The sequence below is a fragment of the Vibrio sp. 14N.309.X.WAT.E.F5 genome, assembly GCF_030397615.1.
GTDB lineage: Bacteria > Pseudomonadota > Gammaproteobacteria > Enterobacterales > Vibrionaceae > Vibrio > Vibrio lentus.
This window is the reverse complement of record NZ_JAPNXR010000008.1, coordinates 1-198,753: the sequence shown is the minus strand read 5'-3', so window position 1 is coordinate 198,753 and position 198,753 is coordinate 1. Positions and strand designations below refer to the sequence as shown.

Below are 198,753 nucleotides of genomic sequence, written 5' to 3'. Positions count from 1 at the left end.
GGCAGTGCCGGCAGATTTACAGTCTGCTCCCTTTGGCCACTCGGGAACCCCTCCAGGGTGTTTTTCCTAACTCATAATGGATAGGCTAAAGAGATGTTTTTCCCAACGCATCTCTCAAGTGCGGAGCGCATCATAGCAAACACGTTAAACCTGTAAAGAGTTTTTCTTATGGTTTTGTGTTGAATGCTGCCTTTTTGGGCAAAGATGGCGAAAAGTACGCATATTGCTCGGGAAGTGAACATCTGGACTAAGGTTTACGTATTAATAGGTAACACCTTGAGGTAACTGGCTTTCTGTATTGTGTTTGGTTTGTGTCATTCACCGAGAAACGTAAATGGAATTTAATCTAGATTTACACTTCTTGACGTTACAGCATTCATCACTTGATAGAATACGGTTAATTTCATTTATAGATCTTAAATCTTACTGCAGACCATTATTATGAAGCGTAAATCTGTTTTAACCCTGCTTAGCTTGTCTATTCTTATGGCGTCTCCGGCCGTACTTGCAAAACGTCAGGGGCCTAGCACTGTAACGGTTGTTACAGAGCAGGTTGATATTCACCAAGTTAGCCAATCTCTTTCTTTGGTTGGTAAGTTAGAAGCCGAGCAATCTGTGATCATTACTTCTGAAGTAGCGGGCAGAGTTGACTCTATCAACATCAAAGCCAATCAAGATGTGACTAAAGGACAGATGTTGGTTCAATTAGATGACGACAAAGCCAAGGCCGCGGTTGCAGAAGCGCAAGCGTACTTAAAAGATGAGAAACGTAAACTTGCGGAATTCCAACGACTAGTGAAACGTAATGCGATTACGCAAACTGAAATTGACGCGCAGAAAACCAACGTTGAAATTGCCAATGCACGTTTAGCTGCTGCGAATGCCAACCTTAAAGATCTTCACATCAGTGCGCCTTTTTCTGGCACGGTCGGCTTTATCGATTTTAGCCGCGGTAAAATGGTGACAGCAGGCACTGAACTCGTGACCTTAGATGACTTGTCTGTGATGCAATTAGATCTTCAAATTCCTGAGCGTTACCTTTCGAAACTGTCTAAAGGCATGACAGTGACGGCTCGCACCAGTGCATGGGGTGAGACTCAGTTCACGGGTACTGTGGTAGGTATTGATTCTCGTATCAACGCTGAAACCTTGAACTTACGAGTTCGAATCCACTTCGACAACAATAATGATTACCTAAAACCGGGCATGCTAGTCGCGGCTGACATGGATTTCCCGCCAGTGGAAGCGCCAATCATTCCTGTTCAAGCACTTGAATATTCAGGCACTAAGCGTTTTGTCTATGTTATCGGTGAAGATAACAAAGCGACACGTACCGAAGTTTTCTTAGGTGCGCGTATCGATAACGAAGTCGTGATTGATAAAGGTATCGAGATTGGTCAGAAGATCGTGGTGCAAGGTATTGTGAACATGCGTGATGGTGTGTTGGTTCAAGAACTTGCCGTTAATCGCCCAGCTAAACCTGACGGCGATGTCACTAATCTTGATGGTAATACAGCAGCTCAAGAAGGTGAGAACTAATGTTGTTATCTGATGTTTCTGTAAAGAGACCAGTAGCGGCTATCGTATTGAGCTTGCTCTTGGTTGTGTTTGGTATTGTATCGTTTAACAAGCTTGCTGTTCGTGAGATGCCTGACATTGAAAGCCCAGTAGTGTCGATCAGTACTCGCTATGAAGGTGCATCTGCTACCATCATTGAGAGCCAAATAACCTCCAATCTCGAAGACCAACTCTCCGGTATTAGTGGTATAGACGAAATTGAGTCAACCACTCGAAACGGTTCTTCAAGAATCACGATCACCTTTGAACTTGGTTATGACCTCAATACTGGTGTGAGTGATGTGCGTGATGCGGTAGCACGTGCTCAGCGTTCGTTGCCAGATGAAGCCGATGACCCAATTGTTTATAAGAACAATGGTAGTGGTGAAGCGTCGGTTTACATCAACCTCAGCTCAACCGAGATGGATCGAACGCAGTTAACCGATTACACCGAGCGTGTGTTGATTGACCGCTTTAGTTTGATCTCTGGTGTGAGCTCAGTGGACATCTCGGGTGGCTTGTACAAAGTAATGTACGTGAAGCTGAAACCTGCTCAGATGGCCGGACGTGGTGTGACTGCTTCTGATATTACGCAGGCGCTGAACAACGAAAATATTGAAAGCCCAGGCGGTGAAGTTCGTAACGATGCGATTGTGATGTCGGTTCGTACGGCTCGTTCATATACCCAAGCTGAAGATTTTGAGTACCTTGTTGTTAAGCGTGCTTCTGACAACACACCTATCTATTTAAAAGACGTAGCAGATGTTTACATCGGCGCTGAAAACGAAAACTCGACCTTTAAAAGCGACGGTGTTGTTAACGTAAGTATGGGCATTGTGCCTCAGTCAGATGCCAACCCACTTGAGGTTGCTGACCTAGTCCATAAAGAAGTAGAAGCGATTCAAAAGTTCTTGCCTGACGGTACTCGTCTAGCGGTGGACTATGATTCAACGGTCTTTATCGACCGTTCTATCTCAGAGGTATACAGCACACTCTTTATCACGGGTGGATTGGTTATCCTCGTGCTTTACGTCTTTATCGGCCAAGCACGTGCAACCCTGATCCCAGCGGTGACTGTTCCTGTCTCTTTGATTTCATCGTTTATTGCGGCGTACTACTTCGGCTTCTCTATCAACCTGATTACCTTGATGGCACTGATTCTGTCTATCGGTTTGGTAGTAGATGACGCTATCGTGGTGGTTGAGAATATTTTCCACCACATTGAACGTGGTGAATCACCACTGCTTGCCGCTTATAAAGGCACACGTGAAGTAGGCTTTGCGGTAATCGCAACCACGCTAGTTCTGGTCATGGTGTTCCTACCAATCTCGTTTATGGATGGCATGGTAGGTCTTCTGTTTACTGAGTTCTCGGTATTGTTGGCGATGTCGGTGATCTTCTCGTCTGTTGTGGCATTAACGCTAACGCCAGTTCTGGGCAGTAAGATTCTAAAAGCCAATGTAAAACCAAACCGATTCAACCGATTTGTAGAACGTGTGTTTGGCAAACTAGAAGCTGGATACAAAGCGGTATTGCGCCGCGCGCTAAACTGGCGTTGGGCTGCTCCAATCATCATTATTGCGTGTATGGGCGGTAGCTATGGTTTGATGCAGCAAGTGCCGTCGCAACTGACTCCGCAAGAAGACCGTGGTGTTATCTTTGCGTTTGTTCGTGGTGCTGATGCAACCAGTTATAACCGTATGTCTGCCAACATGGACATCGTTGAAGAACGTCTAATGCCGCTACTTGGTCAAGGCTTCTTGAAGTCATTCAGTATTCAATCACCAGCGTTTGGTGGTAATGCGGGTGACCAAACGGGCTTTGTAATCATGATCCTAGAAGATTGGGACGAACGTGACGTTACGGCGCAAGAAGCGTTGAACGAAGTTCGTAAATCTTTAAATGGCATACCTGATGTACGTGTATTCCCGTTCATGCCGGGCTTCAAAGGCGGTTCAAGTGAGCCAGTTCAATTCGTATTGGGAGGCTCTGATTACTCTGAGCTTCAGAAATGGGGCGAACTGTTAAAGCAAGCGGCTGAAGACTCTCCAATGATGGAAGGTGCGGACATCGATTACTCTGAGAAAACGCCAGAGTTATTGGTAACCGTAGACAAGCAGCGTGCAGCTGAGCTGGGTGTGAGCGTATCGGATATTTCGGACACGTTAGAAATCATGCTGGGCGGTCGCAGTGAAACCACCTTCGTTGACCGTGGTGAAGAGTACGATGTTTACTTACGTGGTGATGAAAACAGCTTTAATAACGCCAACGATTTAAGCCAAATCTACATGCGAACTCAGTCTGGCGAGCTAGTCACGCTTGATACGCTGACACACATTGAAGAAGTGGCATCGTCGATTCGTTTGTCGCACTACAACAAGCAGAAGTCAGTAACCATCAAAGCGAACCTAATGGAAGGTTACACGCTGGGCGATGCTCTCGATTTCCTTGATGAACAAGCTATCGAACAGCTACCGGGTGACATCTCTGTGAGCTACTCTGGCGAGTCTAAAGACTTCAAAGAGAACCAATCGAGTATCCTCGTGGTGTTTGCGCTAGCGATGTTGGTCGCGTACTTGGTACTCGCGGCGCAATTTGAGAGCTTCATTAACCCGCTAGTGGTGATGTTCACCGTACCTATGGGTATCTTTGGTGGCTTCTTAGGCTTGGTGTTGATGAGTCAAGGACTCAACGTATACAGCCAGATTGGTATGATCATGTTGATCGGTATGGTGACCAAAAACGGCATCTTGATCGTAGAATTTGCTAACCAACTTCGTGACCGTGGTATTGAGTTTGAAAAGGCGATCATTGATGCTTCGGCTAGACGTTTACGTCCAATCATGATGACGGCATTTACCACGCTAGCAGGTGCCATTCCATTGATTACTTCAACGGGCGCGGGTTATGAAAGCCGAGTGGCGGTGGGTACGGTTATCTTCTTCGGTATGGGCTTTGCGACTTTGGTTACTCTGTTCGTTATCCCTGCGATGTACCGACTAATTTCTGGCTCAACGCGTTCTCCGGGTCACGTGGAAGCGGTTCTAAATAAAGAACTAAGCCATGATAACGTGGGAAGAACCAGTCACGGTTAATCGGTTTCAATAGCGATTCTTTTAAAGCCCGACAACTCTGTTTAGTTGCCGGGCTTTTTATTTAATACGTGAAAATGATCTGAGGGAATAACTCAGCAGGCGTTATAAATCGCTAAGATATTTTAAAGTTTTGAGCAGTTCATCCATCGAGCTGTGGCCTCTTAGGTTCACCATATAGCGACCATTGATAATGAAACTCGGAATGCTGACAATTGCAGTTTGCTCTGTTTTATCCGCAGCATCCTTTACATAAGTTGCCCATTGCTGCTGTTGGCTTTTTGTCATGTTCTCTTGTGTCACAAGGTTGTGTTTCTTAAAGAAGACATCGATATCGGCTTGTTGCAGTGGACTGTTTGTCTGCACAAGAGAAAACAGTTCATTAAGCAGTTCGTGAGATAGGTTGGGCTGTTGAACCAATACTGTGTAATAAAGGCTTGCGGCTTGAAGTGTTGATTCGTTGAAAATCACGTGTGTACGATGTAATACAAGTTCACCTGATTGCTCTTTATCTTTCAGTAGTTCGGTCATCTGCCAACAAGGTGTGCAGGTTAATGAGAAGAACTTGTCTATTTGATGGTCTGTTGAATAGGGGTTATCCAAAATAGAGTATTGATCTCCTTCGGTAGGAGACGCATAAGCTATTGAACTAAAGATAATAGATGCGAATAAAAAAACTACGGCTTGCAATCGTTTCATGGGGATTCCGGTTTATCGGTTTAGTAATGAAAAACGCCCATTACATTCAATGTAATAGGCTTGGTGACGGTTTATCTGTGAATGTTTTGAAAAGCCTGCGTTTGCTCCTAGCGAACAGCGGGCTTTTTTTGTATAACAATATCTGCTCAACACATTAAAAAATGAAAACTATTAAGGGACACCAAAGTGGCTGAATTTAAATACAAAGATCTTTCTCAAGAAGAACAAGACAAGCTGGATGCAGCAACCTTTCGTCGCCTGTTAGCACACCTAGACAACAACAAAGATGTACAAAACATCGACCTGATGATCTTGGCTGGCTTCTGCCGTAACTGCTTCAGCAAATGGTACAAAGCAGAAGCTGAGCAACAAGGCCTAGACCTTGATATCGACGATGCTCGTGAGCGTGTCTATGGCATGACTTACGATGAGTGGAAACAAAACCACCAACCAAAAGCAACACCAGAACAACTGGCTGCATTTGAAGCGAAGCAAAAACCAGAATAACCTTGTTTCATTGGTTACGAATGACACATAAAAAGAGCCCATCAAGGGCTCTTTTTTAATTTGGAACGGGTGCTTATTCTCGGGCTTACACTAGCCCACCGGTTTGCGAGAAAGCTTCTAACTTAGCCGCGTAAGGCTGTAGGTCACCAATGTTGTTGTTCACCCACTCATCATTAAAGTAAGTGTCTAGGTAACGCTCGCCACTATCACAAAGTAAAGTCACAATAGAACCTGTTTCGCCACGCGCTTTCATTTCACTGGCTAGCTGAAGCACACCGTACATGTTAGTACCGGTTGATGCGCCGACCTTGCGACCAAGAATGTCAGACAACCAATGTGTCGTTGCGATACTTGCTGCATCTGGAATTTTACGCATTTCGTCAACCACACCAGGAATGAAGCTTGGTTCTGCACGTGGACGACCAATACCTTCAATTTTGCTGAATGTATTGCCTTTAACATTCGCATTGCCAGTTTGGAAGTATTCGTGGAATACCGAGTTTTCAGGGTCGACAACACATAACTTGGTTTCATGCTGTTGGTAACGAATGAAACGGCCGATAGTTGCTGAAGTGCCGCCAGTACCTGGGCTCATTACTACCCAAGTTGGAACTGGGTGATCTTCCATCTGCATTTGATTGAAAATTGAGTTCGCGATGTTGTTGTTACCGCGCCAGTCAGTTGCACGCTCAGCGTAAGTAAATTGGTCCATGTAATGGCCATTCAGTTCCGTCGCTAAACGGCGAGACTCATCGTAAATTTCATCTGAGCGATCAACAAGGTGCGCTTGGCCGCCGTAGAATTCAATCTGCTCAATTTTTTTCTTCGCTGTGCACTTAGGCATTACCGCAATAAACGGAAGACCAAGTAGGCGAGCAAAGTACGCCTCAGACACAGCAGTGCTGCCTGATGAAGATTCAATGATCGTTGTTTCTGGGCCAACCCAACCGTTACAAATCGCGTATAAGAACAGAGAACGCGCCAAACGATGCTTCAAAGAGCCTGTTGGGTGTGTGCTTTCATCTTTAAGGTAGATATCAATGCCTTCGATGCTTGGAAGGTCTAACTTGATAAGGTGCGTATCCGCTGAGCGTTGGTAGTCGGCTTCAATTTTACGAATCGCGTTATTAATCCATTGATGGTCAGTGCACATAAGCGTTCTCCTGATCTTGTGTAGGAATTTTTTGTAATTGGTATGGTTATAATTTAGCGATAATTCGAGAGAAAAACTTTGCCATATTTGCTTTGTTTTGACTAAAATGTAGAAAATTATTCTATTTAAATGCGATTTGGTGAAAGTGTGATAGATGCTGTAGATAAAAAGATATTAAGTTTGCTGCAAGAAGACAGCACGCTGTCATTGAATGACATTTCAGAGGCGGTCAACCTAACCACCACGCCCTGTTGGAAAAGGCTGAAGCGTCTTGAAGAGAACGGCATCATTGAAAAAAGAGTGGCGTTGCTTAACCCTGAGAAGCTTGATCTTGCTTTTACCGCGTTCGTATTGGTGAAAACAAGCAACCATTCTCATGAGTGGTATGGGCGCTTTGTGAATACTGTGTCGGACTTTCCAGAAGTGATGGAGTTCTATCGAATGGCTGGCGAGTATGATTATATGATGAAGGTTCAGGTTAAAGACATGAAGTGCTTTGATGACTTCTACAAGCGCTTGGTGAACAGTATTGATGGTATCTCGAATGTGACCTCGACGTTTGCTATGGAACCATTGAAGTACACGACAGCACTGCCGCTGTAAGTGAAACCTAGCCTCACGTTACATCTTGTCTCAGTTTAGATATCGCCTCTGCGATAAAGAAAAGGATTATTCATGTTTGCAAAAATCTCTACCGCGATCCAATTGGTGTTAGCCGTCGCTATTTTTTATTTAGGCTACACCATCTATTCGTTTACCAATAAAGTCGGTGAGATCGTCGATACCTATCCGCAGGTCATCGAAGATTTATCAACTCTTACCAAAGGGCTAAAAGTAGAAGAGATGTTAGCGTTTGCTGAGCATGTTAGTGAACTTGCTCCTCAGGTGTTAAACACTGTGGATGAAGTCAGAAAGACCATCGACCAAGTTAATCAAACCGTTTCATCAGTGGATGGCAAAATTCCCGCTATTTTGGATGAAGTGAAAAATGTTCGAACGGAAGTCGAGCAGGTAAGAACCGATGTGATCCCGCCAACATTGACTGAATTAAAACGATACCGTGTGGATGTGATGCCACCGATGCTCGCTGAAAGTAAGTCATACCGAGAGCAGACTATCCCCGTCATTGTTACTGAATCCGAGATGCTTAGAGCGGAAGTACCGGGTATTTTGGCACAGGCTAATTTGCTAGCCGATAAGAGTAAAGAGTTAGCTCAGGGAGCGGCAGAGGGCGCAGTGAAAGGCGTGGTGTTATCGCCATTTAATCTGCTGCGAGACGCGAGCGACGGCCTCAAAACACGGGTACAAAGTGAATTCGAACCGACGCTTGAAGCTGAATAGAGTTTACTGATTTTTGATCAACGGCTTTCGTTGACGCAATGAAAACAAAAGGGGCTAGGTGTGATACCTAGCCCCTTATTATTTAGTGTGTGTTGACAGGTTTACTTAGTAAAGCGCATCACACCTTCTTGAACGGCTGTCGCCACTAGCTCACCTTTTTGATTGAAGATCTCACCGCGCACTAGGCCACGAGTGTTCGCTGCGGTTGGGCTTTCAATCGCATAAAGCAACCATTCATCCATCTTGAATGGGCGGTGGAACCAGATTGAGTGGTCAATCGTCGCCACTTGGAAGTTTGGCGTCATGATTGACACTTCATGTGGGTGAAGTGCTGTCACCAAGAATCCCCAATCCGACGCGTAAGCAAGCAGGTATTGGTGAATGAGCTGGTTATCTGGCAACGCACCATTCGCTCTCACCCAAAGATACTGCTTTGCTTCTGTCTTTTTAGGTTTCAGTGGGTTAACCACTGTTACTGGGCGCATTTCAATTGGCTTTTCGCCACAGAAAGTCTTACGCAGTTTCTCAGGTAAGAACTCAGCAATATGACTCGCTAACTCAGTTTCAGAGGCAAAATTCTCTGGTCCAGGGATATTTGGCATTTCATTCTGATGTTCAAAACCTGGAGCATCACCATGGTAAGAAGCCGTGAGATAGAAAATAGGGCGACCATTTTGAATCGCTTTAACACGGCGAGTGCTGAAGCTGCGTCCATCTCTTAGGTTCTCAACATCGTAAATGATTGGCTTTTCAGGATCACCGGGAAATAGAAAATAACTGTGGAACGAGTGAACACTACGATCGTCTTGAACAGTATAACGGGCAGCGGAAAGCGCTTGTCCCAATACCTGACCGCCGTATACCTGTGGCAGGCCGAGGTTCTCACTTTGCCCACGGAATAAACCTTCTTCCAGTTTCTCTAGCTGAAGTAAACTTAGTAATTCTTGTAAAGGTTGACTCATCGCCAGCATTCCTCTTCGTAAAATAGGTGTCAGATTATGGTGCTAATCATTTAGCTTAGTCAGATATCTGTCAATAAATCATAGGGTTTCAAGACAGAATATGAAAGCTCTCTTATAATTGGTGGGTAGATTTGCCGAGTCCGGCAAACATGTTGAGAGAAATTGAATATGAAAAAGGCTCTAATTCTTATTACGTCTTTAGTATCGTTTGGCCTACTTGTTGGTTGCCAAGCAACATCAGAAACGAACACTTCTCAGGAAGTGGTTGCAGAGAACGCTCAAGTGATTTCAGGAACAGTAAGCTATCGCGAAAGAATTGCATTGCCAGAGAATGCAGTGGTTACCGTAACGCTAGAAGATATTTCACTGGCTGACGCACCATCGACCGTTATCGCGACTCAAGAATTCACTACTGACGGTAAGCAAGTACCGTTCGCATTCGAGCTGAGCTACGACAACAACAAGATTCAACCGAACCACCGTTACAACATGCGCGCAACGATTCATGTTGACGGCAAACTGCGTTTCACAACAGACACAATTAAGTCCGTGATTACCGACGTAGAAAACACGCAACAAGCAGACCTACGCTTGGTTGGTGTTCGTTAATTAGAAATGGATGCCAATATTAAGGCATCTTGGCTAGTTGATTGGCTAATTCGTCTTCTAGCTAACTAGGTGATTAGTGGCAGCTCTAGGGCTGCCATTTGTATATTCTGAGTTTAACCTTTCCTGCGTCGCTCACTTCAATCCCTTCTTCGACCAGATGCTTCTTTTGGCGATCAAACGAATCACCTTTCAAAGATATCTCACCCTTACTGTTGATCACCCGATACCAAGGCAGTTTGCTACCTTCTGGTAAATTACCTAATGCTCTACCTACATGTCGTGCATACCCCGGAAAACCTGAAAAACGTGCTATGTCTCCATAAGTTGTTACTTTTCCATATGGAATTTGGTGAATCACTGCAAAGATTTGGGGCAAAAATTGGTCCATACTAAAAATTCCTAGTTCATTAATACCACGGATCGGTAGAAGGAGAGGGCTATGGTATTTTCAACGTTTCAGTTCTTGATAACCACATTATTAGCCGTTGTTTGTGCGAGAGCAATCAGTTTAAGTGAGGGAGATATCCCAGTGCTTGCAATGGTCATCCCTGCATTATGGATATTACCGCAGGGCGGCATTGCAGGATTAGTTCTGCTTGTTTCCATGACGACTTACGGCTTAACGCTTCCACTACAACCCATCACGCTCTCTGTGAGTGCGTGGGTGCTATTCCCATTATTGATGGTGGTTTTTTCAAAACGCAGTAGCTTGTCGGTTGTTATTATTTCGGGGTTAATTGTCGCGACCCTACAAGTCGGGATTATGGTGACCCAATCCGCTGGTAAGCTTGATGGCGCACCTTGGATTACCACTCTGCAAACATTGTCGATCATCATGATTTGGTGGGCGGCGAATCACCTTAAACCAGCCAGTCGACACAGCTGGTGGTCATTAGGCTTGATTCTTCCATTATGGATGGCCGATTTACCTTACGCGGCTTTGGTCGCCTTGTGTGTTACAGGCATAATGGCATCGATGGAAACACTCACTCGCTTGAAAACCTTCCGTTGGAATAAGTTACTGTGTTGGACATTGCCGACAGTTGGCTTTGCCGCACTAGTGATTACACCCAGCATAGAGGTACCAAGCCCTGTCTTTGTGGTGTGGTTATGTTTGTTGGGCACCGCATGGATGACAGACTACATCATCCGCACGGAAGAGAACGAAGACGCCGACCTCTAGCTGAAGTGAATGATATTCTGCTCGTAGTGATACAAGCGAGCACATGTGACTTGAATGAATGCGTTATGAAACAAAGACAAAGGTGATGCTTTATCCGACAGTTTTACGGCGTGTTGGGTAAAGGGTAATCACTTAAACCACATTTGTTTAAAAAGAGTCGCTTTGTGCTTGCAATGGTTGCTGCGATGCTTAATAATCCAATCACTCTTTGAGGCAAGCCTCTTAGAAAAAGAATCTATGGAGGCTCTGGTCCTCCCGCAACACTAACTTGTGAACTCGGTCAGGCCTGGAAGGGAGCAGCCGCAGCAGGCGACGTGTGTGCCGGGATGTGGCTGGGGCTTCCACCCATATAAAAAGCCGCTCTTAATGAGCGGTTTTTTGCTATCTGAAGCTTAATTTTATCTTGTTTATGACTAGAGGTGCGAAAATATCAGTTTTTGAGGAAACGGTTATAAACAAACAGCAACACGAATGCGCCAAGCGTTGCGGTTATAATACTACCGATGTTAATGCCGTCAGCACTGCCGAGGCCGATGAAGCTCCCTAAAAAACCACCAACAAAGGCACCAGCAATACCTAGAACCATGGTGGCGATCCATCCACCACCATCGTTGCCCGGCATTAGCCACTTAGCTAGCGCCCCTGCAATCAACCCAAGAATAATCCAAGATATAAACCCCATAACTTCTCCTTACTCATTATTGTGTTAGGTGCATGTCGTCACACATCTATGGTTACGTTTAAATCATAGACCATGAATCAAAACTCGATTTAACTAACTGATGACCATTGCGATGTAACCCAGAATAAGAACCAATACCGATGTTAAAGCGTAGGGCACAGGATAGCCGATCGCTGGCATGTCACTGTGACTGGCATCTTGTGCGCCTTTCATTGCAGGCGTACTGTTCCTGCCTCCGGCACAAGCGCCAGCTAAAATTGCAGGATTCATTTTTCGGAAATATAAGCCGTACAACCAAGCTAATAAGGGGGGTACTAAAGCAGCTGTCACCCCGAGCAAAGCTATCTTGATGACAACGATGCCTTGAAAAGAGGCCAATATTTTGGGGCCTACCGTCGCTGCCAATACAGCAACAAACAGATTTAGGCCGATGTCTTGTAGAAAGCTTCTTGCTCCCTCGCTCATAGGGCCGCCAAAACTTGGATTTCGCGTGCGTAAGAAGGAAAAAATGATCCCGGTGAGCATACAGCCTGCCGAGGTTCCCAATGCAAATGGAATACCTGCGACTGTGACACTTAAATGGCCGAAGACATAACCAATTAATAAAGAAACGGCGAGATAGAAGGTTTCTGTGACGGTACTCTCGACGATGGGTACACTGTTCAACTTAGTGGCTGTTTGTTCTACACACCACTGAGAGCCGGCAATTCGAACCACATCGCCAACTTCGATCTGGGTTTGTGGTAATAGAGGTTGCTGGTGGCCTTGTCTGAAGACTGCTTTAAAGTAAACACCAAAACCGACTTCGGAATGTAACTGCGCTATCGTTTTTCCTGCATGTTCGGACTTCCCAACGTGAATGTCCGCTACTTCGATATCGACATTTCTAGCTCGTGGTTCATCGACTTCATTTCCGATATCAGCTTCACCTTCCGTAATCAAGACGCGATATTCTCCGCGAATGCCAATGACATCATTTAACTCAAGCATTGGATTATCAGAAGCATCAATGACTTGCTCACCTCGAACCACTTTAAGCACGGCCGCATCAGGGAAGTTTCGATACAGCTCCTGCACTGAACGACCGACTAACTCTTGGTGTGTGACCTTATAAGCGCGAACATCAATGGGTAGAATGCCAACATCTGAGAACCCAAAGGTACTTGGGAGCTTCTCGTTGTCATCGCCAGTTGAGAACTCTGCTTCTGCTTCTTTACCTGCTTTGACGGGATCAATTCCAAAGAGAGAAGGGAGGTACTTAATGAACAAGATGATGAGGACGGTCGACAGGACATAGCTTATCGCGTAACCCGCCGCAATATTGGCACTGACCTGATCAATGCTCATCCCTTCCGGTGGAGTAAATGCGCCTGAGCTAATTGCTGACTGCGCTACGCCCATTACTGCCGTCACTGTGTAACTGCCAGAAATGATGCCCGCGGCATAGCCGGGCTCAAGGCCCATGAGCTTGGCGCCGATGACCACAATCGCAAAATTGCTGAACACGACAATTAAACCAATGACGACGAAGTCGATGCCTCCTCTAGCAAGGCCGGAGAAAAATTGCGGTCCTACTTTCATCCCAATGGCGTACATGAACATCATTAAGAAAATGTCGGAGACCAATCCTGGTTCTTCAATTTTTAGTCCATAAACTGAGAAGGACGTCAGTGCGATACCAACGCCAACGATTAGGGTGCCAGCTGTTGTGCCTAAGCTCACACCTTTAAAAGTGAGTCGACCAAGTGGATAACCAATGGTGAGTGATAGAAAGAGAAATACAAACGGATTCTCTGACAAGTAACTAAATAGAAAGGACATAATGTCACCTGCTAACTTGTTGATATAAGGGCAAGGAACCATGAAGGCTCCTTGCTTTAAGTAAGATGGGACAATTAGCTGTGATTAAAGTTACTCGACTCGTCAGCGTCGCTACCATTGACGACCGGGTGTTTGTCAAAGAAATCAACGCAGTGTTGTAAGTCGGAAATCAAAAGGTCAGCCATATCACGACTAAAACCATGACGAACTAAAATACGCATGATTACCAGATCTTCACGCTCGGCGGGCATCGCATAAGCGGCAATTTGCCAACCACGAGATCGGATGCGATCCGAAAGATCGTAGAGGTTAAAGCCTGGGGTTGCGCCATCTTTAATTGACCAACTCAAGGCCGGGATACCACCATGACCATCGTAGATGATGTGAAATATACCCATCTTTTCGACTTCTTTGGCAAGGTAACGAGCCGTGTCATAACAAGCATCATGGATCTTACGGTAGCCCTCTTTACCAAGACGTAAAAAGTTATAGTATTGCGCAACGATTTGACCCCCAGGGCGGGAGAAATTGAGCGCAAAGGTAGGCATGTTGCCACCGAGGTAGTTGACGTTGAAAATCAAGTCTTCATGCAGAGCATCCGCATCTCGCCAAACAACCCAGCCAACACCAAGTGGAGAAAGACCAAATTTATGCCCAGAAGCATTAATGGATTTGACCCTTGGCAAACGGAAATCCCACACTAAATCTGGGTCGCAGAATGGGGCGAGAAAGGCACCACTTGCACCATCAACGTGAATCGGAATATCTAATCCGGTCTCTTCTTGTAGTTTATCTAACGCTTCGTGTACCGCTTGTACTGGCTCGTATTGGCAAGTAAAGGTCACGCCTAGTGTCGGGACGACGCCAATCGTGTTCTCGTCACAACGTTTGATTACTTCCTCTGGGGTCATGATCAGACGATCACCTTGCATTGGGATTTCGCGAAGTTCAATGTCCCAGTAACGGGCAAATTTATGCCAACAAACCTGAACTGGACCACAAATAAGGTTAGGACGGTCAGTTGGCTTACCTTGCTTCTTCATTTTCTCACGCCAAGCCCATTTTAGCGCCATACCACCAAGCATTGCGGCTTCACTTGAGCCAGTTGTTGAACATCCCATTGGATTTTCAGCGTTAGGTGCATGCCAAAGATCGGCGAGCATATGTACACATCGAGATTCGATTTCTGCCGTTTGTGGGTATTCATCTTTATCGATCATGTTTTTGTCGATGCATTCATCCATCAATTTATGGACTTCGTCTTCGACCCATGTTTGACAGAAGGTCGCAAGGTTCTGACGCGAATTGCCATCTAGCATTAGTTCATCATGCACGACTTGGTAAGCATGAGCGGGTGCATGCTCTCGCTCTGGGATTCGATACTTGGGCATAACAACGGAAAGATCTTTGGAAGAATAAACATCATCTAAGAGTGAACCACGAACAGTCGATTTTTTATGAAGAGGCATGGTGAATCCTTTATCTTATTGAATTTATTTTACTTATTGCCATTGAAACATCAGTAAATAGCAATATTGGCAGCTAAATAAACATAGCAGGATTTTATAAAAATTCAGCTTAAATAAGAGTCTGGTTGCTTATTTCACGTTGTTTTATCTTGTTTTGTGCACGGTAAAACAAATATTTCAAAAGTACACTGTGTGGTGAAAAAACGGAGTTGTCATGATGAACTTTATGTGAGTGTTGATGCTTATTTTTTAGTGTTGTAAGTTTTGGATATATAATTTTGGTGGCTGGTTGTAATTTGGTCATTCTACGATGTTAAATTTTTAATCCTCTTAATTAGCAGGTAGCACCACCGCAGACGCTTCTTCCTCTGAATCTTCTTTGTCTTCGACTTGTTCAGTTACCCAATCAATCGTCTTTGTTAGATAAAGCTTGTTGGTTTCGGTATCACACCAACTCTTTGATAATCCTCTTCGATTAAACTCACTGCCAATTGCTGCGCAATTGCTGCGCAATTGTTCGAAAGCCAGTTCGCGCTATGCTGACTTATGTTGCAAGCATCATCTTAAAATACCGCTCTTTATGGGTGGCCTCTTGCTATCTGAAGTATGTCCAAAATTGAGATGTGGTTACGTACTTTTTCCCCTCGAATGAAACCCAATTTATTGTTTTTTCCTTTACTGGCTCGACTATAGGTTGGATCTGTGACTTGTTACTGCGAGTACGATGGCTGCAGTTAAAAGCGCTGAGCCTCCGATTTTATTCAGGTACGTTGGGTGATCTTGCATAAACCCAAGAAGCTTCTTGGCAGAGATGGCGTAAATCATCACCCAGGTAAAATCCAACACTGCCATTGTGGGGCACATCACCAACATTTGTGATAACAGGGGCTTAGTTGGGTCTATGAACTGGGGGAAGAATGCAGTGAAAAAGACAATCGCTTTGGGGTTACCCGCTGCAACGAAGAAACCACTTAAATAGAGTCTGTGGCCTGAAATCGCGGTGGGTGAATTGGTGGTTATTTGTGCATCACACTCAGGTTTATCACGCAACATCTTGATACCCATATACAGCAATGTTGTGACCCCAAGCCACTTGATAACGGCGAACGCTAGTTCAGACGTTGACATTATGATGCCAAGTCCAACTGCAACAATGATCATCTGTATGAAGTTTGCTGAGATATCGCCTAGTGCCGTAAAAATAGCTTTATTAACGCCATATTTCATTGAATGAATGACGCCCAACAAAATGCTGGGACCTGGCGTCATGGTTAAGATAAGTGAAGCGAGGCAGAAGGTTAGCCATGTTTCTACAGTCATTTGTTTTCTCCGGGTGACTAGTATCTATTTTTCGGAAAAAGTAGTCTGCTAGCATAGAGATAGATATCAAAATAACCTGAGGTTATATAAATGGTTGAAGACTTGGAAAGCATCCCATCATTAGTCCCCAAATTACTTCTGCAGTTACTAGCGCTCGGAAGTATCACTGATGCCGCTCTGGTATTAGGAGTCAGCCAACCCGCTGCGAGCAAAGCTCTTCGACGTGCTGAAGATGTGTTAGGTTTCGCTTTAGTTCGAAGAGACAGTCGTCCCTTATTGTTAACAGCGGAAGGGAGGTTGATTGCTGAGTTCGCTAAACAGCAGGAATTGCAGGGAGAGGTGTTATTGAGACAGCTTCGACTTATTCAAAAAGATGGCGCTGGACAGGTGAAAGTGGCTTCTTTTGGCGCATCCGCTTCCACACATATTTTACCCAGCCTAATTCATGCGATCAGCCAACACTTACCTCAAGTTAAAATTGAAATAAGCGAGTTTACTGACGAAGGAGCATTATTAGCATTGCGAGAGGGGCGCGTAGATTTTGCAATCGCGGTTGATAAAGAGTATTTAGATCTAGATATCATCCCAGTTTTTACTGACCGTATGGTGGCTTTAGTTCATGAAGATGACCCTTTATCCCAGTTGTCAGTTTTGTCGGCTGTGGATATCGAAGATCGAGATTTTATACTGAGTAAAGGGGGCAGCGAGGCGCTCATTAGAGAATGGTTTAAGCTATCAAAATCTCGCGTTAAAGAAAAACACACCATTGTTCAATTGACCTCGATACTTGCTTTGATTAGAGCGGGCTTAGGTGTTTCTATTGTTGCAGAGCTTGCCGTTCCAGAATCTCATCCCAGCGTAAATGTTATTCCTCTTGCGCCCGAGTACCCTCGTAATATTTGTGTAGCGAAAAGAAGCGGTTGTTTTTCTTCGAACGCAGCCAGGTTAACTTGGGATTTTTTGAGTAAGAATAGGGCACTTAATTACCTAAGCAAGCGAGGTCATTAAGTGCGAACAGACGTTTAGCTGTCATTGCCTCATTTAATTCGCAGGCAATACCACCGCAGACGCTTCTTCCTCTGAATCTTCTTTGTCTTCGACTTGTTCAGCTACCCAATCAATCGTCTTTGTTAGATAAAGCTTGTTGGTTTCGGTATCACACCAACTCTTTGATAATCCTCTTCGATTAAACTCACTGCCAATTGCAGCCAGTGTTTGGTTACTTGGTCTACCGTAATACAAGGTGTCGCACAGTTGTAGGTTCGACATCGATTGTGGATATGAATTAACCGATGATGAGTTCATGCTTAGTGCTTTCGATTGATTGTGAGTGCATCCGGTTAGGCTTAACAGAAACAAGGTAGCTAGAGCTATTTTCATTGATCTTAGGTTCACGAACGATGACTGATACGTAATTATGAGCATGTACGATAATGCTATTTGTCAGTATTTTGCCAAACGACGGATTAGCGGGATCTTAGTACCAATTCTTCTGGCACGGCTAACGCTATATGTTATCTCTGATGCTCATATTGTTATGCCGGAGGCGGTGAATTAAAAATGCACCAAATGTTAAAATGCTCTTTAATTTAATTGGTGAATGCGCAATTTTGTACAAAAGCTGAAAGAGCCGATAGAGTAGACTGATGAATCACTCGGTGATTAGCACAGGTTTGAGGATGGTTATGGAGAACAAGAAGGGCTCTAAGGAGAAAGCTGATTATAAGGTCACGGAAGAACTCGGTGGTCTTGAGATCCTCAATGCTGAATACGAAAAGCAGAATTTCTCACGTCATAGTCACGAAGGTTATACGTTCGGTGTAATAGAGCAGGGTGCTCAGCGTTTTTATCGAACCGGCGGCCATCACATAGCCCCCCAAGATGCGATCATTTTGGTCAATGCAGATGAGGTACACAGCGGACATTCTGCCACTGAAGGTGGTTGGGCATATCGTGCTATGTACCCACTTCCTGAGCAACTCGCCAAGATCACTCAAGAGTTGCACCTGCCTAACTATGGTGCGCCTTATTTCCCAAGAGCCGTTGTTGAAGATCCAGAACTAGCCAATCAACTGAGGTTGGTTTTCAATACGATTGAAGAATCAGATAATCGCCTGCTCAGAGAAACCTTGATGTATGGGATGTTGGTTAAGTTAATCAGCAGACACGGGAAGTCGAGTCTAACGCCTCAACTGGATAGCAAAGTCCAACGTCAGCTTATACTGGTAAAAGAGTTTCTTGATGACTTTCCACAAGCGGATGTGTCACTCGATGAGCTGTCTAAGCTAGCTGCTTTGAGTCCATTTCATTTGGTGCGCTCATTTCAAAAAGAATTTGGTCTTCCTCCGCATGCTTATCAGATCCAGTCTCGATTAAGGTTGGCTCGTACGCTCCTCAAACAGGGGCATTCGATTTCCGATACGGCTCAAGAATGTGGTTTCCATGACCAAAGCCACTTCCATCGTCACTTTAAGAAAGCCAACGGTTATACGCCGGGTCAGTACGTAAAGATGCGTTGAGATTTGTGCTTTATACCTTAGATATAGAGCAAGTTTGTACAATCGAATAAGTTAACCCTCTCTTACATTGAATAGCCAATGCAAAGAGAACTAGGAAAATATGGATAACAACACAATGAATAGACGCACGCAGTTATGGAAAGGCGTTTTGGCTGCGATGCCCTTGAGTATTGCTGTAATACCGTGGGGCATATTAGCTGGCTCGTATGCAATAGATGCTGGTCTGAATCAGCTTCAAGCTCAGGCTATGTCTGCGATTTTGTTTGCGGGTTCAGCGCAATTAGTGGCGGCGGGGATGTTCAAATCGGGCATTGGGTTAGGGACTATGTTGTTAACCACGTTCTTTATTACTTCAAGGCATTTTCTTTATAGCGTATCGATGCGCGACAAAATTAGTCATCTTCCCGCTCGGTGGCGTTTACTGCTTGGCTTTTGGCTAACGGATGAACTGTTCGCGATTTGCAGTGGCCAATCTCAGCAAGAGTTTAACCGCTGGTATGCAGCAGGGGTCGGCGGTGGTTTTTATCTGGTTTGGAATATTGCGAGTTTTGTCGGCATTGTCGCAGGAAGTCAGATTCCGTCACTCAATGAAATCGGTCTCGATTTTGCGGTCGCGGCAACCTTTATAGCTTTGGTTTTCCCATTAATCCGAACATGGCCCGTGGTGGTATGTGTTGTGGTGTCTTTGATCGCCTCAGTTGCCTTGTCAGTCAACAATGTTGAAGGTGGCCTTATGATTGCTGCTATTGCGGGTATGTTAGCCGGCTTTATCAGCGAGTCATTTGTGGAACGTAGAAACGGCAATAAGCTCATCAAAGAGGGGGATTCAGCATGATCTGGCTATCGATATTCCTCATGACCGCGATTGTTTTCTTTAGTCGATATTTGTTTCTAGAACCGGCCATCCCGCTTCGATTAAACAGCACTGCGAGACGGTTGTTACGTTATTCGAGCCCTGCGGTATTAACGGCAATCTGGGGGCCGATTGTGTTCGCACCAGAGCAAGCTTTTTGGCCAAGCCTAGAAAACCCTTATTTGATCGGCGCGGTAGTGACTGGGCTTTTGATTTGGAAAACGGGCAATGTGCTACTAACGATCGGTGTCAGCATGGCGGTGTTCTTGTTCTACAACCTTGTCGCGGTTGATTACCTTTTTAACTGATTGATCTTGCAACGCATGGCGTGGTGACTTCTAATGTATTGATTCACTATTCGTGTATTTAGGTTTGGTAAGGAGTTAATTTGGCTAAGAAGTATTATGTGGTTTGGAAAGGTCGTACACCGGGTATTTTTACCACTTGGAATGAGTGTAAGTCGCAAGTCGATGGTTTTGCTGGTGCGAGATATAAATCGTTTCCAACATTAAGCGAAGCAGAGTCCGCTTTCGGTGGTAAAGCATCTTCTGCGTCTAGTTCTGCTTCAACATCTGGATCTTCATCGACCAAGCCAAGTGTTGCGGGTAAGCCTAAGAAAGCTAAAGTCCCGCCTCTTTCTGAGCAGCAAATTTCTGAAATGCCTTTCGATATCAAGATATACACAGATGGCGCTTGTGAGCCGAACCCTGGTGAAGCGGGCACTGGCTTAGCGGTTTACTTGAACAACGAATTAACCGAGTTGTGGTATGGCTTGTATCAGCAGGTTGGAACTAATAATACAGCAGAGCTGCACGGCTTGAAGCAAGCGTTTATTCTGGCTAAAGAAAAGCTTAAAGCTGGTTTGTCTGTCGCGATTTATTGCGATTCTAAGTACTCGATTGATTGTATTACCAAATGGGCTACAGGCTGGGAGAAAAAGGGTTGGACTAAGTCGGGCGGCGAAATTAAAAACCTCGATATCATTAAGCCTGCATATGCCCTTTACCAAGAGTTGGCTTCTAAAATCACCATTTACCACGTTAATGGCCATGTTGGTATTGAAGGTAATGAGCTTGCCGACCGAATGTCTATTGTAGCGATTGCTTCTAAAGAGCAAGACTTGAGTCGATATACTGAAACTGACGATCTCACTGAGATCTTAGCTTTGCGAGCGGGCTAGCAAGAGTCAAAGGTTAGAAAGTGAGTTAACCAAAGCGTTACTGTTTATATTAAGGTAACGCTTTGTTGTATGCTCCCACCTCATTTCACTCGACTTGTTTAGTCGAAGATTAAGCTGGGTTTTCTATCCAGTGAGACAGTTGTTGAGCTTGCTTCAACGAATTAAAACTCTCTTCCACTCTTGTTCTTGCTCTCATCCCCATCTCTGTTTTGTCATTGCAGCTCAACTGCGCAAAACGCTCAATCGCTTCTCTTAATTCCTCAACGTTTTTCTCGCTAACCACAAAGCCTGTCTCTGGAGTGACGATCTCCTTACAACCCATGATATTGGTGGTAATCACTGGAGTTCCCACGGCCATCGCTTCTTTAAGTACCAATGGGCCTGTGTCCACACAACCCGTTGCCGAGAAGCAGAACGGTGCGATCAAGCTATCGTAATTCGTTAGGTTTACTTTCACCCATTCGTGGGGCTTAGCTCCTAAAAAATTGACGTGTCGAGTTAAACCTTGTTGCTCAACTTGTGTTTTTAATTGTTGTTCTAAATCGCCAGTGCCGACGATATCAAGATGAATGTCGAGAGGTTGGGCAATCGGTGCCAACGCATCTATAAGATGGTGAATACCTTTTTGTTCAACTAATCGGCCAAGAAAAACGAGTCGAAGTTGCTTGGCGTCGGTTTTTGGGTGTAGTTGGAATTGTTTAGTATTTACACCACAGTGAAGGAGCTTGATATTCCCTTTTGCCATGTTGTTGAAATCGGTGAGCATGTCTTTGCAGACTGCAACCACAAAGTCACTCGATGAAATTTTGTATTCAATATCGTAAGCAAACTCATAGACATCGTGACCATGGGCAACAAACGAACAGGTAATATTGAGAAGCTTAGCGGCGACAATCGCATGTGCGGTGGTGTGTTGGCAAAAATGCGCATGAACATGGTTAACGTCTTTTTCTGCGAGTTGTAACGCCAGCTTAAATCCATAAGCGAAAAGTGAATTTTTAGGCATGCTATTTTGCTTTGAAACAAACGAAAGCGCTTTAACAAAGCCGATCCAGTTGATGTTGGTTATCTTGCCCGCCCGAACATCCTTGCCAATTTTTATGATGTCATAGTCGAATGACTTTTCGCTGTCCTCAATCTTGAACGTCATAACACAGACGTCGTGCCCACACGCTTTAACGGAGTCGACTTCGGTTTGAATGAAGGTCTCACTGAGGACAGGATAAGTAGGCGCTATAAATGCTACTTTTTTCATTTTTTGCTCCCTTGATGAAGGCCACTATAGTCAACTAAGCAAAATACGAACCAAGATTGAATAGGGTTTTAAGGGGGATTTTAGAGGAAAGGGGATGACTTTCTTATGGTTATCGCGAAGGTGGGGCTGATTTTCTCAAAATGGTAATCAAATTAGAATTTTGAGTTTCTTCGCTGTACGCACCTTGTCGTCATTTTGCGAATTAGTTCGTAAGACATTGATATGAAAGCAAACCAATAAGCCTAATCTCTCGGCACAGAACATGCACTCTTAGCTGTATAACGTATAAATGTGAGAGCGTCATTATGGCTAAAGTAAGTATTATTATTCCGACCTACAACTGTTTAGATTACCTGCCGAAAGCAATCGGCAGCGTGTTAAAACAGACTCATCAAGACGTTGAGCTAATCATTATTGACGATAACAGTAATGATGGAACGTCCACTTACCTCGCATCGATTGATGATGAACGTATTATTACGCTATCAACCTTAGGTGTTGGTGCCCCTCAAGCGAGGAACCTAGGCATTGAGAAAGCGACGGGCGAATACATTGCTTTTTTAGACGCTGACGACTTTTGGTTTCCAGAAAAAATCGAACGACAACTCGAGTTCCATCAGCGCTACCCAGATCTTGCGATGAGCTTTACTAACTACGAACACCTCACTGAAGACTACCAAGTGATTATCGACTGTTTTAGTTACTGGTCGCAGTTTCAAGATCAAGACGAATTGTTCATTAATATTGAGAGCCCGCTAGAATTCATTATCGAAAATAACGTTATTGGTACCTCAACCGTCATGGTGAAAGCTGATGTGTTCTCACAAACCAACAGCTTTGATGCAGATATTAAGTATGGAGAAGACTGGGAGTTATGGCTTCGAATGAGTGAGAACCACCAGATCGGGGTGTTGAATTCAGTGCAGGTTGGTTACCTAATGAGGGCGAGTTCCGTTACTCAAACGGAAAGCCTTAAGCTGAGAAACCTGCAATCCATAGAGTCCATTCTTCAGCGTTACCAAAATGATAGCGAGCATTGGAATTTACGGCCATCTAATTTCAAGGTTGCTAAGGCGAGAATACTAGAGGGCTACGCTGACTATTACCGAGGTTTACAACAGAACCGACAGGCGATTGCCTACAGTTTTCGCTCTCTGGTGATGGCTCCACAGAAAAGAACCTTGCGACACCTGCTCGGAGACTGTAAGAGTTTCCTAACGCCAGCTTGGTAAAGGATAGGTGACGCTATGGGTTCCTTAAAACAGTCCGCCTATTACGCCATTGGTATTGTGATGATGAAGGGAATTTCATTGGTGATGATCCCGTACATTACCCACAAAATGACGTTAGCAGAATATGGCTCTTTAGAAGCGATCGTGTTGTTGGCCGATATCGGGACGATATTATTTAGCTTCGGTATCGTAGACGCTATGTATCGCTACGTTGGTGTCGTCGAGGGTGATGAAAAGCGAAAGCTGGTCTCGAACTGTTTCACGTTAAGTGTTTTGGTGTGTGTGCTAGGGGGCGCTTTAATTGCTCTCAGTATGCCGTTATTGATATTTATGCTTCCCGTAGAGTTTCAGCCGTACCAAATTCTCCTTCTTCTTATCCCTGTCATGCTCGACGGAGCGATTTCTATTCCGCTTACCTTAATGCGAATGAACGCGATGGCGAAACGTTTTTGCTTGCTCAATGTCTTGAAAGCCGGTGTTCAAGCCACGATGACTTTTGCGCTGCTTGAGGCTGGATATGGGATTGATGGCGTGTTGATCTCATCGGCGGTATCTAGCGTGTTACTCATGGTTTGTTTAGTGCGTTATCAGTGGCAAGAGATGGGAACCTTTGGCTGCTTCAAATACTCAGCCAAAATCCTAAAGTTTGGACTGCCTGCTTTGATGGGTGGGGCGTCAATGTACATGATCACAGGGTTAGACCGTTGGGTGATGGCGAGCTTTGTTGGGGTGGAAGAACTGGCGATTTATGCGGTCAGTGGCAAGTTTGCATTGCTGCTTGGCTTGTTGCTACAGCCTTACGCGCTTTGGTGGTTCCCAAACCGTGTCGCTATGCTTCAACAACCGGGAGGTAGCAAAAAGTGTGCTGATAGTGCCTTAGTCGGGGTGAATTTCGCGATTGTTTTGGGCTCTTTGATGATTCTAATGGTGCCTGGTTTTATCTCTTTAATTTTGCCGAGCAGTTATCACTATGCAGGGACTCTCGTTGTCGCTTTGCTTGCCATTAGCGTTATCAAAAACGCAGGTGACTACCTTAACCTTGGTTGTTTCAGTGGCGATTCGAGTCAATCGCAAATGTGGGTTCAAGGTGGGTGCGCGATATTGGCTGCCATTGGTTATTTTACAGTGACACCGATATTTGGCGTGGGGGGCGTTATCTTCGTTCTTTGCGGCACGTATACCTTAAGGTTGTTGCTCCTATATTTTGTCAGTCAATCGATGGAATATTTACCGTATCAACACAGTAAGTGGGTAACCGCAGTCAGCATAGCTGTCGTAGCGATCGTCTGTGACCGATTTCTTGGTTTGGCACTCGCTAATGTTCATGACTTTGTTTTAGGTATCGGCGTTGCTCTAATCACGCTGGTGGCCTTTATTAAATACTCGGTCATCGTTATTCCTCAAACTCTGCTTGAGAAATTGACGCTCGGCAAGCATTCGCATGTTGGCTAAATCACGTCATTCAGGCCATAAAGAGCTTCATTGAACGAATCAAAATTCAAATAGCTACAATAAAACACTGTTCATAATCTTTTGGATTAGATAGTATTTATAAATTCAATGAATGCTAACTATGGAAAGATACATGAATAAGTGGATGTTGTTCTTCTCTTTGTTTTCAGCCGCCTCATACAGCTCCTCTGATTTTTCAACGGTGGATGCTTCGGCTCCTGACTTAAACTCACAAGAGGAAAATGCGTTAGGTTATAAGTCGCCCGATTTCAATCCTCCAGAAGTTTCTTTGCAAGATCAGCAAAATATCGTGTGTGCTAGCGTTGTCTGTAACTCCACATTCAATCCAGAGGCTGTCCCTGTGGTTGGTGAGGTTCCAAAGCGCGAACCTAATCCAACTTTAGATACCATTGCCAGTGCCATTTATATCGTTGGTGAGATAGGTGTTGCAGAAAACCTCTCTACGCCAGAATACGAGAAGTTTTTTGAGAACTAACTAAAAGGATGCGGCAGATCTTTTAAATGCTGTTATAAAAGATAAGATATTGTTCAACGATTTTATAACCGCAGCATATTGCGACTAGGAAGCCTCAATGGAAATATGGAAGTTACTGCTGTTTATCCCAGCCTGTTTTGCTTTAAATTTAACGCCCGGGCCCAATAACCTATTGGCGATGAACAACGCCCGCTGTTATGGCTTCCAAGCGGCTTTCGTCGCAGGGTTGGGAAGAGTCTGCGCCTTTTCTGGCATGATCGCTCTGGCTGCTTCTGGACTCGCAGTTGTCCTCTATACTTCTGAAACTTTGTTTTTCATGATCAAGCTGTTTGGCGCAATGTACCTGCTTTGGATTGCGTTTAATTTGTGGCGTTCAAAAGCCAGCCCTATTGTTGGTATTGAGCGCAACAAGAATTGGTTTGGTTTAGTTAAACAAGAATTTGCTCTCGCCGCTGGCAACCCGAAAGCGATACTTATCTTCACTGCATTCCTCCCTCAATTTGTCGATGTTTCTGCCAACGTTCATACCCAATTCTTTATTTTAGGAAGTACTTTTCTAGTATTAGAGATGGTTGCTATCTCTATCTATGCAGCCTTCGGTTTATACCTTAGACATTGGTTCTCTAGGCCTGAAATGGCGCAGCGTTTCAATAAAGCCTGTTCTGTTTTTCTTGCACTATCTGGTGCGAATTTGTTGGTGAGTCGTCAGTAAAACATAAGTAACCTAATCTACCCCTTAGGCATCACTTAAATGGCATCTTAGTTAAGGCAGTTCGTAAGCCTTTAGGCTGTTGATATATATTATTAATAGCACCTTTGAGCTTGCATGTTTAAACTTGAGGTTCGGTTTAAATGAGGTCTATCTATGAATGTTGTCTGTGCGGAAAAACAAGAACTGGCTGATATTTATCAGCTTGAACATACTTTGTTTGGCGACCACGCCTATCCGCAGTTTTTCTTTCGTCAGGCCTTTGATTGCTGGGGGAAGGGCTTATTGGTGGCTAAGCAAGAGTTGAAGGTTGCGGGTTATGTGTTGATGACACCAACCGACAAACCACAAGAGTATTGGGTTTTGTCATTAGCTGTTAATCAAGAATTCCGAGGCATGGGAGTAGGGCGTTTATTGATGCAGCAGGCGATAGCGACACTGCCTCAAGAATCCAAAATATTGCTGACCGTAGATCCCAATAATACATCGGCTTGCGCGCTTTATGCATCGATGGGTTTTGTCACGATCAAAGAAGAAGGTAACTATTTTGGCGATGATGAGCCTAGATTGGTGATGCAGCTCATCATCTGATTTTGCATAACCTTGTGTGCTGGTTCTCGCTTCCACACACCTAGGTCAACATCACGATACCGTGCATTAACACCACACTAGAGGTGAGCCGAGTTCTCATGTCAAAGTAGCCATCCGGGCCTTCGCTTTGATTTTCTTCTCTCATCGACCTTTCCGCTCTCCAAACCACAATATAGCCGGTGATAAGAATCAGAGTAGTGAGAAACTCCTTTTGCTCCCCAAGTAGCACGGCTAACCACGCGAATAACACAATGACGTTACTCAGAATCAGAGCCTTGTTGCTGGATTGGCTTTCGAAATTTTCGATGCCACTTCCCCACAAAATACCCGACAAAAAACTCAATATGACCACGCTGTAGGTGATGAAGAGTGTCTCGCCACTCAGGCCTAAGAATTGGCTGTCAGTTAGAGACAGCACTAGGCCAAATAGAAATGGGATTAGCCCCATATAACCGAGCTTGGCCATGGTATTGCGGGTTTGAGTTGTCGCCAAATAAGCAGACCTCATAGCTGCTGCTCAATCGCATTTTTGAGTGTCGCACTCACTGGTGATGTCGAGCTAGGGAAGGTTGCCACCACTTTACCTTCTTTGCTGATTAGGAATTTGTAGAAGTTCCATTTGGGCGTCACACCTGCTTGCTGTTGAATTTCTGCAAACACAGGGTTAGCGCTACTGCCAGATAGTGTTGCTCGAGCCATCATCGGAAAGGTCACACCGTAGTCGAGGTAACAAATTTTGGCTGACTTCTCTTCGCTTCCTCGGTCTTGACGAAAATCGTTGCTTGGGAAGCCGACCACCGTGAAACCTTGGTCTTTATAGGTCTGATGCAATTGCTCTAATTGTTTAAATTGTGGTGTGAAGCCACATTGGCTGGCTGTGTTCACAACCAAAAGGGTTTTGCCTTGAAACTCTTCACACAGCTCTATCTCTTCGTTGGAGTTTAACAAACGTTGTTTGCCGTTGAGTATCTCAGGGCAACTTGATGCAACAGCGATAGAGCTCGTTAGGCTCGCAATCAGGGCGGTGGAGCAAAGCAGTGAAGGTTTCATAGGTTTGGCTCATTTTAGTTGGCGTAACTGTTAGTACTCTTGCGCAGCACGAAATGATCACTCTGCTAATCATTAACCGTCACTATTTATGAACAAATTAAGTGTCATCGCTGATGAGATATGGAGCGACCAAACGACTTATGTTCACCCTTGCACCAAGGCGAGCGGCTAACAGATACATGCCACCGATTTTACGATGGAGGAATAGGGCGTCTGCTGGTGGCGTGTGCCAATACTCTTGCTCCATGCTCAAGATGGTGCCAACTTCACGAAGTCGTTGAGCTAAACCGCTGGCTTTAAAATCGTAGTCTTCGTCTACCAACATGGGTTCACAAGCCATAGTCACTAAGTTAAGAATGGCTTGGCGCTGCTCGGGCAGTATGACTTCGCTAAAGAACCCAATCTGTTCGAGTGCTTGATTGAGCCCTGATTCGTCTTGATTAACAACAGAGGTAAAGGCCAAACGATAGCCATCACTGAAGCGGTCGCAGTATTTTCGGGTTGCCCCAAAATCTAACAGCCCAATCTGGCGCGTGTTTTCAACGTAAAGGTAGTTGGCGAAGTTAGGGTCGGTCTGCACCATCTTAAAATCGAACAACTCCCTGAACATGAGTTCGAGCAAGCTGCGCATGACAAAATCACGAGTACTTTGATTGTAACCTTCGATTTGCTCTATCGAGACACCTTCAATGAAGTCCATCGCGAGCACTGATTCTGAAGACATTTGAGGGTGAATCTTAGGCACGACGAAGTGAGCGTGTTCTTTCAGTGCATGATAGTAACGTGTCGCATAGTCAGCCTCGCGAGCATAATCCGCTTCATCATGGAGCTGTTTCTTAGCTTCTTCTAATAAGCCTTTATAATCGACGGACTTGGGTATCAAACCAACGATGTTCAGCAATGTGCCTACGTTGTCCACATCACTGTCGATACTTTTTCGAATGCCTGGATATTGGACTTTGATGGCAAGTTTGTCTCCCGCATCACTGTAAGCTTGGTGAACTTGTCCTATGGACGCACTGGCGATAGGTTTAAAGTTGAAGGAAAGGAATTCGGCTTTCCAGTTGATGCCGAGTGAGCTTTCTAATACTTGGTTGAGCTGCTTTGTCGGCAGCGGGTCGGCGTCTGAGCGCAGGCGAGAAAGAATGTCGGCGAGTTCAGGTTCGAGAACATCGCCAGCGTCCATTGATAACATTTGGCCAAGCTTCATCGCTGCACCGCGCAGGTGTGCCAGTTGATCAGTCAGGCGAGCAATGTTCTGCGGCGTCAGCATTAAGTCTTTTGCTTTAGGCCTGTTACCTTGTGCGAGTTGCTTGGTGCCTTCCGTTATCACATTGCCAGCGACCCTTGTCGCCAGCGAGGCAAACTTACTGAATCTCGAAATTCGATGTGTAGGAAGGTTTCTCTCTTTTGCCGACATAAAGGTTCTCTCTGGGAATCAAGGTTGACTACAAAGTTCTATCAATCATTACACAACCTAATGTTTTGTTGTGATAACTTGTCTCGTGGAACAGTAAACAAAATTTGTAAGGACAAAACATGAAGTTTATTTGGTTGAAAGTGGCCGTAACGGTATTGGTATTCGCAGCGCTGTTTGGCATTGTTTACTACAAAGTCGCCAGTGGTATGTCTTAATTCCAATGCAATTTAGTACAGCTATTTAGTACAGCTGTTTCCGTTGCAGCGTGACTTTCCAGTTAGCCAAAAAGAGACTTTATATCGGTTTTTCGCAAACCGTAGATAACACCAGTCGGCCATTGGCTTAAATATCGCCCAGCGCAATGGGGCATATAGCCAACCTTTGCCAACCAGCTTCCACGCTTGGTAAGTCACATCTAAACCAAGAAGCAGCTTTCCGTTTTCGTCCAGTGCATGCAAGATTGTATTGGCTGCCTCGGCATCTATTTGCGGGTAGTTTGAAAACGCTTCACTGTAGATATCGATGGTTTTAATCTGATTTTTGGTATCATGCTTGGCAAGCGCTGCCATCTCTTTTGCGCATAACGGGCATGTCCCATCGTAAAATATCGTTAATGCAGTCATTGTTTTTCTTACTCTTTTCGTCAATACCAATCTATACGACATCACCAATTAGGTGGATCATTCTGCCCAGTTATCCGACACTGTCATTGTGAGAACTATTTTACAGTATCATCTAGAGGTAACATCCGTTCCATGCATTTACAAATTAAGAGCCTATCTCCAATGACAACAAAGTTAATGAACCGTTTCATTTTAGCTATGACTGCCCTGATGCTAAGTGGTTGTGTGAGCTACAGCGTGACTGAGCAAGAAATGACGAACTACCTGCAAGATTCGGTGATGTTAGAGCAGGAAGTAGGTGTACAAAACGTTATGTACGCGCAAGTCGCTGTCGATGACTTAGCGGTGCAAATTGGTAGAGCTGATACCGAGCGTGTGTCTGTTTTAGCGAACACCAATGCAAAAGTTCAGGTGTTCAATATGCCGAATATGGGGTTGGACTTGGATATCGAGTTCAGTGCGATTCCGGAATACGACAAAGAGAGTGGCGAGATTTATTTGAAATCACTGCGTTTAGAGCGCTTTGAAGAAAAAGATAAACAGCTTTCGCCAGAGATTGCCAAACTACTTAAGCCTGCCGTTTCTATGATTGGTTTTGCTTTGTCCCAGTCTCCCGTTTACAAGCTCGACAGCAATAAAGTGCAAGAGTCGTTGATTAAATCATCGGAACCCAATCTAGTGATTAAAGACAATAAATTGGTTATCGAGTTATTCGATTAACCTTTCACGTTTAGCTTAGACTCATATTTAAAACACAATGGCTGCCGATTAGGTGGCCATTTTTGTATGTGTTGAGTCGGTTCATTAATCTTATCGAACGATCTCATTTATTGAATTCACCGCGCATCTCACCTTTACTTTACTCTTGTGAGCAAGCCATCGCTTCAGTCATCAAATGATAAAAAAGATAAAGGTGAACGAACTATGAAGAATCCAGTGATAGCGGATACCAAGCCAATCAAAGTGGAGCTAACCGAAGGGGAAGAGTATTACTTCTGTACCTGTGGTAAATCGAAAAACCAACCGTTTTGTGATGGTTCTCATGCCGGAACCGGCTTTAAACCGAAGAGTTTTGTGGCCGAAGAAAACGGCGATGCTTATCTGTGTCGCTGTAAATATTCGAACAACCTACCTTTTTGCGATGGCACTCATAAACAGTTTACGGCTGAACAGGTTGGGCAAGAAGGCCCAGAGGTTCACATCCAAGCGGCTGCGCCAGACTTGTCTCCTGCTGCGAGCGCAACCAAAGAAGAGCCTACGGTTGAGTTTATCCATCAACTGGCGCGCGATGGTTTATCTAAGGTCGGGCATCATGGGCCCATGACCTCAATGGGTGTACCAAGATATCTATTGCCGCATTGGGATGATATTCAGGTCATGGTTGCTCAAATGGCGACCAAACCTCTGTTGGAACATGTGCCTGTGGGTACTGAGCTGATTATTGGGCCAAAAGCGAAAAAGCCGCTCAAGTTGAACATCTCCTTGTTTGTGTCCGATATGAGTTTTGGCTCTTTGTCTGAAGAAGCGAAAGTCTCGTTGGCGACAGGCGCGGAACTCGCAGGGACAGGTATCTGTTCTGGAGAGGGCGGTATGTTACCCGAAGAGCAAGCCGCGAACTCTCGTTACTTTTATGAACTGGCCAGTGCTCAGTTTGGTTACGATGAATCTAAGCTCAAGAATGTCCAAGCCTTTCACTTTAAAGGCGGACAGGGGGCTAAAACCGGAACAGGCGGTCATCTGCCGGGAGTTAAGAACATCGGTAAGATTGCAGAGGTACGCGGTATTGAAGCGGGTACGGCTGCGATTTCTCCACCAACCTTTGTTGATCTAAAAACCGTCGCGGATTTCAAAAAGTTCGCCGACCGAGTTCGAGAAGTGACAGGTGGAATCCCGATTGGCTTCAAGTTGAGTGCCAATCACATTGAAGAAGACATTCAGTTCGCGCTTGATGCCAGTGCTGATTACATCATCTTGGATGGGCGTGGTGGCGGTACAGGAGCAGCGCCTGAAATGTTCCGTGACCATATTAGTGTTCCCACCATTCCAGCACTTGCTCGTGCCAGAGCTTATTTAGACAAGCAAGGTGTCAGTGACAGAGTCACCTTAATCATTACTGGCGGACTTCGTGTTCCGATGGACTTTGTAAAAGCGATGGCGCTTGGCGCTGATGGTGTCGCCATCTCGAACAGCGCCATGCAGTCGATTGGTTGTGTGGCGGCGAGAATGTGTAATACCAACAATTGCCCAGCGGGCATCGCGACTCAAAAAGCCGATTTACGCCAACGCTTAAATGTCGAAAAAGCCTCGAACCAACTCAAGAACTTCTTCGAAGCTTCGACAGAGTTAATGCAAGTGATGGCGAGAGCGTGCGGTCATGATCATTTGAATCAATTTAACCCGCACGATTTAGCGACATGGAATCGTGAAATGGCAGAGTTGTCAGGCGTTACTTATTCAGGCATCAGCCCTTTAAATCAATCTAAGTAATTAACACCTCAATAAAGCACATCCACTGTATTTTTGGGTGTGCTTATTCTTGCCATGCAATACCAATCTATATTCCACCTGCTGTTATGCACTGCTTTATTAGCGTTTTTAAATTACTTCCTATTTCTTGAAAATATTACTTTACCTCAAGTTAACTTGAGGTTTTATCATCCTGCTTAATCTAAAAACACAGACAATCGCCTGATGGTTGTATAGACCAACAAGTGACGAATTGCAGGTGAGATAAATTAAGCAGGTTAGGGTATGGAACAGAATCAAGTGACTGAATATTTTGCACGAATAGGCTTATCTGAAACGAGTGACATTACCGTCGAAAGCCTCAAAGCCATTCATAAGCATCAACACAGAAGTATCCCATTCGAAAACTTCGATGTGATCAATGGACAAGCGATTCAACTATCTCCCGAAGCGCTTTACCAAAAGCTGGTGGTTAATCAGCGAGGTGGTTATTGCCAAGAGCTTAATGGACTGCTGTTGAACGTGCTCACTTATTTGGGCTTTGAAGCCAGAAGCCTACTTGGCCGGGTTCACCTAGCGGGCGAACCGACAGGGCGCAGCCACCGAGTGACCATGGTGACCATTGATGACAAGCAATGGCTGGTGGATGCGGGCTTTGGCACCTTTACACCTCGAGCTCCGTTGCTGCTAGAAACCGGTCTTGAACAGTCTAATGATTTACAGACCTTCCGTTTCATTGAAGACGAATTGTACGGTTTGCTATTGCAAATCAAGCAGGGTGAAGAATGGATGAAGGTATACAGCCTAGACATGACTCACGTGTGTGCGAACGATTTAGAGTCGAGCAACTTTTTTACATCTAACAGCCCGAAATCGATTTTTACATCGAACTGTATTGCGGCGCTGCCGATTGAAGACGGGATTGTCACGCTACTTAACCAGAAAATTAAAATTAGCAAAAACGGCTCAACAGAAGAGTGGTTGCTTGAAGACGAACCCGCTTATTTTGCTGCATTACAAACGTACTTTGGCTTAACCCTAAAGGTACCTTTCCCAGCTTTAGAGAAATGTTTCTAACCGATTTAAAGGATCAACAATGAAAGTATTAGCCATTGGCGCCACCAACAGTAAGACATCGATTAACCAACAATTAGCAGCTTATACCGCAAGCCTTGCGAACAACGCGCAAGTTGAAGTGCTTGATCTTAATGATTTTGAAATGCCGATTTACAGCGAAGACAGAGAAAAGGCGTCAGGTATTCACCAGCACGCGCAGCGCTTTTTTAGCAAGATTAGTGAAGCTGACGCTGTGGTCATTTCGTTTGCAGAATACAACGGTTCTTATACTGCGGCTTTTAAGAATGTGTTCGATTGGGCATCTCGAATTGATATGAAGGTTTACCAAGGCAAGCCTGTCGTTATGTTGGCTGCATCTCCGGGCCCAGGCGGCGCAACATCGGTGCTATCTTCTGCTGTAAACTCCGCGCCATATTTTGCTGCGGACATCAAAGGCACACTGTCTGTGCCGAGTTTTTACGACAATTTTGATGTAGAGACAGGGGAAGTGACCAACGCTGAAATGTTAGAGAACCTAAAATCGATCATGAGCAAGCTTTGAACCTTAAATACTAAGCCTCAAATATAAGCCTCAGGTGTTCAGTTATTAAAGTTGAGTCTTAGGTTGTAAGCTCGTGATTAATTAAGCACAGAAACGGCCACCCTCAGGTGACCGTTTTTTGTATGGTGACTACATGGCTGATTATTTAGATAGCTCAGCTGCAGTATCGGCGAAGATACCTGGCATATCTTTAGCTTCACGCTCTGTTTGTCCGCCATGTTTTAGAAACGCGCCAATGATTGCCGCTGTTTTTTGCTCTTTTGCACGCTCTAAGAAGTAACGAAGCTCTAGCTCTGCGCCCGCTTGTTTGTCTTTGATTGAAGCCGCGATGATCTCTTTGTACATCACGATGTCACGTACTTCTAACTGGCTGATCACTCCTAACGTTGTTGCTAAAAAATCGTTTAGGTCGGCCTTAGGTACGAACTGCGTGATGATGTTACGGCTCTCTGCTTGTTGAGCAGTAAAATCGTTGCCGAGTAACAATGCTTGTAGCGCTTTGTTTTTACCCATGCGTCTTGCAAATTGCACAGCGCCTTGACCACCCGTTGGGATGTTTACATGAATTTCTGGTTGTGCGAACGCTGAGTTTTCAGTGCCATAAGCTAGGTCACACGCCATCACAAATTCATTACCGCCCCCACGAGCTACACCATCAACCACTGCAACAGACACTTGCTTCATTGATTTGATGTTCTCAATCATGTGATTGAATTCAATCGAACCCGCTTGTCCACCTTGCGTACCGTTGATCACATTGAGATCTAAGTGAGCCAAAAAGAAGCTTTCATTCAATGATTTAAATACAACAACCTTGGTATCACGATCATCTTTCAATGAAAGAACGAATGCGTTGATCTCATTGATCAAATCGAAAGTCAGTACGTTCACTGGTGGGTTGTTGATAGATACGGTTGCAATGCCATTTTGGTTAGTCACAGATAGTAGTGTCATGGGGTGTTCCTCTATTAGTTCGGGACTTAATGTTGTCTCCGTTATGTGCAGCTACTATAGATTTGTAATAAGATGAGAAAAACAGGCAAATTGGCACAATATTGGTGCTTAAAATGCAACAAAGGGCGTTATGGATATATCGAGTCGTTTATTATTGTTACTTGAAGTGGTCGAGCTTGGTTCGTTTGTCAAAGTGGCGGAACAAAGAAACGTTGATCGCTCTGTTATCTCAAAGCAGATTAGCCGTCTTGAGGAAGAGCTCAACGTTCGGTTATTGAATAGAACAACCCGTTCGTTATCTCTGACTGCTGCTGGCAATGAGATGGTCAATCAAGCGCATCAACTTCGAGCATTGTTGAACAACACTCGACGCCTAGCGCAAAACTACCACGCAGAGCCTCGTGGCTTACTGAGAATCACCAGCTCAACCATGTTTGGGCGACAGTATGTTCAGCAAGCGATTGCTGTGTTTCAAAAACAATATCCGGACGTCGATTTTGAATTGAGACTTGAAGACCGAATCGTAGACATGGTTAAAGAAGGGTTTGATATCGGTTTTCGTATCGGTAAGCCAAAGAATTCGAGCCTGATTAGCCGTAAGATTGCCAGAAGTCGATTGCTGATTGTTGCTTCCCCAGAGTTCATTGCTGAGCATGGAGAGATCAATACCATCGAAAAGCTAGAGTCATTACCTGCCACCATATATGCCGCACCGGGATTGCTGATCGACAAGTTTTCCTATGTTGACCAAGAGGGGCAAGCGCAGCATTTTCAGCTCAACGCGACCTATAAAGTGAATGATGTTGAGATGATTTCTAAGAGTGCTTTAACGGGCAGTACGCTTGCAGTCGTCACGGCACAGATGATTGAAGATGAAGTAATCAGTGGTGAGTTGGTGCCTATCATGACTCATTTACACTTGGATGACTTTGGTACTTTCTATGCGGTGTATCCACATCGAGATGCCCCAATTAAAACCAAGCTTTTCATTGATACATTGAAAAACATTGTTGGTGAAGAGCAGCCTGTGTGGGAGCAAGGTATTCCCGGCTTTGACAGTATGTATGGCAATCGTCCAGCCAAGTCATAGACCAAAGGTTCAATCTGGACTCTTGATAGATCGTCGTTTTCAATTTAGTCCAAACCTAAATTTGAACTCATACTTAAAGTTAAAGTGAACTCTATTATACTGGTCAGTATCAGGACGAAATGGCCATTCAAACAGGAAGTGAAAGATCATGAGAAACATTGTATACCTCACCATTGGTCAGCTGTCAGAGCGCAGTGGTGTCGCACCTTCGGCGCTGCGTTTTTATGAAACCAAAGGGTTGATTGCTTCGATTCGCACTAACGGAAATCAACGTCGTTATCAGTCGGCGATGCTGCGTCGAATCGCGCTAATACAAGTCGCGCAGTCAATAGGCTTCACGCTGGAAGAGATCACCGAAGAGTTGTCAACACTGCCGATGAACCATACTGCGACTAAGCGAGATTGGGAGCGAGTCGCGAAGAAATGGCAGGGGCAGCTGGACAGTAAGATGGCGCAGATTAAATCGCTACAAGAAAACCTAACCGGCTGCATCGGTTGTGGTTGTTTGAGTATGCAGAAATGCCAATTGTTGAACCCTGAAGATATTCTGCATGACCAAGGACAGGGCGCACAACGCATTGTTGAGTAGCCCTGAATCAAGGTTCCCTATCTGAGAGCGTCGAATCCAATACACTCTATCTGATGGTCGTTTAGCCACTGCTTGAGTGCAGGGCTGGTGAGAAGTTGGTATTCCTCAACACGCTTGTCACGATAACCAGATAATGACTTAAGCTCATCAGTGACAGAAAGCGATGGGTGACACATCAATTCGACAACCCCTTTCGGCATTACGGTTTGATAGCTCAGTAGTAAATCTTGTAAACGAGCAAGTGATACGCCGTCATCGAAAAATCGCATATCAAAAGCGTCGGGTGTGGCGACTTTTAGTGAATATTGCCCATTCACAATGTTATCGATTCGTCTGACCGGAAGACCAATCTGATTGACGGTGCGAGTAAAAGCGGCTTTGAGTGGTTTAAATACACCGCCAAAGTGATGGCTATCGATGTGATTGATCATTAGTCCTGCATTGATGGCCGCTTGATATTGAGCGTTGAGCTCAAGTGTCACTTGCGCTTCGACGACATCGCCTTTATCGAACAGAGTGACGTTGTCTAAGAAGTTTCCTTGAGCATCCACCAAGCTAGGAACAAGCTCAGGTGGCGTCAGAGGTTTTCCTGCAGTAACGGTAAAGTGCAAACCAACCTCAGGGACTTTCCCTTGGTGATAAAGCTCCACAGCGTGTTGTGTGCCCGGCTGATTCATCATGATAGTGGTCGACTTGACCATACCGGCTTGTAAGCAGTCGACGATGCCGTGGTTAACACTTTCTGTGAGTCCGAAATCATCGGCATTTAAGATCAGTTTCATCGCTAGCCTTCTTATTACTTAGTTTCTATGCGTTACTCATCAGTGTGCAAAAGTTTGGTTATCTTGTGCTCAGTGCCAGTTGAATTTTCTATTTGATTACTGGTTAATCTAGCTTCAATCGATGAGCAAAGGCTGGCATGAAGTCTAAGTTTTCACGGATGGTTTCTTGCAATGCTTCATCGATGTGCGAACCACTATCGACAATAGGATTCAGAATCAATGCGCGCTTGGCAATCGCGATATCGCCAGTCATTGCGGCTTTCACGGTGAGTGTTTCAAACTCTTTCATTTGCTGGATGAGGCGTAGAGTATCGCTATCAAAAGGCTCGACATTCAATGGCAGGATCTCACTACTGGTGATCACCGAACTCACCTCAACTGCACAGTCGTCAGGCAGGCCTTGAATCGCACCATTATTACGAGTGTTGACGTGCATGATAGAACGTTTGTTGTTGTGAATACTGCTCATCAGCTCACAAGCTGCTTCAGAGTAGTACGCGCCACCTCGCTCTTCTAACAACTGAGGCTTGGTGTCTAACATCGGGTCTTGATAGATCGCCAACAGTTGTTCTTCTACCTTAGCGACAAGGTCTGCTCGGTTGGTACTGTTCTCTGAAGCTGCGAACTCTTTGTCGAGAATATCTCGTGATTGGTAGTAGTAGCGTAGGTAGGCACATGGCACGAGGTTCAATGATCGAATCAGCTCGCCATCCCATTCAAAGGGAGGAATGTTTTTCGGCATCATTTGGTCGTTACCACCGAGTAACTGATCAATCACCTCACCGAGTTTATCTTTGCCTTCATGAAGCACTTTTCTCGCCCACACTAAGTGATTTAAGCCAGCAATTTGCATAGTAATGTCGGCACGTTCTGCGCCTAGCATTTCAGCCGCGCCACGTTCCATGTTGACGGGTACATTGCATAGGCCAACCGTTTTGATGGTTGAGTGTTTAATCAAGGCTTCGGTCACCATGCCTGACGGGTTGGTGAAGTTTAGAAGCCAAGCGTCTGGGCAGAGTGTTTCCATTTCTTTGGCAATTTCTAGCGCAATTGGGATGGTGCGACAGGCATTTGAGAAGCCACCTAAGCCATTCGTTTCTTGGCCAATCATGCGGTATTTCAATGCGATTCGCTCATCTCGCAGCCGTGCTTCTAAACGACCCGCTCTAAATTGTGAACACACGAAATCAGCGTCGATTAAGGCCGATTGTCTATCTGTGGTGAGGTGAACAGCGATGTCGCAGTTGGCTTTTTTGATCATACGCTTGGTTAAATCCGCAATCACTTTTGCCTTGTCCATCCCTTCTTCGATATCGACTAACCACAAGTCAGAGATCGGCAGTTCGTGATGACGATTAAGGAGACCTTCAATGAGTTCTGGGGTGTAACTTGAGCCACCACCAATTACGACAACTTTGAGTTTTTGATTCTGTTTCATGTTGCTCACCATTTATTTTGTAGATTACGTGGTTTAATCTATACGATGGTTATGCACACCATCAAACCAGTAATGATGAGATATGAATTAATGAGGTTAATCCATGGGGTTGTTCGAAAATCGCCAACAAACGCTGTCGCTGCTGCACACCTTTAGTGTTGCAGCCAAACATTTGAGTTTCACGCAGGCGGCTGATGAACTCTGTTTGACTCAAGGGGCAGTGAGCCATCGCATTAAAAAGTTAGAGCAACAGCTTAAGTTCAACTTGTTCATTCGTAAAACTCGTAAGCTCGAATTAACGCCCGAGGGGCAGCGTGTTTTGTCGATGCTCAACATCTCGTTTGAGTCGATATTCTCGGAGCTAACGGACATCAAAACTGGAGAGCTGAGCGGCGAATTGTATATCGCTACGTCGCCTTATTTCGCTTCGTCTTGGCTGATGCCACGCCTGCCAGAATTTAGAAAACTCTATCCAAATTTAAGCATCAAATTACAAACCAAACAGAACCAATCTGATTTCCAGTTTGAACCTTATGACGTGGCAATTTTCTATAGCGAAGGCCACTATCCGAATCACTATAGTGAGCGGTTATTTACAGGCGTGAGAACACCGGTTTGTAGCCCTGAATATGCGCAAAAACTCAATCTTGAAAAGGGTGTTGATCGCTTAGAACAAGCGCGCTTTATACACAGTGGTGACATCACCGCATGGCAACGTTGGTTGGAAGAAGCACAAGGCGATGTTGACTGTACTCTGCAGTGTGATTATTACAGCGATAATCGCTTGGCAATGGATGCTGCAATATTGTCGATGGGAGTGGCTTTGGGGCGCCTAGAGTTCATGCAACCACAGATTGACCAAGGACTGTTGGTCGCACCATTTATGAGTATCGAATCAGGAAAGGGGTATGATTTGGTGTGCCCGAAAGGGATGGACCAGCGAACCAAGTTCCAAGTGTTCTCTCAATGGATCAAGCAACAGTTATGACGAAATCTCACGGCTAGACAAAACAAAGTAGAAGGTCTAGTTTAGGTGGTTCTTTCAATAAAAGAAGAGGTTAGTTATGTTCAGCCATGTTTTTCTCGGTACCGAAGATATTGAACGCGCGAAGTCTTTCTATGATCCAATTATGAAGGTGCTTGGTTACAACGAAGGTTCCGTTGATCCGAAAGGACGCTGTGTTTACGTTAGCCAAACGGGTGTATTAGGTTTAACCAAACCGATTGATGGTCAGCCAGCAACGCACGGCAATGGCATGACGGTGGGTTTTCTAGCGTCTTCACCTGAAGTTGTGGATGAGTGGCACCGTGTTGGCGTAGAAAATGGCGGCACAAGTATTGAAAACGGCCCCGGTGCGAGAGGCTCTGACGAACGTCGTCTTTACATGGCCTATTTGCGAGATCCTGATGGAAACAAGATCTGTGCAACTCACTTTATGCCTTAGTTCGCCCTATGTCATCGTTCACTTTATGCCATAGTGGCGTATAATTAGATCGTATTGATTGTTCAGAGTTGGTGAATCACGGCTCTGAACTTGTAAGTTTTCTTGAAGACTCACAAATATTGCAAAGGATCTGTCAGATGTCACCAAACGAACTGTTTTATGAGAGCTTTGAGCGCTGCAGGATCGACCAAGAATTTTTAGAAACCTTCTTGGCTGATTTTTGTGAGCATAACCCTAGGTTTTCAGAACGATTTGAAAGCATTGGATTAGAGCAACAAACCAAGATGCTCAAAGCTTCTATTATCCTAATCTATAACTCGTCAGGTTTATCAAGCGTGAGAAACTCGGTTAAGAGGCTAGGTAAAAGACACAAAGATTTGGGGATGGATATCTCAGAGCAAGAGCTAAATGAGTGGTTTAATTCGTTGCTCAACACCGTTAAAAAGTACGACCCGCATTATAACGAGCAAGTTGAGCAAGCGTGGGCAGAAACGCTTAATGCTGGCCTCAAGATCATGAAACAAGAATGTGTTGTGCCACACCCTGTGAATCAATAAGTAAGTCACCAGCAGCTTTTCTTGAAAGGTAGACTTCATTTGAAAGGTAAGCCATGAATCCGGCTTACCTAAATTTCTAATATCCTGACTCTCTAATCAAAAATGAGCTGCCCAACCCACCAAGAAGCCTTGTGTGGCAGTATCGTATTCAAAAGTGCCTTTATTTTCGTAATCAACCCAAGTGGATTTGTAGGCGAGATTTAAATCTGACCAGTCGTTAATTTGATAACGAACTCCTGTTAGCAAAGAACTGGTAAAGTCAGTGTCGCTGCCAAGCCCCATGTCTAGGCTGGTATGTACTGTCCAGCTTTTGTTGAGTTCTTTGGTCCATCGAACACCGACAAGATAATCGATCCAATCTTCATTGAGTGATTTACGTAAATCCACATTTCCTTTGGAACCATAGAGCCTTGTATCAATATCGTTGTCCCACCAACGTATCCCCACCATATAATCAATCATCCCGATATCATATTGATAGCGTTTGAAGCCCTTAGCCTCTAAAACGCCTTGTCTTATATCGACATTGCCTTTCAAAATGTTTTTGTTTATGTCTAGTACAGAATCTGTTTTCCCACTTAATTTCATGTAACTGTAATCAAGGTAGTAACCCCATTGATTGTCATAAATTCCTTCCAGGCGAAGCATGGCACCCATGTCGATATGATCCATGATGAATGCAGGATCAACGTCTACATCTGTTGAGATTCTACCGATCGTGCTGTTGCCTCGAATATTCAAAGCCTGAGCATAGATTTCAATACTGTGTTGCCATTTTTTTGTACTTGTTTCAGAGCTCGCTTCCTGAGCATTAACGGTTGAGCTGACCACTAACATTGATCCGATTAAGTAACGCCACTTAGCCATATTGATATCCCTATATTCGATTTGAAATAGCACGATTATGAATGCCTGTTCTAACTATCCATTTCCCACATATGCAACTTGTATATCCCTGATTGTAGACTATGTTTTTTTTAAAGAGCCAAATTTTGAGAGAAGGGTATGAAGCCACAAAGTATTTTCTTGTTAGTCGCGGTTGTGGGCTTAACACCCATCGCTCTGTCTTACGGTTATGCACCGGTTATTTCTCTGAACTACCTATTTGAAATCGACGCGAGTCCGATCAACGTGACTCATATCTTTCGCGCTGTGATGGGGCTTTATTTGGCTCTGGCGTTATTTTGGGTGCTTGGCGCACTGTTCAAAAAGTATCGACTACCCGCGATCTATAGCTTGGTGGTTTTCATGTTGGGTTTGGCTGCCGGTCGAGTCATTAGCTTGGTATTAGATGGCATGCCTCATTGGCTACTTTTCGTCTATCTAATCTTGGAGTTGGGCTTCGGTTTAGTCGGTTTAAAAATGATTCATAAAGAGCAATCTGAAACAGTATAAGGACATTGTATGAAAAGGATTTTCCATCTTCTTATCCTGAGTGTGTTGAGTAGCTTTTCGCTATCGGCATGGTCAGCTCAAGAGCAGCCAAATATCTTTGTTATCTTTACCGATGATGTCGGTATATCGAACTTGAGTGCCTATCATAACGGCGTGATGAGCAGCGAAACGCCGAACATCGACAGCATTGCCGAAAAGGGCATGTTACTTACCGATTATTATGCTCAACCTTCATGTACAGCAGGTCGTTCTGCATTCTTAACTGGGCAGTTACCGGTGCGAACAGGGATGCACTCTGTTGGGCTACCAGGTGGCCCTGTGGGTTTAAGCGCAGATACACCAACGCTTCCTGAAATGCTCAAGAGTATGGGTTACATGACGGGGCAGTTTGGTAAAAACCACCTAGGCGACCGAGATGAATTCTTACCGACAATGCATGGTTTTGATGAGTATTGGGGTTGGTTGTATCACTTGAATGCGATGGAATACACCGAAGATCCAGATTGGCCTAAAGATGGATCGTTAGATGCATTTGCGCCTCGTAATGTGATCTACGCAAAATCGGACGGTAAGGGCGGTCAAACGATTGAAGATGATGGTGCTCTGTCGATTGAACGTATGCGTACACTGGATGACGAAGTTAACAAACACACGATTAACTTCATTGAAAGAGCAGTTGAAGCGGATAAGCCATTCTTTACTTGGTATTGCCCATCACGAGGTCACGTATGGACGCACCTTTCTGAAGAGTATGAAGCCATGCTTGGTCAGAATGGTTGGGGACTGCAAGAAGTGGTGATGAAAGATCTCGATGATCATGTCGGAGAAATGCTCGCCAAAATGGAAGAGCTCGGCATTGCAGATAACACCATCATCATTTTTACGGCGGATAATGGCCCAGAAATAATGACGTGGCCAGATGGCGGTATGACACCATTCCATGGCGAAAAAGGCACAACATGGGAAGGTGGTGTTCGTGCTCCTGCATTGGTTAGTTGGCCGGGCAAAATCCCTGCGGGCAGTGTCGGCAATGGCATCTTTGATGGTATGGATTGGTTACCAACACTGATTGCAGCGGCGGGTGGCCCTACAGATCTAAAAGAGAAAATGCTGAAAGGTCACGATGGCTTTAAAGCGCACTTAGATGGTTACAACCAAGTCGATATGCTGACGGAAAAAGGTGAGTCGAACCGCAAAGAAATTTACTACTACGAACGAGATAAGCTACAAGCGGTTCGAGTGGGGGATTGGAAAGCGCACTTCGTGGTACAGAATCACGGTTGGAGCGGTCCGAAAGAAGAACTCAATGCTCCGTTGCTGTTCAACTTACGTCGTGACCCATACGAGCGAGCAGCTGAAGAATCAGGCATGTACTTGAAGTGGATGGGGCAGAAAATGTGGGCATTTGGCCCTGCTCAAGCTGCGATTCAGCAACACTTAGCAACCTTCGAAGAGTGGCCTCCCGTTACGCCTGAATCTCCGGCAGAGAAAACCGGCGGTGTAGGTAATTAGTTAAATATCATAAAAAATCCCGCTCACACTGAGCGGGATTTTTATTGGAATGCGTCTTAACGTTGGTTCTATTTCAGCGTGGTGTTTCGTTCAATGAACTTCACTGGCACCATCAACTTAACCAAGCTCGTGTCTTGCTCTTGAATCTGACTAACCACAATTTTCACAGACTCACGTGCAAGGCGTCTAAAATCTTGCTTGAAGGTAGTGAGTTGATAGTTCAACCACTGAGTCTGCGGGATATCATCAAAACCGACCACTTGCAGATCTTCTGGAATACGCAGGTTGAACTCTAAGCGCGCCACATCCATCACTGCCATTGCTAGGTTATCTGTCGCACAGAAAATCGCTTGCGGGTGTGTGGGTTCTGAAAATAGGGCGCGAATAGTATCCAGTGAATCAAGGTAGTCATAATCAGCTTCAATAACACGAGCTTGTTTGCCCGTTAGGTCTTCGAATTCTGAGCAAAATCCTGCCTCGCGTTCGCCGTTGGTGTAGGTCGGGACATTACCTGTCAGGTAAACCGCTGATTTCGTTCCCACACTATGAAAGTGTTGAGCAGCAACTTGGCCTGCAGCGTAGTTGTCGCTCACCACATGGCTACTCTTAGTCCCTTCAACAACACGTGCGAACTGGACGATAGGGATGTCGAACTCTTCACACTCTTCATAAAGCGACTTATTGAATGTCGCAGAAGCAGCAATCACGCCATCAACTCGGTATTGGAAGATATTAGGAATAGAGTGGTTGTCGTTTCCATCAACTTGCCAAGGAATCAATACCGCAGAGTAACCCTGTTTTTGTAGCTCAGTGGAGATAAGCTGTAGGGTTTTCATGTGGATAGGGTAGTCAGCGTCAGGAAAAACTAGGCCAATCAATTTGGATTCATTTGTCGTCAGACTGCGGGCAAAGGCATTCGGGCGATAATTCAACGATTTTGCTGCATCGAACACTTTCTGCTTGGTCTTTTCAGACACCGAACTGCCCGGTACAAATACGCGAGATACCGTTGATTGAGAAACGCCAGCCAGCTTAGCGACATCTTTGGAGGTGACGGTTGGCTTTGACGCCGTGGAGTGTTTTGGAGAGCTCATAGACCATACTTTTGAACCAAATTAACTGAGCACAGGATACCATAATTAGGTACGTACTCATAAAGCAATAACAAGGAATGATATGAAAAATAAGGAATAATGACTGTTTTGAATTTGATGTTGGGTATAACCCATTCTCTGTGTTGGTAAAAAAGTATGATTACAGAGACAGTGACTAAAAAGCTCTGCGTGAGAGCAGAGCTTTAGATTACGAGTTTATCCACAAATTGAGTGACATATTGCTAAGCCAAAAGCCAAAAGCCAAAAGCCACTAACCATTAGAAGTAGTAACGAATACCAGCCGCGAATTGATCATCGCTATTCTCGTAATGGTTACCAACAGACTTGTCGTTGCCATTATCAAATTGGTATTCCGTCCACACTAAGAACTTGTTCTTCTTAAAGTGGTACTCAAGGCCAGGGATAATTAGTTGACGCTCGTAGCCATTTGCGTTGTCGTCTGTGTCCGTTAAGTAGTTAACGTTAAAGGTTGGACGTAGACCATTTTCAAAGTGGTAGTAGGTGAAGAATTCAGCACCACGGTGGTCGTAGAATTCTGCTTTGCTGGTGGTTTCCCAGTTAGAACCTTGGCTGTAGGTGAAGCCAACAAACAGACCATTATTGGTGTAGTTCAAACCTAATAAACCGATACGTTGTGTGTCGCCATCTTTGATGTTTTTAACGCCAGCATCGACATCGTCAAATTCATTCTGATGGTAAGCCAAACCAATGGTTAGGCCGTCAGTGATGGTGTAAAGCGTTGAAGCGCCCATACCGTTTTTCAGAGTTGCGGTTAAACCATCCGCAAGGCCAACATCTTCACGAGTTGTCTGATAAGTGAAGCCGTATTTCCAGTTATCGCTGATGTTGTTGCGGTAAGTGATAGAGTTTTCCGCGCGGCCTGTACCAGAAGCAATACCCCAGTCAGAAAGGTTGTAGTAACCAGAACCACGTGAACCAAAAACACGACCCATATCGGTAAACCAAGCCACATCGTAGAAGGTAGACCACTGTTTAGTACCCGCAGCAATCTTGCCGTATTTGTCGTGCTCTACGCCTGCGTATAGAAGTCGGTCGTAAATATTGTCGCCGTTAGCACCTGAGTTGTAACCCCATTCTGCATGGCCAAAGCCAGTCCAGCCGTTATCTAGTCCCATTTGACCTTTAAGGCCGAAACGAGAACTACCACTGTTCCATTCGCCGTTATGGTCGCCGCCTTTGTCTTGGTAACGAACGTCAAAACGACCGTCTAAAGTAAGGCTATCGCCCGCGTCATTGGTAAAAGTGTGTGCAGCAAAAGCAGAACCTGATGTAAGTGCCGTCAGGATCACTGCAGAAAGTATCGACTTGTTCATTGTTGTTCTCTTTATTCAGGCCGTAGAAAGCCACCGTGCTTTCAAGCCCGTTATTAGTATTGGTTTGGCAGGATGTACCCCATCCATGAGGCACTATTGATTCAATTATTGGTGGAGCAATTATTGACTGGTGAAGCAATTGATTGGTGGAACATTGATTAGTTGTTGGAGCACTTACTAGGAGCGAGAAGGGTCTCCCAGTAAGCGTGGCAACCTAAATCAGATGTCTATTTAGGTTGCCACTATTTCTTCAATCTTTTGGATTAAAGCGTTTCGATTACAGCGTTGGGTTCATGATGGTTGAAGTGCGTTCGAACACATCTAGACCTTGCTGTTGTAGCCAGTAAGGAAGGTCGATAAGCACCCAGTTCTCAGACAGTTTGTCACCGTCGCGGTAGTAAACGTCAACCACTTGCATGTTTGCACGTACTTCGCCGCCAGTCATACCTAGGAAGCCACCTGTTGGTGTGTTTGATAGGTTTGGCCAACCGAAGAAACAAGAGAAGTTACCTTCAGCGAAACGACAAACGTGGCCGTTGAACTTCTTGTCTTTCAGGTTGTTACGGAAAGGAAGTTGGTGCTGTTGTTGGTAACGAGGAATCGTGTAAGACGCGCCGATACCACATGGGCCGTACCAAATCATGTCTTTTGACCAGCTCTTCGCAAGTACTTCTGGTGGACAACCCATTGCGCCGCTGTCGTTAAGTGCAGAAAGGTCATCAACCATCTTGTTGACTAGGGCAAGTGTCGCAACGCCTTCTTCTGGAGCCGCGTCTTCGAATAGCAGACCATCGTGATTACGTGGGCCAGGGTAAACGAAGTGCTTACCTGTTGATGGTGGAAGTGGGTAGCAACCCGCTTGGTCCATCATGCCTAGAAGATCTAGGAACAGGCCTGTCTTTGTGATCTTGCCGTCAACAACACAGTTAAACTCTGCGTAGCGAACGTTCATGATCTTGCCAGTAGGGCGCATGCCTAGGTATTCAGCGTCGAACAGACCCATGAAGTGACCCATGCTCATTACCCAAATTTCATCTGGGTTAACTTCGTTGTTACCACCGATGAAGATATCTTGACGACGCTGCATGCGTGTCATTGATTTCATCATTGGAGCCCAGAATACGTCAGCCGCAGCTTGAGCGCCTTCTTGCTCGCGGAATGGGTAAACACCGCGCCATAAGTAATCTTCAGACGTGTGTGCTTTCAAAACTTCAGCAACGTTTTCGTGAGTAGCGTTTTCCATTGCGTCAAAGTAGTCACGAACAATGCGTTTAGCTTCTTGATATTTAGACATAATTAATTCTCGTTTTGTTGTCGAGTCAACATTCGGAACAGGACTCGATTTGGATTTTGTTACCGGCTGACTTATCAGCCGGATTGATGTTTATTTCGTATCTTTAGAGGTCTTCAATTTTTAGAGGTTTTCAACTTCTAGAGTTTTTCAACTAAAGGGGATTAAGCTTTTGCTGTTTCCGCTTTTTTGCTCTTGTCGAAAATGCCGCCTTTCAATGTTTCTGGTAGAGATAGCCACAGTAGACCAGCCAGAATCCATACGATTGGCGAGCCCCACATTGCTGTCGCAAGATCGCTGCGCTCTTGAATGAATACCAACACCATTGGAGCCCACATGCCGATGATACGACCACCGTGGAACAGAGCTGCACCGAAGCTACGTAGGTGAGCTGGGAACAACTCAGAGAAGTAGCCACCCCATACCGCAGAAGCAGACAGACCGAAGTTGTAGATAAGACCTAGGATAGCCAGCATGTTTAGGCTGCCGATCATCACGTCGCTTGGTGCTACGAAGAAGACTGAAGCCATAACACCCGCAAGAATGAAACCAAACGCGTTCACTTTACGGCCGTATTTGTCGGCGATTGCACCCCACACCCAAGCACCGAATAGAGAACCGAATGCTGAGATAGAGAAGATGATGCCGATAGTTGAACCGTCAAATTGGCGAACTTCTTTCAGGTACGTTGTCACGAAGCCTGAGAAGAATTGGTAGCCATAGAAGTTAAGGCCAGCCAATAGTAGACAAGTGATGGTTAGCTTGCGGTAAGGCGCGCTTAGCATTTCACCCCAAGAACCTTTCTTCGCTGGTTTATTCGATGCTTCAGCCGCGGCTTGATCTTCTTCACCGTAAGCGATCACTTTCTTGTCGCTAGGCAGGATGAAGATCATCAGTGCTGCAGCAACTAGAGGAGGAATACCACCCACCCACATTAGGCTCTGCCAAGGTGCATCGATGCTAGAAATGAATGCCGCGTATGCGCCCATTGCCATTAGAGCAACCGAGAACATAGAAGAAGCGAATGCCGTTAACTTACCGCGAACGCTTGGTGTGAATAGGCCGATCATCAGGCTTACTGCTACGGTGAAGTAGCCACCTAAAGAAATACCGATGATGAAACGCATTGCTGCCCACATCGCGTAGTCAGTAAACATCATGTTGATGATGGTTGCGCCACCGTTCAGTGCAGTGATGACAATAAGAGTCGATTTCTTACCAAAGTTTGATGCCACCCATGCACAGCTCAGAGCACCAATAAGTGCACCAACCGACTGCCATGTATAGAACTGAGCAGTGTCTGCCAAGTTAATACCATCATACGCATCAACGATGTATGGGCGTACGTAGTCAATAATTACAAAGTTATAACAATAGAAAAAGTAGCCAACTAGAATTGCAAGATAAGCAGCTACCCTTTGAATCATAGGAACTTCGCTCATGTGTTTTTTAGTAGTCATGACCGATAAACCTTTATTTTTTATAGGGTGTTTTTAGTTTCGATTATTGTGTGGTGGTTATTGAACATCACCACACCATCTTCATTTCGGGAGAGATAATAGAATTTTTGTGGTTATTAGATCCGTGATCAAAGTCAATTTTAAAATGAGTGCGTACCCATTTTGTGTATTTTAGTGATCTTGATCTCATTAGATCGTTGTTTTGCGACTTTTTGGGCATTTAGAGTGTTTAATCATCTATCTTAGTGACAATACTCACACTTATTGTGGGTTTTTGAGGGAAAATATCCATTTTTGAGTACTATTGGCGGCGAATGAATTGCGAAATATAATAAACGGAATCTAAAAATGGTTACGTACTCAAGTTTTGTGGTTATTGCTTTGTATGTACTAACTACTCTATTTATCAGTTACTTAGTGAATAAGCGTTATAGCGTTGGTGGTGATTTCTCAACGGGCGGAAAGCAATTTGGTTGGTTTACGGCAGGTGTGTCGATTCTTGCAACCTACATCAGTGCGATGACGTTCGTGGGTATGCCGGGCTGGGTTTATAGCTCAGGCATGGAAGCGATGAGCGTCCATTTGAATTACCCAATAGTGATCTTTTTCGCTGTGGTTTTCTTTGTCCCGGTGTTTTACAAACTCGGCCTGACTTCGATTTATGAATACCTAGAGCACCGCTTTGGCGTTGTTGCTCGCACGATTAATTCCATCGTGTTTATTGTTGTTCAGTGTATTTCGGCTGGGGTGATTTTATATGCAGTTGCACTGATCTTGGTGCAAGTGTTGCCAGTGAGTATCTCCGAAGCGATCATCTACATCAGCTTATTTACCGCTTTGTATACCTATGCGGGCGGTATCTCGACTGTCATATGGACAGACATGTTGCAGTCGGCGGTGTTGATCATCGGTAGTATTGCGATTTTTGCCTTATTGCTGATGAAGATTGATGCAGGGGAAGTGTTGTCTCCTGAACACCTGAATATCATCAACCTCGATTTTGACTTGGGTGTTGATACCACATTGTGGGCAGGTGTAGTGGCTGTGAGCTTCTTGCACCTTAGCGTATATGGCACTAACCAACTGATTATTCAAAGAACACTGGCGACCAAGAACGTTAAGACTGCACAAAAATCGATGTTGCTTTGTGGTTACGGCGCGTTCTTTATTTATCTGTTTTTCTCTGTAATGGGCGTTCTTCTGAGTGTCTTTTATCAAGACCAAAGCTTTGAAAACAGCAACGAAGTGATTCTCGATTTTGTGTTTAACCATACCAACCCAATTGTTGTTGGTTTGGTGATTTCCGCACTATCGGCAGCGGCAATGTCGACCTTGGATTCCACTTATAACTCAATGGCGACAGTGGCAACGTTCGATTTCTATAAGCGTTTTTTCCGTAAGAAAGCTTCCGATGCACATTATGAATCGGTGGCAAGAAAAATGAGCCTTGTCGCAGCGGCGTCAGTTGTAGTACCGGCTTTGATGGCGGTTTCTAACGAATCTGTGCTCAAAACTATTGCTAGTCTAACTTCCATTTTTGTCGGTATTCGCCTTGGCTCTTTCATCCTGGGTTTGTTCTTCAAACAAGCGAATGAGAAAGGGGTGATTGCAGGCAGTATTGGCAGCGTAGCTGTGGTGTTCATTGCTAAATACAGTGGCATCTCTTGGCCTTGGTTTGCCTTGATTGGCACTGTGGTTTTCTTAGTGTTAGGTGTTGTCGTCAGTCGTTTCTGGGGAGAAGTGACCGAGCAACAAAACGAATTTATTGCCAAGCAGAAGCATTTGTTCGCTAAGCCTACGGCGAGTCATTACGGCTTGTTGGTATTTGCTGTTGTGACGATTGCTGCTTGTACTGTTATCCCTGATTGGCTTTATGCCGCTCTTTCTTAATGAGTAAACTTTTTCAACTGGTTAATTTTTAACAGGTAAATCTATGCTGTCCATTTTTGATATCTATAAAATTGGTGTTGGCCCTTCAAGCTCACACACCAACGGCCCAATGATTGCGGGTTTCCATTTCACACAATTAATCGCCGATAGAATCGCAGAAGTCGTTCGTGTTCAAGTTGATTTATATGGTTCGTTATCGTTAACCGGAATAGGCCATCACACTGACAGAGCAACCATCTTGGGTTTACTTGGCAATAAGCCAGACACCATTAAAATCACCAGCGCTAATGAAGCGATGCGCCTTGCTATCAACAGTGGTGAAATGCAGCTGAGTGGCAGTCACATCATTGGCTTTAACTACCAAACCGACATGCTATTTCATGAAGACAATCTGCCTTTGCATGAAAACGGCATGATGATTACCGCGTTTGACCATAGCGGTAATGTGATTGTTGATGAAACCTATTACTCGATTGGTGGTGGCTTTATTGCGACAGCGGATGAACTGCAAAATGGCACCAAAACCCAATCGGTCGAAGTCACCTTCCCGTTCAGCAGTGCGGATGAAATGCTCGCTCAGGCGGATCAAAACGGCATGAGTTTGGGTGGCATGATTCTACAAAATGAAGCGGCTTTCCAAAGCGCGGATGCTATTTCAGAAAAGGCCGATCAAATCTGGCGAGTAATGACTCGTTGTATGGAGCGCGGCTTTGAAACTGAAGGCATTCTTGATGGTGGCTTGAACGTCACTCGTCGTGCTCCAAACTTGTTGAAGAAGCTTGAAGCGAATGCGGCCGTTGAAAACGATCCAATGGAAATCATGGATTGGATTAACTTGTTTGCCTTTGCGGTGAGTGAAGAAAATGCGGCTGGTGGCCAAGTCGTGACATCACCAACTAATGGTGCCGCGGGCGTTATTCCAGCCGTGTTGATGTATTACCATCGCTTCATTAAAGAGTTGGATACTAAGCAGTTAAAAGACTTCTTAGCCGTATCGGGCGCGATTGGTATTTTGTACAAAACCAACGCTTCTATTTCTGGTGCCGAAGTGGGCTGCCAAGGTGAAGTGGGCGTTTCGTCTTCTATGGCGGCGGCGGGTTTAACCGCTTTACGCGGTGGCAGTAATGAGCAGATTTGCATTGCGGCAGAAATTGCGATGGAACATTCATTGGGTATGACATGTGACCCGATTGGTGGCCTAGTACAAGTGCCTTGTATTGAACGAAATGCGATGGGCTCGATGAAAGCGATTAATGCTTCACGAATGGCACTCAAACGTAACAGCAAAAGCCTGATCTCATTGGATAAGGTGATTGCCACTATGTATCAGACGGGTAAAGACATGAATAAGAAGTACCGAGAAACCTCACTCGGTGGCCTTGCCCTAATTCATCTTGCAGCGCCATGTGAATAGCCATCAAACCGATTAATTAGGCTCAATATCAAAGCCCAGCATCGTTAGATTTTAAAACTCTAAGGTGGCTGGGCTTTTAAGTATCAATTTTTGTTGCAAGACGACTGCTTATCAACTGGGAGCAAGATTATTCTCCAAGAGGGAGCTTATAGCTGTTTTTCAACTCTTTAACCGAGATATTGGACTGAATCGCACTCACGCCTTTTACTCGTCTGATCGAGCTAATACGCTCAAAGTACTCTTCTAAATCTTTCGCTAGCACTTGAATCATATAGTCGGCGCCGCCTGCAATACAGTGACACATAGGAATCCAATCGGTTACTTCGACAAACTCTTCAAACGGTTCTGTGTTTTCTACTTCATGGTTACCCAAGGTCACAAGAGTAAAACCAGCCACATGAAAACCAAGCTTTTTGCGGTTTAGCTTCGCGGCGTAACCATCGATATAGCCCGTCTCTTCCATACGTTTCCAACGGCGCCAACATGGGGTTTCGCTGAGGTTCACTTTCTCTGCGAGCTTACTGTTGCTCATGCGTCCGTCTTGTTGGATATGTTCTAAGATGGCGATATCTGTGTCATCTAACACTTCTTTGGTGGATTCTTTCTGTTTCATGGTTATTTTAGAAAAGTCTTGCTCAAATTTGGATTAATATTAGCCTATATAGCAATTTAATTCCTAGTCGAATCTGTAAACTCTCTCCGTATAAATACTTTACTTATTAGGAGTGAGAGGAAATGAGCTCTCAATTAATGCTGGCGTTCTTGCTATTTTCAACATCAATTGCAATTACCCCTGGGGCAGGCAATATCGCATTACTTGGGATTTCAAGTCGTTATGGATTTGCTGCGACTTTACCTTTTATCTCTGGAAACGCTGTTGGCATCATCATCGTACTGGCCGGTTCCAGTGTCGGTTTGGTGAGCCTATTTACCCTTTACCCAGAGCTATACAACATTTTGAAATACGCGGGTGCGGCTTATTTGCTGTTCATGGCGTGGTCGATTGCGAATATGCAAATCGAAGAAAGCACCACCGACAATCGCTCGGGCTTTATGTCAGGCGTGTTGGTACAGGTGTTGAACCCTAAAGGTTGGATTGCTTCATTAACTGTGTTTTCACAGTTCATCACCCCGAATGCTGATTACTTGATTCAAGTGGTGACCATTATCGCGGGTATGGTGATTACGGGCGTACCGTGCATGTTGGTGTGGGCGTATTGCGGCACCATGCTTAAAAAATTGCTGCAATCACCAAAACAGATGATGTTTGTGAACCGTTGCTTGGGTGGAAGTCTCGCGCTTGTTGTTGCTTTTATGCTTTATCAACCGGCATAAATCACAAAGAAAAAAACCACTCCTAAATCCATAGGAGTGGTGTCTAAATGTCGACTAAGTCGTTAACAGTAAAGAATTAAGTTAACAAATATTTAAGGAACTTGAGTTAAAAGCTTTTATGCCTAGAAGCTTTTAAGTTTTAAGTTTTAAGTTTTAAGATTAAGCGGTTTCAGCCTCTTTAACTGGAGCTGAATTACGGATTAGGTGGTCAAATGCACCTAAGCTTGCTTTCGCACCTTCACCCATCGCTATGATGATCTGTTTGTAAGGTACGGTTGTTACATCACCCGCCGCAAACACACCTTTCATTGATGTAGCGCCATGAGCGTTAATTTCAATTTCACCGCGTGGTGACAGCTCAACTTTTGAACCTTTCAACCATTCGCTGTTTGGCATCAGGCCGATTTGAACAAAGATACCCGCAAGTTCGATCTGTTTTAGCTCGTCGGTGTTGCGGTCTTTGTATTCCAGACCGGTTACACGGTTGCCATCACCAATCACTTGTGTGGTTTGCGCCATCTTGATGATTTCGATGTTTGGTGTTGCGTTCGCTTTGTCGATAAGCACTTGGTCGGCACGTAGTGTGTCTGCAAATTCAAGTACGGTTACGTGTTCAACGATACCCGCTAAATCAATCGCCGCTTCGATACCTGAGTTACCACCACCGATAACCGCTGTTTTCTTACCTTTGAACAGGGGACCGTCACAGTGTGGGCAGTAAGCGACGCCTTTATTGCGGTAATCTTGCTCACCCGGAACGTTCATTTCACGCCAGCGAGCACCGGTACTTGTGATAACTGTGAGAGAGCGTAATGTTGCGCCGCTTTCTAGCTCAACGTGGATGTAGCCGTCTTCTGTGTCTTCTGCCGCAATGATGTTCGCAGCGCGCTGCTCAGTCATTATCTCAACACCGTACTCTTTTACGTGCTCTTCAAGGCTAGCTACTAGCTTAGGACCTGTTGTCGCTTTCACGGAGATAAAGTTTTCAATCGCCATCGTGTCCATCACTTGACCACCGAATCGGTCAGCAACCACACCGGTACGAATGCCTTTACGTGCTGCGTAGATAGCCGCTGAAGAACCCGCAGGGCCACCACCGACAACCAATACATCAAACGGTGCTTGTTCGTTTAGGTTAGCCGCTTTCTTTTCTGCTGCGCCTGAGTCAACTTTGTTCAGGATCTCAGCCAGAGACATACGGCCTTGACCAAATAGCTCACCGTTAATGAATACGCTTGGTACCGCCATGATGTCGCGAGACTTCACTTCATCTTGGAATGCTGCGCCGTCGATCATGGTTGTTTTAACCAGAGGGTTAATCGCCGACATCATGTTGAATGCTTGAACCACTTCTGGACAGTTTTGGCATGATAGCGAGATGAAAATCTCTACATTAAGCTCTTGATCGAGTTCTTTAATTTGTTCGATTACGTCAGCTTCAAGCTTGATAGGGTGACCACCACTATGAAGCAGTGCAAGTACCAGTGATGTGAACTCGTGACCCATTGGTAAACCCGCGAAACCGATCGCAGTGCCTTTCTCTTGGTTCACGACCTGCATGATAGGGCGGCGAGTACTTGCGTTATCATCTCGAATTACTTCAATTTTATCGGTGAGAGAGGCGATATCATTCGCCAGATCTTGAAGTTTGTTCGCGGTATCGCTGCTATCAAGGCTCAGCACTAACTGAACATTGGTTTTTAGGTTTTCTAGGTATGCTTTTAGCTGCTGCTTCATTGCTTGATCTAACATAATCGTGCCTGCTCTTAAATTCTGTGTCTTGGTATTGACCAATACCTTCTTGCTGAAAAAGGAAAATAAAAAGGGGGCGCAAGTCGGCAAATATTGTGTTGTTGATGGCTTGAAAGGGTGGCGCGCAACTGCCCTTTAGGAGGGAGGCCGAAGCGCGCCTGTAGAACCGTTTTATTTGTTCTTTTTAGATAGGCTTAGATTAAATCTTGCCTACTAGGTCTAGAGATGGCGCTAGAGTCTCTTCGCCTTCTTTCCATTTAGCTGGGCAAACTTCACCTGGGTGAGCGGCTACGTATTGTGCTGCTTTAACCTTGCGTAGTAGGTCTTCAGCGTCACGGCCGATGCCTTCAGCTGTGATTTCCATTGCTTGGATAACGCCTTCAGGGTCGATTAGGAACGTTGCACGGTCTGCAAGGCCCTGACCTTCACGCATAACGTTGAAGTTGTTGGTGATGTTGCCTGTTTGGTCGCCGACCATGAAGTATTCGATAGTGCCGATTTTGTCAGAAGTATCGTGCCATGCTTTGTGAGAGAAATGCGTGTCAGTTGATACTGAGAAAACTTCTACGCCGCGAGATTGAAGCTCTGCGTATTTGTCTTGTAGGTCAACTAGCTCAGTTGGACATACAAACGTGAAGTCTGCTGGGTAGAAGAAGAATACAGCCCACTTGCCTTTAACGTCTTGCTCAGTGATTTCTACGAATTCGCCGTTTTTGAATGCTGTTGCGTTGAATGGTTTGATTTCTGTGTTGATCATGATTCGACTCTCTTTCTAATTTGTAGTGTTTAACGCTATCCCGCGTCGATGGAGCTATATTGCATTCGCACCGGAAATTAGTGAAATCGGACATTTCTATAGATTCAATAGGCGAATCCTATCTTCGAAAGGAAAGGACTATCGGTAAAAGCTATCAACAAAAACTATTAACAAAAGCCATCAAACATCAGCCCCCCCAATTTGAGTAGCTATGCTTTTTAGGTTGTTCTCTATTTAGGTAAGGGGAAGTACGGTTTCTTTACGCGAGTTGAGTTGAGTTGTTATACCAAACTGTAAATAACAAAAAATTATCATTAATATAATTTATGATAATTTCAGTTAATTGTCGCATCTCCATATACTCTCTCCATCGAAACGAAACACCGAAGCTAATCTTCGGAAAGCACAGAATTAAAAACGAATTTGGAGCAAGTTATGAAAATGAATCACGTAGGCATCATGGTTGGCGACATGGACAAAGCAGTCGAGTTTTACACTAAGGCTCTGGGTCTAAGAATCGTAATGAACAACACTAAGGTTATGGAAGAACGCGAATCAGCAATCGGCCGTATGTGTATCGCAGTATTTGGTGAAGGCTTCAAAGGCTTCAACATTGCACACCTAGTAACATCTGATGGTATCGGTGTTGAGCTGTTCGAAATGAAAGATCGTCAAGAGCGTCACGAAGTAGACTTCTCTCGCCTAGGCATCTTTCACTTCTGTCTACAGCTTCCAAAAGAGCAGTTTCATTCAGCGATTAAGCGCGTTGAAGAGTTTGGCGGTAAGGTTCGTATGGACATCATGCGTTACCACCCAGAAGACGAACTAAAACAAGCGCAAATGGTTTACCTAGAAGACCCGTTTGGCAACCTATTCGAATTCTACTCGCACACATACGAAGACACGTACGCGACTGATTACGAGTAATCGCGTTACCTGCCTGTCATAAGGTAGAAACCGAAACACCCCCTAAAGAGGATTGGTAGAGATACCAATCCTTTTTTTGCTTTGGTGAATGTAACTTGGATTTGGACACATTATGAGATTCAAAGAGCTAAGATCAATAGCTGAGGTAATCCATCATTTGAATTAATTGTATACGGATCTCATTGCTTGTTTGACTGTGCCAATAACCCAATGCAAAAGACAATAAAGGGATGCCGAACATAATCATTAGCACTAAAACGAGAAGATACTTAGATGACAACTGCCAACCATTGCGTGTTTTTAGTCCAAGTGCCTGCTTATTCGGACAAGCAGCAACACAGCGTAAACAAGCTTGGCATTCATCCGTTCGAATCTGTTTAGCGGTATGAATAATAATATTAGACGGACATGCGCGGGTGCATTTGCTGCAATTCAGATTATCTTTTTCATTTAAACAATGCTTAGTGTCTCGACGAATTTTAAATGGGCTAAGCAGGCTTGTTATCCCGAGTAGTGCGCCGTAAGGGCAAAAATATCGACAAAAAGCCCGTTGTCGCCATGCTGACATCAATAGAATGATGGCTAAAACACCAAGAGTAATCATTCCTGGTTCAACGAATACCCAAGCGGTTTTTACATCAGCGATTTTATGATAATTGCCATTGAGGTAATAAGTCAGGCTCGCGACAGGTATTCCGACTGAAATATAGGTAAAGAAAGCTAACAATAAGTACTTCATCATGCGTAATGGCCAGTCGATCCAAGCCGGTGGTAAATACGCTTTCTTCACAAACTTTAAGCGTAATTTATACAGATACTCCCCTGCGAGACCTAACGGACAAATCCAACCACAAAATGCACGTTTACAAGCAATACCAGTCACTACCACAGTCACGAGCATGACTGCGCCTGCCGGGTGAGTTTGATCCCAAAATCCAATAGAGAAGATAGCCTTAAGTTGAATAGCTGCAGCAATTGGTAAGAAAGCATCCGTAACATCCGGTCGCATGAAGCTCGGAGATATTTGATGAACAAGTAGCCATGTGTGAAGGGTGTACTGGATAGCCACTAAAAATAATGAAAGTGCCATCGCGTGTTGGCTGACTTGACGCAAAATATTTGTCTTAGGTGAAGCCGTGATGACGGTCGGTTTAAAGTGAAAAACGGAAGAGATAACAACCACCGCCAATGATAGAGCGATGAGCAGAGGCCAATAGGCTGCACTAAGTACAGCAATGATGATAATGCAGGAAGTTATTATGCTACCGAGCTTTTTACCGCTAGTGTAGAGAACACAAATGCTATAAATCAATGCAAGCATTAAGGTAAAGGATTCAATAAAAGTCATATAGCCACCGTTTCATTACAGAGTGGTACTATAAATCGCGTGGAAGAGTATGTCTGACGATTAATGAGCTAACTTATCTATCTTTGATATGAGTTAATTTTCATCAATATTTCGCCTAACCATTAAGGGTGATTTTTAATAACGTTAGCTGGGGTTATTAATAAAGTGAACAGAGATGATTAATCGCTAAACAGCATTTTTGAAATGCTCAGTAAGAAAATCCAAAAACACTCGAACCTTTAGGCTTCTTCTTGGTGAGAGGTGCAATGCGCTGACGGCTCGTTTCGCTTCATCAAATTCGCGGAAAGTAACCTTACGATTTTAGTTCGGTAGGGGAGTGCCCAGTCCAATTTTTGAATGCTCGGCTGAACGCGCTCGAATCTGAGAAGCCAAGCTCGTGAGCAACAGAAGTGATATTGCTGTCGCTTTGGGTTAGCAGAGTCAGGCTCAGCTCAAGTCGATACTTATCAAACAAGCGACGGAAACTCACACTTTCTTGTTTAAGTTTACGGTTCAAGGTTCGAGGGCTTATGTGCAGGTTGCTTGCTACGCTATCTAGGTTTGTGTCTTTCACTGCAAGCACTTTGAACGTTTCGTTCACTTTGTAGATTAAGTTGGTTTTTAGCGCCTTTTCCATCTGTTGGTCAGCAATTCGTACTAACTCTGCATGAAAATCAGCTTGGAATTGACGAGGCTTCTTCTGTGCCAGCTCGTTAGAGAAAAGGAGATATCGGGCAGGGTAGCCTTCTTTCATTTCTATATTGAATACGCGCTCGAAGATAGCCAAGAACTCATCGCCGATGGTGTTCTTGTTAATATGAATGGCTACTTTTTGCTTGGGTGCATTGAGGTACTTTCGAATGAGCTTGAGAATAATACTGAAATAGAGCCCCAAGCTAATGTGTGTCATTAGCGTTGACTCATCAATGTATTCGGGTGTCACTGTCCAAAGTTCCAGTTCACCTTTGTCGGTTTCACGACTGAATATCTTCAGCAGTGGGTGTATATGAATTGAATATCGACTCAGTAGTTCACAAAAGCTGGAGAGATTGGGGGCGGTTAGCATGGCCATGACCGGAGCGCCCATTTCAAGCTCATCAAAGTAACGGGCTGACTCATCAAACAAGTCGATCAGTTCATGATCAAAACGTTGGTAGATATTGGTGATACCAGTTTGAAGCTGATGAGCCGAAATCGTTTCGGCGGAGCAAAGTTGTTCATATACCTCTGCCCCTGACCAGATGTCACTGCTGTCTCCAATTCTAGCTTGGATCGCTGAATCTAACGTTTTAAACCAAAATATGGGCAACTGAGTACTAAAACTTTCCACCATAACTTCCTGTTATTGCTGGTTGTTGAAGAGTGTTCTTCTCGTTAATGTGCCCCAAATTATAGGATTTTTTTACTGGTTACAAGCAGTGAAAAGCTCAGTTAGACCTTAGAACTTGTAATCAACGCCTACTGAAACCACATATTGTGATGATTGGTAATATTCAATATTCGAAGTGGTTGTTTTAGCACCTATTAGTGATACTAGAGACCAGTTTTTTGCATCAAAGATATTGGTATATTCATAGGCGATAAATGCACCGAAATCTTTGTCTTCACGCGTCTTATTGAAGATAGGGTTCTCTTTATCATAGTCGCGTTTTGCTGCGTTGATCGTGAAAGCTAGACCATGATTTCCGAATCTTTTCGCTAAGTTCACTTCTGCTCCAACACTTAGGAACGATAACGCATTACCCTCCGAGTTCGATGAGAAAACATTGATTGAAGGCGTGAGAATGCCAGACCCATCTTTTAAGAAGTACTGGTAACCTGACTTTAGATAAAAATACTCTCGCTCTCGCGTCATTAATGCTCGCTCTTCGTCGGTTAAATCAAGCCCCTTTAATCCTGTGTTTTCTTTTTTCACATCGGACTCGCCAAAAGCCATATCGATATTAAAGTTAGTCCCCATCATTTTAGACAGCTGCATTCGAACCACGTTGCCGGTTAGGTCGGTTTCTTCTCTCTTCGAGTCAACGGCATAAGGGTCATCCCACACCTCGCCAGAGATCAGGGTCGGTAAGATGGAAAAGTCGATAACCATCCCGCTCTCCAGTTGCTGCCTATAGCCCACTTCAAATGCCAACGTACCTGTAATGATGTCGTCTCTAGAGGTGCCTAAGAAAATTTGCTTGTGATTCAAAGCGCCAAAGGTGTACTGCATCGAACCTAAAATAGCGACCATTCCATTGGCTTCAGTTGCACCAGACGACATTAAATCGGTTTGAGATTGATGATTACTTTGGCCAACATCTAAGTTGCTTGAGTTTGCGGTGAAGCCGGTTAGGAAGGTCATGTTGCCACTGAAACCTTCGCTTGGTGCCAAAGCTGCGTATGAAGGAGAAGTAAGCATCATAGTTGCCAAAAATAGGGAGATAATATGTTTCATCAATAGACTCGTACTTGAATAGTTTTTTAATCGAACTGATTTCGAAATCGAATAGCTCTTGAAAATAAATAGCTCTTGAAAGTGAATTGCTTCTTAAAGTGCTATTGGGGCTTTTTTATTTGCCCAAGGCTTGGCGCTTTCTAGTTGATAGGCCAATTCAAATAACAGGCGGTCGTTGCCTCTTGCTGCGGAAAAGTGACTGCCGACTGGAAGATTCTGCTTGTTCCAATACAAGGGCACCGACATCGCAGGGTTGCCAGCCACGTTTTCGATTGGCGTGTAAGACATTAATTTCTCTGAGCGTGCCCATATCTCTTTGCCGGAGTGCGCTTTCTGGTCGAAATATTCAATATCCAAAGGAATATGGTTCGAACACGGAGTCAGCCATATATCGATAGTTTTAAAGAAATCTCGGTTGTGAGTCAGTGCGAAATTGTGGCATCGCGCTTTGGAGTCGATATACATATTAGGTTCGGATTTTAAGCGTGCTTGCATCGTGCGAGCCAAATAAACGACGTTGTCACTCACTTTGTCTGGCATTGATTCAAGTGGCGTACCTAGGCGGTCGAACTGTTCAACAAAGCCTGCCATCTTGTTGCCAAATACCCCCATGTAATTGCGCATGAACACGTCGCCATCTTGTATCGGCTGGTCAATTTCTATAACGATATGTCCAAGGTTTTCGAGTAACGAGGCCGTAGCTCGAATAGCAGCGATCGTATCTTCATCGGGAAGTCTGCCGTGGATATCTTTTAGGGTGACACCAATCGTTATCTTTCGGTTGAGAGAAGCATTAACCATTCCTATCGGAGTTCGTGGAAAAGGCGTCTCGAAATCGTTTTTTGTGTGATGCTCCGTGACTGAAACCGCTAAAGCAGCGTCACGAACGGTTCTCGACATAAACGACTGATGGGTAAAATCTTCATTTGTTGAGCCGTCAGTTAGGCCCGAAATCAAAGACTCTCGACTCGGTTTAAAACCAAAGATTCCCGTCGCTGAAGCAGGCATCCGAGATGAACCACCACCATCTGTAGAATGCACTAAGGGTACATAGCCAGCGGCAATTGCGGCTGCCCCGCCGCCAGTAGAAGAATGAACACCTCGGCTTAAATCCCATGGGTTGCGCGTCGCACCATAAAGTGGATTCTGTGTGCATCCCAACGTCATCATCTCAGGGATATTTGTCATGCCTATCGTGTTTAGCCCTGCATTCTGTGCCGCACGAATAAACCAAGAGGTCTTGTTGGGTTTTCTGCCTTGGTTTAGTTTCGATCCCATCGTGCATTCAAGCCCAGCCACATCGACACAGTCTTTTGCTAGAAAGGGGACTCCTGCAAAGGGGGAATGAGGGTTAAACGAGTCTGCGCGCTCCAGTGCTAAATCAAAGCACTCAGAAACCACGGCATTGACCTGATCGTTTGTCTGGCGAATTTTATATATCGCTTCTTGTACGAACTCTTTTGGTGTGGCTTTTTTGCTTCTTATTAGGTTAGCCATCTCTGTCGCATCCAGTGGCGAGTCAACGGTTCGGTAATCTGCTGGTAATGTTTTTGGCGAAGTAGGAGATGCATTTGCTAAAGCAGGTAGAGATATTGCCGCAGCTGAAACTGCGCCTTTTCCCATAACTTTGAAAAAATCTCTGCGCTTTAATTCATTGATAGTCATAGTTTCTATCCCAAGTTAGAAAGTCACTATCCTTGTTTCGAAATCTAGCTTGCTAGATCTATCTTCACTCCGTGTGCTGATTTATGGGACTAGAATAAAGATCGGAGTGTTTGCTTGCAGTGCAAATACCGCCAACATTCATACCATTCACGCCAACTCGTTTGTCGGGTTATGTATAGGCGGGCGTTATCGCTATTTAAACAAAGTCGTTGTGGTTGAATGGCATGGAATGGTTGAGAAATAGGCAACTTTAAGGCGTTGTTAAAGTTGACGTTTAAGGATAAAACTTTTCATGAATATGACGGAAGGATAGCCACGTAGTTAAGCCATTCCCCAAGGCTTGTGAATAGACTTTGATTTGAAACTGGTTAGAACGAACTTTTTACTTTTTAATAGGCCGCTAGCGAACCCTAAAGACTTAGTCGCGTCTATATGAGTCATTTGAAGCCCAAGTTATTAGCGGCATAAATCGCTTGGGCTACAAAGTTTCAACTGACGGGAATGCTTCATTGAGAACATCTCGAATGCGGTCAGCTTGTACGGTGTCATTACCTGTTATTGTGGCTACTTTCATCTTCTCAACTTGGCTCCAAGAAAAACGATTGTTTATTAGGTTATACAATACATCCATTTCTGTGGTGAGCATGGGTAATGGTTGTTCATTGCCATCTTGGTAACTAAATCCATTACTCGATCTAAAGGTTGAAATATGCCCCTCTATTGCTTGCAAATATGCGAGTTCACCCTCATATCCGGTCTCGAATAACTTTTGCTTAAATAGAAACATGACCATTTGCTCACTTTTAGGTTTGTCATCAAGCAGCCCTTCTTTTCTAGCTTGAACAATATTAGCCAACACGACATAAGATTGATCCATATTATTCAGTTGTGCTCCTATGTTTCCATGAAAAGCACAGGCTAGCGCTAAATTGAACGGCAATAGAGCACCCAATAATAAAGATAAGCCGAGTTTAACCATACTCGCTAATTTTCGGATATTTAAGATCATCTGCGAATATCAAATAGCACGCTGAGCGTGCTATTTGCCTTAGTGAATTAAGAATTATCTAACGATTAGTTTAAGGTCAGATATATTACTTGGTGCTTTGAAATAGGCTAAGAAATCAACAAGCTCTGGCATTCCTGCCGTTTCAAATTTCATGCTTCCATCTTCTAGCGCTGAAGCCATTGCCGTTCTGCTATCACCGGTCAAAATGATTTTGTTCATCATTTCACGCGTCAACTTAACGTGAACATCTGCCTTGTGATTTGGCGCTTTGTGATACATCTGAGTGATACCGTTACGTATTTCCAATCCAAACGTTTCTTTTGTATCAGTAAACTCTAAGACCAATGTTTTGTTCACACCGATGGTTTTTTCTGCGACCAAACGCGTTGGGTAAGAAGATAAAATGTTCGCGGTAGGAAGCGCTTGAACGACATCTGGAGAGGTGTAATTTGCTTGCTTAGACCAATCAAATCCTTCATTTTCTAACTCTGCAATCGCAGTCATCGTCCAGTTGCGCCAGTTGATGTTCGTAAGAGTTGAACCCCAATGACGGTAGGCCTGTGCTTTTAGCTTACGAGCTTCCATATCCGAATGATCAATTCGAATCACGTTTGTTAGGATTTCTGCCGCCCAAGTGTATTCACCTTCATCGATCGCTGATTTTGCTGCTTTTAATACGGCTTCACGTCCGCCCATCAATTCAACATAACGCTCCGCTCGCTCTTTATGAGCAATAGGCTCTAGCGCCCAAGGATCCGCTTCAAACCAGCCCAAGTAGCCCACGTAGAGTTGGCGTACTGAGTGCTCTACGGTTCCATAGAATTGGCCTAGCCACGGGTGGTTTTGTAAATGCTCAGGCAACTTAACGACTTCTACTAACTCATCAGGTGTGTATCCTTCGTTAATGTAACGAATCGTCTGGTCATGAGTGTATTGAATCGCATCTCGGTATGCGGTTAAAACGTTATCAACCGCTTCTTTACCTTCTACAGGGCGGCCATGAGCAAGAACCATCACTTCCACATCGAGTTCACGCATCATATCGATACCTTTGAACCATACTGTCGAATCACGGAATTTCGTACCACGAATAGTATGCAAGTTAGGGAAGTTTTCGCCTTGTAAAACTTCTGCTGCATGCAGTATTTTTTGCTCAGGGAGGTAAACAACAATTTCATCATTGGTTTCAGAAGGGATGTAATGCAACTCTACTTTTACACCATCAAGCTCTACTTCCATTTTCTCTGCGAAAGTATCGGTTGGTGTAATAAAGCTAACATCATCGATTTGGAACCTTGGCCCAAGTCCATCATTGATCGTTGTCATAGCTGGGTCTGCGCTGTCAACAATGGAAGCAGCAGAGTAACTGGTACGGATAGAAATCGCGTTACCAACATTAGAAGACCAGTTAGCAACGGCATCCGTTAAACTGTCGTGTGCGTAAATTTTCACTTTGCCAGAAGCTACTTCTTCATCTGTTACCCAGCCACGAACACCAGCCACGTGGTCAATATGGTTATGAGTGTAAACAACACCTACAACCGGTTTATCTGTGTACTTTAGCAATGCTTCTTTCGTCGCTTTACCATGACCTACCGATTCACCGGGATCGACAACAATAATGCCATTATCACCTTCAATGATAACTGGGCTTGTTACACCGAAGCCATAAGCTTTGTAGACATTATGATCAACTTTAATGATCGCCTGATCCATTTTACGTGAGTGGTTGGTCAGCTCAGGAGCAACCTTGTCGTTCGACTCGGTATACGCTAGGTTAATTCCTGTTTTTTCCAAGACTGTTACACGTTTACCTTCACCCCACATAAGACCGGATTCATGCTCAACCAACACTTTACTTGAATCTTCCACAGCATAAACGCCAGAAGTCGTAAAGCAGCCAATAGCAATGCTCAAAGCCAATAGTTTCTTTTTCATAGGTCGCTAATTTCTCGTATTAATCAATAAACAAACTGCATGTGAAATACGCATGCAAGTTAAAGTAACGAGATGAATTGTAGCGAGCAATTGTTGATGTGCTCATTCCTCAGTGATATGTTTAACATTCCTGAAGTTATAGTTGGAGATATGATTGTGATTAAAGAACATCCAAAATTGAAGTTGGAGATTTTACAAGTTTTTCATCATGTCATGATTCAGGGCAGCTTCAGTCGTGCGGCGATGCATCTTGGAATCACTCAGCCTGCCGTTAGCAAAATGATGCAAAAAATGGCGCATCATTTCGATGCGACCTTGTTTGTTCGCTCGAAATCGGGCATCAGCCCAACCAACACCGCTTTTGAATTACACAGGTCGATATCCCCTCATCTTAATAGCCTTGAAAAAACACTTATCTCATATAACGAATTTGATCCTAAAACGTCTAGCCGTCACTTTAAGATAACGTGTCCAGAATCGTTAAGTTCGCATCTGCTCAGTTTCTTTTCAGCACTTGATAATCCAAAGATCAAGGTCTCTATCTATAATCAGCCTTACTCGACAAAAGAACTTGAAAACGCCATTTTTAGTCATACTCAAGATCTGTTTATTGATTACTCCGACCTCAATCATATGGGTAGTATTAACTCCCAAGCATTGTTTCATGATCTGCCAATGGTCATCGTCGGTGAATCGAATCAATCGATACAAGGTTCGATAACACTGGAGCAGTTTCTCGAAGCGCCTTTTATACAGCTTGAAAGAACGCGCGATGGGCAGTCTGGGATTGATTACTTAACATCTGCTCCGTTAAGTAAGCGTAATATTGTTGCTAGCTCTGTTTCCTTATTTGAAACCTTGATTCAAGTTTCAAGCTCCAACCTCATCACTACAGCACCGGCCAGTTTTGCAAAGAAATACGCCGAAAAATTGTCTTTGAAGTTATATCCATTGCCTTTTTCTTGTGAGCCTGTAACCACTCATATGTTGTGGCATAAGAAGTTTGACAAGGACAAAGGGTTAATGTGGCTGCGTGAGCAGATTATTGAGAGCTGCGCGATAATAGATAAAGAAGACAAATGACCGGGTAACAGCCTGTTCCTTTCCAAACTTCTTCCAAAGATCTTAGGAAAGTCCGCATTAACAGGTTAGGCGAACTTGTTATCCTAAATACGTCACTCTTTATACGCATTCGGCCTAAATGAGTCTTGGCTTCGAGCGTTCTTTGGTAAGTCGTTAATCTGCATAGGATTGTTGTAAGATTAACTGTCGAGATTAATCTTAAGGCGTTGTTAAAGTTGACGTTTTAAGGATAAAACCTTTCATGGATATGACGGAAGAAAGCGTTGTTTATGGAAATATTGCGGGCTCATACCGAATGGTAGCCTTGATTGAGCTTTGACTATACTCAGCGCAATATTGCTAACCAACAACAACGAAAATAGAGAAACATGCAGAGATTAGCGTTCCCAAATCACATGAAAAAACTACATATCATCTTTACCGCTCTTATTCTTATGATATTAGCCGGATGCACCTCAACGTCGGCTGTCGGCAGTTCTAAAACAAAGGACTATGCCAAGTCACATGCTCTTGCTGGTAAAGCTTCTTGGTATGGCGATAAATTCCATGGAAAACTCACAGCAAGTGGTGAGACATACAACATGAATGCTTATACGGCAGCGCATAAAACTTTAGCCTTTGGCACTATAGTGAGAGTGACTAACACTGCCAATAATAAGTCTGTCGAAGTTAAAATTAACGATCGAGGCCCTTACGTAAAAGGTCGAGTGATTGACCTCTCGCACAAGGCATTTGCAAAAATCGGCAACGTTAAGCAAGGCACTGTGCCTGTCAAAATCGAGATTGTTGATGACAGTAATACCTTTAGGTATAAGCACTAGAATCCCCTCCTAGCCTCCCCTTGGTTTACATCTCCGACCCCTTACTTGCAATAGAAAGGGGAGGAACTGACCGTCGACCTCGATGAATGTACAGTACATTTATGCTTACTTGATTAGGCTGCGTTTGCAGCCTTTTTTGATCCTTTCTAGCATCATTTTTAGTTAGATTATCTAATTCTTAGAATTTGAATTGGGTCTTTTATATATCGTTGATTCAGTGGTTTACATGTCAGTCACCAAGCTTCATTAAAATTCATTGTGAAATAATGAAAAGATGACCTAATCCAAAGTGAGTTGTAATTTGATTGGCAAGGGAAAGGAAAGAGAAATTACATTTCGTTACTTACTGAAGTAAATCTGAAACATCGCTGACACGGTTTTGAAATTTTTGATGGCTAGTTTATGGGGTTCTAAAACGAATCCAAATAAGGAAATACCCGTGAAGCTAACACCTGTCGTTGCTGCCGTAATCATGTCTTTCAGTTCAGCAAGTTTTGCTTTCAGCCTGCAACAATCTGCTAATGAAAACAGTGAAGATCTCGTATGGACAGGGCACCTTAGCCCAGACAGCGACACGGTAATGTCTGCGATGCTCGCGGCTCATATCTATGGTGGTACGGCGACAGTGCCTGAGCCTATCAACCCTGAATCGACGTTTATCTTGAACTACTGTAATGCGGAATCACCACGTGTAGAGACAGATTACTCTTCATACCGAGTAGGGCTGGTGGACTTCAACCAAGTGACTCAATTAGCGCCAACCATCGATCAGTCATCTATTGTGGCTGTGGTCGATCATCACGCGATTGGTGGCTCTCCAATTAACACACCACAGATTGTCGAGATGGATATTCGAGGTTGGGGTTCAGCTGCAACTATTCTGGCTGATAACGCTGAAAAGCTCCATGTGACCTTACCTAAACACCTTGCTTGTGTGGGTTTGGGTGCGATTCTTTCTGACACCGTGGTATTCCAATCAGCAACTACAACAGATCATGATCGTGAATACGCAGAGAAGTTGGCGAAGGTTGCAGGCATTTCAGATATCGAAGACTTCGGCCAACAAATGCTGATTGCTAAATCAGACCTTAGCCACCTTTCATCTGAAACCATTCTGACGCTGGATTACAAAAACTTTAAATACGGTGGCAAACAGGTGGGTATTGGCGTTGCTGAAACACTAACTGCTCAACAACTGATTGACCGCAAAGACGAGCTTTTGGCTGCGATGAAGTCTTATAAGGCGGAGAATGACTTAGACCATCTGTTCTTTTCCATCACAGACACCAAGAACAAAGAAGCGAACCTATTGTGGGTGGATGAAAGCGACTACCAAGTTATCAAATCGGCTTTTAACGCTGAACCAACAAGCGACATGCTGACTTTGGAAGGCGTCACTTCTCGTAAGCGTCAGATTGGCCCTGCAGTGCAAAAGGCAATTGAGAGCTTGTACGTAGAAAGAGAGTTTGGGAGAGGGATTGGTAGAGATACCAATCCCTTTTTGTTATGAGTGTGCTGAATTGGATTTGGACATAAATAATTTTCGGGAATTCGAACATTCACGGTGCATCTGCTGTCAAGAATACAGCAAAGTTGCTTAATTCAGTGTCCAGTATTGATAGTACAAAGCCAAAGACATTTTGGTACCAATGTCTTCTATCTATAAACAGGTCCATTTAACTAATAGATATATCATTACAAATTGACACATTTTGAACTTTATTTCTTTGCTCGAATCTATACTATTCTCCTTTCACTTTTGAAGATAAGAGTAGCGCATTGACTGACTTTATTGGAATTGATTTTGGCACGAGCAATTGTGTCGTCGCCGGCTTTGATCGCCAGAACAAAACCTGTCTAGTTCCGCTTGAGGGTGACTCACCCCAAATGCGCACTACAATGTTCATTAAAGATGAAGAAGATCTCCATGAGCACATTACCGATGCCGATATAGAGCTCGCCCGAAAGGCCATCATACTTAATATCAGTCAAGATAAACGACGCGTTCAACAAGAAATCAATGATATTCAGATTAACCTAAAGAAGCATAAACTCGCTAATTCCAAATATGGGGAAGTTCTATCCCAAGAGCATCAGAACAGTTATCAGTTATTACGAGATTCACTCAATCGAAATAAGGCGAGCTACAAGCGCCTAGATGACATGGGCAACAATGAATCCTTACTGGATGCTCGAGCTCGCCGTTTTGCGCTTTCAACAAAATCTCATAAAGAGCGCACCATCAAAGAATTAATTTCTAATGGTGAAATACTATTTGGACAAAACGCCTTTAGAAGCTACCTTGCCGATCCTGAGAGCGGCTCTCTATTCAACAGTCCGAAGAATTTTCTCGGTGTACGACTTTCCGAGCAGAAACGGAATACGTTTACTTTGGTGGTTACTCAGTTCATGAGATACATCAAGCAAAGAGCAGACTCCTATCTACAAAACGATATCAAGAAGGTCGTGCTAGCTAAACCTGTCAACTACCATAACGGTGGTAACCCAACTGGCAATGAGCAAGCGATTCATATCATGAGGCAAGCGGCTATCCTTGCAGGGTTTGATGAAGTTGAGTTCATCGACGAGCCAGTTGCTGCCGCCTTAAGCTTTGAACAAACCCTTTCAACACAAAAACGTGCACTAATTGTTGATATTGGTGGCGGTACCACTGACCTGACCTACGCCAACCTCGGGTCCTCACTATCTGGGGTGTTAGATCGTAGTTCAGATATCTTATCTACCGCAGGTGGAAGGTTTGGGGGGATGGCACTTGATCGTCAAATTGGCGTGCACATTATTGCGCCATATTTTGGAAAACCTACCAAAACGAATGCCGAAATCCCTATCCCCAACACTACGTTCTCAGGATTATTTGCCATCGACGATTTACCAACAATGTCGGAATTCTACTCTAAACAAAATACAGCTAACCTGAAGGCACTTTCCAAGCGAGTGAAAAATCCACACTATTTCGCACGAACGCTATACGTACAGCGCTTTCGTTTATCACATCGCATCATGAACAGCATCGACATGACAAAACAAGCATTGAGCGAGAAACAATCAGTAACGATGCCTCTTAACTACATTGAGAAAGGCTTAGCTATTCCATTATCGAACAATGAGATTCAAAGGGCTTTTACGAATTGGCACGGTCAACTAAGAAAAGAACTGGATGGAGTTGTAAAAAACAAAGAGGTACCAGAGTTGATATTTTTAACTGGCGGGATGTCTTTATCACCTTTGGTTCAAAAAGCGATTGCCTCGCGGTTCCCTAACACTCCTCAGATTCAGTCAGATGCATTTGGGGCAGTGGCAAAAGGAGCTCTTGTATACGCAGAGCTTCACTTTGGTAATGCTACCAACTAAAGTTTTTCTTCGATCATTCCCCGAGGCAGTGAGCAGAGAATCGAATTGAAAGAGCAGGCGAAATTTTCCACGTAAGAAGCGCCTCAATGAGAGGTGCTTTTTTATGCATGCACATTACATATCTCCCAACAACAAGTTCGAACAGTATCAGTTATGATTGTGCTCAGTTCTAAAGTTCATTTGTTAGAAAATCTAAGCCAAATCGGAGTCAAGCTAGTAGGGGAGAAAATATGTGCTAGCTTGAAAGGGGGCAATTTTTAATTAGCCTTAACCAAATCTCCTTCTACCTCCCCTTATCGAAAAAAGCATTTAGCTTCACCCAAACAAAAATGGAACGCCTGAGCGTTCCATTTTTCGTATCTGATTTACCTTAAACTTGCTCGCTTGGGTGTCCCCACATTAGCTCGCTTGCGTAAGGGCCAGTAACGCTTGATGTTGATTCACCCACGCCGTCTAGTGCGCCAGGGGTCAGTGCTTTAGCGAACCAGCACTCTAAAGGTGCAAGTGTTCTTACTGGTGGAAGCACGTTATGTGGCGTGTTGTAACGGTTGCCGTAGTGGAACGGTTCGCCCATCACGAAGATAACGTCAGCGTCGAGTTGTTTCTCGGCTTCTTCCATCAATCGAGTCGCGTAGCCTTTGCCTTGGTATTCTGGCAATACAGCTAAAGGTGCAAGCACATAACACTTCAGGTGTGGTGCTGCGTCTATTGTGATTGGGGTATAGCATGCGTGTGCTACGCCTTCATGCACGATAGAAAAGCTGCCGTCAGCAATAAGATCGTCAGCAAATTCTGCGTACAGTTTTGCATGGCGTTCGTCGTAAAGCCCGCCTGCAGCGGCGAAAGCTTGGTATTGAATTTCATAAGGGGTTTTCATTTGAAAAATTCCTAACTTAAATTATTGGTTGTTAGCGTTTTCAGATATCAAATTGCTTTAGATAGCCAACAACGTTTTATTGAGCTTTAAGCGAGGTACTTATAAATCCAGCAGCAGTAAGTACTTAGCTATGAAGCGTTCTTTAATTTGTTCTAACGGGTAATCACCATCCGAGAACAAGTAATTGAGTGCGATACCATCGATATCGGCGATTAACATGTGGCTATCGACAATGCTGTTGGCATTGGGAACGTCACACAGAATGACTTCGAAAGAGTGCACCATCAGTTGGTAGCGTTCGTCTAACAAATCTTTCAATATCAGCCTTGTTGAGGGCTGGCATTTCAATTGGTAATCAAGTTGATAAAACCGTTTTTGTTGCGGGTCGGACATCGACAAGAAGATGTGCTCGATAAGGTTAATAAACCTCTCTTTAACCGACATACCTTCACTAGATTGGTCAACACTTTCACCAACTTCGCTAATGATTTCAGCCATGCGAACAAACACTTGTCTTAGTAGGTCATCTTTATTTTTGAAATGATGAAAAACTAAACCCTTCGATACTTTCGCCGTTTCACACACTTGTGCGATAGACGTTTTTTCAAAGCCTTGTGTCGCGAATAATTCAATCGCGGCTTGGATTGCTTGCTGCTTCTTGTCCATGGATATCACTCAATTATGTTACCGACCGACTATCCGGTCTGTAATTTATTTGAGGATGATATACGAGATGAATTTGGATCGCAAGATCTTTAAGGATCCTCGAATTAGATCGAGGAAAGTGTCGGTTTTATTGGCAACAGTGAATTAAAGATGGGGGTCGTCTTTAATCTCGGAATTTGGCAATGCTCTGATGATTACTTCTGTTCTGATCTCAACCAAAACTTAGAAAGATCTTCAAACAGGTCGTCGTTATCTAAAATGCTTAAATGGTTTTCGTCGTAACCAAGAATTTGCTCGGCATTCAATTGAGCTGGGCGCGACAACTGGCTTGATAGGCTAATCACGCCATCGTTACTGTTGGTGTTAAACAGCTCGCCCGAGTTGTAACCAAACGCCAAGAAGTGTGGGGTGTGGGTTGGCTTGTTATCCGCAAATAAATCGGCGATGAATTTGCCGTCTGGATTTAAATCGACCCAAGCTGGCATTACGACGGGGGAATATTCTATTCCTTGTTTGGCTGATGCTACGCCACCAAATGGGGAAGAGATGGTAGTGATGCTGCTAACAAAATCACATAGCTGGCCAATGCGACACTGACGAATACTGTTTGTGACGATCAAGCCACCCATACTATGGGCTACCACGTGCATTTTTTGAATCTTGTATTCAGTCACTATAGTATGCAAAAGGTTATTCAAGCCTTTTGAATTCAAAGAGAGTGATAAGCCCGAAGGGTAGTTAAATACCCAGATTTGATATTTGGACTGATCGATCTTTTCAATGAGAGGAGCGAAATCTAAAGCGGTCGCATTGATGCCATGCACAAATAGGATAGGGGTTTTGTTTGGGTCGTATTCAGAAAGAAAATAGAGTCCGGCATTATTTTCGAGCAAAAATGTCAGCGGCTGCCACATGCCGAGATTCGCGTTCTCTTTTTCAAAAGGTTGGTCCGTCAAACTCACAACGGTGCCTATTTCAACGAGGTCTAATTCTATTTTTAAGAGGGAAGACAACGAGCGATCAACAAAGGCGCTTGGCAGTGTATTTTCATTAACGGTTAGCGAAACGTCGATTGTCGATTTGTCTTGGTGGTCGTGAAGGTTGATCACACTGAGTGGTTCGTCAGCTTGTAGGGTTAAGTCTTGGTTTCTATCTTCAAAGATAAGTAGGTAGTGGATATCGTTTGATAGCTGTAACTGAATACTGTCGTTGTCTATTATGCCGTCGTAGCCATCAACTTCGCTTTTGTTGATGTCTTTAATTTGTTCAATAACCACGGCTGAGTCTGAGGCTGGTTGACTCAAGGTGATGGTGTATTGGTCGGTAATTGAGTCGATTGCGTCCATCTCATGAGAGAGATTTCTAAAGTTTCCGCATCCTGATAGCACAGAGCTAAGTAACAGCACTGAACTGGCTAACGGCGCAGTAAATAATCGTCTCATCTCAATTTCATCCCCATATCGACAAGCTTCATCCTTGAATTCACACCCTGTGTTTAATATTAGCAATAAAACAAAGAGTTATCTTATCCATTCTGGTTGATCACATTCTGTCTTGAGTGTGAGTGTGAGTGTGAGTGTGAGTATGAGTTTGTTGGGGATGTTGGAAGGGTAATTGCGACTATCTTGGTTACTTAGATGACAAACACTGTTGGTTAGGGTTACGCAATTCAATAATGGTGTTGCGGATGTCGATTCGTTTGAACGCTTCGTCATTAACTTGAGCATTGCTGAAGTCAGTGCGAAACAAGTCGGCACGCAGTAAATCGACGTTGTGCATTTGTGTGTTGCTCATGTCGGCGTTGCGTAAATCGGCACCTTGGAAAATCGCGTTATTCAGAGTCGCGTGGCTGAAATTGGCGTAGGTGATATCCGCTTCACTCATGTTACTGCCCGACAAATCCGTACCACTAAAATTGGTGCGAATTAGGTTGGCACAACGCAGGTCGACGTTTTGAAGCGCTAGATTACTTAGGTCGGCATTACGCAATTGTGCTCGTTCGCCACCTTGGTTTTCTAGCCATAACTTGTGTTGTTCAAGAATAGAATCAAGCTCTTGTTGAGTGTATTTGTTCATACTTCACGCCACCCCTTCAGTTGTTCGATATCGCTTATTGATCTGGTATTACTTAATTTTGTTGTGCCACACTTCGCTGTCTGGGCCAACGACACATTCGCCATCTACTCTCATTGATAAACGAATCAGGCAACGTTTCACTACTTCTTTGAAGTCGTCTTCCGGTAAGTGTCTGACGGAATCAACCAAGGCTTTGCAGTGAGGGGCGTTTTGTTCTTTTAATGTGTAGAACACCCATTTACCTTTCTTTTCGTGGTTGAGCAGGCCTGCTTTGTAGAGCATTTTTAGGTTACGCGAGACGTTGTATTGAGTCTCACCAATGATGTCCATGGCTTCAGCCACCGCCATGCATTCGTCCACATGCAGAAACAGCCAGAATAATCGTAAGCGATTGGGTTCCGACAAGGCTTTTAATGCATCAATATATTTTTCATCCACGTGGTGGTTACCTTTTCAACGAATAGCGCCACTCAATACGAGCAGCGCGAAGTTTCTATTTTGTCGTTTTTACAAAGTGTAAGCCTCTACACAACGTATTGGAAGATGGCGCCACCAACGACGGCGGTGGTTAGAACGATTCCAACAAACGCGATTACGGCTTTTCTTTTTAGAACTGCTGATACTAGCGCGATTTCAGGCAAACTTGCACCAGTACCACCGATAATTAATGCAAGTGCTGCGCCTAAGCCCATTCCCTTAGCAATTAATACGTTAAGTAGCGGTATTGCCATTTCGATACGTAGGTAAAGTGGAATACCAATCAATGAAGCCACCACTATCGATTGGAAGCTATCGCCACCGACATACTTCTCAACCAGATCCGCAGGCAGGTAAACCGCAGAGAATCCGCTGATCGCCGCACCCAACAATACGTATGGGATGATTCGTTTGAACAGAGACCAAGCGCCGCCCATGGCATTACGCATTCTTGATGCAGAAGAGGGTGCTCCACCACAGGTTGAAGCGTTGCTGCTGCATCCTTTCCCTTTGTTGTCTTCCAGTTCGTCGGCACGTTTGATTTCATTTTTCCAAGGCGACTTGGAGATCAAGTAGCCACCCAGTACCGCTGCGGTAAAGGTTACTAAGAAGTACACAACGGTGATCTTCAATCCGAACGCGGCATACACCATCGCCAACACAATGAAGTTACACAGTGGCGCCGAGATGATGAAGCTCATCACCGTACCCAGTGATGCGCCCATTGATGCCATTGCCATGGTGACAGGCACGACCGCCGCACTACAAAATGGCGTCAACATGCCAAACAGCGCGCCCAATAGGGTTCCCCATTTGTCGTGTTTAGTTAGCGTTGCTTGGAGTTTTTCTTGGGGGATGTATTCACGCATGATGCCGGTTAGTAGTGACACGATGGCGATGATAAGGACTAAGCCTTTCGCTACATAAAAGAACTCGTTAAACGCAATTAATAATTTAGTATCCAAAATTGGAATCTCTAGCAAGTGAAAGAAGCTGGATAATATGATCACATGCATATTTGTGCAAGTGTGCATTTGTCTATTGGAAAGGAATTAGGTACTAAAATCGCGGTTCTGTCGTAGGCTCGTCTCTCGAATAGATAGGGTTTACAGATAGATAATTTATATAAATCATATGATTAGATTTTATATGCGATAGGAAAAGGCACTGGTTTAAGTGTTGACGCGTGGGCGTGATTTTTTTCGCTGAAGTGGAGATCTTATGGGAAAGTTTTGCTTTTTGGGTGTATTGGATAATGGCCGAACTGTGGATTAGGTTAGTTTGGGGCGGACTAGATTAGGACTTAATTCGGGTATTAGGCTCCAACAAAAGGGTATCGGAGCTATTCAATTCTGTGAATGCAGGTGTAAATAGAGGATAGAGAACAGACATGAATTTGTGAAAGGAGAGTGCCGTAAAAAAGGTGCCATGATGAATTCATCACAGCACCAGCCATATTAATTACAGGTTATTCTTATACACCTTGCCGTCTTTCATGATCAGCTTTTGAGTCTCGGTGTTGGCTACACACGCCACACCTTCGAGTGGGTTACCATCGATGATTAATAGGTCGGCATACGCGCCTTCAACAATCTGACCTAATTTGCCTTCTTGGTAAGGGTGTTGGTAAGTCGACATATCGAACAGGCGTCCACAGTTTGAGGTCGCCATACGCAGCGCTGTGATGGTATCGAACACTTGTTCAATCGCTCCGAATTCGTTCAACTGAGTGGCATGCACGTTGGTTTCACCGACACAGTCGGTACCAAAGGCAATGTTTTGGATATCGTGTTTTTTGATAAGCTCCGCCGATTTAAACATGGCTTTACCTACACGCTCTGTCTTGCGATACGTTTCTTCATTCGGCAATGGAATTTTACGCTCGGCAATCAATGAAGCGGTAAAGTAAGAAGGAATCACCCAAATACCTTTTTCTTTGATTATCTCTGCAATGTCGTCATCCATAATCGTCGCGTGCTCAAATGACATCACGCCCGCTTCAGCCGCTCGACGCATCGCATCAGAAGTGTGGATATGCGCAGCCACATAGGTTCCGTAATCTGAAGCGGCTTGAACAGCAGCTTCCATTTCATCGGAAGTAAATTGCAATGTGTCTAATGGGTCGAAGGTAGATGATGCACCGCCACCGGCCATGATCTTGATTTGTGATGCGCCCATAAACAGTTGTTCACGCACCGCTTTCAATACTTCTGAGCGACCATCGGCGACTCTCATCGCACCTAGCTTCATCATTGGTGAATCTTCGTGGCCATTGGCCAAACGTTCTTGCGCTTGGTTTTGGCGGTAATCTGAGTGACCACTGGTTTGCGAAATTGCGGCCATTGAAGGCAGGATTCTTGGGCCTGTTGCGTAGCCATTATCGATGCTCTTTTTAAGACCAAGCGTGTTACCCGCCACATCACGAATGGTAGTAAAGCCGCGCATTAACATCTCTTCTGAAATTTTCGCAGAGCGAATCGCCACTTCTTCACGAGTCATGGTATCAATCACATTGAATGATGCTGAGAGGGTAATATGAACGTGCGCATCAATTAGGCCGGGCATTACCGTGCCGCCTTTCGCATCAATGATTTCATCAGCGACCGCTGGATCTATCTGACCAATCTTAGTCACCAAGTTATCTTCAATAAGGATGGAGACGTTTTCGATAAGTTTGTCATCGACACCGTTAAACACGTTGGCATTAATAATTAGCTTGTTCATATTCGACACCTCTTTGGTATGAGTCATTTTGTTGATGAGGGAATCATAGGGTTTGCGAGAGGCGAAAAATGGCCATTTGATGACACGTAATGACGAGGCTTATTTTTTGTGTCTTTCTCTGTTTTAAGTGCGGCTTTGATTTGAACGCTGCTTTGTTTTGAACGCTAAGGGGGATTCTAATCGTCGCTGCCTTAAATCGTCGTTACCGTGCGTTGAGAGCCAATTTACCGAACCGTAATCGGCTCAGAAACAGCACGGCATAAGCCAAGATGTTGAAGTAGCTCATTGATTAATAAGACATACTTAGCGTTGACAATACCCCGAAAATTGTCAACTCGATGTCAGTATTTAGGGGCTCTGACATTGGCCTGAAATTTAAGTTTGTTCAATGAGGCAACATCCTGATACCAAGAAAAGCATATGGTTAAGGATTCAATCATGAAAAAACAAAATATCTCGGCAGTGGCGCTTCTCGCATTGATTATTGCTGGTTGTGGCGGAGAAAGTTCATCAGGAGGTGACAGCACAACGTCAAACAACATTAATGCTCCAAGTAATCCAAGTAATCCAAGTAATTCAGGTAACCCCGACTCTCCGTCAACAGTCGTGTCTCAGCAGCCAGATATTAAGGCGCTCAGTAACACTATGATTTTTGCTATCGAAGGCTTTGTTGAAAAAACGGATCCAATCAGGAATTTCTCATCTATTGCCGTTCAAAATGAGCTGCCTGCATTCAAGGGAGGAGATACTCAGAAGGTTGATGTGACTATCTCTGTACCAACAATCATTATCGATAATGGCAGTAACTTCGTTAACGATTGGCATTGTTACGAAACCACAGGGTTAAGCGCACAAAGGAAGAATTACCAACTGCTCGTAGACGGTACAATTTCTGAATATCGATACGATATGCAAAGTAACTCTTGTTCTAGTGAGCACTTGGGATCGTATGTGTTTAACAATGCGGTGTTGGACAGCTCTTTGGAATTTAAAACCGTTGGCAGTGTCGTTTTTAAAGATGGGAGCGGAGTAGAGTCTAATTTGCCTACTTATGATTTTATCGCTCAGGCTTATGGACAGCAGTCAAAAGAGCGGTTTGGTGATTCTTGGGAGTTGTTACAGCGCGACAAAATTAACGCAGCAGCAAAAGAAGTTGGGGCTTCGATCTTTGAGTTGAACGCGTCATCTGGGAAGATCGATTTGGATCTCGACCTGCTTAATAGCGACACTCTTATCGATTTCTCATCACTAGATACAAATCAATTATTGAATGGTGCGATTTGGGGGATGCCAGGCCAAGGCGTTGCCGATGAAAGATGGTGTCGAATTGTTAATATTCCAGACGATCTAAGCCAGAGCAGTATTAAGTACCAATCTGTCATCTCAACAAATTGTGCGAGGTCGACACAACGTTATTGTGATGCTTTTGGTTCATCGTTTTCGAGTGGTAATTATTTACCGGTAGCACCTATCGCTTGGGACAGTAACACGGCGAGTAATGCTCAATTGAACTCAGATGAACAACACCGAAGAGATGCTCAAGGTCACTTTGTTGTGAACAGTTCTGGCCAGAATGCGTTTGTTCTCTCATCGAACTCGGCTGTAATTCCTATCTTTGGTTACACCAGTCCGCGAAGCGATGGGAAGGGTAATAATGCTGGTCTTAATAGTTGGGCTGGTCACGAAGGTCACTGCCAAAACGTGATGAACAGTCGACACACAAAGATGGGTATTGGATACAAAACCAGTAAGTCAGACTCATCGAAAATGTCTTATTGGACGCAAGATTTCAACTAACTCGCTGATAGCGTAAATAGGGGTAATCCGTTTAGTGCCGCCTTTGTCTGTTTGTTCGACAGCGGCACTTAACTCGATCGTGGCACATTATTTATGATGTGACTGATTTTGAGTGGTGTCATCAAATGGTAAGTTTTGCTCTGATTCGAACGTTAAGATGTATTTCAAATCAAGGCGACTTATCAAATTAGAGAGAGACAGAATGACTAAATCAGACAAAGTTTACGGTTTCAACACTCCACAACGTCTATTCGTCGGTTACACGTTAGCCGTGCTGGTGGACTTAGTGGTACTTAACTTCTTTGATGAGTACTGGGATTTCGTAAATATTGAGTCTTTTACTATCTCTCTGATTGCCGCAGTTCTACTGCAATTACTGTTGAAACTGTCTATTGGTTTGGAACATAAAATTGCTGAGCACTTTAAGAGCAAACCGGGTACAGCACCTAAAGTCTACCGAGCAATCACGACTTACATCATCTTGGTGGGTTCAAAATTCGTAATGCTAGAAGCGATTAACCTATTGTTCGGCGAGAAGGTGAGCTTTACTGGCCCTTGGAATGGCGTAGTTGCGTTCTTCGCGGTGGTATTTACGATTCTGATTGCTGAAGTGATTGTATCTAAGGTTTACTTTGCGCTTGATGACAAACAAGATTCAAACTTGAACGAAAAGACAGCTTAAACATCAGTAGAGTAAAAAATAGGGGAGTTCGGAATGAGCTCTCCAATAAGAAGGGTTGGCATGTTTGTCAGCTCTTTTTTGTTTTATGTATTAACCGCCAATCAATGCACAGCATGCACTCTGCCGACCCCGTCTTCTGATTAGTAAAACTTGTAATGCTCACTATCGTTCCAATACGTTAGATTAAATTAATAATTAGAAAACGGGTCAGATATGCTGGTACTTTTCTTGTGGGTAATTAAACAGAATGATTAATAGCCTTTAGCTTGGGTTAAATATTAATTTGTTATTAACGATGGATAGGAATAACTATTAAATCAAGAGTCTTTTTCTATTACCCATGTTATTTTTGAGGTGTTGTCTGTTCTAGATATAAAACAGACTCAATTAAGATCTTTAATATTCATAAAACCAATCATTGCTTTAATCTAGATCACAAATATCAATAAGCATTGTGTTGCACATTTTGTTTCTGAGTTATTTTCCTGACGCCATCATAAAGGAAAAATAATAATGAAAAAAACAATAGCTCTAGTGTCTGTAACTGCTTGCCTAAGTCCATTTGCTTTTGCTGATAATAGTAACGTTATCACAGGTGAATCACCTGAAGGTGTCTACGTTCAATACCAATCAACTAACCAAGTTAACGAGTCGATGAAGCAAGAGGGTTTTGCACTGCATCGCTGTGGTATCAATACGCTTCGTAATGATATTCAAGTTAATCAAGGTTTAGATGTTCCTCACAGTCAGATCCAATGTGTCTATTCAAAACCGGGTCAATCAACGAGTGATGAGTCTGAGCTAATCTATTGGCATTTGAACATTCTTTACAGCATGGAGAATGAAAACTTCATTGCTGAGAGTGAATTTGCTGAGCGTTATACCAGCGAGATCTATACCCATAGCCCTGAATATCTTCTAGACATTGGCCCAAATTATTACCGTCAGCGCTCGGAAGTTGAAGCTTTGGGAATGAAGGTAGGCGAATGTAACCTACAAAAAATCTATTACTTTAGTGCGCCTACGGAAGAGTCATACTTGTCAGATATAGCATCTTGCCCTGTATATAAGGCCGACGGTGAGCTTTCTGGTAATATTACAGTGGAAATTAATCATACCCCCGCTAATTTGGGTTACAGCGAGCGTCTTGTTAGCTTTCATGTAATTTAATAAATGACTGCATAGTTAATAATTTAAAAATTAGAATTGACTTAGAATGCATGTTGGAATTAGCGTTTATTCACATACGCTAATTAAACTAAGTAACATCTAATTGTGAAAAAGGGTTGGTATTAATACCAACCCTTTAATTATATTTTTGATGAGTACTCGGTTAGAACTTAACTTGGTAGTTTACGTTGTAAGTTCGGCCACGACCTTTGTAGTCATACGCTGCTGAATCGTAATGTGACGAGTAGACGATTTGAGCACGTTGACCCCAAATGGTGGTGTAGTCTTTATTCAGTAGGTTTTGAATACCGAAACCTAAGCTACCGACAGGAAGTTGGTAAGTTCCGACTAAATCAAACACGGTGTAGCCGTTTAGCTCATTTTGATCGTCGTCTTCATAATCAAACATGGTCTGGCTTTGTACTTTGACAGAAAGGTCTGTGTCATACCAACCTGCCCAAGCATTGGCTTTTGAAGTGCTGGCTTCGCCCGCGGTAAAGTCTTTCCAACCGTCATCGCCTTTCACTTCTGAAATCACGTAGTGACCTGATGCGCCTATCTGAATGTTCTCATGCACCCAGTAAGATGCCATCGCTTCTAAACCATAGACACGCTTTTTATCGTCGATTTCTTCGATAAGCAGTGTGTTTTTGTCGTATTTCACTGACTTGTCAGACTGCGAATAGTACGCCGCTGTTTGCAGGTTTAGTTCGCCAGTATCAAGGCGGTAACCCAGTTCGAAGCTGTTGGTTTTGATACCAGACATTTTCGAGTCGTTCACGTTAATACTGTCATTAAGTTGCCAGTGGTCGCCAACCAATGTGTAGTCGCCTTGTCCGTAGTATTTCGCCGGATCTGCAAGGTCGAAACCTTGAGAGAAGTTAGCCCATACTTGAGACTCGTTGGTCAGATGGTAGATCGTACCTAAGTTGAATAAACCAACGGTGTAATCGGTCTCGCCACCGGGAACGGCATCGGCTGATGTGCCATTGCCCGCTGCAATGCTCTTTTGCTGGCTGTAACCGACGAAGTCGTCAATCTTGTTCGACATGTATTGGTAGCGGAAACCACCTTCTATGGTCCAATCATTGGTTAGCGCATAGTCGGCTTGAATAAAGCTCGCGATTGAGCTGACTTTAACGCCAGCATAGCGACCCACTTGTGCGTAAGTTTTGTTGATCAAGTTACCCGAATTATTAGCAATGGTTGGATCGTAAAGTGCTTGGTTACTATCAAGTTGGTCTTGATATGCATCGATACCGTAAACAATGTTGAATTTATTGAAACTCTTGGCCAATGCCGCTTTTAAAGAGATAACATCGGTGATCTGTTGACCAGAAGATTGGAAATAAGGTGTATAGGTTTGGTCTTCTTTACGATACGAAGCTTCAACAATCAGTTGGTGGCCTAAGAACTGCTCATCCACATAAGAGGCACTTAGCATAATGCGTTCAGTACCGTGTTCGCGGTCAGAATCAAACCCTTTGCGGACGTCTACGAAGTCACGCCCAACAATGTATAGGCCGTAAGGCGAGTCTTGTTGGCTATCGTAATATTGTGCTAGGAAGTTCAGTTTCTTGGTTTCTGACAGGTTAACGCCAACAGTCGTTAGGAAATCGACTGTCTTGTTGAATTGAAGTGAACCTTGCGAAATATCAGGGGTAACAATATCGCCATCGGCGTCGAAAAAACCTTGTGTCTCGGTGTAAACCACTGAAGAACGAGCTTGAACGGTTTCATTACCACCAGAGATAGATTGACCGATTTTGTAATCGAAATCTTCACCTGAATTGAAGCCCGATGAACCACCCACAAAGGATTCAAACTCCAGTTCTTCACTTTGTGCTTTCTTAGTGATGATATTAATGACACCACCTGAAGCGCCTGCACCGTAGATAGATGTCGCGCCCGATAACACTTCGATGCGGTCAATGTTAAATGGGTCAATAGAATCTAGGTGACGACTGATTTGACGAGAAGACTGCAGCGAAACGCCATCAATCATCACAAGCATCTTACGGCCGCGAAGGTTTTGGCCGTAGTTGGTGCGAGCACCACTGCTTACGTCTAGCGAAGGAATGGTTGCTGACAGGATCTCTCCAAGAGATTTACCACCACGATATTCTTGCTCGATTTGGTCAGAATCGATATACCACACCGTTCCTGGGATATCGCTGATCGCTTTAGGGGTGCGGCTAGAGACGACCACCATTTTTTCTTCACTTGTATATTCTTGCGCTTGGGCTGTAAACACTGTGCTCGCTGCGACAATCGCTAGGGCTACGGTGGAAAGCTTGAAACTTCCTTTTTCGGTTTTCATTTTGTTCTCAATCTTGATCAATAAAAGGCGGCACAAAGACTCATATTTGTGCGATGGCTTTGTTGTTATAAGCAAATAAGCGTTCGTTTTTATCTATCGGCAATAAAAATGAAGCGTCTTAAATTAGAAAGTTGCTCAACCTTGGTTACTTTGCTTATCACCTCAAAGTCATTCATCTCGATATCTTCCGAGATTGCATGTTTTGTCGTTTCAGTGGTCAACTCAACATTAATCAAAGTACGAACTGTAATCGTTATACTTATCAATTCTAAATAAGAATCATTATTATTGTGTTTTTGTTGCGAAAACACAATATTGAAATGCAATTTTATTTTATAGATTTGAAATTAGTGGTTGATGGCTTGGTGTTGCACGGTGAAAAAGAGGGCTTATGGAGTGTGGTTTTTGGTCGTCATCTTGCTGGTGGAATGCAATGGGGCATAAGGTATAGGGTTTGATAGATAGGGTAGAGAGATGATGAAGTAGTGAGCGGGGCAGCGGTTGTTGTCTGCCCCAGTGATTAACTGTTTTTTGCCATGATGCTATCAATTAAACTTTTTTGCTGAGCTTGAGATACATTCATGACGTCGTTGTAGGTGCGCTTCATCACGCGAATGTCGTTCTCTAATAGTTCAGCCAACTGAGTGGATGCGGTTTGATTATCACCTTTTAGTACTAACTCAATGATCGCAAGACGACGCTGACACGATTTAGTGACCGAGGATTGAATGTGCATTGAGACTAGATCGGTCGCTTTACGGAGGCGATTGTGTTGCTGCATGGTAGCCAGCAAAAAGCGATTTCCCGAACACGCCGCAAGTTGCTCGTGAAACTCGGCACTGAGTGCAAAGAGTTGACTCGCAGTGACTGATTCTGGCGTAGCAATGGCTTGTACATGGTTATCGCGGCAGCTTTCCATTACAGTGTTATCCAATGCCCATGTGGGTTCAAGTAAACCTGCGGGTTCAAAAATTAGTCGACATCGATAACTTTCAGTGTGCCTTTCTAGGGTGTTCAATACGCCATCAAGTTGCCATTTGTAGCCCGGACTACGGCGAAAAATACCGTCATTTTCTAATAAGCGAAGGATTGCTTGCATCTCACCACGATTCACATCGTAACGTTCTTGCAGTTCTTTCTCTGAAAAGGAACTGCCGAGCTCGCTAAAAAACAGATCCATCAAAACACGGAGATATAATTGATCTTGTCGAGACTGTTTATCGCTGTCTTGGCCTGCAATTTCGATATCTGCGGCGTCGGTTTGCAACACCGAACCCTTGTAAGGAACAACTTTAGTTATACCTTGAGTCGATAGGTGCTTTAACACCGCGCGAATGGGTGTTCTGGATACTTCGAATTGTTGAGCTAGCGACGATTCGTTCAGGCTGCTGCCCGCTTTAGCATCCTCAGCTTTTAGGCGAGTGATCACTTTAAACAGTAAATCTTGTTGGAGCTTTGTAATTGTAGTTATGTCCATGAGGCTCAAAAAGTGTGTTTATGCTTGATCCTATGGTAAACAGAAAAGCAGGTGAATACCATGTATTGTGTTTTTGTGGCCAAAAGACAATGCTGATAAGTTTGTTGGCAAGCGTGTTAATGGGTGAGTGAAAAGCGAGCCCTGCTTAAAGCTCTGACTTCAAACGGGGATTTCAAGCGGAGAAAGTGACTTCTCCGTATGTGCCTATTTTCTCATTAGATAGAGGAAGTAACCGCCACCGAGCAGAGACGCCAATAACCCTGCTGGGAATTGCCATGGGAACCACAAAGTACGACCAATCCAATCGGCAGCCACCATAATAATCGCGCCCAACAATGCTGCTGTGAGCATCTGAGGGATAACGCGATATTGGTGAAGCGAGCGAGCCATGTGCGGTGCTAATAATCCGATAAAGCTCAGTGGGCCAATAACAATCGTACAAAGCGTCGTTAGCGCGGCAACCAACAGAAGCAACGCCAAGCGAACCAAGGTTGTGTTCATACCGAGGCTACTTGTGGTGACATCACCCAAGTTAATGAGCTCTATCCAACGATTCAGTGACAGTGCCACAGCGCCAACGATAGCAACACCAATCGCGAGTAACATCACGTCTTGATTGGCGACTAAGTAGGTAGAGCCAGAAAGCCAAGTGAGCAGGGACGTAGCATTCTCGTTCCCAGAACTCATCGCAATGCGTAGCAAAGCGTCGAGCCCCGCACTTAGCGCGATACCTGTTAACAAGGTTTGAGTGGGAGCGAAATTGTGTTTCCTACCCATAAACCAAACCAATGCCGTCACCGACGTTGCGCCTAGCGTGCCGAGCAGCATTTGCTCTTCTCGCCCTACTGTCGTGCCAAAGAGCGTGCCGAGAACAAGTGCAAGCGCGGCGCCTGAGCTGATCCCCAAAACTTCTGGGCTCGCCATCGGGTTATTTGAGATTCGCTGAATAATGGTGCCGGCAAACGCGAGCCCAACTCCCGCTAATAATGCAACCAACACACGTGGTAAACGTAATTCGAACAGTGATTGGTGGAATTCGACACTCCAACCGAACTGGTTTTTACCAAACGTAAGAGCAACAGTACAAATGACAACGAGTAGAAGGAACATGGTCACCAGCACTTTACGCGTATCGACTAACTTGTAGCACTCGACGTGTTCACTACGGTTTTTTAAGTCGGATTGCAGTTTGGTACGTTGCAGTAACCACAATAGGAAGGGAGCACCAAGCAGAGCCGTCATCGCTCCGGTTGGCAGTAATTCGCCACCGACTCCTGAGAATGGCTGAATCACTAAATCGACAATCAGCAAGATCAAGCTACCAACCAAACCACTGACCAAAATCTGTTTTGCAAGAGCTCTAACGCCCATCAGTCTAGCGATGGCGGGAGCGACGATTCCAACAAATCCAATCAAGCCAACCTCACTGACTACCGCGGCAGTAATAAAGATCGCCAGTGATAAGCAAAGCAGTTTGATTTGTTTGATGTTTACGCCAAGTGAAGTCGCGACATTGTCGCCAAATTGCAGCGCAGACAACGGTCGCTGAAATATCAGTAGTAATAGCGTAGGGATAGAGACTAAAGGAATGAGAACCTGAACACTTGACCAGTCGTTTTGATTCAGTACACCTGCACCCCACACAAAAATACTGGTGAGTTGTTGTTCATGCAACATGAGCAACATGGTATTGAGTGAGCCCAAAAATAGGCTGACAACCATACCTGCGAGCACCATGTGCAGCGGTGAAAATCCTCGTGCAGAACTTAAGGCAAAGACCAAGCCTGTAGCAAGGCAACCTCCGATGAAAGCTGGGATGAAACCGGGAATGGTAAGGTTGGCAGGAATTAACAAGATCCCCAATACCATACCCAGTTCAGCGCCCGCAGCAACACCAAGTGTGGTGGGTGAGGCTATCGGGTTACGCAACACAAACTGCATCACACACCCAGCAACCGCAAGCGCGAATCCGCAAATCAGTGCAACGGTGAGCCTAGGTAAATACGTTAGGTGGGTAATTAAGTGTTGATAGTTTGAAGGATCAAAATGGAAAAGCGTATCCCAGATGAGCCTAACCCCTTGTGAATATGGAGCGGTTATTTGCAGAAGTACGCTGATCAGCAAAACAACAGCGATCGATAGCGTTGCTGTTTTGATATTGATTCGTTCAGTGACGGTTTTTTCGAGCTTGATGGTAGCCATTATTTTTGGGTAAGCAGTTCTGTAATGTGGTCACTAAACCTTTGAGCGGCAATAAGTCCACCAAAGGTCCAAATACTAGGAAGTTCGTAAACTGAATCTGTACGTGTAAATTCCATCACTTGCCAAAGAGGAGACAGAGTCAGTTGTTTTCGCTCTTCTTCTTGAAGAGGGCCAAATAGCATGACATTGGTTTTTTGGTGCTCAGCGAGTCTTTCCGTTCCTACCGTGCTGAAACCCCAAAGGTTAGTTTGTTCTTGCCAGTCATTTTTCAGCCCCATCTTATTGATGGTTGCTTGCGCAAGTGAACCTTGGCTGTGGATTCGTAATGTTTTGTCGTTAATGAAGCGAGCGAATATCAGCGGTTTCTCTGAGTTACCCGCTGCACGCACTTTTTCGCCGTTTTCACGGAGTCGCGTGTTTGTTTCTGCAATTACTTGTTGAGCGCGTTGTTCTCGGTCGAACAACTTACCTAAAGACAGAGTAATTGACGTTGCAGATTCGTATGGCTGCTTCTTTTTACTGTAGATACTGAAAACCAATACCGGAGCGATTTTGTTTAGCTGATGGTAAGCCGCCGACATATGTTCACTGATTAAAATGACATCGGGTTTGAGTTCGGTCAGCAATTCAAGGTTCGGTTCACGTCGAGAACCTACATCGGTCACGTTTGAATTCAGTTCGGGTTTCACTACCCATTGTTGATAGCCTTTGGCGTCTGCAATACCCTCTAGTTCAACACCTAGGCTTAACACGGTTTCTGTAAGAGCCCAGTCTAGTGCCACTACTTTTTTCGGCATCGTATCGAAAGAGGCGATGCCCATTTCGTGTGTGATTTCTAAAGCATGGGCACTCTTTATAGCAAGAGCATTAAAAGCGAATAATGTGCACAGTAGTGTTATGAACGTTTTCACAACCGATTCCTTTTGTATTTAAGGGATGTAACTAATAGGTTGCCCTGTTTCAGGGTGTTTAAAGAGCGCCAGTTCCATGCCGTAGATCTGCATCAGCGTCTCAGGCGTCATCAACTCTTTCGGTGGGCCTGAAGCGATGACTTTTCCGGAATGAAGCGCAATCAAATGGTCACTGAATTTAGCAGCCATGTTGACATCATGCAGGACCATAATAACGGTTAACCCTAACGTCTGGTTGAGCTCCCTGATCAAGGCAAGCAATTCATGTTGATGTGCGACATCGAGTGCAGAGGTTGGCTCATCAAGCAAAATGCATTGGCTTTGTTGAGCTAGCAGCATTGCGACCCAAGCTCTTTGTCTTTCACCACCAGACAATGTGGCAACAAATCGATCTGAAAAGGCGTTCAAACCGACTTTCTCAATCGCTTCGTCTACTATGGCGTAGTCGTCACGGCTGTAACGTCCAAATGCGCCTTTCCACGGGTAACGACCAAAGCAAACCAGTTCACGAACTGTCACACCATCGGTAATCGGGGGATGTTGAGGAAGGTAAGCAACTTGGTGTGCAAATTCGAGATTGCTATACGATGAAAGCAACTGCTGGTCGAAGAAAACGTCACCTTTAGAAGGGGTGTTTTGTCTACTCAACAGTTTAATCAGCGTCGATTTTCCACATCCATTATGACCCAACAAAGTGGTGATTTTTTTAGGTTCAAACGTTAAGTTGGTAGGGGAAAGAATCGTCTTACCGTCGATTTCGAACGAGGCATTGGTAAGTTTGTACATAATGCAATATAGAGTTGAGTTATAGGCTACTAGCCGCTAATGTAACACAATGAAACTCAAATGATAATGATTCTCCAAATCAATCAATTTATCATTATTTTTGATATTTCCCGTTATTCAGCATTCCAACTTTTTCTAGCGCCTTCGATATTATGTCTGTTATCCAAAATAAAAAATTCCACTTAATGACTATTGGTCTTGCTGCCGCCCTAATGGGAATTGGGCAAAACGGCTTACTCGTTTCTCTGCCTTTTCTTGTGGAACAATCTGCATTCAGCTTGCCTACGTGGTCGATTCTTATCGCAATAGGAAGCATATTATTTTTGCCGTCTGCGCCTTTTTGGGGAAGACAGAGCGATAAACATGGCCCGAAAAAAGTCGTCATTCAGGCATTGGTAGGCATGGCCGTCAGTTTTGCATTTTTGTGTTTTTTTGCGATGAACAGTGACCAAGAAAAGGCGCTAGTGTTTTGTTTGATTGGACTTGTGGTGGCGCGAATTATTTATGGTTGTACGGTGTCTGGGATGGTGCCCGCGAGTCAACATTGGGCGATATTGTTGTGTGGTGAGAGAAACCGTTTACAGGCTATTACTTCGGTGAGTATTGGCTTAAGTGCTGGTCGATTGATTGGCCCGATTATATCCATTCTTGCGTTAAAGTTTTCACCTTATGCGCCTCTGATTATCATGGTTTTATTACCATGCTTGGCGTTAATCGCAGCGATGTTATTGCCAGCACCAGAAATGAATACAGAACAAGCGAGTAGCAAGGTTCCATCGCCTTGGCTGCCGAGTAGGGCACTATTGCCTTTTTTATCGAGTGGATTGTTGCTGTGTGCGGCAGTCGCGTTGTTGCAATACAGTTTCTCTCCATTGATTTATTCGATCACCCATTGGGCAACTGATCAATTAAGTGACGCGATTGGCATTCTGTTAACCATCGGTGCCGCGTTTACTTTCGCTACTCAACTCTTGGTTATCAAAAAGGATAAACTGACGCCGCTTTTTATGTACCGTTGTGGCGCTTCTGCTTTGGTTGTCGGTTTTGTGATGTTCTTGATTCCTAGTATGTGGACGTTTGCTGTGGCGATGGTAGTGACCGCGATTGGCGCAGCGTTGCTTGTTCCTGCTTACACGTTGTTTGCCACTGAAAAGCAAAGTGGCGCACCGGGTGCTGCCGCAGGGTATATCGCCATGTCTCATACTCTAGGCTATGGCGTTGCTTCATTACTTGCGTTTACTTCAACCTTGAACCCTCAATATCCTATTTACTTATGTGGGCTGTTTTCTGTGCTGATTTTTGCGACTACTTATGTTGTAAAAATAAAGGGAAATACCAAGCTCGCTGAGCAAGCTTAACCTTGTATTTTCCTGGTACTTTTTAGCGAGCCAATTGGAAGTGAGTTAGCGGATAGCAAACTAACTAGTAGCAAACGGCTTTGTGTCGAACATTGGTTTGCTAATCCATGTCTTCGAAAACCACATCTCCTTGCAACACCGTCATCAACACCTGAGTCTTGGCTATTTGTCTTGCCGATACTGTGGTGATGTCTCGGTCGAGAATCGCGAAGTCCGCTGATTTTCCAACCTCAATAGAACCTGTTACGTCTTCGATACCAAGGCTCTTTGCTGCATTGAGCGTGTAAGCGTCGATAGCTGTGTAGATATCAGTGAGGCCTGTTTTACCCATGATTAAGCTATTCGCGATGCCGACTAAAGGATTGATGTCGTGTACGTTCCAGTCACTGCTCAAGGTGATATTGGCATCAGTCTTAAGTATCGCGTCTAGGTTCATCAGGGCTTTGGCACGGCGAGCACCAAGGAAAGCTTCGGCCCATTGGTGTTGATGTTTGGCTACGTAATCTGACCCGACTTGGAAATCCGCCGAGACATTGAGCTGCATGAAGCGGGGAACGTCTTCATCATTGATTAACTCTACGTGAGTTAGGGTATAAGGCTTTTTCGAACCTTGTTTACGCACGCTTTCTATCGCATCAAGAGATTCACGAACGGCACCATCACCAATCGCATGAATGTGAGCGCTAAAACCGATTTTATCGAGCGCGGTTAGCCACTCTTTCATCTGTGCAGGTGGAATGTAGTTTAGGCCATTGGGAGACTGTGGCAGATAGGTATCTAAATAGGGCGCGAGTGTTTTTGCTGTGCCATTAATGAAGATGCCATCGCTGTACATTTTTACCTGATCGACGAGCAACAGACGGCTTTTATCATCTGAATACATCTGCTCGAAGACTTCTAATTGAGAGGGTATCGCCATTGATGGGTAAACCCAAGGGCGTAATGACACGCGAGCCGTCAAATCTTGGTTTTGCTCCGCTTCTAGCCAAACGTCATACCAGCCTCGTTTCCAATACATCCGGCCGTCACCAATGGTGGTAATGCCGTGCGCAGCGGCTTCTTCAAGTCCGAACATTAACCCTTGGTAGCTTTGTTCAAAGAGCTCGCTTTGGCTGTTCCACGCCATCTCCATAATTTGGTCGCCAGCGTTATCTAATAAGATGCCATTGAGCTTGCCGCTGTCTTGGTCTTTTAAATAAGCGCCACCTTGTGGGTCAGGAGATTGTTGGCTGATTCTGGCTATTTTTAAGGCTTTCGAGTTGACCCACATTGAGTGAGAGGTTTGCTCCATAAGCACCACGGGGCGATCAGGGAATATACTGTCGATGATCTCAAGTGGTGTGTATTCAGAGTCGCTGTCGAGTGTCGATTCCAAAGAAAAGCCATAACCCATCAGCCAGCCTCGACCATTGGTTTCGGAATTGATCTTACACGCTTCTAAGTAAGGGATTTGCTCTTCTAATGTGGCTTCAGAATCCAGTTCGCAATTGCCACCCAGCTCTGAGGCGGCTTCGAAAACATGGTTGTGATTATCAATGAACCCCGGCAAAACAAAGGCATTCTTCAAGTCGATGACATCGGTATTCTGCCCTTGAAAAGATTGCGCCTGAGCGTGGTCACCGATGAAGATGATCTTGCCGTTATGGGTAACGATAGAGTCTGACTCGCGATGCCCATATATGTCGGCATTGGTAAAGATCTGGTCTGCGGTTAGGCTTTGAGAAAAAGCCGATGGCACAGTGCTTAGGCTAGCGAATAATGCAATCCATGCAGTGCGTGGCAAAGTGAGCTTATTGTTCATTGTTATTTATTCCATGTTCCACTGTTTAGTAAGTATAGAAAGCGAGTGGCCAGTGTGAAACTCTACATGAATGACAAATAAAAGCCGCGACTAATCAATAAATTGTGGCTTGAACAAATCTTCAATCACGACTCTTGTTTTAGGCTGTTACGCAGATCTTTTTTGTATTCTTCATAAGAGTTATAGCCATAAAGTTTCCAAGTGTTCTCACCTTTAATGTTGTGGTTGTAGGTGATCTCGCCTATCCACTGCTGACGAGTGGCAAGAATCATATCGCGGATTTTTAATAATAAAGTGTCCATAGTTGCTCTCCTGATTAAGTTCACCTGAAGTATATTTAGCGGTGACAACCGGATGAGTATCGTTAGCGCAATGTTCAATACTTTTCAGTCAATGTACTCATCTGAATGGTTTGATGCGTATACTTTCAATATTAAAACGTCACTGAGCATCGCAATGAAAGGTTACTTGGAAAAAGTGCCACAACGAATCGGCACATCATGGCGCTATAAAAAAATCGTCGAGAACGGTAAAAGCTATGGTTGGCACCGACATGAAGAGTACGAAATAGCGATTCATCGTCACTTTACTGGGCATAGCTTTATTGGGCATCACCAAAGCGATGTGTTTCACAACCACATGATCTTGGTTGGGCCTGATTTACCTCATGCCATCTATTCGGACGAGAGCACTGATGACTCGCGAATATGTGAAACGCACGTAGTTTGGTTTCGCAAAGATTGGATAGAGCAATTGATAGCGTGCTGTCGAGAGCTCGAACCGTTACGTGCTTTGCTCGAAGAATCAAAGAAAGGGCTTCAGTTTTCACCCGCGACTGCAGAGAAAGCGACGGAAGTTTTGAATAAGGTGATGAACCAGTCGCCACATCAACAACTGCTTACCTTGTTCTCTTTGTTTGCACTTTTGCTTGAGGATCAAGAGGTAGTGCAGTTGATTAACCCTGTCTTCAACTCGGATGATGAAGATGAAGTCAGCGATAAGTTGGACAAGGTTGAAGCTTTCTTGGTGAACAATTTTAATCACGACATCTCGGTTAATGATTTAGCCAAGCATCTCTACATTAGTGAGAGTAGCGTTAGGCGCCTATTTCAAAAACACTACAACGAGAGTTTTAGTCAAAGGCTAAAGAAAATTAGGCTCAATGTGGCGTGTGATTTATTAATTAATACTTCGTTGCCAGTGAATCTGATTTTGGAGAAAGTGGGATACGACAACCAAGCCAACTTTAATCGTCAGTTTAAATCGTATAAGCAGGTGACTCCGACTCAATATCGAATAGCAATGAAACACCATTAATTCATTCGCAGACTAAATAATTCACATAAGATTCTGAATAAATTACAGTTAGGTGAACTTTAAAAATGGATTTAACGTATTACCAAGGATGTAAGTTTATGTTTTCACAAGGCTTACTCGCATTACTAATAAAAACAAGCCGAGGTTAGGATGAAAAAAATATTATTGCTGCTTAGTGTGGTTCTATTGGGTGGTTGCGTGGGCATGCCTGAAACAGTAAAGCCTGTTCAACAGTTTGAATTGGATCGATACTTAGGAAAATGGTACGAAGTGGCTCGTTTAGACCACTCGTTTGAGCGTGGCTTAGACAACATCAGTGCCGAGTACACCCTGCGTGATGATGGTGGCGTTAAGGTAATTAACCGCGGGTATTCGGCTGAAGATGGCGAATGGAACGAGGCGGAAGGTAAGGCGTACTTTGTCGAAGGTAGCGATCAGGGTTATCTAAAAGTGTCGTTCTTTGGCCCCTTCTACGGAGCTTATGTGGTGTTCGAGTTGGATGAAGAGAACTACCAATACGCGTTTGTTTCGGGCCCAGATACTGACTACTTGTGGTTACTTTCAAGAACACCAGAGGTTGCGCCAGAAGTAATGGAGAAGTTCAAAGCGATGTCTAAAGAGCGTGGCTTCAATACTGATGAATTGATTTACGTTGAGCACAGCAAATAAGCTGAGCGCGCTAGGTTAACGACAGTTGATTGAGAAAAAGGAACAGATGATGAGTGCATCTGTTCCTTTTTTATTGGTTTGGTTTTGTATGAACTAGCCTTGTCGACGAACCTGCAACACGCTGAGCACCGATAGTGAAAGGAAGAACGCAGGATCACTCCAACCAAAACCAACAAAAATGCCTGTAAACGCGGCATACAAGGTGATGATGGCACCCAGCATATTGGTCACAACCAAACCTTGTACGAGCTTTTTGGCACTGACTCCGGGCTCAATATCTCGTAATAACCAGCTTATCGCGGCAATACCACCAAGGAAGATACTGGTGTGCTGAGAGAGAAAATAAGCGTACTTATCATTAATTTCCACACCGTACATAGGCCATATGACCGTTGGTAGGAAAAACAACGCCAAGGCAAATCCTGCGTAAATGATGCCGTGTAGGCTTAAAAACGTTTTATTGTTCATTTGTTATCTCTCTATCTCGTGCCTGTCGCTAATTCTTTATTCATTCCAATCGCTTTGTTTTCATTCAGCGAATTAACTAGCCGTTGATTGGGCCTTTGTTAATGGTAGTTAAAGGCTGGTTCACGTCAAAAATCACACCACGTACTTCGTCGACACCCATCTGTTTAAGGCGAGCGCTATGCATCGCTAGGTACGTCTCTGCACTGAGTTGGTCTTCAAAAAGATAGACACCACCGCCCAGTTTTTCAGCTTCGTTTTCTGTCCAGATTTTCCAGATCATACCCGGTTCGTCGTTAATAGACTTTGCTAGGTCAACGAGCGCGTTCGACATCTCTTCACCAAATGGGCCTGAAAATTCAAAATCGACTTGTAATAATTTCATGGTTATTTCTCCAAACAGTTACTTGGTATTGCGCTGAGACTCATGGTCGTTTCGCAAAACGTAGGGGGCTTGATTGCCTGTTGGAATAGATATTACCTGTAAAAAACAGACAGAAAAGTTCATAATATAGTTAATAACTGTCAGGATTTTAGACCGATGAGATTAAAAACCACCCTCGACCAATGGCAAACCCTTTATGAGATTGACCGCGCAGGCAGTATTCAGGCGGCGGCACTGCAATTGAACAAGAGCCACACCACGTTGATCTATGCGTTGAGAAAGTTGGAAGACCAATTGGGTGTCTCTTTGGTTCAGGTCGAAGGTCGTCGGGCTGTGCTGTCGGAAGACGGAAAGTCACTGCTGCGCCGTGCAAGCAGTATGCTGGAACAAGCCAGAGAGTTGGAGTTGATCAGTGAACAACTGGCGAAAGGTGTAGAGTCTGAAATTGTGGTTGCGGTTGATCACTTGTGCTGCCTTGAACGTCTTTATCAACCGATGGCTGCATTTTTGGCGGAGAACCACACCACATCAATACAAGTGATTGAAACATCATTGTCTAAGACGACGGAAATGGTGACTCAAGAACTGGCCGATGTGGCTATTATCAACCTGCCTATTACTAATTACTCAGCAGAAGCCTTTGGTTTTACGATGATGGAGCCTGTTGTTGCTTGCTCGCACCCGCTAGTTAAGGCGTCGTCTGTATCGCTTAATCAGTTATCGTCGCTACCACAAATTGTGGTGCGAGACTTAGGTGCTCAAGCTAGTCAAGGCAGTAAAAAGCAAGGGAACAAAAAGGATGTAGGGTGGTTGAAGTCGAGTCAGCGTATTACGGTCGATAATTTCGATCATGCGTTTGGCGCGGTAGAGCAGGGAGTCGGGTATTGTCGACTACCAAAGCACATTGTTGAAAACCGAGGAAGTGACAAGCTCACGGTGCTGAATGTGGAAAATGGCAGTGGATACCAAGTCCCGCTTCATCTCACTTTGCCAAAAGGGGCAAAGACAGGCCCAGCTGCAAAACGGTTCTACGAATTACTGCTAGAGTCAGCTGCTCCTGCTAACTAACCCTCATTCAGTTGGGCTCAAACTAGCGAGGTTGGTTGCCGTTTAAGAATAGTGCAACACACTCTCGCGTGTAATTCAGTCTTTCATTGTCAGACTCGCCGCTGTCGTGTCCGAAGAATGCCCAATAAGCCGACTTACCATGAAACATCAGCAACAATTGTCGTGCAGCAATGATCGGTGAACTTGATGTTGAAAGCGTTAAGTCACCCGAATCTATTTTCGACTGCAAATAATCAGCGAGTAACTTAGTGGTCTTCTGAGGCCCTGTTTCTAGATAAATAGAAGCGATTTCTGGATGTGTGTTGGATTGGCTCACCGCATTTTGAAAGGTCTGCCTAGATTGTTCATCAAGTAACAAATCTTGAAACTTCACACCAAACTTCACCAATTCTTCTTCCAAAGTGGCATTCATATCAAATGCTGAGGGGCTGAGTTCGCGTTCCGCACACTTGGTTTGCATGCAGGTTTCGAAAAGTTCGTCTTTGTTTTTAAAGTGGGAGTAGACCGTTTGCTTAGAAACGTTCGCTGCTTTCGCTATCTGATCCATATTGATCTTGAAGCCATGATCAGAGAAAAGTTGGCTTGCTGCGGTTAAGATCTGCGATCTCTTCTGTTCACTCTTGATGATTTTAGTCACGTGCTGTTTCTCATTGCTTGGTACTTGGTGTTGCTCAGTTCAATGTATTTCGTTCTGCGCTAAGCATTATGCTTTTTGTGATGGTTTTATCAATCATTAACGATGAAACTTATTTTTAACACAATCAAACTAGACAGTCTAGTTTGGTTTGGTTAGTCTAAAAAAAGAATAGGATTGATTACCGCATAGGAACAGTGAGTATGTATAAATTGATGAAGGGAAGTGCGGTGGCGTTATCTCTATCGGCTTTTCTTGTTGGATGTGGCGAAAAGGAACAAGCCCAAGAGTCGGCTGATTCACCCAATGAAACGGCTTCGAGCGTCCAAACCATTTTAACTGTAGAAACGATGGCCTTGGCGCAATCTTCCTCTTATGCGGTACAGCGTGAATATGTTGGTGTCGTTAAAGCGGGTCAGCAAGCCAATTTAGGTTTCGAACTGGCGGGTAAAGTAAACGAGATTCTGGTGGATGTCGGTGACACAGTAACCGAAGGTCAGCCGTTGATCCGATTGGATACTCAGTTATTGGAAACAGAGTCTAGCCAACTGAAAGCACAGGCTGAAGAAGTCAAAGCACAACTGAGCCTTGTGGCGGCAAACTTGAAGCGTCAACGTTCACTGAAAGCAAAGGGCTTCAGTGCCGAGGCTGAGATTGATTCTCTCACTAGTGAGCAACGTGTATTGCAGGCGAACTTGCTACGCATTGATGCTTCAGTAAAAGGCAATCAATTGAAGCTGGTGAAATCGACAATTCTTGCGCCATATTCAGGCACCATCGCAACACGCTTTGTCTCTTTGGGTGATGTGGTGAATGTGGGTAATCCAACCCTGACACTGCTTGCCTCTGAAGGCAAAGAAGCGTTCATTGGTATTCCTGCCCATCAAATGCAAAAAGTGACTTCGCTTTCTTCGCCAAGTATTCGTGTCGGGCGAGACGATTTCGCTGTGAGCCTGCTTAATCCGGGGGCGATGGTGGATACTCAATCTCGCAGTGTTGGCCTACGTTACCTGTTTCCTGAGCAAGCTTCTGTTTTAGAAGGGCAACTTGCGTACCTTAAGTTTGATGAGCAAATCGATGACCAAGGTTACTGGGTTCCGCTCACGGGTTTGATCGATGGTTTACGTGGTGTGTGGAATATCTTCGTTATTGGTAAAGATAATAAGGTTGAACGTCGAAGCGTGCAGGTGTTGTTTGCCAACAACCAACAAGCCTACGTGAGCGGTGCAATCAGCGAAGGCGAGCAGGTGATATCCAGTGGTTTACATCGTTTGGTTCCCGGCCAAACCGTGAAGCCAGCCAGCGTTACTGCTGAATAGGAAATAGTATGAAAATCATAGAGACTATTTCTAACACTCGATTGCTTATTTTAATGACCGCACTGCTGATGGTGAGTGGTATTTCTGCGTTCATGACTCTGCCGCGTGCAGAAGATCCAGTAATCATAAACCGCTACGCGAACATCACAACCAGCTTCCCCGGCGCCAGTGCTGAGCGTGTTGAAACCTTGGTCACCGAGGTTATTGAGAACAAACTACGCGAGTTAAGTGAGGTTAAACTCGTCAGCTCGACGTCAAGGCCGGGTGTGTCGATTGTTACTTTGGAACTCAATGATGTGGTTACCGAGCCAGAGCCAGTTTGGTCTCAAGCTCGTGACAAGCTGTCTGACATCGAATCCATTTTGCCTGCGGGTTCTCACTCTCCCGATCTCGACAGTGATCATACCTATGCTTTTACCACGATTACGGCGCTAACTTGGTCTGGTGCCGGCGAGCCTGACAGATTAACGCTGGGTCGTTATGCCAAAGAACTCGCTAAGCGATTACGAACCTTGTCGGGAACTGAATTCGTTGATGAATACGGGATGCCGCAAGAAGAGATTCAAATCAGTTTACGCACTGCCGATGCTGCCGCGCTTGGTCGTTCAAGTGCTAATATCGCAGAATCTTTGGAAGGAGCAGATGCGAAAAACTCTGCCGGTGAATTGGTCAGTGCTTATTCTCGCTTTGGCTTAGAGATTAAGTCTGAGCTTGATTCCATTGAACGTATTAAGCAAGTGCCAATCGCCACCGACAGTAATGGTCACATCATCCGCATGGAAGACATTGCTTCTGTGAAACGTGGTGAGAAAACTCCGCAAGACCAGATTGCCATTATTGATGGTGAGCCGGGTGTGATTGTTGCGGCAAGAATGCACCCTGATCTGCGAGTTGATAACTGGACGTCGCGAGCCAACGCGCTCATCAGTCGATTTGAGCAAGAGTTGCCGAGCAATATTCAGGTCAACGTGCTTTTCAATCAACAAGGCTATACCGAAACTCGCTTGGACGATTTGGGTAAAAGCCTGATGATCGGTTTTGGTCTGATTTTGATCGTGCTGTTTGTCACCTTGGGTGTTCGTGCTGCAATATTGGTGGCGATTTCTTTGCCGTTAACTTCATTGCTGACGCTGTCGATCATGAAAATGACCGGTGTGCCGATTAACCAGATGTCGGTGACGGGCCTAATTGTGGCTCTCGGGATCATGGTGGATAACGCGGTGGTAATGGTTGATACCATTCAAGCTTATCGCCTGAAAGGGCAACAGCGCGCTGAAGCGACTATGAATGCGTTGAAGCATTTATGGGTTCCGTTATTAGGCTCAACCTTAACCACCGTATTGGCGTTTGCACCGATCATTCTGATGCCTGGCGCTTCGGGTGAGTTCGTGGGGGGAATTGCGATTACCGTGTCTTTCTCGTTGATCGGTTCTTATGTGATTTCGCATACCTTAATCGCAGGTTTAGCGACCAAGTTACTACCTAAACAACTCAGCGATGTGGATAAGAAAGGTCAACATCACTGGTATATGACAGGCTTAAGAATCCCCGCTTTAACACGTTGGTTCTCGTCTTCTGTCCGCTTTGGTGTAACGCATCCAATCATCACGATTGCTCTGGTTTTATTGGTACCGTTTACTGGTTACTGGAGTATGTCTCAACTGACTGAGCAATTCTTCCCACCATCAGACCGAGACATGTTTGAGATTCAGGTGTACATGCCGCCGCAAGCGAGCATTTATGCGACCAAGAATACTTCTGAAAAAATAGACCACATCATTCATCGTTATCCTGAAGTAGAACGTATCGATTGGCTGGTGGGCGCAAACTTCCCATCGTTCTATTACAACCTACAAGCTAGACAAAACAACGCGCCGTACTTCTCGCAAGCGATGGTGAAAACAGAAAATTTTGATCAAGCCAATGCGCTAATTCCTGAACTTCAAAAGGTGTTAGATAAAGAAGTACCACAAGCGCAGATCTTGGTGAGAAAGCTTAACCAAGGGCCTCCATTTACCGCGCCAGTAGAACTGCGTGTGTATGGTGAAAATCTTGATACGTTAAAAGCAATTGGTGAAGATGTTCGCTTGATTCTGGCGGGTGTGCCTCATGTGACTCACACAAGGGAAACACTGCAACCGGGTACACCTAAGGTGTGGTTGAAGGTCGATGAAGACACCGCGAAACTTAACGGTATTTCATTGAACCAGTTTGCTGGCATGCTGCAAACCACGCTGACAGGTCGCGAAAGTGGCTCGGTAATTGAGGGCAGTGAATCGGTGCCAATTCGTGTTCGTGTTGCGGATGACGCGCGTGAAAACTTAGCGCACTTAAGTAATATTCGCTTGCCAATCAGTTCTGAGGTGTACTCAACGGGCATCAATGTGTCGACTCTGGCTGAGCTTGAATTGACGACCAGTCGTGGTGCGATTACTCGTCGTAACGGGCAGCGTGTGAATACCATCGAGGGTTACATTGAAGCGGGTGTCTTACCTCAAACCGTACTTAATGAATTCCAAAAACGCCTAGCAGACTATGAGATGCCATCGGGCTACACGATTGGCTTTGGTGGCGAATCCGCTGAACGAGACAATTCAGTCAATAGCCTGATCTCGAATGTCGCCGTTGTGGTGGTATTGATGGTGTTGGTGGTGGTGATGTCGTTCAACTCGTTCCGAATGAGTAGCATCATCTTCATGGTCGCAGGATTGGCAGGTGGGCTAGGGCTGTTGTCGGTATGGATCTTCGGTTATCCGTTCGGCTTTACGGTGATCATCGCCATGCTCGGGATTGCGGGCTTAGCGATTAACGCTGCCATCGTCATTCTGACGGAATTGAAACTCGATAAGCAAGCCTCATCAGGCAATGTGGATGCGGTCGTTGAGGCAGTGATGTCGTGTACTCGCCATATCAGCTCGACCACGATTACAACCGTTGGTGGCTTTATGCCGTTGATTATTGCTGGTGGCGGTTTCTGGCCTCCATTTGCGGTCGCGATTGTCGGCGGTACAGTATTAACCACCCTTATCTCGTTCTACTTTGTGCCTGTGGTTTATCATTTGATGACTAAAAATCAGCGCAAAACCGTCGTCGAACCAACAGCATAATCTCTTCTTTGGTGACCCTTACTCCTCTCTATTGAGGGGAGTAACACCCACTTAAAACCCATCAAAATACTCATGAAATCGGCTTTTTATCCCCATTTCTGCTCGTTTTCTGCTGCGTATAACTGACATAATTATCATAAAAAGCAGGGTGTTATTTGAATTCCTGATGGGTTGCTGTCTGAAGTGATGTCTTTTCTAAATACCTTTAAAATCTTATGTGAATTCATAAATTTGACAGTCATCACACTTTGCTTAATTCGCTCTTTCTAATGTAATCAATCATTGTTGTTTCTACTGCGTGTTTACTTTTCTCTCTCCTGTTTCGCTTTAATCCTTGTCCGCACATGGCTCGACTCGTGTGGCACGTTCATGTTGTGCGTCTGAATTGCATCAATTTCCCACATCTCACTTTCATAACTGGAAGGTTAGTTTCCAAGTTTGTTTGGTGAGCTTTCAATTTCAACTCCTCATAATGCGCCAAATGTAACAATGTATTTCAAAGTGTAACAATTAAGTCATATTTTTTGTGTGGTTTTAACCGTGCGGCAATGTTTCGGCTTCGCAGCACTGTTGTTTTAACTTGGCAGTTCAACTGTTCAACTGTCGACTGTTTAACTGTCGACTGTTCAAGATAGTGGCTAATTCCGTTTCGCTTTGAGATGCGTCGTTTCACATGCTCAACACATAAATATTCTAATGACCATGACAACCAGTACTCGGGCGTTCGTTCTGAGGCTGGATAACCATCGAGAAAGTTAATGGAAGCTTCAAGATATAAACGCATTTTATCGAGAGCAAATCTGTCGAGGATTGGTTTGGTGGGAACCGTCCTGATGCTCGAAGGATGTAACTCCGCATTGCTCGACCCAAAAGGTAGCGTTGGCGTTCAGGAAAAGGAGCTGATTATTACTGCTCTGTTGCTGATGCTGATTGTCGTCATCCCCGTGATCCTGATGACCATCTACTTTGCTTATAGATACCGTGAAAGCAACACCACAGAAGAGTATGCACCTGACTGGGCGCACTCAACCAAGATTGAAATAGTGGTATGGACGATTCCAATCATCATTATTGCGATTCTGGCCACCATCACTTGGCGAACAACACACGAACTAGAGCCTTCCAAGCCTCTGGAGAGTGACGTTAAGCCTATGGTGATCGAAGTGGTCTCTCTGGACTGGAAGTGGCTGTTCATCTATCCGGAGCAAAACATTGCGACGGTTAACTATGTTGCGTTCCCGAAAGATGTACCGGTGACGTTTAAGCTAACTTCAGACAACATCATGAACGCGTTCTTTATCCCGCGTCTTGGTTCGCAGATCTACGCGATGCCGGGAATGGTGACCAAGCTGAATTTGATCGCGAACCACGAAGGTGACTTCAAAGGTTTTGCATCGAACTACAGTGGTAAAGGGTTCTCTCAAATGAAATTCACCGCATCAGCCATGCCTGATCAAGTGGCGTTTCTAAACTGGGTGGAAAAAGTGAAAGCAAGCCCGGACCGTATTGAAGACTGGGAGCAATTCCGTTCTTTGGCTGCGCCGAGTGTGGCTGAACCTGTGACTCTGTTTTCCAGTATCCCACCATTTTTATTCACTGATGTTGTGACCCAGCACCCTGGTTCAATGAACTGTTTGCCGGAAACCCAAGGATAATCGTCATGTTTGGAAGATTAACTCTAGACTCAATTCCCTACCACGAACCCATTATTTTGTTCACGTTAACCATGATCGCTTTAGTGGGTGGTTTAGTGGTGTATGCGGTAACAAAAGCCGGTAAGTGGCAATACCTTTGGAATGAATGGTTTACTTCTGTAGACCACAAAAAATTGGGCTTCATGTACATTGCGGTCGCGATGGTGATGTTAGTTCGTGGCTTTGCCGATGCCGTCATGATGCGTAGTCAGCAATTGCTTTCTGCAGCGGGTGAGACAGGCTATTTACCGCCACATCACTATGACCAGATCTTCACGGCTCACGGCGTGATAATGATTTTCTTCGTCGCGATGCCTTTGGTTATCGGCCTGATGAACATCATTGTACCGCTACAAATTGGTGCTCGTGATGTTGCGTTCCCTTACCTCAATAACCTGAGCTTCTGGCTGTTTGTAGTGGGTATCATCCTAACCAACATGTCACTGGGCTTAGGTGAATTTGGCCGTACGGGTTGGTTGGCGTATCCGCCTTTGTCTGGCATTGAGGCAAGTCCGGGAGTCGGGGTCGATTATTGGATATGGGCGCTGCAAATATCCGGTGTGGGTACCACGTTAACGGGTGTGAACTTCTTCGCGACTATTTTGCGCATGCGTACTCCATCTATGCCAATGATGAAGATGCCAGTATTCACGTGGGCGTCTCTGTGTGCCAACATCCTGATCATTATCTCCTTCCCAATCCTAACGGTAACCATCGCGTTACTGACTTTGGATAGATACATCGGCACGCACTTTTTCACCAATGACCTTGGTGGCAACGTGATGATGTATGTGAACCTGATTTGGGCATGGGGACACCCTGAGGTGTACATCCTAATCTTGCCTATCTTTGGTGTGTTCTCTGAAGTGACTGCAACCTTCTCTCGCAAAAAACTGTTTGGTTATACCTCTCTGGTATGGGCAACGGTGGCTATCACTATTTTAGCGTTTGTGGTTTGGCTGCATCACTTCTTCACCATGGGTTCTGGCGCCAATGTGAATGCCTTCTTCGGCATCGCGACCATGATTATCTCTATCCCAACCGGGGTTAAGATCTTCAACTGGCTGTTCACCATGTACAAAGGTCGTATCCGCTTTACCACGCCAATGATGTGGACAGTGGGCTTCCTAATCACCTTCACCGTTGGTGGTATGACGGGTGTATTGATGGCAGTACCGGGCGCAGATTTCATTCTGCATAACTCAGTATTCCTGATTGCTCACTTCCACAACGTAATCATCGGTGGTGTTGTCTTCGGTTGTTTTGCTGCGATTGGTTACTGGTTCCCGAAAGCGACTGGTTTCACTCTGAACGAGCTTTGGGGCAAACGCGCATTCTACTGCTGGATCATTGGTTTCTTGATGGCGTTCTTGCCGCTTTACGCTCTGGGCTTTATGGGCATGACGCGTCGTTTGAGCCAAGACATCAACCCTGAATTCTTCCCTCTACTGGCGGTTGCGGCTGCAGGTACCGGCGTAATTGCGATGGGTGTGGTGTGTCAGTTCGTTCAGATTTACGTGAGTGTTCGTGACCGCGACCAAAACCGAGATCTAACCGGTGACCCATGGGGTGGACGTACCTTTGAATGGGCAACGTCTTCACCACCGCCGTTCTACAACTTTGCAAAATTGCCTAAGGGCGATGAGATCGATTCGTTCTGGTATCAAAAGCAAAGTGGTGAGTTTGACCCGACTCAGGAAGAAGAATACGAACGTATTCACATGCCGAAGAATACACCGACAGGTATCTATGTTTCTGCATGGGCGTTGGCATTTGGCTTCGCGATGATCTGGTACATCTGGTGGTTAGCAGCAGCAAGCTTAGTGGGCATCGTGGTGACGTGTATTCAACACAGCTACAACGACGATGTGGACTACTACGTGGAAGTTGAAGAGATCAAAGCGATTGAAGCGGCTCGACGTGCACAGCTTGAAGAAGCAAAGAAACAGTCAGTGAAAGGCGACAACTCTGGTCGTGGTAACAGCGCTGACAGTGATAACAACGACAATAAAGATGACTTGGAGACGACGTATGCAAGCTAATACTCCGTCACACACTTATGATCTTGCACACTCGCATGATCATCACCACGAAGCTGCGGGCAATAAGTTGTTTGGCTTCTGGGTTTACTTGATGAGTGACTGTGTCCTGTTTGCCACGCTTTTCGCGACTTATGCCGTGCTTGAGAGTGGATCTATCGCAGGTCCGACAGGTAAAGACATCTTTGAACTGCCGTTCGTGTTTGTCGAAACCATGATGCTGTTGTTCAGTAGTATCACCTTTGGCTTTGGTATGATTGCGATGAAGCGCAAAGACGTTACGGGACTGAAGCGATGGATAAAAGTCACTTTCGTATTGGGTTTAGCCTTTATCTGTATGGAAGTGTACGAGTTCCATCACTTGATTGCAGAAGGCTATGGCCCTCAAGAAAGCGCATTCCTTTCTGCGTTCTTTACCTTGGTTGGCACACACGGTTTGCACGTAACGTTCGGTCTGATTTGGATGGCGGTGGCGTATCACCAGCTTTCAACCAAAGGCTTGAACGACAATATGTCGATGCGTTTCCAGTGCTTAAGCCTGTTCTGGCATTTCCTTGATATCGTTTGGATTTGCGTATTTACCATCGTGTACTTAATGGGGGTGATGTAATGGAACAGCATCTAGACAGCGGTGCAACGGATTATGTGAAAGGCTTTATTGCGTCACTGATTCTGACCATTATTCCGTTCTACATTGTGTGGTCACATGCGCTACCAAGCACGGAAACTTACGTGATCTTGTTCGGTTGTGCGCTGGTGCAAATCTTTGTGCACTTTAAGTACTTCTTACACATGGAAGCGAAATCCTCTGATGGGCGTTGGAACTTGGTGTCACTGATGTTTACTGCCATTGTTGTATTGATTCTTATCGCGGGCTCGGTATGGATCATCTACAACATGAACGTCAACATGAAGTTGTAGGCCAAGGTATGCTGAAAAAATATTTGTCTATTACCAAACCGGGCATCATTTTCGGCAACCTGATTTCTGTTGCGGCGGGGTTCTTCCTCGCCGCAAAAACAGAACCAGCCAGTGCGATGTTGTTACTGACGACTTTAGCGGGTGTAGGGCTGGTGATTGCATCAGGTTGCGTGGTGAACAACATTTTTGATCGAGATATCGACCAGAAAATGAAACGTACCCAGAACCGTGAATTGGTTCAGGGGAATATCAACACAGACGTCGCATTTATCTATGCGTTAGTTATGTTGTTGGCAGGCACAGCGTTACTGTTTCAATTTGTTAATCCGATGTCTGCGGTTGTGGTGTTGCTTGGCTATGTGTTTTACGTCTTTTTCTACACAATGTGGTACAAGCGTAATTCGGTTTACGGCACCTTAGTTGGCAGTATCTCTGGCGCAGTTCCGCCATTAGTTGGTTACCTTGGTGTGACGAATTACTTGAGCTTAGAAGCGGTTTTGCTGTTCATCATGTTCTGCTTATGGCAAATGCCACACTCGTATGCGATTGCGATGTTCCGCATTCAAGATTACCGCGATGCAGGCATTCCTGTTTTACCGGTGAAAGAGGGCGTTGATAAAGCACATCAGCACATGAAAGCTTATGTGGTGGCGTTTGGTGCGGTTGCTCTGGGGTTATTTTTACTCGGAGAGGCGGGTTATGAATACCTAGCCGTGTCGGCAGCCGTTTGCTTTATGTGGACCAAAGTGACGTTCCGTAAGGTTGATTGTCTTAACTACATCCAATGGTCAAAGACAGTCTTCAAGGTCTCTCTGCTGGTGGTGATGAGCATCAGCGGCGTACTTGGACTGGAACTGATTCCGTTGCCTACGCTTTTTTGATTTAGTTTTGTCGTTGAACCCTCACTGTTTTTAAATCCGAGGGTTCAACGACCTTTTATCTGATTGTCTGTTTATCTTGTCATCTATATTGCCGTTCAGCTGAGAACTACAGCCCCTCGAAAATATCACTAAACCAATCTTCAAGTTGCTCTCGTTTGTCTTGAGGGCCATTGATTACCACTAATCCATTCAGCGTCGCTTGATCCCAAGAGATCGTTCCGTTCGCCAATGCATCGAACACATCGAGCTCTGTAATAAGCAATAAATCGTTCTCTGTCGGCAAAGTGTCTCTTCCTGAAACGTTCACGCCTTTTTCAATGCTGATTTGGCTGTAGTGGCCTTTAATTGCTTCAAATAAGTTGAACTCAATCTTGCTCGGATGTGCCTTTGCGAGGGCTGATTTTATCGCAAACAGTTTGAAATGATCCGGTTTATCTAGGTTTCCGAACTCGTCATCTTGTCGAGCATTTATGATGTTGCCAAACACTTCGAGTGAGCCCGGTTCAGTCACCAAACTAAACCCGGTTTCTTGGTGTAAGCCGCAAGCGAATACCAGAGAAGAACTGAGTGAAAGCAATAGAACAAAACGTTTTAGCATGTGTGAACCTTAAACGAAGTAGGGCAGTTTCCTTACCCTAACAATAGACCTAGATCGTTGAGTGAAGGCTGCGAACTGTACCAATAAATAAACGATAAAGGGACCACTATGGGTCCCTTAGTTATCGGCTCGCCATCCTTAGCAGGCCTTTAATTGGTGTATATCCAATTAACGAACGATAAGCATCAGTTCTTCAGGAGAAAGAGGCTTGTCGAAGTAGCTCATGAAGAGACCGAAGCCCTTGATATCGCCATTCGAGAACTTGAATTCACCAGACTGCATGTTCTTACCAATCACTTGCTGAGCATTAGGGCCAGCCATCAGGATTTGGTTCAGCACTTGACGAGAAGTGTTGATTTGAACATCTGCGCCTTCTACAGCTGTTTCATGAAGCTGTGCAATACCGTTACGAACTTCGATAGTGAATGACTCATTCGTATCAGAGAAGTTGTACGTTAGCGCCATGTTTACATCTAACGTGCTCTCTGCAATTAGAGTCGACGTCATCATGTCGAAGATCTGCTTACTTGGTAGGGCTGTTAGAACGTCTACAGAAGCAAAGCTGATCATGTTAGAGAAATCGCGAGTACCTTCTAGCTCAGCAGCGGCATTTAATGCCCAGTTACGCCAGTTGATGTTCACTTGGTCTGCAGACCATGCTTTGTAAGCTTGTGCTTTCAGTGCGCGAGCTTCCATGTCGTCTTTGTTCACCGTGATTGGGTAAGAAAGAATCTCTGCTGCAAATGTGTAGTTTTCTGCTTTGATCGCGGCTTTCGCTGTGTCGATGATGTTGTCACGACCGCCCATGATTTCTACGAACGCTTTAGCGCGTTGCTCGTAAGCCATTGGCTCTAGCTGCCACGGATCGGCTTCGAAGAAACCGTTGTAGCCTACGTAAATTTGGCGAACAGCGTGTGCAACAGTACCGTAGTGCTCACCTAACCAAGGGTGGTCAGCAAGATGTTTAGGTAGCTTAACAACTTCAACAAGTTCGTCAGGTGTTAGACCCTTGTTCATGTGACGAATCGTTTGGTCGTGTGTGTATTGGATTGCATCACGGTAAGCCGTTAGTACATCCGCTACCGCTTCTTTGCCTTCAACAGGACGACCATGCGAGTTGATCATGATTTCTGTATCGAATTGACGCATAACGTCGATGCCCTTGAACCACATGCTTGGGTCACGGAATTTCGTACCACGAATCGTGTGTAGGTTCGGGAAGTTTTCGCCTTGTAGAACCTCTGCTGCGTGCAGGATTTTTTGTTCTGGAAGGTAAACCACGATTTCATCTTTAGTTTCAGATGGCACGTTTACGATCTGCATGTGAACGCCAGAGATTGTGATGTCTAATGTGCCATTTTTTTCAACGAGCATATTAGGCTCAATGAACGAGATATCACCTTGCATGAAGCGAGGGCCAAGGCCATCGTTTACTGTGCCGTGTTCGCCTTCTTCAACGTGTTTTGCACCTGTGTAAGAAGTGCGGTGACCAAACAGTGTACCGAGGTTTGAAGACCAGTTAGCGACAGCTTGAGTCAGATCTTCTTGAGCGATGATTTTCACTTCACCAGAAGCCACTTGCTCATCTGTTGCCCATGCACGAACACCAGAAATGTGGTCAATGTGGTTGTGCGAGTAGATGATCGCTTTTACTGGTTTGTCTGTGATGGCGCGGAATTGGTTTTTTACCGATTCGGCCATTTGTACTGATTCGCCTGGATCAACGATGATGATGCCATCGTCACCTTCGATCATGACTGGAGTGTCCAGACCGAAGCCGTAACCAAGGTAAACATTGTCATCAACTTTGATGATAGCTTGGTCCATCTTACGACCGTGCTTGGTTAGGATTGGGTGTACGTGATCAGACTCTTCTGTGAAAGCCAGTGAATCGCCCGTTTTTGAAAGCACTTGGATACGTTCGCCTTTGCCCCAGAACATGTTTGATTCGTGTTCGAATAGAACCTCGCTTTTGTAGCGCGCATCAAGATCGATGTTTTGGTATTGAGCTGCATTTGCGGTTTGAAGCTCTTGGCCTACCGTTGATGTAGCTTCAACAACAGGCGTTGCTGATGCAAAGCCAGAAACAAATAGTGCACTTGCGATTGCAACTGGAAGTGCCATTTTTTTGAATGTGTTAGTCATGATAGTGACCTTATATTTGGATACAGGAATTGGATTTCTTGAGCCAAATAATAGACAGGAGAGGGGGCGCTATCTACGCGCTAATAGGATTTCAATCTATCGTTTTTACGATGTTTTATTTTGTTAATGATTGTATTGACGATTTTAATTGATCTGAATCAATTAGCCAGATGAGCTTGTGACAGATACAAAAATGCCCTGACATTCAGGGCATTTAATTTGGAATTAATGGCTGTTATATAAGTGTTTACCGAGAACCTGAGTACTTACCAAACACCTAAGTACTTGCCGAAAACCTAAGTACTTACCAAGCGCCTAAGTAAGACTTGTAAGATTGTAGGCGAACCGTTGCCGCACCGATTACATCAATAAAGCCCCAGAACGGATGTGGCTTCTCAGCAGAAATCCAAGCTGCGCCAGCTGAACCAATTGGGATATTGAAACCTTCTGGTTCGATGATCTCAAGTACGATGGTACGGCCTAAACCGTTGCCGTTTCTTACCACGTGTTGACCGACGCTTTGTGGCCCCTGAAGTGGAGAAATACTCGACTCACCCGTACCTGCATTAAAGCTGTGTACTTTTGCTCTGAACACATGCCCTGGGTAGGCATCAACGAAGAACTCTGCGAAGTCTCCTACTTGAACATAGCCGTAAGTTTGGTCTGAAATACGCATCTCAAGGAATTTTTTGCTGGTGTTGTAGAGGTGCATGTTACCCATGACAGAACCTTCAGCAATATTCACTATCGATACTTGACCATCAAATTCAGCTCTAATGGTTTTCTTCTCTTGCGCCCAATTTACTTTTTGTAGATCGGCTTTTAACGATACAAGTTGAGCGTGCAGCACTCGAAGGTCTGAGTCGTATTTTTCTACGTCACGCATATTGAAGATTTCAGGTGACGTTTCAGCGCGCTCTAAGTCGCGAGTCATTTGCTTGATCTCTTCTTCTTTCTGAACAATTGAAGATTCGATCTTTGCTTTGTCTGCGGCAGAATCGATGTCGACGAGTGTGTAAATTACGTCGCCTTCTTTAACCATTTGGTTGTGCTCAACAAGCACTTTGTCGATCTGCTGACCAAAGATAGGTGACATTACCGCGTGTGGTGCTTTCACTGTGGTTGAGTTGGTTAAATCAACCGGTGCCCATAAGCGAGAGATAACCGCTAATACCGCAAGAATTGTTACGCCGCCAATGGCAGCCCACGTGTAGTTTTTGAAGTTCTTCTTCAGTGCACCTGTCGCAAACAGTGACCATACAATTAGGATGTATGGAATCATCATCTCTTTCATTATGCGACCTCTTTTTCTGTAGGGGATGGTTTTGTTGGAGCCTTTTCTTCTGAAGCCTGTTCTTTAGAAGATTGTTCTACTGGAGACTGATTTGTTTGAGACGGCTCTGTTACCGATTGTTCAGGTGATACGTGGACAGCCGCTGTCGCTGCATTAGTCGCATCTTGTTTAGGCTGAACACCACGGCGAATAACATCACTCAGTGATTGACCAATATGTTTCCAGTTCGCCAATGCGATAACCAAGGCGATAACCCAGAATGTTTTGCTGATGAACAGTCCACAAAGTGACAGTGCAAACACGATCTGTACGTGAGCGCTTTTGTGCTCTTTTGCTTTATGCACTCCCAGTTCATGCAATTGCCACATGCCGTAAACACCGGCTAATACCACAGCAATGGTCACTGAGAACAAATAACCAGAGAAGTACTCCATCTGGAAGAAGTTCATCATCATTTCATTGGGATGATTGTTGAATTGAGACATGTCGATGTCTTTAGAATGGATTGTGCCTAACGGTGCAAGAGCCCATGCACCGGCAAACATTACCGCCATAAACAGGCAGAATTTAATCAAGACCATCACAACGGCCCAGATTTTCTGGAAAATGATTTTTATAAAGTTCATATCTCAACCTACATCAATAAGAAGAGAGAATTTGCAGCCTAGAAGTAACCTTTAATGACATCTTAAAAAGTAGATGTCTATTATGTGGGTAGATTAGTGCTCATAATAAACAAAAGTAACAGATGATATTTAAAGTGATATTGCACAGTCCAGACAACCGATTCTCGGTATCAAGAAGCGAATATGCTTCTCTACAAATCAATCTTTATTATTTGTCAGCAGACGTAAATGAAATGGCGATGAAGCGTTCGAATTAATATTCGTGCGGCTTTCTAGCGACTGTTTTATTACGTGTAATACCTCGGCAATCGAGGGGCTCTTCCATGACAATTGACATACCAAAGTAAAACATTTGTCAGTTTTCTATTTGGGCTGATGATTGATTTGTTAGCAGGATAATAGGAAGAGTTTTGACCAGTATCTACCCAGAATTACGATTTGATAATATCGTAATTACGATTAGTAGTTATAACTCTAAATCGGTAGGGTGATTTATTTGAAAAGGCTCATATACAGATAGAAAACATTGTTCATTAACTTGGTTTGGATCATAGAAGTCGATGAAAAGTGCTAAAAAGGCTGGCCTAAAATATTAAATAAATTAGACCAGCCTGTAGGGGGATTTTAATCGATTATTTGAACGGGTTTAATGTAACAGGCGCAATAAAGAATTTCAGGTTCCAATCTGGTGCATATGGCACATACTCAGCGGGATTGGTTGTATTAACATTTGCGTCTGGTTTCATTACGTAATATTGAAGTTCTACACCCCAACGAACTGGCATTGGCCCAACCTTAAACATATCGATATAGCCTAATCCGACAGGTACAGTAAATTGGTCGGAACCATCTTTTGTCCAATCAATTTGAATATTAGGTGTCATACCAATTAACGCGGTGTTGCTGACACGATAGTTTAAGAAGTACTGGATGTCCGCTTGATTGGTTGATTCAGTAACGCTGTCGCTCCCGCCTACATCCCACCATTGCTGAGCTAAGAAACCAACGTTCCAGCTTTCAATACTGGCTGGGTTACCTGTTTCTTTACCAAGGCGAGCGACCATTGCTGCAGGACCTACTTGCCACTTATCTTGCGTTAAACCATCAGTACCTGTTGGCATGATCACCGTTGGACCAACACCCCAAATCCACCCATCATCACGGTTAGGCGCTGCCAATGATAGAAAGACAGTGTCTCCCATACCGTTTGTACGTCCTTCAAAGAAATCACCGTCTTCACGATCGCCTGGTGAACTGTAGTGGTTGGCAACCAAACGGTTCACCAAGTTCCATTCACCATCCATGATAGGTACAGGCATTACTGGTTGAAAGCTGAAGCGGTTTTGCATCTCATGGTGACCATCTTCTTTTTCTAGAAAGGTATAATCATTTTGAGTAATTAGCATCCATACATCTGACACAGGGTTGGCTGATTTTTTTGCCGCTTCTTGTACTGATAATTGTTCTTGCGCACTTGCTGTTGTTGAAAGTAATGCTGCTGCAGTAATGGCAACAGAAAGGAAGCTCTTTTTAATTTTAAGCATATCTATACTCTTAGTCATAACTTGTTGGGGACTCACTTCATCTTCACGGTCATGAAGTGTTTATTCGTTGGCGAGAAATATAGAAGATGTGAATAATATGAATCTACGTAATAATTCGTTTTGTAATCATCGCAAATACGATAGCTGATGCTTTTTATTCATTAGTAGCGAGTTTTATAAAAATAAGGGGCTATTTTTTTGAACTGATATGTTTGTCGGGCTTTAGATAAATAGCGTGTAGATAAAGCGTTCCTCCAATTTCCAACATTAGGCTGAATAAGGGCTGAAGCTTATAATGCTCGATAATTAAGAGGTTTAGTTGAAAGAACCGTGTTTTGTGAAATGCACAATTTTCAGCCTGCGTTGTGAAAAAGACAAAGAGCTTTGCTGAGTAGCTGAAATCGACTGTGAAACAGTGTCATGAAAAATGAGACAATAAGCCCTTGTTTGTGCGTTGTATTAGGTTGATAATCAATACAAATCAAAACGGTGACAAATGACTTATCGATGGAGAGCAAAAAGAGAATTAAATGAAATGCTTAGTCCAAATAAAAAAGCTTAGCGAGCAGGGCACTAAGCTTTATATTTAGATAAAAGTTTCAGGTATTTAGTATAGAGTTAACCAAATGACTAAGTTTAATTCTTATCTGAGTGAGTGTTGATCAGGACTGAACGTTACTTGAAGCGATAGTTCGCTTGTAGGCCAAAGTAGTGTGCATAACTCTTGTATTGACCGTTAAGGTTACCTAGCGAAGGTGCAAGGCCGAGAGTGTAATCAATGTTTGGCGTACCTAGGTCGATGTAGTCGTAGTAACCACGTACTTGCCAGTTATCATTTACTCTATAAGTCGCACCGACTCCATAGCGCCATATGTCGCTTATCGGGAGATCCATGTATACCTTTGTCGGATCATCTTGCGGTGAGGTTTCGTAACTCACTCCGGTTTCTAATCGCCATTGTTCATTAATTTGGTAGTGTGTACCGATCGCGAAATTCCATACATCATCAAAATCGCGTTGAACGATTTCAATTGGTGCATTGTTCAGGTCGAGCGTTAGGTCTGTCCAAGTTGATAAGTCATACCAAGTCACACTCCAAAGCATGTCCCATTGCGGATTAACGGCATGAACACCACTTGCTTGAACGTGTTGTGGCATGATGAAATCTAGTCCAACATCCATGTTGACGATATTGCCTTTGAATCCTGGCTGCGTTGTTTTGACATCACCTTCACCGTAGTGAGCGATCTCAGAGCGATAAATCAAACCGATACGATGTGCTTCGTTGAATTTGTAAAAGGCACTGAGTGTATAACCTACGTTAAAATCGTCGGCATTGGCCTCAAGCTTTCCCTCTCCAATCGTTGGAAGAACTCCAGGAAAGACATCGAGTTCACCATTTGCTGAGAAGTATTCCAGATTGATTGCAGCACCAACAGCAAACTTGTCAGTTACTTTGTACGATATGGCTGGTGCAATTTGTACGGTAATAAACTCCACGTTTTCTAATAGATTACCACCGTGGAAATTGTCACCATAATCAACGCCGGAACCACCCTGTGATGCAACTGAAAGGCCTGCGTGGAATTGATCGTTGATTGGTGTGACAAAGTAGAAACTGCCTGCTGGGGTTGTTGTCCCGCCATCTGCGTTCTCCCCATTTGAAAATGCGGGGCCTGTTGATCCTTGATCAGCGTAATCAAATGTCGTGTCTAAAATGGAAGCATTTACAGTAACGTTGGTTTCTTTGAGTTGAGACATGCCGGCCGGGTTAGTCCAAGCTGTTAAAGCACTCTCTGCTAGAGCTGCGGTACCAGCTCCTGCAGTACTTGCGTTCAATGAACCTAATTCAGGAAGCAATGGGCCAGCCGCCATTGCATGAGTTGAAAGCGTTGACACTACAATGGCAAGTGCGTGTTTTTTCATGGAATAGAACCTATTTTGGGAGCTGTTTTTAAGGCGCTGATAGTAGTCTCACAAATTGGGTCGAAAAATAGCGAATTAACATTTCATTCTATCGTTTTTACGATAGCATGGTGCTCATGGTCGCCTAACGAGTAATGATATATGAGCAACGACATCCCCAACTTCAATCTACTTGCCGTGTTTTCTGCGGTGATGGAGCAGGGCAGTTTAAGTAAAGCTGCGGATCAACTCAGTACCAACCAATCGACCATCAGTACCGCATTAGCCCGCCTAAAAAAAGAGATTGGCCAAGAGCTTTTTGTTCGCAAAGGAAGAGGGGTTGCGCCTACGTCTTATGCGCAAAGCTTGTATGAACAAATTAAAGCGCCGATCAATGAACTCAATGGCGTGTTTCAGTCGATGACCAGTTTTGATGAGCAATCCTCTGAACGTAAGTTTGTGATTTCTGCGCCTGAGCACTTACAGTGGGTGCTGCTCAATAGTTTTGCGGCGCTTCCTAATCAAAACTTGTCATTAGAAGTCTTTGATCAACCAGACAATGATGAGCGCATTTACGAAGATCTTTTGACTCAAGAATTCGATGCGATGATCGATATTGTGGTGCCTGAACACCCAAGTATTGTCAGTGAAACACTTTATGAGGGCGAGTTTGTGATCGTGTGTCGAGCTGATCACCCGCGAATCCAAGGTGAAATCAGCGAAGCTCAGTTCCTGAGTGAAAAGCATGCCGTATTAGACAGAACACGACGCAAAGTTCGCAGTTTGAATCACTACACTTCTTTGGATCTGTCCCAACGTAAAATCGTGTTTCATGGACGTTCACTGTTCAGTAATATCTTGCTGTGTAGCCAATCTGATTACATTACAGTGGTGCCTTTATCAATGGCCGTGCAGTTCCAAGAAAAGTTAAGTTTACAGCTGTTCAAGCCACCCTTTGAGTATCAGCCGATGTCTCATTACCTGATTTGGTTGAAGAAGCAGAACAGCGACCCCGCTCATAAATGGTTCAGAGAACAAGTCATCAGTACGTCAGATGCAATGTCGAAGGCGCTTAAAGATAGGCGTTTGCGGTTTTAATTGAGGGTCTAACTCGAAGGGAAGCATTGGCTTCCCTTTTTTGTGTCATTGAGTTCGTGCTAGTCATAACGTTCATAACGAAAAATTATCACATTGAGAATTTTTGATAATTTCCTTAATTCTTCGCTGAATCGTATTATTTCACCCAGAGATTAGTGGATAACCTCCACTCAAAATAATAACGGCGCCATGCTTGTGGTGCTAATAAGGGTGAAATATGAAATTCCTACACACAATGATCCGAGTTACTGATTTAGACAAGTCTATCGAGTTCTACACCAAGGTATTGGGAATGAAGGAACTTGAACGCCATGAAAACAAAGACTACCGCTACACATTGGTTTTTGTTGGTTACGAACAAGGCGGCACGACTATCGAGCTAACGTACAACTGGGATACTAATGAGTATGAGATGGGCAGCGCGTTTGGTCATCTGGCATTGGGTGTAGAAGATATTTACGCAGCATGCGACAAGATCAAATCGCTAGGTGGCAATGTGACTCGTGAAGCGGGGCCAGTAAAAGGTGGCTCAACGCACATCGCATTTATCACTGACCCAGACGGCTACCAAATCGAACTGATTCAACTAGGTTAATCGAGGAAATCATTATGACAAACGCACTATTTCAACCAATTCAACTTGGTAACATTGAGCTTAAAAACCGTATTGTTATGCCTCCGATGACGCGCTCACGTGCGACGCAACCTGGTAATTCAGCAAACGACATGATGGCGGCTTACTACGCTCAGCGCGCTTCGGCAGGTTTGATCATTGCTGAAGGCACACAAATTTCACCTATGGGTCAAGGTTATGCTTGGACTCCGGGTATCTATTCTGATGAGCAGATCGCGGGTTGGAAAAAAGTAACGGATGCAGTGCATGAGAAAGAGGGCGTTATCTTCGCTCAACTTTGGCATGTAGGCCGTGTAACACACCCAGACAACATTGGTGGTGAACAACCAATTTCGTCTTCTGCACTTAAAGCAGAGAATGTAAAAGTATTCATTGATAACGGCACTGATGAGCCGGGCTTTGTTGATGTGGTTGAACCTCGTGAGATGACCAAAGAAGACATCAAAGAAGTAGTTGAACAGTATCGCCAAGCGGCTTTAAACGCGATTGAAGCAGGCTTTGATGGCATCGAACTTCACGCCGCGAATGGTTACTTAATCAACCAATTCATCGATTCTGAAGCAAACAACCGTACCGATGAATACGGTGGTTCAACTGAAAACCGCCTGCGTTTCTTGGGTGAAGTAGTTGAAGCTATGGTTGAAGCGATTGGTGCTGACCGTGTTGGTGTTCGTCTTGCTCCGTTTACTTCGTTAAATGGCACGGTTGACGCAACGCCTGTTGAAACTTACACAGCTGCGGCAGCACTACTTAACCTATATAAAATTGTTTACCTGCACATTGCAGAAGTCGATTGGGACGATGCACCTGAAACGCCAAAAGCATTTAAAGCGGCAGTTCGTGAAGCTTACGATGGTGTCCTTATTTATGCGGGTAAATACGATAGCGAGCGTGGCGAAAAAGCCGTTGCTGAAGGCGTAACTGACATGGTTGGCTTTGGTCGCCCATTCGTTGCTAACCCAGATTTACCTGCTCGTATTCAAAATGGTTACCCACTTGCAGCCCACGATCCAAACACATTGTTCGGTGGTGCTGAAAAAGGTTTAACGGATTACCCAGAATACGCAGGCTAAAAACAGCTGCCTGAAGCAGAGTATTGAGATAGTATCTTGATCCTGTTGAATGTTTATAAAAAGCAACCTTGCAGAGTCGGGTTGCTTTTTTTGTTATTGGACCAAGTTAAATGATGAACGTGAAAGCGATGCGCGGAGAGCTTTACCTTCTATTTGCCACCCTGCTAGCTGGGGTTGGATGGATTGCATCTAAGCTGGTGGTATTGGAAATGCCGGGACCAGTGTTCATTGGTGTGCGTTTTTTAGTGGCGAGTCTTATTCTTCTGCCGTTTTGTATTCATCATATTCGTAAGCTTTCGTTTAAGCAGATCTTGTCTCTTTGCGGCGTGGGTTTGCTACTGTCTGCCTCACTGCAAATCTGGGTGTATGCAGTGTCGGTTACCGAGACCTTGTCTGAAGGGGCATTCATCATGAGCCTCGCCATGATCATTGCGCCGTTTGTTTCTTGGATTATCTTCCGAGTGAAACCGAATCGTGCATTTTGGATGTCTTTTCCTATCGCGATTATCGGTATGTTACTGCTTACTCTGACTAATGGTTGGCATGTAGAACCGAGTCAGATTTATTTCTTATTGGCATCAATGATGCTTTCTGTTCACTTTGTTATGAACAAGCGTGTGATGAGTAATATCAAGCCTATTGCTTCGATTTGTGTACAGCTTTTTGTTGTAGGAATCAGTGGACTGGCATTTGCGTCGATGACAACTCAACCCGATTTTGAAATAACCAAGACCTTAGTCTTCTGGTTTATTGTGTCAGCGGTTATCGCGACGTCGATACGTTACTTGCTACAAACTGTGGGCCAGCATTCTGTGAACATGGAAGTGGCGGCATTGATCATGATTCTTGAGCCAGTATGGACGTTGTTATTGAGTGTCAGCGTGTTGGGTGAAACGGTTGAGATGCAAAAGCTGCTAGGCGGAGCGGTGATTATTGGTTCGCTATTTTGTTATATCAAATGGTCGAGACGAAAATAAAACACTCGGCGCAAGGACGAGTATTGGTTGTTAGTGCATGTTTAGAACTCATTAAGCATGCACTAACAATAAGATCCGGTCACAGTAAGATCAGATCGCTGCGACCATCTTTTGAAGTAGCTTGATCATCTGCTGCTGTTCTTCAGCGTCCAACTCATTCATCAATTCTTTGTTTAAACGAATAGGGATTGGAACGAGTTGTTCTTCGAGTGCTTTCCCTTTTTCCGTTAAGTAGATTCTGAAAGAGCGACGACTGTTTGGATCGGCTCTGCGTTCAACCAGTTCAAGCTTTTCTAACTTGTCTAATGTTCGTGTCGTTGTCGAATTCTCGACTTTGGACTTCGCTGCGATATCGCGCTGCGTAATGCCTTCTTCTTCCCATAAGCACATCAAGGTTGGCCAAAGGGCAAGGCTCAAACCGTGTTGTTTGAGTTCTACATCAAAATCTTTGCTCGCTTTGTTGGCGACCACATTGATCATCCACCCAAAGCTATTTTGTCTATCAAATTCTTGAGACATCCGTTAGTACCTAATTCTTACGATGACATTACAACTATTGTCATCGTAACTAATACCGATGCAATTAGCACCAACAACGCTTTTCTATTTGATGAAAAAGCTAATTGACTGCCATTTTCGAAATGATCTGTTAGCGATGGTTGATTTTGTTTGCCTGTGAACATAGCTAAAACCAAGGGCTTTGAGCGTAGTTTGTACACAAGGATCGCCAGCAAATGCAAAACGACAAATGCGACCAACATACGTGCCGCGATAGCATGAGCCGTACCCAAGATATCAAATACAGTGTCGGTGATGATCACATCAGAGTAGGGCAAGTTGTCAAAGAAACCAGCAATCACAAGCCCTGTTATACATTGGACAAACAGAGTCGTGATCATTCCTATCACCATCCACGCACCTAACGGATTGTGTCCCGGCTTGGGTTGAGTTTTGCCGCGCAAGTAATGCCAAGCTGACTTCGGGGAGCTAATGAATTGAGAAAAACGACTGGTATCACTACCAATCATTCCCCAGACCAAGCGCCACAGAATCAAACTAAACAGCGCGAGCCCTAAATAAATGTGTGGGCCATTGCCACTAAAACCAGATACAGCAAGGCCAATAAACAGAGCTGCTTGCAGCCAGTGATAGAGTCGAGTCGGTAGATCCCAGATTTTCATCGTTCAATTTCCTGCGTGTCGTTTTACAAAGTAATATTAATTTACACAACAATAGTTGCGTGCGCAACTATTGTTGTGTAAATTAAATGCATCTCATCGATTACGATTGAACACTCAACAAATCAACCAACCAATAAACAGGAATGACACTATGAAAAAACTGACTATCGCTTTACTTATCACTGTGCCGGTAATGGCTATTGCCGCAACGGAAGCTGTGAACAATCGCCAGCAGGCCTTTAGCTCAATTGAAAAGCTCAATAAACAAGTGTTTTCAGAATTAGGGAACCGAAATACAGATTGGAAGAAGGTTGAGGAGTTAAGTGGGAATTTGGTTGAGCACGGAATTGTACTGAATAATAGTTTTGCTGAGAGTGACACGGGCGGTAAAGCAAAAGAAACGGTGTGGAGTAAGCCGGAGAAATTCAATCAGCTGATGCTACAGATGAACCAAGGTTTTACGGAGTTACAACAAGCGAGTATTAAGCAGGACCTTAGCAAAGCTGAGCGTGGTTTAGATGCGGCCAATAACACATGCCGAGCGTGTCATCGTACTTATCGTTCGCGTTGGTAAGTCATTTTGAGAGGCTTAAAAACAACAAAGCCTGTGCGAATCGAATCGCGACAGGCTTGAGGCTGTAAATACGTAAATAAACAAGAGCTAGGCTTAAGTCCGGTTAAACTATATGTTCTCACCCAAACTAAAATACGCCAGCACTTCATCTTCGTTGTTGTAGGTGAAGTCCATACGCACATTGATACGTTCTTGGCGCATTAATCGATAGCGCAATCCGATGCCAACCATGGTCAGAAGGTCGCCATCATCAAAGCTATGATAAGGGTCTTTCGGGTTGAGCCTTTCGCCAAACACTTTACCGACACCCGTTAAACCGACCACGGCGACGTTGTTTAAAAAATTAATTGATGAGTCAGAAATCGAGTAGCGGTATTCCATCTCAAGGTTGGTCATGTGTGAAGCGATGTGATCACCCGCTACGAAACCACGTTGAACGTTTCGTCCTTGTCGACCATAGGTACTGTAGGCACTGCTAGGGGCATTCTCGGCATCAAGTAGGTAACGCGTGACCCATCGGCTTGCGATGATGTGATTGTCGTTGTGCGTCAAGCTGTAGAAAAAACGGTAGTCAGAAAACAGCGAAGAGTAAGTCGCATCTTCATCATTACCTAACCAAGCGCCATGATCTTCATAAGTCAGCTCAAACAAGAAGCCGTGGTACGGATAGTAGTAATGCTCCCTTTCATCCCATAAGAATGAAAGTTTTGCTCCCATGTCCGCTTCATATTCTTCATTAAACCCTGTGAGCTTAAGTAAAAGATCATCGCGAGGCGTATCCCCTAGATAACGAGCGGTAGAGTAATTTAACCCTGTGCCCAGATAGATGTTGTCGTAGATCTTAAAATAAAAATCACCATCGAAAGCGTATTCTTGATGGTTGGTATCGACAAGATCAACCAGTGTGATGTAGGTGCTAGAGAAGCCCATTTCACCAGTGAACCGTAAGGAATCACCGTTTAATAAAAGGTCTGCATTACCTTTTATGTAGTAGCTGTCGTTTTGGGTATAAGTCAGGGTTGCCGATAAGGTTGATGCGTTCTTGGTTTCACCATCTGCGTAAAAGTTGTAGATAGGAACAACCGAAATCCCAGTATCGACACTTGGATCGTAGAAGGGGATAGCAATGACACGAAATTGGTCATCCAGTTCAGGTTCTTGTGACTCTCGCGTATCAACTTCAAAAGCTGAACTGGAGAAACTGGCAACAGTCGAAAGAAAGGCTGTTGTCAAAAAAGAGTGTCGAGTCATGTAGGGTGTTACGTCCAATGTAGAGAGAATCGCGTTCAACTTTCATAGTCGGCGAGCGGCGATAATAACACGTCACGAATACTGATTAATAGCAGAGGAACGGTAGGTATTGGAAATATACCGTACAAAAATAAGTGCAATTGATAACATGGATATTAAAAATGGTGAGAAGGGTTCTCACCATTTGAGGTTGGTTTTTGGTGCCCGATTGTGGCTTAGTCGTTAATAGTGACTTTCGAGATCACGATATCTTCGCAAGGCACATCTTCATGTCCCCAGCGAGTAGTGGTTGGTGCAAGCGCAATCTTGTTGACCACGTCCATGCCTGCCGATACTTTGCCAAACACTGCGTAACCCCAACCTGCGTTGTTCGTTGCTGTATGGTCAAGGAAGTCATTGTCGTCAAGGTTGATAAAGAATTGAGCTGTTGCTGAGTGTGGTGCGTCTGTACGAGCCATTGCCACTGAGCCAATCACGTTCTTTAGTCCACGATTTGCTTCATTGACGATAGGTGCGTGTGTTGGCTTCTCTGTCATGTCGATAGTGTGTCCACCACCTTGAATCATAAAGCCTTCAATCACACGGTGAAACGTGGTGCCTTCATAGAAGCCTTCTTGGCAGTATTTAAGGAAGTTTTTTGAACTTACTGGCGCTTTCTCAAGGTTAAGTTCAATTTCGATGTCGCCAAAGTTAGTGGTCAGAATAATCATAAAGGTGCCCAATGTTCGAGTACTAATATTTTGAGTACTACAGAGTAGTGGATGACGTAATAGGGTGCAGTATATGAGAAATAACGGCGGATGCCAGTGAACAGTGATTTTGACGTGTATTCAAGGGCGATCTGAATGATCTTCGAGCGTGCCATCGCGCGTTCACTTCTCTCGTATAGACAAGAAAGCCAGCGAACAGGTCGCTGGCTTTTGAGGTTTTAAAGATTATTGCTTTTGATTAAAGCGTTAGAAGGTAATTGACCAGCTGGTTGTACTCTTCGTAGCTCTTGATTTGATCCGGTTTTACGATGTATTTGTTGTTAACTAATACGCCCGGAACGCCAGTTAATGTGCTCGCATCAAACTGCTTATCAAAACGCTTCTGCATTGAGTTAACTGCGAAACCGTTGTAGGCCGCATCAAATTTCTTCGCATCGACACCGTTATCAATGAAGATCTGGCGCAGTTCCGCTTCGTTTCTTGGGGTCTGTTGCTTCTCGTGAATTTTGGCGAACATTGCTGGAACCATATTGTCTTCAGCGTCGAGTGCAATCATGGTCGCGTAAGCTTTTGCCATAGGCACAGCCATGTCGTTGCCCATAAACGCTACGTGCACTTTTTGAAAGCTTGCTGATTTCGGTAGGTCTTTCTTTAGATACTCGATGACGCCTTCAAACTTGTAGCAATGAGGGCAGTAAAACGAGAAGAATTCGGTAACGACTGGTTTATCTGCTTTCGCTACGTCGAGGATCTTGTAGTGAGTACCTTCTTCAAACTGAGCGGCATTAATTGAAGCGCTCATGATCAGAGCTGCGAATAGGCTAAATAGCTTTTTCATGTGTTTATTTCCTAAATTTGGATGTCATCGTTTACAGCGATAGAGCTGTATTAGTAATACGTTGGCAAGCGGTGCCAAACAGGGACAAACAATTATGAAATAGGAGGGCGGTAAGGGGCTTGTGGCGACACGATCGCCTTGTGTGAAGGCTCTTTCTCGATTAAAGCCAATGAACCAATTTGGGTATCAAAAGACTCTGACACAATCAACGGTGGCATTTTAAGCAAGCATACAGAGCCACAGCAGTGATGTTCTACATTGGGTTGCGCGCTGGAATATGGGAATGAGTCACTGGTGTCGAATGAGGAATCGGTGTTCTGCGATAAGGTTGATAGATTTTGAGTCACCTGCATAGCATTGGCGTTCGCGATACTGTCCACACTGATGGTGGCCACTAACATAGCGAATAGCATAAAAGCATGTACCCAAATTTTGCTTATCAACTTTGGCATGAATTATTGGTCTTTGTGTCGGAACTAAGGTTGGTATGAATCACATTCTGCAACCGCTAAACAGGAAAGCGTAGAACGAGCGCATGATACATCACTCGTTTACGCATCTCTAATTAAACCCAACAAAACTTAGCAGAGCTCAACTTTTATTACGCTTGGTACTGTTTAAGGAACATCTCGACGCTGGAATTAATGATTATTTGTTTGTGCTGCTTATCCGGAGAGGGCGCGTGACCAATGATCTGTGGCCAAAATGCAAAAGATTTCAGCAGGGCGATAAACTGAGTGGATGCAAACAATGGGTCGAGTTCAACCAAACGACCATCAGCCAATGCCGCTTTGATCCATGTTGTCAGGCCGCTTTCTGCTTGAGAATATTTTTCCATCGCTTGATGCGCGAGTTCTGCGTTATGAAAATATTCAGAGAATAGTACGCGAGATAAGTCGATGAAACCTTCAGACTCGAGAAGCTCGAGTTCTTGGTTGGCTATAGAGACAAGTTGTTCATCTAGCGGTTGTTCGGCTTGATAGGGGAACTGAGTCGCTGCGAGTGTTTTGCTCCAAATGCTGTCTAAAATCTCATCCAGTAGCAGTTCTTTACTCGCAAAGTGATTGTAAACCGTGCGCTTTGATACTTCCGCTCGGCTAGAGATTTTATCCATGCTGGTGGCTTTATAGCCATGCTCGGTAAACTCTGCGATAGCAGCAGTCACGATAGATTCGCGTTTTCTTTGGCTCAGTGTTTTTTTTACAGTCATTTGGGTGCTACTCAACATTTTAGTTCGCATTGCATACGTCAATTTTACACCACTAGGTTTACTTTTAGAACCGCAATTCATTCGCTTGCAAGGCACCGATTTGTTTACTTGAAGTTTGGTTGCTTGTCATTGGGGAATGGTTGATAGTGACTGAATCACTTTGCAATGCGCTATGGGTGTCATAGAATCGAAGACGTATTAAATTTTATTGATATCTACGGAAGAGAATTAATAGTCAATGAGTAGTATTTTAGAGTGTATTCGTACTGTTGGACGAGGGGAAAGAGGGCGTAAGCCTTTATCGTTCGAACAAGCCTATCGCATCATGGATGAGTATTTAAGCGGTGAGGTCGGAGACGACCAAATGGCTATGCTACTGATGTTAATTCGTGTGCAGAATGAAACCAATGAAGAGATTGCAGGTTTTGTAAAAGCATTCCAATCTCGCGTTCCTGACCTAGGTGCAGATATTGATTGGCCGTGTTACGCAGGTAAGCGTAACGATACCGCGAGTGGTAAGCCTTGGAACTTGCTAGCGGCAAAAATACTGGCAGACGATGGCTACAAGGTTCTGATGCACGGTTATATGGATAAGCCAAGTGGTCGTACTCACGTAGAGACTCACTTGCATCTTGTTGGTGTTCGCAGTGCTGTCGACCCACAGGACGCAAAGCAGATCTTAGAAGCGGATGGCATTGCTTACTTACCTTTAGCGAACTTCGCTCCTGAAGCTCAAACCATGATTGGTTGGAAACATCGCTATGGTCTGCGTACTCCAATCAACACAGTGGTTCGCGCATTAAACCCTGGCGGTGGTCGCTTAGGTTTACGTGGCAGTTTCCACCCTGGATTCCCACAACTTCATGCAGAAGTAGAGCATGTGATTGGCAATAAATCGCACTCGGTGATTTCATTTAAAGGCATGAATGGCGAGTCGGAATATAATCCAAAGGTAAGCCAAACGGTCTGGATGAGTTCTCCTGAGAAGGTGGAGTCTTTCTATTGGGAAGGCACCATGAACACAGAACTGTCGATTCCTCGAGAGTGTGTATTGGGGACACCGGAAGATGAGATGGAACTGATGGCAAACAGTGTCGTGGATAGCATGACTGCTATTTTATTTGCAGAAACGCATGATAAAGCCGAAGCCTATGCAAAAGCATTGCGCCTTTGGGAAGCGTATTGTGCTCGCTAATCGATAGTCTTGCTATTGAGAGAAGGTCAGCGAGCGCTGGCCTTTTTTATGCTTGATTTCTAGCTAAGGGCTTTTCGTGAATGTCCAAAAATAAGAGCTACTTCACTCGCATCAAGCGATGCATTTTGTCTTCGAACTGAATCTCAATCACTTGTGAGATTTTCATCTTCTCAACGCGTTCAAGCATCGCGGTTTGATACGCTCGTTTCTTCATCCACTCTAATGGTTCTTTGAAGCCGTCTTCGTTAATCACAAACGATTGATCGGTGATTGAGTCTTCGAAAATATGCACGACCCATATACGAGACTGAAAATCTAACAGCTCGCTAAAGGAGGCTTTTATCTTACATAAGCAGTGAGATAGATAGGTTTGAGATGAACGAAGCGAAGTCATAGTGGACCGTTTGGATAAGAGTAAAGTGGGTAACCCAAGTCGGTAACCTTAGCTACTCGACGTTACTTGAGTTACCACTCAATAACAGCTCTTAAAATACGGTATTCATGTGTCGTTGACAATACTCCACAACCTTGTCGAAGGTGGCATGAGTGATGAGTCTGCTATTTAACGAATAATCCGAAGTCGATCTCTTGTTTTCTTTGGTATTTTACCAGCTTCACTTTCAAATTGTATTTTGACGCCAGATCAATGGCTAAGCTAGACATTCGCTTTATTTCGTCAGCGCAACAAGAGATCAGTGGTTTTTCTTCGTTATCGATTGTTGCAACCAAAGTGTTTTCGGTTCCGTCTGTTCCTGAATAGATGTACGCGTACATGCTCTCGTTGTGTTGCATAAAAGGCCTAATTGTAACTTTTGAATTATTTATTCGGTGAAGGTTACAGGATTGGTTCATTCAAGCTAGTACCCTTAAGTAAGGCTTTGTAAGGGCTCTTTTTTTCTTTTTTTTGACTCATGAAAACACGCTCGAGCCTTTCCCTGTCTCGTTTTTGGGCTATGTAAGGTTTTACCTATCAATAAAATTGTTGAAATCCATTTAGTAAAATCAAGATTTTAGACAACAATTAAGTTAACGAGATAGAAAAGAACTATCGAAAGTATTTAGGGAGAACGCAATGCATTCAATAAAAGTGAAAGATTACATGACGCAGCAGGTTGTGACATTCACTCCTGATATGCCGTTAAGCCTAGCGTTAGATCGAGTGATGAAGAGTCATCATATGGGTGGCCCAGTTATCGATGAAACAGAACAAGTGATTGGATTTCTATCTGAGCAGGATCTTTTAGAGAAACTGGTTAAGGTGAGCTATTTCTGTCAGGACACACACATTGTAGGTGACTGTATGTACCAAGAGGTACTGTCCGTGTCCCCTGAGCTATCCATTATTGAGTTGGCTGACATGATGCAAGTAGGAAAACCAAAAGCTTACCCGGTTATCGATAATAGAAAGCTGGTTGGGATCATTACTCGAACCGATGTTTTAAGAGCAATCGGCAAGAACCTGGATGAATGTTTCAAACATCCTGTATAGTAGTGATAAGAACGATTATTTTTCTCAACACCAACAATTGACAAAAGGCGCACTAGCGCCTTTTTTCTGTATAAAGCTTTTCTGTATAGAGCTTTCTGGGTAGGTTCGCTTTTGTAGACTCGATTTTTAGAACGGCTTTTGTCGTTCTCAAGCTTATAGAGCTTTAGCGTGTGGTGTTTCAGTTTTTGGAGGTTTCATGTCAAATCAAACTGCAAAGTTTGTAGAAGGTTCAACGATGCGCCACATATTGGTGATGTCGGGAGCTGGCTCTGTCGGTTTGATGGCGTTGTTCGTCGTCGATTTACTCGACATGCTGTTTATCAGTATGCTCGGTCAAGTCGAGTTGGCAGCAGCCGTGGGCTTTGCTGGTACGTTAACCTTCTTCTCAACCTCAGTTTCGATAGGTACTTCCATCGCAATGGGTGCGTTAGTTTCCAAAGCGATTGGCTCCAAAAATAGAGACCACGCCAGAAATTTAAGCACCAGTATAATGCTGACCGCATTTGTGATTAGCTCAACGGTTACTGCGATCATGTTTGCACATATCCCTGAGTTATTGGCCGCGATTGGAGCAAAAGGTGTGGCAGCCGAACGCGCTCAGGCCTATCTACAAATCTTGTTACCGAGTGGTCCATTTTTGGCGTTAGCCATGGCTGCGGGCGCGGGTTTGAGAGCGGCAGGGGATGCTAAGCGTTCGATGTGGGCAACCTTGTCGGGCGGTATTGTTAATGCAATCTTAGACCCCCTGTTTATTTTTGGTTTTGGTTGGAACATCGAAGGTGCAGCCATCGCATCTGTTATTGCTCGTTTCTCAGTTCTTTTGTTCTCTCTTTATCCTTTGATACGCAGCCATCAGCTGGTGGCACCGCCCTCGATGGTACAGTGGCGTCTTAATATTCGTCCTATTCTTGCCATTGCCATTCCTGCGATTATTACTAATACCGCCACGCCTATTGGCAATGCGATTGTGACTACGGGTATTGCGCAATATGGCGAAGATTTCGTTGCTGGTTTCGCGGTTATTGGTCGTCTGACTCCGGTGTGTTTCGCTGTGATCTTCGCGCTTTCTGGCGCTGTTGGGCCAATTATCGGGCAGAACTTTGGGGCAGATCGAGTCGACAGAGTGAAAGAGACACTCAATAACTCATTGTTGGTAACTACGGTTTATACCATTGCTGTCTGTATTCTTTTGTACTTTGTTCAAGACTACATTATTCAAGGTTTCAGCCTGCAAGGTGATGCGGCCATTATTGTCGCGGCTTTCTGTACCTATGTTGCTTTGACCTTCACATTCAATGGCGCACTGTTTGTTGCGAATACGTCGTTTAATAACTTAGGTAAACCGCTTTACTCTACTGCTTTAAATTTAGGAAAGGCAACACTAGGGACATTGCCTTTCGTTTATTTAGGGTCTCAGTGGTACGGCGCTCTAGGCGTATTGTATGGGCAAGCGTTGGGTAATGTCGTATTTGGTCTGCTTGGTATTTTGGTACTTCGTTATCATGTTGCTGAACTTATGACGGGATCTCAAACCGACCCAGTCGAAGATGATGTATCGATTGTTAGCTTAAACACCCAACCTTTCTGTTCGCATGATGCAGTCCTGATTGATGATGTATCAGCGAATAGAGAAGAAGCTGCTGAGTGTAAGCCGCAATAACAAACACAACTTTAGAATATCAATGGCTTTCGATAAAAAAGCGAACAGATTGAAAACTTCTTCTTGACCTTGGAGCTACCTCCAAGGTTTATACTTATGTGGAACTTAAGGTTTGTTTGCTCATTCTACTGGCAACAACCTTAAGGCTTTTTGAGTATTAAGGAGATACATTATGTGCGCAAAACATGCAGCGTGCCGCTCAACAAAAGTGGACGTTCAACCACAAGCGGCCGGGGCAACCTGTTCTAGCCCTAAAATTACCAGTATTACAGCTGCAGGCTCTTCATCAGCATGCTGCAGTTCTACAACGGCTTCTGCATCAGCAGATGATTGTTGTGGTTCAGACAGTGGAGAAGAAGACCGGCTGGCCTCAACTGAATCTCTTAACGCCCAATTTTCCAAAAGTTGGCTGGTCTCGGGAATGGACTGCCCAGCTTGTGCTCGAAAAATAGAAAAAGCGGTCAGTAACATCGAAGGTGTTATTGAAGCTAAAGTTTTATTCGCTACCGAAAAACTGGTTGTTAACTTCGATAGTGAAAACCTTGCTGAAACGATCGAACAAGTCTCTATCAAAACAGGCTTCCCGTTGACAGAAGTGGGATCCAAGAAACAAAAACAAGAACCAGAGACCTTTTGGCAAGCTCATATTCAACCTAATTGGCAAATTATAGCGATTGCAGTCTCTATGCTGATCGCCGCCTTACTCAAAGGTTCACAGCCTCAACTGAGCGAAGGTTTATTCGTCGCTACCTGTTTGTTGGGTCTGTATCCTGTTGCCAAAAAAGCGGTTCTACTTGCTCGTTCTGGGACGCCTTTTGCGATAGAAACACTAATGAGTGTTGCTGCTCTTGGTGCTTTATATCTTGGTGAAACCGCAGAAGCCGCGATGGTTTTATTGTTGTTCTTGATCGGTGAGCGCTTAGAAGCTTTTGCCTCATCAAGAGCAAGAAGTGGTGTTCAAGCCTTAATGGCCCTCGTCCCTGAGAATGCGACCAAAATTATTAACGGCGAACGTGTCGAAGTCGAAGTTAGCGAGCTTGTTCCTGGCGATGTCATCGAAGTTGCAGCAGGTTCTCGTTTGCCTGCTGATGGCCAGTTGATCACCGATTCCGCAAGTTTTGATGAGAGTGCTTTAACGGGAGAATCTATCCCAGTTGAGCATGTCGAAGGGAATAGCATCATGGCAGGCGCCGTGGTGGTTGATAAAGTTGTACGTATTACGATTACTTCAAAGCAGGGTGAGAATGCCATTGACCGTATTCTACACCTGATAGAAGAAGCGGAATCCCGCAAGGCACCACTGGAGCGCTTCCTAGATAAATTCAGCCGCTGGTACACACCATTAATGATGGTGGTTGCGCTGTTGGTGATCATCACGCCGCCACTGTTGTTTGCTCAACCTTGGGAAACGTGGGTTTATCGTGGTCTAGCCTTGTTATTGATTGCTTGTCCTTGTGCACTGGTTATCTCTACGCCAGCAGCAATTACTTCTGGTTTGGCAGCCGCCGCAAAACGTGGTGCGCTGATCAAAGGCGGAGCTGCACTAGAACAGCTTGGTAAAATTCAAACTATTGCTTTTGATAAAACGGGCACATTGACTGAGGGTAAGCCTCAGGTTACCGATATTCAACCGCTATCGGATTGGCAGCAAGACGCAATGTTACGTGTAGTGGGGGCAATTGAAGTTGGCTCTACGCATCCATTGGCGCAGTCCTTAGTTGCCAAGGTCAAAGAGCTGAATATTGAGATCCCAGAATCTCAAAATAAAAAGGCGTTGATCGGCAGTGGTGTTGAAGGCGATGTGGATGGCGTTAAATACCAAGTTCTCGCACCGTCTAAAGTCACGTTTGACCTTGCTTCTGAAGTGGTGGCAAAAGTTGAAGCCCTCGAAGGCGAAGGCAAGACGGTTGTTCTTGCTCTAGAGGTTAAACATCAAGAAGAGCTTCAAGAGCAAGCGACTAAAGTGATTGGTCTGATTGCTTGGCAAGATACCTTGCGTAGTGATGCGAAGGTCGCGATTGAGCGACTGAACGAGCTGGGTATTCAATCTATCATGCTTACTGGTGATAACCCGCGCAGTGCGGCAGCGATCAGCAGCAAGATTGGTATGCAATACAAAGCGAGCCTGCTTCCAAGTGACAAGGTGTCTTATGTTGAAGAGTTATCTCAACAGTCACACGTTGCTATGGTTGGCGATGGAATCAATGACGCGCCAGCGATGAAAACCGCTAACGTGGGTATTGCGATGGGCGGTGGTACGGATGTGGCGTTGGAAACGGCTGACTCAGCACTGACCCATAACCGCTTGACGGAACTCCCTGCGATGATTGAGCTGTCGCAAGCGACCATGAATAACATCCGTCAAAACGTAGCGCTTGCTCTCGGTTTGAAAGGCGTGTTCTTGGTGACAAGCTTACTGGGTATTACCGGTTTGTGGGTTGCGGTATTAGCCGATAGTGGTGCGACGGCATTAGTCACATTGAACGCACTGCGTTTGCTTCGATTTAAATCTAAAGCAGATTAGGCACTTCTAGCTAATATCCACTATTTTGATGCCAATAAACGCCTTTAGCCTTAATAAGCTAAAGGCGTTTTTTGTCTCATTAGTATGCAACGTAGGCGTATGGATTGCTTATTTTTGTGATGCCAATCGGTTTTTCGTGAAACTTGAAATCTTGTTGCGATCATTGGTGTGACGTGTGTCACTTCATTTTGTAATGAGCTTGGTTAGAGTGTGTTCGTACCCCACGAATTTACTATGAGCTTAAATAAGGGTAAAAAGCCCAATAAGCCAAAAGGAGCGAACTATGTCTCAAGCTGTTTTCCATTTAGGTGTTACTGAAGCAGATCTTAACGGTGCTACTCTTGCGATCATCCCTGGTGATCCTGCTCGTGTACAAAAAATTGCAGAAGAGATGGAGAATCCAGTATTTCTTGCTAGCCATCGTGAATACACGCTTTACCGCGCAGAACTAGACGGCAAGCCAGTTGTTGTATGTTCAACAGGTATCGGTGGTCCATCAACGTCTATCGCTGTAGAAGAGCTAGCTCAACTGGGTGTTCGCACTTTCCTTCGTGTTGGTACTACTGGTGCTATCCAACCACACGTAAACGTGGGTGACATGATCGTTTCTACTGGTTCTGTTCGTCTAGATGGTGCAAGCCTACACTTTGCTCCTATGGAGTTCCCAGCAGTGGCTGACTTTGAAGTTGCAACAGCAATGAAAGCGGCAGTTGACGAATCAGGCGCGACAGTTCACATGGGCGTAACGGCATCAAGCGATACTTTCTACCCAGGTCAAGAGCGTTACGACACGTTCTCTGGTCGCGTTGTTAAGCGTTTCCAAGGTTCTATGCAAGAATGGCAAGACATGGGCGTTCTAAACTTTGAAATGGAATCTGCAACACTGTTAACTATGTGTGCAAGTTCTGGTCTGAAAGCGGGTTGTGTTGCTGGTGTAATCATCAACCGTACTCAAAAAGAGACGCCTGATCACGAAACACTAAAAGTAACAGAAGCGCGTTCAATTAAAGTGGTTGTAGAAGCTGCTCGTAAAATGCTTTAAGTCTGTTTCCAAGATTTAAAAATGGCCGCATCGAATGATGCGGCCATTTTTTATGGGGTAAAGAAATTAAAGGCATAGATAGTTGAAAGATGACAATAGAGCGAAACAGATAAAGGGTTGGAGAACAAAAAAGGCGAGTGACTTAATCGTCATTCGCCTTTTTAGATTCACTTAAGAGCATTGAGCTCTCAGGGTCTATTGGTTTTTAGCACTCTAAATCTTCATCACCACCGGCTGCGGTAAACCATGCCGTTAGGTGTGTTTTCAGATCCTTCAATTCATCAGGGCCAATCAACGCAAGGCCAAGGTCTTCTGCTCGTGTGATGTCATTATGACGAAGAGGGCGGAAGCTAACCAGCATAGCACGTGCTTGTAGGCCACCCAGTAGGTCTCTAAGCGATTCCAGTTTGTACAAGGTATCATCGCCATCATCACGCATGCCTTTGGTCTTACACTCGATGATGTGCAGCTTATTGTTCACTACTGATGCCACATCAAGCTCATTACGAACCTCACGTTCACCCAGTTGACGATACACTTGAACATTCAAAGAACGGTCTTGAATGGTCGGCATATCATCTTGGATTTGCTTCACCGTACTGTGAACTAAGGTCTCAAGCCATTCGCCGTTCGAGAAGCGTCGTGCGTCTTCATTGGCAAAGGTCAGAATACCGTTGTCGTAAGTCGCAATCTTAGCTTCAACCAAATCGCTCAGCAGCATGTTTAGCTCACGATAGCCTTGTTGCTTCTCAGATAGCCCAACATCAAGTCTCTGTTCTTTACGGCAGGTTGTTGCAAGGTAGTTCAGCGTTGCGAGGCCTGGGCCTAACTCTAACGCGTTACTTGCCCAGCGTTCGCCCAGTTCATACAGCTTTTGGTCGAGTTGAGGAGACAGTTGAACATCGCTGAATTCACCACGAGCACCAAACACAGTTAGGTAGTCATCGATGGTAATACGGTCTTGTACTTGCGCGTCTTCTTTGCCACTTGGATATAACCAGCACAGTTTGTCACTGTTCGGTTCCACCACGAAGATTGGCCAATGATAAGTGCGGAACACTTCGTACACAGATAATAGGCGGTGACGTAAACCACAACTTGCGTTGAGCTTTACTTCTTGGCCTCGTGCTTTGAGATCTTCGGCAAGGGTTTGGATAGATTCTTTAATCACGGACGTGTTTACGATGGTAGGAATTTCGAAAAACTCACTCGTAATGTCGCGCTTTTGTAAAACGCTGTGCAAGCGTTGGTAAATACTGACTTGATTCTTGTCGCCGATAAACACGATATGAGTGCTGATCGTTCGGTTATCTAGTAGGGGGGTGAGCAAGCGAATGGGGTCTTGATCGATAATGCCAACATGAACAGCCATATAAATTCCTTAATAGCGGCTCGCTCATAAAGGTGAAAGAAAAAACGGGAAGCAGCAAGCCTTAATAATCATATAATGACAAAGATCATAAAAAACAAGGGCAACCCTTGATAAAAGTTGCCCTTGTTCAATTAGTTACCACTATTGGGTAAGAAGTCCCAATATTCGCACTAAATATCTATCAATTTCTCAAATATCTATAGCTTGAACTGATGAACCAAATCACCTTGCTGATTTGCCAGAATCGTTAGGTTTTGGCTTGCTTCAGCAATCGACGACATAGCTTGGTAACTCTTATCGGCGATGTGGTTGATGTCTTCAATGTTGCGCGCGATATCTCCCGATGTTTCACTTTGTTCAGCCGCTGCCTGAGAAATGTGCGTACTCATATGGCTGATCTCAAGAATCAGCGCTTGAATCTCTTCCATCGCACTATTTGCACTTGAGGCCTGTTCAACTGACATGTCCATATCGCTCATGCAGCTTTCAATGACGTTGCTTGCTGTTTTCGAGCTTGATTGCAGGTTGCTGATCATAGTCTCAATTTCAGACGTAGATTGAGTGGTCTTTTGTGCCAGTACGCGTACTTCATCGGCAACCACGGCAAAACCACGACCTTGCTCACCCGCACGCGCCGCTTCGATTGCCGCATTGAGTGCAAGTAGGTTGGTTTGTTCAGCAATACCACGGATAACATCGAGGATTGAGCCAATCTGGCTACTCATCTGTTGCAGTTCACCTACCGCGCTGACAGACTCAGTAAGTCGAGCCTCAAGCTTGTTGATGGTGCTGATGTTGGTGTTCATGATTTGACGACCAGATTCAGAAGCCGATTCTACTTGTTGAACCATGGTTAATGAGCTTTGCGCGCTGTTCGCCACTTCTTGAACTGAATGAGACATCTCTGTCATAGCCGTCGCGACCGTCGCTGTTTGCTCACGCTGACTGTTCAGTTGAACCTGCGTTTCTGAAGACGTTTTTTGGTTTACGCTTGCCGTTTTAGTTAAGTCATCGGAAGCGTCATTCAGTTTCACGAGAATATTACGTAGGTTGTCGGCCAAGGTGTTGATGTGGCGGCTCACACGACTGAATTCGTTATCATAACGAATGTCGATTCGTTGAGTCATATCGCCTTCAGTTAGGCCTTCCAATGTACCTAGGATGCGAGTTAATGGCTCTCTTACACTATGTGCAATGTGGTAGCCGATCGCTGCGGCGAATACCGTTACAACAATACCAATCGCAATCGCATTGAACAGACCTTTATCGTAGATGCTGCTTGCGTCTGCTAATGATGAGTTCAACTGTTCTTCTGCAGTCACGTTGAATGAATCCAATACCGCCATCGCTTGGTCTATTTCAACGGCAAGATTGGCGATGTTGATGTACAGCGCTTCTTTCGCTTTTAGGTAGTTGTTGTGTTTGTCTAGCACGCCACCTTTCTGGCCAACGTCTTTCGTGAATTTTTGTACGGATTCATCGAAGACATTTTTAAGAGCAGGCAGTTGTGTTGATAAACCACGGTAAGCGTAGTTTAAGTGAGTCACGGCTTTTTTATTCTGGTTTACCGCTTTTTGCACGAAGGAAACATCAGAACTCGCTAGGGCGTCTGAGGTGATAACTTCAGCGTCTTGCAGTTTGATGAAGTAGCTTTTCGCCATCACTTTTACAGAGATGCTTTTTTGGTCGGCAACGTACTCTTTCATGCCTACCGTCAATTCAGAATGAAGACGTTGGAAATCTCGAGAGGCTTTTTGTACTTGCTCCTGTGCTTCAAACATCGCCACGTAGTTATTCATCGCTTCATCAGCTTCAGCAAAGTAACGCTCTTCCATTGCTCGTAACTGCACGATACGCTCAGTTAACGAGGCATTGTTTTGACTTGCCGCTTCTAAACTACCTAGAACTTGAGAAAAAGAGTTTTGTGATGCCGCAAATTCTGTACGCATTGCAGACATGCGCTCAGCATTTTGTGTGGTTAAGAAGTCTTTGAATGACTTATCAGCAGAGAGCAATTGGACGCTTGTTTGATTTGAAAGCGCAACAAGCGGTAATGAGGTTTCTGAGACACTCTCAAAATTGCTGTGTATCTGATTCATGCTGTTCATCATGATGGTTATCGTGACTGCGAACATGATGATGATCAGTGCGAAACCAGCGTACATACGCTTGATCACAGATCCCTTCATGGCTTTCTCCCTAAATAAAATGCAGACCTAATGTCAGGTCAATGTAAAACTAACAAAATTGTCAGCATTCTATTGAGCTCCGCTTACGCATTTTATGACGCACACAACAAAAATAACCCTCAGTTATAATCAGCATGCCATTCTTGAGAGCTAAGGCTTGTTTTCTTTGATTTGAACGGTGTTTTTTATTATGCTTTAGAGCGGATTTATTGTGGTTTGTTGCGGCATAGCGCATACTCAAAACATTAAAAACTCAATGTTTTATCGGAGAGAAACATGGCTGAAGAAACCATCTTTAGTAAGATCATCAATAAAGAAATTCCTGCAGATCTGCTATACCAAGACGACTTAGTAACGGCATTCCGTGATATTAACCCTCGCGCTCCTAGCCATATCCTAATTATCCCTAACAAGCTGATTCCCACAACCAACGATGTTGAAGTGGAAGATGAAGCAATGATGGGACGTATGTTTACTGTTGCTCGTAAGTTAGCGAAAGAAGAAGGCATCGCAGAAGACGGTTACCGTCTTATCGTGAACTGCAACTCTCACGGTGGCCAAGAGGTTTACCATATTCACATGCATTTGGTTGGTGGCCGCCCGCTTGGCCCGCTTTTAATGAGTTAATTAAAAGGCTAATGAGCTAACGAAACAGTTAATGATCTCGTTAATACAAGTTAATGGGTTAGTTAACATAAACAGCCAGTTGGAAAATTTGTTGTTTGTATGCCAACTTTAAGTTTTATCTGTTGTCTGAATATCGGCATCGCCTAGGCAGAGCCTAATTAAGCAGGATAACAACCTGCTTGAGATCCTTTTAACAACACGTTTCGTTTTGATAATGAGACTAGGGTCTGTTGATCTTTCGAGCTGATTTTTGCAGCACTTTGTGGGAAATTTCTACAAGGCAGAGGCTTTGAAGTGTAGTTAGCCTACATGAGAAGCTGATAACGCAGTAGAAATGAACCACAAAGACTGCCCGAAGGGTTCGGCTAGAATCGTTTTATGCTTTGTTAAGAAGTATTAACTTAGAATGACTAGGCTACATACTCCTTGCCGCGCCTAAAACGATTCTATCTCGAACGAAATTTAACCACGAAAGGTCAGCAGACCCTAACAAAGTTGGCATTTTAAACATGCACGGAGACGATAAGTGAAGCAACAGTTTAGATTCGCTTCCATTGCCCTGTTATCGGCGTTGACCGCGGGTTGTGCGAGTATGTCTGCAGGCAGTCTGTTCAGTCATTACAGCGCGCAAAACAAAGATATCTATCAAGCAGTGAAATCTGGGGATTATTCAGAGGCTCAGCAGGAGCTACCAGATTACATAGCTGGCGACATCCTTGATAACTTTGAAAGAGGCAGAATTAATCTGCTGGATCAAAAGTACCCTGAAAGTAAGTCTTCGTTTGAATTGGCTGATCAGGCAGTAAAAGATCAACAAAACAAAGCCGTAATTTCTATTTCAGACAGTGCAACCAGTGTAGGTGCGTTGGCTGTGAACGATAATATTACCGAGTATGTGCCGCCTGATTACGAGTTAGGCTTTCTTCATCTCTATCTCGGTTTAAATTATCTCAAGAAAAACGACTTAGAAGGTGCGGTGATCGAAATGCGTCGCGCCAACCAAGTTCAAGAACAAGCAAAGAAGCAACGTGAAGCTGAATTAGAAAGTGCAGCCAACGATGCGAAGAAGCAGGGAGTGTCTGCCAATGTGGGTAGCATTCTTGCCAATTACCCCGACGCGGGTAAAAAGCTGCAGTCGGTGCAAAATGCGTATCTGATGTTTTTATCGGGTCTGCTTTATGAAGCTTCAAACGATTTAAACAGCGCCTATGTTGACTATCGACGTGCTTTAGCTGTGATGCCAGAGAACCAAGAAATCATTGATAGAACGATGGCAACAGCCGCTCGTTTAGGTATGCGACAAGATTTAACGACACTCGAAAAGCGCTACAAGCAATCGTCTAAGCTTGGCAGTGGTCAAGGTCGTGTGATTGTGCTTCAAGAGCAGAGCGCTGTTCAAGCTATGGACAGTTGGCGATTAGATTTACCTATTTATGACAGTCGAGATCAGGGCGCAATATATTCTCTGGCGCTGCCATATTACCCGAGCCAAAACGTAGAGCGTTTTTCTGCCTTACGAATCAGTGGGCAACCGTTACAAGAACATTTGATTACGGATGTAAACGCGATGGCTCAAAACGATTTATCTGAGCGCATGACGAGTATTGTTATTCGCCAAGCACTGCGTGTGGTCGCGAAAGATCGCATCCGTAAAGAAGCGACTCAAGGTAACGATGTGGGTAACATTCTGTTCAATGTCTGGAATACCTTTACGGAGCAACCAGACACGCGCAGCTGGCAATCTTTACCCGCAGAGATCAAGAGCAGCACGTTTGTAGCAAATAGCGGTCAATATACGTTAGAGGCGGGCGCTAGAACGTATGACTTTGATATTAGAGAAGGGCAGACCACCTTGGTTTGGATTTCTCGACAAGGCAATAACGCAACAATGTGGCATAAACAGCTAGGGAGGCTGTAATGAAAAAGTGGTTAGTGAGCGTAGCAGCGGTCATCGCTCTGGCTGGTTGTGCTGATAACACAGCAGGTGTGAGGGTTGATAGCCTAACTCAAAACGTATTCTTTGGTGACAATGTGCTAGGCAGTCGACTTGCCGTTGATGATATCCGCACTGATCAAATTGATGGTCACACAAGAGGTATTGTTCGTTTAAACAGTAACTATAAAGGCGATCAACATATCCTTTATCGTTTCTACTGGTACGACGATGCTGGACTTGAGGTCAACCTAAAGCAAGGCCCTTGGAAACAAGCGATTGTTCGTGGCTTTGAAAGTATCTCGTTGTCGGAAGTGTCGGTAAACCCGAAAGCAACTCAGTTCCGAGTTCAGTTCCGAGAGCAGTAAGCTCTGCGAGAATAGACATAGTTAGAGTGAGCTCGAGTTATATCAGTTCGACTCGGGCTACAGAAAACGGATTTATTGATTCGCTAACATAAGAATTTAAGAGTGAGGGTAACCCCGCTCAGTGATAAGTTGAGGAAACAAAATGAAAAAGAGTGTCATTGCGCTACTAGGTTTAGCGGTTATTTTAGGCGGTTGTTCAAACAAGGTAAGCTACGGTGATGCACAAGCAGTAGAAACCACAACAATCGATTTCGGTTCAACAGATCTTCAAACGATTGCTGGCGAAATGGTCGATAGCATGATGGCTTCTGGTTCTGTTTCTTACATCACACGTGAGCAGCGTCCAATCGTCTTCGTAGAACGCATCAAGAACAAAACCAGTGAGCACATCGATACTGAGTCAATCACTGACACTATCAGTACTAAAATGCTGAACTCTGGTAAGTTCCGTTTCGTTGATATGGACCGTGTAGAGTCTGTTCGTGATCAACTGAACTTCCAAAACAACGATGAGCTTGTAAACCAAAGCTCAGCAATCCAGTTTGGTAAAATGGTCGGTGCTCAGTACATGTTGTACGGCAACCTATCAAGCATCGTGAAGAAAGACGGTAGCGATGAAGACGTATACTACAAAATGACAATGCGTCTAATGGATCTTGAGTCTGGCTTAATTGAATGGGCTGACGAGACTGAAATCCGTAAGCAACAATCTAAGAGCCTACTAGGTCTTTAATTTCGCTTACTTGCCAATCAAACGCAGCCGGTAAAGACAGCGTTTGATTTGGTCACACGCCAATGCAGTACATGATGTGCTGTGAATAAAAGACACTGGCTTTTGGTCAGTGTCTTTTTTGTAGGGAAATGGAAACGTTTATAGGGAATGAGCAATGGCAATTTTTTCTTGGCCTGAGGCTAAGCTTCTTGATACCAGTTTGAGTTCGCTGGATGGTTACTTTTCTGAACCACCGGTTAGAGCACAGACGCTGACCGGCGGTTTAACCAATCGATGTTGGAAATTGATGTTGGCCGATGGTACCGCCTATGTTTGGCGTCCGATTACTCCGATTACCAAGGCGTTCTTCATCTCTCGTCATGAAGAGTATCAAGTGCTCTCTGCTATTGAGCGCCTAGATATCGGGCCAAGTCCGATAGTGGTCAATGAGCAAGGCTTATTGGTTGAATGGATTGCAGGTGAGACGCTTTACGAAGGCTTAGAGCTTGATGATTTGTTGAAAACGCTGATCTCGGTGCATTTGGTTAATACGGCACGTTTGCCGCTCCAACCGTTCAGTTTCACAGCGCGAGTTGATCATTACTGGCTTCAGCTTGATGCGGTTCATAAGACTGAAGCCTGTACCAAGATTTATCAAGAGTGGCGCGTGGCTCCAAGTATTCCAAGTGTAGACCTGTCTTTGTGTCATTTTGATCTCGGTGGCTATAACCTTGTGAAGAACCAAGATGGGATTAAGATCATTGATTGGGAATATGCAGCCTTAGCAGACCCAAGGCTTGATCTTACGTTAACCATTGCTGTTGCGGATGTCCCGGTAATTGAAGCCGTTAACAAGTACTGTCAGCTAAGAGGCATTCATGATGTTCAGCCTTGGCTTGATGGCGTAGAGGCTTGGTTGCCACGAAGTCGAATGATGGCCATGTTGTGGTATTTACTGGCACATCAGCTCTGGGGCGATGAAAGCTATCTGCGTGAAGCTGAGTTATTGAGTCACACTTTCTGTAGCTAGGATCACGTTTAGGAAGTGAAAAATATAATTTCGTTGGTGTTCCCTTTAAAACCTTATTTTTCATGTTAGATTAATTAAAACGTACCAATATTCAACAGGGAGGTACTAATGATTATTTATCTACATGGCTTCGACTCAACTAGCCCGGGCAATCACGAGAAAATACTGCAGTTGCAATTCATTGATGATGACGTTCGTTTCATCAACTACAGTACTTTGCATCCAAAGCACGATATGCAGCATCTTCTTAAAGAAGTGCATAAAGTGATAGAACAATCTGATGATCCGCATCCTATTATCTGTGGGGTAGGCTTAGGGGGTTTTTGGTCAGAGCGTATTGGTTTCTTATGCGGGATTAAGCAAGTGGTTTTCAACCCTAACCTGCAACCTGAGAACAATATGGTGGGTCGAATTGACCGTCCTGAAGAGTATGAAGACATTGCGACGAAGTGTGTCGCTCAGTATCGTATGAAAAACAAGGGACGCTGTTTGGTTGTGTTGTCTCGTGAAGATGAAATTCACGACAATACGCGAACGGAAGCTGAACTTGGGGATTACTATGAGGTGATCTGGGATGAAAAAGAGAGTCATAAATTTAAAAAGATCTCTCAACACCTTCAAGCAATGAAAGCGTTTAAAAACGCCTAATTCACCTCTCTCTTTTATAAAAGCAGCACTCATTTGAGTGCTGCTTTTTTACATCTGAATCCTAGGAACTGGCATTGATAAAACGGTTGTATATGTTTTATCAATGAGTTTGCGCATTTGTAGATAAGCTTGCGCAAACGTTAACTAATTCGCCCCGAATCCTCATTGTGGGTAAGGATTTTTGTTGCGGTCATCTTTTTGCTATATATAATGTTCCCAAGCAAAATATTTTGATAAATATCAAGAAAAATTGAGAGCGAGTGATAAAACTTGCCCATTATTTGTGCTCTACCTCTCAGGTAGTCACCTTTTTTATCCACGTGAGCAAAGCGACAGGCCAATGTTTGTTGTTTGTAATCCCTCTAACTACTCGGTGAGCTGTCGTTATTCTTTTTCGCGGTTATCCAATTTGTAACAGCCTTCGCATTCAAGGCCGAGTAGATACATAGAATTTATCGGTTGGAGTAATCGAGCCGAACCCCATTTATTCATTTTGTAGAGGATTGTCATTGTGACAAAAATTATCGTAGTAGGCGGTGGTGCTGGTGGTTTAGAACTAGCAACTAAGCTAGGCCGCACTTTAGGTCGTAAAAAACGTGCCCAGATTACTCTGGTTGACCGTAAAGCAAGCCACCTATGGAAACCATTACTTCATGAAGTAGCAACAGGTTCACTGGACGAAGGTGTTGATGCATTAAGCTACCGCGCACATGCAAAAAACCATTACTTCGATTTCCAAATGGGCAGCCTGAACGACATCGATCGTGAGCGTAAAGTGATTGCACTGAGCGAACTGAAAGATGATCACGGTGAATTGCTGATGCCAAGCCGTGAACTGGAATACGACATCCTAGTGATGGCAATTGGTTCAACGTCAAACGACTTCAACACTCCTGGCGTTCGTGACAACTGTATTTTCCTTGATAGCCCAGAACAAGCTCACCGTTTCCGTACGGAAATGAACAACCAGTTCTTAAAACTTCACGCTAAAAACGGTCAAGGTACTGTTGATATCGCGATTGTTGGTGCTGGCGCGACAGGTGTAGAGCTTTCTGCTGAGCTTCACAACGCTGTGAAAGAGCTTCGTACTTACGGTTTTGGTGATCTAGATTCAAGCAAGCTGAACGTTAACCTTGTTGAAGCGGGTGAGCGAATTCTTCCAGCTCTACCACCTCGTATTTCGAGTGCAGCGCACTCTGAGCTAACTAAGCTTGGTGTTAACGTGCGTACTAACACTATGGTGATTCAGGCTGATTCTGAAGGTCTAACAACCAAAGATGGCGATAAGATTCCAGCGCAAATCATGGTTTGGGCAGCGGGTATCAAAGCACCAGATTTCCTGAAAGATATTGGTGGTCTTGAGACTAACCGTATTAACCAATTGGTTGTGAAAAACACGCTACAAACCACGCTTGATGACAACATCTTTGCTATTGGCGACTTAGCACAATGTACACAAGCGGACGGTTCATTTGTTCCACCACGAGCACAAGCGGCGCACCAAATGGCAAGCTGCGCATTCAGCAACATCATTTCTAAGCTGAACGGCCGTGACCTGAAAGATTATGTCTACAAAGACAAAGGCTCGCTTGTTTCACTAAGTCGTTTCTCTACGGTAGGTAGCTTGATGGGTAACCTGACTAAAGGCTCAATGATGGTCGAAGGTCGTATTGCTCGCGTGGTTTACATCTCTTTGTATCGCATGCACCAAGTCGCGCTTCACGGCATCATCAAAACGTCGTTAATGATGTTGGTAGGCCGAATCAACCGTGTGTTGCGTCCAAATCTCAAGCTGCACTAATTAATTGGTGATTTTCAGCGAATAAAAAAGAGCTCTTCGGAGCTCTTTTTTGATCGTGTCGTTGACGTGCTGTTTTTGCTGGCTTAATAACTTAATAATTAAAGAACCTAAGAACCTAAGAACCTAAGAACCTAAGAACCTAAGAACCTAAGAGGTTGGAGGTAATACGGAATAAACCACGCCGTCTTTTGGCTTGCCGTTAAAGATAAAGCGGTTCTTGGCAATGGTTTCACGCTCTGCGCCACACTTCTCAATCAGCCTTTGGCTTGGTAGGTTTTCTGTATCGCAAACAATCTCTAAACGCGTTAGTTTGAGTTGGGCAAAGCAGAACTCAAATAAGGTCAGCATCGCCTCTTTGGCAATCCCTTTCCGTTGAAACTCGTCGCCAACCCAATAACCTAAACTTGCCATATTGAAGGTATGGTAAAGCTCATTAATTGCCACCATTCCAACCAGTTGATTGCTGTGGCGTTCAAAAATACCAAACCCAAATGCGTCTGCTTTTACCCAATTTAAGCGGGTAGCCAGAATGAATTTCTCGGCTTCTACAATAGAGAACGCATCGTGGCACCAGTCTACCCACGGAAATAGGCTCGGGGATGTTTGGATCAACCGAGAAAACTCTGGGGCGTCTGTAGCTTCAATAACTTTGAGGCTGAGGTGTTGAGTATTTATCTGAAAGTCAGGGCTCATAAGAAATACCGAATTACATGTAAGTACTGAACAACGGATTCAGGACAGAATAAAGATAGATAGCACTTAATAAAACGCCCTCACTAGGAGGGCGGATTGAATTATTTATATAATTATAGCCGAATCGGCAAGTAACTTACTGCGCTACACGTCGAACTTGAATCACCATGCCCAGAAGCGGGTGGTCAAGGTAGTGAGTTTCTGTACTACGCATACGACGCTTTTGATCCATGCGGTAGCTTTTAAGGAACTCTTCTACCTGCACTGTCGGTGATATCTCAGTTAAGTTGCCCACTTGAACATTGCTGTCTGCACCGCTTACTGGTGTGTCTAACTCAATAGGCTGTTCTTTCAGAGTCACTTCACGAACGCTTGGTGCTTTTAAATCGAGCGTGGTTTCAGCGTAAAGGTAATGCTGCACGTAGATCTGTAGCTTGCCGTCTAGTTCGTACAGTGGCTTATCAATGGTCTCTTCTTTGAATCCATCGGCACTGCCTGTGGTGATAGCACCTTTTTCAGAACCATCTGCATTGAAATCTTTAGAGAAGTCTTTACCTGCTTGAATATGGAAAACAGGTGCAGAGCTCTTACCTTGGTCACCTTGACGCCAAGCAGTATGCATCAGAACTTCAAAGCCTGCATGTTTGCGCAGTTTGTCTTTCTGAGGCGTTAGCTTGTACTCTGAGTAAGGCAACATTTGTACGCCTTTCTTTGAGCGGTATTGGGTATCTTGAAATGAACCAACGCGCTCAAGTGAAATCTTAGGCTGAGTATTCGGCCAAGATTCGTTGACTTTTTCGGCATCAACTGCGCGCTTGAAAATGATCACTTCTATATCAAATTGTCTCTGAGCCAAACTTGGCAGTGAGACGAACAATAGTAGCAGTGGGATCAGTCTTTTCATTTTTACTCCGTCTTCCAGCCGCTGTTACGGCTGGATAATTTATATGTGCAGTGGATTGGGTTTTATGCCGAAGGCAGCAAGTTCTGTCTGAATTCGCCCAATAAATCACTAACAAATTGAATTCGTTTCCGTCTGTCTACCAATGGTATCGTAAACTTGAACTTTGTTGGTCCTTCCATTGAAAACTTTTGCGGTTGGGATTGCAATAGTTTAACAAGGTAGGCCGGGTTTATGTCAGCATCTGGGTAGAATTCTAAGAATCCGCCCTTGTCGTGAGCTTCAATTTTCTTCGCCTTAATGGACGCAGCCGCTAATTTTAGCTCAGAAACTGATAATAAGTTCTTGGTTGCATCAGGAAGACTGCCAAAGCGGTCGATCAGTTCAACTTTAAGCTCTGCCAGTTCATCCGTGTCACTGACGCTCGCGATACGCTTGTAGGTCGATAATCGAGTATTGATGTCTGGGATATAGTCATCTGGCAATAATGCAGGCAAACGCATTTCGATCTCAGTTTGTTCACGCAGTAGGTCATCAAGCGATGGCTCTCGACCTTCTTTCAATGCTTCAACAGCTTGCTCAAGCATTTCCATATACAGCGTAAAGCCTACCGATTGGATCTGACCACTCTGCTCGTCACCCAACAGTTCACCCGCGCCACGAATCTCTAAATCGTGAGTCGCTAGGGTAAAGCCAGCGCCCAGATCTTCCAAAGAGGCAATCGCGTCTAATCGCTTAATGGCGTCTTTGCTCATCGCTTTCGGATGCGGTGTTAGCATGTAGGCGTAAGCTTGGTGGTGCGAACGACCCACACGACCACGTAATTGGTGCAGTTGCGCTAAACCCAGATTGTCGGCTCTATCCATCAAGATGGTATTCGCCGTCGGAACATCGATACCTGTTTCGATGATGGTGGTACATACCAACAAGTTAAAGCGCTGATGGTAGAAGTCATTCATGATGCGTTCTAGTTCGCGCTCTCGCATTTGACCATGAGCGACCGTTACACGAGCTTCTGGAATTAACTTTTGTAGGGACTCGGCTGTTTTTTCAATGGTGTCGACTTGGTTGTGCAGGAAGTAAACCTGACCACCACGCATGATTTCACGCAGTACCGCCTCTCTTACCACCGCATCATCACTCTCTCGAACAAAGGTTTTTATTGCTAAGCGTCGTGCTGGTGGCGTTGCGATGATCGAAAGATCGCGCATGCCACTCATCGCCATATTTAGCGTTCGTGGAATAGGCGTTGCGGTTAGCGTTAGGATATCAACATCGGCACGCATCGCTTTCACTTTCTCTTTCTGACGTACGCCAAAGCGGTGTTCCTCATCGACAACCAACAGGCCAAGGTCTTGGAATTTGATTTCACTAGAAAGTAGTTTGTGAGTACCCACTAAGATATCGACTTTGCCGTCAGCGACATCTTGCATGATTAACTTTTGCTCTTTAGCTGATTTGAATCGAGATAGAACCTCAACACGAATCGGCAAGTTGGCGAAACGGTCTCGGAAGTTTTCAAAGTGCTGCTGAGCAAGTAGGGTAGTCGGTACTAATACCGCGACTTGTTTGTTGTTGTCGGTACACACGAACGCGGCACGCATTGCGACTTCTGTTTTACCAAAGCCCACATCACCACACACTAAGCGGTCCATGGCTTTTGCTTGGCACATGTCAGACATTACAGCATTGATTGCCATCGCTTGGTCGTCGGTTTCTTCAAAAGGGAAGCCCGATTTGAAGGTTGCGTATTGACCACGATCCAATACAAATTTGTAGCCAGGTTTGAGCTCACGCTTAGCGTAAACGTCAAGTAGTTCTGCGGCAACATCACGGACTTTTTCAGCAGCGCGTTTGCGAGCTTTTTGCCATGCTTCGCCACCGAGTTTGTGCAGTGGGGCAGAATCTTCAGCACCACCTGAATAACGGCCAATCAAGTTCAGAGACGCAACCGGCACGTATAACTTGGCATCGTTTTGATACTCAAGCGTCACGTATTCGGTTTTCATGCCACCGGCTTCGAGTGTTTGCAAGCCGATATAGCGGCCAATACCGTGGTCTATGTGAACAACCGGTTGGCCCGGTTTAAGTTCCGCTAGGTGACGGATTACGGTATCGCTGTTAACGCTTTTCTTGTCTTTCTTACGGCGCTGTACAACGCGATCGCCTAATAAATCACTTTCACAGATAAGAGCAATGTTTTGCTCTTCTTGGATAAAGCCGTGTTCAGCTGAACCTAATATGAGGCTGAACTTGTCTTTGGCTTTAATGGCCGCATCCAAGTTTTCAACCTCACTTGGTCGAACTTTAATGCCATTGAGTAATTCACTCAGGGCTTCACGGCGACCTTCAGACTCAACCGAAAAAACCACTTTGCCATCGAAGGCTTCGGTGAATTTTCTGAGATTGGCTAGCGGCTCTTTATTTTGATGTTGAACACTCAAGTCTGGCAGTGCGGCAACCGGTAGGTTGATACGCCCAGCTTTTTCTTCAATCGTGTCTAAGCTCAGGTTAACTTGTGGTTTTTGCTTAAAGTGAGCGAATAACTCGTCTTTCTTCAACCACAATTGCTCTGGCTTCAATAAAGGTCTTAGTGGGTCAACACCACGTTGTTCGTATCGGTGATCAACGTCGGTAAGGAAAGCATCAACGGCTGTTTCTACGTCACCAAGAACCAAGAGTTGCGCTTCATCGGCAACGTAATCGAATAAGGTTTCGGTGTGGTCAAAAAACAGCGGTTGCCAATATTCAATACCGGCGGGCCACGTCCCTTTTGAAACCTGCATATAGACAGATTCTGGTTCACGGCGCGCATCGAATTGCTGACGCCAGCGAATTCGGAAATCTTCGATTGCGCTTTCTGAGGTTGGAAACTCGTGCGCTGGCAGTAAACGGATCTCAGAGATGTCTTCGATAGAGCGCTGGTTTTCAGGATCGAAAGTACGGATGGTGTCGATCTCGTCATCGAAGAAGTCGATACGATATGGGTCTTTGCTGCCCATTGGGAACAGGTCGAGAATTGAACCTCGGCTTGCGTACTCACCGGGGCCAAATACTTGATCAACGTAACGATAGCCTGATTTTTCAAGCTGAAGACGCAGCTTTTCCAACGAGTAGAGATCGCCCGTTTTTACCATTAAGGTATGTTGCAACAAGAAGTCACGCGGCGACTGACGTTGTAGTAGCGTGCTGATCGGAACGATCGTGATGCCATCTTTTAACGTTGGCAGTGCATAAAGTCGCGCGATACGGTCAGAAATGATCTCTTGGTGCGGCGAGAAGCTATCGTATGGCAGAGTTTCCCAGTCAGGGAATAGTGCCACTTCATGTGACGTAAACTGCTCAATTTCTGATTGAAGCTTGAGTGCGATCTGAGGATCGGGCACCGCAAGTAAAGTATGGCTGTTATGCTGCTCCGCAAGTTTAGCGATAGCAAGCGCGAGAGATGAACCAACTAGGTTACCGATGTGTTTTTTATCACCGGCGCCCTTGAGCTTAGGTAGTGTAAAAATGGATTGTTTTGTCATGTCTATTTACTTGTTATCTCGTTCTAGAGAGCGTTGACGTAAGAGCTTTTGTTGTTGATGAAGTGCAGCCTTGATCAACAAGTCTTGGTCAGTATCACGAAGATGAGCGTATTTGAATTTGATTTCGAAGCCTGAATCTTTTGGTTCGCTAGCGAAGACTTCTGCGTAGCAATAAATAGCGGCGGCTGGGTGCTCGATAAAGAGTTTAGCTTTAACCAAGCGACCCGCTTCGATATCTGTTTTGGAAAAACAAGAGAACTGACTCGCGCCAAATGAATACGTGTGGGTACGAAATTGTTCATCATCTTGTTGCGACAACATAAAGCTCAACAAGAGGTTTAATTTAGAGTTCTGTGCATCCAATAAACTAATGACATTCTTCAAGTCGCTGTTTTTCAGTTCGTTGCGAGCACTGTCGGCTAATAGGTCCAATTGGCTAAACTCACTTGCCACAACAAAAGGGGCAGGGATCTCCGATTCGAACTGAATCTGAGAAGGTAAAGCGAAGTTGCTGTCCATTGGCTCAATATTAGCGGTAAGGCTGTGGTGAACGGTGAAAAACTCTTGTTCTGTCATGCGTTAGTTCCTTGAAGTGATCTATTGATTATCGCTATGTGGCCGCAGTAATCAAGGTCAGTTAATTGAAAGTCTCAAATAGTTGTTTGAAAGTTGGCTATTTGACAAGGTTCTGTTTTTCAAGCCTAACTAATTGAGTTAATTCACTCTATATTTTCAATTAACCCCTACACAGTAACGGCAATACCCGTTACATTAACCCGCATCTCCTTTAGATGGTTCAAAGTATGTTTCATCCTATTTCATTGTTTGTTGGCCTGCGTTATTTGAAAGGCCGTTCAGGTGATCGCTTTAGCCGTTTTGTTTCTTATATGTCGACAGCCGGAATCACCATTGGTGTGCTGTCTCTGGTTACTGTTTTGTCGGTAATGAATGGATTCGAAGCGCAGTTAAAAGACCGAATTCTTGGTGTCCTTCCTCAAGCCGTTGTATACGAGCAAGGAGGCACAACGTCACTTTCTGCTCAAGCGCCTAGCTTTGCGGAGCAAATGTCACTCAATGGCCACGTAGAACCCATTGTTCTTAGTGAAGCGGTAATTCAAAGTCCTGCTCAGTTATCTGCGGGCTTGTTAATCGGTATTGAGCCAAATTCAGATGATCCTCTTCAGAATCATTTAATTGCTGGCAGACTGTCTTCACTCCAAGCTGGTCAGTATCAGCTTTTCCTTGGTCATACTTTGGCAAGAAACTTGAAAGTGTCTATGGGTGACAAAGTTCGCTTAATGGTCACCAGTGCCAGTCAATACACACCACTAGGGCGCATACCTAGCCAACGAAATTTTACCGTAGCTGGCATTTTTAACACGGGCTCGGATATCGATGCTCAATTGATGGTTACCGACATCAAAGACGCTGGGCGATTGATGCGTTATAAGTCTGATACGATTTCAGGCTGGCGCCTGTTTTTTGATGACCCATTTGAAGTCGCAAATTTATCGAATACCCCGCTACCGGAAGGTTGGATGTGGAGTGATTGGCGTGACCAACGTGGCGAGCTTTTCCAAGCCGTTCGTATGGAAAAAAACATGATGGGCTTGATGCTTGGGCTGATCATTGGTGTTGCTGCGTTTAATATCATTTCCGCGCTGATTATGGTGGTGATGGAGAAGCAATCCGAAGTCGCCATCTTAAAAACGCAAGGTATGCGTGATGGTCAAGTCATGGGGATCTTTATGGTTCAAGGCGCGAGTAGCGGTGTGATCGGTGCGTTATCTGGTGGCATTCTTGGCGTGATCTTAGCTTCGAACCTCAATACTATTTTAGAGGCGATGGGTGTCGCTCTGTTCTCATTTGGTGGACAACTGCCAATATTGATTAACCCAATCCAAATTGCGGTTGTTGTGGTTTTGGCTATTGCACTTAGCCTTGTCGCGACTGTATTTCCTTCTTATCGTGCATCTTCTGTGAAACCTGCTGAGGCCCTTCGTTATGAGTAATTTCCTTCAATGTAATGATATCCGTAAAACGTACCGCGAGGGTTCGTTGGATACCGAAGTCCTCAAAGGTGTCAGCTTCGAAATTGAAAAAGGCGAGTTGGTTGCAATCATTGGTACCTCCGGTTCCGGTAAAAGTACGTTATTGCATATTTTAGGTGCATTGGATGATGCTTCTGATGGCAGCGTGAGTTTTCTCGGGCAGGACTTAGCGTCTTTGAGTTCGAATAAGCAAGCCAAGCTTCGTAATCAGCACCTTGGTTTTGTTTATCAATTTCATCATCTTCTTTCGGACTTCTCGGCGCTTGAAAACGTAGCGATGCCATTACTTATTGGTGGTGAAAAGCCAGCGAAAGCGAAACAAGAAGCACAACGTTTGTTGGATAAAGTCGGATTGAGTCATCGTGTTGATCACCGACCTTCAGAGCTTTCTGGCGGTGAAAGGCAACGTGTGGCGATTGCGCGAGCTTTAGTTAATAAGCCGGCTTTGGTGTTGGCGGATGAACCAACAGGTAACCTCGACCACAACACAGCACTGTCTATTTACGATTTAATGCGTGAATTGAACCGCGAATACGATACCGCTTTCTTGGTTGTAACCCATGATGGCGAACTTGCTGGCAAGATGGACCGTCAACTGCACATGCAAGACGGTTTACTGGTTAACGTAGAAAAAGAGGAGAGCTAAGTGTTTTCTTCTTTATCTCTATTGATAGGCGGCCGATTTAGTCGGGCGAAGCAACGAGACAAAATGGTCTCGTTTATCTCTCTGTCTTCGACGATCGGTATTGCCGTTGGTGTCGCGGTGATCATCATTGGTTTATCTGCGATGAATGGCTTTGAGCGTGAACTGCAGTCCCGAGTGCTTTCTGTTATCCCGCATGGGGAGTTCGAGGGCGTCAATGAACCTGTGACACGCTGGGAGCATGTGATCGAACAAGCGACCCAACATGAAGATGTTGTCGCGGCGGCACCTTATGTGAAAATTACCGCGCTTGCCGAAAAAGGCAAAGAGCTGAAAGCAATTGAAGTTCGCGGTGTTGATCCACAACTTGAGCAACAAGTCTCAAGCCTATCGAGTTTTATCGATAAGCAAGCTTGGAGTGAGTTTAAGGCAGGGCAACAACAGATTATCTTGGGCTCCGGCGTGGCCAATGTACTTGGCGCGAAAGTCGGTGATTACTTAACTCTGATGATCCCGACGGTGAATGGGTCGGTTAAGGTTCAAGCACCTAAACGTGTTCGAGTCAAAGTCGTTGGCTTGCTGACGCTTAATGGCCAAATTGACCACAGCTTAGCTTTGATCCCGATCGGCGATGCGCAAGTTTACGCAAACCTAGGCGAGGCCGTGACAGGGGTTTCTTTAAAAGTGACCGATGTGCTGAACGCGAACTCGATTGTGCGTGAGGTGGGTAACCAGCTTGATGTGTATGTGTATCTACGAAGCTGGCAACAGAAGTTTGGCTTCTTGTATCGCGATATTCAGTTGGTTCGCACCATCATGTATCTGGTGATGGTACTGGTTATTGGTGTTGCTTGTTTCAATATTGTCTCGACGCTAATGATGGCAGTAAAAGACCGAGCATCAGAGATAGCGATACTAAGAACCATGGGGGCTTCTGATGGATTAGTGAAACGCATTTTCGTTTGGCAGGGCGTATTCTCAGGCGTGTTAGGCAGCTTGGTGGGCAGTGCAATAGGCGTGTTAGTCGCGCTTAATCTCACGACTCTTATCAAAGGGCTTGAAAAGTTGGTCGATCACCAGTTCTTGTCCGGTGATATCTACTTTGTCGACTTCTTGCCTTCGCAACTCGATATGACGGATGTTGTTGTAGTTTCTGGTACTGCTATTGTTCTGAGCTTACTTGCTACGTGGTACCCAGCATCACGCGCGGCGAAGTTAAACCCGGCCTCAGTACTTAGTTCTAAATAGCATTAGCCTCAATAACAAATCAGTCCCGTTTCGATAAATACAAAAAAGGATCCCAATGGGATCCTTTTTTATTGAATTCAATTCGTGTTCTTTACGACTTTCGTTACATACCAATATTGCAGAGAGCCGATGTTGTTCTGATTTCTCATAGTGTGAGTTTCAATTCACCCACATCCAACGATAGTTTCAGTACCTTGCTTGTCGTTTTTTCCAGCTTCTTACGACTGAATAGCGCCATAACCCACGAATACCAAAGTAGCCAATCATCGCAGAGATAACGCCGCAAATCATGCAACCTAATAGGAACGGAGGTCCGATGGTGCTCATTTGCGCCAAGATGAAATCCCAAGACAATTCAAAGTGGAAAGCTTGAGGCGGCACATGCATAACAAACGCGCCTACTTTATAAGCAAAGTAGAACAGTACCGGCATAGTCACGGGATTACTGATCCAAACCAAGGCGACAGACAGCGGTAGGTTAACACCACATGCAACAGCAAGGCCTGCAGACATAATCATTTGACTTGGTAAAGGGACAAACGCCATGAATAACCCAACAGCGAACGCGCCAGCCGCAGAGCGACGATTAAGGCACCATAAGTTGGGGTTGTACAAAACATTGCCAAAAATTTTCAATGCTTTCTGACGCTTGATGAGCTCATGGTCAGGCATAAATCGTTTGATAAACTTTCTTGGCATAGGAGGAAGCTACTCTCTTGTTTAACACTTGGTTCTTAATTTCATTTGCTGCGACAGTTGTGTCTGCCAGCTTTTGGCCTGTGATGCCACATTGGGTTTGGGCACCATTAATGCTGTTGTTACTTTTCACATTAATAAAGTATAGCGTTTTCCGGTGTGCAAGAGGTCCAGTCACTGCATTGATACTAGTTACCTGCCTTGGGAATGCAATCAAAATACAAACAAGTCAGTTATTTCAATCTGGCCAGAATATTACCATAAATGCTTCGATTGTTAGCCTTTTTAGTGAAAATAGCCACGGTTTTGAAAGCGTAATAGTAGTTAGATCAATTGGCGGCGAAAAATTAATCTTTCCACAATTGATAAAATTGCGTTTGTTTACTCCTTTCAAGCTAACACTTGGAGATCAGGTTCATCTCTCTGTATCAATGAAACCGGTTTTTGGAAAACTTAACGAGGCCGGATTTGATCTAGAAAAATATCTGTTCAGTGAAAGAATCGTTGCTAATGCTACCTATCAAGCCGGAACAAGCTTTAGCATTCATTCTAGTACAAACTTGCGTGCTCGATGGTTTGAAAGGACTTTGACAACGATCAGCCAGCTGGATAACTCTGATCTGATTGTGGCGTTGAGCTTTGGTTATAGGGAATTCATTCAATCACAGCGTTGGGATCTGCTTAAGAGCAGTGGGCTTGTTCACTTAATGGCGATCTCGGGATTACACATTGGCATTGCTTTTGGCATCGGTTACCAGTTGGGGAGAGTCTTTAGGTTAGGGGTATCGCATTTAATTTGGCTTCCGACTGTATTTGGTCTTGGGCTCGCGTATTTTTATAGTTGGTTTGCAGGGTTTACTTTGCCAACGCTTAGGGCGCTAACTATGTGCATCATTGCGAGCTATTTCCTTTGGCGAGGTCAAAATATAAGTTTGATTCGATATGTGGCCTTGAGTCTCTGTGTCGTTTTGTTGATTTGGCCATTTTCGGTACTTTCGAGTAGCTTCTGGCTCTCATTTGGAGCGTTAGCAGCCGTTCTTTATATTGCTTCCAATACTCATCTTTCTTCTTACAAAAAACCTCTACTCACAAAACTCTTCAAGCTATTCAAAATCCAGTTAATGCTGACGTTGTTACTGGCTCCTTTTTCAATGCTGTTCTTTCAAGGGTTCAGTTTGGTCTCGGTGTTATACAACTTTTTCCTGTTGCCTTGGGTTTCGATAGTAACGATTCCTTTGTTGTTCTTAGCGATGTTTATCAGCTTAATATTTGAATCAATTTGGGCTGAGAACAATATCGTTGGTTATTTGTGGGCTCTGGTGGATTTATCGCTCACTCCCGTTGTTTTCGCTCTTCCTTTCTCTGAACGTTTTTGGCTTACGGTTGATGATGAACTCGCTGCTTTGTTCGTGTTTTTCATTTTTCTATTCGGTCTGTTACGTCATTACTTCCATCGTAAAATGATGTTTTTCGCCAGTGCCGTATTTGTTTTGTGGTGGGGATTTGGAAAGCTCAAACCAGAAGTGTTGAGAGTCGATGTTTTAGATGTTGGACATGGCTTGTCGGTTGTTCTTCAAAAAAATAACCGGATTGTTGTTTATGATCTAGGTAATGCTTGGCCGGGCGGTTCTGTGGTCGAGTCGCTATTGATACCTACGATAGAAAGAAGAGGAATTAAGGAGCTTGATGGAGTGATTATCAGTCATTTTGATGCTGACCATGCTGGTGGATATCAGGCATTATTTTCTCACTACAACCCTAAATGGATACGCGCTAGCCAAAAACTTAAACCTCCAGTCTCGCTCAGTAGTCAGTCTACGTTTGCTTATCAAGCTTGTGTGATTGGAGAGTCTTGGCGTTGGCAAGGTGTTGAGTTTGAGGTGTTGTGGCCGCCCAAAAGTGTTGAAAGAGCATATAACCCTCATTCATGTGTTGTGCGCACCTATGAGCCAAGCACGGAGTTTTCTATGCTTCTTACCGGAGATATTGAATTGGTCAGTGAGTGGTTACTTGCACGCGAAGCTATGCGGCTCAAAAGTGACGTGATGTTGGTTCCCCATCATGGTAGTTCAACCTCTTCTATTGCTCGATTTATCGAGGCTGTTTCTTCACAGTTAGCCATCGCTTCATTGTCTAAAGGAAACCAGTGGGGGATGCCTAGCCAATCTGTCGTCGACCGCTATCGAGAGGCTGATAGTACATGGCTAGATACGGGCGAAAGTGGACAAATAACCATCACAATCAGTAAGGAAGGTTGGAAATATCATACGATTAGAGAACATCAGGGGAGGCAGTGGTATAGGCAGATGCTCCGTAAGGGAGTAGAATAGATAGATTATTGTGAGAAAATTAAGCGATTCTATGTCAACAGAAACAGATGAAACCACTTGGGTCACATTTAAAAGACTTTGGACTTATATTCGACTGTATAAGGCTGGCCTTGGTGTTGCGGTTATTGCGCTTATTATAAATGCCGTCTCTGATACTTATATGATTTCATTACTAAAGCCATTACTTGATGAAGGCTTTGGTAACGCTGAATCTGACTTTTTACGCACGCTCCCTATTATTATCTTTGCCATGATGTTCATTCGTGGTGTGAGTGGCTTCGTATCAACCTATTGCTTGAGCTGGGTCTCTGGCAATGTGGTGATGGAGATTCGACGTAAAATTTTCAGCCATTTCATGCATATGCCTGTGTCTTTCTTTGATAAAGAGCAAACGGGCGCACTGCTATCTCGAATTACTTACGATTCAGAGCAAGTCTCTGCTGCAACCAGTAAGGCTTTGGTCAGTATTGTCCGTGAAGGTGCCAGTATCATTGGCCTGTTGACGCTGATGTTCTGGAATAGCTGGCAGTTGTCTTTGGTGCTATTTGCTGTTGCTCCTTTTGTAGCTTGGGCAATTAGCATTGTATCGAAGAGATTCAGAAAGATTTCTAAGAACATGCAAACCAGCATGGGTCACGTGGCTTCTTCAGCAGAACAAATGCTGAAAGGTCATAAGGTGGTCCTAACTTACGGTGGTCAAGACCTAGAAAGAGGTCGCTTCGATACCGTTAGTAATCAGATGCGCCAACAAAGCATGAAGTTGGTAACAGCTCAAGCTGCAGCGAACCCGATTATTCAGATGATTGCTTCGATCGCGATTGTGGTTGTTCTTTACTTAGCGAGTGTCGAGTCTATTAAAGCTGAACTAACGGCTGGTACGTTCACGGTTGTGTTCTCGGCTATGTTCGGTTTGCTACGTCCACTCAAAGCATTGACTAACGTGACGTCTGAGTTCCAACGCGGTATGGCGGCGAGTACGACTCTATTTGGTTTGATGGATCTCGACACAGAACAAAACAAAGGTACGTTGAAACCTGCAACCGTAAGTGGTGAAGTTGCTGTAAAAGATGTGACGTTTACTTACGAGGGCACAGAGAAACCAGCGCTCGATAAGGTGAGCTTCAACATACCGAAAGGTAAAACGGTCGCGCTGGTCGGGCGTTCTGGTTCTGGTAAGAGTACTATTGCCAACCTATTTACTCGTTTTTATGATGTGGATTCAGGAACCATTGAACTCGATGGACATGATATCCGAGATTATGAGCTGAAAAATCTTCGAGAGCATTTTGCTCTTGTTTCTCAAAATGTCCATCTGTTCAACGATACGGTCGCCAATAACATTGCGTATGCAGCTGGTGAGGTTTACTCACGCGAACAAATTGAACATGCAGCTAAGCTTGCTCACGCCACTGAATTTATCGAAGGCATGGAAAACGGCATCGATACAATTGTTGGTGAGAACGGTGCAAGCTTATCTGGTGGACAAAGACAGCGTATTGCAATTGCACGAGCGTTGTTAAGAGAAGCGCCAGTTCTGATCCTAGATGAAGCAACATCGGCTTTGGATACGGAATCAGAAAGAGCCATTCAATCTGCTTTAGATGAGCTACAAAAAGATAAAACGGTACTGGTTATTGCACACCGATTATCAACGATTGAGCAAGCTGACGAAATTTTGGTTGTAGACGATGGTCATATTGTTGAACGAGGTCCGCATGCTGAGTTAATCGCACATGACGGTGCTTATGCTCAATTACACCGAATCCAGTTTGGCGAATAAGATTAGGCTTCGTTTTGATCGAAAAAATTTGGTTTAACAATCACCCGTTAAAATACCTTCTCTGGCCACTGTTGTGGCCGTTGAGTCTGTTGTTCAAAATGATCAGCGGTCAACGTCGCGAAGCGTATCTCTCTGGGAAGAAAGAAACCTATCGCCCACCTTTGCCTGTGATCGTTGTTGGTAACATTACCGCGGGTGGCAATGGTAAAACACCAGTGGTTATCTGGTTAGTAGAGATGCTCCAAGCCAATGGTTTCAAACCTGGTGTGGTTTCTCGAGGTTATGGCGCGAAAGCCCCTAGTTATCCATTAGTGCTTGACGAGAATACACCTGCCGAACATTCAGGTGATGAACCACGGTTGATTCGAAAGCGAACGGGTGCGCCTGTAGCGGTTGATCCTATCCGTGCAAATGCAGTGAAGGCTTTGCTGAGCGAAGGTGTTAATGTCATTATTACTGATGACGGCCTTCAGCATTATGCCCTTGAACGTGATATTGAATTTGCGGTTATCGATGGTGCGAGACGCTTTGGTAGTGAATACCTCATTCCTTTAGGGCCATTAAGAGAGCCTATATCACGCTTAGATACCGTGGATTTTTTGGTTAACAATGGCGGTAAACCTCAAGGCCGTGAATTCTCGATGTCTTTGTTACCAAGCCAAGCTGTTAACCTTAAGACGGGTCAGAAAGTACCAGTAGAAAAATTGCAAAAGCTGGTGGCTTTTGCTGGTATTGGTCATCCACCGCGCTTTTTTAAAACATTAGAAGATCTTGATGGTGATGTGGTTTTCACACAGGGTTTCGCCGACCATCAAGATTTTGATAAAGATGAACTTCATGCCTTAGCAAAGAAAGGTATGAACATGATTATGACAGAAAAAGACGCTGTTAAATGCGAAGACTATGCGCAAGAAAACTGGTGGTATCTTCCAGTTTCTGCACAGTTTGATGAAGATTCGCAACAGCAAATTTTAAAAAGAATAAAAGAGGTTATGGAATACTATGGATCACCGTCTGCTTGAGATCGTTGCTTGCCCTGTATGTAAAGGTAAACTAACTTTTGACAAGGATAAGCAAGAGCTTGTTTGTAAAATTGACCGCCTAGCTTACCCAATCAAAGAGGGGATTCCTGTTCTTCTGGAGCCTGAAGCTCGTACCGTTTCAATGGATGAGGGTAAGTAATGTCGTTTACGGTTGTCATTCCGGCAAGATACCAATCGAGTCGTTTGCCAGGAAAACCATTGGCTGATATTGGTGGAAAGCCGATGATTCAATGGGTTTACGAACAGTCAATGAAGGCGGGCGCTGATAAAGTTATTATCGCTACCGATGATGCTCGAGTTGAGAAAGCGGCTAAAGCATTTGGTGCAACCGTTTGTATGACATCTCCGAATCACGAATCAGGTACAGAGCGTTTAGCTGAAGTGATTGAAGTGATGAACATTCCCGATGACCATATTATCGTGAATGTTCAGGGTGATGAGCCTCTTATCCCACCTGCAATTATTAATCAGGTTGCAAATAACCTGGCGAATAGCACAGCACCAATGGCAACGCTAGGTGTAGAAATTACTCACGCTGATGAAGTGTTTAATCCTAACGCTGTGAAAGTAGTAACGGATAAAGACGGTTACGCACTGTATTTTAGCCGAGCAACGATTCCTTGGGATCGTGATGCTTACGCGAACAATGGTACAGCGGCGGAATCGCCTTTACTACGTCATATTGGCATCTACGCTTACCGTGCGGGTTTTATCAATACTTACATCAATTGGGAACCAAGTACCCTTGAGCGTATTGAGTGCCTAGAGCAACTACGAGTGCTGTGGTACGGAGAGAAAATCCATGTAGACGTTGCGGCTGAAGCGCCTGCTGCGGGTGTTGACACGCCAGAAGACCTAGAAGCCGTTCGCGCCATTATTGGTTAAGCTTCTTTGAGCTACTACTTCTTTGCTCTACTAAAATCCCAGAGCCTCGCTTATTGCGGGGCTTTTTTACGTCTACAGAACGTATATGTGTGTTTTATTGAACTAAGCTAGGGGATATTGAGTCGGTTGCATTCGCTTATGCATCATCAACTCTGAATTATCTGAGAATTACCTCGCTCGACTTTCAATTTTTCTTTATAATATGCCGCCTATAAAGTAGTGGCGATCTGCTAGTACAGAATACAACTTACGACAAAACGTGGAGTAAAAGATGCCTTCTCAAAGCCCAGTGATTACGGTTGATGGACCAAGTGGTGCAGGTAAAGGTACCCTGTGTATGTTACTAGCAGACAAGCTAGGTTTTCATCTTCTAGACTCCGGTGCGATCTATCGCGTACTGGCTTTAGCGGCAATTCACCACGGTGTAGATACTGAATCAGAAGATGCTTTGGTACCGCTTGCTACTCACCTCGATGTACAGTTTATTGCTGAAGGTGACTTGGTTAAGGTTATCTTGGAAGGCGAAGACGTGTCTGGTGAACTTCGTAAAGAAGAAACTGGCATGGCTGCTTCAAAAGTAGCAGCTTTACCTCGCGTTCGTGAAGCACTGCTGCGTCGTCAGCGTGCTTTTAGCGCAGCTCCCGGTTTAGTTGCAGACGGTCGTGACATGGGAACCGTTGTATTTGTTGAAGCTGAAGCGAAAATATTTTTAGATGCAAGTGCTGAAGAGCGTGCGAACCGCCGCCTTAAACAGTTGCAAGAGAAGGGGTTAGATGTTAAATTTGACGACCTTTTGAGCGAGATCCAAGAGCGAGACGACCGAGATCGTAATCGCCCAGTTGCGCCATTACGCCCAGCTGAGGATGCGCTTGTGCTTGATTCTACTTCGATGAACATCGAACAAGTAGTAGAAAAAGCACTACACTATATTGAATCGAAACTGGCTGGGTAATTTCGCCGAGCTAGTACGAACGTTGGTCGCAAGGATGATGACCGGCGAATTTATCAACCCCATGCGGTAGGATACCCATGGACGTTTAATTATTGAAGATTAAATAATGACTGAATCTTTTGCTCAACTCTTTGAAGAGTTTCTATCTGAAACTGAATTCCAACAAGGCAGCATCGTTAAAGGTACTGTAGTAGCTATCGAGAACGGTTTCGTTCTTGTAGATGCTGGTCTTAAGTCTGAATCTGCTATCCCTGCTGAACAATTCAAGAACGCTGCTGGCGAACTTGAAGTTGAAGTTGGTGCTGAAGTAGACGTAGCTCTAGACGCTGTTGAAGATGGTTTCGGTGAGACTCAACTTTCTCGTGAGAAAGCTAAGCGTCACGAAGCTTGGATCGTACTTGAGAAAGCTTGTGAAGAAGCTGAAACTGTTGTTGGTATCATCAACGGTAAAGTTAAAGGCGGTTTCACTGTTGAACTTAACGGTATCCGTGCTTTCCTTCCAGGTTCTCTAGTAGACGTACGTCCTATCCGTGACACTGCTCACCTAGAAAACAAAGAGCTAGAGTTCAAAGTAATCAAGCTAGACCAGAAGCGTAACAACGTTGTTGTTTCTCGTCGTGCTGTTATCGAATCTGAAAACAGTGTTGAGCGTGACGAACTTCTTGAAACTCTACAAGAAGGTACTGAAGTTAAAGGTATCGTTAAGAACCTTACTGACTACGGTGCATTCGTTGATCTTGGCGGTGTTGACGGTCTTCTACATATCACAGATATGGCTTGGAAGCGTGTTAAGCACCCATCAGAGATCGTTAACGTTGGTGACGAAATCCTAGTTAAAGTTCTTAAGTTCGATCGTGAGCGCACTCGTGTTTCACTAGGTCTTAAGCAACTAGGCGAAGATCCATGGGTAGCAATCGCTAAGCGTTACCCAGAAGGTCACAAGCTTTCTGGTCGTGTTACGAACCTAACTGACTACGGCTGCTTCGTTGAAATCGAAGAAGGCGTTGAAGGTCTAGTACACGTTTCTGAAATGGATTGGACTAACAAGAACATCCACCCTTCTAAAGTTGTTAATGTTGGCGACGAAGTTGAGGTTATGGTTCTTGATATCGACGAAGAACGTCGTCGTATCTCTCTAGGTCTGAAACAGTGTAAAGCTAACCCATGGCAGTCATTTGCAGAAATGCAAGCTAAGGGCGACAAAGTTACTGGTAAGATCAAGTCTATCACTGACTTTGGTATCTTCATCGGTCTAGAAGGCGGTATCGACGGTCTTGTACACCTATCTGACATTTCTTGGAACGCTGCCGGCGAAGAAGCTGTACGTGAATACAAGAAAGGCGACGAAATCTCTGCTGTTGTTCTAGCAGTAGATGCAGAGCGTGAGCGTATTTCTCTTGGCGTTAAGCAAATGGAAAACGACCCGTTCAACGCATACGTTGCTGACAACAAGAAAGGTGTTCTTGTAAACGGTACTGTAACTGCAGTTGACGCTAAAGGCGCTACTATCGAGCTAATCGAAGGCGTTGAAGGCTACCTACGTGCTTCTGAAGTTTCTCGTGACCGTATCGAAGATGCATCTCTAATCCTAAGCGTTGGCGACAGCGTTGAAGCGAAGTTCACTGGTGTAGACCGTAAGAACCGCGTAATCAACCTATCTATCAAAGCTAAAGATGAAGCTGATGAGCAAGAAGCAATGGCTTCACTGAACAAGTCTGATGAAGGCGCGTTCGGTAACGCAATGGCAGACGCATTCAAAGCTGCTAAAGGCGAATAATTTAATTTTTCGCTAAGAAGGAGCCGTAAGGCTCCTTTTTTTTTGCTTATTTTTCCGATAGGTCTATAATTTCTAAAAAGAAAACCAACGAGGGTAACTATGACTAAGTCTGAATTGATTGAAAGACTGTGCGCTGAGCAAACGCACCTTTCTGCAAAAGAAATTGAAGACGCTGTAAAAGACATTTTAGAGCACATGGCTTCAACACTAGAAAGTGGTGACCGAATCGAAATTCGCGGTTTTGGTAGCTTTTCTCTTCACTACCGTGAGCCTCGTGTTGGACGTAATCCAAAGACTGGCGACAAGGTAGAGCTGGAAGGTAAATACGTTCCTCACTTTAAACCAGGTAAAGAGCTACGAGAACGAGTAAATTCAGGATTGTAGTCCACTTATCGGAATTAAGAAAAGCGGCATACTATAATGTATGCCGCTTTTTTATGACCATAATATGGTGGTCTGATTAGCAATTTTCCTGCATAATCGTACAGCTAACCAACCAATGAGTGATGAACTATGAAAATTATAAAAATAGTCGCCGTTATCGCACTTTTCCTAATTGCACTGGCTTTAGGCTCTCAGAACCAAACCACTGTGAACTTCAATTATCTGCTAGCACAAGGTGACTTCCACTTATCGAGCTTATTAGGTGTTGTCTTCGTTTCAGGCTTTGGCCTTGCTTGGTTAGTCTTTGGTAATATGCACATGCGTTCTCAGCTGAAAATTCATCGCTTGAAAAAACAAGTCAATAAGCAATCAAAGCAGGTCGCTGCTGCAACTAAAGCTTAAGGCTATATTTGATGTTAGAGTTACTGTTCTTACTTTTACCTATTGCAGCCGCTTACGGTTGGTATATGGGTAATCGTAATGCTCAGCAAGAAAAACAAAAGCAATCACACCAGATCTCCCGTCAATATGTGACGGGTTTGAACCTATTGTTGTCGGACCAATCTGACAAAGCGGTCGATCACTTTATCGAACTGCTTCAAGTAGACAATGAAACCATTGATACTCACTTGGCGTTGGGTAATCTATTTCGCTCAAGAGGTGAGGTGGATCGAGCTATTCGAATTCACCAAAATCTTATCTCTCGTTCGGGGCTCACTCTCGATCAAAAAAACCTCGCACTGCAACAACTCGCAAAAGACTATATGGTCTCTGGTTTCCTCGATCGCGCTGAAAAAATCTTTGAACAGCTTGTAGAAGAACCTGATCATAAAGAGGGTGCTTTGCAGCAGCTTGTCGCTATTTATCAGCAAACTCGAGAGTGGAATAAGGCGATCCATTACGGCAATATTCTCGTTAAGCTTGGTAAGAAAAAAAGAAAGATGCGTGCAACTGTTGCACACTTTTGGTGTGAGCTTGCAATGCAAGAGCAAGCCGAGGGTAATCGTTCTAAGGCTCTTCAGCATTTTAAAAAAGCGCTCTCTGAAGACCCTAAATGTGTTCGTGCCAGTATTGCTTTGGGTAAGTTCCATTTAGCGAATGAAGATTACCAGAAGACGATTACCTGTCTTGAGTCGGTGCTTGAGCAAGATATCGATTTTATTAGTGAGGTGCTTCCAACCCTTGCTGAGTGTTACCACAAGCTTGGCCAAGAGGCAGAACTTGTTGAATTCCTAAAAGCCTGTATTCAAAAGAAAGCCGGTGTTTCGGCTGAATTGATGCTTGCTCAGTTGGTTGCCCATCACGAAGATGTTGGCTCTGCTCAAGAGCTGCTGACTAAGCAACTGGTTAAAAACCCAACCATGAAAGGCTTCTATCGATTAATCGATTATCATCTTGCTGAAGCAGAAGAAGGTCGTGCGAAAGACAGTCTAACGACTCTTCAATCTATGGTTGGTGAACAACTTAAAGTTAAACCCCATTACCGCTGTCGTCAGTGTGGTTTCTCGACACACTCGATGTATTGGCACTGCCCTTCATGTAAAGGGTGGGGGACGATCAAGCCTATTCGTGGGCTAGATGGTGAATAGATTTGTGGTCATTGTTAGACCAAATTAATAATTGCAGCTTTCGGGCTGCATTTTTATGACTGTTATTTGTCGCTACTACTTGTAGTGATTATTTAAAGAAAGTTAACTGCGTTAGGAGATGAAATGAACGACCAAAAAATCATTGTAGCATTGGATTATGACAACCAAGCGGATGCATTAGCCTTTGTTGATCGTATCGATCCAGCGTCTTGCCGCTTAAAAGTCGGTAAAGAGATGTTTACCCTGTTTGGCCCTGAATTTGTCCGTGAATTACATAAACGTGGTTTCTCAGTATTCTTAGACCTTAAGTTCCACGACATTCCAAATACATGTTCAAAAGCGGTACGTGCTGCTGCTGAGATGGGCGTGTGGATGGTGAACGTACACGCGAGCGGTGGCGAGCGTATGATGACGGCTTCACGCGAAATTCTAGAACCTTACGGTAAAGATCGTCCATTACTTATCGGAGTTACCGTGTTAACCAGCATGGAACAGTCTGATTTGGCTGGTATTGGTTTGAACATTCAACCACAAGAGCAGGTAATGCGCTTGGCGTCTTTGACTAAAAACTCAGGTCTAGATGGCGTTGTATGTTCTGCTCAAGAAGCTTCATTGTTGAAAGGTGAGTTGGGTAAAGAGTTCAAGCTTGTTACCCCTGGTATTCGCCCTGTAGGCGCTGACGTAGGTGACCAGAAGCGTATTATGACGCCAGTTCAAGCAATTCAAGCTGGCTCAGACTACTTAGTTATCGGTCGTCCAATTACTCAAGCAGCAGATCCTGCAGCAGTACTTGCTGAAATCAACAGCACGCTAGTTTAAGTTATTTTTAGATAGCGATACGAATGAAGAAGGCCAGCAATTTGCTGGCCTTCTTATTTACTGACGAGATATCAACTGGTTCGGACTTTCTGTGCTGAGCTTAAACCGGAGCGCCGCTATGAAATTTGAAGTCGCTGTCTTCGGAAGTGATTAAGTCAGCTTCAACCTGCGCAAAGTGAGCAATACGCTCAGAGATATCTTTCCCTGCGATTTGCTCAGCGAGTTCAAGATAGTCCTGATAGTGACGCGCCTCTGAGCGAAGTAGAGACACATAAAACTTCTCCATGTCTTCTTCTAAGAAGGGTGCTAGTTTAGCAAAGCGTTCACAAGAGCGAGCTTCAATAAAGGCGCCAATAATCAGTTTATCAACCAGAGCGTCTGGCTCGTAAGTTTTCACTTGCTTGATTAAACCTTTGGCATAACGACCCGCTTCAATCGGTTGATACGTCACGCCTTTTTTTACCATCAATTCCATGACTTGATAAAAGTGATGCAGTTCTTCTTTAATTAGCAGCACCATTTTATCGATCAAGTCGGCGCCGTAATTACAGCCTTCTTTTGCTGTGATTTGCTTCGATACGTTACTTTTACCACGTAGAGACTCCAAGTCTCCGATACGACGATAAGCAAATTGCTCGTATGGCAAAATCCATTCATTCAGCTGCTTCGCGCTTTCTTTATCTACCGCATACTTGCGGATAAGGAACAAAGCACTTTGAGCGGCCTTGAGTTCACAAAGCATGTGATCGCGTAAAATGATATGAAGGTTTTCAGGCTTCTTGGCTTCATCTATCCATGAATCTGGCGTTTCAGCTTTAAGAAAAGAGTGTATAGGGGCTAATAATTCTTGATACATGGTCGGGGCAAGTTTGTTGATAATTCGCGATTTTATCACAGCTCATGAGATCTCCCTATACAGAGAAAGGAAATTCACTAGGCACAAAAAAGGCCGCCTATTTAATGTAAATGAGGCGGCCTTTTTGTGTTTGAGTTAGACGGTTACCATTTCTTCTTCTGACCGAATAGGGCATCCATATCGTCGTCACGCTCTTTAGATTCCATTTGCTGTAAGTCTTGAGCATTTTTGTCTTGGCGTTTCTGATCAAGCTCGTTCAACATATTCTGAAGTTTTTCTTTTGCTTGATTAGAGTACGCGTCGTTCTTCGTCGCTAAAGCATCGATACCTTTGCGTAATAGCTGAATCGCAGTACCTGGTTGCCCGCGAGAAATTGAATCGTTAGCACGTTTGATCACGTTTTCAATGTTGATACGAATCTGGATCGTTTCTAGGCGAGCATTTTCAACCACGTAAGCTTGAGTATCAAAGCGGCCTTTATTGTGTTCGTTACGAACCGTATCGCGAAGGCGTTTAACCAACTTAAGCATCATGATTGCTTGCTTATCACTGCTAGGAACACGGAAAGTGGTACTTTCGCCACCTTGGTAGTTCTCTTTTAGCTGGGTGATCTGCTGTTTTACACTTTCGATTCGTTGCAGGAGTTGCTTATTCTTAGGATCGAGCTGATACATATTTTCAAGTGCATCAAGGATTCGGTTGTTTAAGCATATAAGAAGGTCTTGGCTAAAAGGCATGTGGTGCGCATTGCCAATCAACTCTTCGGTTCCGTCAATAATGGTTAGATAACGAGAAGCTTCCTGTTTCTTCGCTGTTTCTACCTTAACTTTGTATTGAAGCATGATGTTGTAGCCTAAAACCAACACCAAAAGAACGGCGACTAAGGCGATTATTAAACCAATATTCATATATTTGTGTCTGCTTGTTGTTTTCTATAGCTAACTAGAGAGGATACACGATTCCATTGTGTATCGGCACTCGTAAATTGCGATTTCTGATTATCTCTTGTTGAGCGCAATCGGCAATCAAAATTTACCTATTAATGTATGAGAATGAGGAGTTGGTTGCAAAGCGATACTGATGTTTTTGTTTGTTAACCTATAAAAACTCAATTTTTCTATCAATTTAGTGCATGAAGCGTTATAACTATTAATTATATTACACGAGACTATGACGCTCTCTTTGCAAATAAGTTAGCACATAAATGAGTAAAGGATTACGAGGTTAGATATGAAGTTACAGCAACTGAAGTACATTGTTGAGGTTCTAAACCATAACCTAAATGTGTCTGCGACCGCAGAGAGTCTATACACATCACAGCCTGGTATTAGTAAGCAAGTTAGATTGCTAGAAGATGAGTTGGGCATTCAGATTTTCGAGCGTAGTGGTAAACACTTAACGCAGGTGACTCAGGCTGGCGAAGATATTATTCGTATCTCTCAAGAGATTCTCGCTCGTGTTGAAAGCATTAAAGCTGTTGCTGGTGAACACACTCATCCTGAAATGGGTACATTAAACATTTCAACGACGCACACCCAAGCTCGTTATGCTCTGCCTGATGTGATTAAGGGCTTCACTGCTCGTTATCCTAAAGTGTCGCTTCACATGCACCAAGGAACGCCAAGCCAAATGTCAGAAGCGGTAGCGAAAGGCACGGCTAACTTTGCCATTGCGACCGAAGCACTTCACTTATATCAAGACGCGATTATGCTGCCTTGTTATCACTGGAATCGCTCGATTGTTGTCACCAAAGATCACCCTCTAGCCCAAAAGAAATTAGTGTCAATTGAAGACCTTGCGGCATACTCTCTAGTGACTTATGTCTTCGGCTTTACTGGGCGCTCAGAACTTGACACCGCGTTCAATAAGGTTGGCCTGACTCCACGTGTTGTATTCACGGCTACCGATGCTGATGTCATTAAAACTTATGTTCGCATGGGGATTGGCGTAGGCGTGATTGCAAGTATGGCGATTGATCACGAGCAAGACACCGATTTGGTTGCCATTGATGCAAGCCACTTGTTTGGTGCTAGTACCACAAGTATTGGCTTTAGAAAGGGTACGTTCTTACGTTCTTACATGTTCGATTTCATGGAGCGTTTTGCACCGCATCTCACTCGCCCTGTGGTTGAGCAAGCTATTTCTCTTAAATCGAATGACGAAATTGAAGAGATGTTTAAAGATATCGAACTGCCTGTTCGTTAATCTCATCATGTAACTCTAGGTTCTTATCCGGCCTGTATTCAAAGGCCGTTTTTCTTCCTGGCTTTTGCTGCCGTTTTTGTTCTCTTACTATCGAACCTTTCTATTTTGGTCTCTTACCCCTACAATCCTCGCACCATAGGGGGAAGCATGCATTCACGATTTACAATTCTCGACTCATTCCTGTTAGAACACCAAGTTTATTGGCGTTCTGAACCTTTTCACCTATGCCAAACTCAGCAACAGCCATGGGTTGATGTGAATCGCCCTCTTGTTGATTGGTTGAATAGCTTGAGTATCGAGAACATCCAGATTCTGAAAGAGCAACCTCAATTGTTGATTGAGGAACTTATCCGTTTTCTTCCTGAATTAGAGACTGCGAATCAAAATATCCAGTTTGATCATTCGGTCTTAGTTGGGCTTGATCTTCCGCGTGGTACTGCCGATGGTATTCCCGGCAGAAAGCTGCAACAAATCGTCGCGATGGGTGAGGCTTCATTAGAGCATCATCATGGTAAAGAGTGGCTTGAATGGTGCTCCGGCAAAGGCTTTCTCGGTCGAATCTTATCTCAGCAATCAGATCAAAAGGTCACTAGCTTTGAGTGGCAACAGTCATTGTGTGAAAGCGGGCAAAAGATTGCAGATGCTCAACATCTAAATATGAGCTTTGTTCAAGGTGACGCGTTTTCAAAAGAGGCAGATCGGGTGTTTAATTCGAATCAACATGCTGTTGCTCTTCACGCTTGTGGTGATCTTCATGTTGAACTAGTGAAAAAATCTGTTTCACATGGGCTTCCAGCAGTGACCATTTCCCCATGTTGCTACCATCTTATTCGTGGTGAAACCTACCAAGCCCTGTCTTCCGTCGCGAAAAGCTCTGCATTAACTCTAAGTAAAAGTGATTTAAGAATCCCGCTTCAAGAAACCGTCACCGGTGGTGAAAGGGTCAAGAGACACCGTCAGTTAGAAATGAGTTACCGATTAGGCTTTAGCCAACTACTTAAAGGTGAACTTGGTGTCGACGAGTACGTTCCTGTACCGAGCATCAAGAAATCAGAGCTATCCGAAGGCTTTGAATCATTTTGTTACTGGGCATCTGAAGTGAAAAAGTTACCTCTTGACTCCGATATCGACTTTGAACCCTATCTTGTTCAAGGTGAAGCGCTTTTCTGGGAAATGGAAAAGCTGAGTTTGGTTCAGCAAGTCTTTAGACGACCATTAGAGATATGGTTGGCCTTAGACCGTGCCATCTATCTACAAGAGCAAGGCTATGAAGCTTCGATTGAAGAGTTTTGTGAGCGCAGTATAACGCCAAGAAACTTATTGATTCATGGGGTTAAAATCGAGGGCTAGCGGTAAACAGCACTGGTACGTGTTTTTATGATCCAAACTCATGAATGCAAAATAAACTTATAAACATAAAAAAACTATAAATACAAAAAAGCCAGCGCGACATTATGTCGTACTGGCTTTTTGTTTAATGAGTATGAGTTAACTGAACGCTTCAACGAGAAGGTCATTGCGTTCAGTTAGTCATTACATCATTAGTTAAACATTGCGATTGCTTCTGCAGGCGCTACGTATTCTAGGTCAAAGCTTTCTGCAACTTCTTTACAAGTCACTTTACCGTGGATTACGTTTAGACCTTCTAGGAAACCTTCATCAGATAGAAGTGCTTCGCGGTAGCCTTTGTTCGCTAGCTTAACAATGTAAGGAAGTGTTGCATTGTTTAGTGCGTAAGTAGAAGTACGAGCAACGGCACCTGGCATGTTAGCAACACAGTAGTGAACTACGTCATCAACGATGTAAGTTGGATCGGCGTGAGTCGTTGCATGTGAAGTTTCAAAACAACCACCTTGGTCGATTGCAACATCAACAACCGCTGAACCTGGCTTCATCTTAGCGATGTGATCTTTTGTAACAAGTTTAGGAGCGGCTGCGCCTGGGATTAGTACTGCACCAATCACTAGGTCTGCTTCTAGAACATGCTTCTCAATAGCGTCTTCAGTAGAATAAACCACTTTTGCGCGACCTTGGAATTCTTCATCAAGACGACGAAGCGTATCTACGTTGCGATCAAGAATGGTTACGTCTGCGCGAAGGCCAACAGCCATGCGTGCTGCGTTAGCACCAACAACGCCGCCGCCAACTACAACAACTTTCGCTGGCTCAACACCAGGAACGCCGCCAAGAAGAAGACCACAACCACCGTTAGATTTTTCTAGTGTTTGTGCACCTGCTTGAATAGACATGCGACCAGCGACTTCAGACATTGGTGCTAATAGTGGCAAGCGACCCATATTATCTGTTACAGTCTCATAGGCTACGCAGACAGCTTTGCTCTTGATTAGCTCTTCCGTTTGTGGAAAATCTGGTGCAAGGTGTAAATAGGTAAATAATATTTGCCCTTCACGAAGCATAGCTCGCTCGACAGCTTGAGGTTCTTTAACCTTTACAATCATCTCTGCTTTCGCGAAAACGTCAGCAGCAGTAGGAAGAATGGATGCGCCTACAGCGATGTAATCATCGTCTGAAAAGCCGATACCAGTACCGGCATTGGTTTCAACAAAAACTTGGTGACTATGTGAGATTAGTTCTCTCACGCTAGCAGGGGTCATACCAACGCGGTATTCGTGGTTCTTGATTTCCTTAGGTACGCCAATGATCATCCTGACTCCTTATTATATTATGGTTGTTTTATCTATGTGTAGGGTAATTCTGTCGAATTAATATCTAGTATAGATAGGTTCAGGTAGAATTTGATACCGAATATTAAAAAGTTGTAGTATATTTTTTTGCAAGGAAGTAATAAGGTGGAATAAAAAATGGCAGACAATTATAAGAAGCCGTCCAAGGAACTAGATCGTATTGACCGCAACATTCTTAATGAGTTGCAAAAAGACGGTCGTATCTCAAACGTTGAACTCTCAAAGCGAGTAGGACTTTCTCCTACTCCATGTCTTGAGCGTGTTCGTCGTTTAGAACGTCAAGGTTACATTACTGGGTACACAGCATTGCTGAACCCACAGTACCTTGATGCTTCACTTTTAGTGTTTGTTGAAATTACTTTGAACCGTGGTGCGCCAGATGTGTTCGAACAATTCAACACCGCTGTGCAGAAACTGGATGACATCCAAGAGTGTCATTTAGTGTCGGGTGATTTTGACTATCTTCTAAAAACACGTGTATCGGACATGGGTGCTTACCGTAAGTTGCTCGGTGATACGTTACTGCGTCTACCAGGCGTAAACGACACTCGTACTTACGTTGTAATGGAAGAAGTGAAACAAACTAATCAACTTGTGATTAAAACTCGTTAATCACAATTGGTGAAATGAAAGAAAGCGGACATTTGTTCCGCTTTCTTGCTTTCTGGAATTGGGTTTTTCTGTTTGATATGGTTAAATCAACAGTAGTTTCATGAAAACGAATGGTTCGTGCCGTTCGCTATGTTTTTATCCCGTTTAATTATTAAGTTGGTTTATGTTCAAGCAGAGCAGTAATAAAGTAGAAACAATCATTAAAACGAGTGAAGAGCCTCAGTCTCCTCGTTTGAATGGTTCTCAGCGTCTCAAAGAGTGCAGCCTGATTTTGGGTGTTCTCTTCTCTATTCTACTTGCCGTTGCGTTATTAACTTTTAGTCCTGCAGACCCATCATGGTCGCAAACGGCGTGGGGTGGTGACATTCAGAATGCGGGTGGCTACCTAGGTGCATGGTTGGCGGATACGCTTTTCTTTGTGTTTGGTTCACTGGCTTACCCGCTTCCTATATTGGTGACGGTTGCAGCATGGGTATTGTTCCGTAAGCGTAATGAAGACGAACAAATCGACTTCATGTTGTGGGGCACTCGCTTACTTGGTTTAACGGTGCTTATTCTTACCAGCTGTGGGTTAGCGGATATCAACTTTGATGATATCTGGTACTTTTCATCAGGCGGCGTGGTTGGCGACGTATTAACAAGTCTTGCGCTCCCAACGCTTAACGTTCTTGGCAGTACACTGGTTCTTCTTTTCTTGTGGGGTGCTGGTTTTACTCTATTAACGGGTATTTCTTGGCTGAGTATCGTTGAATGGTTGGGTGAATGTGCGATTAAGCTGTTTACCTCAGCTGTTAATAAAGCGCGTGGTGAAGACCAAGAGTTGCTTGAGCCACAATTAAGAGAGTCGGCAGACCGAGATCTAATCGAAGAACGTCATCAGCAGCATCAAGAGCCTACTTACCGCGATGTCCCTGCTATCGAAGACAACAAAGAATCAACAGTGCATGATCCACTAGATCCGGCACTGAGCTTCTCTGCGACCAATGACTCTTCTGATACTGCGGATGTATTAGACAATACTGCATCGCCGAAGCGTCATTACAATATTCACATGCCAGTCGATGCGCCGGCTAAGCAAGAAGCTTCTGTCCAAGAACAACCTCAGATTCAGCCTCAACAAGTTGAGCAACAGCAGGTTCCTGCTGCACCAGTTTACCAATCGCCAGAAGAGCCTTTAGAAGAAGGTGTCGAACGTTCTAAACAGTTGAACGCGACTATTGAGCAGTTAGAAAATGCGGCTATGTATGAAGATGATCTTGCTGAGCAGGAACAGGTTGATGCGCATGAATCTCAGGTCGCGTATCAGCAATACATGCAGGATGAGCAACCAGCAGTTCATCTTACTGAAACGGTTGTTGAAAGTGCAGAACCAGTAATGGATAACTCACCAGAAGTAAATAACGAGTTCGATACTGAAGATGTGCAACCAGAATCTCTATACGCTTCGCCAATGGGTGAAATAGAAGAAACACCACAAGAATTCTCAACGCCTTTCGAGACAACGGAAGAGCAAAGCTTTGAACCTAATTCAGAGCTAGACGCTGATGAGCCTATTGATAATGATGAAGAGCCACTTGCTTCGTCATCTTATGAACAAGAGCTGACGCAAACAACTGAGCAGAACCAAGCACCAGTTGTTGAACTTCCTTGGGAAGAGGTAACAGAAGAAGAACCTGTACATCCAGACCAAGACGTAGCAGCATTCCAAAACATTGTCTCTGAAGCACAAGCTAACATGGCTGCAGCGCAAAACCCGTTCCTCGTTCAGCAAGATGTTAACTTGCCTAAACCCGCAGAACCTTTGCCAACGCTTGAATTGTTGTTCCACCCTGAAAAGCGTGAAACCTTTATTGATCGTGATGCGCTCGAAGCCATCGCTCGTTTGGTTGAATCTAAACTAGCGGATTACAAGATCAAAGCTGATGTGGTTGATATTTTCCCTGGTCCTGTCATCACTCGATTTGAGCTAGACCTCGCACCGGGTGTGAAAGTAAGTCGTATTTCTGGCCTTTCTATGGATTTAGCACGCTCACTTTCTGCATTGGCAGTGCGTGTCGTAGAGGTAATACCGGGTAAACCTTATGTTGGCTTAGAACTGCCGAACATGAGTCGTCAAACGGTGTTCTTCTCTGATGTGGTTGCTAGCCCTCAGTTCCAAGAAGCGAAATCACCAACAACGGTTGTTCTAGGACAAGACATTGCTGGTGAAGCGGTTATTGCTGACCTATCGAAAATGCCACACGTTCTTGTCGCGGGTACCACCGGTTCTGGTAAGTCGGTGGGTGTGAACGTGATGATCTTGAGTATGCTTTACAAGGCATCGCCTGAAGACGTTCGTTTCATCATGATTGACCCGAAAATGTTGGAATTGTCTATCTATGAAGGTATTCCACATCTGTTGTCTGAAGTTGTGACTGACATGAAAGATGCGTCTAACGCCCTTCGTTGGTGCGTAGGCGAAATGGAACGTCGTTACAAGCTGATGTCGGCGCTTGGTGTTCGTAACATTAAAGGCTACAACGACAAATTGAAGATGGCCGCGGAAGCCGGTCACCCAATTCATGATCCACTGTGGAAGCCGGGCGACAGCATGGACCCTGAAGCACCATTATTGGAAAAACTGCCTTACATCGTGGTTGTCGTCGATGAATTCGCCGATTTAATCATGGTAGTGGGTAAGAAAGTTGAAGAATTGATTGCTCGTTTGGCGCAGAAAGCACGTGCTGCTGGTGTCCATTTGATCTTAGCAACTCAACGTCCTTCGGTTGATGTTATTACGGGTCTTATTAAGGCCAATATCCCGACACGTGTAGCCTTTACTGTATCGACTAAAACAGACTCTCGAACCATTCTTGACCAAGGTGGTGCTGAGTCATTACTTGGTATGGGTGATATGTTGTACTTACCACCGGGTTCAAGCCACACAACTCGTGTACACGGTGCATTTGCATCTGATGATGATGTACACGCGGTCGTGAATAACTGGAAAGCGCGTGGTAAGCCAAACTACATTGATGAGATCACTAACGGCGACCAAACCCCAGAAACACTATTACCGGGTGAGAAGATGGAAGGCGATGAAGAAGTCGATCCTCTGTTTGATCAAGTCGTAGAGCACGTGGTTCATTCACGCCGAGGTTCGGTTTCTGGTGTGCAACGTCGATTCAAAATTGGCTATAACCGTGCCGCACGAATTGTCGAGCAATTAGAAGCTCAAGGTATTGTAAGTGCTCCAGGGCATAACGGTAACCGAGAAGTCTTGGCGCCAGCGCCACCAAAAGATTAGTTCCGATAGGAACTCATAACTATTCAGTCGGTCAAAGCCCAAACATGACCGACTTATGATTTAACAGGACTATTGATGAAAAAAGTATTCGCACTTTTATTTATGAGCTTCTCAGTATTTGCTTCTCCGAAAGAAGAGTTGAGTAGCCGCTTGTCGCTGAATGCAGGTTTTAGCGCTGACTTTAAACAAGTTGTCACCAGCCCTGACGGTGATGTTGTGATGGAAGGCGAGGGCACAGTAGAGATCGTACGCCCAAGCTTATTCCGCTGGGAAACAACTTTCCCTGATGAAAACCTACTGGTATCTGACGGCCAAAGCTTGTGGTACTACAGTCCGTTCATTGAGCAAGTGAGCATTTACTGGCAAGAACAAGCCACATCACAAACACCTTTTGTATTACTGACTCGTAACCAAGAAAGTGATTGGGACAACTACAACGTCGCGCAAACGGGTAACCAATTTACGCTAACGCCAACGGCTGTGGATTCTAATCAGGGTGATTTCCAGATTAACATTACTGAAAAGGGCATTGTTCAGGGCTTTAATGTGATTGAACAAGACGGTCAGAAAGGCGAGTTTATCTTTAGCAATGTTGACTTAGGTAAACCTGCTGCAGACCGCTTTACTTTTGTGGCGCCGGAAGGTGTCGAGGTCGACGACCAAAGAAACTGATCCAAACTGGCAGATCGTTTGGTAGTCAGTCGATAGGCATTGATGCCATCAACGAATCAAGAGATTGCAATTGAGTAATTACAGCTTAGATTTTGCAGGGGACGAAGATTTTCGTCCCCTTGCTGCACGTATGAGACCTGAAACTGTTGAACAGTACATCGGTCAGCAGCATATATTAGGTCCAGGTAAACCCCTTCGCAGAGCGTTGGAGGCGGGCCATATTCATTCCATGATTTTATGGGGGCCTCCTGGCACCGGTAAAACCACGCTGGCAGAGGTGGCAGCAAATTACGCCAATGCAGAAGTAGAACGTGTATCTGCGGTGACCTCGGGTGTAAAAGACATTCGAATCGCCATTGAAAAAGCGCGTGAGAACAAGCAAGCAGGGCGTAGAACGATTTTATTTGTGGACGAAGTCCATCGCTTTAATAAAAGTCAGCAAGATGCGTTCTTACCTCATATCGAAGATGGCACGGTTACGTTTATCGGCGCGACCACAGAAAACCCTTCTTTTGAGTTAAACAACGCTTTGTTATCACGTGCGCGTGTCTACAAACTGACTTCGCTTAATACTGAGGATATCTCCCTCGTCATTCGCCAAGCCATTGAAGATAAACAGCGTGGTCTGGGTGATGTGTCGGCTGATTTTGCTGATAACGTATTGGATCGTCTTGCTGAACTGGTCAACGGTGATGCGCGTATGTCGCTCAACTATCTTGAGCTGCTGTATGACATGGCAGAAGACAACGATAAGGGCGAGAAAGCGATAACGTTGCAATTGTTAGCTGAAGTGGCTGGCGAGAAGGTTGCTCGTTTCGATAACAAGGGTGATATTTGGTACGACCTAATCTCTGCCGTTCACAAGTCGATTCGTGGCTCTAATCCTGATGCTGCGTTGTATTGGTCGGCGCGAATGATTGCAGCGGGTTGTGACCCTTTGTATATCGTAAGACGTTTGCTGGCGATTGCTTCTGAAGATATCGGTAATGCTGACCCACGCGCAATGCAGGTCGCGATGTCAGCTTGGGATTGTTTTACACGCATAGGTCCTGCTGAAGGGGAGCGTGCGATTGCGCAGGCGGTTGTCTATCTAGCGTGCGCGCCAAAGAGTAATGCTGTTTACACGGCTTGGAAGCAAGCCTTAACGGATGCTCACAACCTACCTGAATATGAAGTCCCTCATCATTTACGTAATGCACCCACAACTTTGATGAAGGACATGGGCTACGGGCAAGAATACCGTTATGCTCATGATGAACCAGGTGCCTACGCCGCTGGAGAAAAGTATTTGCCGCCTGAACTGGGCGAAACACAATACTATTTCCCAACAAAACGAGGCTTAGAGACCAAAATTGGCGAGAAGCTAGATTATCTGGCGGATTTGGACGCAAAAAGCCCACAAAAACGCTATGAAAAGTAGTCTTTTTTGGATATCGTTACCTAGTCATAAAAATTCAATTAAATCGTTATAAATTGGTCGAAATAGCACCAATTTTAGGGGTTTAGCAGTGATTCAGTAGCAATCTACTGAATATTCAAATAACTAAAGCATAGGATTAGCAATGCTGGATTCTAAATTACTTCGAGCTGAGCTGGATGAAACAGCGGCAAAATTAGCACGTCGAGGCTTCACCCTTGATGTAGAGACAATTCGTGAACTTGAAGAAAAACGTAAGTCCCTTCAGATGAAAACTGAAGAGCTACAAGCGTTACGTAACTCTCGATCGAAGTCCATTGGTCAAGCGAAAGCAAAAGGCGACCATGAAGAAGCTGAGCGTATCCTTGCAGAAGTAGGCAACTTAGGCGCAGAACTAGACCAAGCTAAAGTAACATTGGCTGAGCTTCAATCTGAGCTAGAAACGATCACAATGTCGATTCCTAACCTACCTGACGCAGAAGTGCCAGATGGTAAAGATGAAGACGACAACGTAGAAGTTTCTCGTTGGGGTCAACCTAAGACTTACGACTTCGAAGTGAAAGATCACGTTGATCTTGGCGAAATGTCTGGCGGTCTTGATTTTGCTAGCGCAGTTAAAATCTCTGGTTCTCGTTTCATCGTGATGAAAGGCAAATTCGCACGTCTACACCGTGCTATTGCTCAGTTCATGCTGGACCTTCACACTGATGAGCACGGCTATACAGAAATGTACGTACCGTACCTAGTGAACCACGATAGCCTATACGGTACTGGTCAACTTCCTAAGTTCGGCGAAGACTTGTTCCACACAAGCCCGCTAACTGAGCAAGTAAGTGATGTACCGCTTAAGACGCTATCGCTTATCCCTACTGCGGAAGTACCGGTAACGAACATGGTTCGTGACACGATTACTGATGAAGCTGAACTGCCACTTAAGATGACAGCTCACACTCCATGTTTCCGTTCTGAAGCGGGTTCTTACGGACGTGACACTCGTGGTCTTATCCGTATGCACCAATTCGACAAAGTTGAATTAGTACAAATTACTAAGCCAGAAGACTCAATGGCAGCGCTTGAAGAGCTAACAGGTCACGCTGAGAAAGTACTTCAACTTCTAGAGCTTCCTTACCGTAAAGTGATTCTATGTACGGGTGACATGGGCTTCGGTTCTGCGAAAACTTACGACTTAGAAGTCTGGGTTCCAGCACAAGAGACATACCGTGAAATCTCTTCTTGTTCAAACATGTGGGATTTCCAAGCGCGTCGTATGCAAGCTCGTTTCCGTCGTAAAGGCGAGAAGAAACCTGAACTTGTACACACTCTTAACGGTTCTGGTCTTGCTGTTGGCCGTACTATGGTTGCTATTCTTGAGAACAACCAAGAAGCAGATGGCCGTATTGCTATCCCAACAGTACTTCAACCATACATGGGCGGCGTAACGCACATCGGTTAATGCCAATTTAGGTTAATCAAATTTAGATTAATCTGACTTGCCAGAATATTTAAAAGGCTTTGCTGTAATGGCAAAGCCTTTTTTGTATGTGGCCGTCGTAAAAAGAAGCTACATATAAGCAAAACTAGCGTTATTTACTTCATCGGCTTGCTGAGATGCGAGATCGGCTTGTTTACAAGCTAATAGCGCTTTTCGATAATAGTTTTGATAGTTGTTTTTTGTCAGTTCATCAAGCGTATAGAGCTGCGTGATCACCTCATCGCACTTCTGAATTATCGTTATCACTTGTTTAGCTCCCATCGAATCTGGCCAAATAACAGAGAGTAGCTTGATGATATTCATACAGACGTTTTTGATCATTGGGCATCTTTGGTGAATATCTAGGTAAGCGACAAGCACCAGTTTGTAGTTTGACTGCGCCTGCTTTACGCTGATATTTTTCGCTTTTAGCCATTCCATCTTTTCAACGTTGCGGATTTTCATCTCAGATCGCATCGTCATCTGACTTGAAATAACGATCTCGTTCGCTGTTTTAACAATCGAATTTCCGCAGCGATTCTCTGCGATTTTAAATTCGTTTTCGCAGCTCATTCTGTCCAACAACCATGCATGGTGGTAAATCACAGGAAATGCATCAAAGTCATTTTTATCATGCAATACGGTCAGTATCGTGACGGCTTTTTGATACTGTTTAGTTTCCATCGCGATGTGGGCAGCGATAAGTGCTAAGTCAGTCTGAAGCCGTGATCTTGCCTCTGTGGGGATCTTCGAAATCAAGTAATTAACTTGGTCTAAGTTCGCTTGTTTATCGAAGCCATCAGATGCGCAATAAAGCAAAAATCGAATATGACTTAGCTTCATATACAAGTTGTCTCGAAAGGTGTCCCTATTGATCTGCACATAGTTCTGATAGTGGCGAAGCGCGGTTTTAGAGTCACTCACCGATAAACAAAGGTTAGCGATCGCTAATTCTCTCTCTGAATTTCCAGGGGTGAGCTCACTCGCTAACTTGAAGTGAGCAATGGCCGTTGGGACTTTGTTACTGATCAGGTTGACCTGAGCTGCTTGGTCTCGATATAAGGTGCTGGTGGGCGCGGAGTCAATCAAGCTTTCGATCATACGCTGTGCTTCGTTGAACTGGCCTAAATTCGCAAGACTGTTCGCTAATCCAGCTTGAGCCCAATCAAAGCTACCTTCATCAAGCGCTTTTTCATAAACATTCTTGGCTTCATCGTAGAGCTTGAGTTTGGATAGAAAGCTTCCGCGGAATTGTTGGATTGTCGCAAAATATTCAGAGTGGAATGGGAGCAGTTCTTCACAATATTCAAGACCGGCCTCGTAGTTGTTCTCTCTCTCTGCTTTGTAGATATTCTGCAGTACTGATTTCTTTTTTAGCGAGCTTGTAATGCGCTGTTTCAACGTTTCGCGGTTGAATGGTTTCAATAGGTAGTTGTCAGGACGAAGTTCCAGGATAGGGCGGATAGATAAAGCTGAGTTCTCACCTGTGACAAGGATAAAGATGCCATCATCTTTTAATCTGTTGGATTGCTTCAACTCTTCAAACAGTTGTTTGCCGTTGATGGTGTCGCCAAAATTGTAATCACAAATGATGACATCAAAAGTTATATCACTTGTTATTGTCATTGCAACACGAGGAGATTTAGCAATCGAAATCGAACGTTCTGAAAAGCCAATATGAATCAACATATTGCGAATAGTTGATAACACGATCGCTGAGTCATCAACGATAAGTGCATTTAGTTGGGATAATTTCATGCTTACTTTAAATTATATACTGACGTAAATTCCGCAGGTATTACGGGTTGTATTACACGATCGAAAAAACTAGAAACGCTCGGTTTCTACTAAGTCGATACAAGCCTTGGCTAAGATCGGATTCTTTCTCTCGCTAATATTGTTTATCTAATTTCAGTGAAATTGAGTTAGTTGACTTGATTCTAGAATGAACTCGAATGGGGAAGTTCATCATAATATTCAGCACCAAAATGGTTCGTATTTTATGACGGCTATTTATCCAACAGCTAATACTCTTTTGCTAATTATTTTTGTGGAGAGGATCAAATTTATTTATGGGGTCTGTCAGGATGGAATCGGAGATAAATATCGGTTCAAGATGTTTCTATTGGCTATCTGATTATTAGCCATGGAATAAGCCGCCGTCAGTATTCTAAAGGCGGCTTATAGGTTTTCGGTGTTTCTATTTGGTTTTATTGATATCAACTTGGCTTGAAGCAAGCAGATTGTTGGAGGGCTTTATCAATAGATGAAACAAGTTGTTCGATATGTTCCGGTTTGCTAATGAAGGGAGGCATCATATAAATCAACTTACCAAACGGACGTATCCAAACGCCTTGTTCAACAAAGTGAGCTTGGATGGTTTCCATATCGACAGGTGTGTGGGTTTCAACAACGCCAATCGCTCCCAACCAGCGAACATCTTTGACAAGATCATGCTCTCGCAAAGGCGGTAGCAACTCAGAGAAAAGTTGCTCAATTTGTTGAGTCTGATTTTGCCAATCGCCTTGCTCTATAATGGACAAGCTTGCCGCACCTACCGCGCAAGCCAATGGGTTACCCATGAAGGTTGGCCCGTGCATAAAGCAACCCGCTTCACCGCCACATACGGTGTCCGCGACTTCTTTACTCGCCAGCGTTGCTGAAAGGGTCATGTAGCCCCCAGTCAGCGCTTTGCCTAAACATAGAATGTCCGGTTGAACATCGGCATGTTCGCAAGCAAAAAGTTTCCCTGTACGGCCAAATCCGGTCGCAATCTCATCCAAGATCAGCAAGACGTTGAATTCATCACACAGCAAGCGAACCTGTCTCAGGAATTCAGGATGGTAGATACGCATACCGCCAGCACCTTGAACGATTGGCTCTAAGATCACGGCAGCAACTTCTTGGTGGTGTGCGGCTAGCTTTACTTTAAAGCTGTTTATGTCGTTTGCGTTCCATTGATCCCAAAATCCCGTTTTTGGTGAATCAGCAAAAATGTGCTCAGGTAAAAAGCCTTTGTAGAGGCTGTGCATCGAGTTATCTGGATCAGTCACCGACATCGCCGCAAAGGTATCACCGTGGTAGCCATCTCTCAACGTGAGGAATTTTGAACGAGGTTGCCCTTTAGCATGCCAATATTGGAGAGCCATTTTGAGGCTAACCTCTACGGCTACTGAACCTGAATCAGCTAAGAATACATGTTCAAGATTACTGGGTGCGAGATTCAAAAGTTTCTTACATAAATCGATAGCGGGTTGGTGGGTAATACCACCAAACATAACGTGCGAAACTTTGTCTATTTGGCTGTGCGCGGCCGCATTTAATACCGGGTGGTTATAGCCATGGATGCTTGACCACCATGATGACATGCCATCAATAATTCGTTTTCCGCCTTCTAATTCTAGGTAAACACCGTCTGCGTTGGTGACTGGGTAGCAGGTCAGAGGTGTTAACGTTGATGTGTAGGGATGCCAGATATGCTGGCGATCAAAGGCGAGATCCATAGTAACTTCCATTCTTGAAGTGGTTAAAAAATAACCAGATGTAAACTTTTGATATTATCAATGTGTTGACAGTCTAAAGCTTGTCGGTAGACTAGCCAAGCATAAATGCAATCTCTATTGATGGAGATGCAATATCAAAAAAATAAAAAAGGATCGACACGTGGAAGTTCGTCATGACTGGACAGTTGCTGAAGTAACAGCGCTGCTTGAAAAACCGTTTATGGATTTAATGTTTGAAGCTCAAGTCGTTCATAGACAGTACCAAGAGCACAACCACGTGCAGGTGAGTACGCTTTTATCAATTAAGACCGGTGCTTGTCCTGAAGATTGTAAGTACTGCCCTCAAAGTGCTCACTACCGAACGGATGTCGACAAAGAACGCTTAATGGAAGTAGAGCGTGTTTTGGATGCGGCGCAAAAAGCCAAGAACGCGGGTTCGACTCGTTTCTGTATGGGCGCTGCGTGGAAAAACCCGAAAGAACGCGATATGCCTCACCTGACTGATATGATTAAAGGTGTAAAAGGCATGGGCCTAGAAACGTGTATGACGCTAGGTATGCTAACGCCCGATCAAGCTGGCGAGTTAGCGGATGCAGGTTTGGATTACTACAACCACAACCTTGATACTTCTCCGGAGTTCTACGGCAGCATCATTACTACTCGTACTTACCAAGATCGTTTAGACACTCTATCTCACGTACGTGATGCCGGAATGAAGATTTGCTCAGGCGGTATTATTGGTATGGGTGAAAGCACCAATGACCGTGCAGGTCTACTTGTTGAGCTAGCGAACCTCCCAGTACACCCTGAGAGTGTGCCAATTAACATGCTCGTAAAAGTGAAAGGCACACCGATGGAAAACGTCGATGATGTTGAGTCTTTCGATTTCATTAAGCTGATTGCGATTGCTCGTATCATGATGCCAATGTCTGCGGTTCGTCTATCTGCAGGCCGTGAGAATATGAACGAACAGATGCAGGCGATGTGCTTCATGGCCGGCGCGAACTCTATCTTCTACGGCTGTAAGCTACTGACTACGCCAAATCCAGATGAAGACACGGATATGCAGCTGTTTAAGAAGCTGGGTATAAACAGCCAACAGGTCGCTCAAAAGCCTGACGAAATTCAAGAAAATGAACTGTTAGATCAAGTGGTGGAGCGCGTTGCTGCTCGTCCAACGAAAGATGACATGTTCTACGATGCCACTGTTTAAATCTCGCATCAAAAGTGCCCTTGCTCATCGCCGTGAGCAAGGGTTAACTCGTCAACTTAAGGTACTCGAAAACAGTAATAGCCCTTTGCTTAATAGTGAAGGTTGTCGCTTTATTAACTTTTCGAGTAATGATTACCTAGGCTTGGCAAACGATCCTGAACTGGTCGATGCATGGCAAACCGGACTTTCCAAATATGGTGCTGGAAGTGCAGCATCGCCATTGGTCACGGGTTTTAGTCCTGCTCATCGAAATTTAGAGGCTCAGCTGTGTGAATGGCTTGGCTTTGAACGTGCCATTCTATTTAGTTCTGGTTTCAGTGCTAATCAAGCTTTGTTGTTTTCTCTGCTCGATAAAGACGACTCTCTGTTGCAAGACAAACTTAACCACGCCTCATTGATGGAAGCGGGGATGCTTTCACCTGCAACCATGAAACGCTTTAAGCACAACGACACGCAACATTTAGAGTCGCTATTGAGTCGCACTCCACAATCCTTGGCCGTGACTGAAGGTGTGTTCAGCATGGATGGCGATCAAGCGCCTCTCAGCCGGATATCTAACCTAACTCATCAATACGACAGTTGGTTGGTGGTTGATGATGCCCACGGTATCGGCGTATTAGGTGATAAAGGGGCAGGGAGCTGCAGTGCGGCACAAATCTCCCCCGATATTTTGGTGGTGACCTTTGGTAAAGCATTTGGCCTTTCTGGTGCTGCGATTCTTTGTTCGTCAGAAGTGGGTGATTACTTAACTCAGTTTGCTCGGCATCATGTGTATTCGACGGCGATGCCACCTTCACAAGCGGTGGCTTTGTCTCATGCGTGTCAGATGATTCAGACGCAAGAGTGGCGTCGAGATAAGCTCATGGAGTTAGGTGCGCTCTATGCGGAGCAAATGAGTGGTGTGAATGGTTTTATTGATACTCAGACTCCGATTAAGCCGTTTGTGATTGGCGAAGCCCAAGCAGCGCTTTCTATTGCAGAAGAGTTGAAGCATAAACAAGTTTGGGTAACAGCGATAAGGCCACCAACCGTACCGACAGGGACTGCTCGTTTGCGTATTACCTTAACGGCCAACCAAAGTCAGAAGCAGGTTCTTCAGTTAACCAACTCGTTGCTCAAAGCAATAGAGTTAAATAATGAGGCTCAGTAAATGTCACAAGAAGCAGTAGTGGATAATTACGTAGGCCAAGATAAGAGTGCTATTGCCGAAGCTTTCGGTAAAGCAGCAACAACCTATGACAAACACGCTGAATTTCAGCGCGATGTAGGTCACCGTCTATTGGATAAGCTACCGAGTGACCTCTCTGGGTTAAAGGTGCTGGATCTAGGTTGTGGCACTGGCTATTTCTCACAGCAATTGGTGGAACGAGGCGCTGAAGTGGTATGCGCAGACCTTTCCAATGGAATGTTGGACGAAGCAAAACAGCGCTGTGGTGCATCTGTCTCTTTATATCAACAAGCCGACGCCGAACAATTACCGTTTGAAGACGGGCACTTTGACATCGTTTTCTCTAGCCTTGCGTTGCAATGGTGTGACGACTTGTCGTCACCTTTGAGAGAGATGAAGCGTGTTACAGCGGTTGGTGGACGTGTTATTTTCTCAACTTTGCTTGATGGATCACTGTTTGAGCTGGAAAAGTCGTGGTCAAAAATTGACGCACATCAACACGTTAACCATTTTATTACAATCAATCAGGTAAAAATTGCGTTAGCGCAATCTAGCTGTACGGCTCATCAACTAGACTTGCCCACCATCACCGTTTGGTACGACACTGCGTTTGAACTGATGCGCGACCTTAAAGGTATCGGCGCTAATCACGTAAGTGGTCGCTCACAAGGTTTAACAAGCCGCCGCATGTTGCAGCTTGTTGAACGGGAATATCGAGAGTTTAAAAACCATCAAGGTTTCTTACCAGCAACATATCAAGTTTGTTTAGGGGTTATTCAATTATGATTGATGCATTATTCATTGCAGGTACGGATACCGAAGTGGGAAAAACTGTGGTTTCAAAAGCGATTCTTCAAGCTTTGGCCGCACAAGATTTATCAACAATTGGTTATAAGCCAGTTGCTGCAGGGTGTGAAGAATACCCTGAAGGGTTACGTAACAGTGATGCATTGCACCTTCAAGAAGCTGCGACGCAAGATGTTGCTTACGAAGACGTTAACCCGTATGCATTGTTGCTACCATCATCACCTCATATCGCAGCTAAGCATGACGGTGTCGTGGTTGATGAAGCGGTATTATCAGCAAAGTTAGAAGAGCATAAACAGAATTCAGACATCGTTTTAGTTGAAGGTGCTGGTGGCTGGCGTGTTCCGGTTTCAGACGATGAATACTTATCTAGCTGGGTTAAGAAAGAGCAGCTTCCAGTGGTGTTGACGGTTGGTATTAAGCTTGGTTGTTTGAGCCACGCTTTGTTAACCGCAGAAGCGATTCGTGCCGATGGTCTAAACCTAGTAGGTTGGGTTGCTAACCGCATTAATCCAGGCACTGAGCACTATGCTGATATTATTGCGATGTTGGAAGATAAGCTAGGCGCGCCAAAACTGGGTGAAATCCCTTACGTGCCAAAAGCCAAGTCTAAGAACATTGGTAAGTACATTAATGTACAGCCATTGCTTGAACTCTAAGTTTCAAGTTATGCGTTAAACAAGAAAAGGGCTGCGATTGCAGCCCTTTTGCTATGTTAAGCCTTTGACCATAAGTTGATGAACAACTGGTCTTTTAATCCATCAAGCTTGGGATTAATGTTCTTTTGTCAGTCCCATTAGTGCTTGCTGTGTTTCTGTGATTTTTGTCTGTGCCGTTTGCGGTGTTAGGATTCCAATCTGCTTTTTCGCTTCTTCTTCAGTAATCCCTAGGTGACAGCACAGTAAATCGATAGCCATTTGAGTGTTAGTACCTTCAACCATGATCGTTCCCTTTTTGTACATGGACTAGCCAATAAATCATCTGAGGTCACTGTAAACGGATTGTTATATCGACACCATACGACTTAGGTCTAATAGACCGCGATTAACTCAGCTACAATCTCGTAATCAAATGTTGCAATTTAATGCTTAACCTTGTTTTCTTAATCTAAGACTATATGTATAAGTAAGTATAAGTCTTCAAGGTTGGAATAAATTGCTGTCTGCCTTGTCTATAACAATAAGTTTTATAAAAACAGCTTTCATGCGGAGATAAGTAATGAAGCGAGTAATGTTGTTCCTTGCAACCAACCTTGCGGTTGTATTGGTACTAAGTGTTGTTCTTAATATTGTATATGCAGTCACAGGTATGCAACCAGGAAGCCTCTCAGGCTTGCTGTTAATGGCTGCGGTATTTGGCTTTGGTGGCTCATTCATCTCATTAATGATGTCAAAGAAAATGGCGCTACGCTCAGTAGGCGGCATGGTCATTGAAAGCCCACGTAACGAAACAGAACATTGGTTGATGGAGACGGTAAGCCGTCAATCTCAACAAGTTGGTATTGGTATGCCAACAGTGGCGATCTATGACTCGCCAGACATTAACGCATTCGCGACAGGTGCTAAGCGTGACGATTCATTGGTAGCAGTATCAACAGGCCTGCTACACAACATGACGCGTGACGAAGCTGAAGCGGTATTAGCGCATGAAGTTAGCCACATCGCGAATGGCGATATGGTGACTATGACGTTAATGCAAGGTGTCGTGAACACGTTCGTTATCTTCCTATCTCGTTTCATCGCCAACATTGTTGCGTCGAATGACAATGAAGAAGAGGGTGGCAGCAACATGATGGTGTACTTCGGTGTGTCTATGGTGTTGGAACTGGTATTTGGTTTCCTAGCAAGCTTCATTACGATGTGGTACAGCCGTCATCGTGAATTCCATGCCGATGCAGGTGCTGCGAACCTAGTGGGTAAAGAGAAGATGATTGCAGCGCTAGAGCGTTTAAAGGTGAGCCACGAGCCACAACTAGAAGGTTCTATGATGGCATTTGGTATCAACGGCAAGAAATCGCTTACTGAGCTTCTGATGAGCCACCCACCACTAGACAAGCGTATTGCGTCTCTACGTAACATGTAATCGCTACGTAATTCTCAGTCGCTAGGTAATTTGCACTCTCGGTGTGACTTATAGTTGCTAAGCGGCAATATATATTTGAAAGGCTTCCCTCGGGAGGCCTTTTTTGATCTTGGCGTTTAAGGATGTTTCTCTAATATGGTTTGCAGTATTCGAATGGGGGAGGCTAGTTGGAGAAGTCAGGTTTGATTGACGACTGTTGTTTTACTTAGGGACTATTGTTCGAAACATTTGTTCATACGCAACAAAAAGGCTTCCACATGGGAAGCCTTAATCTATTCTTGTGATTCGAAATTCGAATCTTACAGCTTGTCAGTTAGCTCGATAGCTTGACCGATGTAGTTCGCTGGAGTCATCTCTTTCAGACGCACTTTCTCGTCTTCAGGAATCTCAAGGCCATCGATGAATGCGCGCATGCCTTCGCCATCTACACGCTTACCACGAGTTAGCTCTTTTAGCTTCTCGTATGGCTTCTCGATGCCGTAACGACGCATTACTGTTTGTACTGGTTCAGCCAATACTTCCCAGTTTTTGTCTAGTTCAGCTAGTAGCGCAGCGCGGTTAACTTCAAGCTTGCTAATACCTTTCAGAGTCGAAGTGTATGCAATGATTGCGTAGCCAACACCAACACCTAGGTTACGAAGAACCGTAGAATCAGTAAGGTCACGCTGCCAGCGAGAAACTGGAAGTTTTTGTGCAAGGTGGCTGAATACTGCGTTCGCTAGACCAAGGTTGCCTTCAGAGTTTTCGAAGTCAATTGGGTTAACTTTATGCGGCATTGTAGAAGAACCGATTTCGCCAGCAATAGTCTTCTGCTTGAAGTGACCAAGAGCGATATAGCCCCAAACGTCACGGTCGAAGTCTAGAAGGATTGTGTTGAAACGAGCAACTGCATCAAAAAGCTCAGCGATGTAATCGTGAGGTTCAATTTGAGTTGTGTACGGGTTCCAAGTTACGCCAAGAGATTCCGTGATGAACTCTTCGCTGAACTGGTGCCATTCAACTTCTGGGTATGCAGAAAGGTGTGCGTTGTAGTTACCTACAGCACCGTTGATTTTCGCTAGGATCTCAACGTTTTCGATTTGCTTGTATTGACGTTCCATACGGTACGCAACGTTAGCCATCTCTTTACCCATAGTAGAAGGAGAAGCAGGCTGACCGTGTGTACGAGACAGTAATGGAATGTCTCGGTACTCGTTCGCAAGTGCTTTGATAGCATCAATTACGTTACGGATTTCTGGAAGAATCACTGTGTCACGAGCTTCTTTAAGCATAAGCGCGTGAGAGGTGTTGTTGATGTCTTCAGAAGTACATGCAAAGTGAATAAATTCGTTTACAGCGTGAAGTTCAGGAACGCCAGCAACTTTCTCTTTCAAGAAGTACTCAACCGCTTTAACGTCGTGGTTAGTCGTGCGCTCGATCTCTTTGATACGTAGAGCATCTTCTTCACTGAAGTTAGCTGCTAGTTCATCAAGAAACTGGTTAGCTTCTGCACTGAAAGCTGGTACTTCTTTGATTGCATCTGTAGCTGCAAGCTTTTGTAACCAACGAACTTCAACGATAGAGCGGTACTTTAGTAGGCCAAACTCACTAAAGATGCTGCGTAATGCAACAGTCTTGCTTCCGTAACGGCCGTCTACTGGTGAAACAGCAGTCAATGCTGACAGTTCCATGGTGTTCTCCTGAATTGAGTTTTCTAAATTTTGAGAGGTTTATACCAGTAACAATCTCAATTGTCACGCATATTGCGCAATCGTTTGCGTGAGAGTTGTATTGGTACAAAAAACAAGCTCGCGACGAGGCGCGAGCTAATTAATTACATGCGAGCTAGCAGGATTTGAGCCTGCTCGATCATTTTTTTGCGACCGAAGATAAGGTGGCGACGTTTGCCGCCAACTTGACGCCACAAAACAGCGCTTCGAATGCCTGATAACAGCAGGGCGCGAACCTTATGTTGGCTCGATGTCTGTTGAAGTACTGCTGGCGTACCAGAAACCTGAATACGAGGGCCAATAGGGCTCACTACATCTAAGTAGATGCTCGCAAGGTTGCTGATCATTTGCTCATCAAACAGATCGAAGTGCTCAGTTTGACGCTCTGCGGTTTGAATACGATCGCCAAGCTGTGACATAGAGTCATTGCGAGCAGATAGTTTACGTTCAAGCGCCATCAAGCTGATGATGTAGCGAGTAATGTCGCTACCAGCAGGAGTACTGTCGATACCCTTTACTAAGCATTCAAGGCCTAGCTTTAGGTTCGCCTCACGGCCAAATACACCCACAGTATTCGCTGGGTTAGTATTTAAAATGGCATTGAGTGAAGCTTCGAAGGCATCTTTATCACAACGGCCGTCTTTCGCTACTTGTTGAACCAAAGCCACAGCTTGGCAAATTCCAGCGAAAGCAATAGTACGGTCATAAAGTGTATTAGCCACGTAGTAACTCCTAGTTGTTTTCTATCGTTTGTTGTTCGTTCGATTAGATTAGATGCGTTTTTCGATGATACCACCACCAAGACATACTTCATCTTGGTAGAACACAGCCGACTGGCCTGGTGTTACAGCGATTTGCGGCTCATCGAAGATAACCTTAATGTTATCATCGTCAATTGGGATGATTGTACAAGGAATATCGGTCTGACGGTAACGTGTTTTTACCGTGCATGTCATAACTTCAGTAATTGGTGTGCGATTAACCCAATGAAGCTGAGATGCGAACAAACCTTCTGATTTAAGAAGCGGGTGGTCTTTACCTTGAACCGCGATCAGAACGTTACGCTTAAGATCTTTTTCACCAACAAACCATGGTTCTTCGTTACCGCCGCCACCTTTAGTGCCACCAATATGAAGACCTTTACGTTGACCTAGTGTGTGATACATCAAGCCTTGGTGTTGACCAATTACTTGGCCTTCAGGTGTCTCGATATTACCCGGTTGAGCAGGTAAGTATTTGCCTAAGAACTCAGTGAATTTACGCTCACCGATAAAGCAGATGCCTGTTGAATCTTTCTTCTTCGCAGTGATCAAATCTTGCTCTTCAGCAATACGGCGCACTTCAGGCTTTTCTAATTCACCCACAGGGAATAGGCTGCGTGCCACTTGATCTGAACTTAGCGTGTATAGGAAATAGCTTTGGTCTTTATTGCTGTCTAGGCCACGTAGCATTTCTGGTTTCACGCCAGAGTCTAGTTCTTCTTGAGTTGGGAAAGTACGACGAACGTAATGACCCATAGCAATGTAGTCTGCGTCTAATACTTCATCCGCAAACTCTAAGAATGCTTTGAATTTGATTTCTTTGTTACAAAGGATATCTGGGTTCGGTGTGCGACCCGCTTTGTACTCTTCAAGAAAGTACTCGAATACATTATCCCAGTACTCTGCTGCAAAATTGATAGTGTGAAGGTGGATACCTAACTTGTCACATACCGCTTGAGCATCAGCAAGGTCTTCAGCTGCCGTGCAGTATTCTTCGTTATCGTCTTCTTCCCAGTTTTTCATGAAAAGGCCTTCTACCTGATAGCCTTGTTGCTGAAGAAGATACGCCGATACTGACGAATCTACACCGCCGGACATACCGACAATTACTTTCTTTTCGCTGTTTCCAGAGCTGATATCTGACATGTCTAAACACCGTTACTATTACTTGGTCGCAGATTCTAACAGAAAGAGAAACACCGTGACAGATCCGAGACTGGAATCACAGTTTCATTTGCACAAATATTGCGCTGACTTCGTTAGAGAATCGCATGAACGCGAGGAGACTCGCTAGGATGTCAGATCTATATGTGGCATAGTCGCTCGAAATCCAAGACCTGAGATAAAAAATGTCTGAACAAAATGAGTTTATGCAAGAAGAACAGTTGATCGAGATTATCGAGAACCAACTTGAAGATGGCCAACCTGTGAAAGTAAAAGAGACGCTGATGCGCTTAATGATGACAGGTACTCCTCGTGAAGAGGCAATTGCTGCAATGGCATGTGCATTGGCAATTGAGGTATTTGACGTGATGAAAAACGGTGCTGAGTTTAATCAAAAACGTTACGCCGAGCATTTGGGCATGCTGCCTGATTTAAGCTTTATGGAAGGCGAATAAAAAAATAGCCTAGCAAACGTTTGCTATAGTTTGAAAGATTGCCGCGTTAAATATAGCGCGGTAGAATCCGCCACCTATTTCCCCTTGACTTAGACTAGCCTTATGAAATTCCCTGGACAACGTAAATCAAAGCACTATTTTCCGGTTCACGCTCGTGATCCTTTAGTAAGCCAAGCTCAAACTAGCAAAAGAATGTCACGTACTCATATTATCGGTATTGACCAAACTTTGGTGGATATTGAAGCGAAAGTGAGTTCTGAGCTAATCGAAAAATACGGCCTAAGTAAGGGACACTCACTGGTTATCGGTGATGAAGCTGCTGAATCCTTATATCAAGAATTAAAAGAACAGTGCCTGATCACCAATGAATACGCTGGTGGTACGATCGGTAACACATTACACAATTACTCAGTATTGGCGGATGACCGTTCAACACTGTTAGGTGTAATGAGCCAAGATATTAAAATTGGTAGCTACGGTTACCGCTATTTATGTAATACATCAAGCAGAATGGATCTGAACCATTTACAAGGGGTAGATGGCGCAATTGGTCGTTGCTTTGCATTAATTACAGAAGATGGTGAACGTACTTTCGCAATTAGCGAAGGACAAATGAACCAATTAAAACCAGAAAGCATTCCTGAGAAAATCTTCAAAAGTGCTTCTGCTTTAGTATTAACAGCGTATCTAGTTCGTTGTAAGCCAGGCGACCCTATGCCTGAAGCAACAATGAAAGCTATTGAATACGCGAAGAAATACGATGTGCCTGTTGTTTTAACACTTGGTACTAAATTCGTTATTCAAGATGACCCAGAGTTCTGGAAAGATTTCCTTGAACAGCACGTAACCGTTGTTGCAATGAATGAAGACGAAGCTGAAGCCTTAACAGGTGAAAGCGATCCGCTTGCTGCTTCGGACAAAGCACTCGATTGGGTAGACTTAGTTCTATGTACGGCAGGCCCTGTTGGCTTGTTTATGGCGGGTTACACTGAAGACGCTGTGAAGCGTGAAACGTCATTACCGTTGCTACCAGGCTCAATTGCTGAATTTAACCGCTATGAATTTAGTCGTCCTGCGCATAAAGACTTATGTGACAACCCAACGAAGATCTATTCGCATATTGCCCCTTACATGGGTGGTCCAGAAAAGATCAAAAATACCAATGGTGCAGGGGATGCGGCGTTGTCGGCTTTATTACATGATATGGCAGCAAATAAATATCATAAAGAAAATGTGCCGAACTCTAGCAAGCATCAACATGCATTTTTAACGTATTCATCTTTTTCACAGGTTTGTAAATATTCAAACCGTGCAAGTTATGAAGTGTTGGTTCAGCACTCACCACGCTTGTCTCGCGGCCTTCCTGAAAGAGAAGATAGCCTAGAAGAAGCATACTGGGAAAGATAAGATATTTTTATCGTTCTCATTTATATTTCTAATAGCGAAATATAAAAAAGGCTCCGAAAGGAGCCTTTTTTGTTTCTGAACATATTGAAGCCGTAAATAATACTTTAGTCGACTTTAATATTAATTCTATTGCTTAGCGTGTAATTGATTACCCACTAAGTAAACTAAATGTTTAGATAGCAAACTCTTCTAGAGATTTACCAGCATCTAGTTGTTCTTGGATAGCTGAAGGCGTACGACCTTGACCTGTCCAAGTTTTCTCATCGCCATTGCCATCTACATATTTGTATTTAGCTGGACGAGGAGCACGTTTAGCTTTTGCTGTTTTTGTTTTTGCTTCACCAGAAAGCGCAGCAATAAGATCAGCAACATCGATGCCGTCTTTTGCAATTTGTTCAGCAATAGCAGAAAGCTTAGCTTCTTGCTCAGCTTTAGCAGCTTGTTCTTCAGCTTCAGACTCTTGACGCTCTTGTACAACAATAGTTAGCTTGTCTAGTGCTTCTTCAAGTTGCTCAAGAGTTAATTCACGTGAGAATGCGCGAAGGCTACGGATATTCAATAAAGTTTTTGTTAATTCAGACATGATATTTTCCATCAAGGTAAACTAAATAATCTTCCTAATAATAAACAGAGCCTAGGAATAAAACAAATAGTATTTCTTGTATTGGTTATTTAAATATAAAAGTGAGATGAATAGTTGAAAAAGAAACGACTCACTTTTGATGAATTTATAATAATTATTAAGATTTTCTTAAAAATCGATATGTGACTGGTGGAGTAATTGCTTTCTGTAGACTATTTTTGTATTGATAAGTTCATTAACAAAACCCTATTTTTCTCGGAATGATATGTTGCATTGTTGCTCTTGATGAGTACAATTGCGGCTACCTGATGCGATGCTTTGGTTAATTTGTTGTTAAACTCTGGTTTACACGGTTAATAATGTTATCGCACGTAGAGGTGCAATTATAAAAAGTAGTTTTCGTTGGGGTGATGCCAATGAACGGGAATGAAAGGTCTAATTGCCGAAGTAAATTGTATATCTAAGCAATTTGCTGGGGTTGTGCTCAATAGGTACAACACTGCCATAGTCTTAATTTTAAACTATGGAGCGCTACTGTAGGGTTGGGTGAAGTGTTCACTTCCCTTTCGCTTAGTTCAACATGAGCTTGATAAGTCGTATCAAGTTTGTCTGCAGTAGATCTCTAGCCAAATAAAAAACTGGTTTTTGAAGATCATGAATTTAATAGATTTTGCAACATCGCCTTTATCGCTGCTTCCTCCTTTGGTTGCATTGACTCTTGCTATTGTTACCCGCCGTGTATTGGTTTCTTTGGGTGTCGGTATCGTCATGGGTGCGATTCTACTTGCTGATTATTCAGTAGGTAACGCAGCTAGCTACGTGTTTACTAAAGCATCTGGTGTTTTCATCGAAGATGGTGGTATCAACACTTGGAACATGAGCATTATCGCATTCCTACTTATCCTTGGAATGATGACCGCTCTCTTAACACTTTCTGGCGGTACTCGCGCATTCGCTGAATGGGCACAGTCTCGTGTGAAGAGCAAACGTGGTTCAAAACTACTTGCTGCCTTCTTAGGCGTATTCATCTTTGTCGATGATTACTTCAACAGCTTAGCGGTAGGTGCTATCTCTCGCCCTGTAACAGACCGTTTCTATGTATCTCGCGCTAAGCTAGCTTATATCCTAGATTCTACTGCTGCTCCTATGTGTGTGATCATGCCGGCTTCTAGCTGGGGTGCTTACATCATTACTATTATTGGTGGCATCTTAGTGACACACGGTGTGACAGAGTATTCTGCACTGGGTGCTTACGTTCGTCTTATCCCAATGAACTTTTACGCTGTATTCGCACTACTTATGGTATTTGCGGTAGCGTGGTTTGGTCTAGACGTTGGTAAAATGCGCGAGCATGAGATTGAAGCATCACAAGGCCGTGGCTTTGATGGTGACAACGATCAAAAGCAAGCTCATGACCTGAACGAAGAACTAGATATTGAAGAGAGCGAGAACGGTTCTGTTTCTGATCTTGTTATGCCAATCGTGTCGCTAATCGTAGCAACAGTTGCCGCTATGCTTTATACGGGTGGCCAAGCGCTGGCTGCTGACGGTCAAGCATTCAACCTGCTTGGTGCGTTCGAAAATACAGATGTAGGTAAATCTCTTGTTTACGGTGGCGTGCTAGGCCTGCTTGTTGCGCTAGCGACAGTATTCAAGCAAAAGCTACCAATGTCTGATATCGCAAGAACAATGTGGATCGGTGCGAGCTCAATGTTCGGCGCTATCCTTATCCTTGTGTTTGCATGGACTATCGGTTCTGTTATCGGCGACATGAAAACAGGTTCGTACCTATCATCTCTAGCGACTGGCAACATCGATTACCATTGGCTACCGGTTATTTTGTTCCTTCTTGCTGGCCTAATGGCATTCTCGACAGGTACATCTTGGGGTACGTTCGGTATCATGCTTCCTATCGCAGGTGACATGGCTGCAGCTTCTGACATCGCGCTGATTCTACCTATGCTAAGTGCGGTTCTGGCTGGTTCAGTATTTGGTGACCACTGTTCTCCAATCTCTGACACAACGATTCTGTCTTCTACCGGAGCTCGTTGTAACCACATTGACCACGTATCGACTCAGCTTCCTTATGCGCTGTCTGTAGCGTTTGTATCGTGCATTGGTTTCATCACGCTAGGTATGACGTCTTCAATTGGCATCGCGTTTAGTGCTGCGTCTCTAACGTTCGTTGCAGTATGTTTTGCATTGGCTTACTTCTCTCGTTGCAAAATGGCGACGTGCAAAAGCTAAAAGTGAAAGTTAATCAGTAAAGTATCAGGGAGGCATTGGCCTCCCTTTTTTGTGCCTGTTAATTTAATTTTAAATTTCGTGAAAAAAGTTCGAATAAATGGTTGAAAAAGGATGTGACCTTAGTTAGTGTGGAGACAAGACAGCAAACAACCTAAGAGCTGATAAGTATGCGTAAACTAGTAATGAACATTCATCACCATCATCACCCTATCTAGTCTTTCGGGGAGATTTACGTATACCCGGGAGCAAGAATTCTCCCGGAGGTTAAGTCAAAGAATTTAGATTTAAACCCTCGGGACGACAAAGTCTTCCGGGGGTTTTTTAGTTTTAGCGCTTTTAAATAATCAATAAATTCAAATATTTGCACAGGGATATAGCAATGCAGACACAACGCCTAAGAATCGCAATTCAAAAGAAAGGTCGCTTAAGTAAAGAGTGCCAAGATCTACTTAAAAAATGTGGTGTTAAATTTAACATCATGGGTGAGCGCCTAGTTGTTCATTCACTAAATATGCCAATCGACTTGTTACTGGTTCGTGATGATGACATCCCAGGTCTCATCATGGATGGTGTCGTTGACCTTGGTTTCATCGGTGAAAATGAACTAGAAGAAGTTCGCCTAGACCGTGTTGCTCTAAAAGAGCCTTCAGAGTTTCGCACACTACGTCGTTTAGACTTCGGTGGTTGCCGCCTTTCTATCGCTATCAACAAAGACGAAGAATACAACGGCCCACAAGATCTAGCGGGCAAACGTATTGCGACCACTTACCCACAACTACTAAAAGCCTACATGGACGAGCAGGGTGTTGAATTCAGCACTTGTATGCTAACAGGCTCGGTTGAAGTGGCTCCTCGCGCAGGCCTAGCAGACGCTATCGCCGATTTGGTTTCTACAGGTGCGACGCTGGAAGCAAACGGCCTAAAAGAAGCAGAAGCTATCTTCCAATCTAAAGCAACACTGATTCAACGTGTTGGTGAGTTCGACGCTGACAAGACTGCATTGATTGAAAAACTACTGACTCGTATGCAGGGTGTTCAACAAGCAAAAGAGTCGAAGTACATCATGCTTCACGCTCCAACATCTCAGCTAGAGCAAATCAAAGCACTACTGCCTGGTGCTGAAGATCCAACAGTTCTTCCTCTATCAACAGACAAAGACAAAGTTGCCGTTCACCTAGTAAGTACAGAGAACTTGTTCTGGGAAACTATGGAACAATTGAAAGAGTTGGGTGCAAGCTCAATCCTAGTACTACCAATCGAAAAAATGATGGGGTAACTGCTATGAGAACCGTTGTTTGGCAATCATTAAGTGAATCACAGCAAGACTCAGTATTAGAGCGCCCAGCGATTGCTGAAGGTGCGAATATCACAGCAACTGTGTCTGGTGTAATTGCAAAAGTAAGAAATGAAGGCGATGCAGCGCTCAAAGAACTGACCGAAAAGTTTGATGGTGTGACACCGGAATCGATTCGAGTACGTTCTGAAGAGATCGAAGAAGCCTGCGCGCGTTTAACACCAGAGATGAAGCAAGCGCTTGAGCAAGCTTATCGTAATATCGCTAAGTTCCACGAAGCTCAAAAACCTCAACCAATTAAGGTTGAAACTCAACCTGGTGTGGTTTGTGAGCAAGTGACTCGCGCTATTAATACGGTGGGTTTGTACATCCCTGGGGGCAGCGCACCACTTCCATCAACGGTTCTTATGTTGGGTGTTCCTGCTCAGATTGCTGGTTGTCGTAAGGTTGTGCTTTGTTCACCTCCGCCAATTGCAGATGAAATCTTGTATGTCGCTAAACTTTGTAAAATCGATGAGGTTTACAATGTAGGCGGTGGTCAAGCGGTTGCTGCGATGGCGTACGGTACAGAGAACGTTGCTAAAGTTGATAAGATCTTCGGCCCAGGTAACGCTTACGTAACGGAAGCTAAACGCCAAGTAAGTAACGACTTCCGTGGCGCTGCGATTGATATGCCTGCTGGACCATCTGAAGTGTTAGTGATTGCCGATGAAACAGCAGATGCAGATTTCATTGCTGCGGATTTGCTGAGCCAAGCGGAACACGGTCCTGATTCTCAGGTTGTATTGGTAACACCATCTCCAGTGATTGCCGATCAAGTAACCGATGCGGTGCAGAAACAACTGAAAGAGTTGTCTCGAGCAACGATTGCCCAGCAAGCATTGGCATCAAGCCTAATTATCATCGCTGAATCGATCACTCAAGCGATTGCGATTTCGAACTTCTACGGCCCTGAACACTTGATTGTTCAAACTAAGAATCCACGTGAACTGCTGCCATTGCTAGACAATGCAGGTTCAATCTTCCTTGGTGATTGGTCTCCTGAGTCTGCGGGCGATTACGCTTCTGGTACAAACCACGTGTTACCGACTTACGGTTACACCAAAACCTATTCAAGCCTAGGTTTGGCGGATTTCTCTAAGCGTATGACGGTACAAGAGTTAACAGCTGATGGCTTACAAGGCCTAGCGCCAACGGTAGTCACAATGGCGGAAGCCGAAGGTTTGGACGCACACAAACGTGCGGTGACCATCCGAGTTGAAAAATTAAATCGATTTGAACAGCTAAATAAAGCGAAATAAGGGTAGGGCATGGAAAAGTTAGCAAGAAAACAAGTTCAGGCTCTAACACCTTACTTGTCTGCAAGACGCATTGGTGGCAGCGGAGATGTATGGTTGAACGCCAACGAATCTCCGTTTGATAACGAGTACACCTTAAATCTGACTCGACTTAATCGCTACAGCGAGTGTCAGCCTAAAGAGCTAATCGATGCTTACGCTCAATATGCGGGTGTTGCACCAGAGCAAACGTTGACTACTCGTGGTGCTGACGAAGGTATTGAGCTTTTGATTCGTGCGTTCTGTGAGCCAAATGAAGATGCGATTCTTTACTGCCCACCAACCTACGGTATGTACGCGATCAGCGCGGAGACTATCGGGGTTGAGCGTAAGGTCGTGCCGTTGACGTCTGAATGGCAATTGGATTTACCGGCGATTGAAGCTCAACTTGATAACGTAAAAGTGGTCTTTGTTTGTAGCCCAAATAACCCAACAGGTAACTTAGTTAACCGCAAAGACATCGTTAAACTGCTTGAGATGACTCAAGACAAAGCCATTGTTGTGATGGACGAAGCGTATATCGATTTCTGCCCTGAAGCATCAACGGTGGATTTGCTTGCTCAGTATCCGAATCTAGCGATTCTTCGAACTCTCTCGAAAGCATTTGCATTGGCGGGTTTACGTTGCGGATTTACTCTAGCAAACCAAGAACTGATTGATGTACTGTTGAAAGTGATAGCACCTTATCCGGTGCCTGTTCCTGTTGCTGACATTGCTGTTCAAGCGCTGTCAGAACACGGGTTAGCAAGAGCAAAATTTCAGGTTCTTGATTTGAGTGCCAACCGAGCTTATTTACAAGCGGGCCTAATGGGCATGCCTCAAATAACGGTATTCGATGGTTGGGGTAATTACCTTCTGGTTAAATTCCCTAACGGTGATGATTTATTCAAAGCAGCATGGGACAGCGGTATTATTTTACGTAATTCGCCAATTGAAAACTGTGTTCGCATTAGTATTGGTAACCGCGAAGAGTGCGAAAAGACACTTGGATTCATTCGTAACTTTTATCAGTAACGAACGGCTTATCAGTAATAACATTTGTCAGTCTTGAGTTGATTAATAATCGGCTGGCAAATGAAACCATTATTTGGGTTAGCGTTTGATTTTTGCTAGTCCACCAGATTTAAAATTAAAAGGAAGTTCAAGTGAGTAAACAACAGAAAATACTTTTTATAGACCGTGATGGCACCTTAATTGTTGAGCCGCCAGTCGACTTTCAAGTAGACCGTTTAGACAAGCTAAAATTCGAACCGTTAGTGATTCCTAGCCTACTTGCACTACAAGATGCTGGTTATCGCTTAGTGATGGTCACTAACCAAGATGGTCTAGGCACAGATAGCTACCCGCAAGAAGAGTTCGATGCTCCGCACAACATGATGATGGAGTTCTTTGAATCTCAGGGCGTTCAGTTTGATGATGTTCTAATCTGCCCTCACTTTGACGAAGACAACTGCTCTTGCCGCAAGCCTAAACTGGGTATGGTTAAAGAATACCTTCAAGGCGGTAAAGTCGACTTCCAAAAGTCAGTCGTGATTGGCGATCGAATGACGGATCTTCAACTTGCTGAGAACATGGCAATTCGTGGTATCCAATACGGACCAGATGCGCAAACGGAAGGCACACTTAACTGGCCACAGATCGTTAAAGATCTAACGGTTAATGCTCGTGTTGCTGAAGTAGTTCGTACGACCAAAGAAACCGACATTAAGGTAGCCGTAAACCTTGATGAAACAGGTGGTAACAAGATCGATACTGGCATGGGTTTCTTCGACCACATGCTTGATCAAATCGCGACACACGGCGGTTTCCAAATGAACCTGACTGTGAAGGGCGATCTACAC

181 protein-coding genes, 1 other RNA gene, 1 riboswitch and 1 other annotated feature are annotated in these 198,753 nt (G+C 44.4%); of the genes, 101 read left to right on the top strand and 81 right to left on the bottom strand.

Annotated elements, in window-relative coordinates; genetic code table 11:
- The first annotated feature begins 441 nt into the window (after positions 1 to 441).
- Both OW495_RS11640 and vexH read left to right on the top strand, forming a co-directional pair.
- Positions 442 to 1,539 (top strand): efflux RND transporter periplasmic adaptor subunit, encoded by a 1,098-nt coding sequence (locus OW495_RS11640; RefSeq protein WP_289886649.1) that lies wholly within the window; start codon positions 442 to 444, stop codon positions 1,537 to 1,539.
- A complete protein-coding gene (gene vexH, locus OW495_RS11635) occupies positions 1,539 to 4,652 on the top strand; it encodes a vibriobactin export RND transporter permease subunit VexH (RefSeq protein WP_017105252.1) in 3,114 nt (1,037 codons plus the stop codon). Before OW495_RS11640 ends, vexH begins: the two co-directional genes overlap by 1 nt.
- A gap of 102 nt (positions 4,653 to 4,754) precedes the next feature.
- On the opposite strand, the gene OW495_RS11630 is transcribed toward vexH, so the two are convergent.
- On the bottom strand, positions 4,755 to 5,348 hold the full coding sequence (locus OW495_RS11630) for a thioredoxin domain-containing protein (RefSeq protein ID WP_289886645.1): 594 nt from the start codon (positions 5,346 to 5,348) through the stop codon (positions 4,755 to 4,757).
- 186 nt (positions 5,349 to 5,534) lie between these two features.
- Between OW495_RS11630 and OW495_RS11625 the strand changes: the two genes are divergently transcribed.
- Positions 5,535 to 5,855: a DUF1244 domain-containing protein gene (locus OW495_RS11625; protein WP_004736423.1), complete on the top strand. Its 321-nt coding sequence runs from the start codon at positions 5,535 to 5,537 to the stop codon at positions 5,853 to 5,855.
- An 85-nt stretch (positions 5,856 to 5,940) separates the two neighbouring features.
- On the opposite strand, the gene OW495_RS11620 is transcribed toward OW495_RS11625, so the two are convergent.
- Positions 5,941 to 7,008: a PLP-dependent cysteine synthase family protein gene (locus OW495_RS11620; protein WP_289886642.1), complete on the bottom strand. Its 1,068-nt coding sequence runs from the start codon at positions 7,006 to 7,008 to the stop codon at positions 5,941 to 5,943.
- A gap of 129 nt (positions 7,009 to 7,137) precedes the next feature.
- Here OW495_RS11620 and OW495_RS11615 point away from each other — a divergent pair, with 129 nt between their 5' ends.
- Positions 7,138 to 7,611: an Lrp/AsnC family transcriptional regulator gene (locus tag OW495_RS11615; protein WP_017105254.1), complete on the top strand. Its 474-nt coding sequence runs from the start codon at positions 7,138 to 7,140 to the stop codon at positions 7,609 to 7,611.
- Positions 7,612 to 7,683: 72 nt separating this feature from the next.
- A complete protein-coding gene (locus OW495_RS11610) occupies positions 7,684 to 8,349 on the top strand; it encodes a hypothetical protein (RefSeq protein ID WP_076671224.1) in 666 nt (221 codons plus the stop codon).
- Positions 8,350 to 8,450: 101 nt separating this feature from the next.
- On the opposite strand, the gene tesB is transcribed toward OW495_RS11610, so the two are convergent.
- Entirely contained in the window at positions 8,451 to 9,311 is an 861-nt protein-coding gene (gene tesB / locus OW495_RS11605; protein WP_029405291.1) for an acyl-CoA thioesterase II, read from the bottom strand.
- A 168-nt stretch (positions 9,312 to 9,479) separates the two neighbouring features.
- Here tesB and OW495_RS11600 point away from each other — a divergent pair, with 168 nt between their 5' ends.
- On the top strand, positions 9,480 to 9,920 hold the full coding sequence (locus OW495_RS11600) for a YbaY family lipoprotein (RefSeq protein ID WP_065103959.1): 441 nt from the start codon (positions 9,480 to 9,482) through the stop codon (positions 9,918 to 9,920).
- An 85-nt stretch (positions 9,921 to 10,005) separates the two neighbouring features.
- Here the strand turns inward: OW495_RS11600 and OW495_RS11595 are convergent, their stop codons facing one another.
- Positions 10,006 to 10,308: an MGMT family protein gene (locus tag OW495_RS11595; protein WP_017105258.1), complete on the bottom strand. Its 303-nt coding sequence runs from the start codon at positions 10,306 to 10,308 to the stop codon at positions 10,006 to 10,008.
- Positions 10,309 to 10,359: 51 nt separating this feature from the next.
- Between OW495_RS11595 and OW495_RS11590 the strand changes: the two genes are divergently transcribed.
- Together OW495_RS11590 and ffs are read left to right on the top strand one after the other, a co-directional pair.
- Positions 10,360 to 11,103 carry a hypothetical protein gene (locus OW495_RS11590; RefSeq protein ID WP_017110050.1) on the top strand — a complete coding sequence of 248 codons (744 nt, stop codon included), beginning with the start codon at positions 10,360 to 10,362 and terminating at the stop codon, positions 11,101 to 11,103.
- A gap of 244 nt (positions 11,104 to 11,347) precedes the next feature.
- Positions 11,348 to 11,444, top strand: an RNA gene (gene ffs, locus OW495_RS11585) — signal recognition particle sRNA small type.
- An 89-nt stretch (positions 11,445 to 11,533) separates the two neighbouring features.
- On the opposite strand, the gene OW495_RS11580 is transcribed toward ffs, so the two are convergent.
- The 5 genes from OW495_RS11580 to OW495_RS11560 form a co-directional block, all read right to left on the bottom strand.
- The gene (locus OW495_RS11580) at positions 11,534 to 11,785 is read right to left on the bottom strand and encodes a GlsB/YeaQ/YmgE family stress response membrane protein (RefSeq protein ID WP_017105442.1); all 252 of its coding nucleotides are present in this window, start codon (positions 11,783 to 11,785) and stop codon (positions 11,534 to 11,536) included.
- Between the two features lie 93 nt (positions 11,786 to 11,878).
- Entirely contained in the window at positions 11,879 to 13,606 is a 1,728-nt protein-coding gene (locus tag OW495_RS11575) for a transporter (protein ID WP_289886634.1), read from the bottom strand.
- A 74-nt stretch (positions 13,607 to 13,680) separates the two neighbouring features.
- Positions 13,681 to 15,075, bottom strand: a complete 1,395-nt coding sequence (locus OW495_RS11570; protein ID WP_289886633.1) for a glutamate decarboxylase — start codon at positions 15,073 to 15,075, stop codon at positions 13,681 to 13,683.
- Between the two features lie 330 nt (positions 15,076 to 15,405).
- On the bottom strand, positions 15,406 to 15,603 hold the full coding sequence (locus tag OW495_RS11565) for a hypothetical protein (RefSeq protein ID WP_289886651.1): 198 nt from the start codon (positions 15,601 to 15,603) through the stop codon (positions 15,406 to 15,408).
- A gap of 159 nt (positions 15,604 to 15,762) precedes the next feature.
- A complete protein-coding gene (locus tag OW495_RS11560; RefSeq protein ID WP_102278273.1) occupies positions 15,763 to 16,395 on the bottom strand; it encodes a LysE family translocator in 633 nt (210 codons plus the stop codon).
- Between the two features lie 90 nt (positions 16,396 to 16,485).
- On the opposite strand from OW495_RS11560, the gene OW495_RS11555 reads away from it, so the two are divergent.
- Positions 16,486 to 17,403, top strand: a complete 918-nt coding sequence (locus OW495_RS11555) for a LysR family transcriptional regulator (protein ID WP_289886632.1) — start codon at positions 16,486 to 16,488, stop codon at positions 17,401 to 17,403.
- Positions 17,404 to 17,436: 33 nt separating this feature from the next.
- On the opposite strand, the gene OW495_RS11550 is transcribed toward OW495_RS11555, so the two are convergent.
- Positions 17,437 to 17,775, bottom strand: coding sequence for a hypothetical protein (locus tag OW495_RS11550; RefSeq protein WP_017110048.1), 339 nt, complete (start codon positions 17,773 to 17,775; stop codon positions 17,437 to 17,439).
- 305 nt (positions 17,776 to 18,080) lie between these two features.
- Between OW495_RS11550 and OW495_RS11545 the strand changes: the two genes are divergently transcribed.
- From OW495_RS11545 to OW495_RS11530, 4 genes are all read left to right on the top strand, one after another.
- Positions 18,081 to 18,914: an AraC family transcriptional regulator gene (locus OW495_RS11545; protein WP_289886631.1), complete on the top strand. Its 834-nt coding sequence runs from the start codon at positions 18,081 to 18,083 to the stop codon at positions 18,912 to 18,914.
- A 100-nt stretch (positions 18,915 to 19,014) separates the two neighbouring features.
- A complete protein-coding gene (locus OW495_RS11540) occupies positions 19,015 to 19,749 on the top strand; it encodes an AzlC family ABC transporter permease (RefSeq protein WP_017105447.1) in 735 nt (244 codons plus the stop codon).
- Entirely contained in the window at positions 19,746 to 20,075 is a 330-nt protein-coding gene (locus OW495_RS11535; protein WP_281052765.1) for an AzlD domain-containing protein, read from the top strand. Before OW495_RS11540 ends, OW495_RS11535 begins: the two co-directional genes overlap by 4 nt.
- Positions 20,076 to 20,155: 80 nt before the next feature.
- A complete protein-coding gene (locus OW495_RS11530) occupies positions 20,156 to 20,947 on the top strand; it encodes a ribonuclease H family protein (RefSeq protein ID WP_289886628.1) in 792 nt (263 codons plus the stop codon).
- Positions 20,948 to 21,056: 109 nt separating this feature from the next.
- Here the strand turns inward: OW495_RS11530 and OW495_RS11525 are convergent, their stop codons facing one another.
- Positions 21,057 to 22,202 carry a glycosyltransferase gene (locus OW495_RS11525; protein WP_102278277.1) on the bottom strand — a complete coding sequence of 382 codons (1,146 nt, stop codon included), beginning with the start codon at positions 22,200 to 22,202 and terminating at the stop codon, positions 21,057 to 21,059.
- 305 nt (positions 22,203 to 22,507) lie between these two features.
- On the opposite strand from OW495_RS11525, the gene OW495_RS11520 reads away from it, so the two are divergent.
- The 5 genes from OW495_RS11520 to OW495_RS11500 all read left to right on the top strand — a co-directional run bounded on the left by OW495_RS11520 (position 22,508) and on the right by OW495_RS11500 (position 26,682).
- Positions 22,508 to 23,434 (top strand): glycosyltransferase family 2 protein, encoded by a 927-nt coding sequence (locus OW495_RS11520; RefSeq protein WP_289886626.1) that lies wholly within the window; start codon positions 22,508 to 22,510, stop codon positions 23,432 to 23,434.
- Positions 23,435 to 23,449: 15 nt separating this feature from the next.
- The gene (locus tag OW495_RS11515) at positions 23,450 to 24,886 is read left to right on the top strand and encodes an oligosaccharide flippase family protein (protein WP_289886625.1); all 1,437 of its coding nucleotides are present in this window, start codon (positions 23,450 to 23,452) and stop codon (positions 24,884 to 24,886) included.
- Between the two features lie 133 nt (positions 24,887 to 25,019).
- Positions 25,020 to 25,382, top strand: coding sequence for a hypothetical protein (locus OW495_RS11510; RefSeq protein WP_289886623.1), 363 nt, complete (start codon positions 25,020 to 25,022; stop codon positions 25,380 to 25,382).
- Positions 25,383 to 25,479: 97 nt separating this feature from the next.
- Positions 25,480 to 26,094 carry a LysE family translocator gene (locus OW495_RS11505; protein WP_289886622.1) on the top strand — a complete coding sequence of 205 codons (615 nt, stop codon included), beginning with the start codon at positions 25,480 to 25,482 and terminating at the stop codon, positions 26,092 to 26,094.
- A gap of 153 nt (positions 26,095 to 26,247) precedes the next feature.
- The gene (locus OW495_RS11500; RefSeq protein ID WP_289886619.1) at positions 26,248 to 26,682 is read left to right on the top strand and encodes an N-acetyltransferase; all 435 of its coding nucleotides are present in this window, start codon (positions 26,248 to 26,250) and stop codon (positions 26,680 to 26,682) included.
- 40 nt (positions 26,683 to 26,722) lie between these two features.
- On the opposite strand, the gene OW495_RS11495 is transcribed toward OW495_RS11500, so the two are convergent.
- From OW495_RS11495 to OW495_RS11480, 4 genes are all read right to left on the bottom strand, one after another.
- Positions 26,723 to 27,190 (bottom strand): DUF3429 domain-containing protein, encoded by a 468-nt coding sequence (locus OW495_RS11495; protein ID WP_289886617.1) that lies wholly within the window; start codon positions 27,188 to 27,190, stop codon positions 26,723 to 26,725.
- Positions 27,187 to 27,732, bottom strand: coding sequence for a glutathione peroxidase (locus OW495_RS11490; protein WP_065112084.1), 546 nt, complete (start codon positions 27,730 to 27,732; stop codon positions 27,187 to 27,189). Before OW495_RS11490 ends, OW495_RS11495 begins: the two co-directional genes overlap by 4 nt.
- Positions 27,733 to 27,829: 97 nt before the next feature.
- Positions 27,830 to 29,152: an AarF/ABC1/UbiB kinase family protein gene (locus OW495_RS11485; RefSeq protein WP_289886616.1), complete on the bottom strand. Its 1,323-nt coding sequence runs from the start codon at positions 29,150 to 29,152 to the stop codon at positions 27,830 to 27,832.
- A gap of 236 nt (positions 29,153 to 29,388) precedes the next feature.
- Complete coding sequence (locus tag OW495_RS11480) at positions 29,389 to 29,775, bottom strand: DUF393 domain-containing protein (RefSeq protein ID WP_289886615.1); 387 nt, start codon at positions 29,773 to 29,775, stop codon at positions 29,389 to 29,391.
- A gap of 162 nt (positions 29,776 to 29,937) precedes the next feature.
- Here OW495_RS11480 and OW495_RS11475 point away from each other — a divergent pair, with 162 nt between their 5' ends.
- The 4 genes from OW495_RS11475 to OW495_RS11460 all read left to right on the top strand — a co-directional run bounded on the left by OW495_RS11475 (position 29,938) and on the right by OW495_RS11460 (position 33,859).
- Complete coding sequence (locus OW495_RS11475; RefSeq protein WP_289886614.1) at positions 29,938 to 30,495, top strand: DUF1439 domain-containing protein; 558 nt, start codon at positions 29,938 to 29,940, stop codon at positions 30,493 to 30,495.
- A gap of 204 nt (positions 30,496 to 30,699) precedes the next feature.
- Entirely contained in the window at positions 30,700 to 32,262 is a 1,563-nt protein-coding gene (locus OW495_RS11470) for a glutamate synthase-related protein (protein WP_289886613.1), read from the top strand.
- 264 nt (positions 32,263 to 32,526) lie between these two features.
- Positions 32,527 to 33,318: an arylamine N-acetyltransferase gene (locus tag OW495_RS11465; protein WP_102384463.1), complete on the top strand. Its 792-nt coding sequence runs from the start codon at positions 32,527 to 32,529 to the stop codon at positions 33,316 to 33,318.
- Between the two features lie 19 nt (positions 33,319 to 33,337).
- Positions 33,338 to 33,859, top strand: a complete 522-nt coding sequence (locus tag OW495_RS11460) for an NAD(P)H-dependent oxidoreductase (RefSeq protein ID WP_102310730.1) — start codon at positions 33,338 to 33,340, stop codon at positions 33,857 to 33,859.
- Between the two features lie 141 nt (positions 33,860 to 34,000).
- Here OW495_RS11460 and OW495_RS11455 read toward each other — a convergent pair whose 3' ends face one another.
- On the bottom strand, positions 34,001 to 34,813 hold the full coding sequence (locus OW495_RS11455) for an enoyl-CoA hydratase/isomerase family protein (RefSeq protein ID WP_102384462.1): 813 nt from the start codon (positions 34,811 to 34,813) through the stop codon (positions 34,001 to 34,003).
- A 130-nt stretch (positions 34,814 to 34,943) separates the two neighbouring features.
- Between OW495_RS11455 and OW495_RS11450 the strand changes: the two genes are divergently transcribed.
- The gene (locus tag OW495_RS11450) at positions 34,944 to 35,903 is read left to right on the top strand and encodes a LysR family transcriptional regulator (protein ID WP_102384461.1); all 960 of its coding nucleotides are present in this window, start codon (positions 34,944 to 34,946) and stop codon (positions 35,901 to 35,903) included.
- A gap of 148 nt (positions 35,904 to 36,051) precedes the next feature.
- Entirely contained in the window at positions 36,052 to 36,492 is a 441-nt protein-coding gene (soxR, locus tag OW495_RS11445) for a redox-sensitive transcriptional activator SoxR (RefSeq protein ID WP_102315208.1), read from the top strand.
- Between the two features lie 17 nt (positions 36,493 to 36,509).
- Here soxR and OW495_RS11440 read toward each other — a convergent pair whose 3' ends face one another.
- Both OW495_RS11440 and OW495_RS11435 read right to left on the bottom strand, forming a co-directional pair.
- Positions 36,510 to 37,274 (bottom strand): carbohydrate deacetylase, encoded by a 765-nt coding sequence (locus OW495_RS11440; protein WP_102384460.1) that lies wholly within the window; start codon positions 37,272 to 37,274, stop codon positions 36,510 to 36,512.
- A 103-nt stretch (positions 37,275 to 37,377) separates the two neighbouring features.
- Positions 37,378 to 38,712, bottom strand: coding sequence for a 6-phospho-beta-glucosidase (locus OW495_RS11435; RefSeq protein WP_102339566.1), 1,335 nt, complete (start codon positions 38,710 to 38,712; stop codon positions 37,378 to 37,380).
- A gap of 103 nt (positions 38,713 to 38,815) precedes the next feature.
- Here OW495_RS11435 and OW495_RS11430 point away from each other — a divergent pair, with 103 nt between their 5' ends.
- From OW495_RS11430 to OW495_RS11420, 3 genes are all read left to right on the top strand, one after another.
- Entirely contained in the window at positions 38,816 to 39,700 is an 885-nt protein-coding gene (locus tag OW495_RS11430; RefSeq protein ID WP_076671268.1) for a LysR substrate-binding domain-containing protein, read from the top strand.
- Between the two features lie 76 nt (positions 39,701 to 39,776).
- Complete coding sequence (locus OW495_RS11425; protein ID WP_017105496.1) at positions 39,777 to 40,157, top strand: VOC family protein; 381 nt, start codon at positions 39,777 to 39,779, stop codon at positions 40,155 to 40,157.
- 137 nt (positions 40,158 to 40,294) lie between these two features.
- Positions 40,295 to 40,714, top strand: coding sequence for a globin (locus tag OW495_RS11420; RefSeq protein ID WP_102384459.1), 420 nt, complete (start codon positions 40,295 to 40,297; stop codon positions 40,712 to 40,714).
- Between the two features lie 96 nt (positions 40,715 to 40,810).
- Here OW495_RS11420 and OW495_RS11415 read toward each other — a convergent pair whose 3' ends face one another.
- The gene (locus OW495_RS11415) at positions 40,811 to 41,581 is read right to left on the bottom strand and encodes a hypothetical protein (protein ID WP_102310735.1); all 771 of its coding nucleotides are present in this window, start codon (positions 41,579 to 41,581) and stop codon (positions 40,811 to 40,813) included.
- A 138-nt stretch (positions 41,582 to 41,719) separates the two neighbouring features.
- Between OW495_RS11415 and OW495_RS11410 the strand changes: the two genes are divergently transcribed.
- Together OW495_RS11410 and OW495_RS11405 are read left to right on the top strand one after the other, a co-directional pair.
- Positions 41,720 to 42,109: a DUF4345 domain-containing protein gene (locus tag OW495_RS11410; protein ID WP_289886599.1), complete on the top strand. Its 390-nt coding sequence runs from the start codon at positions 41,720 to 41,722 to the stop codon at positions 42,107 to 42,109.
- A gap of 9 nt (positions 42,110 to 42,118) precedes the next feature.
- Complete coding sequence (locus OW495_RS11405) at positions 42,119 to 43,621, top strand: arylsulfatase (protein ID WP_065112103.1); 1,503 nt, start codon at positions 42,119 to 42,121, stop codon at positions 43,619 to 43,621.
- 68 nt (positions 43,622 to 43,689) lie between these two features.
- Here OW495_RS11405 and OW495_RS11400 read toward each other — a convergent pair whose 3' ends face one another.
- The 4 genes from OW495_RS11400 to OW495_RS11385 form a co-directional block, all read right to left on the bottom strand.
- Positions 43,690 to 44,715 carry a LacI family DNA-binding transcriptional regulator gene (locus tag OW495_RS11400; protein ID WP_017105499.1) on the bottom strand — a complete coding sequence of 342 codons (1,026 nt, stop codon included), beginning with the start codon at positions 44,713 to 44,715 and terminating at the stop codon, positions 43,690 to 43,692.
- A 278-nt stretch (positions 44,716 to 44,993) separates the two neighbouring features.
- Positions 44,994 to 46,070 (bottom strand): porin, encoded by a 1,077-nt coding sequence (locus OW495_RS11395; protein ID WP_102384457.1) that lies wholly within the window; start codon positions 46,068 to 46,070, stop codon positions 44,994 to 44,996.
- A gap of 277 nt (positions 46,071 to 46,347) precedes the next feature.
- Entirely contained in the window at positions 46,348 to 47,364 is a 1,017-nt protein-coding gene (locus tag OW495_RS11390; protein WP_016788980.1) for a nuclear transport factor 2 family protein, read from the bottom strand.
- A 161-nt stretch (positions 47,365 to 47,525) separates the two neighbouring features.
- Positions 47,526 to 48,821 (bottom strand): MFS transporter, encoded by a 1,296-nt coding sequence (locus OW495_RS11385; protein WP_017105501.1) that lies wholly within the window; start codon positions 48,819 to 48,821, stop codon positions 47,526 to 47,528.
- Between the two features lie 348 nt (positions 48,822 to 49,169).
- Between OW495_RS11385 and OW495_RS11380 the strand changes: the two genes are divergently transcribed.
- Positions 49,170 to 50,711 carry a sodium/solute symporter gene (locus tag OW495_RS11380; RefSeq protein ID WP_076671277.1) on the top strand — a complete coding sequence of 514 codons (1,542 nt, stop codon included), beginning with the start codon at positions 49,170 to 49,172 and terminating at the stop codon, positions 50,709 to 50,711.
- A 43-nt stretch (positions 50,712 to 50,754) separates the two neighbouring features.
- Positions 50,755 to 52,125 carry an L-serine ammonia-lyase gene (locus OW495_RS11375; protein WP_289886594.1) on the top strand — a complete coding sequence of 457 codons (1,371 nt, stop codon included), beginning with the start codon at positions 50,755 to 50,757 and terminating at the stop codon, positions 52,123 to 52,125.
- Between the two features lie 127 nt (positions 52,126 to 52,252).
- Here OW495_RS11375 and OW495_RS11370 read toward each other — a convergent pair whose 3' ends face one another.
- On the bottom strand, positions 52,253 to 52,738 hold the full coding sequence (locus tag OW495_RS11370; RefSeq protein ID WP_017110015.1) for an Lrp/AsnC family transcriptional regulator: 486 nt from the start codon (positions 52,736 to 52,738) through the stop codon (positions 52,253 to 52,255).
- Positions 52,739 to 52,860: 122 nt separating this feature from the next.
- Here OW495_RS11370 and OW495_RS11365 point away from each other — a divergent pair, with 122 nt between their 5' ends.
- Positions 52,861 to 53,460: a LysE family translocator gene (locus OW495_RS11365; RefSeq protein WP_017056995.1), complete on the top strand. Its 600-nt coding sequence runs from the start codon at positions 52,861 to 52,863 to the stop codon at positions 53,458 to 53,460.
- A gap of 159 nt (positions 53,461 to 53,619) precedes the next feature.
- Here the strand turns inward: OW495_RS11365 and ahpF are convergent, their stop codons facing one another.
- Positions 53,620 to 55,212, bottom strand: a complete 1,593-nt coding sequence (ahpF, locus tag OW495_RS11360) for an alkyl hydroperoxide reductase subunit F (protein WP_102541519.1) — start codon at positions 55,210 to 55,212, stop codon at positions 53,620 to 53,622.
- 199 nt (positions 55,213 to 55,411) lie between these two features.
- Positions 55,412 to 55,969, bottom strand: a complete 558-nt coding sequence (gene ahpC / locus OW495_RS11355) for an alkyl hydroperoxide reductase subunit C (RefSeq protein ID WP_004736364.1) — start codon at positions 55,967 to 55,969, stop codon at positions 55,412 to 55,414.
- A gap of 435 nt (positions 55,970 to 56,404) precedes the next feature.
- Here ahpC and OW495_RS11350 point away from each other — a divergent pair, with 435 nt between their 5' ends.
- Complete coding sequence (locus OW495_RS11350) at positions 56,405 to 56,896, top strand: VOC family protein (protein ID WP_010439712.1); 492 nt, start codon at positions 56,405 to 56,407, stop codon at positions 56,894 to 56,896.
- 133 nt (positions 56,897 to 57,029) lie between these two features.
- Here the strand turns inward: OW495_RS11350 and OW495_RS11345 are convergent, their stop codons facing one another.
- From OW495_RS11345 to OW495_RS11320, 6 genes are all read right to left on the bottom strand, one after another.
- A complete protein-coding gene (locus OW495_RS11345; RefSeq protein ID WP_289886587.1) occupies positions 57,030 to 58,244 on the bottom strand; it encodes a 4Fe-4S binding protein in 1,215 nt (404 codons plus the stop codon).
- A gap of 313 nt (positions 58,245 to 58,557) precedes the next feature.
- Positions 58,558 to 59,577 carry an AraC family transcriptional regulator gene (locus tag OW495_RS11340; protein WP_289886585.1) on the bottom strand — a complete coding sequence of 340 codons (1,020 nt, stop codon included), beginning with the start codon at positions 59,575 to 59,577 and terminating at the stop codon, positions 58,558 to 58,560.
- Positions 59,578 to 59,682: 105 nt separating this feature from the next.
- On the bottom strand, positions 59,683 to 60,681 hold the full coding sequence (locus OW495_RS11335; protein ID WP_289886582.1) for a DUF2860 family protein: 999 nt from the start codon (positions 60,679 to 60,681) through the stop codon (positions 59,683 to 59,685).
- Positions 60,682 to 60,774: 93 nt separating this feature from the next.
- The gene (locus tag OW495_RS11330; protein WP_289886581.1) at positions 60,775 to 62,346 is read right to left on the bottom strand and encodes an amidase family protein; all 1,572 of its coding nucleotides are present in this window, start codon (positions 62,344 to 62,346) and stop codon (positions 60,775 to 60,777) included.
- A gap of 478 nt (positions 62,347 to 62,824) precedes the next feature.
- A complete protein-coding gene (locus OW495_RS11325; protein ID WP_289886580.1) occupies positions 62,825 to 63,355 on the bottom strand; it encodes a hypothetical protein in 531 nt (176 codons plus the stop codon).
- 54 nt (positions 63,356 to 63,409) lie between these two features.
- Positions 63,410 to 65,293, bottom strand: a complete 1,884-nt coding sequence (locus OW495_RS11320; protein WP_289886579.1) for an alkyl sulfatase dimerization domain-containing protein — start codon at positions 65,291 to 65,293, stop codon at positions 63,410 to 63,412.
- Positions 65,294 to 65,449: 156 nt separating this feature from the next.
- Between OW495_RS11320 and OW495_RS11315 the strand changes: the two genes are divergently transcribed.
- The 4 genes from OW495_RS11315 to OW495_RS11300 all read left to right on the top strand — a co-directional run bounded on the left by OW495_RS11315 (position 65,450) and on the right by OW495_RS11300 (position 70,569).
- On the top strand, positions 65,450 to 66,376 hold the full coding sequence (locus tag OW495_RS11315; protein ID WP_198600196.1) for a LysR family transcriptional regulator: 927 nt from the start codon (positions 65,450 to 65,452) through the stop codon (positions 66,374 to 66,376).
- Positions 66,377 to 66,744: 368 nt separating this feature from the next.
- Positions 66,745 to 67,197, top strand: coding sequence for a septal ring lytic transglycosylase RlpA family protein (locus tag OW495_RS11310; protein WP_065103901.1), 453 nt, complete (start codon positions 66,745 to 66,747; stop codon positions 67,195 to 67,197).
- Positions 67,198 to 67,636: 439 nt separating this feature from the next.
- Complete coding sequence (locus OW495_RS11305; RefSeq protein WP_289886578.1) at positions 67,637 to 68,707, top strand: manganese-dependent inorganic pyrophosphatase; 1,071 nt, start codon at positions 67,637 to 67,639, stop codon at positions 68,705 to 68,707.
- Positions 68,708 to 68,976: 269 nt separating this feature from the next.
- Positions 68,977 to 70,569: an Hsp70 family protein gene (locus OW495_RS11300; protein WP_289886577.1), complete on the top strand. Its 1,593-nt coding sequence runs from the start codon at positions 68,977 to 68,979 to the stop codon at positions 70,567 to 70,569.
- 370 nt (positions 70,570 to 70,939) lie between these two features.
- Here OW495_RS11300 and OW495_RS11295 read toward each other — a convergent pair whose 3' ends face one another.
- From OW495_RS11295 to OW495_RS11265, 7 genes are all read right to left on the bottom strand, one after another.
- Positions 70,940 to 71,446, bottom strand: coding sequence for a GNAT family N-acetyltransferase (locus tag OW495_RS11295; RefSeq protein ID WP_017110002.1), 507 nt, complete (start codon positions 71,444 to 71,446; stop codon positions 70,940 to 70,942).
- 99 nt (positions 71,447 to 71,545) lie between these two features.
- Positions 71,546 to 72,031, bottom strand: coding sequence for a TetR/AcrR family transcriptional regulator (locus OW495_RS11290; protein WP_318532808.1), 486 nt, complete (start codon positions 72,029 to 72,031; stop codon positions 71,546 to 71,548).
- Positions 72,032 to 72,306: 275 nt separating this feature from the next.
- Entirely contained in the window at positions 72,307 to 73,554 is a 1,248-nt protein-coding gene (locus OW495_RS11285) for an alpha/beta fold hydrolase (protein ID WP_289886574.1), read from the bottom strand.
- Between the two features lie 187 nt (positions 73,555 to 73,741).
- Positions 73,742 to 74,188, bottom strand: coding sequence for a pentapeptide repeat-containing protein (locus OW495_RS11280; protein ID WP_289886572.1), 447 nt, complete (start codon positions 74,186 to 74,188; stop codon positions 73,742 to 73,744).
- A gap of 48 nt (positions 74,189 to 74,236) precedes the next feature.
- Positions 74,237 to 74,626 carry a metalloregulator ArsR/SmtB family transcription factor gene (locus OW495_RS11275; protein ID WP_102517626.1) on the bottom strand — a complete coding sequence of 130 codons (390 nt, stop codon included), beginning with the start codon at positions 74,624 to 74,626 and terminating at the stop codon, positions 74,237 to 74,239.
- 86 nt (positions 74,627 to 74,712) lie between these two features.
- Positions 74,713 to 75,630, bottom strand: a complete 918-nt coding sequence (locus tag OW495_RS11270; protein WP_017109996.1) for a permease — start codon at positions 75,628 to 75,630, stop codon at positions 74,713 to 74,715.
- Between the two features lie 496 nt (positions 75,631 to 76,126).
- Positions 76,127 to 77,389 (bottom strand): amidohydrolase family protein, encoded by a 1,263-nt coding sequence (locus tag OW495_RS11265; RefSeq protein ID WP_289886567.1) that lies wholly within the window; start codon positions 77,387 to 77,389, stop codon positions 76,127 to 76,129.
- Positions 77,390 to 77,827: 438 nt separating this feature from the next.
- Between OW495_RS11265 and OW495_RS11260 the strand changes: the two genes are divergently transcribed.
- The 3 genes from OW495_RS11260 to OW495_RS11250 all read left to right on the top strand — a co-directional run bounded on the left by OW495_RS11260 (position 77,828) and on the right by OW495_RS11250 (position 81,038).
- Positions 77,828 to 79,186, top strand: coding sequence for a CAP domain-containing protein (locus OW495_RS11260; RefSeq protein WP_289886565.1), 1,359 nt, complete (start codon positions 77,828 to 77,830; stop codon positions 79,184 to 79,186).
- A gap of 202 nt (positions 79,187 to 79,388) precedes the next feature.
- Positions 79,389 to 79,868, top strand: a complete 480-nt coding sequence (locus tag OW495_RS11255) for a hypothetical protein (RefSeq protein ID WP_017109992.1) — start codon at positions 79,389 to 79,391, stop codon at positions 79,866 to 79,868.
- A 513-nt stretch (positions 79,869 to 80,381) separates the two neighbouring features.
- Entirely contained in the window at positions 80,382 to 81,038 is a 657-nt protein-coding gene (locus tag OW495_RS11250; RefSeq protein WP_289886563.1) for a hypothetical protein, read from the top strand.
- A 163-nt stretch (positions 81,039 to 81,201) separates the two neighbouring features.
- Here the strand turns inward: OW495_RS11250 and OW495_RS11245 are convergent, their stop codons facing one another.
- The 5 genes from OW495_RS11245 to OW495_RS11225 all read right to left on the bottom strand — a co-directional run bounded on the left by OW495_RS11245 (position 81,202) and on the right by OW495_RS11225 (position 88,734).
- Entirely contained in the window at positions 81,202 to 83,358 is a 2,157-nt protein-coding gene (locus OW495_RS11245) for a TonB-dependent receptor (protein ID WP_289886562.1), read from the bottom strand.
- A gap of 520 nt (positions 83,359 to 83,878) precedes the next feature.
- The gene (locus OW495_RS11240) at positions 83,879 to 84,835 is read right to left on the bottom strand and encodes a GntR family transcriptional regulator (RefSeq protein ID WP_102514338.1); all 957 of its coding nucleotides are present in this window, start codon (positions 84,833 to 84,835) and stop codon (positions 83,879 to 83,881) included.
- A gap of 204 nt (positions 84,836 to 85,039) precedes the next feature.
- Complete coding sequence (gene fhuB, locus OW495_RS11235; protein ID WP_102514337.1) at positions 85,040 to 87,037, bottom strand: Fe(3+)-hydroxamate ABC transporter permease FhuB; 1,998 nt, start codon at positions 87,035 to 87,037, stop codon at positions 85,040 to 85,042.
- Positions 87,037 to 87,948: an iron-siderophore ABC transporter substrate-binding protein gene (locus OW495_RS11230; protein ID WP_198599810.1), complete on the bottom strand. Its 912-nt coding sequence runs from the start codon at positions 87,946 to 87,948 to the stop codon at positions 87,037 to 87,039. The genes fhuB and OW495_RS11230 overlap by 1 nt, the downstream gene beginning before the upstream one ends.
- An 18-nt stretch (positions 87,949 to 87,966) precedes the next feature.
- Complete coding sequence (locus OW495_RS11225) at positions 87,967 to 88,734, bottom strand: ATP-binding cassette domain-containing protein (protein WP_102514336.1); 768 nt, start codon at positions 88,732 to 88,734, stop codon at positions 87,967 to 87,969.
- Between the two features lie 152 nt (positions 88,735 to 88,886).
- Here OW495_RS11225 and OW495_RS11220 point away from each other — a divergent pair, with 152 nt between their 5' ends.
- Positions 88,887 to 90,092, top strand: a complete 1,206-nt coding sequence (locus OW495_RS11220) for an MFS transporter (protein WP_102514335.1) — start codon at positions 88,887 to 88,889, stop codon at positions 90,090 to 90,092.
- Between the two features lie 100 nt (positions 90,093 to 90,192).
- On the opposite strand, the gene OW495_RS11215 is transcribed toward OW495_RS11220, so the two are convergent.
- Both OW495_RS11215 and OW495_RS11210 read right to left on the bottom strand, forming a co-directional pair.
- Positions 90,193 to 91,893, bottom strand: coding sequence for an amidohydrolase (locus OW495_RS11215; protein ID WP_102514334.1), 1,701 nt, complete (start codon positions 91,891 to 91,893; stop codon positions 90,193 to 90,195).
- A gap of 125 nt (positions 91,894 to 92,018) precedes the next feature.
- A complete protein-coding gene (locus tag OW495_RS11210; protein WP_198595469.1) occupies positions 92,019 to 92,195 on the bottom strand; it encodes a hypothetical protein in 177 nt (58 codons plus the stop codon).
- A gap of 52 nt (positions 92,196 to 92,247) precedes the next feature.
- Between OW495_RS11210 and OW495_RS11205 the strand changes: the two genes are divergently transcribed.
- Together OW495_RS11205 and OW495_RS11200 are read left to right on the top strand one after the other, a co-directional pair.
- Positions 92,248 to 93,210 carry an AraC family transcriptional regulator gene (locus OW495_RS11205; protein WP_102514333.1) on the top strand — a complete coding sequence of 321 codons (963 nt, stop codon included), beginning with the start codon at positions 92,248 to 92,250 and terminating at the stop codon, positions 93,208 to 93,210.
- A 150-nt stretch (positions 93,211 to 93,360) separates the two neighbouring features.
- Positions 93,361 to 93,879 carry a lipocalin family protein gene (locus tag OW495_RS11200; RefSeq protein ID WP_102514332.1) on the top strand — a complete coding sequence of 173 codons (519 nt, stop codon included), beginning with the start codon at positions 93,361 to 93,363 and terminating at the stop codon, positions 93,877 to 93,879.
- Positions 93,880 to 93,972: 93 nt separating this feature from the next.
- Here the strand turns inward: OW495_RS11200 and OW495_RS11195 are convergent, their stop codons facing one another.
- Both OW495_RS11195 and OW495_RS11190 read right to left on the bottom strand, forming a co-directional pair.
- Positions 93,973 to 94,347: a hypothetical protein gene (locus tag OW495_RS11195; protein ID WP_102514331.1), complete on the bottom strand. Its 375-nt coding sequence runs from the start codon at positions 94,345 to 94,347 to the stop codon at positions 93,973 to 93,975.
- 76 nt (positions 94,348 to 94,423) lie between these two features.
- Positions 94,424 to 94,729, bottom strand: coding sequence for a monooxygenase (locus OW495_RS11190; protein WP_102514330.1), 306 nt, complete (start codon positions 94,727 to 94,729; stop codon positions 94,424 to 94,426).
- A 156-nt stretch (positions 94,730 to 94,885) separates the two neighbouring features.
- Between OW495_RS11190 and OW495_RS11185 the strand changes: the two genes are divergently transcribed.
- On the top strand, positions 94,886 to 95,797 hold the full coding sequence (locus OW495_RS11185; RefSeq protein WP_102514329.1) for a LysR family transcriptional regulator: 912 nt from the start codon (positions 94,886 to 94,888) through the stop codon (positions 95,795 to 95,797).
- A gap of 22 nt (positions 95,798 to 95,819) precedes the next feature.
- Here the strand turns inward: OW495_RS11185 and OW495_RS11180 are convergent, their stop codons facing one another.
- Positions 95,820 to 96,434 (bottom strand): TetR/AcrR family transcriptional regulator, encoded by a 615-nt coding sequence (locus OW495_RS11180; protein ID WP_017105296.1) that lies wholly within the window; start codon positions 96,432 to 96,434, stop codon positions 95,820 to 95,822.
- 200 nt (positions 96,435 to 96,634) lie between these two features.
- Here OW495_RS11180 and OW495_RS11175 point away from each other — a divergent pair, with 200 nt between their 5' ends.
- The 7 genes from OW495_RS11175 to cyoE all read left to right on the top strand — a co-directional run bounded on the left by OW495_RS11175 (position 96,635) and on the right by cyoE (position 106,392).
- Positions 96,635 to 97,750 carry an efflux RND transporter periplasmic adaptor subunit gene (locus OW495_RS11175; RefSeq protein ID WP_102514328.1) on the top strand — a complete coding sequence of 372 codons (1,116 nt, stop codon included), beginning with the start codon at positions 96,635 to 96,637 and terminating at the stop codon, positions 97,748 to 97,750.
- Between the two features lie 8 nt (positions 97,751 to 97,758).
- Positions 97,759 to 100,857 carry an efflux RND transporter permease subunit gene (locus OW495_RS11170; RefSeq protein WP_102514327.1) on the top strand — a complete coding sequence of 1,033 codons (3,099 nt, stop codon included), beginning with the start codon at positions 97,759 to 97,761 and terminating at the stop codon, positions 100,855 to 100,857.
- Positions 100,858 to 101,615: 758 nt separating this feature from the next.
- A complete protein-coding gene (gene cyoA / locus OW495_RS11165; RefSeq protein ID WP_077680639.1) occupies positions 101,616 to 102,512 on the top strand; it encodes a ubiquinol oxidase subunit II in 897 nt (298 codons plus the stop codon).
- Between the two features lie 5 nt (positions 102,513 to 102,517).
- Positions 102,518 to 104,593: a cytochrome o ubiquinol oxidase subunit I gene (gene cyoB / locus OW495_RS11160; protein ID WP_050612784.1), complete on the top strand. Its 2,076-nt coding sequence runs from the start codon at positions 102,518 to 102,520 to the stop codon at positions 104,591 to 104,593.
- Positions 104,565 to 105,200, top strand: coding sequence for a cytochrome o ubiquinol oxidase subunit III (gene cyoC / locus OW495_RS11155; RefSeq protein ID WP_080967339.1), 636 nt, complete (start codon positions 104,565 to 104,567; stop codon positions 105,198 to 105,200). The genes cyoB and cyoC overlap by 29 nt, the downstream gene beginning before the upstream one ends.
- Positions 105,200 to 105,511, top strand: a complete 312-nt coding sequence (cyoD, locus tag OW495_RS11150; RefSeq protein WP_010439794.1) for a cytochrome o ubiquinol oxidase subunit IV — start codon at positions 105,200 to 105,202, stop codon at positions 105,509 to 105,511. Before cyoC ends, cyoD begins: the two co-directional genes overlap by 1 nt.
- Positions 105,512 to 105,519: 8 nt before the next feature.
- The gene (cyoE, locus tag OW495_RS11145) at positions 105,520 to 106,392 is read left to right on the top strand and encodes a heme o synthase (protein WP_102384196.1); all 873 of its coding nucleotides are present in this window, start codon (positions 105,520 to 105,522) and stop codon (positions 106,390 to 106,392) included.
- Positions 106,393 to 106,498: 106 nt separating this feature from the next.
- Here cyoE and OW495_RS11140 read toward each other — a convergent pair whose 3' ends face one another.
- The 6 genes from OW495_RS11140 to OW495_RS11115 all read right to left on the bottom strand — a co-directional run bounded on the left by OW495_RS11140 (position 106,499) and on the right by OW495_RS11115 (position 114,525).
- Positions 106,499 to 106,990, bottom strand: a complete 492-nt coding sequence (locus tag OW495_RS11140; RefSeq protein WP_248374471.1) for a hypothetical protein — start codon at positions 106,988 to 106,990, stop codon at positions 106,499 to 106,501.
- Positions 106,991 to 107,158: 168 nt separating this feature from the next.
- Positions 107,159 to 109,135: an alkyl sulfatase dimerization domain-containing protein gene (locus tag OW495_RS11135; RefSeq protein ID WP_102514325.1), complete on the bottom strand. Its 1,977-nt coding sequence runs from the start codon at positions 109,133 to 109,135 to the stop codon at positions 107,159 to 107,161.
- Positions 109,136 to 109,439: 304 nt separating this feature from the next.
- Positions 109,440 to 110,429, bottom strand: coding sequence for a biotin/lipoyl-binding protein (locus tag OW495_RS11130; RefSeq protein WP_017107610.1), 990 nt, complete (start codon positions 110,427 to 110,429; stop codon positions 109,440 to 109,442).
- The gene (locus OW495_RS11125; protein ID WP_102514324.1) at positions 110,429 to 111,055 is read right to left on the bottom strand and encodes a magnesium transporter; all 627 of its coding nucleotides are present in this window, start codon (positions 111,053 to 111,055) and stop codon (positions 110,429 to 110,431) included. Before OW495_RS11125 ends, OW495_RS11130 begins: the two co-directional genes overlap by 1 nt.
- A gap of 632 nt (positions 111,056 to 111,687) precedes the next feature.
- Positions 111,688 to 112,599, bottom strand: a complete 912-nt coding sequence (locus OW495_RS11120) for a hypothetical protein (RefSeq protein WP_017109975.1) — start codon at positions 112,597 to 112,599, stop codon at positions 111,688 to 111,690.
- A gap of 675 nt (positions 112,600 to 113,274) precedes the next feature.
- Complete coding sequence (locus OW495_RS11115; protein ID WP_102514323.1) at positions 113,275 to 114,525, bottom strand: outer membrane protein transport protein; 1,251 nt, start codon at positions 114,523 to 114,525, stop codon at positions 113,275 to 113,277.
- Positions 114,526 to 114,666: 141 nt separating this feature from the next.
- Here OW495_RS11115 and OW495_RS11110 point away from each other — a divergent pair, with 141 nt between their 5' ends.
- From OW495_RS11110 to OW495_RS11095, 4 genes are all read left to right on the top strand, one after another.
- Positions 114,667 to 115,602, top strand: coding sequence for a LysR family transcriptional regulator (locus OW495_RS11110; RefSeq protein ID WP_017107612.1), 936 nt, complete (start codon positions 114,667 to 114,669; stop codon positions 115,600 to 115,602).
- Between the two features lie 217 nt (positions 115,603 to 115,819).
- Positions 115,820 to 116,197, top strand: a complete 378-nt coding sequence (gloA, locus tag OW495_RS11105) for a lactoylglutathione lyase (RefSeq protein WP_017084654.1) — start codon at positions 115,820 to 115,822, stop codon at positions 116,195 to 116,197.
- Between the two features lie 14 nt (positions 116,198 to 116,211).
- The gene (locus OW495_RS11100; protein WP_017084655.1) at positions 116,212 to 117,309 is read left to right on the top strand and encodes an alkene reductase; all 1,098 of its coding nucleotides are present in this window, start codon (positions 116,212 to 116,214) and stop codon (positions 117,307 to 117,309) included.
- Between the two features lie 110 nt (positions 117,310 to 117,419).
- Positions 117,420 to 118,286, top strand: coding sequence for a DMT family transporter (locus tag OW495_RS11095; RefSeq protein WP_102514322.1), 867 nt, complete (start codon positions 117,420 to 117,422; stop codon positions 118,284 to 118,286).
- 90 nt (positions 118,287 to 118,376) lie between these two features.
- Here OW495_RS11095 and OW495_RS11090 read toward each other — a convergent pair whose 3' ends face one another.
- Entirely contained in the window at positions 118,377 to 118,805 is a 429-nt protein-coding gene (locus tag OW495_RS11090; protein WP_017109971.1) for a MarR family transcriptional regulator, read from the bottom strand.
- Positions 118,806 to 118,822: 17 nt separating this feature from the next.
- A complete protein-coding gene (locus OW495_RS11085) occupies positions 118,823 to 119,467 on the bottom strand; it encodes a cytochrome b/b6 domain-containing protein (protein WP_102514321.1) in 645 nt (214 codons plus the stop codon).
- 151 nt (positions 119,468 to 119,618) lie between these two features.
- Between OW495_RS11085 and OW495_RS11080 the strand changes: the two genes are divergently transcribed.
- Complete coding sequence (locus tag OW495_RS11080) at positions 119,619 to 120,041, top strand: cytochrome c (protein WP_102512775.1); 423 nt, start codon at positions 119,619 to 119,621, stop codon at positions 120,039 to 120,041.
- A gap of 108 nt (positions 120,042 to 120,149) precedes the next feature.
- Here OW495_RS11080 and OW495_RS11075 read toward each other — a convergent pair whose 3' ends face one another.
- From OW495_RS11075 to OW495_RS11055, 5 genes are all read right to left on the bottom strand, one after another.
- Positions 120,150 to 121,292, bottom strand: coding sequence for a BamA/TamA family outer membrane protein (locus OW495_RS11075; protein WP_102512774.1), 1,143 nt, complete (start codon positions 121,290 to 121,292; stop codon positions 120,150 to 120,152).
- A 215-nt stretch (positions 121,293 to 121,507) separates the two neighbouring features.
- Positions 121,508 to 122,002 (bottom strand): peptidylprolyl isomerase, encoded by a 495-nt coding sequence (locus OW495_RS11070; protein ID WP_102512773.1) that lies wholly within the window; start codon positions 122,000 to 122,002, stop codon positions 121,508 to 121,510.
- A gap of 238 nt (positions 122,003 to 122,240) precedes the next feature.
- Positions 122,241 to 122,840, bottom strand: coding sequence for a thiol:disulfide interchange protein DsbA/DsbL (locus OW495_RS11065; protein WP_076671333.1), 600 nt, complete (start codon positions 122,838 to 122,840; stop codon positions 122,241 to 122,243).
- A 92-nt stretch (positions 122,841 to 122,932) separates the two neighbouring features.
- Entirely contained in the window at positions 122,933 to 123,292 is a 360-nt protein-coding gene (locus OW495_RS11060) for a hypothetical protein (RefSeq protein ID WP_102512772.1), read from the bottom strand.
- Positions 123,293 to 123,441: 149 nt separating this feature from the next.
- Positions 123,442 to 124,050 carry a TetR/AcrR family transcriptional regulator gene (locus tag OW495_RS11055; RefSeq protein WP_102315232.1) on the bottom strand — a complete coding sequence of 203 codons (609 nt, stop codon included), beginning with the start codon at positions 124,048 to 124,050 and terminating at the stop codon, positions 123,442 to 123,444.
- 238 nt (positions 124,051 to 124,288) lie between these two features.
- Between OW495_RS11055 and OW495_RS11050 the strand changes: the two genes are divergently transcribed.
- Positions 124,289 to 125,245 (top strand): glycosyl transferase family protein, encoded by a 957-nt coding sequence (locus tag OW495_RS11050; protein WP_102278339.1) that lies wholly within the window; start codon positions 124,289 to 124,291, stop codon positions 125,243 to 125,245.
- A gap of 97 nt (positions 125,246 to 125,342) precedes the next feature.
- Here OW495_RS11050 and OW495_RS11045 read toward each other — a convergent pair whose 3' ends face one another.
- Both OW495_RS11045 and OW495_RS11040 read right to left on the bottom strand, forming a co-directional pair.
- The gene (locus OW495_RS11045) at positions 125,343 to 125,639 is read right to left on the bottom strand and encodes a hypothetical protein (RefSeq protein WP_076671338.1); all 297 of its coding nucleotides are present in this window, start codon (positions 125,637 to 125,639) and stop codon (positions 125,343 to 125,345) included.
- 164 nt (positions 125,640 to 125,803) lie between these two features.
- The gene (locus OW495_RS11040; RefSeq protein WP_017109962.1) at positions 125,804 to 126,037 is read right to left on the bottom strand and encodes a hypothetical protein; all 234 of its coding nucleotides are present in this window, start codon (positions 126,035 to 126,037) and stop codon (positions 125,804 to 125,806) included.
- Positions 126,038 to 126,317: 280 nt separating this feature from the next.
- Here OW495_RS11040 and OW495_RS11035 point away from each other — a divergent pair, with 280 nt between their 5' ends.
- The 4 genes from OW495_RS11035 to udp all read left to right on the top strand — a co-directional run bounded on the left by OW495_RS11035 (position 126,318) and on the right by udp (position 131,960).
- Positions 126,318 to 126,734 (top strand): CBS domain-containing protein, encoded by a 417-nt coding sequence (locus OW495_RS11035; RefSeq protein ID WP_017109961.1) that lies wholly within the window; start codon positions 126,318 to 126,320, stop codon positions 126,732 to 126,734.
- 196 nt (positions 126,735 to 126,930) lie between these two features.
- Positions 126,931 to 128,394, top strand: a complete 1,464-nt coding sequence (locus tag OW495_RS11030; protein ID WP_017109960.1) for an MATE family efflux transporter — start codon at positions 126,931 to 126,933, stop codon at positions 128,392 to 128,394.
- A gap of 172 nt (positions 128,395 to 128,566) precedes the next feature.
- Complete coding sequence (locus OW495_RS11025) at positions 128,567 to 130,918, top strand: zinc/cadmium/mercury/lead-transporting ATPase (protein WP_102512770.1); 2,352 nt, start codon at positions 128,567 to 128,569, stop codon at positions 130,916 to 130,918.
- 283 nt (positions 130,919 to 131,201) lie between these two features.
- Complete coding sequence (gene udp / locus OW495_RS11020) at positions 131,202 to 131,960, top strand: uridine phosphorylase (protein ID WP_004736272.1); 759 nt, start codon at positions 131,202 to 131,204, stop codon at positions 131,958 to 131,960.
- Between the two features lie 205 nt (positions 131,961 to 132,165).
- On the opposite strand, the gene OW495_RS11015 is transcribed toward udp, so the two are convergent.
- Both OW495_RS11015 and OW495_RS11010 read right to left on the bottom strand, forming a co-directional pair.
- Positions 132,166 to 133,332, bottom strand: coding sequence for a DUF1887 family protein (locus OW495_RS11015; protein WP_017107627.1), 1,167 nt, complete (start codon positions 133,330 to 133,332; stop codon positions 132,166 to 132,168).
- 197 nt (positions 133,333 to 133,529) lie between these two features.
- A complete protein-coding gene (locus OW495_RS11010) occupies positions 133,530 to 135,521 on the bottom strand; it encodes a methyl-accepting chemotaxis protein (protein ID WP_017107628.1) in 1,992 nt (663 codons plus the stop codon).
- Between the two features lie 276 nt (positions 135,522 to 135,797).
- Here OW495_RS11010 and hinT point away from each other — a divergent pair, with 276 nt between their 5' ends.
- From hinT to OW495_RS10975, 7 genes are all read left to right on the top strand, one after another.
- Positions 135,798 to 136,148: a purine nucleoside phosphoramidase gene (gene hinT / locus OW495_RS11005; RefSeq protein ID WP_004736268.1), complete on the top strand. Its 351-nt coding sequence runs from the start codon at positions 135,798 to 135,800 to the stop codon at positions 136,146 to 136,148.
- Between the two features lie 526 nt (positions 136,149 to 136,674).
- Entirely contained in the window at positions 136,675 to 138,066 is a 1,392-nt protein-coding gene (locus OW495_RS11000) for a hypothetical protein (protein ID WP_102512953.1), read from the top strand.
- The gene (locus OW495_RS10995) at positions 138,066 to 138,449 is read left to right on the top strand and encodes a YcfL family protein (RefSeq protein ID WP_017107630.1); all 384 of its coding nucleotides are present in this window, start codon (positions 138,066 to 138,068) and stop codon (positions 138,447 to 138,449) included. The genes OW495_RS11000 and OW495_RS10995 overlap by 1 nt, the downstream gene beginning before the upstream one ends.
- Before the next feature lie 142 nt (positions 138,450 to 138,591).
- Positions 138,592 to 139,182, top strand: a complete 591-nt coding sequence (gene lpoB / locus OW495_RS10990; protein WP_017107631.1) for a penicillin-binding protein activator LpoB — start codon at positions 138,592 to 138,594, stop codon at positions 139,180 to 139,182.
- 154 nt (positions 139,183 to 139,336) lie between these two features.
- Entirely contained in the window at positions 139,337 to 140,191 is an 855-nt protein-coding gene (locus tag OW495_RS10985) for a phosphotransferase (RefSeq protein WP_102512952.1), read from the top strand.
- A 108-nt stretch (positions 140,192 to 140,299) separates the two neighbouring features.
- Positions 140,300 to 140,839, top strand: a complete 540-nt coding sequence (gene ycfP, locus OW495_RS10980) for an alpha/beta hydrolase YcfP (protein ID WP_017107632.1) — start codon at positions 140,300 to 140,302, stop codon at positions 140,837 to 140,839.
- Positions 140,840 to 141,350: 511 nt separating this feature from the next.
- Positions 141,351 to 142,640, top strand: a complete 1,290-nt coding sequence (locus tag OW495_RS10975) for an NAD(P)/FAD-dependent oxidoreductase (protein WP_017109954.1) — start codon at positions 141,351 to 141,353, stop codon at positions 142,638 to 142,640.
- A gap of 147 nt (positions 142,641 to 142,787) precedes the next feature.
- On the opposite strand, the gene OW495_RS10970 is transcribed toward OW495_RS10975, so the two are convergent.
- From OW495_RS10970 to OW495_RS10955, 4 genes are all read right to left on the bottom strand, one after another.
- Positions 142,788 to 143,333 (bottom strand): GNAT family protein, encoded by a 546-nt coding sequence (locus tag OW495_RS10970; protein ID WP_102512951.1) that lies wholly within the window; start codon positions 143,331 to 143,333, stop codon positions 142,788 to 142,790.
- 136 nt (positions 143,334 to 143,469) lie between these two features.
- Complete coding sequence (locus OW495_RS10965; protein ID WP_061022670.1) at positions 143,470 to 144,237, bottom strand: peptidoglycan binding protein CsiV; 768 nt, start codon at positions 144,235 to 144,237, stop codon at positions 143,470 to 143,472.
- A 62-nt stretch (positions 144,238 to 144,299) separates the two neighbouring features.
- The gene (mfd, locus tag OW495_RS10960; protein ID WP_102512950.1) at positions 144,300 to 147,761 is read right to left on the bottom strand and encodes a transcription-repair coupling factor; all 3,462 of its coding nucleotides are present in this window, start codon (positions 147,759 to 147,761) and stop codon (positions 144,300 to 144,302) included.
- 6 nt (positions 147,762 to 147,767) lie between these two features.
- Positions 147,768 to 148,337, bottom strand: coding sequence for a hypothetical protein (locus tag OW495_RS10955; protein ID WP_009847150.1), 570 nt, complete (start codon positions 148,335 to 148,337; stop codon positions 147,768 to 147,770).
- 227 nt (positions 148,338 to 148,564) lie between these two features.
- On the opposite strand from OW495_RS10955, the gene lolC reads away from it, so the two are divergent.
- Genes lolC through lolE form a run of 3 tightly spaced genes read left to right on the top strand, consistent with a single transcriptional unit; the run spans position 148,565 to position 151,703 of the window.
- Positions 148,565 to 149,773 carry a lipoprotein-releasing ABC transporter permease subunit LolC gene (lolC, locus tag OW495_RS10950; protein WP_198599775.1) on the top strand — a complete coding sequence of 403 codons (1,209 nt, stop codon included), beginning with the start codon at positions 148,565 to 148,567 and terminating at the stop codon, positions 149,771 to 149,773.
- Positions 149,766 to 150,458 carry a lipoprotein-releasing ABC transporter ATP-binding protein LolD gene (gene lolD, locus OW495_RS10945; protein ID WP_065112160.1) on the top strand — a complete coding sequence of 231 codons (693 nt, stop codon included), beginning with the start codon at positions 149,766 to 149,768 and terminating at the stop codon, positions 150,456 to 150,458. Before lolC ends, lolD begins: the two co-directional genes overlap by 8 nt.
- On the top strand, positions 150,459 to 151,703 hold the full coding sequence (lolE, locus tag OW495_RS10940) for a lipoprotein-releasing ABC transporter permease subunit LolE (RefSeq protein ID WP_102300261.1): 1,245 nt from the start codon (positions 150,459 to 150,461) through the stop codon (positions 151,701 to 151,703).
- Between the two features lie 186 nt (positions 151,704 to 151,889).
- On the opposite strand, the gene OW495_RS10935 is transcribed toward lolE, so the two are convergent.
- Entirely contained in the window at positions 151,890 to 152,402 is a 513-nt protein-coding gene (locus OW495_RS10935) for a DUF2062 domain-containing protein (RefSeq protein WP_017107639.1), read from the bottom strand.
- 17 nt (positions 152,403 to 152,419) lie between these two features.
- On the opposite strand from OW495_RS10935, the gene OW495_RS10930 reads away from it, so the two are divergent.
- The 11 genes from OW495_RS10930 (at position 152,420) to pyrF (ending at position 163,958) form a co-directional block, all read left to right on the top strand.
- Positions 152,420 to 154,729, top strand: a complete 2,310-nt coding sequence (locus tag OW495_RS10930) for a DNA internalization-related competence protein ComEC/Rec2 (RefSeq protein WP_289886495.1) — start codon at positions 152,420 to 152,422, stop codon at positions 154,727 to 154,729.
- Positions 154,730 to 154,760: 31 nt separating this feature from the next.
- The gene (gene msbA, locus OW495_RS10925; RefSeq protein WP_102514390.1) at positions 154,761 to 156,509 is read left to right on the top strand and encodes a lipid A ABC transporter ATP-binding protein/permease MsbA; all 1,749 of its coding nucleotides are present in this window, start codon (positions 154,761 to 154,763) and stop codon (positions 156,507 to 156,509) included.
- A 14-nt stretch (positions 156,510 to 156,523) separates the two neighbouring features.
- On the top strand, positions 156,524 to 157,531 hold the full coding sequence (gene lpxK / locus OW495_RS10920) for a tetraacyldisaccharide 4'-kinase (RefSeq protein WP_102514389.1): 1,008 nt from the start codon (positions 156,524 to 156,526) through the stop codon (positions 157,529 to 157,531).
- Positions 157,512 to 157,691 carry a Trm112 family protein gene (locus tag OW495_RS10915; RefSeq protein ID WP_004736429.1) on the top strand — a complete coding sequence of 60 codons (180 nt, stop codon included), beginning with the start codon at positions 157,512 to 157,514 and terminating at the stop codon, positions 157,689 to 157,691. Before lpxK ends, OW495_RS10915 begins: the two co-directional genes overlap by 20 nt.
- On the top strand, positions 157,691 to 158,437 hold the full coding sequence (kdsB, locus tag OW495_RS10910) for a 3-deoxy-manno-octulosonate cytidylyltransferase (protein WP_017109945.1): 747 nt from the start codon (positions 157,691 to 157,693) through the stop codon (positions 158,435 to 158,437). Before OW495_RS10915 ends, kdsB begins: the two co-directional genes overlap by 1 nt.
- Before the next feature lie 271 nt (positions 158,438 to 158,708).
- Positions 158,709 to 159,389 carry a (d)CMP kinase gene (gene cmk, locus OW495_RS10905; RefSeq protein WP_017107644.1) on the top strand — a complete coding sequence of 227 codons (681 nt, stop codon included), beginning with the start codon at positions 158,709 to 158,711 and terminating at the stop codon, positions 159,387 to 159,389.
- A gap of 106 nt (positions 159,390 to 159,495) precedes the next feature.
- Entirely contained in the window at positions 159,496 to 161,166 is a 1,671-nt protein-coding gene (gene rpsA, locus OW495_RS10900) for a 30S ribosomal protein S1 (RefSeq protein WP_017057038.1), read from the top strand.
- A gap of 99 nt (positions 161,167 to 161,265) precedes the next feature.
- Positions 161,266 to 161,550, top strand: a complete 285-nt coding sequence (gene ihfB, locus OW495_RS10895; RefSeq protein ID WP_010439923.1) for an integration host factor subunit beta — start codon at positions 161,266 to 161,268, stop codon at positions 161,548 to 161,550.
- Positions 161,551 to 161,679: 129 nt separating this feature from the next.
- Complete coding sequence (locus OW495_RS10890; RefSeq protein ID WP_017107645.1) at positions 161,680 to 161,952, top strand: lipopolysaccharide assembly protein LapA domain-containing protein; 273 nt, start codon at positions 161,680 to 161,682, stop codon at positions 161,950 to 161,952.
- Between the two features lie 11 nt (positions 161,953 to 161,963).
- Positions 161,964 to 163,139, top strand: coding sequence for a lipopolysaccharide assembly protein LapB (gene lapB / locus OW495_RS10885; RefSeq protein ID WP_029225966.1), 1,176 nt, complete (start codon positions 161,964 to 161,966; stop codon positions 163,137 to 163,139).
- Positions 163,140 to 163,262: 123 nt separating this feature from the next.
- Positions 163,263 to 163,958 (top strand): orotidine-5'-phosphate decarboxylase, encoded by a 696-nt coding sequence (pyrF, locus tag OW495_RS10880; protein ID WP_017109942.1) that lies wholly within the window; start codon positions 163,263 to 163,265, stop codon positions 163,956 to 163,958.
- A 100-nt stretch (positions 163,959 to 164,058) separates the two neighbouring features.
- On the opposite strand, the gene miaE is transcribed toward pyrF, so the two are convergent.
- Positions 164,059 to 164,853 carry a tRNA isopentenyl-2-thiomethyl-A-37 hydroxylase MiaE gene (miaE, locus tag OW495_RS10875; RefSeq protein WP_269194707.1) on the bottom strand — a complete coding sequence of 265 codons (795 nt, stop codon included), beginning with the start codon at positions 164,851 to 164,853 and terminating at the stop codon, positions 164,059 to 164,061.
- A 104-nt stretch (positions 164,854 to 164,957) separates the two neighbouring features.
- Complete coding sequence (locus OW495_RS10870) at positions 164,958 to 165,722, bottom strand: hypothetical protein (protein WP_017107649.1); 765 nt, start codon at positions 165,720 to 165,722, stop codon at positions 164,958 to 164,960.
- Between the two features lie 322 nt (positions 165,723 to 166,044).
- Here OW495_RS10870 and cysB point away from each other — a divergent pair, with 322 nt between their 5' ends.
- Entirely contained in the window at positions 166,045 to 167,019 is a 975-nt protein-coding gene (gene cysB, locus OW495_RS10865; protein WP_017109939.1) for an HTH-type transcriptional regulator CysB, read from the top strand.
- Positions 167,020 to 167,166: 147 nt separating this feature from the next.
- On the top strand, positions 167,167 to 168,369 hold the full coding sequence (locus OW495_RS10860) for a methyltransferase (protein ID WP_102514388.1): 1,203 nt from the start codon (positions 167,167 to 167,169) through the stop codon (positions 168,367 to 168,369).
- Between the two features lie 191 nt (positions 168,370 to 168,560).
- Here OW495_RS10860 and ald read toward each other — a convergent pair whose 3' ends face one another.
- Positions 168,561 to 169,685: an alanine dehydrogenase gene (gene ald / locus OW495_RS10855; protein WP_017107652.1), complete on the bottom strand. Its 1,125-nt coding sequence runs from the start codon at positions 169,683 to 169,685 to the stop codon at positions 168,561 to 168,563.
- A gap of 156 nt (positions 169,686 to 169,841) precedes the next feature.
- Between ald and lrp the strand changes: the two genes are divergently transcribed.
- From lrp to serS, 5 genes are all read left to right on the top strand, one after another.
- Positions 169,842 to 170,336: a leucine-responsive transcriptional regulator Lrp gene (gene lrp / locus OW495_RS10850; RefSeq protein ID WP_004734558.1), complete on the top strand. Its 495-nt coding sequence runs from the start codon at positions 169,842 to 169,844 to the stop codon at positions 170,334 to 170,336.
- Between the two features lie 163 nt (positions 170,337 to 170,499).
- Positions 170,500 to 173,622: a DNA translocase FtsK 4TM domain-containing protein gene (locus tag OW495_RS10845; protein WP_102514387.1), complete on the top strand. Its 3,123-nt coding sequence runs from the start codon at positions 170,500 to 170,502 to the stop codon at positions 173,620 to 173,622.
- Between the two features lie 75 nt (positions 173,623 to 173,697).
- Positions 173,698 to 174,294 (top strand): outer membrane lipoprotein chaperone LolA, encoded by a 597-nt coding sequence (gene lolA, locus OW495_RS10840; RefSeq protein ID WP_102514386.1) that lies wholly within the window; start codon positions 173,698 to 173,700, stop codon positions 174,292 to 174,294.
- A gap of 64 nt (positions 174,295 to 174,358) precedes the next feature.
- A complete protein-coding gene (locus OW495_RS10835; RefSeq protein WP_276329652.1) occupies positions 174,359 to 175,714 on the top strand; it encodes a replication-associated recombination protein A in 1,356 nt (451 codons plus the stop codon).
- 142 nt (positions 175,715 to 175,856) lie between these two features.
- Positions 175,857 to 177,164 carry a serine--tRNA ligase gene (gene serS / locus OW495_RS10830; protein WP_004734554.1) on the top strand — a complete coding sequence of 436 codons (1,308 nt, stop codon included), beginning with the start codon at positions 175,857 to 175,859 and terminating at the stop codon, positions 177,162 to 177,164.
- Positions 177,165 to 177,272: 108 nt separating this feature from the next.
- Here serS and OW495_RS10825 read toward each other — a convergent pair whose 3' ends face one another.
- Together OW495_RS10825 and bioA are read right to left on the bottom strand one after the other, a co-directional pair.
- Positions 177,273 to 178,940 (bottom strand): response regulator, encoded by a 1,668-nt coding sequence (locus OW495_RS10825; protein WP_102514385.1) that lies wholly within the window; start codon positions 178,938 to 178,940, stop codon positions 177,273 to 177,275.
- Positions 178,941 to 179,401: 461 nt separating this feature from the next.
- A complete protein-coding gene (gene bioA / locus OW495_RS10820; protein WP_102514384.1) occupies positions 179,402 to 180,685 on the bottom strand; it encodes an adenosylmethionine--8-amino-7-oxononanoate transaminase in 1,284 nt (427 codons plus the stop codon).
- A 160-nt stretch (positions 180,686 to 180,845) separates the two neighbouring features.
- Between bioA and bioB the strand changes: the two genes are divergently transcribed.
- Genes bioB through bioD form a run of 4 tightly spaced genes read left to right on the top strand, consistent with a single transcriptional unit; the run spans position 180,846 to position 184,532 of the window.
- Positions 180,846 to 181,898 carry a biotin synthase BioB gene (bioB, locus tag OW495_RS10815; RefSeq protein ID WP_016792500.1) on the top strand — a complete coding sequence of 351 codons (1,053 nt, stop codon included), beginning with the start codon at positions 180,846 to 180,848 and terminating at the stop codon, positions 181,896 to 181,898.
- On the top strand, positions 181,885 to 183,048 hold the full coding sequence (bioF, locus tag OW495_RS10810) for an 8-amino-7-oxononanoate synthase (RefSeq protein WP_289886473.1): 1,164 nt from the start codon (positions 181,885 to 181,887) through the stop codon (positions 183,046 to 183,048). The genes bioB and bioF overlap by 14 nt, the downstream gene beginning before the upstream one ends.
- Positions 183,049 to 183,852 carry a malonyl-ACP O-methyltransferase BioC gene (bioC, locus tag OW495_RS10805; RefSeq protein ID WP_102514382.1) on the top strand — a complete coding sequence of 268 codons (804 nt, stop codon included), beginning with the start codon at positions 183,049 to 183,051 and terminating at the stop codon, positions 183,850 to 183,852.
- On the top strand, positions 183,849 to 184,532 hold the full coding sequence (bioD, locus tag OW495_RS10800; protein ID WP_102514381.1) for a dethiobiotin synthase: 684 nt from the start codon (positions 183,849 to 183,851) through the stop codon (positions 184,530 to 184,532). The genes bioC and bioD overlap by 4 nt, the downstream gene beginning before the upstream one ends.
- Before the next feature lie 114 nt (positions 184,533 to 184,646).
- Here the strand turns inward: bioD and OW495_RS10795 are convergent, their stop codons facing one another.
- Positions 184,647 to 184,814 (bottom strand): hypothetical protein, encoded by a 168-nt coding sequence (locus OW495_RS10795; RefSeq protein WP_017078977.1) that lies wholly within the window; start codon positions 184,812 to 184,814, stop codon positions 184,647 to 184,649.
- Positions 184,815 to 185,091: 277 nt separating this feature from the next.
- Here OW495_RS10795 and htpX point away from each other — a divergent pair, with 277 nt between their 5' ends.
- Positions 185,092 to 185,955 carry a protease HtpX gene (htpX, locus tag OW495_RS10790; protein ID WP_010439977.1) on the top strand — a complete coding sequence of 288 codons (864 nt, stop codon included), beginning with the start codon at positions 185,092 to 185,094 and terminating at the stop codon, positions 185,953 to 185,955.
- Positions 185,956 to 186,254: 299 nt separating this feature from the next.
- On the opposite strand, the gene purB is transcribed toward htpX, so the two are convergent.
- From purB to mnmA, 3 genes are all read right to left on the bottom strand, one after another.
- A complete protein-coding gene (gene purB, locus OW495_RS10785; RefSeq protein ID WP_065103839.1) occupies positions 186,255 to 187,625 on the bottom strand; it encodes an adenylosuccinate lyase in 1,371 nt (456 codons plus the stop codon).
- 143 nt (positions 187,626 to 187,768) lie between these two features.
- A complete protein-coding gene (gene hflD / locus OW495_RS10780; protein WP_004734565.1) occupies positions 187,769 to 188,386 on the bottom strand; it encodes a high frequency lysogenization protein HflD in 618 nt (205 codons plus the stop codon).
- 48 nt (positions 188,387 to 188,434) lie between these two features.
- The gene (gene mnmA, locus OW495_RS10775; protein WP_102514380.1) at positions 188,435 to 189,571 is read right to left on the bottom strand and encodes a tRNA 2-thiouridine(34) synthase MnmA; all 1,137 of its coding nucleotides are present in this window, start codon (positions 189,569 to 189,571) and stop codon (positions 188,435 to 188,437) included.
- Positions 189,572 to 189,774: 203 nt separating this feature from the next.
- Here mnmA and OW495_RS10770 point away from each other — a divergent pair, with 203 nt between their 5' ends.
- Positions 189,775 to 190,044 carry a hypothetical protein gene (locus tag OW495_RS10770; RefSeq protein ID WP_004734567.1) on the top strand — a complete coding sequence of 90 codons (270 nt, stop codon included), beginning with the start codon at positions 189,775 to 189,777 and terminating at the stop codon, positions 190,042 to 190,044.
- A gap of 102 nt (positions 190,045 to 190,146) precedes the next feature.
- Positions 190,147 to 191,451, top strand: a complete 1,305-nt coding sequence (locus tag OW495_RS10765; protein ID WP_017109925.1) for an inosine/guanosine kinase — start codon at positions 190,147 to 190,149, stop codon at positions 191,449 to 191,451.
- A gap of 172 nt (positions 191,452 to 191,623) precedes the next feature.
- Here the strand turns inward: OW495_RS10765 and OW495_RS10760 are convergent, their stop codons facing one another.
- On the bottom strand, positions 191,624 to 192,034 hold the full coding sequence (locus OW495_RS10760) for an H-NS family nucleoid-associated regulatory protein (protein WP_017109924.1): 411 nt from the start codon (positions 192,032 to 192,034) through the stop codon (positions 191,624 to 191,626).
- Positions 192,035 to 192,398: 364 nt separating this feature from the next.
- Positions 192,399 to 192,576: riboswitch (Lysine riboswitch) on the top strand.
- A gap of 112 nt (positions 192,577 to 192,688) precedes the next feature.
- Between OW495_RS10760 and OW495_RS10755 the strand changes: the two genes are divergently transcribed.
- The 5 genes from OW495_RS10755 to hisB form a co-directional block, all read left to right on the top strand.
- Positions 192,689 to 194,281: a Na+/H+ antiporter NhaC family protein gene (locus tag OW495_RS10755; RefSeq protein ID WP_065103837.1), complete on the top strand. Its 1,593-nt coding sequence runs from the start codon at positions 192,689 to 192,691 to the stop codon at positions 194,279 to 194,281.
- A 190-nt stretch (positions 194,282 to 194,471) separates the two neighbouring features.
- Positions 194,472 to 194,607 (top strand) — a sequence feature (His leader region).
- 53 nt (positions 194,608 to 194,660) lie between these two features.
- Positions 194,661 to 195,557 (top strand): ATP phosphoribosyltransferase, encoded by an 897-nt coding sequence (hisG, locus tag OW495_RS10750; RefSeq protein WP_029223418.1) that lies wholly within the window; start codon positions 194,661 to 194,663, stop codon positions 195,555 to 195,557.
- A 5-nt stretch (positions 195,558 to 195,562) separates the two neighbouring features.
- Positions 195,563 to 196,876: a histidinol dehydrogenase gene (gene hisD / locus OW495_RS10745; RefSeq protein WP_102512793.1), complete on the top strand. Its 1,314-nt coding sequence runs from the start codon at positions 195,563 to 195,565 to the stop codon at positions 196,874 to 196,876.
- A 9-nt stretch (positions 196,877 to 196,885) separates the two neighbouring features.
- Positions 196,886 to 197,926 (top strand): histidinol-phosphate transaminase, encoded by a 1,041-nt coding sequence (hisC, locus tag OW495_RS10740; RefSeq protein ID WP_017109920.1) that lies wholly within the window; start codon positions 196,886 to 196,888, stop codon positions 197,924 to 197,926.
- Positions 197,927 to 198,057: 131 nt separating this feature from the next.
- Positions 198,058 to 198,753 (top strand): histidinol-phosphatase (gene hisB, locus OW495_RS10735; protein WP_289886463.1); only part of this gene is annotated, 696 nt, incomplete at its 3' end.

Coding starts and splice junctions, on each gene's coding strand:
- OW495_RS11640 (WP_289886649.1), top strand. CDS start 442: ATGAAGCGTAAATCTGTTTTAACCCTGCTTAGCTTGTCTATTCTTATG.
- vexH (WP_017105252.1), top strand. CDS start 1,539: ATGTTGTTATCTGATGTTTCTGTAAAGAGACCAGTAGCGGCTATCGTA.
- OW495_RS11630 (WP_289886645.1), bottom strand. CDS start 5,348: ATGAAACGATTGCAAGCCGTAGTTTTTTTATTCGCATCTATTATCTTT.
- OW495_RS11620 (WP_289886642.1), bottom strand. CDS start 7,008: ATGTGCACTGACCATCAATGGATTAATAACGCGATTCGTAAAATTGAA.
- OW495_RS11615 (WP_017105254.1), top strand. CDS start 7,138: ATGCGATTTGGTGAAAGTGTGATAGATGCTGTAGATAAAAAGATATTA.
- OW495_RS11610 (WP_076671224.1), top strand. CDS start 7,684: ATGTTTGCAAAAATCTCTACCGCGATCCAATTGGTGTTAGCCGTCGCT.
- tesB (WP_029405291.1), bottom strand. CDS start 9,311: ATGAGTCAACCTTTACAAGAATTACTAAGTTTACTTCAGCTAGAGAAA.
- OW495_RS11600 (WP_065103959.1), top strand. CDS start 9,480: ATGAAAAAGGCTCTAATTCTTATTACGTCTTTAGTATCGTTTGGCCTA.
- OW495_RS11595 (WP_017105258.1), bottom strand. CDS start 10,308: ATGGACCAATTTTTGCCCCAAATCTTTGCAGTGATTCACCAAATTCCA.
- OW495_RS11590 (WP_017110050.1), top strand. CDS start 10,360: ATGGTATTTTCAACGTTTCAGTTCTTGATAACCACATTATTAGCCGTT.
- OW495_RS11580 (WP_017105442.1), bottom strand. CDS start 11,785: ATGGGGTTTATATCTTGGATTATTCTTGGGTTGATTGCAGGGGCGCTA.
- OW495_RS11575 (WP_289886634.1), bottom strand. CDS start 13,606: ATGTCCTTTCTATTTAGTTACTTGTCAGAGAATCCGTTTGTATTTCTC.
- OW495_RS11570 (WP_289886633.1), bottom strand. CDS start 15,075: ATGCCTCTTCATAAAAAATCGACTGTTCGTGGTTCACTCTTAGATGAT.
- OW495_RS11560 (WP_102278273.1), bottom strand. CDS start 16,395: ATGACTGTAGAAACATGGCTAACCTTCTGCCTCGCTTCACTTATCTTA.
- OW495_RS11555 (WP_289886632.1), top strand. CDS start 16,486: ATGGTTGAAGACTTGGAAAGCATCCCATCATTAGTCCCCAAATTACTT.
- OW495_RS11550 (WP_017110048.1), bottom strand. CDS start 17,775: ATGAAAATAGCTCTAGCTACCTTGTTTCTGTTAAGCCTAACCGGATGC.
- OW495_RS11545 (WP_289886631.1), top strand. CDS start 18,081: ATGGAGAACAAGAAGGGCTCTAAGGAGAAAGCTGATTATAAGGTCACG.
- OW495_RS11540 (WP_017105447.1), top strand. CDS start 19,015: ATGGATAACAACACAATGAATAGACGCACGCAGTTATGGAAAGGCGTT.
- OW495_RS11535 (WP_281052765.1), top strand. CDS start 19,746: ATGATCTGGCTATCGATATTCCTCATGACCGCGATTGTTTTCTTTAGT.
- OW495_RS11525 (WP_102278277.1), bottom strand. CDS start 22,202: ATGAAAAAAGTAGCATTTATAGCGCCTACTTATCCTGTCCTCAGTGAG.
- OW495_RS11520 (WP_289886626.1), top strand. CDS start 22,508: ATGGCTAAAGTAAGTATTATTATTCCGACCTACAACTGTTTAGATTAC.
- OW495_RS11515 (WP_289886625.1), top strand. CDS start 23,450: ATGGGTTCCTTAAAACAGTCCGCCTATTACGCCATTGGTATTGTGATG.
- OW495_RS11510 (WP_289886623.1), top strand. CDS start 25,020: ATGAATAAGTGGATGTTGTTCTTCTCTTTGTTTTCAGCCGCCTCATAC.
- OW495_RS11505 (WP_289886622.1), top strand. CDS start 25,480: ATGGAAATATGGAAGTTACTGCTGTTTATCCCAGCCTGTTTTGCTTTA.
- OW495_RS11500 (WP_289886619.1), top strand. CDS start 26,248: ATGAATGTTGTCTGTGCGGAAAAACAAGAACTGGCTGATATTTATCAG.
- OW495_RS11495 (WP_289886617.1), bottom strand. CDS start 27,190: ATGAGGTCTGCTTATTTGGCGACAACTCAAACCCGCAATACCATGGCC.
- OW495_RS11490 (WP_065112084.1), bottom strand. CDS start 27,732: ATGAAACCTTCACTGCTTTGCTCCACCGCCCTGATTGCGAGCCTAACG.
- OW495_RS11485 (WP_289886616.1), bottom strand. CDS start 29,152: ATGTCGGCAAAAGAGAGAAACCTTCCTACACATCGAATTTCGAGATTC.
- OW495_RS11480 (WP_289886615.1), bottom strand. CDS start 29,775: ATGACTGCATTAACGATATTTTACGATGGGACATGCCCGTTATGCGCA.
- OW495_RS11475 (WP_289886614.1), top strand. CDS start 29,938: ATGACAACAAAGTTAATGAACCGTTTCATTTTAGCTATGACTGCCCTG.
- OW495_RS11470 (WP_289886613.1), top strand. CDS start 30,700: ATGAAGAATCCAGTGATAGCGGATACCAAGCCAATCAAAGTGGAGCTA.
- OW495_RS11465 (WP_102384463.1), top strand. CDS start 32,527: ATGGAACAGAATCAAGTGACTGAATATTTTGCACGAATAGGCTTATCT.
- OW495_RS11460 (WP_102310730.1), top strand. CDS start 33,338: ATGAAAGTATTAGCCATTGGCGCCACCAACAGTAAGACATCGATTAAC.
- OW495_RS11455 (WP_102384462.1), bottom strand. CDS start 34,813: ATGACACTACTATCTGTGACTAACCAAAATGGCATTGCAACCGTATCT.
- OW495_RS11450 (WP_102384461.1), top strand. CDS start 34,944: ATGGATATATCGAGTCGTTTATTATTGTTACTTGAAGTGGTCGAGCTT.
- soxR (WP_102315208.1), top strand. CDS start 36,052: ATGAGAAACATTGTATACCTCACCATTGGTCAGCTGTCAGAGCGCAGT.
- OW495_RS11440 (WP_102384460.1), bottom strand. CDS start 37,274: ATGAAACTGATCTTAAATGCCGATGATTTCGGACTCACAGAAAGTGTT.
- OW495_RS11435 (WP_102339566.1), bottom strand. CDS start 38,712: ATGAAACAGAATCAAAAACTCAAAGTTGTCGTAATTGGTGGTGGCTCA.
- OW495_RS11430 (WP_076671268.1), top strand. CDS start 38,816: ATGGGGTTGTTCGAAAATCGCCAACAAACGCTGTCGCTGCTGCACACC.
- OW495_RS11425 (WP_017105496.1), top strand. CDS start 39,777: ATGTTCAGCCATGTTTTTCTCGGTACCGAAGATATTGAACGCGCGAAG.
- OW495_RS11420 (WP_102384459.1), top strand. CDS start 40,295: ATGTCACCAAACGAACTGTTTTATGAGAGCTTTGAGCGCTGCAGGATC.
- OW495_RS11415 (WP_102310735.1), bottom strand. CDS start 41,581: ATGGCTAAGTGGCGTTACTTAATCGGATCAATGTTAGTGGTCAGCTCA.
- OW495_RS11410 (WP_289886599.1), top strand. CDS start 41,720: ATGAAGCCACAAAGTATTTTCTTGTTAGTCGCGGTTGTGGGCTTAACA.
- OW495_RS11405 (WP_065112103.1), top strand. CDS start 42,119: ATGAAAAGGATTTTCCATCTTCTTATCCTGAGTGTGTTGAGTAGCTTT.
- OW495_RS11400 (WP_017105499.1), bottom strand. CDS start 44,715: ATGAGCTCTCCAAAACACTCCACGGCGTCAAAGCCAACCGTCACCTCC.
- OW495_RS11395 (WP_102384457.1), bottom strand. CDS start 46,070: ATGAACAAGTCGATACTTTCTGCAGTGATCCTGACGGCACTTACATCA.
- OW495_RS11390 (WP_016788980.1), bottom strand. CDS start 47,364: ATGTCTAAATATCAAGAAGCTAAACGCATTGTTCGTGACTACTTTGAC.
- OW495_RS11385 (WP_017105501.1), bottom strand. CDS start 48,821: ATGACTACTAAAAAACACATGAGCGAAGTTCCTATGATTCAAAGGGTA.
- OW495_RS11380 (WP_076671277.1), top strand. CDS start 49,170: ATGGTTACGTACTCAAGTTTTGTGGTTATTGCTTTGTATGTACTAACT.
- OW495_RS11375 (WP_289886594.1), top strand. CDS start 50,755: ATGCTGTCCATTTTTGATATCTATAAAATTGGTGTTGGCCCTTCAAGC.
- OW495_RS11370 (WP_017110015.1), bottom strand. CDS start 52,738: ATGAAACAGAAAGAATCCACCAAAGAAGTGTTAGATGACACAGATATC.
- OW495_RS11365 (WP_017056995.1), top strand. CDS start 52,861: ATGAGCTCTCAATTAATGCTGGCGTTCTTGCTATTTTCAACATCAATT.
- ahpF (WP_102541519.1), bottom strand. CDS start 55,212: ATGTTAGATCAAGCAATGAAGCAGCAGCTAAAAGCATACCTAGAAAAC.
- ahpC (WP_004736364.1), bottom strand. CDS start 55,969: ATGATCAACACAGAAATCAAACCATTCAACGCAACAGCATTCAAAAAC.
- OW495_RS11350 (WP_010439712.1), top strand. CDS start 56,405: ATGAAAATGAATCACGTAGGCATCATGGTTGGCGACATGGACAAAGCA.
- OW495_RS11345 (WP_289886587.1), bottom strand. CDS start 58,244: ATGACTTTTATTGAATCCTTTACCTTAATGCTTGCATTGATTTATAGC.
- OW495_RS11340 (WP_289886585.1), bottom strand. CDS start 59,577: ATGGTGGAAAGTTTTAGTACTCAGTTGCCCATATTTTGGTTTAAAACG.
- OW495_RS11335 (WP_289886582.1), bottom strand. CDS start 60,681: ATGAAACATATTATCTCCCTATTTTTGGCAACTATGATGCTTACTTCT.
- OW495_RS11330 (WP_289886581.1), bottom strand. CDS start 62,346: ATGACTATCAATGAATTAAAGCGCAGAGATTTTTTCAAAGTTATGGGA.
- OW495_RS11325 (WP_289886580.1), bottom strand. CDS start 63,355: ATGATCTTAAATATCCGAAAATTAGCGAGTATGGTTAAACTCGGCTTA.
- OW495_RS11320 (WP_289886579.1), bottom strand. CDS start 65,293: ATGAAAAAGAAACTATTGGCTTTGAGCATTGCTATTGGCTGCTTTACG.
- OW495_RS11310 (WP_065103901.1), top strand. CDS start 66,745: ATGCAGAGATTAGCGTTCCCAAATCACATGAAAAAACTACATATCATC.
- OW495_RS11295 (WP_017110002.1), bottom strand. CDS start 71,446: ATGAAAACCCCTTATGAAATTCAATACCAAGCTTTCGCCGCTGCAGGC.
- OW495_RS11285 (WP_289886574.1), bottom strand. CDS start 73,554: ATGAGACGATTATTTACTGCGCCGTTAGCCAGTTCAGTGCTGTTACTT.
- OW495_RS11280 (WP_289886572.1), bottom strand. CDS start 74,188: ATGAACAAATACACTCAACAAGAGCTTGATTCTATTCTTGAACAACAC.
- OW495_RS11265 (WP_289886567.1), bottom strand. CDS start 77,389: ATGAACAAGCTAATTATTAATGCCAACGTGTTTAACGGTGTCGATGAC.
- OW495_RS11260 (WP_289886565.1), top strand. CDS start 77,828: ATGAAAAAACAAAATATCTCGGCAGTGGCGCTTCTCGCATTGATTATT.
- OW495_RS11255 (WP_017109992.1), top strand. CDS start 79,389: ATGACTAAATCAGACAAAGTTTACGGTTTCAACACTCCACAACGTCTA.
- OW495_RS11250 (WP_289886563.1), top strand. CDS start 80,382: ATGAAAAAAACAATAGCTCTAGTGTCTGTAACTGCTTGCCTAAGTCCA.
- OW495_RS11245 (WP_289886562.1), bottom strand. CDS start 83,358: ATGAAAACCGAAAAAGGAAGTTTCAAGCTTTCCACCGTAGCCCTAGCG.
- OW495_RS11240 (WP_102514338.1), bottom strand. CDS start 84,835: ATGGACATAACTACAATTACAAAGCTCCAACAAGATTTACTGTTTAAA.
- fhuB (WP_102514337.1), bottom strand. CDS start 87,037: ATGGCTACCATCAAGCTCGAAAAAACCGTCACTGAACGAATCAATATC.
- OW495_RS11225 (WP_102514336.1), bottom strand. CDS start 88,734: ATGTACAAACTTACCAATGCCTCGTTCGAAATCGACGGTAAGACGATT.
- OW495_RS11220 (WP_102514335.1), top strand. CDS start 88,887: ATGTCTGTTATCCAAAATAAAAAATTCCACTTAATGACTATTGGTCTT.
- OW495_RS11215 (WP_102514334.1), bottom strand. CDS start 91,893: ATGAACAATAAGCTCACTTTGCCACGCACTGCATGGATTGCATTATTC.
- OW495_RS11210 (WP_198595469.1), bottom strand. CDS start 92,195: ATGGACACTTTATTATTAAAAATCCGCGATATGATTCTTGCCACTCGT.
- OW495_RS11205 (WP_102514333.1), top strand. CDS start 92,248: ATGAGTATCGTTAGCGCAATGTTCAATACTTTTCAGTCAATGTACTCA.
- OW495_RS11200 (WP_102514332.1), top strand. CDS start 93,361: ATGAAAAAAATATTATTGCTGCTTAGTGTGGTTCTATTGGGTGGTTGC.
- OW495_RS11195 (WP_102514331.1), bottom strand. CDS start 94,347: ATGAACAATAAAACGTTTTTAAGCCTACACGGCATCATTTACGCAGGA.
- OW495_RS11190 (WP_102514330.1), bottom strand. CDS start 94,729: ATGAAATTATTACAAGTCGATTTTGAATTTTCAGGCCCATTTGGTGAA.
- OW495_RS11185 (WP_102514329.1), top strand. CDS start 94,886: ATGAGATTAAAAACCACCCTCGACCAATGGCAAACCCTTTATGAGATT.
- OW495_RS11175 (WP_102514328.1), top strand. CDS start 96,635: ATGTATAAATTGATGAAGGGAAGTGCGGTGGCGTTATCTCTATCGGCT.
- OW495_RS11170 (WP_102514327.1), top strand. CDS start 97,759: ATGAAAATCATAGAGACTATTTCTAACACTCGATTGCTTATTTTAATG.
- cyoA (WP_077680639.1), top strand. CDS start 101,616: ATGGAAGCTTCAAGATATAAACGCATTTTATCGAGAGCAAATCTGTCG.
- cyoB (WP_050612784.1), top strand. CDS start 102,518: ATGTTTGGAAGATTAACTCTAGACTCAATTCCCTACCACGAACCCATT.
- cyoC (WP_080967339.1), top strand. CDS start 104,565: ATGACTTGGAGACGACGTATGCAAGCTAATACTCCGTCACACACTTAT.
- cyoD (WP_010439794.1), top strand. CDS start 105,200: ATGGAACAGCATCTAGACAGCGGTGCAACGGATTATGTGAAAGGCTTT.
- cyoE (WP_102384196.1), top strand. CDS start 105,520: ATGCTGAAAAAATATTTGTCTATTACCAAACCGGGCATCATTTTCGGC.
- OW495_RS11140 (WP_248374471.1), bottom strand. CDS start 106,990: ATGCTAAAACGTTTTGTTCTATTGCTTTCACTCAGTTCTTCTCTGGTA.
- OW495_RS11135 (WP_102514325.1), bottom strand. CDS start 109,135: ATGACTAACACATTCAAAAAAATGGCACTTCCAGTTGCAATCGCAAGT.
- OW495_RS11130 (WP_017107610.1), bottom strand. CDS start 110,429: ATGAAAGAGATGATGATTCCATACATCCTAATTGTATGGTCACTGTTT.
- OW495_RS11125 (WP_102514324.1), bottom strand. CDS start 111,055: ATGAACTTTATAAAAATCATTTTCCAGAAAATCTGGGCCGTTGTGATG.
- OW495_RS11120 (WP_017109975.1), bottom strand. CDS start 112,599: ATGCTTAAAATTAAAAAGAGCTTCCTTTCTGTTGCCATTACTGCAGCA.
- OW495_RS11115 (WP_102514323.1), bottom strand. CDS start 114,525: ATGAAAAAACACGCACTTGCCATTGTAGTGTCAACGCTTTCAACTCAT.
- OW495_RS11110 (WP_017107612.1), top strand. CDS start 114,667: ATGAGCAACGACATCCCCAACTTCAATCTACTTGCCGTGTTTTCTGCG.
- gloA (WP_017084654.1), top strand. CDS start 115,820: ATGAAATTCCTACACACAATGATCCGAGTTACTGATTTAGACAAGTCT.
- OW495_RS11100 (WP_017084655.1), top strand. CDS start 116,212: ATGACAAACGCACTATTTCAACCAATTCAACTTGGTAACATTGAGCTT.
- OW495_RS11095 (WP_102514322.1), top strand. CDS start 117,420: ATGATGAACGTGAAAGCGATGCGCGGAGAGCTTTACCTTCTATTTGCC.
- OW495_RS11090 (WP_017109971.1), bottom strand. CDS start 118,805: ATGTCTCAAGAATTTGATAGACAAAATAGCTTTGGGTGGATGATCAAT.
- OW495_RS11085 (WP_102514321.1), bottom strand. CDS start 119,467: ATGAAAATCTGGGATCTACCGACTCGACTCTATCACTGGCTGCAAGCA.
- OW495_RS11080 (WP_102512775.1), top strand. CDS start 119,619: ATGAAAAAACTGACTATCGCTTTACTTATCACTGTGCCGGTAATGGCT.
- OW495_RS11075 (WP_102512774.1), bottom strand. CDS start 121,292: ATGACTCGACACTCTTTTTTGACAACAGCCTTTCTTTCGACTGTTGCC.
- OW495_RS11070 (WP_102512773.1), bottom strand. CDS start 122,002: ATGATTATTCTGACCACTAACTTTGGCGACATCGAAATTGAACTTAAC.
- OW495_RS11065 (WP_076671333.1), bottom strand. CDS start 122,840: ATGAAAAAGCTATTTAGCCTATTCGCAGCTCTGATCATGAGCGCTTCA.
- OW495_RS11060 (WP_102512772.1), bottom strand. CDS start 123,292: ATGCCAAAGTTGATAAGCAAAATTTGGGTACATGCTTTTATGCTATTC.
- OW495_RS11055 (WP_102315232.1), bottom strand. CDS start 124,050: ATGACTGTAAAAAAAACACTGAGCCAAAGAAAACGCGAATCTATCGTG.
- OW495_RS11050 (WP_102278339.1), top strand. CDS start 124,289: ATGAGTAGTATTTTAGAGTGTATTCGTACTGTTGGACGAGGGGAAAGA.
- OW495_RS11045 (WP_076671338.1), bottom strand. CDS start 125,639: ATGACTTCGCTTCGTTCATCTCAAACCTATCTATCTCACTGCTTATGT.
- OW495_RS11040 (WP_017109962.1), bottom strand. CDS start 126,037: ATGCAACACAACGAGAGCATGTACGCGTACATCTATTCAGGAACAGAC.
- OW495_RS11035 (WP_017109961.1), top strand. CDS start 126,318: ATGCATTCAATAAAAGTGAAAGATTACATGACGCAGCAGGTTGTGACA.
- OW495_RS11030 (WP_017109960.1), top strand. CDS start 126,931: ATGTCAAATCAAACTGCAAAGTTTGTAGAAGGTTCAACGATGCGCCAC.
- OW495_RS11025 (WP_102512770.1), top strand. CDS start 128,567: ATGTGCGCAAAACATGCAGCGTGCCGCTCAACAAAAGTGGACGTTCAA.
- udp (WP_004736272.1), top strand. CDS start 131,202: ATGTCTCAAGCTGTTTTCCATTTAGGTGTTACTGAAGCAGATCTTAAC.
- OW495_RS11015 (WP_017107627.1), bottom strand. CDS start 133,332: ATGGCTGTTCATGTTGGCATTATCGATCAAGACCCCATTCGCTTGCTC.
- OW495_RS11010 (WP_017107628.1), bottom strand. CDS start 135,521: ATGAAGGGATCTGTGATCAAGCGTATGTACGCTGGTTTCGCACTGATC.
- hinT (WP_004736268.1), top strand. CDS start 135,798: ATGGCTGAAGAAACCATCTTTAGTAAGATCATCAATAAAGAAATTCCT.
- OW495_RS10995 (WP_017107630.1), top strand. CDS start 138,066: ATGAAAAAGTGGTTAGTGAGCGTAGCAGCGGTCATCGCTCTGGCTGGT.
- lpoB (WP_017107631.1), top strand. CDS start 138,592: ATGAAAAAGAGTGTCATTGCGCTACTAGGTTTAGCGGTTATTTTAGGC.
- OW495_RS10985 (WP_102512952.1), top strand. CDS start 139,337: ATGGCAATTTTTTCTTGGCCTGAGGCTAAGCTTCTTGATACCAGTTTG.
- ycfP (WP_017107632.1), top strand. CDS start 140,300: ATGATTATTTATCTACATGGCTTCGACTCAACTAGCCCGGGCAATCAC.
- OW495_RS10970 (WP_102512951.1), bottom strand. CDS start 143,333: ATGAGCCCTGACTTTCAGATAAATACTCAACACCTCAGCCTCAAAGTT.
- OW495_RS10965 (WP_061022670.1), bottom strand. CDS start 144,237: ATGAAAAGACTGATCCCACTGCTACTATTGTTCGTCTCACTGCCAAGT.
- mfd (WP_102512950.1), bottom strand. CDS start 147,761: ATGACAAAACAATCCATTTTTACACTACCTAAGCTCAAGGGCGCCGGT.
- OW495_RS10955 (WP_009847150.1), bottom strand. CDS start 148,337: ATGACAGAACAAGAGTTTTTCACCGTTCACCACAGCCTTACCGCTAAT.
- lolC (WP_198599775.1), top strand. CDS start 148,565: ATGTTTCATCCTATTTCATTGTTTGTTGGCCTGCGTTATTTGAAAGGC.
- lolD (WP_065112160.1), top strand. CDS start 149,766: ATGAGTAATTTCCTTCAATGTAATGATATCCGTAAAACGTACCGCGAG.
- OW495_RS10935 (WP_017107639.1), bottom strand. CDS start 152,402: ATGCCAAGAAAGTTTATCAAACGATTTATGCCTGACCATGAGCTCATC.
- msbA (WP_102514390.1), top strand. CDS start 154,761: ATGTCAACAGAAACAGATGAAACCACTTGGGTCACATTTAAAAGACTT.
- OW495_RS10915 (WP_004736429.1), top strand. CDS start 157,512: ATGGATCACCGTCTGCTTGAGATCGTTGCTTGCCCTGTATGTAAAGGT.
- kdsB (WP_017109945.1), top strand. CDS start 157,691: ATGTCGTTTACGGTTGTCATTCCGGCAAGATACCAATCGAGTCGTTTG.
- cmk (WP_017107644.1), top strand. CDS start 158,709: ATGCCTTCTCAAAGCCCAGTGATTACGGTTGATGGACCAAGTGGTGCA.
- rpsA (WP_017057038.1), top strand. CDS start 159,496: ATGACTGAATCTTTTGCTCAACTCTTTGAAGAGTTTCTATCTGAAACT.
- ihfB (WP_010439923.1), top strand. CDS start 161,266: ATGACTAAGTCTGAATTGATTGAAAGACTGTGCGCTGAGCAAACGCAC.
- OW495_RS10890 (WP_017107645.1), top strand. CDS start 161,680: ATGAAAATTATAAAAATAGTCGCCGTTATCGCACTTTTCCTAATTGCA.
- lapB (WP_029225966.1), top strand. CDS start 161,964: ATGTTAGAGTTACTGTTCTTACTTTTACCTATTGCAGCCGCTTACGGT.
- pyrF (WP_017109942.1), top strand. CDS start 163,263: ATGAACGACCAAAAAATCATTGTAGCATTGGATTATGACAACCAAGCG.
- OW495_RS10870 (WP_017107649.1), bottom strand. CDS start 165,722: ATGAATATTGGTTTAATAATCGCCTTAGTCGCCGTTCTTTTGGTGTTG.
- cysB (WP_017109939.1), top strand. CDS start 166,045: ATGAAGTTACAGCAACTGAAGTACATTGTTGAGGTTCTAAACCATAAC.
- OW495_RS10860 (WP_102514388.1), top strand. CDS start 167,167: ATGCATTCACGATTTACAATTCTCGACTCATTCCTGTTAGAACACCAA.
- ald (WP_017107652.1), bottom strand. CDS start 169,685: ATGATCATTGGCGTACCTAAGGAAATCAAGAACCACGAATACCGCGTT.
- lrp (WP_004734558.1), top strand. CDS start 169,842: ATGGCAGACAATTATAAGAAGCCGTCCAAGGAACTAGATCGTATTGAC.
- OW495_RS10845 (WP_102514387.1), top strand. CDS start 170,500: ATGTTCAAGCAGAGCAGTAATAAAGTAGAAACAATCATTAAAACGAGT.
- lolA (WP_102514386.1), top strand. CDS start 173,698: ATGAAAAAAGTATTCGCACTTTTATTTATGAGCTTCTCAGTATTTGCT.
- serS (WP_004734554.1), top strand. CDS start 175,857: ATGCTGGATTCTAAATTACTTCGAGCTGAGCTGGATGAAACAGCGGCA.
- OW495_RS10825 (WP_102514385.1), bottom strand. CDS start 178,940: ATGAAATTATCCCAACTAAATGCACTTATCGTTGATGACTCAGCGATC.
- bioA (WP_102514384.1), bottom strand. CDS start 180,685: ATGGATCTCGCCTTTGATCGCCAGCATATCTGGCATCCCTACACATCA.
- bioF (WP_289886473.1), top strand. CDS start 181,885: ATGCCACTGTTTAAATCTCGCATCAAAAGTGCCCTTGCTCATCGCCGT.
- bioC (WP_102514382.1), top strand. CDS start 183,049: ATGTCACAAGAAGCAGTAGTGGATAATTACGTAGGCCAAGATAAGAGT.
- bioD (WP_102514381.1), top strand. CDS start 183,849: ATGATTGATGCATTATTCATTGCAGGTACGGATACCGAAGTGGGAAAA.
- OW495_RS10795 (WP_017078977.1), bottom strand. CDS start 184,814: ATGGTTGAAGGTACTAACACTCAAATGGCTATCGATTTACTGTGCTGT.
- htpX (WP_010439977.1), top strand. CDS start 185,092: ATGAAGCGAGTAATGTTGTTCCTTGCAACCAACCTTGCGGTTGTATTG.
- purB (WP_065103839.1), bottom strand. CDS start 187,625: ATGGAACTGTCAGCATTGACTGCTGTTTCACCAGTAGACGGCCGTTAC.
- mnmA (WP_102514380.1), bottom strand. CDS start 189,571: ATGTCAGATATCAGCTCTGGAAACAGCGAAAAGAAAGTAATTGTCGGT.
- OW495_RS10770 (WP_004734567.1), top strand. CDS start 189,775: ATGTCTGAACAAAATGAGTTTATGCAAGAAGAACAGTTGATCGAGATT.
- OW495_RS10765 (WP_017109925.1), top strand. CDS start 190,147: ATGAAATTCCCTGGACAACGTAAATCAAAGCACTATTTTCCGGTTCAC.
- OW495_RS10760 (WP_017109924.1), bottom strand. CDS start 192,034: ATGTCTGAATTAACAAAAACTTTATTGAATATCCGTAGCCTTCGCGCA.
- OW495_RS10755 (WP_065103837.1), top strand. CDS start 192,689: ATGAATTTAATAGATTTTGCAACATCGCCTTTATCGCTGCTTCCTCCT.
- hisG (WP_029223418.1), top strand. CDS start 194,661: ATGCAGACACAACGCCTAAGAATCGCAATTCAAAAGAAAGGTCGCTTA.
- hisD (WP_102512793.1), top strand. CDS start 195,563: ATGAGAACCGTTGTTTGGCAATCATTAAGTGAATCACAGCAAGACTCA.
- hisC (WP_017109920.1), top strand. CDS start 196,886: ATGGAAAAGTTAGCAAGAAAACAAGTTCAGGCTCTAACACCTTACTTG.